Source organism: Nocardioides sp. Soil796, from assembly GCF_001429525.1.
In the GTDB taxonomy this organism is placed as follows: domain Bacteria; phylum Actinomycetota; class Actinomycetes; order Propionibacteriales; family Nocardioidaceae; genus Nocardioides.
Genome location: NZ_LMSQ01000018.1, coordinates 673,071 through 884,456, shown reverse-complemented (window position 1 = coordinate 884,456; position 211,386 = coordinate 673,071). Strand labels below are relative to the sequence as shown.

General features: G+C 69.3%; 207 protein-coding genes and 3 pseudogenes (1 of these 210 cut by a window edge). 139 read left to right on the top strand and 71 right to left on the bottom strand.

Annotation, left to right across the window (positions count from 1 at the left end):
• Window positions 1-339: pseudogene (locus ASH02_RS26420) on the bottom strand (lytic transglycosylase domain-containing protein); the annotation flags it as partial.
• Between the two features lie 261 nt (window positions 340-600).
• Between ASH02_RS26420 and hemL the strand changes: the two are divergent.
• The 6 genes from hemL to ccsB are packed head-to-tail and all read left to right on the top strand — an operon-like array spanning window position 601 to window position 6,441.
• Window positions 601-1,977 (top strand): glutamate-1-semialdehyde 2,1-aminomutase, encoded by a 1,377-nt coding sequence (hemL, locus tag ASH02_RS15630; protein WP_235532672.1) that lies wholly within the window; start codon window positions 601-603, stop codon window positions 1,975-1,977.
• A complete protein-coding gene (locus ASH02_RS15625) occupies window positions 1,974-2,648 on the top strand; it encodes a histidine phosphatase family protein (protein WP_056688664.1) in 675 nt (224 codons plus the stop codon). Before hemL ends, ASH02_RS15625 begins: the two co-directional genes overlap by 4 nt.
• A 5-nt stretch (window positions 2,649-2,653) precedes the next feature.
• Window positions 2,654-3,235, top strand: a complete 582-nt coding sequence (locus ASH02_RS15620; RefSeq protein ID WP_056890260.1) for a TlpA disulfide reductase family protein — start codon at window positions 2,654-2,656, stop codon at window positions 3,233-3,235.
• Entirely contained in the window at window positions 3,228-3,977 is a 750-nt protein-coding gene (locus ASH02_RS15615) for a cytochrome c biogenesis CcdA family protein (protein WP_056688660.1), read from the top strand. The genes ASH02_RS15620 and ASH02_RS15615 overlap by 8 nt, the downstream gene beginning before the upstream one ends.
• On the top strand, window positions 3,977-5,509 hold the full coding sequence (gene resB, locus ASH02_RS15610) for a cytochrome c biogenesis protein ResB (RefSeq protein ID WP_082564158.1): 1,533 nt from the start codon (window positions 3,977-3,979) through the stop codon (window positions 5,507-5,509). Before ASH02_RS15615 ends, resB begins: the two co-directional genes overlap by 1 nt.
• The gene (ccsB, locus tag ASH02_RS15605) at window positions 5,506-6,441 is read left to right on the top strand and encodes a c-type cytochrome biogenesis protein CcsB (protein WP_056688658.1); all 936 of its coding nucleotides are present in this window, start codon (window positions 5,506-5,508) and stop codon (window positions 6,439-6,441) included. The genes resB and ccsB overlap by 4 nt, the downstream gene beginning before the upstream one ends.
• A gap of 42 nt (window positions 6,442-6,483) precedes the next feature.
• Here ccsB and ASH02_RS15600 read toward each other — a convergent pair whose 3' ends face one another.
• On the bottom strand, window positions 6,484-6,705 hold the full coding sequence (locus tag ASH02_RS15600; RefSeq protein WP_056688656.1) for a hypothetical protein: 222 nt from the start codon (window positions 6,703-6,705) through the stop codon (window positions 6,484-6,486).
• Window positions 6,706-6,749: 44 nt separating this feature from the next.
• On the opposite strand from ASH02_RS15600, the gene ASH02_RS15595 reads away from it, so the two are divergent.
• On the top strand, window positions 6,750-7,022 hold the full coding sequence (locus tag ASH02_RS15595) for a DUF4229 domain-containing protein (protein WP_056688654.1): 273 nt from the start codon (window positions 6,750-6,752) through the stop codon (window positions 7,020-7,022).
• Between the two features lie 2 nt (window positions 7,023-7,024).
• Window positions 7,025-8,137, top strand: a complete 1,113-nt coding sequence (locus tag ASH02_RS15590) for a PLP-dependent cysteine synthase family protein (protein ID WP_056688953.1) — start codon at window positions 7,025-7,027, stop codon at window positions 8,135-8,137.
• Between the two features lie 7 nt (window positions 8,138-8,144).
• On the opposite strand, the gene ASH02_RS27295 is transcribed toward ASH02_RS15590, so the two are convergent.
• The 6 genes from ASH02_RS27295 to ASH02_RS15565 all read right to left on the bottom strand — a co-directional run bounded on the left by ASH02_RS27295 (window position 8,145) and on the right by ASH02_RS15565 (window position 13,176).
• Complete coding sequence (locus ASH02_RS27295; RefSeq protein WP_268788305.1) at window positions 8,145-8,270, bottom strand: hypothetical protein; 126 nt, start codon at window positions 8,268-8,270, stop codon at window positions 8,145-8,147.
• Between the two features lie 153 nt (window positions 8,271-8,423).
• A complete protein-coding gene (locus ASH02_RS15585) occupies window positions 8,424-9,266 on the bottom strand; it encodes a thioesterase family protein (RefSeq protein ID WP_057295039.1) in 843 nt (280 codons plus the stop codon).
• A gap of 38 nt (window positions 9,267-9,304) precedes the next feature.
• Window positions 9,305-10,180, bottom strand: coding sequence for a 1,4-dihydroxy-2-naphthoate polyprenyltransferase (locus ASH02_RS15580; protein WP_056890257.1), 876 nt, complete (start codon window positions 10,178-10,180; stop codon window positions 9,305-9,307).
• A 10-nt stretch (window positions 10,181-10,190) separates the two neighbouring features.
• Window positions 10,191-11,435, bottom strand: coding sequence for an MFS transporter (locus tag ASH02_RS15575; RefSeq protein WP_056688648.1), 1,245 nt, complete (start codon window positions 11,433-11,435; stop codon window positions 10,191-10,193).
• The gene (locus ASH02_RS15570) at window positions 11,432-12,721 is read right to left on the bottom strand and encodes an MFS transporter (RefSeq protein WP_057295038.1); all 1,290 of its coding nucleotides are present in this window, start codon (window positions 12,719-12,721) and stop codon (window positions 11,432-11,434) included. The genes ASH02_RS15575 and ASH02_RS15570 overlap by 4 nt, the downstream gene beginning before the upstream one ends.
• Window positions 12,718-13,176 carry a GNAT family N-acetyltransferase gene (locus ASH02_RS15565; RefSeq protein ID WP_056890255.1) on the bottom strand — a complete coding sequence of 153 codons (459 nt, stop codon included), beginning with the start codon at window positions 13,174-13,176 and terminating at the stop codon, window positions 12,718-12,720. The genes ASH02_RS15570 and ASH02_RS15565 overlap by 4 nt, the downstream gene beginning before the upstream one ends.
• A gap of 90 nt (window positions 13,177-13,266) precedes the next feature.
• Here ASH02_RS15565 and ASH02_RS15560 point away from each other — a divergent pair, with 90 nt between their 5' ends.
• The 4 genes from ASH02_RS15560 (at window position 13,267) to ASH02_RS15545 (ending at window position 17,677) form a co-directional block, all read left to right on the top strand.
• On the top strand, window positions 13,267-14,283 hold the full coding sequence (locus tag ASH02_RS15560) for an AMP-binding protein (RefSeq protein WP_235539054.1): 1,017 nt from the start codon (window positions 13,267-13,269) through the stop codon (window positions 14,281-14,283).
• A complete protein-coding gene (locus ASH02_RS15555) occupies window positions 14,280-15,245 on the top strand; it encodes an o-succinylbenzoate synthase (RefSeq protein WP_056890253.1) in 966 nt (321 codons plus the stop codon). Before ASH02_RS15560 ends, ASH02_RS15555 begins: the two co-directional genes overlap by 4 nt.
• Entirely contained in the window at window positions 15,242-16,900 is a 1,659-nt protein-coding gene (gene menD, locus ASH02_RS15550; RefSeq protein ID WP_057295037.1) for a 2-succinyl-5-enolpyruvyl-6-hydroxy-3-cyclohexene-1-carboxylic-acid synthase, read from the top strand. The genes ASH02_RS15555 and menD overlap by 4 nt, the downstream gene beginning before the upstream one ends.
• Window positions 16,901-17,047: 147 nt before the next feature.
• The gene (locus ASH02_RS15545; protein ID WP_057295036.1) at window positions 17,048-17,677 is read left to right on the top strand and encodes a hypothetical protein; all 630 of its coding nucleotides are present in this window, start codon (window positions 17,048-17,050) and stop codon (window positions 17,675-17,677) included.
• A gap of 62 nt (window positions 17,678-17,739) precedes the next feature.
• Here the strand turns inward: ASH02_RS15545 and ASH02_RS15540 are convergent, their stop codons facing one another.
• Window positions 17,740-18,807, bottom strand: coding sequence for an oxygenase MpaB family protein (locus ASH02_RS15540; RefSeq protein ID WP_056688633.1), 1,068 nt, complete (start codon window positions 18,805-18,807; stop codon window positions 17,740-17,742).
• Between the two features lie 106 nt (window positions 18,808-18,913).
• Between ASH02_RS15540 and ASH02_RS15535 the strand changes: the two genes are divergently transcribed.
• The 8 genes from ASH02_RS15535 to ASH02_RS15500 all read left to right on the top strand — a co-directional run bounded on the left by ASH02_RS15535 (window position 18,914) and on the right by ASH02_RS15500 (window position 26,665).
• Entirely contained in the window at window positions 18,914-19,531 is a 618-nt protein-coding gene (locus ASH02_RS15535; protein WP_056890249.1) for a TetR/AcrR family transcriptional regulator, read from the top strand.
• Window positions 19,532-19,572: 41 nt separating this feature from the next.
• On the top strand, window positions 19,573-19,917 hold the full coding sequence (locus tag ASH02_RS15530; protein WP_056688623.1) for a hypothetical protein: 345 nt from the start codon (window positions 19,573-19,575) through the stop codon (window positions 19,915-19,917).
• A 67-nt stretch (window positions 19,918-19,984) separates the two neighbouring features.
• On the top strand, window positions 19,985-20,896 hold the full coding sequence (locus tag ASH02_RS15525; protein WP_056688618.1) for a helix-turn-helix domain-containing protein: 912 nt from the start codon (window positions 19,985-19,987) through the stop codon (window positions 20,894-20,896).
• 66 nt (window positions 20,897-20,962) lie between these two features.
• Window positions 20,963-22,873: a Na+/H+ antiporter gene (locus ASH02_RS15520; protein WP_235529965.1), complete on the top strand. Its 1,911-nt coding sequence runs from the start codon at window positions 20,963-20,965 to the stop codon at window positions 22,871-22,873.
• 499 nt (window positions 22,874-23,372) lie between these two features.
• On the top strand, window positions 23,373-23,834 hold the full coding sequence (locus ASH02_RS15515) for a DUF4395 domain-containing protein (RefSeq protein WP_056688615.1): 462 nt from the start codon (window positions 23,373-23,375) through the stop codon (window positions 23,832-23,834).
• Between the two features lie 35 nt (window positions 23,835-23,869).
• Window positions 23,870-24,718 (top strand): sulfurtransferase, encoded by an 849-nt coding sequence (locus ASH02_RS15510; RefSeq protein WP_056688612.1) that lies wholly within the window; start codon window positions 23,870-23,872, stop codon window positions 24,716-24,718.
• 120 nt (window positions 24,719-24,838) lie between these two features.
• The gene (locus ASH02_RS15505; protein WP_056688609.1) at window positions 24,839-25,135 is read left to right on the top strand and encodes a DUF1416 domain-containing protein; all 297 of its coding nucleotides are present in this window, start codon (window positions 24,839-24,841) and stop codon (window positions 25,133-25,135) included.
• 186 nt (window positions 25,136-25,321) lie between these two features.
• Window positions 25,322-26,665 (top strand): UDP-glucose dehydrogenase family protein, encoded by a 1,344-nt coding sequence (locus ASH02_RS15500; RefSeq protein WP_235529964.1) that lies wholly within the window; start codon window positions 25,322-25,324, stop codon window positions 26,663-26,665.
• Between the two features lie 145 nt (window positions 26,666-26,810).
• Here the strand turns inward: ASH02_RS15500 and ASH02_RS15495 are convergent, their stop codons facing one another.
• Window positions 26,811-27,668: a hypothetical protein gene (locus ASH02_RS15495; RefSeq protein ID WP_057295035.1), complete on the bottom strand. Its 858-nt coding sequence runs from the start codon at window positions 27,666-27,668 to the stop codon at window positions 26,811-26,813.
• A gap of 403 nt (window positions 27,669-28,071) precedes the next feature.
• Here ASH02_RS15495 and ASH02_RS15490 point away from each other — a divergent pair, with 403 nt between their 5' ends.
• Complete coding sequence (locus ASH02_RS15490; RefSeq protein ID WP_056890247.1) at window positions 28,072-28,995, top strand: hypothetical protein; 924 nt, start codon at window positions 28,072-28,074, stop codon at window positions 28,993-28,995.
• 71 nt (window positions 28,996-29,066) lie between these two features.
• Here the strand turns inward: ASH02_RS15490 and ASH02_RS15485 are convergent, their stop codons facing one another.
• Genes ASH02_RS15485 through ASH02_RS15465 form a run of 5 tightly spaced genes read right to left on the bottom strand, consistent with a single transcriptional unit; the run spans window position 29,067 to window position 34,960 of the window.
• Window positions 29,067-30,020 (bottom strand): UDP-glucuronic acid decarboxylase family protein, encoded by a 954-nt coding sequence (locus ASH02_RS15485; protein WP_056890246.1) that lies wholly within the window; start codon window positions 30,018-30,020, stop codon window positions 29,067-29,069.
• 13 nt (window positions 30,021-30,033) lie between these two features.
• Complete coding sequence (locus ASH02_RS15480; protein ID WP_057295034.1) at window positions 30,034-31,383, bottom strand: glycosyltransferase family 61 protein; 1,350 nt, start codon at window positions 31,381-31,383, stop codon at window positions 30,034-30,036.
• A gap of 1 nt (window position 31,384) precedes the next feature.
• Window positions 31,385-32,170 (bottom strand): FkbM family methyltransferase, encoded by a 786-nt coding sequence (locus ASH02_RS15475; protein WP_057295033.1) that lies wholly within the window; start codon window positions 32,168-32,170, stop codon window positions 31,385-31,387.
• A complete protein-coding gene (locus tag ASH02_RS15470; protein WP_057295032.1) occupies window positions 32,167-33,573 on the bottom strand; it encodes an O-antigen ligase family protein in 1,407 nt (468 codons plus the stop codon). The genes ASH02_RS15475 and ASH02_RS15470 overlap by 4 nt, the downstream gene beginning before the upstream one ends.
• A 1-nt stretch (window position 33,574) precedes the next feature.
• Window positions 33,575-34,960 (bottom strand): polysaccharide biosynthesis tyrosine autokinase, encoded by a 1,386-nt coding sequence (locus tag ASH02_RS15465; protein ID WP_056688590.1) that lies wholly within the window; start codon window positions 34,958-34,960, stop codon window positions 33,575-33,577.
• A 139-nt stretch (window positions 34,961-35,099) separates the two neighbouring features.
• Here ASH02_RS15465 and ASH02_RS15460 point away from each other — a divergent pair, with 139 nt between their 5' ends.
• Window positions 35,100-36,728 (top strand): sugar transferase, encoded by a 1,629-nt coding sequence (locus ASH02_RS15460; protein ID WP_057295031.1) that lies wholly within the window; start codon window positions 35,100-35,102, stop codon window positions 36,726-36,728.
• Between the two features lie 30 nt (window positions 36,729-36,758).
• Window positions 36,759-37,367, top strand: coding sequence for an arsenate reductase/protein-tyrosine-phosphatase family protein (locus ASH02_RS15455; RefSeq protein WP_056688584.1), 609 nt, complete (start codon window positions 36,759-36,761; stop codon window positions 37,365-37,367).
• 57 nt (window positions 37,368-37,424) lie between these two features.
• Here ASH02_RS15455 and ASH02_RS15450 read toward each other — a convergent pair whose 3' ends face one another.
• Complete coding sequence (locus tag ASH02_RS15450) at window positions 37,425-37,787, bottom strand: DsrE family protein (protein ID WP_057295030.1); 363 nt, start codon at window positions 37,785-37,787, stop codon at window positions 37,425-37,427.
• Window positions 37,788-37,897: 110 nt separating this feature from the next.
• On the opposite strand from ASH02_RS15450, the gene ASH02_RS15445 reads away from it, so the two are divergent.
• From ASH02_RS15445 to ASH02_RS15425, 5 genes are all read left to right on the top strand, one after another.
• Complete coding sequence (locus ASH02_RS15445) at window positions 37,898-38,392, top strand: FABP family protein (RefSeq protein WP_056688576.1); 495 nt, start codon at window positions 37,898-37,900, stop codon at window positions 38,390-38,392.
• A 10-nt stretch (window positions 38,393-38,402) separates the two neighbouring features.
• Window positions 38,403-38,819, top strand: coding sequence for a Fur family transcriptional regulator (locus ASH02_RS15440; RefSeq protein ID WP_056688573.1), 417 nt, complete (start codon window positions 38,403-38,405; stop codon window positions 38,817-38,819).
• Between the two features lie 224 nt (window positions 38,820-39,043).
• Window positions 39,044-40,006 carry a CAF17-like 4Fe-4S cluster assembly/insertion protein YgfZ gene (gene ygfZ / locus ASH02_RS15435; protein ID WP_056688570.1) on the top strand — a complete coding sequence of 321 codons (963 nt, stop codon included), beginning with the start codon at window positions 39,044-39,046 and terminating at the stop codon, window positions 40,004-40,006.
• Window positions 40,007-40,177: 171 nt separating this feature from the next.
• The gene (locus tag ASH02_RS15430) at window positions 40,178-40,543 is read left to right on the top strand and encodes a phosphomannose isomerase type II C-terminal cupin domain (protein ID WP_056688567.1); all 366 of its coding nucleotides are present in this window, start codon (window positions 40,178-40,180) and stop codon (window positions 40,541-40,543) included.
• Between the two features lie 148 nt (window positions 40,544-40,691).
• Complete coding sequence (locus ASH02_RS15425) at window positions 40,692-41,249, top strand: hypothetical protein (RefSeq protein WP_156409780.1); 558 nt, start codon at window positions 40,692-40,694, stop codon at window positions 41,247-41,249.
• 90 nt (window positions 41,250-41,339) lie between these two features.
• On the opposite strand, the gene ASH02_RS15420 is transcribed toward ASH02_RS15425, so the two are convergent.
• Complete coding sequence (locus ASH02_RS15420; protein WP_057295028.1) at window positions 41,340-41,663, bottom strand: putative quinol monooxygenase; 324 nt, start codon at window positions 41,661-41,663, stop codon at window positions 41,340-41,342.
• A 144-nt stretch (window positions 41,664-41,807) separates the two neighbouring features.
• A complete protein-coding gene (locus tag ASH02_RS15415) occupies window positions 41,808-43,490 on the bottom strand; it encodes a sigma-54-dependent Fis family transcriptional regulator (protein WP_200959160.1) in 1,683 nt (560 codons plus the stop codon).
• A 111-nt stretch (window positions 43,491-43,601) separates the two neighbouring features.
• On the opposite strand from ASH02_RS15415, the pseudogene ASH02_RS27565 reads away from it, so the two are divergent.
• The 17 genes and pseudogenes from ASH02_RS27565 to ASH02_RS15335 form a co-directional block, all read left to right on the top strand.
• A pseudogene (locus ASH02_RS27565) lies at window positions 43,602-44,094 on the top strand (hypothetical protein); the annotation flags it as partial.
• A gap of 1 nt (window position 44,095) precedes the next feature.
• Window positions 44,096-45,176 (top strand): annotated as a pseudogene (locus ASH02_RS27560) (hypothetical protein); the annotation flags it as partial.
• A 215-nt stretch (window positions 45,177-45,391) separates the two neighbouring features.
• On the top strand, window positions 45,392-46,441 hold the full coding sequence (locus ASH02_RS15405; protein WP_057295026.1) for an FAD-binding oxidoreductase: 1,050 nt from the start codon (window positions 45,392-45,394) through the stop codon (window positions 46,439-46,441).
• Between the two features lie 72 nt (window positions 46,442-46,513).
• Entirely contained in the window at window positions 46,514-47,620 is a 1,107-nt protein-coding gene (locus ASH02_RS15400; protein ID WP_056890239.1) for an aromatic/alkene monooxygenase hydroxylase subunit beta, read from the top strand.
• Between the two features lie 2 nt (window positions 47,621-47,622).
• Entirely contained in the window at window positions 47,623-47,961 is a 339-nt protein-coding gene (mimD, locus tag ASH02_RS15395; protein WP_156388542.1) for a propane 2-monooxygenase effector subunit MimD, read from the top strand.
• Between the two features lie 108 nt (window positions 47,962-48,069).
• Window positions 48,070-49,113, top strand: coding sequence for an amidohydrolase family protein (locus ASH02_RS15390; protein WP_057295025.1), 1,044 nt, complete (start codon window positions 48,070-48,072; stop codon window positions 49,111-49,113).
• Window positions 49,110-49,865 carry an iron-sulfur cluster assembly protein gene (locus tag ASH02_RS15385; protein WP_056688543.1) on the top strand — a complete coding sequence of 252 codons (756 nt, stop codon included), beginning with the start codon at window positions 49,110-49,112 and terminating at the stop codon, window positions 49,863-49,865. The genes ASH02_RS15390 and ASH02_RS15385 overlap by 4 nt, the downstream gene beginning before the upstream one ends.
• Window positions 49,862-50,887, top strand: a complete 1,026-nt coding sequence (locus ASH02_RS15380) for an NAD(P)-dependent alcohol dehydrogenase (RefSeq protein WP_057295024.1) — start codon at window positions 49,862-49,864, stop codon at window positions 50,885-50,887. The genes ASH02_RS15385 and ASH02_RS15380 overlap by 4 nt, the downstream gene beginning before the upstream one ends.
• 98 nt (window positions 50,888-50,985) lie before the next feature.
• Entirely contained in the window at window positions 50,986-52,635 is a 1,650-nt protein-coding gene (gene groL, locus ASH02_RS15375) for a chaperonin GroEL (RefSeq protein WP_056688936.1), read from the top strand.
• A 12-nt stretch (window positions 52,636-52,647) separates the two neighbouring features.
• Window positions 52,648-52,875, top strand: coding sequence for a hypothetical protein (locus ASH02_RS15370; RefSeq protein ID WP_056688537.1), 228 nt, complete (start codon window positions 52,648-52,650; stop codon window positions 52,873-52,875).
• Window positions 52,876-52,899: 24 nt separating this feature from the next.
• Window positions 52,900-53,247 (top strand): hypothetical protein, encoded by a 348-nt coding sequence (locus ASH02_RS15365; RefSeq protein ID WP_057295023.1) that lies wholly within the window; start codon window positions 52,900-52,902, stop codon window positions 53,245-53,247.
• The gene (locus ASH02_RS15360) at window positions 53,244-53,477 is read left to right on the top strand and encodes a FeoA family protein (RefSeq protein WP_057295022.1); all 234 of its coding nucleotides are present in this window, start codon (window positions 53,244-53,246) and stop codon (window positions 53,475-53,477) included. The genes ASH02_RS15365 and ASH02_RS15360 overlap by 4 nt, the downstream gene beginning before the upstream one ends.
• Window positions 53,474-54,376 (top strand): FeoB small GTPase domain-containing protein, encoded by a 903-nt coding sequence (locus tag ASH02_RS26135; protein WP_200959158.1) that lies wholly within the window; start codon window positions 53,474-53,476, stop codon window positions 54,374-54,376. Before ASH02_RS15360 ends, ASH02_RS26135 begins: the two co-directional genes overlap by 4 nt.
• Complete coding sequence (locus tag ASH02_RS26130) at window positions 54,373-55,800, top strand: nucleoside recognition domain-containing protein (protein ID WP_057295021.1); 1,428 nt, start codon at window positions 54,373-54,375, stop codon at window positions 55,798-55,800. Before ASH02_RS26135 ends, ASH02_RS26130 begins: the two co-directional genes overlap by 4 nt.
• Window positions 55,801-56,018: 218 nt before the next feature.
• Window positions 56,019-56,489, top strand: coding sequence for a TIGR03618 family F420-dependent PPOX class oxidoreductase (locus tag ASH02_RS15345; RefSeq protein ID WP_056688526.1), 471 nt, complete (start codon window positions 56,019-56,021; stop codon window positions 56,487-56,489).
• A 95-nt stretch (window positions 56,490-56,584) separates the two neighbouring features.
• Window positions 56,585-57,655: a zinc-dependent alcohol dehydrogenase gene (locus tag ASH02_RS15340; protein ID WP_057295020.1), complete on the top strand. Its 1,071-nt coding sequence runs from the start codon at window positions 56,585-56,587 to the stop codon at window positions 57,653-57,655.
• 143 nt (window positions 57,656-57,798) lie between these two features.
• Window positions 57,799-57,978, top strand: coding sequence for a hypothetical protein (locus ASH02_RS15335; RefSeq protein WP_056688520.1), 180 nt, complete (start codon window positions 57,799-57,801; stop codon window positions 57,976-57,978).
• 160 nt (window positions 57,979-58,138) lie between these two features.
• Here the strand turns inward: ASH02_RS15335 and ASH02_RS15330 are convergent, their stop codons facing one another.
• Genes ASH02_RS15330 through ASH02_RS15315 form a run of 4 tightly spaced genes read right to left on the bottom strand, consistent with a single transcriptional unit; the run spans window position 58,139 to window position 62,324 of the window.
• Complete coding sequence (locus ASH02_RS15330; RefSeq protein ID WP_057295019.1) at window positions 58,139-59,128, bottom strand: NAD(P)H-dependent flavin oxidoreductase; 990 nt, start codon at window positions 59,126-59,128, stop codon at window positions 58,139-58,141.
• Window positions 59,125-59,934: an enoyl-CoA hydratase/isomerase family protein gene (locus tag ASH02_RS15325; RefSeq protein WP_057295018.1), complete on the bottom strand. Its 810-nt coding sequence runs from the start codon at window positions 59,932-59,934 to the stop codon at window positions 59,125-59,127. The genes ASH02_RS15330 and ASH02_RS15325 overlap by 4 nt, the downstream gene beginning before the upstream one ends.
• Complete coding sequence (locus ASH02_RS15320; protein ID WP_057295017.1) at window positions 59,931-61,079, bottom strand: acyl-CoA dehydrogenase family protein; 1,149 nt, start codon at window positions 61,077-61,079, stop codon at window positions 59,931-59,933. Before ASH02_RS15320 ends, ASH02_RS15325 begins: the two co-directional genes overlap by 4 nt.
• Window positions 61,080-61,127: 48 nt before the next feature.
• Window positions 61,128-62,324: a CaiB/BaiF CoA transferase family protein gene (locus ASH02_RS15315; RefSeq protein ID WP_056688509.1), complete on the bottom strand. Its 1,197-nt coding sequence runs from the start codon at window positions 62,322-62,324 to the stop codon at window positions 61,128-61,130.
• Between the two features lie 83 nt (window positions 62,325-62,407).
• Here ASH02_RS15315 and ASH02_RS15310 point away from each other — a divergent pair, with 83 nt between their 5' ends.
• Window positions 62,408-63,319, top strand: a complete 912-nt coding sequence (locus ASH02_RS15310; protein ID WP_056688506.1) for a LysR family transcriptional regulator — start codon at window positions 62,408-62,410, stop codon at window positions 63,317-63,319.
• Between the two features lie 48 nt (window positions 63,320-63,367).
• Here the strand turns inward: ASH02_RS15310 and ASH02_RS15305 are convergent, their stop codons facing one another.
• Window positions 63,368-64,243 carry a helix-turn-helix transcriptional regulator gene (locus ASH02_RS15305; protein WP_056890227.1) on the bottom strand — a complete coding sequence of 292 codons (876 nt, stop codon included), beginning with the start codon at window positions 64,241-64,243 and terminating at the stop codon, window positions 63,368-63,370.
• Between the two features lie 133 nt (window positions 64,244-64,376).
• On the opposite strand from ASH02_RS15305, the gene ASH02_RS15300 reads away from it, so the two are divergent.
• The 3 genes from ASH02_RS15300 to ASH02_RS15290 all read left to right on the top strand — a co-directional run bounded on the left by ASH02_RS15300 (window position 64,377) and on the right by ASH02_RS15290 (window position 67,235).
• Window positions 64,377-65,585, top strand: a complete 1,209-nt coding sequence (locus ASH02_RS15300; protein WP_200959156.1) for an MFS transporter — start codon at window positions 64,377-64,379, stop codon at window positions 65,583-65,585.
• Window positions 65,586-65,650: 65 nt separating this feature from the next.
• Complete coding sequence (locus ASH02_RS15295; protein WP_057295016.1) at window positions 65,651-66,691, top strand: NAD(P)-dependent alcohol dehydrogenase; 1,041 nt, start codon at window positions 65,651-65,653, stop codon at window positions 66,689-66,691.
• A gap of 181 nt (window positions 66,692-66,872) precedes the next feature.
• Window positions 66,873-67,235 carry a cyclophilin-like fold protein gene (locus ASH02_RS15290; protein ID WP_200951245.1) on the top strand — a complete coding sequence of 121 codons (363 nt, stop codon included), beginning with the start codon at window positions 66,873-66,875 and terminating at the stop codon, window positions 67,233-67,235.
• Window positions 67,236-67,246: 11 nt separating this feature from the next.
• Here the strand turns inward: ASH02_RS15290 and ASH02_RS15285 are convergent, their stop codons facing one another.
• On the bottom strand, window positions 67,247-68,158 hold the full coding sequence (locus ASH02_RS15285; protein WP_200959154.1) for an acyl-CoA thioesterase: 912 nt from the start codon (window positions 68,156-68,158) through the stop codon (window positions 67,247-67,249).
• Between the two features lie 163 nt (window positions 68,159-68,321).
• Between ASH02_RS15285 and ASH02_RS15280 the strand changes: the two genes are divergently transcribed.
• The 11 genes from ASH02_RS15280 (at window position 68,322) to ASH02_RS15230 (ending at window position 79,521) form a co-directional block, all read left to right on the top strand.
• Window positions 68,322-69,245: a CoA transferase subunit A gene (locus ASH02_RS15280; protein WP_200959152.1), complete on the top strand. Its 924-nt coding sequence runs from the start codon at window positions 68,322-68,324 to the stop codon at window positions 69,243-69,245.
• Window positions 69,242-70,021: a CoA-transferase subunit beta gene (locus ASH02_RS15275; protein WP_057295014.1), complete on the top strand. Its 780-nt coding sequence runs from the start codon at window positions 69,242-69,244 to the stop codon at window positions 70,019-70,021. The genes ASH02_RS15280 and ASH02_RS15275 overlap by 4 nt, the downstream gene beginning before the upstream one ends.
• A complete protein-coding gene (locus ASH02_RS15270) occupies window positions 70,018-71,394 on the top strand; it encodes an MFS transporter (RefSeq protein WP_057295013.1) in 1,377 nt (458 codons plus the stop codon). Before ASH02_RS15275 ends, ASH02_RS15270 begins: the two co-directional genes overlap by 4 nt.
• On the top strand, window positions 71,381-72,679 hold the full coding sequence (locus ASH02_RS15265) for a CoA transferase (protein ID WP_082620905.1): 1,299 nt from the start codon (window positions 71,381-71,383) through the stop codon (window positions 72,677-72,679). The genes ASH02_RS15270 and ASH02_RS15265 overlap by 14 nt, the downstream gene beginning before the upstream one ends.
• A 1-nt stretch (window position 72,680) precedes the next feature.
• Window positions 72,681-73,517 (top strand): HpcH/HpaI aldolase/citrate lyase family protein, encoded by an 837-nt coding sequence (locus tag ASH02_RS15260; protein ID WP_056890222.1) that lies wholly within the window; start codon window positions 72,681-72,683, stop codon window positions 73,515-73,517.
• Complete coding sequence (locus ASH02_RS15255) at window positions 73,514-74,683, top strand: acyl-CoA dehydrogenase family protein (RefSeq protein ID WP_056688482.1); 1,170 nt, start codon at window positions 73,514-73,516, stop codon at window positions 74,681-74,683. The genes ASH02_RS15260 and ASH02_RS15255 overlap by 4 nt, the downstream gene beginning before the upstream one ends.
• Window positions 74,683-75,423 carry a 3-oxoacyl-ACP reductase FabG gene (fabG, locus tag ASH02_RS15250; RefSeq protein WP_056890220.1) on the top strand — a complete coding sequence of 247 codons (741 nt, stop codon included), beginning with the start codon at window positions 74,683-74,685 and terminating at the stop codon, window positions 75,421-75,423. Before ASH02_RS15255 ends, fabG begins: the two co-directional genes overlap by 1 nt.
• Before the next feature lie 2 nt (window positions 75,424-75,425).
• On the top strand, window positions 75,426-76,331 hold the full coding sequence (locus ASH02_RS15245; RefSeq protein ID WP_082620923.1) for an FAS1-like dehydratase domain-containing protein: 906 nt from the start codon (window positions 75,426-75,428) through the stop codon (window positions 76,329-76,331).
• 11 nt (window positions 76,332-76,342) lie between these two features.
• Window positions 76,343-77,560 (top strand): acetyl-CoA C-acetyltransferase, encoded by a 1,218-nt coding sequence (locus ASH02_RS15240; RefSeq protein WP_057295011.1) that lies wholly within the window; start codon window positions 76,343-76,345, stop codon window positions 77,558-77,560.
• The gene (locus ASH02_RS15235) at window positions 77,560-78,018 is read left to right on the top strand and encodes a MaoC family dehydratase (protein WP_056688472.1); all 459 of its coding nucleotides are present in this window, start codon (window positions 77,560-77,562) and stop codon (window positions 78,016-78,018) included. Before ASH02_RS15240 ends, ASH02_RS15235 begins: the two co-directional genes overlap by 1 nt.
• Window positions 78,019-78,177: 159 nt before the next feature.
• Entirely contained in the window at window positions 78,178-79,521 is a 1,344-nt protein-coding gene (locus ASH02_RS15230; RefSeq protein ID WP_057295010.1) for an MFS transporter, read from the top strand.
• 219 nt (window positions 79,522-79,740) lie between these two features.
• Here ASH02_RS15230 and ASH02_RS15225 read toward each other — a convergent pair whose 3' ends face one another.
• Window positions 79,741-80,508, bottom strand: a complete 768-nt coding sequence (locus ASH02_RS15225; RefSeq protein ID WP_056688466.1) for an IclR family transcriptional regulator — start codon at window positions 80,506-80,508, stop codon at window positions 79,741-79,743.
• A 113-nt stretch (window positions 80,509-80,621) separates the two neighbouring features.
• On the opposite strand from ASH02_RS15225, the gene ASH02_RS15220 reads away from it, so the two are divergent.
• Genes ASH02_RS15220 through ASH02_RS15205 form a run of 4 tightly spaced genes read left to right on the top strand, consistent with a single transcriptional unit; the run spans window position 80,622 to window position 83,819 of the window.
• Entirely contained in the window at window positions 80,622-81,476 is an 855-nt protein-coding gene (locus ASH02_RS15220; protein WP_056688463.1) for a 2-keto-4-pentenoate hydratase, read from the top strand.
• Window positions 81,473-82,420, top strand: coding sequence for an acetaldehyde dehydrogenase (acetylating) (locus tag ASH02_RS15215; protein ID WP_056688460.1), 948 nt, complete (start codon window positions 81,473-81,475; stop codon window positions 82,418-82,420). The genes ASH02_RS15220 and ASH02_RS15215 overlap by 4 nt, the downstream gene beginning before the upstream one ends.
• Window positions 82,417-83,436 (top strand): 4-hydroxy-2-oxovalerate aldolase, encoded by a 1,020-nt coding sequence (gene dmpG, locus ASH02_RS15210; protein ID WP_057295009.1) that lies wholly within the window; start codon window positions 82,417-82,419, stop codon window positions 83,434-83,436. The genes ASH02_RS15215 and dmpG overlap by 4 nt, the downstream gene beginning before the upstream one ends.
• Window positions 83,437-83,483: 47 nt before the next feature.
• The gene (locus tag ASH02_RS15205; RefSeq protein ID WP_156409779.1) at window positions 83,484-83,819 is read left to right on the top strand and encodes a hypothetical protein; all 336 of its coding nucleotides are present in this window, start codon (window positions 83,484-83,486) and stop codon (window positions 83,817-83,819) included.
• A 41-nt stretch (window positions 83,820-83,860) separates the two neighbouring features.
• Here ASH02_RS15205 and ASH02_RS15200 read toward each other — a convergent pair whose 3' ends face one another.
• Window positions 83,861-85,852, bottom strand: coding sequence for a hypothetical protein (locus ASH02_RS15200; protein ID WP_156388538.1), 1,992 nt, complete (start codon window positions 85,850-85,852; stop codon window positions 83,861-83,863).
• Window positions 85,828-86,316, bottom strand: coding sequence for a hypothetical protein (locus tag ASH02_RS15195; RefSeq protein ID WP_056688447.1), 489 nt, complete (start codon window positions 86,314-86,316; stop codon window positions 85,828-85,830). The genes ASH02_RS15200 and ASH02_RS15195 overlap by 25 nt, the downstream gene beginning before the upstream one ends.
• A gap of 88 nt (window positions 86,317-86,404) precedes the next feature.
• Here ASH02_RS15195 and ASH02_RS15190 point away from each other — a divergent pair, with 88 nt between their 5' ends.
• From ASH02_RS15190 to ASH02_RS15165, 6 genes are all read left to right on the top strand, one after another.
• A complete protein-coding gene (locus ASH02_RS15190; RefSeq protein WP_056890216.1) occupies window positions 86,405-87,211 on the top strand; it encodes an HAD family hydrolase in 807 nt (268 codons plus the stop codon).
• Window positions 87,212-87,315: 104 nt separating this feature from the next.
• Complete coding sequence (locus ASH02_RS15185) at window positions 87,316-87,864, top strand: hemerythrin domain-containing protein (RefSeq protein WP_056688440.1); 549 nt, start codon at window positions 87,316-87,318, stop codon at window positions 87,862-87,864.
• A 207-nt stretch (window positions 87,865-88,071) separates the two neighbouring features.
• Complete coding sequence (locus tag ASH02_RS15180; RefSeq protein ID WP_056688437.1) at window positions 88,072-89,031, top strand: glucosyl-3-phosphoglycerate synthase; 960 nt, start codon at window positions 88,072-88,074, stop codon at window positions 89,029-89,031.
• Window positions 89,031-89,894 carry a dihydropteroate synthase gene (folP, locus tag ASH02_RS15175; protein WP_056688433.1) on the top strand — a complete coding sequence of 288 codons (864 nt, stop codon included), beginning with the start codon at window positions 89,031-89,033 and terminating at the stop codon, window positions 89,892-89,894. Before ASH02_RS15180 ends, folP begins: the two co-directional genes overlap by 1 nt.
• A complete protein-coding gene (locus ASH02_RS15170; protein ID WP_156388537.1) occupies window positions 89,891-90,496 on the top strand; it encodes a hypothetical protein in 606 nt (201 codons plus the stop codon). Before folP ends, ASH02_RS15170 begins: the two co-directional genes overlap by 4 nt.
• Before the next feature lie 119 nt (window positions 90,497-90,615).
• Window positions 90,616-91,200, top strand: a complete 585-nt coding sequence (locus ASH02_RS15165; protein WP_235529962.1) for a dihydrofolate reductase family protein — start codon at window positions 90,616-90,618, stop codon at window positions 91,198-91,200.
• On the opposite strand, the gene mftR is transcribed toward ASH02_RS15165, so the two are convergent.
• Window positions 91,190-91,783, bottom strand: a complete 594-nt coding sequence (gene mftR, locus ASH02_RS15160) for a mycofactocin system transcriptional regulator (protein WP_056688424.1) — start codon at window positions 91,781-91,783, stop codon at window positions 91,190-91,192. The genes ASH02_RS15165 and mftR overlap by 11 nt on opposite strands.
• Window positions 91,784-91,886: 103 nt before the next feature.
• Here mftR and mftA point away from each other — a divergent pair, with 103 nt between their 5' ends.
• From mftA to mftF, 7 genes are all read left to right on the top strand, one after another.
• Window positions 91,887-91,985 carry a mycofactocin precursor MftA gene (mftA, locus tag ASH02_RS25675; protein WP_156388536.1) on the top strand — a complete coding sequence of 33 codons (99 nt, stop codon included), beginning with the start codon at window positions 91,887-91,889 and terminating at the stop codon, window positions 91,983-91,985.
• Window positions 91,986-91,989: 4 nt separating this feature from the next.
• Complete coding sequence (mftB, locus tag ASH02_RS15155; protein WP_082564151.1) at window positions 91,990-92,334, top strand: mycofactocin biosynthesis chaperone MftB; 345 nt, start codon at window positions 91,990-91,992, stop codon at window positions 92,332-92,334.
• Window positions 92,331-93,575: a mycofactocin radical SAM maturase gene (gene mftC, locus ASH02_RS15150; protein ID WP_056688421.1), complete on the top strand. Its 1,245-nt coding sequence runs from the start codon at window positions 92,331-92,333 to the stop codon at window positions 93,573-93,575. Before mftB ends, mftC begins: the two co-directional genes overlap by 4 nt.
• Window positions 93,576-93,664: 89 nt before the next feature.
• A complete protein-coding gene (gene mftD / locus ASH02_RS15145; protein WP_056688419.1) occupies window positions 93,665-94,858 on the top strand; it encodes a pre-mycofactocin synthase MftD in 1,194 nt (397 codons plus the stop codon).
• Window positions 94,859-94,867: 9 nt separating this feature from the next.
• The gene (gene mftE / locus ASH02_RS15140; protein ID WP_056688416.1) at window positions 94,868-95,578 is read left to right on the top strand and encodes a mycofactocin biosynthesis peptidyl-dipeptidase MftE; all 711 of its coding nucleotides are present in this window, start codon (window positions 94,868-94,870) and stop codon (window positions 95,576-95,578) included.
• On the top strand, window positions 95,575-96,369 hold the full coding sequence (locus tag ASH02_RS15135; protein ID WP_056688413.1) for a mycofactocin-coupled SDR family oxidoreductase: 795 nt from the start codon (window positions 95,575-95,577) through the stop codon (window positions 96,367-96,369). The genes mftE and ASH02_RS15135 overlap by 4 nt, the downstream gene beginning before the upstream one ends.
• Before the next feature lie 77 nt (window positions 96,370-96,446).
• Entirely contained in the window at window positions 96,447-97,844 is a 1,398-nt protein-coding gene (mftF, locus tag ASH02_RS15130) for a mycofactocin biosynthesis glycosyltransferase MftF (protein WP_056688410.1), read from the top strand.
• A gap of 284 nt (window positions 97,845-98,128) precedes the next feature.
• Here the strand turns inward: mftF and cysN are convergent, their stop codons facing one another.
• The 3 genes from cysN to ASH02_RS15115 form a co-directional block, all read right to left on the bottom strand.
• Window positions 98,129-99,418: a sulfate adenylyltransferase subunit CysN gene (gene cysN / locus ASH02_RS15125; protein ID WP_082564150.1), complete on the bottom strand. Its 1,290-nt coding sequence runs from the start codon at window positions 99,416-99,418 to the stop codon at window positions 98,129-98,131.
• Complete coding sequence (cysD, locus tag ASH02_RS15120) at window positions 99,418-100,347, bottom strand: sulfate adenylyltransferase subunit CysD (protein WP_056688407.1); 930 nt, start codon at window positions 100,345-100,347, stop codon at window positions 99,418-99,420. The genes cysN and cysD overlap by 1 nt, the downstream gene beginning before the upstream one ends.
• A gap of 67 nt (window positions 100,348-100,414) precedes the next feature.
• Window positions 100,415-101,380, bottom strand: coding sequence for a sulfite exporter TauE/SafE family protein (locus ASH02_RS15115; RefSeq protein ID WP_056688404.1), 966 nt, complete (start codon window positions 101,378-101,380; stop codon window positions 100,415-100,417).
• Between the two features lie 223 nt (window positions 101,381-101,603).
• Between ASH02_RS15115 and ASH02_RS15110 the strand changes: the two genes are divergently transcribed.
• The 4 genes from ASH02_RS15110 to ASH02_RS15095 all read left to right on the top strand — a co-directional run bounded on the left by ASH02_RS15110 (window position 101,604) and on the right by ASH02_RS15095 (window position 106,422).
• Window positions 101,604-102,341: a tyrosine-protein phosphatase gene (locus tag ASH02_RS15110; RefSeq protein WP_057295007.1), complete on the top strand. Its 738-nt coding sequence runs from the start codon at window positions 101,604-101,606 to the stop codon at window positions 102,339-102,341.
• 70 nt (window positions 102,342-102,411) lie between these two features.
• Window positions 102,412-104,067, top strand: coding sequence for an AMP-binding protein (locus ASH02_RS15105; protein ID WP_056688399.1), 1,656 nt, complete (start codon window positions 102,412-102,414; stop codon window positions 104,065-104,067).
• A complete protein-coding gene (locus tag ASH02_RS15100) occupies window positions 104,064-105,398 on the top strand; it encodes a PucR family transcriptional regulator (RefSeq protein WP_056688396.1) in 1,335 nt (444 codons plus the stop codon). Before ASH02_RS15105 ends, ASH02_RS15100 begins: the two co-directional genes overlap by 4 nt.
• A 40-nt stretch (window positions 105,399-105,438) precedes the next feature.
• The gene (locus ASH02_RS15095) at window positions 105,439-106,422 is read left to right on the top strand and encodes an NADPH:quinone oxidoreductase family protein (RefSeq protein WP_056688391.1); all 984 of its coding nucleotides are present in this window, start codon (window positions 105,439-105,441) and stop codon (window positions 106,420-106,422) included.
• Between the two features lie 15 nt (window positions 106,423-106,437).
• Here the strand turns inward: ASH02_RS15095 and ASH02_RS15090 are convergent, their stop codons facing one another.
• Window positions 106,438-107,235 (bottom strand): SDR family NAD(P)-dependent oxidoreductase, encoded by a 798-nt coding sequence (locus ASH02_RS15090; RefSeq protein WP_056688388.1) that lies wholly within the window; start codon window positions 107,233-107,235, stop codon window positions 106,438-106,440.
• Between the two features lie 123 nt (window positions 107,236-107,358).
• On the opposite strand from ASH02_RS15090, the gene ASH02_RS15085 reads away from it, so the two are divergent.
• Window positions 107,359-108,447 (top strand): phosphotransferase family protein, encoded by a 1,089-nt coding sequence (locus tag ASH02_RS15085; protein ID WP_056688383.1) that lies wholly within the window; start codon window positions 107,359-107,361, stop codon window positions 108,445-108,447.
• Window positions 108,448-108,535: 88 nt separating this feature from the next.
• Here ASH02_RS15085 and ASH02_RS15080 read toward each other — a convergent pair whose 3' ends face one another.
• Window positions 108,536-109,516, bottom strand: coding sequence for an NADPH:quinone oxidoreductase family protein (locus tag ASH02_RS15080; RefSeq protein WP_056688380.1), 981 nt, complete (start codon window positions 109,514-109,516; stop codon window positions 108,536-108,538).
• A gap of 41 nt (window positions 109,517-109,557) precedes the next feature.
• The gene (locus tag ASH02_RS15075) at window positions 109,558-110,022 is read right to left on the bottom strand and encodes a MaoC family dehydratase (protein ID WP_056688379.1); all 465 of its coding nucleotides are present in this window, start codon (window positions 110,020-110,022) and stop codon (window positions 109,558-109,560) included.
• A 149-nt stretch (window positions 110,023-110,171) separates the two neighbouring features.
• Here ASH02_RS15075 and ASH02_RS15070 point away from each other — a divergent pair, with 149 nt between their 5' ends.
• On the top strand, window positions 110,172-111,428 hold the full coding sequence (locus tag ASH02_RS15070) for an acyl-CoA dehydrogenase family protein (protein ID WP_056688378.1): 1,257 nt from the start codon (window positions 110,172-110,174) through the stop codon (window positions 111,426-111,428).
• On the opposite strand, the gene ASH02_RS15065 is transcribed toward ASH02_RS15070, so the two are convergent.
• Entirely contained in the window at window positions 111,417-111,977 is a 561-nt protein-coding gene (locus ASH02_RS15065) for a TetR/AcrR family transcriptional regulator (protein WP_056688374.1), read from the bottom strand. The genes ASH02_RS15070 and ASH02_RS15065 overlap by 12 nt on opposite strands.
• 86 nt (window positions 111,978-112,063) lie before the next feature.
• Between ASH02_RS15065 and ASH02_RS15060 the strand changes: the two genes are divergently transcribed.
• The 4 genes from ASH02_RS15060 (at window position 112,064) to ASH02_RS15045 (ending at window position 118,265) form a co-directional block, all read left to right on the top strand.
• Window positions 112,064-113,272, top strand: a complete 1,209-nt coding sequence (locus tag ASH02_RS15060) for a LuxR C-terminal-related transcriptional regulator (RefSeq protein ID WP_056688371.1) — start codon at window positions 112,064-112,066, stop codon at window positions 113,270-113,272.
• A gap of 130 nt (window positions 113,273-113,402) precedes the next feature.
• Window positions 113,403-115,115 (top strand): AMP-binding protein, encoded by a 1,713-nt coding sequence (locus ASH02_RS15055; RefSeq protein WP_056688369.1) that lies wholly within the window; start codon window positions 113,403-113,405, stop codon window positions 115,113-115,115.
• Entirely contained in the window at window positions 115,115-116,314 is a 1,200-nt protein-coding gene (locus tag ASH02_RS15050) for an acyl-CoA dehydrogenase family protein (protein WP_056688367.1), read from the top strand. The genes ASH02_RS15055 and ASH02_RS15050 overlap by 1 nt, the downstream gene beginning before the upstream one ends.
• 10 nt (window positions 116,315-116,324) lie before the next feature.
• Window positions 116,325-118,265, top strand: a complete 1,941-nt coding sequence (locus ASH02_RS15045) for an AMP-binding protein (protein ID WP_056688365.1) — start codon at window positions 116,325-116,327, stop codon at window positions 118,263-118,265.
• A 16-nt stretch (window positions 118,266-118,281) separates the two neighbouring features.
• Here ASH02_RS15045 and ASH02_RS15040 read toward each other — a convergent pair whose 3' ends face one another.
• A complete protein-coding gene (locus tag ASH02_RS15040; protein WP_056688913.1) occupies window positions 118,282-119,055 on the bottom strand; it encodes a FadR/GntR family transcriptional regulator in 774 nt (257 codons plus the stop codon).
• 122 nt (window positions 119,056-119,177) lie between these two features.
• On the opposite strand from ASH02_RS15040, the gene ASH02_RS15035 reads away from it, so the two are divergent.
• The 8 genes from ASH02_RS15035 to ASH02_RS15000 all read left to right on the top strand — a co-directional run bounded on the left by ASH02_RS15035 (window position 119,178) and on the right by ASH02_RS15000 (window position 127,695).
• Window positions 119,178-120,257 carry an acyl-CoA dehydrogenase family protein gene (locus ASH02_RS15035; protein ID WP_057295006.1) on the top strand — a complete coding sequence of 360 codons (1,080 nt, stop codon included), beginning with the start codon at window positions 119,178-119,180 and terminating at the stop codon, window positions 120,255-120,257.
• 87 nt (window positions 120,258-120,344) lie between these two features.
• Complete coding sequence (locus ASH02_RS15030; protein ID WP_056688358.1) at window positions 120,345-121,511, top strand: acyl-CoA dehydrogenase family protein; 1,167 nt, start codon at window positions 120,345-120,347, stop codon at window positions 121,509-121,511.
• On the top strand, window positions 121,511-122,260 hold the full coding sequence (locus ASH02_RS15025; protein ID WP_056688356.1) for an SDR family NAD(P)-dependent oxidoreductase: 750 nt from the start codon (window positions 121,511-121,513) through the stop codon (window positions 122,258-122,260). Before ASH02_RS15030 ends, ASH02_RS15025 begins: the two co-directional genes overlap by 1 nt.
• A gap of 158 nt (window positions 122,261-122,418) precedes the next feature.
• Window positions 122,419-123,597, top strand: coding sequence for a thiolase family protein (locus ASH02_RS15020; RefSeq protein WP_056688353.1), 1,179 nt, complete (start codon window positions 122,419-122,421; stop codon window positions 123,595-123,597).
• 11 nt (window positions 123,598-123,608) lie between these two features.
• Window positions 123,609-124,853: an acetyl-CoA hydrolase/transferase family protein gene (locus ASH02_RS15015; protein ID WP_056688350.1), complete on the top strand. Its 1,245-nt coding sequence runs from the start codon at window positions 123,609-123,611 to the stop codon at window positions 124,851-124,853.
• A 3-nt stretch (window positions 124,854-124,856) separates the two neighbouring features.
• Window positions 124,857-125,819 (top strand): hydroxymethylglutaryl-CoA lyase, encoded by a 963-nt coding sequence (locus tag ASH02_RS15010; protein ID WP_056688347.1) that lies wholly within the window; start codon window positions 124,857-124,859, stop codon window positions 125,817-125,819.
• 42 nt (window positions 125,820-125,861) lie between these two features.
• Entirely contained in the window at window positions 125,862-126,623 is a 762-nt protein-coding gene (locus ASH02_RS15005) for an SDR family NAD(P)-dependent oxidoreductase (RefSeq protein ID WP_056688344.1), read from the top strand.
• Window positions 126,624-126,630: 7 nt separating this feature from the next.
• Window positions 126,631-127,695: a phosphotransferase family protein gene (locus ASH02_RS15000; RefSeq protein ID WP_200959150.1), complete on the top strand. Its 1,065-nt coding sequence runs from the start codon at window positions 126,631-126,633 to the stop codon at window positions 127,693-127,695.
• A gap of 3 nt (window positions 127,696-127,698) precedes the next feature.
• On the opposite strand, the gene ASH02_RS14995 is transcribed toward ASH02_RS15000, so the two are convergent.
• Window positions 127,699-128,463, bottom strand: a complete 765-nt coding sequence (locus ASH02_RS14995) for a FadR/GntR family transcriptional regulator (RefSeq protein WP_156409778.1) — start codon at window positions 128,461-128,463, stop codon at window positions 127,699-127,701.
• A gap of 198 nt (window positions 128,464-128,661) precedes the next feature.
• Between ASH02_RS14995 and ASH02_RS14990 the strand changes: the two genes are divergently transcribed.
• Entirely contained in the window at window positions 128,662-131,061 is a 2,400-nt protein-coding gene (locus tag ASH02_RS14990) for a PEP-utilizing enzyme (RefSeq protein ID WP_057295004.1), read from the top strand.
• A 65-nt stretch (window positions 131,062-131,126) separates the two neighbouring features.
• Here the strand turns inward: ASH02_RS14990 and ASH02_RS14985 are convergent, their stop codons facing one another.
• Window positions 131,127-131,321 (bottom strand): ferredoxin, encoded by a 195-nt coding sequence (locus tag ASH02_RS14985; protein ID WP_056688336.1) that lies wholly within the window; start codon window positions 131,319-131,321, stop codon window positions 131,127-131,129.
• A gap of 164 nt (window positions 131,322-131,485) precedes the next feature.
• Between ASH02_RS14985 and ASH02_RS14980 the strand changes: the two genes are divergently transcribed.
• The 8 genes from ASH02_RS14980 to menB all read left to right on the top strand — a co-directional run bounded on the left by ASH02_RS14980 (window position 131,486) and on the right by menB (window position 140,944).
• Window positions 131,486-132,700 carry a cytochrome P450 gene (locus ASH02_RS14980; RefSeq protein ID WP_057295003.1) on the top strand — a complete coding sequence of 405 codons (1,215 nt, stop codon included), beginning with the start codon at window positions 131,486-131,488 and terminating at the stop codon, window positions 132,698-132,700.
• The gene (locus ASH02_RS14975; protein ID WP_200959148.1) at window positions 132,658-134,166 is read left to right on the top strand and encodes an aldehyde dehydrogenase family protein; all 1,509 of its coding nucleotides are present in this window, start codon (window positions 132,658-132,660) and stop codon (window positions 134,164-134,166) included. The genes ASH02_RS14980 and ASH02_RS14975 overlap by 43 nt, the downstream gene beginning before the upstream one ends.
• A gap of 31 nt (window positions 134,167-134,197) precedes the next feature.
• Entirely contained in the window at window positions 134,198-135,274 is a 1,077-nt protein-coding gene (locus ASH02_RS14970) for an alcohol dehydrogenase catalytic domain-containing protein (RefSeq protein WP_056688331.1), read from the top strand.
• Between the two features lie 11 nt (window positions 135,275-135,285).
• Window positions 135,286-136,107 (top strand): tyrosine-protein phosphatase, encoded by an 822-nt coding sequence (locus tag ASH02_RS14965; protein ID WP_162262594.1) that lies wholly within the window; start codon window positions 135,286-135,288, stop codon window positions 136,105-136,107.
• An 11-nt stretch (window positions 136,108-136,118) separates the two neighbouring features.
• Complete coding sequence (locus tag ASH02_RS14960; protein WP_056688326.1) at window positions 136,119-137,840, top strand: PEP-utilizing enzyme; 1,722 nt, start codon at window positions 136,119-136,121, stop codon at window positions 137,838-137,840.
• Window positions 137,841-137,844: 4 nt separating this feature from the next.
• Window positions 137,845-138,900 carry a phosphotransferase family protein gene (locus ASH02_RS14955; protein ID WP_057295001.1) on the top strand — a complete coding sequence of 352 codons (1,056 nt, stop codon included), beginning with the start codon at window positions 137,845-137,847 and terminating at the stop codon, window positions 138,898-138,900.
• Window positions 138,901-138,928: 28 nt separating this feature from the next.
• The gene (locus ASH02_RS14950; protein ID WP_057295000.1) at window positions 138,929-140,044 is read left to right on the top strand and encodes a hypothetical protein; all 1,116 of its coding nucleotides are present in this window, start codon (window positions 138,929-138,931) and stop codon (window positions 140,042-140,044) included.
• Window positions 140,045-140,113: 69 nt separating this feature from the next.
• Window positions 140,114-140,944: a 1,4-dihydroxy-2-naphthoyl-CoA synthase gene (menB, locus tag ASH02_RS14945; RefSeq protein WP_056890196.1), complete on the top strand. Its 831-nt coding sequence runs from the start codon at window positions 140,114-140,116 to the stop codon at window positions 140,942-140,944.
• Between the two features lie 116 nt (window positions 140,945-141,060).
• On the opposite strand, the gene ASH02_RS14940 is transcribed toward menB, so the two are convergent.
• The 3 genes from ASH02_RS14940 to ASH02_RS14930 all read right to left on the bottom strand — a co-directional run bounded on the left by ASH02_RS14940 (window position 141,061) and on the right by ASH02_RS14930 (window position 144,209).
• Window positions 141,061-141,903 carry an alpha/beta fold hydrolase gene (locus ASH02_RS14940; RefSeq protein ID WP_056890195.1) on the bottom strand — a complete coding sequence of 281 codons (843 nt, stop codon included), beginning with the start codon at window positions 141,901-141,903 and terminating at the stop codon, window positions 141,061-141,063.
• An 87-nt stretch (window positions 141,904-141,990) separates the two neighbouring features.
• Window positions 141,991-143,163 carry an FAD-dependent oxidoreductase gene (locus ASH02_RS14935; protein WP_057294999.1) on the bottom strand — a complete coding sequence of 391 codons (1,173 nt, stop codon included), beginning with the start codon at window positions 143,161-143,163 and terminating at the stop codon, window positions 141,991-141,993.
• Window positions 143,160-144,209 carry an amidohydrolase family protein gene (locus ASH02_RS14930; protein ID WP_056688310.1) on the bottom strand — a complete coding sequence of 350 codons (1,050 nt, stop codon included), beginning with the start codon at window positions 144,207-144,209 and terminating at the stop codon, window positions 143,160-143,162. Before ASH02_RS14930 ends, ASH02_RS14935 begins: the two co-directional genes overlap by 4 nt.
• Before the next feature lie 136 nt (window positions 144,210-144,345).
• Between ASH02_RS14930 and ASH02_RS14925 the strand changes: the two genes are divergently transcribed.
• Window positions 144,346-145,155, top strand: coding sequence for an IclR family transcriptional regulator (locus tag ASH02_RS14925; protein WP_056688307.1), 810 nt, complete (start codon window positions 144,346-144,348; stop codon window positions 145,153-145,155).
• Here ASH02_RS14925 and ASH02_RS14920 read toward each other — a convergent pair.
• The 3 genes from ASH02_RS14920 to ASH02_RS14910 are packed head-to-tail and all read right to left on the bottom strand — an operon-like array spanning window position 145,152 to window position 147,791.
• Window positions 145,152-146,213 (bottom strand): extradiol ring-cleavage dioxygenase, encoded by a 1,062-nt coding sequence (locus tag ASH02_RS14920; protein ID WP_056688305.1) that lies wholly within the window; start codon window positions 146,211-146,213, stop codon window positions 145,152-145,154. The two genes, ASH02_RS14925 and ASH02_RS14920, sit on opposite strands and share 4 nt — an antisense overlap.
• 26 nt (window positions 146,214-146,239) lie before the next feature.
• The gene (locus tag ASH02_RS14915) at window positions 146,240-147,478 is read right to left on the bottom strand and encodes an NAD(P)/FAD-dependent oxidoreductase (RefSeq protein ID WP_056688302.1); all 1,239 of its coding nucleotides are present in this window, start codon (window positions 147,476-147,478) and stop codon (window positions 146,240-146,242) included.
• Complete coding sequence (locus ASH02_RS14910) at window positions 147,465-147,791, bottom strand: non-heme iron oxygenase ferredoxin subunit (RefSeq protein ID WP_056688299.1); 327 nt, start codon at window positions 147,789-147,791, stop codon at window positions 147,465-147,467. Before ASH02_RS14910 ends, ASH02_RS14915 begins: the two co-directional genes overlap by 14 nt.
• Before the next feature lie 197 nt (window positions 147,792-147,988).
• Here ASH02_RS14910 and ASH02_RS14905 point away from each other — a divergent pair, with 197 nt between their 5' ends.
• Window positions 147,989-149,305, top strand: coding sequence for an aromatic ring-hydroxylating oxygenase subunit alpha (locus ASH02_RS14905; protein ID WP_056890188.1), 1,317 nt, complete (start codon window positions 147,989-147,991; stop codon window positions 149,303-149,305).
• A gap of 79 nt (window positions 149,306-149,384) precedes the next feature.
• Here the strand turns inward: ASH02_RS14905 and ASH02_RS14900 are convergent, their stop codons facing one another.
• From ASH02_RS14900 to ASH02_RS14890, 3 genes are read right to left on the bottom strand one after another with little or no spacing between them, the layout of a single operon-like run.
• A complete protein-coding gene (locus ASH02_RS14900; protein WP_057294998.1) occupies window positions 149,385-150,089 on the bottom strand; it encodes a dienelactone hydrolase family protein in 705 nt (234 codons plus the stop codon).
• Window positions 150,090-150,115: 26 nt separating this feature from the next.
• A complete protein-coding gene (locus ASH02_RS14895; RefSeq protein WP_056688290.1) occupies window positions 150,116-150,919 on the bottom strand; it encodes an SDR family NAD(P)-dependent oxidoreductase in 804 nt (267 codons plus the stop codon).
• Window positions 150,916-151,437, bottom strand: a complete 522-nt coding sequence (locus tag ASH02_RS14890) for an aromatic-ring-hydroxylating dioxygenase subunit beta (protein ID WP_235539053.1) — start codon at window positions 151,435-151,437, stop codon at window positions 150,916-150,918. Before ASH02_RS14890 ends, ASH02_RS14895 begins: the two co-directional genes overlap by 4 nt.
• Before the next feature lie 195 nt (window positions 151,438-151,632).
• Between ASH02_RS14890 and ASH02_RS14885 the strand changes: the two genes are divergently transcribed.
• The 13 genes from ASH02_RS14885 to ASH02_RS14825 all read left to right on the top strand — a co-directional run bounded on the left by ASH02_RS14885 (window position 151,633) and on the right by ASH02_RS14825 (window position 164,329).
• Window positions 151,633-152,409 carry an enoyl-CoA hydratase/isomerase family protein gene (locus tag ASH02_RS14885; protein WP_056688287.1) on the top strand — a complete coding sequence of 259 codons (777 nt, stop codon included), beginning with the start codon at window positions 151,633-151,635 and terminating at the stop codon, window positions 152,407-152,409.
• A gap of 24 nt (window positions 152,410-152,433) precedes the next feature.
• The gene (locus ASH02_RS14880) at window positions 152,434-153,381 is read left to right on the top strand and encodes an EamA family transporter (RefSeq protein ID WP_057294997.1); all 948 of its coding nucleotides are present in this window, start codon (window positions 152,434-152,436) and stop codon (window positions 153,379-153,381) included.
• A gap of 137 nt (window positions 153,382-153,518) precedes the next feature.
• The gene (locus tag ASH02_RS14875; protein ID WP_056687771.1) at window positions 153,519-154,727 is read left to right on the top strand and encodes an ABC transporter substrate-binding protein; all 1,209 of its coding nucleotides are present in this window, start codon (window positions 153,519-153,521) and stop codon (window positions 154,725-154,727) included.
• 85 nt (window positions 154,728-154,812) lie between these two features.
• The gene (locus ASH02_RS14870; protein WP_200951230.1) at window positions 154,813-155,667 is read left to right on the top strand and encodes a branched-chain amino acid ABC transporter permease; all 855 of its coding nucleotides are present in this window, start codon (window positions 154,813-154,815) and stop codon (window positions 155,665-155,667) included.
• A complete protein-coding gene (locus ASH02_RS14865; protein ID WP_056687775.1) occupies window positions 155,664-156,707 on the top strand; it encodes a branched-chain amino acid ABC transporter permease in 1,044 nt (347 codons plus the stop codon). Before ASH02_RS14870 ends, ASH02_RS14865 begins: the two co-directional genes overlap by 4 nt.
• Window positions 156,704-157,405 (top strand): ABC transporter ATP-binding protein, encoded by a 702-nt coding sequence (locus ASH02_RS14860; RefSeq protein WP_056687779.1) that lies wholly within the window; start codon window positions 156,704-156,706, stop codon window positions 157,403-157,405. The genes ASH02_RS14865 and ASH02_RS14860 overlap by 4 nt, the downstream gene beginning before the upstream one ends.
• Window positions 157,402-158,097 (top strand): ABC transporter ATP-binding protein, encoded by a 696-nt coding sequence (locus tag ASH02_RS14855; RefSeq protein ID WP_057294996.1) that lies wholly within the window; start codon window positions 157,402-157,404, stop codon window positions 158,095-158,097. Before ASH02_RS14860 ends, ASH02_RS14855 begins: the two co-directional genes overlap by 4 nt.
• Window positions 158,098-158,224: 127 nt before the next feature.
• The gene (locus ASH02_RS14850; RefSeq protein ID WP_056687786.1) at window positions 158,225-159,442 is read left to right on the top strand and encodes a CaiB/BaiF CoA transferase family protein; all 1,218 of its coding nucleotides are present in this window, start codon (window positions 158,225-158,227) and stop codon (window positions 159,440-159,442) included.
• Window positions 159,439-160,251, top strand: coding sequence for an enoyl-CoA hydratase/isomerase family protein (locus tag ASH02_RS14845; RefSeq protein WP_056687789.1), 813 nt, complete (start codon window positions 159,439-159,441; stop codon window positions 160,249-160,251). The genes ASH02_RS14850 and ASH02_RS14845 overlap by 4 nt, the downstream gene beginning before the upstream one ends.
• Window positions 160,252-160,256: 5 nt before the next feature.
• Complete coding sequence (locus ASH02_RS14840) at window positions 160,257-161,102, top strand: enoyl-CoA hydratase/isomerase family protein (protein WP_200959146.1); 846 nt, start codon at window positions 160,257-160,259, stop codon at window positions 161,100-161,102.
• Window positions 161,103-161,109: 7 nt separating this feature from the next.
• A complete protein-coding gene (locus ASH02_RS14835; RefSeq protein ID WP_056890183.1) occupies window positions 161,110-162,162 on the top strand; it encodes a phosphotransferase family protein in 1,053 nt (350 codons plus the stop codon).
• 1 nt (window position 162,163) lies between these two features.
• Window positions 162,164-163,192, top strand: a complete 1,029-nt coding sequence (locus ASH02_RS14830; protein ID WP_056890182.1) for a DUF7064 domain-containing protein — start codon at window positions 162,164-162,166, stop codon at window positions 163,190-163,192.
• 6 nt (window positions 163,193-163,198) lie between these two features.
• Window positions 163,199-164,329, top strand: coding sequence for an epoxide hydrolase family protein (locus ASH02_RS14825; protein WP_057294995.1), 1,131 nt, complete (start codon window positions 163,199-163,201; stop codon window positions 164,327-164,329).
• 68 nt (window positions 164,330-164,397) lie between these two features.
• On the opposite strand, the gene surE is transcribed toward ASH02_RS14825, so the two are convergent.
• The 9 genes from surE to ASH02_RS14780 all read right to left on the bottom strand — a co-directional run bounded on the left by surE (window position 164,398) and on the right by ASH02_RS14780 (window position 173,865).
• Window positions 164,398-165,180 (bottom strand): 5'/3'-nucleotidase SurE, encoded by a 783-nt coding sequence (gene surE, locus ASH02_RS26415; protein WP_162262593.1) that lies wholly within the window; start codon window positions 165,178-165,180, stop codon window positions 164,398-164,400.
• Window positions 165,177-165,722, bottom strand: a complete 546-nt coding sequence (locus tag ASH02_RS26410; protein WP_056890179.1) for a hypothetical protein — start codon at window positions 165,720-165,722, stop codon at window positions 165,177-165,179. The genes surE and ASH02_RS26410 overlap by 4 nt, the downstream gene beginning before the upstream one ends.
• Window positions 165,719-167,002 carry a phosphotransferase family protein gene (locus ASH02_RS14810; RefSeq protein WP_200951232.1) on the bottom strand — a complete coding sequence of 428 codons (1,284 nt, stop codon included), beginning with the start codon at window positions 167,000-167,002 and terminating at the stop codon, window positions 165,719-165,721. The genes ASH02_RS26410 and ASH02_RS14810 overlap by 4 nt, the downstream gene beginning before the upstream one ends.
• Window positions 166,999-168,009 carry a DUF7064 domain-containing protein gene (locus ASH02_RS14805; RefSeq protein ID WP_057294993.1) on the bottom strand — a complete coding sequence of 337 codons (1,011 nt, stop codon included), beginning with the start codon at window positions 168,007-168,009 and terminating at the stop codon, window positions 166,999-167,001. Before ASH02_RS14805 ends, ASH02_RS14810 begins: the two co-directional genes overlap by 4 nt.
• A gap of 9 nt (window positions 168,010-168,018) precedes the next feature.
• Complete coding sequence (locus ASH02_RS14800) at window positions 168,019-168,789, bottom strand: ABC transporter ATP-binding protein (RefSeq protein ID WP_056687813.1); 771 nt, start codon at window positions 168,787-168,789, stop codon at window positions 168,019-168,021.
• Window positions 168,758-170,392, bottom strand: coding sequence for a branched-chain amino acid ABC transporter ATP-binding protein/permease (locus ASH02_RS14795; RefSeq protein WP_057294992.1), 1,635 nt, complete (start codon window positions 170,390-170,392; stop codon window positions 168,758-168,760). The genes ASH02_RS14800 and ASH02_RS14795 overlap by 32 nt, the downstream gene beginning before the upstream one ends.
• A gap of 3 nt (window positions 170,393-170,395) precedes the next feature.
• Window positions 170,396-171,286, bottom strand: a complete 891-nt coding sequence (locus ASH02_RS14790) for a branched-chain amino acid ABC transporter permease (protein WP_057294991.1) — start codon at window positions 171,284-171,286, stop codon at window positions 170,396-170,398.
• Between the two features lies 1 nt (window position 171,287).
• Entirely contained in the window at window positions 171,288-172,439 is a 1,152-nt protein-coding gene (locus tag ASH02_RS14785) for an ABC transporter substrate-binding protein (RefSeq protein WP_057294990.1), read from the bottom strand.
• A gap of 157 nt (window positions 172,440-172,596) precedes the next feature.
• Window positions 172,597-173,865 (bottom strand): PucR family transcriptional regulator, encoded by a 1,269-nt coding sequence (locus ASH02_RS14780; protein WP_057294989.1) that lies wholly within the window; start codon window positions 173,863-173,865, stop codon window positions 172,597-172,599.
• A 154-nt stretch (window positions 173,866-174,019) separates the two neighbouring features.
• Between ASH02_RS14780 and ASH02_RS14775 the strand changes: the two genes are divergently transcribed.
• The 7 genes from ASH02_RS14775 (at window position 174,020) to ASH02_RS14745 (ending at window position 181,624) form a co-directional block, all read left to right on the top strand.
• The gene (locus ASH02_RS14775; protein WP_057295154.1) at window positions 174,020-174,769 is read left to right on the top strand and encodes an SDR family NAD(P)-dependent oxidoreductase; all 750 of its coding nucleotides are present in this window, start codon (window positions 174,020-174,022) and stop codon (window positions 174,767-174,769) included.
• A gap of 83 nt (window positions 174,770-174,852) precedes the next feature.
• Entirely contained in the window at window positions 174,853-175,992 is a 1,140-nt protein-coding gene (locus tag ASH02_RS27290) for a LuxR C-terminal-related transcriptional regulator (protein ID WP_056687828.1), read from the top strand.
• A gap of 89 nt (window positions 175,993-176,081) precedes the next feature.
• A complete protein-coding gene (locus ASH02_RS14765) occupies window positions 176,082-177,410 on the top strand; it encodes a cytochrome P450 (RefSeq protein WP_056687831.1) in 1,329 nt (442 codons plus the stop codon).
• A 5-nt stretch (window positions 177,411-177,415) separates the two neighbouring features.
• A complete protein-coding gene (locus ASH02_RS14760; protein WP_056688220.1) occupies window positions 177,416-178,630 on the top strand; it encodes an NAD(P)/FAD-dependent oxidoreductase in 1,215 nt (404 codons plus the stop codon).
• A 36-nt stretch (window positions 178,631-178,666) separates the two neighbouring features.
• Window positions 178,667-178,984, top strand: a complete 318-nt coding sequence (locus tag ASH02_RS14755; RefSeq protein WP_056687833.1) for a 2Fe-2S iron-sulfur cluster-binding protein — start codon at window positions 178,667-178,669, stop codon at window positions 178,982-178,984.
• Between the two features lie 23 nt (window positions 178,985-179,007).
• On the top strand, window positions 179,008-180,111 hold the full coding sequence (locus ASH02_RS14750) for an NAD(P)-dependent alcohol dehydrogenase (protein WP_056687837.1): 1,104 nt from the start codon (window positions 179,008-179,010) through the stop codon (window positions 180,109-180,111).
• A 55-nt stretch (window positions 180,112-180,166) separates the two neighbouring features.
• Entirely contained in the window at window positions 180,167-181,624 is a 1,458-nt protein-coding gene (locus tag ASH02_RS14745; protein WP_056687840.1) for an aldehyde dehydrogenase, read from the top strand.
• A 51-nt stretch (window positions 181,625-181,675) separates the two neighbouring features.
• Here the strand turns inward: ASH02_RS14745 and ASH02_RS14740 are convergent, their stop codons facing one another.
• The 3 genes from ASH02_RS14740 to ASH02_RS14730 form a co-directional block, all read right to left on the bottom strand.
• Window positions 181,676-182,434, bottom strand: a complete 759-nt coding sequence (locus ASH02_RS14740; protein ID WP_056687843.1) for an SDR family NAD(P)-dependent oxidoreductase — start codon at window positions 182,432-182,434, stop codon at window positions 181,676-181,678.
• Window positions 182,435-182,583: 149 nt separating this feature from the next.
• Window positions 182,584-183,720, bottom strand: a complete 1,137-nt coding sequence (locus ASH02_RS14735; RefSeq protein ID WP_056687846.1) for an acyl-CoA dehydrogenase family protein — start codon at window positions 183,718-183,720, stop codon at window positions 182,584-182,586.
• Window positions 183,721-183,737: 17 nt separating this feature from the next.
• Window positions 183,738-184,532, bottom strand: coding sequence for an enoyl-CoA hydratase-related protein (locus tag ASH02_RS14730; RefSeq protein WP_056687849.1), 795 nt, complete (start codon window positions 184,530-184,532; stop codon window positions 183,738-183,740).
• A 196-nt stretch (window positions 184,533-184,728) separates the two neighbouring features.
• On the opposite strand from ASH02_RS14730, the gene ASH02_RS14725 reads away from it, so the two are divergent.
• Genes ASH02_RS14725 through ASH02_RS14715 form a run of 3 tightly spaced genes read left to right on the top strand, consistent with a single transcriptional unit; the run spans window position 184,729 to window position 188,178 of the window.
• Window positions 184,729-185,886, top strand: coding sequence for a 2-hydroxyacyl-CoA dehydratase subunit D (locus ASH02_RS14725; protein ID WP_200949865.1), 1,158 nt, complete (start codon window positions 184,729-184,731; stop codon window positions 185,884-185,886).
• 34 nt (window positions 185,887-185,920) lie between these two features.
• Entirely contained in the window at window positions 185,921-187,252 is a 1,332-nt protein-coding gene (locus ASH02_RS14720; RefSeq protein ID WP_056687852.1) for a 2-hydroxyacyl-CoA dehydratase subunit D, read from the top strand.
• Entirely contained in the window at window positions 187,249-188,178 is a 930-nt protein-coding gene (locus ASH02_RS14715; RefSeq protein WP_056687854.1) for an acyl-CoA dehydratase activase, read from the top strand. The genes ASH02_RS14720 and ASH02_RS14715 overlap by 4 nt, the downstream gene beginning before the upstream one ends.
• A gap of 233 nt (window positions 188,179-188,411) precedes the next feature.
• Here the strand turns inward: ASH02_RS14715 and ASH02_RS14710 are convergent, their stop codons facing one another.
• Entirely contained in the window at window positions 188,412-190,073 is a 1,662-nt protein-coding gene (locus ASH02_RS14710; protein ID WP_200951234.1) for an AMP-binding protein, read from the bottom strand.
• Between the two features lie 114 nt (window positions 190,074-190,187).
• Between ASH02_RS14710 and ASH02_RS14705 the strand changes: the two genes are divergently transcribed.
• Together ASH02_RS14705 and ASH02_RS14700 are read left to right on the top strand one after the other, a co-directional pair.
• The gene (locus ASH02_RS14705) at window positions 190,188-190,979 is read left to right on the top strand and encodes an SDR family NAD(P)-dependent oxidoreductase (protein WP_056687857.1); all 792 of its coding nucleotides are present in this window, start codon (window positions 190,188-190,190) and stop codon (window positions 190,977-190,979) included.
• Window positions 190,976-191,788 (top strand): PaaI family thioesterase, encoded by an 813-nt coding sequence (locus ASH02_RS14700; protein ID WP_082564132.1) that lies wholly within the window; start codon window positions 190,976-190,978, stop codon window positions 191,786-191,788. The genes ASH02_RS14705 and ASH02_RS14700 overlap by 4 nt, the downstream gene beginning before the upstream one ends.
• A gap of 98 nt (window positions 191,789-191,886) precedes the next feature.
• Here ASH02_RS14700 and ASH02_RS14695 read toward each other — a convergent pair whose 3' ends face one another.
• On the bottom strand, window positions 191,887-192,984 hold the full coding sequence (locus ASH02_RS14695) for an NAD(P)H-dependent flavin oxidoreductase (RefSeq protein WP_082564133.1): 1,098 nt from the start codon (window positions 192,982-192,984) through the stop codon (window positions 191,887-191,889).
• On the bottom strand, window positions 192,981-194,150 hold the full coding sequence (locus ASH02_RS14690) for an acyl-CoA dehydrogenase family protein (RefSeq protein WP_056687864.1): 1,170 nt from the start codon (window positions 194,148-194,150) through the stop codon (window positions 192,981-192,983). The genes ASH02_RS14695 and ASH02_RS14690 overlap by 4 nt, the downstream gene beginning before the upstream one ends.
• A gap of 123 nt (window positions 194,151-194,273) precedes the next feature.
• On the opposite strand from ASH02_RS14690, the gene ASH02_RS14685 reads away from it, so the two are divergent.
• Window positions 194,274-195,143 carry a PaaX family transcriptional regulator gene (locus ASH02_RS14685; RefSeq protein WP_162251047.1) on the top strand — a complete coding sequence of 290 codons (870 nt, stop codon included), beginning with the start codon at window positions 194,274-194,276 and terminating at the stop codon, window positions 195,141-195,143.
• A gap of 81 nt (window positions 195,144-195,224) precedes the next feature.
• A complete protein-coding gene (locus ASH02_RS14680; protein WP_056688233.1) occupies window positions 195,225-196,916 on the top strand; it encodes an AMP-binding protein in 1,692 nt (563 codons plus the stop codon).
• A gap of 10 nt (window positions 196,917-196,926) precedes the next feature.
• On the opposite strand, the gene ASH02_RS14675 is transcribed toward ASH02_RS14680, so the two are convergent.
• Window positions 196,927-197,433 carry a thioesterase family protein gene (locus ASH02_RS14675; protein WP_056687870.1) on the bottom strand — a complete coding sequence of 169 codons (507 nt, stop codon included), beginning with the start codon at window positions 197,431-197,433 and terminating at the stop codon, window positions 196,927-196,929.
• Between the two features lie 158 nt (window positions 197,434-197,591).
• On the opposite strand from ASH02_RS14675, the gene ASH02_RS14670 reads away from it, so the two are divergent.
• A complete protein-coding gene (locus ASH02_RS14670; RefSeq protein ID WP_056688235.1) occupies window positions 197,592-198,053 on the top strand; it encodes a MaoC family dehydratase in 462 nt (153 codons plus the stop codon).
• Here ASH02_RS14670 and ASH02_RS14665 read toward each other — a convergent pair.
• The 6 genes from ASH02_RS14665 to ASH02_RS27055 all read right to left on the bottom strand — a co-directional run bounded on the left by ASH02_RS14665 (window position 198,038) and on the right by ASH02_RS27055 (window position 205,398).
• Window positions 198,038-198,877, bottom strand: a complete 840-nt coding sequence (locus ASH02_RS14665) for a tyrosine-protein phosphatase (RefSeq protein ID WP_056687875.1) — start codon at window positions 198,875-198,877, stop codon at window positions 198,038-198,040. The genes ASH02_RS14670 and ASH02_RS14665 overlap by 16 nt on opposite strands.
• Window positions 198,870-199,976, bottom strand: coding sequence for a Zn-dependent alcohol dehydrogenase (locus ASH02_RS14660; RefSeq protein WP_056687878.1), 1,107 nt, complete (start codon window positions 199,974-199,976; stop codon window positions 198,870-198,872). The genes ASH02_RS14665 and ASH02_RS14660 overlap by 8 nt, the downstream gene beginning before the upstream one ends.
• Before the next feature lie 18 nt (window positions 199,977-199,994).
• A complete protein-coding gene (locus tag ASH02_RS14655) occupies window positions 199,995-201,425 on the bottom strand; it encodes an aldehyde dehydrogenase family protein (RefSeq protein ID WP_056687881.1) in 1,431 nt (476 codons plus the stop codon).
• 18 nt (window positions 201,426-201,443) lie between these two features.
• Window positions 201,444-202,676: an NAD(P)/FAD-dependent oxidoreductase gene (locus ASH02_RS14650; protein ID WP_056688238.1), complete on the bottom strand. Its 1,233-nt coding sequence runs from the start codon at window positions 202,674-202,676 to the stop codon at window positions 201,444-201,446.
• On the bottom strand, window positions 202,673-204,274 hold the full coding sequence (locus ASH02_RS14645; RefSeq protein ID WP_056890167.1) for a pyruvate, phosphate dikinase: 1,602 nt from the start codon (window positions 204,272-204,274) through the stop codon (window positions 202,673-202,675). Before ASH02_RS14645 ends, ASH02_RS14650 begins: the two co-directional genes overlap by 4 nt.
• Before the next feature lie 101 nt (window positions 204,275-204,375).
• Window positions 204,376-205,398, bottom strand: a complete 1,023-nt coding sequence (locus tag ASH02_RS27055) for a helix-turn-helix transcriptional regulator (protein WP_235529960.1) — start codon at window positions 205,396-205,398, stop codon at window positions 204,376-204,378.
• Between the two features lie 176 nt (window positions 205,399-205,574).
• Between ASH02_RS27055 and ASH02_RS14635 the strand changes: the two genes are divergently transcribed.
• Genes ASH02_RS14635 through ASH02_RS14620 form a run of 4 tightly spaced genes read left to right on the top strand, consistent with a single transcriptional unit; the run spans window position 205,575 to window position 208,711 of the window.
• Window positions 205,575-205,985 (top strand): PEP-utilizing enzyme, encoded by a 411-nt coding sequence (locus ASH02_RS14635; RefSeq protein WP_056687887.1) that lies wholly within the window; start codon window positions 205,575-205,577, stop codon window positions 205,983-205,985.
• Between the two features lie 14 nt (window positions 205,986-205,999).
• Window positions 206,000-207,304 carry a hypothetical protein gene (locus ASH02_RS14630; protein WP_056890166.1) on the top strand — a complete coding sequence of 435 codons (1,305 nt, stop codon included), beginning with the start codon at window positions 206,000-206,002 and terminating at the stop codon, window positions 207,302-207,304.
• A 5-nt stretch (window positions 207,305-207,309) separates the two neighbouring features.
• On the top strand, window positions 207,310-208,515 hold the full coding sequence (locus ASH02_RS14625; RefSeq protein WP_056890564.1) for a cytochrome P450: 1,206 nt from the start codon (window positions 207,310-207,312) through the stop codon (window positions 208,513-208,515).
• Between the two features lies 1 nt (window position 208,516).
• On the top strand, window positions 208,517-208,711 hold the full coding sequence (locus tag ASH02_RS14620) for a ferredoxin (protein WP_056890165.1): 195 nt from the start codon (window positions 208,517-208,519) through the stop codon (window positions 208,709-208,711).
• Window positions 208,712-208,720: 9 nt separating this feature from the next.
• Here the strand turns inward: ASH02_RS14620 and ASH02_RS14615 are convergent, their stop codons facing one another.
• Entirely contained in the window at window positions 208,721-209,476 is a 756-nt protein-coding gene (locus ASH02_RS14615; RefSeq protein WP_056890164.1) for an SDR family oxidoreductase, read from the bottom strand.
• The gene (locus ASH02_RS14610) at window positions 209,473-210,486 is read right to left on the bottom strand and encodes an LLM class flavin-dependent oxidoreductase (protein ID WP_056890163.1); all 1,014 of its coding nucleotides are present in this window, start codon (window positions 210,484-210,486) and stop codon (window positions 209,473-209,475) included. The genes ASH02_RS14615 and ASH02_RS14610 overlap by 4 nt, the downstream gene beginning before the upstream one ends.
• Window positions 210,487-210,610: 124 nt before the next feature.
• Here ASH02_RS14610 and ASH02_RS14605 point away from each other — a divergent pair, with 124 nt between their 5' ends.
• Window positions 210,611-211,386, top strand: partial view of an LLM class flavin-dependent oxidoreductase gene (locus tag ASH02_RS14605; protein ID WP_200949862.1) — the 5' portion only. It continues 166 nt past the right edge of the window; only the first 776 of its 942 coding nucleotides appear in the window; it begins with the start codon at window positions 210,611-210,613; its stop codon lies off the right edge, out of view.

The window sequence follows — 211,386 nt, the reverse complement described above, 5'->3', positions numbered from 1 at the left end:
GCAGGTCTTGTCGGCGGCGTTGATGACCGTGGCGGCGCGCTGGTAGGCGGCCAGGGCGGCGGACGGGATGCCGTTGGTGGAGGCGGTCTGGACGATCTTGTCGCCGGACCCGCGGGGCACACCGAGACCGATCTCGCCGGGCTGGGAGTAGCTGGCCGGGTCCTCGATCGCCTGCGTCGGGATCGAGGTGCCGTCGGGCAGGCGGCCGTCGTTGTCGGAGGCCGAGGCGATGGTGCTGCCACCGACGCCGATCAGGCTGGCCGTCCAGGCGGTCGACAGCAAGGCCAACGGAACGAGCGCCATGGCTCGCTGTGCACCGCCGAAGCGTGTGGTCTTCATTGCGCGAATCTCCCCAATTGTCTGCATCCGTAACCTGCCACTCCCTCAAGCACAGGCACTTCAATCAACGAAGTCTGACACGCGGGGTTACGCACCGGTACCCGACGTGATCTGCATCTCGTTCATTGAGAAGCCTGTTCCCTACCTCGGGGAGGAAACGGGCGGGCGGGCGGTTCATGACGCGGAGAAGGCCGGATTTTCGCGAAAAGGGCAGGTCACCCCCGATGTGGCCAGATTTGGTCGGTCGGCGACAATGACCCGGTGACTTCTGCTGTGCCTGCCTCCTCCACCGGCCGATCGACTGAGCGATCGGCGGAGCTCTTCGACCGGGCGCAGGCGGTGACCCCGGGTGGCGTCAACTCCCCGGTGCGGGCGTTCAACGCCGTCGGTGGCACTCCCCGCTTCATCCGCTCCGCGGCGGGAGCGTGGCTCACCGACGTCGACGGCAACGAGTACGTCGACCTGATCTGCTCGTGGGGCCCGATGCTGCTCGGCCACGCGCACCCCGAGGTGCTGGCCGCGGTCACCGAGGCGGTCTCGCGTGGCACGTCGTACGGCACGCCGACGGTGCCCGAGGTCGAGCTGGCCGAGGAGATCGTCGGCCGTACGCCGATCGACAAGGTCCGCTTCGTGTCGTCGGGCACCGAGGCGACCATGTCCGCGATCCGGCTGGCCCGTGGGTTCACCGGCCGCGACCTGATCGTGAAGTTCGCCGGCTGCTACCACGGGCACGTCGACTCCCTGCTGGCCCAGGCCGGCTCGGGCCTGGCCACGCACCAGCACGCCCACTCCATCTCCAGCACCCCCGGCGTGCCGGACATCTTCGTCGAGCAGACCCTGGTGCTGCCGTACAACGACCCCGAGGCGGTCCGCGCCGTCTTCGCCGAGCACGGCGACCGCATCGCCTGCCTGATCACCGAGGCCGCCCCCGGCAACATGGGCGTCGTGCCGCCGGCGCCGGGCTTCAACAAGCTCCTGTCCGACCTGTGCACCCAGCACGGCGCCCTGTTCGTCTCCGACGAGGTGATGACCGGGTTCCGGGCCAGCAAGCAGGGCCAGTGGGGCCTCGACGGTGCGGTCGAGGGCTGGCGTCCGGACCTGGTCACCTTCGGCAAGGTCATGGGCGGCGGCTTCCCGGCGGCCGCGTTCGGTGGCCGGGCCGACGTGATGAGCCGGCTCTCCCCGGAGGGCCCCGTCTACCAGGCCGGCACCCTGAGCGGGAACCCGATCGCCACCACCGCCGGCCTCGCCACGTTGCGACTGGCCACCGACGACGTCTACGCCCACATCACCTCCGCGGGCGAGGTGATCAAGGCCGCCGCCGCCGAGGCGCTCACCGTCGCCGGTGTGCCCCACCGGGTGCAGGCCTCCGGCACGATGTTCTCGGTCTTCTTCCGTGACGGCGAGGTCCGCAACTTCGACGACGCGAACGACCAGTCGCTGCCGGCGTACACCGCGTTCTTCCACGCCATGCTCGACGCCGGCGTCTACCTGCCGCCCTCGGCGTACGAAGCATGGTTCCTCTCCGGCGCGCACGACGACCGCGCCGTGCAGACCGTCCTCGACGCCCTGCCAGCCGCGGCCCGTGCCGCGGCTGCCGCCAACGATGGCCAGCCGACCACCGAAGGAACCCGATGACCGAGAAGACGTCTGTGCACCTGCTCCGCCACGGTGAGGTGCACAACCCGAAGGGCGTGCTCTACGGCCGCATGGACGGCTACCACCTCTCCGACCGCGGTCGCGAGATGGCGGAGGTCGTCGCCGAGGCGATCAAGGGCCGCGACATCACCCACCTGCGAGTCTCCCCGCTCGAGCGCGCCCAGGAGACCGCGCGTCCGCTGGCCGACGCCCGTGGCCTCGAGATCGTCACCGACGAGCGGGTCATCGAGTCCGGCAACGTCTTCGAGGGCCAGACGTTCGGCAAGGGCAACAACACCCTGCGCAACCCGCTGACCTGGCGCCACCTCTGGAACCCGATGAAGCCGTCGTGGGGTGAGCCCTTCAAGGAGGTTGCCGCCCGCATGATGGCCGCCGTGTACGACGCCCGCGACTCCGCGCGTGGCCACGAGGCGGTGATCGTCTCCCACCAGCTGCCGATCTGGACCACCCGGCTCTTCGTGGAGAAGCGCTCGTTCCTCCACGACCCGCGCAAGCGCCAGTGCACCCTGTGCTCGCTGACCTCGCTCAACTTCGAGGGCGACCGGCTGGTCTCGCTGACCTACTCCGAGCCGGCCGGGCACCTGATCCCCACCAAGGACAAGGCGGCCCCGTTCTCGGCGGGCAACGCCCCCGAGGAGAAGAAGCCCTGATCCGCATGCCCGCACTCCTCACCCGACGCCTGATCGCCGCGCTCGCGGCCGGCTGCCTCCTGCTCACCGGATGCGGCTCCCTCGAGGGCACCGGCGACAAGGGCTACGTGTCCGGGAACGGCCAGATCACCGAGCTGAAGCCGGGCGACCGCACCAAGCCGATCGCGCTCAGCGGCGAGGACCTCGACGGCAAGGACCTCTCCCTGGAGGACTTCCGCGGCAAGGTCGTCGTGGTCAACGTGTGGGGAGCCTGGTGTGTCGAGTGCCGCAAGGAGGCGCCCGACATCGTCGAGGTGGCCAACGGCGTCGACCCCGACGACGTGGTCTTCCTCGGGCTGAACAACCGTGATCCCTCCCGCGAGAACGCGAACGGCTTCGTGCGCACGTTCAAGCTGCCCTACCGCTCGATCTTCGACCCGTCGGCGAAGACGCTGCTGGCCTTCCACGGCACGCTGACGCCGTACTCCACGCCGAGCACGGTGATCATCGACCGGTCGGGCCGGGTGGCCGCGAGCGTGCTCGGCGTGATGCCGAGCAAGGGCACCCTCGAGACGCTGATCGACGAGGTCGTCGCTGAAGATGGCTGAGTACTTCCAGGACTCCGTGATGTCGGGGTCGCTCCTGATCGCGCTGCCCGTCGCCCTGCTCGCCGGCCTCGTGTCGTTCTTCTCGCCGTGCGTGATCCCGCTGCTGCCCGGCTATCTCTCCTACGCGACCGGCCTCTCCGGTGCCGAGCTGGAAGACGCGCACCGCGGCCGCATGCTGGCCGGCTCCGTGCTGTTCGTGCTCGGCTTCGGCAGCGTCTTCGTCGCCCTCGGGGCCCTGTCGGGCTACTTCGGCTCCACCCTGTTGCAGTACGACCGCACGATCACCGTGGTGCTCGGCTGCCTGGTCATCGTGCTCGGCCTCGCCTTCGTCGGCCTGATCCCGCTGCTGCAACGCGACGTACGCGTGCACAAGGTGCCGGCCGTCGGCCTGGCCGCTGCCCCGTTCCTCGGGTTCCTCTTCGGCCTCGGCTGGACGCCGTGCATCGGCCCGACGCTCGGCGCGATCCTGACCCTGGGCATCAACGAGGCGACCGTGCCGCGTAGTGCGGTGCTCTCCGCGGCGTACACCCTCGGCCTGGGCATCCCGTTCATCATCGCCGGGCTGGCCTACCGCCGGGCACTGGGCGCCTTCGCGTTCATCCGCCGCCACCAGGCATGGGTGACCCGCATCGGCGGCGTGATGCTCGTGGTGATCGGCGTGCTGCTGGTCACCGGCTGGTGGGACTGGATCGTCAACTGGATGCAGGTGCACCTCATCCTCGGATTCGAGACGAGCGTCTGATGGGCGACCTGAACCTCCGTGAACTGCTGCGCTGGTCGTGGCGCCAGCTCACCTCGATGCGCACGGCGTTGATCCTGCTGCTGCTCCTCGCCCTCGCGTCGATCCCGGGCTCGGTGATCCCGCAGGACAACATCGACGCGTTCAAGGCGTCGCAGTGGCGCGAGGACCACCCCGACCTGGCGCCGATCTACGAGAAGCTCGGGTTGTTCTCGGTCTTCGACTCGGTGTGGTTCGCCGCGATCTACCTGCTGCTGGCCCTGTCGCTGGTCGGCTGCATCCTGCCCCGCACCCGGGTCTACTGGCGTGGCCTGCGGGCTGCACCACCGAAGGCCCCGCGCAATCTCACCCGCCTGCCGGACAGTGCGACGTACCGCACCTCCGAGCCGGTCGACGACGTCCTGGCTCGCGCCCAGGTGCTGCTCAGGAAGCGGCGCTTCCGGGTCCTCGCCGCCGAAGGTGCCGTCTCCTCCGAGCGCGGCTACCTGCGCGAGGCCGGCAACCTGCTCTTCCACATCTCGGTGCTGATCGTGCTGGCCGGCTTCGGGATCGGGTCGCTCTTCGGCTACCAGGGCGGCGTGATCGTGTGGAAGGACGGCGGGTTCTCCAACAACCTCACCCAGTACGACGACTTCGTGCCGGGCAGCCTGATGCAGGCCGAGGACATGGAGCCGTTCTCCTTCGAGGTGACCGACTTCGACGTCAACTGGCTGATGAGCGGGCCGCGCAAGGGCATGGCCCAGAAGTTCGTCGCCCACCTCGACTACCGGGAGACCCCCGACGGCGAGGAGAAGGAGTACGACCTCAAGGTCAACCACCCGCTCTCCATCGGCGGCACCGACCTGTTCCTGATCGGCCACGGCTACGCCCCCTCGATCACCGTGCGCGACGGCAACGGCGACGTCGCGTGGTCGGGGCCGGTGATCTTCCTGCCCGAGGACCAGGCGACGTTCACGTCGTTCGGTGTGGTCAAGGCGCCCGACGCCCGGCCCCGCCAGATCGGGCTCGAGGGCCTGCTCTACCCGACGTACGCCAACGTCGACGGCAACCCGGTCTCGCTGTTCGGCGACGACCGCAACCCGCGCATCTCGATGCTGGCCTACGTCGGCAACCTCGGCATGGACTCGGGCGACTCGCAGTCGGTCTACGTGCTCGACAAGAGCCGGATGACCGAGCTGAAGAAGAACGACGGCTCGATGTTCCGGGTCGACCTGTTCCCCGGCCAGACCAAGAAGCTCCCCGACGGCGCCGGATCGGTGACCTTCGAGGGCATGCGGCCGTGGGTGCGCATCCAGATCAGCAAGACCCCCGGCAAGGGCGTCGCACTCGGTGGGGTCATCCTGGCCCTGGTCGGGTTGCTCGGCTCGCTGTTCATCCGCCCCCGCCGGGTGTGGGTGCGGGCGCGTCGTGAGGACGAGGAGACCGTGGTCGAGATCGCGGCCCTCGACCGTTCAGGGGGTGGCGAGGTCGGGACCGAGCTCGCCGAAATTGTCGCGTCGCTCCGTGCGGGCGACGTGCGTGAGGAGAAATCGTGAGCAACACCCAGTGGGAGAACCTCAGCGTCCAGGCGCTGGCGGTCGTCGCGGTCGTCTACTTCCTGGCGCTGCTGGCCCACCTCGTGGAATGGGCGGCGCTGCGCAAGCTGCCGACCGACGCACCTCTCGACCAGCGGACCCGCACGTTCGGCCGCTTCGGGTTCCTGCTCACGGTGATCGGCGCGGCCGTCCAGCTCGTGGCCCTCGTGGGCCGTGGCATGGCCGCCGACCCCAACCGGGTGCCGTGGGGCAACATGTACGAGTTCGTGATCACCGGGACCTTCGTCCTCGTTCTCGCCTACCTGGTGCTGCGCGGTCGCTTCAGCCTGGAGTGGCTGGCCCCGATCGTGGTCGGCTTCGCGCTGACCGTCCTGATGGTCGCCGAGCTGACCCTCTACGAGGAGGTCGTCCCGCTGACCGAGGCGCTCTCCTCCCCGTGGCTGGTGATCCACGTGGTGGCCGCGGTGATCGCGACCGGTGCCTTCACCCTCGGCGGGATCCTCTCGGTGCTCTACCTGGTCAAGGAACGCAAGCCCGACACCACCACCGGCTTCCTGGCCCGCGTGCCCGAGCTCGACGCGCTCGACCGCATCTCCTACCGCATCCACGCCTTCGCGTTCCCGGTGTGGACCTTCGCCGTGCTGATCGCGGGCCCGATCTGGGCGCACTACGCGTGGTCGCGCTACTGGGGTTGGGACGCCAAGGAGGTCTGGGCGTTCATCACCTGGGTCGTGTACGCCGCATACCTCCACGCCCGCGCGACCGCCGGGTGGAAGGGCCGCAACGCCGCGATCGTGGCGCTGGTCGGCGTGGGCACCCTGTGGTTCAACTTCATCGGCATCAACTACTTCTTCGGCGGCAGCTCGCAGCACTCGTACGCCGCCCCGTCCGTGGTGCAGGAGCCGGTGCGGTCGTCGTACGACCTGATCTGAGCGGCGGGCGGGCTCGGCCTGCTCAACTGGGCGCAGCCCTGCTCAGCCGTCGGTCGGCTTGTCCTTGTGCGGACGGCGGCGGTTGAGGTCGCGCAGGAACTCGGGATCGTCGTCGGGTCCGAGCGGGCCGGAGGGGCGGCGTTCGGGCTTGGCCGTGGACCCGCCGTTGCCGCGCCGGAAGAGTGCGCCCCGGGTCTCGACGAGCCGGACGACCAGATAGACCGCCAGTGTGACGAGCACGATGACGAGGATGAACTTGCCCACCCCTCAAGAGTACGGCCTGCACCCGAGCAATCTAGGCTGAAGGGGTGAAGGAGTTCATCGTCTACACCCTGTTGCGCATCGCGCTGTTCCTCGGAGCCCTCGGAATCACCGTCGGTGTCTGGGGGCTCGTCTCCGACAACGGGGTGCCCATGATCTGGGCCGTGGTGATCGCGTTCGTGGTCTCCGGCCTCGCCTCACTGTTCCTGCTCGACCGGCAGCGTGAGCGGTTTGCCCGCGTCGTGCAGACCCGGGCCGAGAAGGCGACGCAGAAGTTCGAGGAGATCAGCGCACGCGAGGACGACAAGGACTCCCCGTGAGCATCGACCGGCGGCGGGAAGGCTGCTGCTCGGTCGGCACCCGCTCCGACGGTGGGGAGCGGGCCTGGCTCAACGAGGCGATCCGCAAGGTCGAGGCCGACGCGAACCGGTCGGCAGACACCCACCTGCACGTCTTCCCGCTGCCCGACGACTGGGGCATCGACCTCTATCTCAAGGACGAGTCCGTCCACCCGACGGGCTCGCTGAAGCACCGGCTGGCGCGGTCGCTGTTCCTCTACGGGCTCTGCAACGGCTGGATCGGTGAGGGTACGACGATCATCGAGGCCTCCTCGGGGTCGACGGCGGTCTCGGAGGCCTACTTCGCCCGGCTGCTGGGCCTCCCGTTCGTGGCGGTGATGCCGCGCTCGACGTCGCCGGAGAAGATCTCGCTGATCGAGTTCCACGGCGGCACCTGCCACCTCGTCGACGACCCGTCCACGATCTACGCCGAGTCGCGTCGCCTTGCGGAGGAGACCGGCGGGCACTACATGGACCAGTTCACCTACGCCGAACGCGCCACCGACTGGCGGGGCAACAACAACATCGCCGAGTCGATCTTCGAGCAGATGGCCCGCGAACGGCACGCGGTGCCGACCTGGGTGGTCGTGGGTGCGGGCACCGGAGGCACGTCGGCGACGATCGGCCGCTACGTCCGCTACCGCCGGCTCCAGACACAGGTCTGCGTGGTCGACCCGGAGAACTCCGCGTTCTTCGAGGGCTGGACCGACCCCGACGCCACGGGCACCGCGTCGCGCATCGAGGGCATCGGCCGGCCGCGGGTGGAGCCGTCGTTCCTGCCCGGCGTGGTCGACGCGATGATGACCGTCCCCGACGCCGCCTCGATCGCCGCGGCGCGCTGGTGCTCCGAGGTCACCGGCCGGTTCGTCGGCGGCTCGACCGGTACGTCGCTGTGGGGCGCCCTGCACCAGATCGCGGGCATGCGCTCACGTGGTGAACAGGGCTCGGTGGTGACGCTGCTGTGCGACGGCGGCGAGCGCTACACCGACACCTACTACTCCGACGCCTGGCTCGAGGCGCAGGGCATCGACATCGCGCCGTACGAGCGCACGCTGGAGGAGTTCGGGCGCACCGGCGCCTGGCAACCGCCGGCCTGAGCGCGACCTACTTGAGGCGTCGCTCGATGCGCGACCGGGGCTGGCCGAGGATCTTGGCCAGGATCGGTGCGCGCATCTTGTAGACCACGAAGCCGGCGGCGATCACGGCGAGCAGGATCAGGAAGAACGTCATGCGCCCACTTTCCCACGACCCTGCAAATGTTGCGTCTCGAACCGGCAGTCGTTGCGGTGTGAGCACCAGGAACCCACGGCTCGAAGCGCAAGAATCCACGGTTCGCGCATCAAGAATGCACGGTTCGCGACACGAGGGTTGCGGGGTCGTGGGTCAGACGCCGGGGGAGCTGCGGGAGCCGTCCTCGCGATAGTCGATCGCGTCGAAGTCGACGGTGCGCTTGGCGTTGGCGATCGCGGTCATCACCGTGGTGCCGATCGGGCCGCGACGGTCGAAGATCGTGGCGGTGCCGACGCTGATCCCGTCGTGGACGACGCGGTCGAGCCCGGAGAGCCCGAGCTGGATGCCGTCGGGCAGCCGCGAGAGCGTGACCGTGATGTCGGTGTTGATGAACTCCACGCCCTTGCTGCCCCAGTTGGTCACCATCGTGGTCGCGTCGGCGATCGCGGCCACCGCCGTGAACGGGGTCGCTTCCTCGCCGTCGACGGGAGGTACGCCGGTCTGCCAGGTCGCCTTGCGTGAGGAGTTCTGGTGGGCGCGGAAGTCCTGCGACCAGCCGGCGCTGCTGTGGAAGAACGGGATGTGCGGCTCGGTGCCCTCGGGGGCGAGGTCGAGCGGCGGCGGCACCGGGTGCTCGTCGGGAGACCAGACCTCACCGGCCGGGGTCTCGCCCTTCTTGAGGAACAGGGCACTGGCCCGCGCGACCCGCTCGCCGTCCTGCACCATGGCCACGTCGACCAGGCAGATGCGCGGTCCCTCGCGCACCACCTCGGTGGTGAAGGTGCTGGCGGTCATCATCGCCGGGCGGAACAGGTCGACGGTGTAGCGCGCCGGTTGCAGGTCGTCGCGGCCGAGGTCGCGCAACGCACCCTCGGCAGCCCGGGACAGACCGGCGCTGATCGCGACGCCGTGCATCTGCTCCTTGCTCCACAGGCTGCGGGAGAGCCCCAGCGGCATGAGTGACGCGCCGTCATTTCGGTAGAACGCCAGCCCCATGAACCCTGCTCCTTCGGTGTGCGTGCCTCAGGCGGGCATCATCCCAGAAGCAGTCCGACGAACAGACCGGCCCCCAGCAGCAGCTCGGAGACGCCGGCCAGCTGGAGCACGGGGACCAGTGACGGGCCTTGCGCCTTCTGCCCCAGCACGATGCCGAGCGCCCGCGCCGACGGAACGACGTACGCCAGGCCCAGGAAGGCCCACCACGTCGTCGACAGTGCGACGCCCACCAAGGCCACCGCGGCGGCGATCACCAGCAGCGCGAAGAAGCCGCGGGTGCGGGCGTCGCCGAGCACCACGGCCAGGGTGCGCTTGCCGACCTCGCGGTCGGTCGGGATGTCGCGCAGGTTGTTGGCGACCAGGATCGAGCACGACAGCGCTCCGATCGCCGTGCCTGCGTAGAGGGCGGCCAGCTCGAACGTCCCGGTCTGGACGTACGTCGTCCCGATCACCGCGACCAGCCCGAAGAAGACGAACACCATCACCTCGCCCAGGCCGAGGTAGCCGTAGGGGTGCCTGCCCCCGGTGTAGAACCAGGCCGCGACGATGCAGACCGCGCCGAGGAGCACCAGCCACCAGGCCGTCGTGATCGCCAGGACCAGCCCGGCCACGGCGGCCACGCCGAACGCCGAGAACGCGGCGAGCTTCACCGCCCGCGGGGTCGCGGCGCCCGAGCCGACCAGGCGCATCGGACCGACCCGGTCCTCGTCGGTGCCGCGGATGCCGTCGGAGTAGTCGTTGGCGTAGTTGACGCCCACCTGCAGGGCCAGCGACACGAGCAGGGCGAGCGCGGCCTTCCACCAGACCGGCTCGTCGGCGTACGCCGCGACGCCCGTGCCGGCGAGCACGGGGGCGACGGCAGCCGGGAGCGTGCGGGGGCGGGAGCCGGCAATCCACTGCGCAGGAGTCGTCACGAGGAGTGATTCAAGCAGGGACGGCTTCGCCGTGGCGTTCCAGGTGCCGCTGGGCCGCGGCGCTGGCCGGCACCAGCCCGATCGTCGCGACCACCACGATGCCGGCGATGAGCAACCAGCCGGTGGCACCCCACTCCATGGCCAGGAACGTGTAGACGGCGGGAGCCCAGACCCGCCCGAGGGTGCCGGTGAGCTCGGCCGCGCCTTGGTACTCGCCGCGGCGCCTCGGGTCCATCAGCTCGGCCTCGAACGACCAGCTGGCCGCCGAGAGGTAGAGCTCGGCACCGGTCACGGTGACGTGGCCGAGCCAGACCAGCGCGATGGTCAGCCAGCCGATCGTGTCGTGGGTGAAGAGCGTGATCAGGCAGGAGAGCACGAAGAAGGAGGTCGAGAACCGGGTCGCCCGCAGGGCGGTGGGGATGTCCTTGACCCCCCGCGCGGCGAGCATCGGCAGGAAGATGCACATCACCGTGTTGGTGCCGAAGAGGAAGGCCAGCAGCACGCGCGGGGCGTCGGTCTCCTCGACCAGCCACAGCGGGATGACCAGGTTGAGCAGCACCTGGTTGGTCCAGAGCACGCCGACGAAGAACGTGACCAGCAGCCAGCCCACGTTGCGGAGTGCGCTCGGGCCGGGAATCTTGACCGCGCGCTCCTCCTTCGTGCGCAGGTCGTGCGGGGCGCGCGGCAGCTTGATGATGCAGACGGCGTTGATCGCGAACACGATCGTGGTGAACCACGGCACCAGCCGGATCACGTCGTTGGAGTGGAAGGCCAGCGCGATGCCGCCGAGCATCGACCCGACGGTGAAGCCCAGGTTCAGCGCGGAGTACATGTAGGCCCGAGACTTCACCAGCTCGTCGTGGGGCAGCACGTCGAGCGTGTAGGCGCCGTACGCCGCCCCGCCGAGCGCGCCGATCACCTCCATGCCGACGGCCATCGACACATAGCCCTCGAAGCTGCCGATGAACGGCCACACCGCGAACATCGCGGCCTGGCCCGCGGCGCTGACCGCCCACATGCGACGCGGTCCGAACCGGTCGACCACCTTGCCCATGGGGACGGCGACCAGGAAGGCGGCGACCCCCGCGATGGTCAGGCCGAGGCCGACCTGGGCGGCGGTGAGGCCGACGACCTGGGTGAAGAAGACCGCCGAGCCGGTCATGAACGTGCCCTCGCCGATGGCGAAGAGCAACGACTGCACCGACAGCCGACCGGCCAGCGGGGTCGGCGGCGCGAACTGCTGCACCAGGCTCATCGCACGGCCACGGCCTCGCGCTGGAGGTGGCGTTCGGCGGACCGGGCGGCCGGGTGCGCGATCGCCGAGGCGGCGACGGCCAGACCGGCGATCAGCATCCACCCCGACATGCCCCAGTGCATGGCCAGCCAGGTGTACGCCGCGGGTCCGATGATCCAGGTGAATTGGTTGCCCAGTCGCCAGGCGCCTTGGTACTCGCCACGGCGATCGGGGTCGGAGAGCTCGGCCATGAAGCCCCACGCCGCGGCCGACTGGAACAGCTCGGCGCCGGTGATCGTCACGTGGCCCAGCCAGATCAGCAGGATCGTCACCCAGCTGAGGGTGTCGGCGGTGACCATGATCAGCACGCACGAGAGCACGAACGAGATCGCGCACAGACGAGTGGCCCGCAGGGCGCCGTCGACGGTCTCCGAGCCGCGGGCGGCGCGCACCTGGAGCAGGACAGCCAGGACGGTGTTGGTGCCGAACAGCCAGGCCAGCAAGGTGCGCGGCGCGTCGGTCTCGGTGACCAGCCACAGCGGGATCACCACGTTGAGGAGCACCTGGTTGGTGCCCAGCACCCCGTTCATCAGGCCGAGCAGCACGAAGCCCCGGTTGCGCAGCGCGCTGGTCGACGCCGGCCTCTCGACGGCCGGGGTGATCTCGTCGGCGCCGGCGGACACCACCTCGGCCGGTGGCGCCGGTGGTGCCGGGTGGTCGTGGGCCGCGTCGGGCAGGCGGGTGATCAGCCAGGCGTTGACGAACAGGATCGCGGCGGTGAACAGCGGGACCGCCCGGATCACGTCGTCGTCGTGCATGGCGAGCGCGAGCCCGCCGATCAGGGCGCCGAGGGTGAAGCCGATGTTGAGGGCGCTGCGCATGAACGCCAGCGACCGCACGCGTTCCTCGCGCGGGAAGACGTCGATCGTGTAGGCGCCGCGGCCGGCACCGCCCGCGGCCTCGACGAGCGCGAGTCCGCACACGATGGCCACGAAGCCGATGAACCCGTGGATCCACGGGTAGGTGAGGTAGAGCAGGGCGCCCGCGACCGCACCGATCGACCAGATGCGCTTCGGCCCCACCCGGTCGGCCAGCTTGCCGGCCGGCACCGAGAGGACGAAGGTGACCAGCCCCGCGATGGACAGTCCGAGACCGACCTGGGCGGCGGTCAGCCCGACGATCTGGGTGAAGAACACGGCGTTGCCGGTGATGAAGACGCCCTCGCCGATCGCGAACAGCACCGACTGGTAGGACAGTCGTCGGGCCAGCGCGGAGTCGGGCAGCAGGCGCACCAGCAGCGCGTTCATGACGGCCTGACCATGTCGAGGTGGTCGATGCCGTCCTCGACGTACACCTCGCCGACGGGGGCGAAGCCGTAACGGCCGTAGTAGTCGGCCAGGTGCGCCTGCGCGGCGAGCATCAGCTCCTGACCCGGCCAGACCCGCTCGCAGAGCGCCAGCGTCTCGCGCATCAGGGCGTGCCCGACGCCGGTGCCGCGGGCCTCGCCGGACACCACGACCCGACCGATGCGGGCCTGCGGGCTCTGCGCGCCGGGTGCCACCACGCGCGCGTAGGCGAGCAGCCGGTCACCGTCGGAGCCCAGCACGTGGTGCGTGCCCTCGACGACGTCGAGTCCGTCGATGTCCTCGTAGTCGGGGCAGTCCTGCTCGATCACGAACACGCGGTGCCGCAGCCTGAGCAGGTCGTGCATCTGTCGGGCGGTGAGGTCGTCGTGGTGTGATCCGAGCCAGGTGAGTTCCACGGGCCGATTGTTCCAGCGAGGCCGCGGGCACGCCTCTCATTTCTTGGTGGCGTCGCCGGGCCTCGCGGGCATGCCGCTAGCGTTCGTCGGGTGAGCTTTCTCCGACCTGTGCACGGCACCGCCCCCGAGGTCTTCGGCGCGGTCCGTGCGTGGCTCGACGCGGAGGCCGAGCCCGAGCCGCTGATGGTGGAGACCTCCGGGTCCACCGGTCGACCGAAGCGGGTGGTGCTCTCCCGCCGGGCCGTGCTCGCGTCCGCGCACGCCGCTCATGAGCGCCTCGGGGGCAGTGGCACGTGGCTGCTGACCGTGCCGGCGTCGTACGTCGCGGGAGTGCAGGTCGTCGTACGCGCCCTGCTGCACGGAGCCGAGCCGGTCGTGCTCGAGGACCACGGGTCGTTCGCGGCCGCCGCGACCGGCTGCCGCTACGTCTCGTTGGTGCCGACGCAGCTGCACCGCCTGCTCGAGACGGACGCCGCGGTGCTGGCCGGGTTCGACGCGGTGCTCCTCGGCGGCGGACCGGTCGACCCGGCGCTGCGCGCCCGCGCCGAGGAGCAGGGTGTCCGGGTGGTCGTGACCTACGGCTCGAGCGAGACGTCCGGTGGCTGCGTGTACGACGGCCTGCCGCTCGACGGCGTGGAGCTCGACGTGCCGGAGGGGCAACCGATCCGGATCCGTGGGCCCGTGCTCTTCGACGGCTACGACGGCGACCCGGAGCTCACCGCCCGCGCCCTGGTGGACGGCTGGTTCGTCACCTCCGACCTGGGCCGCATCGTCGACGGCCGCCTCCGGGTGCTCGGTCGCGTCGACGACGTGGTGATCACCGGTGGCATCAACGTGCCCGCACCGGCCGTCGCGAAGCGGCTCCGCGCCCACCCCTCCGTCCAGACGGTCGAGGTGCTCGGCGTACCCGACGACGAGTGGGGCCAGCGACTGGTCGCCTTCGTGGTGGGCGACCTGACGTTGGACGAGGCACGCGACTGGGTCTCGGCCGAACACCCCCGGGCCTGGGCGCCGCGCGGGCTCGTGCGCCTGGACGCCCTCCCGCACCTGCCCAACGGCAAGGTCGACCGACTCACCCTGCGCCGCCTCGCGGAAGGACCCGCATGAACCACGTCTACTCGATCCCGCTGCACACCCGCTTCCGCGGCATCACGGTGCGCGAGGGCGTGCTGATCCGCGGCGAGGGTGGCTGGGGTGAGTGGAGCCCGTTCCTGGAGTACGACGCGGCCGAGGCCGAGCCGTGGCTGCGCTGCGCCGAGGAGGCCGCGGCCGGTGACTGGCCAGCCGCCGTCCGCGCCGAGGTGCCGGTCAACGTGACCGTGCCGGCGACGAATCCCCAGCGTGCACACGAGATCGTGGTCGCCGGGGGCTGTGCGACCGCCAAGGTCAAGGTCGCCGAGCGCGGCCAGAGCCTGGGCGACGACCTGGCCCGCGTCGAGGCGGTGCGCGACGCGATCGGACCCACCGGGCAGATCCGGGTCGACGCCAACGGCGGCTGGGACGTCGAGGAGGCAGTGGCCGCGATCCGCGCGCTGGACCGGGCAGCCGGTGGGCTGGAGTACGTCGAGCAGCCCTGTGCCGACGTGGAGGACCTCGCCGCCGTACGCCGGGTGGTCGAGGTGCCGATCGCCGCCGACGAGTCGATCCGCCGGGCCGCCGACCCCTACCGGGTGCGCGACCTCGAGGCCGCCGACATCGCCGTGCTCAAGGTGCAGCCCCTCGGCGGCGTGCGCGCCTGCCTGCGCATTGCGGAGGACATCGGGCTGCCGGTGGTCGTCTCCAGCGCCCTGGAGTCGTCGGTCGGCATCGCCGCCGGACTGGCCCTGGCCGCCGCGCTCCCGGAGCTCCCGCACGCGTGCGGCCTGGCCACCGTGCAGCTCTTCACCGACGACGTGGTGGCCGAGCCGCTGCGCCCCGTGGGCGGCATGCTCCCGGTGGGCCGGCCGACGGTGCTCGACGAGGCGCTCGTCCGGCTGGCCGCGCCGCCCGCTCGCGTGGCGCACTGGGCCAACCGGCGTGCCGACGTGGATGCGCTGCGCGAGGCCTTGCGGAAGGATCACACACCATGACCCCGCCGCCGCGTGCCAATCCCTCGACCCTGCTGGCGCGTTCGGTGCTCGACGACCTGGTCGCCGCCGGCATCACCGAGGTCGTGCTCGCGCCCGGCTCGCGCAACGCACCGTTGGCCTTCGCGGCCTGGGACGCCGCCCGCGACGGCCGGATCAGGTTGCACACCCGACTCGACGAGCGCACTGCCGGCTTCCTGGCGCTGGGCATGGCGAAGGTCGGGGCGCCCGCCGCGGTGATGTGCACGTCGGGCACGGCCGTGGCGAACCTGCACCCCGCCGTGCTCGAGGCCGCCCATGCCGGGGTCTCGCTGGTCGTGGTGACCGCCGACCGGCCGGCGTCCGTGCGCGGCACGGGTGCCAGCCAGACCACCGATCAGGTGCGCATCTTCGGGGAGGCGGCGTCCTTCGTCGACCTCGCCGGACCCGACGACCTCGACGCGGCCCGCGAGGCCCTCGGCGAGCTCCGCTCCGCGGCCGGTCCCCGCGCCAGCCGTCACGGTGGCCGGCCGGTGCACCTCAACGTGCAGTTCACCCCGCCGCTGGTGCCCGACGCCCCGTGGCACCGCACCGCACCTGACGACCCGTCGTCGGCCGACGCATCGACCCGGCCGAAGCCGGATCGCCCCGACCCCGAGACCCTTCCGCTGGGTCCCCGCACCGTCGTCGTCGCCGGGGACGACGCCGGCCCGCCGGCCCGGGTGCTGGCGGAGAACGCCGACTGGCCGCTGCTCGCCGAGCCGAGCAGCGGATCCCGCAACGGTACCCATGCGTTGCGTTGCTACCGGCTGTTGCTCGACGGTGAGCTCGGCGGCCGCATCGAGCGGGTGGTCGTCGCCGGTCACCCGACCCTCTCCCGCCCGGTCACCCGGCTCCTCGAGCGCGAGGACGTCGAGGTGGTCTCGGTGCAGGCGCGCGGCTGGTGGGCCGAGCGCCCGTTCCCCGTCGACCGCGAGGTGGCCGCGCTGATCACGCCGGGCAAGGACGACCCGGCCTGGCTGGAGGAGTGGCGCGCCGCCGATGCCCGCGTCTCACGCGACCTGGACCGGCTCCTCGCCGAGCAGCCCGGGCCCACGCCGTACGACGTGGCGCGCGCGGTCAGTGCCGCCGTACCGCCCAGTGGCCTGCTCCTGATCGGTGCGTCGAGCCCGATCCGCGACCTCGACCTGATGGCGCGGCCCTACACGGTGGGGGAGCGGCGCAGGATCGTCGCCAACCGCGGACTGGCCGGCATCGACGGCACCATCTCGACCGCCATCGGTGCCGCCCTGGCCAGGCCGCACGGCGAGCGGAACCTCGTGCTGATGGGCGACGTGACGTTCCTGCACGACGCCAACGCGCTGGTGATCGGACCCGACGAGGCCCGGCCCGACCTGACGATCGTGGTGGTCAACGACGACGGCGGATCGATCTTCGCGATGCTCGAGCAGGGGGACGACCGGTTCGCCGACCGCTACGACAAGCTCTTCGGCACCCCCCACGGCGTCGACGTGGCCAGCCTGTGCGCGGCCACTCGCACCCCGCACTGGAAGGTCGGGTCGCTGCCCGAGCTGGAGCAGGCGCTGGCCAGCCCGAACGGCGGCATCGAGGTCGTCGAGGTCGCCTGCCGTCGCGACAACCGTCGTGCGCTGGATGAACGGATCCGGGCGCTGCGATGAATTCGGAGCCGGTCTGAGCGTGGCCGTCTCACTTCGTGGCATTGCCGCATAACGCCCCTGTGTCAGCTCCGTTGCGCCCGGTGCACAGATGTCCCTCTCGGGGACTTGCCAAGTAGTCAAAGGACGTAGATGCGCCACACACGAGTGATGACAGCAGTCGCCGCCACGGTCTTCGTCGCGATCAGCCTGACGGGCTGTTCGGAGGCGGAGAAGGCAGGCAACGACGCCAAGGACAAGGCGGCCGAGGCCGCAGCGTCGGCCAAGGCCGAGGCGTCCGAGAAGGCCTCCCAGAAGGCCGATGAGGCCAAGGGCAAGGCGAAGGCGAAGGCCGAGGAGGCCAAGACCAAGGCCAAGGACAAGGCCGGGATGTCGGACGACGAGTCGGCTGACGAGGCAGCCGGCGACGGCACCGACGCCGGGTCGGACGCAGGCGCGGCCGGGTCCGGAAATGTCACGGTCGACCTCGGTGAGTTCGCCGACGACCCGAGCGCGCAGGCGGCGGCCGGGTTCTTCGAGGCCCGTCAGGCCGCGGTGGCCTCGAGTGGCGCCGACCTCGGCGACCTGCAGGCCGCCACGACCGCCGACCGTTTCAAGCGGGCCAGCGCCTACGTGGAGCGTCACGCCGGCCACGACGGGCCGTTCATGGTCACCGTGGTGGGCGTCGAGTCTGGCTCCGTGGAGGTCTGCGTCGGCCCCGACGGCACCAGGGCCCGCACCCTCACCCTCGAGGGTGACAAGGTCGCCGACAACACGCAGGGCGATCACACCTGCGCCTGAGTGATGGCAACAAGGCGGGCCCGGCCGGTTGGCCGGGCCCGTCCTGTTCCGGGACGGCCCTGTCAGCCCAGCCGGCCGAGCATCTCCTGGGACTCGACGAGACCGGCGTCGGAGGGCGCGGCACCCTCGCCGAACACGCGCTGGTGCTGCTTGGTCCGCCACTCGAGGTGCGCCTCGCGGGGCCGGTCGTAGCCGTAGCGCTCGCGCGCCATCGCCGGTGTGACGACCTCCGGGTTCGTGGGTGGTACGCCGAGCAGGATCGGCGTCACCACGGGCACGGTTGCCGGGGAGAGCAGGCCGAGCACAGCGAGCTCGATCCTCGGGTGCACCTGCACCAGCCACAGCGAGGCCTTCATGATCGGCAGCACGGCCACGTCGACCGCCCGCGACTGGCGCAGGCCGCCCATCTCGCGCATCCAGCGCGGCATGGTCGCGATCGTGGCCGCGCGGAGCACCGCGTTGACCGCCAGCATCCCCGGCCGGAGCAGCAGGGGCGCCGGGGGCAGCATCACCTTGGCGTTGAGCAGGTGGTGCATCGCCTGCTTCGCGATGTCGGAGCCGAGCAGCTGGGGCCGCATCCGCTCGTAGTAGGCGTGCAGCTCCTCGCGGTTGCGCGGGATGTCGGACTGGTCGCAGGTCTGCAGCTCGGCGGCGACCCTGCACTCGGCCCAGTACTGCTCCTCGTCCTCGGCGGAGAGCTTGCCGGGTCCGTACATCTCGTAGGCCTTGAGGATCGAGTGCCACGCGGTCAGGTGGATCCACAGCTGCGACTCGGGGTCGTTGGCGTCGTACCGGATGCCGGTGACCTCGTCGGTGCCGATCGCCTTGGAGTGGATCTTGACCAGCACGTCGGCGACCTGGGAGGTCGAGCGCGAGTCGCCGAACGCGACCATCGCGAAGTAGCGCAGGGTGCGGTCGTAGCGGGTGCGCGGTCGCTTGTAGATGTCGTGGGTCTTGTCGACGGCCGCGATCAGGGCGGGGTCGAGCTCCTCGACGACGACCGCGCGCTGGAAGCCCACGGTCAGGGACGAGGGGTAGCTCCACACCTTCCAGGTCACGGAGTCGGGGCCGAAGAACCCGTAGTCCTCGTGGGGTTCGACCTGCTTGGTCCTGCGCATCGCGATGGCCATTGCGGCCCTCCTTCTCGTGTCGCGCCGCTCTCGGTGCCGGCGCCATGACCTAATTACTACACGCATGTAGTAATTTGTGAAGGGTCGTCCACCTAAGGTGTTTCCCATGTCGTCACAGACGCAGCGCCGTCGCCCGTACGCCGCACGCGTGCCGATCGAGGAGCGCCGGGAGCAGATCCTCGACGCCGCGATCCGCATCATCGTGCGCGACGGCTACGACCGGGTGTCGATCGACGCGATCGCCAAGGAGGCCGGCGTCACCCGGCCCGTGGTGTACGGCGCCTACGACGGGCTCGGGCCGCTGCTGCTCGCCCTGCTCGACCGCCAGCAGGTCCGTGCGATGGCCCAGCTGCTGGCTGCCCTGCCCGACGAGGCCGACCCCGACGACCTCGACGCGCTGATCGACGTGACGGTCGCCACCATGGTGCGACAGCTGCGCGAGGACCCGCTGACCTGGCAGCCGATCCTGCTCGCCGGCCACGGCACCCCCGACGCCGTGCGCTCCCGCATCGACGCCGACCGTGAGTTGGTGCGCCACCACGTCGCCGTGCTCATCGACTCGGTCCTGCCCGGTTCGGACAGTGAGGTCCTGGCGCACGCGGTCCTCGCGGTCCTCGAGCACTTCGGCCGGCTCGTCCTCGAGGACCCCGACCGCTTCGACACCGACCGACTCGTCGCTGCCGTGCGCTCGGTCCTCGACCCGTTGATCCGACCTGCTGGTTGAGCCGGCGGGTTGAACCGTCGCCATCGGGGAAGGAGGCGGTCATGAGTGAACCCTCAGAGCTGAGCCGCCAGGCCTCCGTGATCCCGTACGTCGACTTCCACACGGGCGCCACGCGGCTGCTGTCGTTGAACCTCACCACCGGCAACGGCATGGTGCATTCGAAGTACCGCCCGCTGGCCAGCATCGACGGCCGGCAGTACGTCGTCGTGTGGGGACTCGTGTCGTTCGAGATCCCGGCCGACCGCAACGTGCACGTCAGCGTCCACCTCGAGGGCGACATCATCGGACAGGCCGCGTCTCTGATCCTGCCACCCGGTGACGCGCAGGTGCGCTACACCTATGAGACGCACTACGGCAGCGGGATCGGCTCGCTGACCCCGGCCTGACGCCGGACCGAAACTGCGGCAAGGCCGATCAAGCGGCCGGTCGCACCTGCCGCAGAGGATGGGTGACATGACCGCAACCGACACCTTCGTGGACTTCGTCGACCACCTCACCGAGGCGCTCGACGACCACGAGGCGACGGGTGAGGAGCTGGCCGCCAGGCTGCACTTCTCCCGGTTCCACTTCGACCGGATGATCCGGTCCGTGGCCGGCGAGCCACCCTCGGCCCTGCGCCGTCGAGTGCTCCTCGAGCGGGCGGCGTACCGCATGATCTCGACGAAGGCACCGCTGATCGACATCGCGGTCGAGGCCGGCTACGGCTCGCACGAGGCGTTCACCCGCGCCTTCGCGAAGGCCTACGGGACGACCCCGTCGGCCTGGCGCCGCAAGCCCGGTCACATCCAGATCGCCGCGCCCAGCGGCGTGCACTTCCACCCGCCGGCCAGCCTGCGCCTGCCGGCGAGAGACAAGGTGAGTTCGATGGATCTGTTGACGAAGATGGTGGAGCACCACGTCTGGCTGACCGGCGAGATGGTGCGACTGGCCGAGCGGCTCACCGACGAGCAGCTCGACCGGAGGATCGGGCTGGACGTCGACGAGGACGAGCAGACCATCCGCGCGCTGCTCTCCCGGCTGATCGGCCAGATGGGCATGTGGAACGCCGCGATGGCCAACCGCGACTACGACTGGTCCCTCGAGGACCACGAGTCGCTGGCCTCGATGCGGTCCAGGCTCGCCGACGAGGGGCCGACGTACCTCGCCCACGTGCGCGACGTGGTGGCCGCCGGGCGTCTCGACGACACGTTCGTGGACGCGATCTGCGAGCAGCCGGAGGTGTTCACCTACGGCGGGATGATCGCGCACGTGCTGACCTTCGCCGCCCACCGCCGCACCCTCGTGGTGCTGGCCCTGGACAGCCACGGCATCAGCGAGCTCGGCTGGGGCGACCCGATGCTGTGGGTGGCCCAGCCGACCGCCTGACGTCGAGGCCCCACTTGTGCGGTGGTGTGGACGGTTCGCCCGCGGCATGACGCGTGTGGAGCGACCGTGACCCCCGCGTTGCTCGAGGTGGGGGCGGGGACGGGGATGATGGCGCTCGTGGAGATCGCCTTTCAGCTCATCGTGCTGGCCGTGGCCGTCCTGGCCCTGACCGGCCTGGCCCAGCGCCTGGACTTCCCGGCCCCGATGCTGCTCATCGCGGCGGGCATCGCGGCCAGCTTCGTGCCCGTGGTCCCCGAAGTGCACCTCGACCACGACGTCGTGCTGCTGGGCCTGCTGCCACCACTGCTCTACAGCGCCGCGCTGTCGACCTCCCTGGTCGACTTCAACGCCAACCGCCGCTCGATCCTGTTGCTCTCGATCGGGCTGGTCATCTTCACCACGGCCGGCGTCGCGCTCGTCGTACACCTCCTGCTGCCGGGCGTCGGCTGGCCGGCCGCGATCGCGATCGGTGCCGTGGTGGCGCCGCCCGACGCGGTCGCCGCAACTGCCGTGGCCCGGCGCATCGGACTGCCCAGACGCGTGGTCACGATCCTCGAGGGCGAGTCGCTGCTCAACGACGCGACCGCGCTGGTCGCGTTGCGTACGGCGATCGCGGCGATGTCGGGCTCGGTCGCGTTGTACGACGTGGGCTGGGACTTCCTGCGCGCGGCGGTTGGTGGCGTCATCGTCGGACTGATCGCGTTCGTCGTGGTGGCCAAGGTCCGCAAGCTGATCACCGACTCGCTGCTCGACACCGGTGTGTCGCTGGTGACCCCGTTCGCGGCGTACCTCGCGGCGGAGCAGATCCACGCCAGCGGCGTGATCGCGGTGGTGGTGGCCGGCCTGCTGCTGGGCCACAAGGCGCCGGTGCTGCAGACCGCGCAGTCCCGCATCGCCGAGCGGATGAACTGGCGCACCCTCGCGTTCGTCCTGGAGAACACCGTCTTCCTGCTGATCGGCCTGCAGGGTCGCTGGATCGTCGAGGACGTCGCCGACAGCGAGCTGTCCGCCGGCCGGATCGCCCTGATCTGCGGCCTGTCGCTGATCGCGGTGATGGCGCTCCGGATGGTCTGGGTCTTCCCGCTGCGCTACCTGCTCACGTTGCCCAGCAGGGACAAGGTGGGCACGCACTGGACCAGCACGTTCGTGCTCGGCTGGGCCGGCATGCGCGGTGTCGTGACGCTGGCCGCGGCCTTCCTGATCCCCGAGCACACCGAGCACCGCGAGATCCTCCTGCTGATCGCCTTCACCGTCGTGGCCGGCACGCTCTTCCTCCAGGGGCTCTCGCTGCCGTGGGTGGCCCGCCGCCTGAAGGTGCCCTCGCCCGACCCGGCCGAGGAGGCACTGGCCCGGGCGACCCTGCTCCACCAGGCCACCGCCGCGGGGCTCGAGGTGGTCGAGGACGTCGAGGACGACCCCCTCGGCGCGCTCGAGCTGATCAAGGCCCGCCTCGACCAGCGCAACTTCGCGGTGTGGGAGCAGCTCGGCAACCCCGACGGCGACCAGGAGACCCCGAGCCAGACGTATGCTCGACTGAGGCTCCAGATGATCGAGGCCGAGCGCACCAAGGTGCTCGAGGTGCGCAGCGGCGGGCAGGTGCCGCACAACGTCGTCCAGGAGGTGCTGTCCATGCTCGACATCGAGGAATCCATGATCGACGTCGCGGTCGCCGACGGAGACCGGGTGCGGGCCACCCGCACCGAGGCGCGGGCGACCGGCGACCTCTGCGAGGACCTCACGCGCGACTTCGGTGACGTGTCCCCGGGTACGCCGGGCGAGTGCGCCGGCTGCCTGGAGGAGGGGACGTCGTGGGTGCACCTGCGGATGTGCCTGGACTGCGGGTACGTCGGCTGCTGCGACTCCTCACCGCGTCGTCACGCCTCGCTGCACTTCCAGGACACCGGCCACCGGGTGATGCGTTCCGTGGAGCCCGGGGAGTCGTGGCGCTGGTGCTTCGTGCACCACGTGACCGGCTGAGCTGCCCACCCTTCGAGCTGCCCGGGCGCCCCGTCCGGCCACCCGGACTTCGTCGGAAGTTTTCTTCGAGGAATTTCTCCGTTTCGGGTTGTCCGCTGGGCACGGGGCGCTATAGTTTTCAACGACGCGCCAACCGGGACCCGAGACCCGGTTGGCGCGTTCTGTATTTCCGGGAAGTTGCGGTCCGCCTCGTGCGCAGGACGCCGCAGCGAGTCTCATGATGTGGATGGAGTGTCCATTCCGCGAGATTCGGACTTCGCCCCCGATCGTGCCCCGCGTACTGTTGCCCGCATGTTCACGACCATGCTGACCAAGCGCCGCGCAGTGGATCACTGCCGCACGCGCTCGGCGCTGTGTCGAATGTCCTGACGGGACGCAATCTCCCGAGCTGAGCAGGCCTGGCCGATCACGGCCGTGTGCCGCCATGTCGCTCGCTCCTGCGTCCCGTGCCTAATGGCACAAAGTCGACTAAGATTCAGGACAATTCCTCAGGAGTGCAATGAGCCAGCAGATCGATCCGCGCGCACCACAGTTCAACGCTGTGGTGACTGCGGTCGTGCTCGCCGTCGTACTCCTGACCGCACCGAACGCCCTCGGCGTCGCGCTGCTCGGCGTACAGGCCGTGTTGTTCGCGATCGGTGCCGGCCTCGGAGTCCGGAAGACCCCTCACGCATGGGTGTTCCGCAACCTGATCCGCCCTCGACTGGCTGCCCCCCAAGAACTCGAGGACGCCGCACCTCCGCGCTTCGCCCAGGCCGTCGGCCTGGCGTTCGCGGCGGTCGGTCTCCTCGGATACCTCACCGGCGCCACGCTCGTGGGGGACATCGCGGTCGGCTTCGCGCTGGCCGCGGCACTGCTGAACGCGGTCTTCGCGTTCTGCCTCGGTTGCGAGATGTACCTCCTCGGACGGCGACTGCACGGGCGACTCGCCCGCCGCAGCGCCACGCCGGCAACCAACTGACACGCTGCACCCAACGGAAAAAGAGAGATAGCACTATGAGCCGCGAAGACACCCTTGTCTCCACCCAGTGGGCCGAGGACAACATCGACAACGACCAGGTCGTCCTCATCGAGGTCGACGAGGACACCACGTCCTACGACAAGGGCCACATCCGTGGCGCCATCAAGTTCGACTGGTCCGTCGACCTGCAGGACCAGGTCCGCCGCGACATCATCAACAAGGAGGGCTTCGAGGCCCTGCTCTCCAAGAACGGCGTCAGCAACGACCACACCGTGGTGCTGTACGGCGGCAACAACAACTGGTTCGCCGCCTACGCGTACTGGTACTTCAAGCTCTACGGCCACAACGACGTCAAGCTGATCGACGGTGGCCGCAAGAAGTGGGAGCTCGAGTCCCGCGAGCTCACCCAGGACGTGCCCGAGCGCACCGCCGCGACGTACACCGCGCAGGAGCTCGACACCACCAAGCGCGCCAACCGTGACGACGTCGTCGCCGCCATCGGCGCCAAGAACCTGGTCGACGTCCGCAGCCCCGACGAGTACGCCGGGCGCCTGCTCGCCCCGGCCCACCTCCCGCAGGAGCAGGCCCAGCGCGCCGGCCACCCGCCGACCGCCGCCAACATCCCCTGGAGCAAGGCGGCCAACGACGACGGCACCTTCAAGTCCAACGACGAGCTCACCAAGATCTACGAAGAGGCCGGCGTCGACTTCTCCAAGGACACCATCGCCTACTGCCGCATCGGTGAGCGCTCGTCGCACACCTGGGTCGTGCTGCACGAGCTCCTCGGCTACGAGAACACCCGCAACTACGACGGTTCCTGGGTCGAGTACGGCTCCCTCGTCGGCGTCCCGATCGTCCTCGGTGACGAGCGCGGCGAAGCCTGATCCCATCCCCGCTGGTTGAGGAGGTCGCCCCGCGACCGTCTCGAAACCAGGCATCCCCGCTGGTTGAGGAGGTCGCCCCGCGACCGTCTCGAAACCAGGCCGAACCACGAAGGAAACAACATGTGCGGTGCAGTTGAAGGCGGCCTCTCCCTCGACGGGGTAGACGTCGCGAAGGAAGCAGTGGTCCAGGGCCAGGTCACCCGTGACGGTGAGCCGGTCGGCAACGCCTACGTGCGTCTGCTGGACAAGAGTGGCGAGTTCACCGCCGAGGTGCCGACCTCGGCGACCGGTCACTTCCGGTTCTTCGCCAACGACGGCGAGTGGACCCTGCGCACGCTGGCCGCCAAGGCCGACGTCGTGGACACGAAGGTGACCGCGGCCGTGGGCTCGGTGGCCGAGGTGGCCATCGCCATCTGATCCACCCCGCCCCTGTGGGTGTCATTCGGCCCGTCGCGCTTCGTGCGCGGCGGGCCGATCTGCGTCGTACGGGCCCCGGTGGTCGAGGAACGAGGAACCAGCTCGAAACCCGCCCCCGTCGCAGGCCGTCACATTTCGGGCACCCCGTCGTTGATCCTCCGCAATGCTTCCACGAAGGGGATCGGCGTGACATCAGACCTGCGCATCGGCGTCATCGGTTGTGGCTACCTCGGTGCCACCACGGCGTCGTGCCTGGCCGCCCTGGGTTTCCACGTGATCGCCCAGGACATCAGCACCGAACGCATCGCCGCACTCTCTGCCGGACAGACCCCGTTCTTCGAGCCCGGCCTCGACGACCTGGTCGCCGAGGGCGTCGCCTCGGGTCGGCTCGAGTTCACCCACGACCTCGAGAAGGTCGCCGACCACGCCGATGCGATCTTCCTCTGCCTCGGCACTCCCCAGGTGCACGGCGAGCTGCAGGCCGACCTGAGCCAGTTCGAGTCCGCCTGCGCCTCGCTCTTCCCGCTGCTCACCAGGCCGGTCGTGGTGATCGGCAAGTCGACCACGCCCGTCGGGTCCGCGGCGCGGTTCCGTGAGGAGGCCCGGGCCCTGGCGCCGGCCGGCGACGCGCTCGAGCTGTGCTGGAACCCCGAGTTCCTCCAGGAGGGCAACGCGATCCGCAACACCCTCCACCCCGACCGCATCGTGATCGGGCTGCACCCCGACGACAGCCGCTCCGAGGCCGTCGTACGCCGCATCTTCGCGACGCCGATCGCCGAGGACGGCGTACCCGTCATCACCACCGACCTCCAGACCGCCGAGCTCGTGAAGGCCAGCGCGAACGCCTTCCTGGCCACGAAGATCTCGTTCATCAACGCGATGTCCGAGGTCTGTACGGCGGCCGGTGGCGACGTGGTCACGCTCAGTGAGGCGCTGAGCCACGACGTACGCATCGGTGGGCGGTTCCTCCACCCGGGCCTCGGGTTCGGCGGCGGGTGCCTGCCCAAGGACATCCGCGCGTTCATGGCGCGCGCGTCCGAGATCGGCGTGCCCCACGCGCTCGGCTTCCTGCACGAGGTCGACATGATCAACCGCCGCTGCCGCGAGCACGTGGTGGCGCTGGCCGAGACCCTGCTCGACGGCGACGTGCGCGAGAAGCGGATCACCATCCTCGGCGCCGCGTTCAAGCCCGGCTCCGATGACATCCGCGACTCGCCTGCGCTCGACGTGGCCGGCCAGCTGCACCTGGCCGGGGCCGACGTCGTCGTCCACGACCCGCGCGCGATCGAGCCGGCCCGGCGCGAGCGTCCCAAGCTCGAGTACGCCGAGGACCTGGTGAAGGCCTGTCACGAGGCCGACCTCGTGATGCTGCTGACCGACTGGGCCGACTACGTCGAGCTCGACCCGGCCGAGCTGGTCGACATCGTGCGGCGCCCGGTGATCATCGACGCCCGGCACTGCCTCGACCCGGCCGCCTGGATCGCCGCGGGCTTCGACTACCGATCCCTGGGGCGCCACCAGTTCGCCTGAACCCAGACCAGCCTGGGCGCTGGCGGGCCGTCGGGGGGCCCGCCAGCGCACGGGTCTGCCCCGGTCCGATGCTCCGGATCGCTTCCAGCTGATGCGGCAGGTCGTTGCCGGCTCGGACCCTCGATAGCCGGGAGCGCTCGGCCGCTCAGTCGCAGAACGTGCCGGCCGCGGTCCAGCCGCCCAGGTTCTCGTCGTCGGTGCCGAGGATCCCCGCGGAGCCCTTGCAGGCGATTGCCTCGACCTTGTGGCCCGGATAGGTCCCGAGCGAGACGGGTGCCACGATCGCGAGCTGCGCGCGACCGGAGCCGAGCCTGACTGTTCCGACCGCGTACAGAGCCGTGTCGAAGGGGCCGTTGTTGCCGTTGTCGGAGGCGCTCGAGATCACGATGCGCCCGTCGGAGAGCACCTTGGTGTCACTGATCGGACGCACGTTGGTGGTCGGGAACGGCACCGAGACACTCGCCTGCGCCACGGCACCGAAGGCGCTGGTGGACGGGTTGAACGTGGCGGCGAACAACCTCCCCGGCGTCGTCGTCGAGCCACGGTTGGCCCACACGGCGACCGTCGTCGTGCCGAAGCGGGTGAGCGCGAACGACTCGTTCTCGACCCTGCCGGCCGGAAGGGTGAAGCTGCGGACGACCTTCAGCGTGGTTCCCGAGATCGTGATGATCCGCCCGGCGCCCGTGCTCGTGACCACCGCGTACCGGTTGGCCTGCGCGGGCACCGCATCGATGGCCTCCAGGTCGGACGGCGCGGTGCCCGGCCAGGTCAGGTTGGTGACGACATGGGCGTCGCTCAGCAGCGCCACCCGGTTCTGGCCGCTGGTCTTGTTGTCGCGCACGATCACCCAGCCCGAGGCCGCGGGAGCGATGCCGCTGACCCCCTGCGTGATGCCGGTGCCGACCCGCGTCCAGGTCACGTCCCCGGACGCGCCGGCCGGGGAGAGGAGCAGGACGACCGACACCCCGGCGGCGACAGCCTTGCCCAGGAGTCGCTGCCTCATGTCCGGAGCGTAGGTCGTGGCGTCGGTCCTCGGCCTCCCCAGAACGGGTCATCTTCGAGCCGCCCACGCGGTCCGGTCGTGGGCATCGAGAGTGACTTCTGTGTCGGGTTGCGGCCCGAGACTCGACGCAGAATTCACTCTCGGTGGTCATCGCGGAGTTGCGCGTCGCGCGCGGTCAGGCGGAGCCTGTGGATGACGGCGCGCGCGTTCGCTCCGGTTCAGGCACGCTCGGGCCATGCACCTGCCACCCGATCCCCTCGCCGGGGTTCGACGCGTCCTCCCGCCCCCCAGGCTGGGGCGGCCGCGCCTGGTCGTGCCGATGAAGATCGACGCATCAGGTAGGGATGGGCCCACTCCGGGACAGGCGCGAGGACGCCGATGGAGACGAACGGGGCCCGGTCGCGTGCTGCCTGCCGATGCGGTCTTCGAGCAACCCGAACAGCGCATCATCGAGGCGGTCGCTCACCTGCCGCCGGGGTTCGCGGTCACCGGCTGGGCCAGTCTGCACCTGGCGGGCGCGCGCTACTTCGACGGCACAGTGCGGCCCGGCGTCGAGCTTCCGGTGCAGGTGATCACCCCGACGCAACGGGTGCACGGCAACGTCGCGTTCACGAGGGCGGCCGTGCACCCGTCCGAGATCGTCCTGCGATACGGGGTGCCGTGCACCGACGTGCACCGGGCCCTGACCGACGAGATCTGTGCGGCCATCGACGTACGCCGTGCCGTGGCCGACATCGACATGGTCCTCCACGCCGAGCTCACCTCACGCGCGAGATTCGCCACGTACCTGGCCGCCGTACCTCCGCGCCGTGGCATCCAGCAGGCTCGACGTGCCCTCGCCTTGGCGGTGGAAGGGGCGGAGTCTCGCCAGGAGACCGCAATGCGTCTGGTGTGGCAGGAGGACGCAGGACTGCCCCCTCCGCTGAGCAATCGCGACGTCTACGGCCCGGCAGGGCAGCACCTGGCCCGACCTGACCTGCTGGCGCCGGGGCTCGGCGTGGTCGGGGAGTACGACGGGCTGCATCACGCGCAGACCGCACGGCGCAGTCGTGACATTTCTCGTGAGACGCGGTTGCGTACCCACGGGCTCGAGTTCTTCAGCTTCGTCGCCGGTGAACTGCATGACCGACGAGCTGCCGTACGACGCATGGTGGCAGCCGTGACCAGGGCGGGGAAGGCGCGTCTGCCGCAGACGTGGACCCTCGAGCCTCCGGACGGCGTACCGCCGCTCACGCTGGACGAACGCATCCGGGCCCGTGAGCTGGGCAGGGATGGGGAGCGGGTGACCAGGGAGATGCCGCGGTGGCCGTTCCCGCACCGAGAGTGAACTGTGTGTCGGGTCTGAGTCGCGGACCCGACATGAACTTCACTCTCGGCGGTCGAGGGACGCGAACCTTGTCAGCGGGTGACGTCGGGGTGGGTGCGGAACCACTCGATCGTGCGACGCAGGCCCTCCTCGGCGGAGATCTGCGGTTCCCAGCCCAGCTCGCGGGTGGCCAGGGTGATGTCGGGGCGGCGGACGGTCGGGTCGTCGACGGGCCGCTCGATGTGCACCGTCTCGGAGGACGACCCGACCAGCTTCACGATCCACTGGGCCAGGTCGAGCATCGAGATCTCGTGCGGGTTGCCGATGTTGACCGGCCCCGGGATCGACGCGCGGGTCAGCGCGAGGATGCCGTCGACCAGGTCGTCGACGTAGCAGATCGACCTCGTCTGGCTGCCGTCGCCGGCGAGCGTGATCGGCTCGCCACGCAACGACTGGCGCACGAAGTTGGGGATCGCGCGGCCGTCGTTCGGGCGCATCCGCGGGCCGAAGGTGTTGAAGATGCGCACGATGCCGGTGTTGGTGCCGTACGTCGTACGGAAGCCGGTCACCAGCGCCTCGGAGAACCGCTTCGCCTCGTCGTACACACTGCGCGGGCCGACCGGGTTGACGTAGCCCCAGTAGTCCTCATGCTGTGGGTGGATCTGCGGGTCGCCGTACACCTCGGACGTCGAGGCCATGATGAAGCGGGCGTCATTCGCGCGGGCCAGCTCGAGGCCGTTCAGGGTGCCGAGCGAGCCGACCTTGAGAGTCTCGATCGGGAACTCGAGGTAGTCGATCGGCGAGGCCGGTGAGGCGAAGTGCAGCACGACGTCGACCGGTCCCTCGACGGGGATGCCGTCAGAGACGTCGGCCTCGACCAGCGAGAACAGCGGGGTGCCCGACAGGTGCTCGACGTTCGACTCCGAGCCGGTGATGAAGTTGTCGACCGCGACGACCTCGTGTCCTTCCCCGACCAGCCGCTCACACAGGTGCGACCCGAGGAATCCGGCGCCGCCCAGGACGACGACGCGCTGTTGGTTGCCCACTTCGATCTACTCCTCAACTACGACCGGGCAGAGCGCCCGGAAAGCTTGTGCCCGGCGACGGCGTTGCCGGTGACACCGGGGCCGTTGCCAGCAGGGACTCCAGTGCGGCCGTGAAGTCGGCCACGGGGATGGTGATGTCGTCCTGCACGCCGCCCATCGGGTTGCCCTCGCGCACCGGGCGGGCAGACGTGCCGACCAGGAAGGCGTACGTCGACTCCGGGATGTTCGACGCGATCGCCCAGAAGCACTTGTTCAGGTAGCGCGGTGCGAACAGCTCGAGCACGCGCACGCCGGGCGAGCAGAAGTTCAGGTTGGTCAGCGCGGCACCGTGGGGCGCGACGATCACCGACGCCGCGGCGAAGTGGTCGATCTGCTCCTGCACGGACAGTGCGCCGCAGTCGATCTTCACGAAGCCCTGTCGCTCGAGGACCGCGAAGATCTCGTCCTCGTTGACCAGGCGCCGGGTGTTCCTCGCCGACCCACGCGTGATGTAGATGCGGTCGGGCAGCGTCGAGGCGGCGGCGCTCGGAGGCAGGTTCGTCGAGAGCCACCGCGTCGTCCACGGGGGCGCCATCGTGTCGGGGTTCGACATCGAGGGCACCAGCAACGTGTCGGGCCTCAGGGCCAGGTGCTTGGCCGGCTGCAGGGTCGAGACCGCGTCGAGGCCGAGCATGCCCAGCAGCTGCTCCTGGTAGCGCGAGCCACGGCTGAGCAGGAAGTGGTCGGGCAGGTCCCCGGGCCGGGCCTCCTGGTGGACGCCCCAACGCGGGAGCAGGTCCATCACGAAGTGGTAGTAGTTGCCGCCCGTGCCGCGGGTGGCGAGCGACAGCAGCGACCCGTCGACCGGGGTGACCGGCGGCATCCGCCGGCGCAGGTAGATCGGGTGCTCCTGCCAGCCGTTGACGCCGTAGTACTCCGACGTCTCGTAGTCGAGCACACCTCGTGGTGTCACGTGCGCCGCGTAGTCACCGACGACGAGGCCGTTCTCGATCGTGAGGAGGAACCGGCGCGGTTCGTCGTACGACCCGAGGCCGCGCCAGAACCAGTGACCGGTCGGCTCGAGGCGTGGGGCCGGGCGCGCCGGCGCCAGGGGTTGTACGACGGCCGCCGGGTCGAGGCGGCACGTCTCGTCGACCGACTCGGTCCCGATCCACGGCATCGCCCGCATCGACCTGTCGCGAGTTCCGATCGACCTGTCGCCAGTTTCGGCGTGGGCCACGAACTGGCGACGGGTCAGCGACAACTGGCGACGGGTCGGCACGAACTGGCGACGGGTCAGCGCGCCGACGCGACGGGTGGCGAAGCGGTGCGCGCGCTTGACCACCGGGAAGGCCGGCTCGAGCCAGTTGGGCAGTCGGGACACGTCAGCGCGCCAACCAGACGGTGCCCTGGCGCGGGCCGGCTGGCTCGTGGCGGCGCAGGGTGAAGCCGCACGAGGTGAAGAACGCGTGCAGCTCGTCCCACGAGTGGCCCGGCACGTCGTGGTACTCCATGACCACGCGCGAGACCGACGCCCAGTCGGAGGGCGAGGAGCCCAGGACGATGTCGTACTCAGCGCCCTCGGTGTCGATCTTGACCAGGTCGACCCGCCCCCCGGCCGCGGCGACGGCAGCCGCGAAGCGGATGCACGGCACCTCCACCAGGGTGCCATCGGGAGCGGTCAGCCCGTTCAGGCCGGAGGCCTGGCCGTTGTCGTTGAACGAGATCGTGCCCTCGTGGTCGGAGACCGCGGTGGCGTGGACCGTGATCGACGCGGAGAAGCCGTTGTCGGTCACGTTGCGGCGCAGCCACGCGGCGGTCGACGGCGATGCCTCGTAGGCGTGCACCTGCACCCGCTTGGCGGCACGCACCAGGGCAAGTGAGAAGCACCCGACCTGGCCGCCGATGTCGAGGGCGACCAGCGACGGTGGAAGGCCCGAGATCGTCTCCTTCATGCGGTAGGTGTCCTCGGAGAACACCTCGTAGATCGGCACCCGGGCACCGGCCACGTTGGGGCAGGAGACCGTGCCGCCGCCGCGCAGCCGGTAGGTCAGCGACGGCCGCGCCCACGGTGTCCGCGCGGAGGCGAGGTTGAACAGCAGCGACGCGCCGTTGGCGTACTGCAGGGTCTGCCTCACGCGGCGTGCGGCGAGGGCGGGACGGCGGCTCACATGATCTCCGGGGTGTGGGTGGGGGCGCGGTGCTTGCCCGCGGTGAACGACTGCTCCCAGGCAGTCAGGTTGGTCGCGGAACGCCGCGACGACGGGGCGCCCGAAACTGGCGACGGGTCGCCCGAAACTGGCGACGGGTCGGCGGGAACTGGCGACGGGTCGGCGGGCACGTCGTCGTCCGAGTAGACGGCGGCCAGTGCGGCCAGCGCCAGGCCGGCCCAGACGAACCTGTCCCACAGTGAGTTCGTGATCACCGCGACCGCGGCGTACGCCAGCGGCACGTAGCCCAGCCGCCGCAACGGGCCGGGCCGGAACAGTGGCACGACGAGGTTCCAGAGCACCATCACAAAGGCCACCGCGCCGAAGATGCCGATGCCCACCGCGACCTGCAGGTAGACGTTGTGCGCGTCGAGTGCGGTGATGTCGAATCCGTTGCCCTGCAAGGGTTTTGCGAGAAACTCCTGGACGCCGGTGGTGAACGCGCGCTCGCGGGCCTGGTCGGAGTACGACGCGGTCGAGTCGCCCTTCAGCCGGGCCAGCGCCGAGCTCTCGCCGGCGATCGAGATCAGCCAGTTCAGCGATGCCAGGCCGAGGATCGCCGCCGACACCACGAGGTACGCCGACAGCACCGAGCGCTCCACGAGCGGGTAGAGCACCGCCAGCATCACCATGCCGAGGAGCGAGGCCCGCGAACCGGAGAGGATCGCGCTGGCGATCACCGCGCCGCCCGCAGCCCAGACCAGCAACCGCATGCCGGTGGTCTCGTAGCGGGAGTAGAGGTGGATCAACATCGCGAACGACATCAGGGCGCCGAGTGCGAAGAAGTTCGTGTGCGTGGTCAGGCCCATGTAGCGGCCGTTGGGGTTGGCCCCGACCACCATGCCGCCGACCAGGCTGATCACCTGCCCGGCCACGAACGACCACGCCAACCCGTCGATCAGCTTGATCGAGGGTCGCCACCACAGGAACAGGAACGGCAGTACGACGACCGCGGCGACCAGGCGGAACCCGTAGTTGAGGCTCATCAGTGGCGCCTCGTTGAGCAGCGACGCGATCACGGTGAGGACCAGGATCAGGCTGCCCGCGACGGCGAAACCGGTCGGCACCCGGGACTTGCGCATCAGCATCGTCGGCACCAGCAGTCCGAAGCCGGCGGCGAAGAACAGATCGCTGAACGTCACGAAGTTGACGGCCTCGGCGGGACGCACGTTGTTGAGCGGTGCGAACACCATCGCCGCGATCATGGCAAGGGTGCCGAGGCGCTCGGTGCCGAGGGCGACCAGCATGGTGAGCCCGACGGCGAGGACCACCGCCAGGATCATCGTGATCGTGTTGACGGAGGCCAGCGCCAGCAGGCCGGCCAGGACCAGCAGGCCCGAACCGTAGGTGGCGACAGGCTTCATCTCAGGGCTTCAGCGAGACCCAGCGGCCGGTCTTGTTCGCCGCGTCGTCCTCGTCGGCGTAGTAGTAGTAATAGTCCTGGTTGCTGCGACGCGGGGCCATGTTGACGATCACGCCGTACAGCTTGGCGTCGACCTGCTCGATGCGCTGGCAGGCGTCGTGCAGCTGCTCCTTGGTCGTCTTGCCGTGACGGGTGACCAGCAGGGCACCGTCTGCCGCGCGGGCCAGGATCGCCGCGTCGGCCACCGGCAGCAGTGGGGGAGCGTCGATGATGACCACGTCGTACATGTCGCGCAGCTTGCCGATCAGGTCGCGGGTGGCGTTGGACTGCAGCACCTCGGTGGGGTTCGGCGGGATCGGGCCGCCGCTGAGGAAGTCGACGCCGGTCTCGGTGTGCTGCTGGATGCTGTCGACCAGCGAGGTCTTGCCGACCAGCACGGTGGTCAGTCCGACCCGGCCCTCGAGTCCGAGCAGCCCGGCGATCCGCGGACGGCGCAGGTCGCCGTCGACCAGCAGCACCCGGCGTCCGGCCTGGGCCAGCGCCACGGCCAGGTTGGTCGAGGTGGTGGTCTTGCCCTCGCCGGGCAGTGCGCTGGTGATCACGAACGACTTCGGCTGGGCGTCGAGGTCGAGGTAGTCGAGGTTGGTGCGCAGCACGCGGAACGCCTCGGCACGCGGTGCGAAGCCGTTGAGGTCGGTCAGCAGGGGGTGCTTGGGCACGTCGGCGTCGTACCCGATGGAAGCCACCACGCCGACACCGCTGATCTTGCGCACGTCTTCGGCGGTCTTGACCGTGTTGTCGGTGATCTCGCGCAGCACTGCGACACCGAAGCCGATGACCAGGCCGATCAGGCCCGCGACGACGAGGTTCAGGAGTGTGCGCGGGGAGACCGGGTCGGAGCTGTAGCTGGCCGGGTCAGCCACCGTCGCGCGGATCGGCGTCGCCGCGCGGTCAGGAGCGTCGACGCGGGTGATGAACTTGGTGAGCTGCTCGGAGTGCGCCTCCGCGATCAGCTGCGCGGCCTTGGGGTCGGGGTCGGTCACGGTGACGTCGATGATGACCGTGAGTGGCTCGACCTCGGCCTTGATCTGGCTGGCGAGCTCCTCGGGCGACTGCTTGAGGCCGAGCTCCTTGATGACCTTCAACATGATCTCGCGGCTCGTGGCGAGATCGGCGTACGACGCCACCCGGCCGGACGACACGAGGCTGGCGGCGATCGCCTCGGACGAGTCCTCGACGTCGGTGGAGATGAACACGCGGGCAGTCGACTGGTACTGAGGAGTCACGAGGAAGGAATACGCACCGGCGGCCACCAGGGCGACCAGGAACAGGGCGACGATGGTCTTCCAGCGTCGCCGGGCAGTGCGCATCAGGTCTTTGAAGTCCACGCCGAACCTTTGCATAGAGGTGCTGTCGTCAGGTCAACGAAGTCTAGGGCGATCCGTTACTCGTCCGGCGCGTCCGTGACCTCTCCGCGGATGGCTCGTTGACCTCCCGAGAACCCGCCATCCGGGAATGAGGTCGAGCATGACGGAGCTCGCTCCGCGCACGGTGCGTCACGGTGCCACGCTGCCTGCAGCCGGGGTCGCCCTGACCGACCTCACGCCGAGCGTCCACCCCGTGCGTACGGCGTCGGTTCCGCTGGCCCGAAAGCCCGGTCCCCGGGCTCCGGGGGCCCAGGCTCCGACGGCCCAGCAGGACGCCGCACTCGACCTCCCCCCGCGGCGCGTGCCGCTCGCCCGCCGCCTCTCTCGGGTGGTGGCGGTCGTGGCGCTGTGCGACGTGCTCGTCCTGGCCCTGACCGCCTTCATCGCGGTCTCGTTCCGGGCCCGGCTCGACGGGGTCCTCGAGAAGGACACCTATCTCGAGTTCGCGTTGTTGAGCGGGATGACCCCGTTCGTCTTCCTGCTCTGGCTGGTCTGCCTTGCCCTCGGTGGCGCCTACGCACGCCGCAACCTCGGCGGAGGCACGGAGGAGTTCCGCCGGGTCGCGATCGCCTCCCTGATGGCGGTGGGCGCGGTCGGCACCGTGTCGTTCCTCAGTCGCAGCAACATCTCCCGCGGCTACGTGATCCTCTGCTTCGCGGTCGGCACGGTCCTCCTGCTCTCCACGCGGTACGCCGTCCGCAAGGTCCTGCACCACCTGCGTCAGACCGGTCGCCTGCACGCACGGGTGGTCGCGGTGTGCTCACCGACCGCGCTCGACGAGGTGAAGGCCAGCCTCGAACGACTCTCGTGGGCGGGCTACACGTTGGTCGGTGCCTGCGTGCCGTCCCACCACCTCGGTGAGCTCAGCTCGGAGCCGTCGGTGCCGATCCTCGGCGGCAGCGACGACATCGTCGCCGCCTGCGAGCTCACCGGCGCCGACACGGTGCTGGTGGCCGGTGGTGGTCACACGTCCTCCCAGGCGCTGCGGCGCATCGGCTGGCAGCTCGAGACGCTCGACGTCGACCTCGTCGTAGTGCCGGGCCTGATCGACGTGGCCGGCCCCCGCATCCACATGCGCCAGGTCGGGGGGCTGCCGCTGGTGCACGTCGACAAGCCCCAGGTCGGTCGCGCCGGCGGGTTGGTCAAGCGCATCTTCGACGTCGTGGTGGCCTCGGCGATGCTCGTCGTACTCTCCCCGTTGATGGCACTGATTGCGCTGGCCATCAAGCTGCAGGACGGCGGGCCGGTGTTCTACCGCCAGACCCGCAGCGGTCGCGACGGTGGCACGTTCCGGATGCTGAAGTTCCGCTCGATGGTCGTCGACGCCGACCGCCGGCTGGCCGAGGTGGCGGCGATGAACGAGGCCGACGGCGTGCTGTTCAAGGTGAAGGACGACCCGCGGATCACCCGCCTGGGCCACTTCCTGCGCAAGTTCTCCCTCGACGAGCTGCCGCAGCTGGTCAACGTGCTCTCCGGCGAGATGAGCGTGGTCGGCCCGCGCCCGCCGCTGCCCGCCGAGGTCGAGGACTACCCGGTCGACATGCACCGCCGGCTGCTGGTGCGCCCCGGGCTGACCGGGCTGTGGCAGGTCTCCGGTCGCAGCGACCTGTCGTTCGACGAGGCCGTGCGGATGGACCTGTACTACGTCGACAACTGGTCGCTGATCGGTGACGTGATCATCATGCTGAAGACGGTCCGGGCCGTGTTGCTCGGTCGCGGCGCCTACTGACGGGCTTCGCCGACCAACTAGCCTTTCGAGGTGAGCTTCCCCGTCCTGTTCGTCTGCATCGGCAACGTGTGCCGCTCCCCGTTCGCCGAACGGTTGCTGCGCACGCGCCTGGACGCGCTGGGCATCGGTGACCGGTTCGAGGTCTCCAGCGCCGGAGTCCGGGCGATGGCCGGCCGCCCGATGCACCCCGAGTCGGCGCGCACCCTGGTCGAACGCGGCGGGTCCCCGGACGGATTCACCGCGCGCCAGTTCCAGTCAGGACTGGTCGACGCGACCGTCGCCGACACCGGTGGGCTGGTCCTGGCCGCCACCCGCGACATCCGGTCGCGGCTGCTCGAGGAGGCGCCGCGGGCGCTGAGACGCACCTTCACGTTGCTGGAGTTCGTCGCGCTCGCCGAAGCGCACCGGGCCGCGGGCGAGGTACAGCCCGGCAAGCGCACGCATGCACCGGTCGTGTCCGACGACCAGCGCCTCCGCCGGCTGGTCGAGGAATGCGCCGAAGGTCGTGGCGCCCTTCGCCTCGAGGAGTACGACATCGCGGACCCGATCGGGCGCTCGCCGGAGACCTACGACGGCGTCGCCGCACTGATGGCCGACCAGATCGACCGCCTGGCCGCGATCCTGCTGGACCCGGTCTGACTCGACGCTGCAGGAAATCGCGCGGATTCCGCCGGATTCCCTTCAGCGATGCCTGGGTCAGTAGACCAGCGCCTGCACTCCGTCGCCCAGGGCTTCCTCGACGAAGACCGGCGCTCCGGCGATGCGGATGTCGTCGTACGCGTCCGCGGTGGTGATCGAACGACGGTCCGCGCACTGCGTGCAGAGCGTGACCTGCCCGGCCTCGCGAACGGTGGCCAGCAGGTCTGCCAGGGGCGTGGCCAGCGGCAGCGAGAACTCCTCCGCCTTGCCGGGTACGGCGAACCATGCCGCCTCGCCGGTCAGCCAGAGTCCGACGTCGACGCCGGACACAGCCGCCGCCGCGGCGACCGTGAACGCCTGGTTGCAGCGTTCGGGGTCCTCGACGCCACAGGTCACCTTGATCAAGAGTCTGCGAGCCATGCCCCGACCCTATCTGCGCGAACCGTGGGTTCTTGATGCGCCAACCGTGGATCCTTGATGCGCGAACCGGGAACTCTTGATGGTCCGGGTCGCGGACTAGACTGCCGCCCATGCCGTTCGAGCTCCCTGACAACCTGCACCCCGACTGCGCCCCCATCGCCTGGATGCTGGGCACCTGGCGTGGCAACGGCCACGGCGACTACCCGACGATCGAGAAGTTCGAGTTCGGCCAGGAGCTGATCTTCACCCACGACGGCCGCCCGTTCTTCCACTACATGGCGCGTGCCTGGGTCGTCGACGACGAGGGCAACAAGGTCCGCGACGCCGCGATCGAGACCGGCTTCGTGCGCTGCAAGCCCGAGGGAAAGGTCGAGGTCGTGATGGCGCACAACACCGGCTTCACCGAGATCTGGTACGGCACCGCGGGCGAGGCCCGCATGGAGATCGTCACCGACGCGATCGCCCGCACCGAGACCGCCAAGGAGTACACCGCCGGCAAGCGTCTCTACGGGTACGTCGAGGGCGACCTGCTCTACGCGTTCGACATGGCCGCGATGGGCCAGGGCCTGCAACCGCACATCTGGGCGCGCCTCCAGCGCCAGTGAGTGGCCAGACATGAGTGACGACTTCGCGGACCGGATCCGCTCGAGCGGCAAGCGGCTCACCGCGCAGCGCGAGCTGATCCTCCGGGCTGTCGAGGCGCTCGAGCACGCCACCCCCGACGAGATCCTGACCGAGGTCCGCAAGCACTCCGCCGCGGTCAACGCCTCGACGATCTACCGCAACCTCGAGGTCCTCGAGGAGCTCGGGCTGGTTCGCCACGCGCACCTCAGCGACCGCGCTCCGACGTACCACTCGGTGGGCGAGCACGAGCACTTCCACATCGTCTGCCGGGACTGCCACAAGGTGGTCTCGGTCGATCCCGACGTGGTGGCCCCGGTGGCGCGGAGGCTCGACGACGAGTTCGGTTTCGTCGCCGACATCGGGCACCTCACGGTGTTCGGACACTGCGCCGACTGCCTCCCCGGATAGCGTGCGGCCGTGGCGTCCGGCCCCGGAAAAGGGAGACGGGCCGCAGCCCAATCGGGGGGAGGGCTGCGACCCGCGCAATCGTCCACACTAGCGAGATCTGTCAAGCCGTTCGACCCCCAAATGGGGGGTGCCGCCACGCCCACCGTCATCGAGGGGCTCGAGGGACGGGTCCGTCAGGAAACCACCGACATGCGGCCCTGAACGCACGACGTACGCTGGGGAGCGTGACCAGCCCTCTCCTCGACCTGCCCGGTGCGGTCTCCGGCAACGGCATCGACGCCGATGTCGCCGCGCACTACGGCTCCTTCAACACCGAGCAGCGCGCGCTCGAGGCCGGCGACGGCTTCGTCGACCTGTCGCACCGCGAGGTCATCCGCCTGACCGGCCCGGACCGACTGACCTGGTTGCACAACCTGACCACGCAGCACGAGAGCGAGCTCGGCTCCGGACGCCCGACGATGGCGTTGATCCTGAGCCCGCAGGGCCACGTCGAGCACGCGATGTACGGCGTGGACGATGCCGACAGCGAGACCTTCACCGCCCACGTCGAGCCGGGCCAGGCCCAGGCGCTGATCGACTTCCTGCTCAAGATGCGGTTCATGATGCGGGTCGAGGTCGACGACGTCACCGCTGACACCGCGGTGGCCTGGCGCCCCTCCAAGCGCATCGGCGTCCCGTTCGACGGCTACGAGTTCATCCCGCGCGACCGCTTGACGGCGTACGCCGAGGCGGCCGGCCCGGCAGCTGGCCTGTGGGCCTTCGAGGCGCTGCGGATCGCCCGCGGTGAGCCGCGACTCGGCCTCGACACGGACCACCGCACCATCCCGAACGAGGCCGGCTGGATCACCACCGCGGTCCACCTCGACAAGGGCTGCTACCGCGGCCAGGAGACGGTGGCCCGCGTGCACACGCTCGGTCGTCCGCCGCGTCGCCTGACCCTGCTGCACCTCGACGGTTCGGAGAACCGGCTGCCCGACCAGGGCGCCGAGGTCCACCACGGTGACAAGGCGGTCGGCTTCGTCGGTACGTCGGCACGCCACCACGAGCTCGGCCCGATCGCGCTGGCGATGGTCAAGCGCAACGTGCCGACAGATGCCGACCTCACCGTCGACGGCATGCCCGCCGGCCAGGAGGTCATCGTCGACCCCGACGCCGGTCTCCACGTGCGGCCCAACCTTCGCGGCTGACCGGCACGAGGAGCGCGGAACGCGACAACGCGGAAGATCCGGGTCACGTGATGCCTGCGATGTTCCGCGCTGTCGATGCTGGCGTGTCGAACGTCGCCGGGTGGTGGTTGGTCGGGACAACCCGCGACCCGTAGGCTGTCGGCCGTAGTCCCGTCGAAGGAATGGATAGGTATGGCTCTCGAATCTGCCGAGCGTCCGTGGGGATCGTGGCACGTCCTGGATGAGAACCAGGGCTACAAGGTCAAGCGGATCCAGGTGAAGCCCGGTCAGCGGCTGTCCTACCAGACCCACAAGCACCGCTCCGAGCACTGGGTGATCATCTTCGGCATCGCCACCTGTGTCATCGACGGCGAGACCATCGTGGCCGGCCCCGGCGAGTCGATCGACGTCGCCGTCGGCGCTGCGCACCGCATCACCAACGAGCACTCCGAGGAGCTCGTCATCGTCGAGGTGCAGCACGGCGCCTACACCGGCGAGGACGACATCTGCCGCCTCGAGGACGACTACGGCCGCGAGGACGAAGAAGCCAAGGCCTGAGGCAGACGTCACGGCTCGGCCCGCGTCTCACATTGAGACGTCGGGCCGGTTCAGCACCGGTTCAATGACAGGTGGCCGCATCGAGCCCCTCTGATCGACGAGGGTGACCGAGGCGGACGCCGGATCGAGCCGAGCAGAGGAGCCGTCGATGAACGCCGCGCCAGTGGACTGGCAGAGTCACAGTGCCGAGGGCCTGGCCCGACTCCGTGTGGAGGCCATGCCTGCCATGGAGCTGATCTATCTCGATGCCCTGGCCGTTCACCTGCTCGGCCCGGACGCGCCGACGGCGCCGTACACGGTGGAGCACGGTGCCGCGATCGCCAGCCTGCTGCTCAGGGCCGCCGCCGACTCGGCAGCCGTGGACCTGGTCGTCGAACCCGATGACCGGGACGCCGCTGCGGCCGCGGCCCGTACGGCGATCGTGGACGGCGCACATCGGTTCGCGGGGCGCGGGGGACACGGCGTACATCAGCTGGTGACCCGATTCCTCGGCGCCGCGGTCGGCGAGTTGGAGCGGCTCAAGGACACGCCTGAGGCTCAGGTGGCCTCGCTGTTCCACTACGGCCTGCTGGCGATCGCCTCCGGTCCGCAGAACCAGACCACTGCCGAGACCGCCGAGAGCATCCGGGCGACGTTCCATGTCTGGGACGAGCGGATCGGCGACGGGTTCGTGCCGCCGTGGCGCGTCGTCGCCCTCCGCGAGTAACGCGCTGTCCACGACGCTGTGCACCCCTCTGGCCGGGTGCACAGCGTCAAGAGGGGCGCGGTAGTGCCGCCGTACGCCGGCGACCGTGGATCAGTCGACGGCGAGCTCTCCGAGTCGCGACCAGTCGTCGCCGGGGGCCTCGAGCGAGACGATGCGCGGGGTCTCGACCAGGTGCGGCGGCAGGTTCTTCTGGGCGTCCTTGAAGTGCTGCGAGCCGACGTGAGCCCCACCGGCCTCACCGTCACGGAAGGCCTCGACGAGAACGAACTCCGTCGGGTCGTCCAGGCTGCGTGACCAGTCGAACCACAGGCAACCCTCCTCGGCGCGGGTGGCCTCGGTGAACTCCCGGGTGATCTCGGGCCAGGCATCGACGCTCTCGGGGCGGACCAGGAACTTTGCGGTGATGAAGATCATCGCCCCAGCAAACCACGCCGGCGGAGGATCGCAGTCTCGATTTGAGACCGTACGCCGGCACTTCAGCGGTGCTGTTGACGCTTCGCCCGCGGCACAACGCGTGTGGAGCGACCGTAACCCCGCGTTACTCGCGAGGGGGCGGGGTCAGGTGACGATGCCGTAGTCGCGGATCTTGCGGTAGATCGTGGCCCGTGACATCCCGAGTGCCTCAGCGGCGGCGGACTTGTCGTTGCCGTGGTCGGCGAGGGCGTCGATCACGGCGTCGCGCTCGAGGGTCTCCATCCGCGTCAGGTTGCGACGGGTGGTGGCACGGCATTCCGGCGGCAGGTCCTCCACCTCCACGACGCCGGACCGGCGGACCCGCACGATCGCGCTCATCACCTGCTTCAGGTGCGTGACGTTCCCGGACCACGGGAGCCGCATGAGCTGGTTCATCGCCGGCTTGGACAGGATCAGCTCGGGTGCGCCGGCACGGTTCAGCAGCAGGCGCACCAGCGCCGGCACGTCCTCGAGGTGGTGCCGCAGGGGCGGCACCAGCACGGTGCGCGGGAAGAAGTGCAGCAGGTGGAGGTCGAGCTTGTCGTCGACCGCGCCGGCTCGCGTGGTCAGGGCCACCCAGGGGTCCTGGGCGACCGATGCGTCCTGGATCTCCTGGAACAGCTCGGTGAGCTCGTCGAGCTGCGTCTCGTCGAGTGCGTGGGCGTGACGGACCACGAGGTCTGTCCCGGCTTCCAGCTCCGCGCGCGCCCGCTGCACGAGGTCCGCGCCCGCGGTCTCGACGTCCAGCACGCTCAGCTGGCGGTTGGACCCGCTGTGCTGGTGGACGGCGGTGACCAGCGTGTGCGTGCCCGCGCCGGACTCTCCCTGGAGCACCACCCACTCGCGCTTGGCGACGGTCTCGAGCAGCTCCTGGGTGACGTGGCGCCACACCGCGCTGGCACCCGCCATGCCGGGAAGGGCCGGCCCGCGCGGCCGGGGCACATGTCCGGCCGTCCGTTGCTCCTTGATCTGGATGATCCCGCCCGCGAGCGCCGTTCCGGCGAAGGTCGGCTGGTAGGCCATCCGTGCGATGACCCCGCTGGGCAGGTCGGCCAGGAAGGTGCACGGGTCCTGCATGCCCACTGCCTCGCGGGTCTGGTCGAGCAGCGCCGCCTGGTCCGTGGCGTCGAAGTGCTGCTGGGCCAGCGCGTTCATCATGAAGACCTTCTCGCCGACCGCGATCACCGGGCCCCCGGAGTGGCGGCATGCGGCGTAGTAGCCGCCGAGCAGGGCGCTGTCGAGCTCGTTGGCCTCCTCCAGGATCCGCTCCTGGATGCGACGGGCAGCCAGCTTGGCGAACGACAGCAGCAGGGAGTTGGAGTTCTCGGCCTTCGTGCTGATGTCGATGACGCCGAGCAGGGCTCCGGTGACCGGGTGGTTGATCAGGGCGCCGGCACAGGAGAACTGTCGCAGGTTGCCGGTGTAGTGCTCGTTGCCGTTCACCAGGATCGGCGCGCCGATCTCCAGGGCGGTGCCGATGCCGTTGGTGCCGACGTCCTGCTCGGCGTAGCAGAACCCGGGTGCGAGGTGGACGGCGTCGAGTGCCTTGAGCAGGTGGGAGTCGCCGCCGCCGCGCTGGAGCACGACGCCGTTGCTGTCGGTGAGGATCAGGCACGCCGGCTCGTTGGCCAGCTCGTCGGAGAGTGAGGCCAGCACGGGGCGGGCCGCGCGCAGGAGCACCGACTCGGGGGCGCTCTCCACGTACGTCGGGTCTGGGTGGTCCGTGTCGACGCGGGAGGCGAGTGAGCGCTCCCACGAGATGCGGATGAACGGGCGGACTGTGCTCACGAAAACTCAGGCTACCGCCGCCGGATGTGACCCGCGTCTCACATTGAGACAGGACCGGGGTTCGCCCCCCGGTTTCATCAGTGCTCTCCCCGCCCCGACCTAGGAGGCAACATGAGCAGACAGAGTCTCACCAAGGCCCACGCCAAGATCAGCGAACTCACCTGGGAGCCGACCTTCGCCACCCCGGCAACCCGCTTCGGCACCGACTACACGTTCGAGAAGGCACCCAAGAAGGACCCGCTCAAGCAGATCATGCGGTCCTACTTCCCGATGGAGGAGGAGAAGGACAACCGTGTGTACGGCGCCATGGACGGCGCCATCCGCGGCAACATGTTCCGCCAGGTCCAGCAGCGCTGGCTCGAGTGGCAGAAGCTGTTCCTCTCGATCATCCCGTTCCCGGAGATCTCGGCGGCCCGTGCGATGCCGATGGCCATCGACGCGGTCCCGAACCCGGAGATCCACAACGGGCTTGCGGTCCAGATGATCGACGAGGTGCGTCACTCGACGATCCAGATGAACCTCAAGAAGCTGTACATGAACAACTACATCGACCCGGCCGGCTTCGACATGACGGAGAAGGCGTTCGCCAACAACTACGCCGGCANCCTCACGGTGGTCGCCGAGACGGCGTTCACCAACACGCTGTTCGTCGCGATGCCCGACGAGGCGGCCGCCAACGGCGACTACCTGCTGCCGACGGTCTTCCACTCGGTCCAGTCCGACGAGTCCCGGCACATCTCCAACGGCTACTCCATCCTGCTGATGGCGCTGGCTGACGAGCGCAACCGGCCCCTCCTCGAGCGCGACATGCGCTACGCCTGGTGGAACAACCACTGCGTGGTCGACGCCGCGATCGGCACCTTCATCGAGTACGGCACCAAGGACCGCCGCAAGGACCGCGAGAGCTACGCCGAGATGTGGCGTCGCTGGATCTACGACGACTACTACCGCAGCTACCTCCTCCCGCTGGAGAAGTACGGGCTGACCATCCCGCACGACCTGGTCGAGGAGGCCTGGAACCGGATCGTCAACAAGGACTACGTGCACCGCGTCGCGCAGTTCTTCGCCACCGGTTGGCCGGTCAACTACTGGCGGATCGACACGATGACCGACACGGACTTCGAGTGGTTCGAGGAGAAGTACCCAGGCTGGTACAGCAAGTTCGGCGCGTGGTGGGAGAACTACAACCGGCTCGCCTACCCCGGCAACAACAAGCCGATCGCCTTCGAGGACGTGGGGTACAACTACCCGCACCGCTGCTGGACCTGCATGGTGCCGTGCCTCATCCGCGAGGACACCGTGTGCGAGAAGGTCGACGGCCAGTGGAAGACCTACTGCTCCGAGACCTGCCACTGGACCGACGCCGTCGCGTTCCGTGCGGAGTACGAGGGTCGCGAGACGCCCAACATGGGTCGCCTCACCGGCTTCCGCGAGTGGGAGACACTGCACCACGACAAGGACCTCGCCGACATCGTCGAGGACCTGGGCTATGTGCGCGACGACGGCAAGACCCTCATCGGTCAGCCGCACCTCCACCTCGATGACCCGAAGAAGATGTGGACCCTCGACGACGTGCGCGGCATCCAGTTCATGAGCCCCAACGTGCTCCTGAACCAGATGTCCGACGACGAGCGCGAGAAGCACATCGCCGAGTACCGGCTGAACGACATGTCGAAGATCGCCTGAGCGACCTTCGTCCGCCGCCGGGACTCTCGGCCAGCACGGGTCGGCGGCGCCGCCACGAATCAGCGGCGCCGCCGACCCTGCCGACAACCTTCCCGCCGACCCTGCCGACAACCTTCCCGCCAACCCGGCCGACAACCTTCCCGCCAACCCGGCCGACAACCTTCCCGCCAACCCGCCCCCACGGACATCGAAGCATCACGACGAGAGGAGCCCCCATGCCCGAGACGCACAAGATCTACTTCGAGCCCGTCGACATCGAGATGGACGTCGGCGAGGACGAGAAGATCCTGGACGCCGCGTTCCGCCAGGGCATCCACCTGATGCACGGCTGTCGCGAAGGCCAGTGCTCGGCCTGCAAGTCCTACGTGCTGGACGGCGAGATCCAGATGGAGCGCTACTCCACGTTCGCCTGCAACGATGCCGAGGTCGACGAGGGCTACGTCCTGCTCTGCCGGGCCCACGCCTACAGCGACTGCACCATCGAGCTGCTCAACTTCGACGAGGACGAGCTGCTCGGCGGCGTCCCGATCCAGGACGTGACGACCAGGATCGCGGCGATCGAGCCGATGACCCGCGACATCGTGTCCCTGCGACTGACGGCGACCGAGCCCACGACGTACGACTTCAAGCCCGGGCAGTACGCCGACCTGACCATCCCCGGCACCGACGAGACCCGCTCGTTCTCGATGGCGACGACCCAGTCGACACCGGGCGAGGTCGAGTTCCTGATCAAGAAGTACGCGGGCGGGAAGTTCTCCGCCCTGCTCGACGAGGGCCTGTCGGTCGGCGACGAGATCAAGCTGACCGGCCCCTACGGGTCGTTCACCCTCAAGGAGGGTCACGTGCTGCCGGTGGTCTGCATCGGCGGCGGCGCGGGCATGGCGCCGATCCTGTCCCTGCTCCGGTGCCTCGAGGAAACCGGGAGCACCAGGCCGGTGCGCTTCTACTACGGCGCCAGGACGGCCGAGGATCTCTTCTACGTCGACCTGATCACCACGATCGGCAAGGGCCTGCGGGACTTCGAGTTCGTCGTCTGCCTGTCCGAGTCGATGCCCGAGGACCCCGCGGCGTACCCGTTCGAGGCCGAGGCCGGCAATGTCACCGACGTGGTGGCCCGCCGCGAGGAGAGCCTGAACAAGGCCGAGGTCTACCTGTGCGGTCCGCCGCCGATGGTCGACGCGGCGATGGAGTTCCTCGAGCAGCACGGGGTGCCGAAGGACCAGGTCTTCCACGACTCGTTCACCAGCCCCGTGACCGGGGACTGAGCACCACCCGAGCCGAACAAAGCAGATCAACCCGGCAGATCAACAAGCAGATCAACCAAGGAGTTGAAAGACATGGCAGACATCACCGATCAGAAGGAACGGAGCTTTCCGAAGATCGAGTTCACCGACTCGGAGGCCGGAGCGCTGACCTTCCCGAGCTCGAAGAGTCGCAGCTACAACTACTACAAGCCGGCCAAGCTGCGGGCCACGATGTACGAAGACGTCACCGTCGACGTACAGCCTGACCCCGAACGGCACCTCACCCAAGGGTGGATCTACGGCTTCGGGGACGGTCCCGGCGGCTACCCCCAGGAGTGGACGACGGCGAAGTCGTCGAACTGGCACGCGTTCCTCGACCCCAACGAGGAGTGGGAGCAGTCGATCTACCGCAACAACTCCGCCGTGGTGCACCAGGTCGAGCTGTGCCTGAAGAACGCCAAGCGGGCCCGGGTCTACGACTCGTGGAACGGCCCGTGGCTGAAGTTCATCGAGCGCAACGTGGGCGCGTGGATGCACGCCGAGAACGGTCTGGCGCTGCACGTGTTCACCTCGATTCAGCGCTCGGGCCCCACCAACATGATCAACACCGCCGTGGCCTTCAACGCCGCCCACAAGATGCGCTTCGCCCAGGACCTGGCGCTGTTCAACCTGGACCTCGCGGAGGCCGACGTCGCGTTCGAGGGTTCGGCGCACAAGGAGGTCTGGCAGGAGGCGCCGGAGTGGCAGCCCACCCGTGAGGTCGTCGAGCAGCTGACCGCCGTGGGCGACTGGTGCGAGCTGTTGTTCGCCACCAACATCGTCTTCGAGCAGCTGATCGGGTCCCTGTTCCGCACCGAGCTGGTGATGCAGGTCGCGGCCCGCAACAGCGACTACATCACCCCGACCCTGGTCGGCACCGGCGAGAACGACTACGACCGCGACCTGGGCTACACCCGGGTGCTGTTCCGCCTGCTCACCCAGGACGAGGAGCACGGCGCGGCCAACAAGGAGCTCTTCGGCTCGTGGCTCGCCAAGTGGGTGCCCCGCTGCCAGGAGGCCGCCCACGCCCTCCAGCCGATCTGGTCCCAGGCCGCCGAGAAGCCGGTCACGTTCGCGACCAGCCAGGCCAACGCCACCGCGAAGTTCGTATCCCTCCTCGAGGACCTCGGCCTCGACATCCCGAAGGAGCTTGACCAGTGAACATGCAATTCGGATCCGCCACGGAGTTCTCCAACATGTGTGGCGTCACCCTGATGAACACCCCGATCGGGCGCGTCGTCGCGGAGGTCATGGGCGGCAAGGACGGCGTCGAGCTGACCGAGTACCCCTCGATGATCCGCGTCGACGGAGTCCGGCTCCTCGAGTTCGAGTACGACGAGCTGACCGACGCACTCGGCACGGAGTTCGACGGCTCGGTCTTCGAGGAGATCAGCTCCACGCACTACGGCCGGATGGTGCACCTGGACGACAAGACCATGTTGTTCGCCAGCCCGGAGGACGCGGCCGAGTACATCGGCTTCGACCTCACGGCCAGCAGCTGAGCCACCCACGAGCGTCCCGTCCGGGGCCCGGGTCTGTGGCCCCGGGCGGGACCAGCAGCAGACCAACAGACCAACAGACCACCAGACGCACGAGAAGCGAGGCACGACATGTACACCAAGGATGGCGAGAACTACTTCATCGTCGACAGTCACGTTCACCTGTGGGACGGCCGCAAGGAGAACCAGAAGAACGTCCACGGACAGGAGTTCATCGACTGCTTCTTCGACTACCACAGCAACCTGAGCCCCGACTCCGAGAAGTGGAGCTACGAGGAGTACGTCTACTACGGCGGCGAGCGCCTCATGAAGGACCTCTTCGACGACGGGTACGTCGACCACGCCATCTTCCAGTCCACGATGCTGATGGAGTTCTACGAGCGGGGGTTCTCCTGCTCCGACGAGAGCTGGGCCCTGACCCAGAAGCACCCGGACAAGCTGACCTACAACCACTCCTTCGACCCGCGCAACGGTGAGGCGGGTCTCAAGCAGCTCGTGGAAGACGCCGAGAAGTTCGACCTCCGGGGCGTCAAGCTCTACACGGCTGAATGGCACGGCGACTCGCGTGGCTACAAGCTCAGCGACCCGGGCTGTCGCACCTACCTCGAGAAGTGCCTCGAGCTGGGGATCACCAACATCCACGTGCACAAGGGCCCGACCCTCAAGCCGTTGGACCGCGACGCCTTCGACGTCGCCGACGTCGACGCCGTGGCCTCGGACTACCTCGACCTGAACTTCATCGTCGAGCACTGCGGACTGCCGCGCCTGGAGGACTTCTGCTGGATCGCCACCCAGGAGTCGAACGTGTACGCCGGGCTCTCGGTCGTGATGCCGTTCATCCACACCCGGCCGCGCTACTTCGCCGAGGTGATCGGCGAGCTCCTCTACTGGGTGGGCGAGGACAAGATGACGTTCTCCAGCGACTACGCGCTGTGGACGCCGAAGTGGCTGATCGAGAAGTTCGTGGACTTCCAGATCCCCGAGGACCTCACCGACTACGCGCAGATCACCACCGACCAGAAGAAGAAGATCCTGGGGCTCAATGCCGCCGCGCTCTACGACATCGAGGTGCCCGAGCACCTCCGGTTGCCGACCTCGGCCGGCGACGCCGAGACGGAGGTCGCCCCGGGCGCGAAGCAGGCCGTGGCGTCATGACACTCCTGGCCACGTCCCTCGAGTCCGAAGTGATGGCCGAGCTGTCGACGGTGCTCGACCCCGAGCTGGACGAGCCCATCACGGACCTGGGCTTCGTCCGCTCGGTGGCCATCGACGACACCGGTGTCACCGTGCACGTGCGGCTGCCGACGTCGTTCTGCTCACCGAACTTCGCCTACCTGATGACCTCCGACGCCGTGGACGCGCTGCGTCGCGTGGAGGACATCGGTCAGGTCCGGGTGTTCCTGGACGACCACCACGACTCCGACAAGATCAACGCCGGGTTGGCCGCGGACGCCGGCTACCGGGGCACCTTCGGGGTCGAGGCCGAGGACAGCCTCGACGAGCTACGGCTGATCTTCCAGCGCAAGGCGCACACCGCGGCCATGGAGCGCTGCATCGAGGACCGGCTCAAGCACTCCGGCCTCACCGTGGCGGACATCTACCGCCTGCGGCTGAACAACCTGCCTGGCGGACGGCTCAAGGAGGCGCTGCTGCGGCGGCGTACGGCGATCGGGCTGGGCATCGGCCCCCACGCACGGGTGTTCGTCGACGAGCACGGGGAACCCGTGCCGCCGGACGAGGTGCCGTTGCGACTCCGCTTCGCCAAGGCCGTACGGATCTCCATCGAGGGCAACTCCCACTTCTGCCGCGGGCTGCTGGCCACGCGCTACGAGGAGGGGGAGGACCTCGCCACCCGCATCACCAACACCCGCTCCTCGAGTGGCGGGTCAGCAAGGAGGGCGTCATGAAGGCAGTGCAGGTCGTGGGCTACCACACCAAGATGCAGTTGACAGAGGTTCCCGACCCCGAGGTGCAGGGACCGTTCGACGTCGTCGTCAGGATCGGTGGCGCGGGGGTCTGCCGCACTGACCTGCACGTCCTCGAGGGCCAGTGGGAGGCCAAGTCCGGCGTCGAGCTCCCGTACACGATCGGCCACGAGAACGCCGGCTGGGTGCACGCCCTGGGCGACGCGGTTACCAACGTCGCAGTGGGGGACAAGGTGATCCTGCACCCGTTGATGACCTGCGGCCTGTGCCGCGCGTGCCGCTTCGGTGACGACGTGCACTGTGAGAACAGCCAGTTCCCGGGCATCGACACCCACGGCGGGTACGCCGAGTACTTGCTCACCAACGCGCGCAGCGTCGTCAGGATCGACGACTCGCTGGAACCGGCCGACGTGGCCGCGCTCGCTGACGCCGGCCTGACGGCGTACCACGCGGTCGCCAAGACGGCCGCCGCCACGCGACCGGGAGACGTCTGCGTGATGATCGGCGCCGGGGGGCTCGGCCACATCGGCATCCAGGTGATGAAGGCGATCTCCGCGGCCACGCTGGTCGTCGTGGACCGCAACCAGGCGGCCCTCGACCTGGCCCTCGAGATCGGCGCCGACCACGCGATCCTGGCCGACGGCAACCACGTCGAGAAGGTGCTGGAGCTCACCGGTGGCAACGGGGCCGAGGCCGTCGTCGACTTCGTCGGTGAGGGCGGCGCGACCGCCGAGGGCATCGCGATGCTGCGCCGGGCCGGTAACTACTACGTCGTCGGGTACGGCGAGAACATCAACGTCCCGACGATCGACGTGATCTCCACAGAGATCAACTTCATCGGCAACCTCGTCGGCTCCTACAACGACCTGCAGGAGCTCATGGTCCTCGCGGCCAGGGGCGACGTACGCCTGCACACGACGACGTACCCACTGGAGGACTTCCAGCGGGCGCTCGACGATCTCGACGCCGGCCGGGTCAGGGGCCGGGCGATCCTCGTGCCCTGACGGCCCGACCGCACCGACCCACCACCCCACCCACGGATCACCTACCCACCACCCACCCATCAACAGACCATCGATCACTACGTGAAGGGTTGCTCGACATGGCAAAGGAACTGCGATTCAACGAAGACGCTCGGCGACTGCTCGAGTCCGGGGTCAACGCCCTGGCCGACGCGGTCAAGGTGACGCTGGGCCCGAAGGGACGCAACGCCGTCCTGGAGAAGCTCACCGGCCCACCCACGATCACCAACGACGGGGTGACCATCGCCAAGGAGATCCAGCTGCGGGAGCCGTTCGCCAACATGGGCGCCCAGCTGGTCAAGGAAGTCGCGATGAAGACGAACGGGGTGGTCGGTGACGGCACCACGACCGCCACCGTGCTCGCCCAGGCGATGGTCCGTGAGGGGATGGCCGCGGTCACTGCGGGTGCCAACCCGATGCGCGTGCGTCGCGGGATCGAGCGCACCATCCCGGTCCTGATCGAGACCCTGGCCGAGATGGCCGTCGACGTCACCGGGCAGGAGGACCTCGAGCGGATCGCCACCCTGGCGGCCAGCGACGACGAGTCGATCGGCGTCGTGATCGCCGAGGCGGTGGCCCGGGTCGGTCGCAACGGCATCGTCACCACCGAGGAGTCGGAGTCCCTGGGCCTCTCGGTCGACGTGGTCGACGGCATCGAGTTCGACCACGGCTACATCTCCGGCTACATGGTCACCGACCAGGAGAAGATGGAGACGGTCTACCAGAACCCGGTGATCCTGCTGACGAACAAGAAGATCAGCCAGGTCCAGGACATCATGCCGACCCTCGAGCTCGCCAAGCGCGCTGAACGGCCCTTGGTGGTCCTCGCCGAGGACGTCGACGGGCCGGCGTTGCAGCTCCTGGTCGGCGGCAACATGCACAACACCATGCAGTCGGTCGTCGTCCGCGCTCCCGGTTTCGGGCACCGCCGCGTCGCCGAGCTGCAGGACCTCGCGGTGGCTCTGGGCGGTCAGGTGATCGCCAAGGACACCGGGCTCGAGCTGAGCGAGGTCACCGCTGCGCACCTCGGCTCCTGCGATCGGATCACGATCACCGAGAGCGACACCACGATGGTCGGTGGGCACGGTGAGAAGGAGCTGCTCGATGCCCGCATCAAGCAGCTGGAGACCCAGTTCGAGCGGGCCCGGCTCGACGCCGACCAGGACAGCCTGCAGCTGAGGCTCGCCCGGCTGGCCGGCACGGTCGCGGTGATCAAGGTCGGAGGCGCTACCAGCGTCGAGCTCAGGGAGCGGATGCTGCGCGTCGACGACGCCCTGTCCGCGACCCGGGCCGCGCTCGAGGAAGGGGTGGTGGCCGGCGGCGGCGCTGCACTCGTGCACGCCCAGGACGCGGTGTCGCGGGTGGAGCTGACCGGCGACGACGCGGTCGGCCGTGAGGTCGTACGGCGAGCACTGGCCGAGCCGCTGCGCTGGATCTCGATCAACGCCGGCTACGACGGCGACGAGGTGGTCGAGAAGGTGGCCACGTTGCCGCCCGCGCAGGGTTTCAACGCGCTGTCGGGTGAGTACGTCGACATGTTCGTCGACGGTGTCATCGACCCGTTCAAGGTGACCAGGGCCGCGCTGGAGAGTGCCGCCTCGATCGCCGCGCTGCTGATCACCACCGAGACCGCAGTGGTCGAGGAAGTCTTCGGGAACCCGGGAGCGATCATGGCGCCCGGCTTCGGCGACCTGGCCGAGGGCATGGTCCGGCCCTCGAACATCTACTGAGGTGATCGGGCAATGGACAGCGGACTGCTCCTGGTGGCCGTCGGTGCATTGCTCGTGACGAGCCTGCTGCTGCGCAACGCGGCAGCAGGCCACGTCACGCCCGACATGGTGCCCACCTGCCTGGCCGGCCGGCTCCGGCTCAGCAACCGGCTGTCGCCGGTCCTCCTGGTCGCGGCGACGGCCGTGCTGCTCGGTGGCATCGCGCTCATCGTGCTTTCTCAAATTGCGACAGGGGTGTGAAGTGGATCACCCTAGGGTCACGGCATGACGATGGTGTCCACCTCCCACGACCGGTCGGCCGTCGACCGGGGGACCTGCTGCGACCCCGAGCTGGAGCAGGGGTTCGCCGCGTTCCTCTCGGCGGTCTTCGCCCTCGCCGACGTTCGTGAAAGGGCCACCGTCGCGACGATCGCCGTACGCGTCGGCACCTCGAGCGCTGCGGCCAGGGTCACCCTGCGCGGCCTCCACGAGCACGGTCTCGTGGAGGCCGGGGGCAATGGGTGGGTGACCCTGACCGCGCACGGGATGGAGCACGCCAGGGCGGCCCTCGGCGACCCGGAGCCCTACCGGGCCGGCGACAGGGCCCTGGTTCCCTCTGAGGTGCGGCGATGACCCTCGACGAGCTGCCCCGCTCCGGGCGGGCGATGGTGACCGGTCTCGATGCGAAGGGTGCGGCGCGGCGTCGGTTGATGGATCTTGGGGTGTTGCCGGGTGTTGAGGTGACGGCCGAGGGCACCAGTCCTCTGGGTGATCCGACGGCGTACCGGGTCCGGGACACGGTGATCGCGTTGCGTCGGGTGCAGGCCCGTGGCATCCATGTCGTCCTGTGGGGCGAGCGATGAACGTCGATCTGCCGATGCCGAACGAGTCTCCCGGGGCCGCCGGTCCGGCCTGTGGAACCTGCGCCCTGCACGGCGTCGCGAACCTCAAGAGGTTCGGCGTGGCCGCCGACGATGCCGACGTGGTGGTTGCTCTTGCCGGCAACCCGAACACCGGCAAGAGCACGGTCTTCAACGCGTTGACCGGCCTGCGGCAGCACGTGGGCAACTGGCCCGGTACGACGGTCACCCGGGCCGAGGGCTCCTACGGGTTCGGTGAGCGTGGGTTCAAGGTGGTCGACCTGCCCGGCGCCTACTCGCTGCTCTCCACCAGCAGCGACGAGGAGGTGGCACGCGACTTCCTGCTCTTCGGGGACCCCGACGTGACCGTGGTGGTGGTCGATGCGACCCGGCTGGAACGCAACCTCAACCTGGTGCTGCAGATCCTGCAGGTCACCGACCGGGTCGTGGTGGCCCTCAACCTGATGGACGAGGCGAGGCGGCATGGCGTCGAGATCGACGTACGCCACCTGACCCGGGCACTCGGCGTACCGGCGGTGCCGATGGTGGCCCGACGCGGCGAGGGCATGTCGGAGCTGCTGGCCGCGATCGCCGAATCGGCACCCGGACACACATCCGGACACGGCCACGCACCCGGACACGGCCACGCACCCGGACACGCACCCGGGCACGGGCACGGCCATGGATCGGGGCGGCGGTTGCGCAAGCAGAAGTTCGAGCCGGACGTCTCGCGGGCCGTCGACGAGCTGGCCGCCCAACTGCGCGAGGAGTTCCCCGGCATCGCCAACGCGCGCTGGGTGGCGTTGCGGCTGCTCGAGGGCGACCCCGGCATCGAGCGCGCCGTCCAGGACGGCACCCTCGGCGAGCTGGCCCGCCAGCAGACGGGACGGCTGGCCTCATGAGCAGGGATTCAGTCCTCGACAGCGCGGCCCGGTTGCGGCGCACCCTGCCGGAGGACTTCGGTGACGGTGTGGTGACCTCGATCTTCGACGACGCGGCCCGGATCGCACGCGCCAGTGTGACCACTCCTGTGGCCGACGGTGCCGCGCGGCGTCCGGCGTTCGACCAGGTCCTCGACCGGGCGCTGACCCACCGGGTGTGGGGCTTCGTGGTGATGGGGGCACTGTTCTACGCGGTCTTCTGGTTCACCATCGCCGGTGCCGCGGTCCCCTCGGACCTGCTCTACGTGCTGCTCGTCGACCACGGCCACACCTGGCTCCGCGCCGGCTTCGAGGTGGTCGGCTCGCCCTGGTGGGTCACCGGCCTCCTGGTCGACGGGGTGTACCTGGGCACGGCCTGGGTGGTGGCGGTGATGCTGCCACCGATGGCGATCTTCTTCCCGCTCTTCACCCTCCTGGAAGACTTCGGCTACCTGCCCCGCGTGGCGTTCAACCTCGACCGCCTCTTCGCCGGCGCCGGCGCCCACGGCAAGCAGTCCCTCACCATGATGATGGGCTACGGCTGCAACGCCGCCGGCGTGACGGCCACCCGCATCATCGACAGTCCCCGCGAGCGGCTGATCGCGATCATCACCAACAACTTCAGCGTCTGCAACGGCAGATGGCCCACCCTGATCCTGATGGGCACGATCTTCATCGGCTCCCTCGCACCACCCGCCCTCGCCGGGGTCCTCGCCGCCGGGAGCGTGGTCCTCGTCGCCGTACTCGGCATCCTCACCACCCTGGCCGTGTCATGGGTCCTGTCCCGCACCGTGCTGCGGGGCGAGACCTCGGTCTACTCCCTCGAGCTGCCGCCCTACCGGCCACCCCAGGTCTGGCGCACCATCTACACCAGCATGATCGACCGCACCTACAAGGTGCTGCGCCGGGCACTGGTGATGGCCGCCCCGGCCGGTGCGGTGATCTGGCTGCTCGGCAACCTCCACCTCGGCGGCACCACCCTGGCCGCGCACCTCGTGACCGGCCTCGAACCCGTCGGGTGGGTGCTCGGCCTCAACGGGATCATCCTGCTCGCCTACCTGGTCGCCATCCCCGCCAACGAGATCGTCATCCCGACCATCCTGATGCTCACCCTCACCCTCGGCCACACCCCAGGTGCACCCGCCGCCGACGCAGCCGCCGGGGTGATGGTCAACCTCTCCGACACCCAAGCCGGCACCGTGCTGATCGACATCGGAGGCTGGACCCTCCTGACGGCGGTGAACCTGATGCTCTTCTGCCTGCTCCACAACCCCTGCAGCACCACCATGCTCACGATCTGGCGCGAAACGCACTCCCTGAAATGGACAACCCTCGCCACCCTCCTGCCACTGGGGCTGGCCGGCCTGGTCTGCGCCCTCGTCGCCCTCGCCTGGCGGACGTTCTAGCCCAGGCAGAACAACACAGGGCCGCCGTACACCGGCACCACCGCGCCCCTGTCGCCACCTCACACCCCGCCAGCCGGGTGCACACCGTCATGGACAGCGCGTTACATGCGGGAAGGGGCGCGGTGGGCTCACGGGGCACCCGCTCGCGCAGGCCTCAACCCTTGGGCCGGGCGCACTAGGGTTGAGGTGACACGTTCCCCTCCCCGAACGGAGCGACCATGGCCCGCACGATCGCCACCAACACCAAGGTCGACCTCGACGGACTGCTCGAGTTCGTCCGCCCGCGCCACCACATGCTTCTGATCACCCAACGAGCCGACGGGGGCGTGCAGGCCTCGCCGGTGTCCGGCGGCGTCGACGACTCCGGCCGGCTGGTGATCGCCAGCTACCCCGAGCGCGCCAAGACCCGCAACGTGCGACGACGTCCCGACGTCTCCGTGGTGGTGGTCTCCGACGAGTGGAACGGAGCCTGGGTGCAGGTCTCAGGAACGTGCGAGGTCCTCGACGCCACCGAAGGTGACGAAGCCCTGGACGCCTTCGTCGAGTACTTCCGCAACATTGCCGGTGAGCATTCCGACTGGGCCGAATACCGCCAGGCGATGCTCGACCAGGGCAAGTCGCTGCTGCGCATCACGCCCACCACGTGGGGTCCCATCGCGACCGGCGGCTTCCCGACGCGCCTGGCCTGATCGACCAGCAGGGTCCATCGCTGGGGTTGCCGGGTATGATTGTTGAATATTCAACCAAATGGGCGCACAGCCCTGCGAACCGAAGGAGTGGAGCCATGGCCGGCGCAGTGAACGAGAGCGGCACGCCCAAGGCACACCCGGTGGTGACCGTCACCGGACCCCGCACACTGCACGAGTCGAACGAGACGCTCACCCTGCCTGAGCCGGGCCGCGCCATCGTTGACATCACCTACACCGGCGTCTGTGGCACCGACGTCCACGGCTACACCGACGGGCACATGCTGCCCCCGGCCGTGTTCGGCCACGAGTGGACCGGACGCGTGAGCGCCGTCGGAGACGGAGTGACCGGACTCGACGTCGGCCAGCGCGTCGTCGGCGGTGTCGGACCGGCCTGCGGCACCTGCTCCCAGTGCGTCGCCGGACACACGCGCCAGTGCGACACCGCCTTCGCCGAAGCAAATGGCGTCGACCCGGAAGCCCCCGAGCACGGCGCCTTCGCCGGTCAGGTGCATGTCTCGGCCCGCCGGCTCATCCCGGTCCCGGACGAGGTCACCGACATCGAGGCTGCCCTGGTCGAGCCCGCCACCGTCACCTTCCACGCCGTACGCCGGGTCGCCGCGGCCCCCGGCGCCATCGTCGTTGTCCAGGGAGCCGGCCCGATCGGACTGTTGACCGCGCAGAACGCACGCAACGCCGGTGCCGGCCACGTCATCGTCTCCGAGCCCTCGTCCGCGCGTCGCGACATGGCCACCGGTCTCGGATTCACCGATGTGGTGGACCCGAGCGAGCTGAAGGCTCGCGTGGAGGCCATGACCGACGGCCGTGGCGCCGACGTGCTCTACGAATGCACGGGCGTCGCCGCACTACTGCAGCCGTCCGCCGAACTCGTACGCCGCGGCGGCACGCTTGCCCTGCTCGGCTTCCCGCTGGACACCTCGACGGTGAGCTACGGCGACTGGCAGGTCCGCGAGCTGACCGTCATCGGCTCCCTGGCCTACAACCACGACGATTTCGTCGCGACCATCCGGTTGATCGCCGAGAAGAGGATCGACGTTGCCCCGCTGCACACCGGCACCGTCAGCCTGTCCGAACTCGGCGACCTCCTCGAGGAGCTCGACTCGGGCAAGAGCAGTCACACCAAGGTGCTGGTGAACCCGCACGCGTGATGAGGGCCGCCGCGAACGTCGTCCTTCCACTCCGTCCCCACCATCAATGGCGATGAGCTGGATCGGGGGGTCCGAGTAGGGCTGACGGCCTTCGTCTCAACTTGAGACCGGTGGAGCCGGCACAAGAGTGAATCGTGTGGGCCATGGTGAGCTACCGCTTCCTCGACGCCCTCGGCCAGGTCGTGGCCGAGGGCGACCATCCAGACCACGCCGCAGCTCTCGAGTGGGCCCGCATCGAGGAAGAGACCGCGGACGGCGTCAACCGTGTGGAGTACTTCGGACCTGACAAGCACTGGCGTTGGGCCGGTCCACTGCAGGCCTGATCCTTTCGCTGGGGGCGTTGCGTCCCCGAGCAGGCAGAACCTGTCGCGAACTACGGCAGTTCGCTCGTGCGGCGTCCGCGGTTCCGCTCGAGCGACCGCACGAGAGGCGCCAACTGCCGCAGTTCGAGACACGGAGCCGTGCGGCGGACTCGGCCTCGGATCAGCTGATCGCGCTGGCCAACCTACCGGCGATGAGGTCGACGGCCTCGGCGACGATCCGGCTGACCAGGGCGTCGACGGTGGGGATGTCGTCGATCAGGCCCTGGCACATGCCGACGCTCCAGATGCCGGCCTCGGGGTCGCCGTTCTCGTAGACCGACCGACCGCGTACGCCGGCCACCAGCTCGCGCACCTCGGCGAACTCCGCGCCGGCGTCGAGTCGGCGTACGACCTCCTGGCTGACCGCGTTGCGGGCCACCCGGGCGGTGTTGCGCAGCGGCCGGAAGATCAGCTCGGTGTCGTGCTCGGTGGCAGCGACGATCTGCTCCTTGATCCGGCGGTGCACCGGCGCCTCCTCGGTGCACAGGAAGCGGGTGCCCATGTTGACGCCGTCGGCGCCCAGCGCCAGTGCGGCGACCAGGCCGCGGGCGTCGGCGAAGCCGCCCGAGGCGACCACGGGGATCGAGAGCGCCCGGGTGGCGCGGGGGATCAGCACGAGTCCCGGGATGTCGTCCTCGCCGGGGTGGCCGGCGCACTCGAAGCCGTCAATGCTGACCGCGTCGACGCCCAGGGCCTCGGCCTTGAGCGCGTGCCGGACGCTCGTGCACTTGTGGATCACCTTCACGCCGGCCGGCCGGAACACCTCGAGGTGCTCGGCGGGCATGCTGCCGGCGGTCTCGACGATGCGTACGCCGGACTCGATGATCGCCTGCCGGTACTCGGCGTACGGCGGCGGGTTGATCGTCGGCAAGATGGTCAGGTTCACGCCGAACGGCTGGTCGGTGAGGTCGCGGGTGCGGAGGATCTCCTTGACCAGGTCCTCGGGCGTGGGCTGGGTCAGCGCGGTGAGGAAGCCCAGTGCTCCCGACTCGGCCACGGCGGCGACGAGCCCGGCGCGGCCGACCCACTGCATGCCGCCCTGGATGACCGGGTGCTCGACACCGAAGAGCTCGGTGAACCTGGTGCGCAGGCGGGGCGCCGGTGCCGTCATGACAACACCTCGACCGAGACGGGGGACGCGGCAGCGCCCGCGAAGTCCGCGGGACGGCGCTCGAAGAAGGCGGCGCGGCCCTCGGCGAACTCAGGGGTTGAGAAGAGACTCATCTGCACCTCAGCCTCCGCGGTCAGGATGCCCTCGAGGGTCTGGTCGGGCTGGGCGAGGATGCGGCGTACGCCGGCGAGCGCCGGTGCGGACTTCGTGGCGAGCTCGCCGGCCAGGACGAGCGCCCTGTCGAGGGCAGTGCCATCGTCGACCAGCTCGTCGACCAGGCCGCAGGCAAGGGCGGCGGGAGCATCGAGGGTGCAGGCGGTCAGCACCATCCGTCGGGTCAGCGCCGGCCCCACCCGCTGGGGGAGCGACCAGAGCAGGCCGGTGTCGGGGGCCAGCCCGATCTTCGCGAACGACGCGGCGAACCGGGCCGACTCGGAGGCGACCACGAGGTCGCAGGCGCAGGCCAGGGCCAGGCCGAGGCCGAAGGCACCGCCCTCGACGGCCGCGACGATCGGTGTCGCCGAGGTGACCATCTGTCGGGCGATCGCGTTGACCAGCTCGAGTCGGCGGCGGCTGATCTCCGGGTCCGTCGTCATCGAGCCGATGTCACCGCCGGAGCAGAACATCGGGGCGGCACCGGTGAGCACGATCGCGCGTGACTCCCGCTCCGCGAGCACGAGCGCGTCGAGCAGCGTGGCACGGTCGTCGAGGTCGACGGCGTTGCGGCGCTCGGGGCGGTTGAGGGTCAGGACGCGGACCGGGCCGTGGTCCTCGACCAGGAGGCCAGGGCTGGTGGGGGCGCTCATGCCTCGAAGGCCCGGATCATCTGCTTGGCGATGATCAGCTTCTGGATCTCGCTGGTGCCCTCGTAGAGCCGGAACAGGCGGGCGTCACGGTAGAACCGCGACACCGGGACCTCGCTCATGTAGCCCATGCCGCCGTGGATCTGGACGGCCCGGTCGGCGACCCGGTCGACCATCTCGGTGCAGAACAGCTTCGCGCTCGACGGTGCGATGCGCCGGTCGGACTCGTCGTCGTAGCGGCGGGCCGCCTCGAGCACCATGCACTCGCCGGCGAACGACTCGGCCTCGCTGTCGGCGAGCATCGCCTGCACCAGCTGGAAGTCGGCCAGCTTCGTGCCGCCCTGGGTGTTGGTGGTGGCGTGCTTGAGGCTCTCGTGGATCAGGCGCTTGGAGAGGCCGACCGACATCGCGGCGATGTGGATCCGGCCCTTGACCAGCGACCGCATGGCGGTGCCGAAGCCCTCGCCCTCGACCTCGCCGACCAGGTTGCCGACCGGCACGCGCGCGTTGTCGAAGAACACCTCGGAGGTGGCCGCGCCGCGCTGGCCCATCTTGGCGTCCTTCGGCCCGACGGTGACGCCCGGTGTGTCAGTGGGTACGACGAACACCGAGATGCCCTTCGTGCCGTCAGTGACGTCACCGGTGCGTGCGAAGACCATCAGCAGGTCGGCGTACATCGCGTTGGTGATGAAGCGCTTCTGGCCGGAGATGACGTAGTCGTCGCCCTCGCGGACCGCCTTGGTGCGCAGGCCGCTCGGGTCGGAGCCGGCCTCGGGCTCGGTGAGCGCGAACGACGCCACCAGGTCGCCGCTGGCCAACCCGGGCAGCCAGCGCTTCTTCTGGGCCTCGGTGCCGGCGTTGACCAGGACCTGCCCGGCGATGCCGTTGTTGGTGCCGAACATCGACCGGAAGCTCGGCGTGGTCCAGCCGAACTCCATCGCCAGCCGCACGTCCTCGAGCTCCGACATGCCCAGGCCGCCGTACTCGGTGGGAATCATGTAGCCGAACAGCCCCATCGCCTTGGCCTTGTCGCGCAGGCGGTCGGGGATCCGGTCGCTCTCCTCGATCTCGTCCTCGGCCGCGACCACGTCCTTGCGGATGAAGGTGCGGACGGCGTCGAGGACGAAGGCGAATTCGTCGGGTTCCATGGGGGCTCCTGGGGGCTCGTTCGGTGGAGGTCGTGAGGGGAGTGGCAGTCAGGCGAGGCCGATGACGCCGGTGGCGGCGAGCTTGGCGATGGCGACGTCGTCACGGCCGAGCTCGGTGAGCACGGCGGCCGTGTGCTCGCCCAACGCCGGGATCGGACCCATCGGCAGCTCGACGTCGCGGAACGTGGTCGGCGGCAGGACCGCGTCGACCGGGCCGGACGGCGTCTCGACCGTGCGCCAGCGGTCGCGCTCGGAGAGCTGCGGGTGCTTGGCGAGGCCGGCCATGTCGTTGACCTGGGCGGCTGCGACGCCGGCCTCGGCCAGGCGCCGGTCGAGCTCTGCGGTGGTGAAGCCGCGGGTCGCCTTGCCGACGATCCGGTCGACCTCGGCGCGGTTCGCGACGCGCTGCGGGTTCGTGGCGTAGTCGGGGTGCTCGGCGAGCTCGGGCAGCTCGAGGACGTGGGTGACCAGCGCGCGCCAGCCGCGGTCGTTCTGCACGCCGATCAGGATCTGGCCGTCGGAGCTGGGGTAGGCGTCGTACGGCGCGATCGAGGCGTGGCTGAGTCCCATGCGCGGGATCTGCACGCCGCCGTAGAGGTGCATGTAGAGCGGGTGGCCCAACCACTCGACGGTGGCGTCGAACATCGAGATGTCGACCACGCCGCCCTTGCCGGTGCGCTCGCGACGGAACAGCGCGCCGAGCACGGCCTGCGCGGTGTAGAGGCCGGCGGCGATGTCGGAGCTGGGCACGCCGGTCTTGGTCGCGGTGTCGGGAGTGCCGGTCACGGAGACCAGGCCCGACTCGGCCTGGATCAGCATGTCGTAGGCCTTGCGGTCACGCAGGGGTCCGTCGGTGCCGTAGCCGGATATGGAGGCCACGACCAGGCGCGGGTTCTCGTCGGCCAGCTCCTGGAGGTCGAGACCTAGGCGCGCTGCGGCGCCCGGGGCGTTGTTCTGCACGAACACGTCGGCACCGGCGATCAGCTCGCGGGCCAGGGCGAGACCGTCGGGGTCCTTGAGGTCGAGCGCGACCGACTCCTTGCCGCGGTTGAGCCACACGAAGTGCGAGGCCAGGCCGTTGACTGCGGTGTCGTACTGGCGGGCGAAGTCACCCTCACCGATGCGCTCGAGCTTGATCACCCGGGCGCCGAGGTCGGCGAGGTGCCGGGTGGCGAGGGGCGCGGCGACGGCCTGTTCGAGGGCCACCACGGTGATGCCGTCGAGCGGCAGGAGCGGTGAGGTCATGCCCTCAGCATCGCCGAGGAGTCTATTGCGCGTCCAATACCCAATCGGTGGACAATCATTGCTTCTGACGCAATAGTTGGCGGATGGAACTGCACCACCTCGAGGCCTTTCTCGCGGTCGCGGACGAGCTGCACTTCGGCCGGGCCGCCGACCGGTTGCACATGGCCCAGCCGCCGCTGAGCCGCATGATCAAGCAGCTGGAGCGTGAGCTGGGGTCGCCGCTGTTCGAGCGCACCACCCGCAGCGTGCGCCTGACCACCGCCGGCGAGGCGCTGGTGCGCCCGGCCAACGACGTGCTCGAGGGAGTGCGGGTGGCCAAGCGCGCCGTACGCTCGGCCGGCCGTGGCGAGACCGGCCGGGTCCGCCTCGGCTTCGCGGGCCCGTCGTCGCACGTGCTGGTCGGCCAGCTGGGCCGGGTCGTGCGCGAGCAGCACCCGGGCATCGAGCTCTCGCTGCGGAGCACCACCTACAACTACGAGGCCCTGCGCTCCCTGGTCGACGGCGAGCTCGATCTCGTGATCGCGCGCTGGCGCATCGAGCCCGAAGGTGTGGACTACCGCCCGATCGCGGCCGAGCGCTACGTGATCGTCGTCCCGCACGGACACCGCTTCGCCTCACGCAAACGGCTTTCCATGGCCGACCTGCGCGACGAGCAGTTCGTCGCCCTGCCCGCCGACCCCGGATCCAGCGTGCGCGACGGCATGTTCGACCTGGCCAAGGCGGCTGGCTTCCAGCCCAACGTCGTGCAGACCGCACCCGACTCGTGGACCGTGATCGCGCTCGTGGCGGCCGGTGTCGGCATCACCTTCACCCTCGACACGGCGGTCGCCAACGTCGTCCAGCGCGGCATCGGTGTGATCCCGCTCCAGGAGGGCAACCGGGCGTCGTACCAACAGCTGGTCTGGCGCAAGGGCGACCGCAACCCGGCCCTGCTCGCGGTGCTGCGCTCCTCGGAGGAGGCGCTGCCTACGCCCGAGGGTGCGGAGCGGTCCTGAGCTGGGTTGTCGCTCAGCGTGGCCCCGGAGCGGTGGTGACGCCGATCCTCAGCTGTTCCGTGTCGGCACTGCTGGCGCGGTCCACGAGGCGAGCAGTGCGAGCGCCTCTGCGGTTCGCGAGGCCGGTTCGGCGGCGTACAAGGTGAGCGTGAGGCCGGGTTCGGAGACCATGTCGACGCTCTCGTAGGCCAGATCGAGATCTCCGACGACCGTGTGGTGGAACTGCTTGGTTCCGGAACCGTGCAGACGTACGTCGTGGCTGCTCCATCGTCGCCGGAAGTCGTCACTGCAGGTGGAGAGCTCGCCGACCAGGTCGTGCATCTGCTTGTCATGGGGGTCCCGACCTGCCTCGGTGCGCAGGATCGAGACGCACGTGTCAGCGGCCGTGTCCCAGTCGGGATAGAACCGTCGGGAGTCCTCGTCGAGGAACGTGTAGCGGGCAAAGTTGGGGACCTCGGTCCCGGCCCGTTCGTAGAGCGAGGCGTGCATCGCGCGGCCGAGTTCGTTGGATGCGAGCAGATCCATCCGCCCGTTGCGGACGATCGCCGGACCGTTCGCGAAGGCGTCCAACACCCACTGGAGCGTGGGCGGTGCCGTCCAGGCACGCTTGGCACGCCGACGGGGGCGCAGGATCGCGCTGGTGCCGTCGGCAGCCTGCGCGAGGTGGAAGAGGTGAGCGCGCTCGGCCTCCTCAAGCTTCAGCGCCCGCGAGATCGCGTCGAGCACCGAGGCGCTGACGCCGGCCAGGGCGCCGCGTTCGAGCTTGGAGTAGTACTCGATGCTGACCCCCGCCAGGGCAGCCACTTCGCCGCGGCGCAAGCCGGGGACTCGCCGCTGACCCACGTCGGGCATGCCCACGTCGCGAGGTGTCAGCTTTGCTCGCCTGCTGGTGAGGAACTCACGCACCTCGGCTCGGTTGTCCATGCCGCCAACGGTACGGCGGCTGGCGGCCTCGTGGGGTGCCCTGTCGGTACACCTTCCGACCGTGACTTCCTCGGCGTCCGCCGATCAGGTGACATGGATGCAACAGACCCGCTGACCCGAGAGGAACCGCTCCGTGACTTGCCAGACCACCACGTCCGACCGCGTGGCGGAGGCGTCCACCGACGACGGGGACCGGCTTCCCCTGGCGGCCCTGTTGGTGATGGCACTGATGGGATTCCTGCTCATCGCGACCGAGACCATGCCTGCGGGCCTGTTGCCGCAGATCGCTGTGGGGCTGAGCGTCAGTGAGGGAGTCGCGGGGCAGTTCGTGAGCGCCTTTGCCTTGGGCACGGTGATCGCCGCGATCCCCGCGGTTGCGTTGACCCGGGGGATGCGCCGCAAGCCGGTCTTCATCGTGGGCATCCTCGGGATCCTTGCCGCCAACGTCGTGACTGCGCTCTCCAGTGAGATCGCCCTCTCCCTCGCCGCACGGTTCGTGGGTGGGGCGTTCGCCGGCCTGGTCTGGGGGATGACCGCCGGGTACGCACGACGCATCACCGCACCCCGGTACACCGGCAGGGCACTGGCGATCGCCTCGATCGGAGTGCCGCTGGGCCTGGCCGTCGGAACACCCTTCGGTTCGTGGCTCGGCGCGACATCCGACTGGCGCTGGTCCTTCGGAACCCTGGCGGTCCTGACGCTGATCACCGCGGTTCTGGCCGCACTCCTGATCCCCGACGCACCCGGCCAGGCCGCAACCACGCAGATCGCGCTGGTCCGGGTGCTGCACCTTCCCGGTGTCGCGGTGATCCTCGCCGTGATCGTGGCGTGGATGCTCGCGCACAACATCGTCTACACCTACATCTCGGCCTATCTCAGCTCGGGCGGAATCGACCTCTCCGTCGACGTCGCGCTGGTCACCTTCGGCGTCGCGGCCCTGCTCGGCATCGGCGTCACCGGCGCCGTCATCGATCACACGTTGCGGCCCTTGGTCCTGACCAGCATCGCTCTGTTCATCGCCGCCGGCGCACTCTTCATCGTCGGCCACCACTCCGTCGTCGCAGTCCTGATGGCGATCGTCCTGTGGGGGCTGGCCTTCGGTGGCGCGGCAGCCCAACTGCAGACGGCCATCAGCATCGCCAGTGGCGACAACGCCGATGTCGCGAACTCCATGCTCGGCGTCGCCTTCAACCTGGCCATCTTCGCCGCCGGCGTGGTCGGCGCCGTCGTCATCGGCAACTTCGACGGCTTCGCCCTCCCGATCGTCATGGTCGTGCTCGCCCTGACTGCCCTGACGCTGGCGTTCCTCGGACGCCGTACGGCGTTCCCCATGAAGCCGTGAGTCACCGGCCATGCCCGATTCCCACTCCACCCCACAGACCCTTTGAACACCGAACAGGAGAACCCATGGTGACCGTCAACGCCTATGCCGCTCGATCCGCCACTGGCGGCCTCGTGCCCACCACCATCGAGCGCCGAGACCTCGGCCCGTACGACGTGCTGATCGAGGTGAAGTACGCCGGCATCTGCCACTCCGACATCCACACGGTCCGCGGAGACTGGGGTCCCCAGCCCTACCCGCTGGTGCCGGGCCATGAGATCGCCGGCATCGTCACCGAGGTCGGCTCGGCCGTCACCGCGCATGCTGTCGGTGACCGAGTGGGAGTGGGTTGCATGGTGAACTCCTGCGGCGAATGCGCCAACTGTCGAGCCGGGGAGGAGCAGTACTGCCTGGCCGGGAACACCGGCACCTACGGCATCGTCGACCGTGACGGGACCATCACCCAGGGCGGCTACTCCACGCACGTGGTGGTGACGGAGAAGTTCGTTCTCCGCATCCCCGACGGCCTTGACCTGGACGTCGCAGCCCCGCTGCTGTGCGCGGGCATCACCACCTACTCCCCGCTGCGCCACTGGGGCGCCGGACCCGGCAAGAAGGTCGCGATCGTGGGGCTCGGAGGCCTCGGCCACATGGGCGTCCAGCTCGCCCACGCCATGGGCGCCGAGGTCACCGTCCTGTCCCAGTCGCTGAAGAAGCAGGAGGACGGCCTCCGCCTGGGAGCCGACCATTACCACGCCACCAGCGACGAGGACACGTTCACCGACCTGGCCGGCAGCTTCGACCTGATCGTCAACACCGTCAGCGCCTCCATCGACATCAACGCCTACCTGCAACTCCTTGCCCTCGACGGTGCCCTCGTCAACGTCGGAGCGCCCGCACAACCGCTCCCTGTGCAGGCGTTCTCCTTGATCATGGGCCGCCGTTCCTTCGCCGGTTCCATGATCGGCGGCATCCGCGAGACCCAGGAGATGCTCGACTTCTGCGCCGAGCACGGCCTCGGCGCAGAGATCGAGGTCATCCCCGCCAGCGAGATCAACGACGCCTACCAGCGAGTCCTCGACTCCGACGTTCGCTACCGCTTCGTCATCGATGCGGCAACGTTCTGAGATGGCCGTCGTTCGGCGAGGGCTGTTCACGGCTGCACTGTTGGTGGCCCTCGGTGTCGTCACTGGATGCAGGTCATCGGACGGCGATGCATCGTCCGGTGCGACGCCTTCCTCGGTCTCCGTGACCTCTTCAACAGGCCCGAGGCCCGACCTCAGCACAGGCGCTCGAGACGCCGCGGTCGTGGGGACGGTCATCCGCTTCACCTCGGAAGACACCTCGGTCGATGTCACCATCAGCGAGGACAACCCCACCGTCCGCGATCTTCTCTCGAGGCTCCCTCTCGCCCTGACGCTCGAGGAGTTCGAGGGGAAGGAGAAGGTCGGCCGCCTGTCCCCGGAGCTCGACACCGAGGGCTCGCCCGGCTCCGACCCGGGGAACGGCGACCTCATCTGCTTTGCCCCGTGGGGGAGCCTGGGCTTCTTCTACAACGCTGATTGCGTCGGATACTCCGACCAGACCATCCCCCTGGGCACCTTCGATGCTTCGGTCGAACAGTTGGCCCGACTCGAACGCGCCGAGGTCACCGTCGAGGTCGTCGACTGATTCCGGCCCCTCTACTGCGTCGGTGTTGAGACGGTCTTGACCAGGCCCAGCTGGGTGGCGGTGAGCACGTGCCGGCCCCGGTCGTCGAAGAGCTCCCCGACGCCGTACGCGCGGCCATGGGCGACCGCGCCGACCCGGGAGTCGAACTGGTGCCAGGTCGACAGGTCGGGCTCGCGGTGGAAGGTCAGCCCGTGGGTCAGGCTGAGGATGCGTGACCCGGGCGCGTGCCGGGCGGCGCCGAGTGCACGGAAGGCCGGCTCCAGCAGGCTCATGTCAGTGACGTACGCCGCCACGCCGGCACGCAGCACCGGGTCCTCGGGCAGTGGGTCGGTGCTGCGGACGTGCGCCGTCTGGCGGTCGGTCGTCGGCTCCGGTGCGACGTACGGCGGGGGCTCGACGTGCCGGAAGTGCACCGGACGGCGGATCCGCCACCACGAGGGGATGCGCGGGTCGTCGGGGTAGCGCTCGGCCAGCTCGGCCAGGGCCTCGGGGCCGGGCACGTCGGCCGGCGCCACCGCCGAGAAGGACGGCAGGTCCTCGCGGGTGGTCGCCCAGCGGGTGGTGGCGGTGAACAGCTCGGCGCCGTCGTCGGCGACCAGCGTGCTGCGTCGCGTGCTGAGCGAGTTGGCGTCGGTCAGGAGGTCGACCCGCCAGGTCATCGGCCGGTCGGTGGGCGCGCCCTCGAGGAAGTCGGCCTGCAGGCTGATCGCCCGCTGGGTGGTCGGCGCCGTGCGCCCGGCAGCCACCAGGGCCTGGGCCAGCAGCAGGCCTCCGAACATGCGGTCCTCGGGGTGCGCCTGGGGCTGGCCCCGCCAGGTGACCGTGCGGTCGGTCGACCCGAGCCGCTCGAGATCGAGCAGCCCGAGAAGGTCCTGCAGGGTCACGGCAGGTGCGGTGACGGGGTCGGTGAGGGTGTCGTCCACGGCATCCATGATGCAGCGGTTTGGAACCGCCTGCGATATCTGTCTCACGTTTTTCATGTCGGATCAGGTATCAATGGGCCACCCAAGAAGTATTGGAGTTCTGCACCGTTCCGGCGGCATCGTTGGCACTCGACACCCATCACTGAGCCTCGAGGAGCCCGCGTTGACTGCGACGATCGCGACCAAGCTGACCGGCGAGGTGACCGACAAGGTGACCGACCTGCCGGCCGCGATCGCGGCGCACGTCCGCGACGGCATGACCGTCGCCCTCGAGGGGTTCGGTCACCTGATCCCGTTCGCCGCCGCGCACGAGATCATCCGCCAGGGCCGCCGTGACCTCACCGTCTGCCGCATGACGCCCGACATCATGTACGACCAGCTCGTCGCCGCAGGCTGCGTGAGCAAGCTGGTCGCCTCGTTCTTCGCCAGCGGCTCCGCGGGCTCGCTGCACGAGGTGCGCCGACGCATCGAGCGCGCCGACCCCGAGCCGCTCGAGGTCGAGGAGTACAGCCACTACGGCATGCTCTGCCGCTACGAGGCCGGCGCGGCCAACCTGCCGTTCTTCCCCCTCCGGTCGTACGCCGGCAGTGACCTCCCGAAGCTGAACCCCAACATCCGCAAGGTCGCCGACCCGTTCGGCGGGCCCGACATCTACGTCGTCCCGCCGCTCAAGCCCGATGTCACGATCGTGCACGCCCAGCGCGCCGACCGGCTCGGCAACGTGCAGATGTGGGGCATCACCGGCGCCCAGCAGGAAGCTGCGTACGCCGCCACGCGGGTGATCGTCACCGTCGAGGAGATCGTCGAGGACGAGGTGGTCCGCGCCGACCCGAACCGCACGCTGCTCCCCGCACATGCCGTGGACGCCGTGGTCGAGGTGCCCGGCGGTGCGCACCCGTCGTACACGCACGACCACTACGTGCGCGACAACGACTTCTACCGGGCGTGGGAGCCGATCAGCCGCGACCGCACGCAGCTGCTGGCCTGGCTCGACGAATGGGTGCACGACCTCCCGGATCGCCAGGCCTACTTGGCGAAACTCGGCGCCTCACGCTGGTCCGAGCTCGAGACGGGGGAGCGGGCATGACCTATGCAGACGTCGCACCCGGCAGCACCGAGTTCCTCGCCACTATCGCCGCCCGCCAGCTGGTCGGCCTGCGCCGCGTCTTCGCCGGTGTCGGCCTGCCCACGCTGGCTGTCGACCTGGCCCTGCGCACGGTCAACCCGAACGTGGAGCTGGTCTACGAGTCCGGTGTCTGCGGCGCCCACCCCGACGGCCTGGCCGAGGGCATCGCCGACTCGGTGCTGGTCACCGGTGCGGAGGCGGTGCTCAGCATGCACGCGCTCTTCGGCTACGTGCTCCAGGGCGGGCACGTCGACGTCGGCTTCCTTGGTGCCGCCCAGGTCGACCGCTGCGGCAGCCTCAACACCACGTTCATCGGTGACTGGGAGAAGCCGACCGTGCGTCTGCCCGGAGCCGGCGGCGCGGCCGAGATCGTGCCCAACGCCGGCGAGTGCATCGTCGTGCTCCGCCGCCACGACCCGGGCGCCCTGCCCGCGAAGGTCGACTTCTGCACCTCGCCGAGCCCCGTGCGGGCCCGCGAGGAGGACCCGCGCATGGTGCCGCCGGGCCACGGCGTCTCGACCGTGATCACGCCGCTGGCCGTGCTGCGCCGTCCCGACAAGTTCGGCGAGCTGCAGGTCAGCGAGGTGCACCCGGGCGTCACCGTCGACGAGGTCCGCGCCGCCACCGGGTGGGACATCGTCGTCGCGGACGACGTGCGCGAGACCGAGCGCCCCACCGTCGAGGACGTGCGCCTGCTCCGCGAGGAGATCGACACGGTGCGGCTCTACCTGCGATGAGCGCACACCGCCGGGACTCCTCACGTCGCCACGCCTACGCGGCGTTGCTGGCGTGCTCGACCCTCGGCACCCTGTCCAGCACCATCATCAGCGCGCCGATCAACGTGATCGCGGAAGCGGTCGACGCCAGCGCCAGCGGCATCGTGTTCGCGGTCAGCGCCTTCACCCTGGCCATGGTGCTGTGTTCCCCGGTCGCCGGGTGGATGTGCCAGCGCTTCGGTTCCCGGCTCGTGCTCGGCGCCTCGCTGGTGCTGATGGTCATCGCCGGGGCGGGCGCCGCGGCGGCCCAGGACCTCTGGTACCTCGTGCTGATGCGGGCCCTTCAAGGTGTCGCGTGCTCGGCCATCCCGTCGTCGGTCCAGCAGGTCCTCGGTCGGCACTGGCCGGAGAACCGGGCCCGCGTGATGGCCGCGTGGGCCTCCGCGATCGGGGTCGGCCAGGCGATCGGCCCGCCGCTGGGTGGACTGATCGCCGACACCCTGGGCTGGCGCTGGGTCTTCCTCACCCACGCCTCGCTCAGCCTGGTCCTGCTCGTGCTCGTCGTGACCCTGGTGCCCTCGGTCCCGGCCGTGCCGACCCCGTTGCACGTCTCCGGGATGATGACGCTGGTCGCCGGAGTCGGCGCCCTGGTCGGTGCCTTCGCCTGGGCCGGCCAGCACCGCAGTGCCGTCGTCGGCATCGCGTTGGTGATCGTCGGTGCGCTGGCCCTCCTGTTGCACGTGCTGATCGCGCGCCGCAGCGAGAGGGCGTTCGTCGACCCGGACCACCTCGCCGACCCGCGCTTCCTGGCCGGCACCGCGGCGGCCGGCACCGTCATGTGTGCGCTCGGCGTCGCGATCACCGCCACCCCGCTGCACCTCGGACGCGACGTCGGGCTGGGGCCCGGCCACATCGGACTGATGATGCTGTCGCTGGCCGTCCCGCTGACCCTGTTCGCGCCGGTGACGTCGCGGCTCTCGGAGCGCTTCACCGCGGTCCGCACCATGCGCGTCGGACTCGTCGTGCTGGCCGCCGCACTGTTCTCCCTCGGCCTCGCGTTCGCCCTCGACCACGACTCCCTGCCGCTCGCCGTCGTGCTCCTCGCAGTCACCGGCTGCGCCATCGGCGCCGTGCAGGCCACGTCCGCACACGTGCTGATGACGTCGTCGGCAGCCGACCACGGCACCGCCCTGGGCGTCTCCAACATGCTCCGCTTCGCCGGTCTCGCGGTCGGCTACTCCTGGGTGGCCGCCACGTGGGCGCCCGACCGCCTCCTCCTCGTGTACGGCGCACCGGTCGCGGTGATCGCCGCCACCTGGCTGCTCGCGGGCGCCGCCCGATCGGACCGCGCCCCGTCCCGCCCCGAAAGGACCCTTCTCGATGACGTCCACTGAACCCCGCCCGGACCCGGCACCCGCGGGTGCCTCGGCCGGCCAAGCCACCGGCCCGCTCGCCGGCCCGCTCGCCGGCCTGCGGATCGTCGAGGTCTCCAGCTTCGTCGCCACGCCGCTGTGCGGACTCACCCTCGCCCAGCTCGGTGCCGAGGTGATCCGGGTCGAGCCGATCGGCGGCGGACCTGACCGCACCCGCTGGCCACTCACCGACGACGGCACCAGCCTCTACTGGAACGGGCTGAACCCAGGCAAGCAGGCCATCGAGGTCGACCTCGGCACGGCCGAGGGGCGCCGCCTCGTCGCGGACCTGGTCGCCGAGGCCGGCATCCTGGTCACCAACACCGAGCGCTGGCCCGAGCTCACCCACACCGCGTTGAGCGAGCGCCGACCCGACGTGGTCACCGTGCTGCTCACCGGCAAGCACGACGGCGGCACCGCGGTCGACTACACCGTGCAGGCCGGCACCGGCTTCCCGCTGGTCACCGGCCCGGCCGACCAGGCCGCCCCGGTCAACCACCTGCTCCCCGCATGGGACCTCGCCGCCGGCCTCTACCTCGCCGTCGGGCTGCTCGCAGCCGAGCGCCGCCGCGCCGCCACCGGCCGGGGGAGCGAGGTGCGGGTCGCCCTCGAGGACGTCGCCCTCGCCGCCGCCGGACACCTCGGCTACCTCGCCGACGCGATGCTGAACCCGTCCTCGGAGCGCACCGCTGACGGCAACTACGTCTACGGCACGTTCGGTCGCGACTTCGTCACCAGCGACGGCGCCCGCTTCATGCTGGTCGCGCTCACCCCGCGCCAGTGGTCGGACCTGCGGTCGATGACCGGGCTCGGCGACGTCATCGACACCCTGGCCGGGGCACTCGCGGCCGACTTCGACGACGAGGGTGACCGCTACCGCCACCGCGGCGTGCTGGCCGGCCTGGTCGCCGAGTGGTTCGAGCGGCACACCGAGTCAGAGGTGACCGCCGCCCTGGGAGAGACCCGCATCCTCTGGTCGCCGTACCGCACCTTCGGCGACCTGGTCGCCGACGACGCGGCCGTGCTCCGCAGCCACCCGCTCTTCGGCACCGTCGACCAGCCCGGCGTCGGCCGCCTGCTCGCCCCCGGCTCACCCGTGTACGTCGACCGCGCCAGCGCGCCACCTCGTCCTGCCCCGGCGGTCGGTCAACACACCCGCGACGTGCTGGGCGACGTGCTCGGCCTCGATGCCGCTGCCGTGGCGGACCTGCTCGCCCGCGGAGTCGTCCGCACGACCGGCCACGCCCCGAAGACCGAGGTGGCCTGACATGGACGCACGCACCCTGCTCTTCGTCCCCGGCGACCGGCCCGACCGCTTCGACAAGGCGGCCGCAGCCGGTGCGGACCTCGTGGTCCTCGACCTCGAGGACGCCGTGGCACCCGACGCCAAGGACCGCGCCCGCGACGACGTCGTCAGTTGGCTGCGCACCACCACGACGGCCGCCGCTGTGCGGGTCAACGCCCACGGCACCCCGTGGCACGACGCCGACCTGGCCGCGCTCTCCGAGCTCCTGGCGAGCGGCGTGGCATGCACCGTCATGCTGCCCAAGGCCCAGGACCCCGCAGCCGTCGCCGCCACGGTCGCCTCGCTGGGTGACGGCGCGCAGGTCGTCGCGCTTCTCGAGACGGCCCGCGGCGTCCTCCGCGCGGAGCCGATCGCCGCCGTCCCGGGCGTGGTCCGGCTCGCCCTCGGCACCTACGACCTGGCCACCGAGCTCGGCGTCGATCCCGAGGACGTCGCCGCGATGGCGTCCGCCCGTGGCGCCCTGGTCCTGGCGTCTGCCGCCGCGGGCCTCGCCGGACCGGTCGACGGGGTGACCGGTGACGTGCGCGACGCCGACCGACTCGTTGCCGACGTACGCCGGGCCGCCGCCCTGGGCTTCGCCGGCAAGCTCTGCATCCACCCGGCCCAGGTCGCCCCGACCGCGGCCACCTTCGCGCCCGACGCCACCGAAGTGGCGTGGGCACAGCGGGTCGTCACCGCGGCCGAGGCCGCCGGGGACGGCGTACTCCTCGTCGACGGCCGCATGGTCGACCTGCCCGTGGTCGACCGGGCCCGACGCATCCTCACCAGCAGCAACACCGAAACCGGAGGCACCCCATGAGCACGCTGACACCCGACGAGAAGGACATGGTCCGACTGGTCGCCGACTTCGTCGACGAGCGGGTGCGGCCGAACGTGCGCGAGTACGAGTCGACCGACACCTACCCCGAGGAGTTCATCGAGGAGATGAAGAAGCTCGGCTTCTTCGGGCTCCTCGTCCCCGCCGAGCACGGCGGCGTCGACGTCAGCACGGCCTGCTTCGCCCGGGTCACCGAAGAGCTGGCCCGTGGCTGGATGAGCCTGGCCGGCGCGATCGGCGGCCACTCGGTGATCTCCTACCTGATCCGCACGTTCGGCACCGACGCGCAGAAGGCGACGTACCTCCCGGCGATGGCCGACGGCTCGATCCGGGCGACGATGGCGCTCACCGAGCCGTCCGGCGGCAGCGACCTCCAGGCGATGCGCACGTACGCCGTCCGCGACGGCGACCACTACGTCATCCGCGGCTCGAAGACCTGGATCTCCAACGCCCAGCACGCCGGCCTGATCGGGCTGCTCTGCGTCACCGACCGCGACGCCGAGCCCGCCCACCGCGGCATGAGCGTGCTGCTGGTCGAGCCCGGCGACGGCATGACCGTCAGCGAGAAGATCCCCAAGCTCGGCTACCGCGGCGTCGAGGCCTGCGAGCTGGTCTTCGACTCGATGCGGGTCCCGGCCGACGCCGTGCTCGGTGGCGAGCCCGACCTCGGGTGGGGCCACATGATGCGCGGCCTCGAGGTGGGCCGGATCCAGGTCGCCGCCCGTGCGGTCGGCGTGGCCCAGGCCGCACTCGGTGACGCCGTCTCCTACGCGCAGCAGCGCGAGTCGTTCGGCAAGCCGATCTGGAAGCACCAGTCGGTCGGCAACCTGATCGCCGACATGGCCACCAAGGTCCGCGCCGCCCGGCTGATGACGGTCGACGCGGCCGAGCGCCTCGACGAGGGCAAGCGCGCCGACATGGAGGCCGGGATGGCCAAGCTGTTCGCCTCCGAGGCGGCCATGGAGGTCGCCCTCGACGCGATCCGCGTGCACGGCGGCTACGGCTACTCGCGTGAGTACGACGTCGAGCGCTACTTCCGCGACGCCCCGCTGATGATCGTCGGCGAGGGCACCAACGAGATCCAACGCAACGTCATCGCGGCCCAAGTGGTGGCCCGAGACGCACACTCCCAGAAGGGGAACTCCTGATGAACCTGCTCGAGAACAAGACCGCCGTCATCACCGGTGGCGCCCAGGGCATCGGCCTGGCCATCGCCGAGGCCTACGTCGCGCAGGGTGCGCGGGTCGTGCTGGCCGACCTCGACGGTGCCGCCGCCGAGGTCGCAGCCAAGGGCCTGGGTGGACCCGACGTAGCCGTCGGCATCGCCTGCGACGTGGTGAAGGCCGACGACGTCGAGGCCGCGCTCGACCTGGCGCAGTCGACGTACGGCTCGCTCGACATCGTGGTCAACAACGCCGGCATCACCCGCGACGCCACGATGCGCACGATGACCGAGGAGCACTTCGACCAGGTCATCTCCGTGCACCTCAAGGGCTGCTGGAACGGCACCCGCCTGGCCGCCGCCCGGATGCGTGAGGTGAAGTCCGGTGCGATCGTGAACATCTCGTCGCTCTCGGGCAAGGTCGGCATGATCGGGCAGACCAACTACTCCGCCGCCAAGGCAGGCATTGTCGGCATGACCAAGGCGGCCGCCAAGGAGATGGCGCACCACGGCGTGCGGATCAACGCGATCCAGCCCGGCCTGATCCGCTCGGCGATGACCGAGGCCATGCCGCAGAAGGCATGGGACGGCAAGATGGCCGAGATCCCGATGGCCCGCGCCGGCGAGCCGGCCGAGGTCGCGTCGGTCGCCGTCTTCTACGCCTCGGACCTGTCGTCGTACATGACCGGCACGGTCGCCGAGGTGACCGGCGGACGGTTCATGTGACCGTGTCCACCACCGATCAGCAAGGCACCGGCTGGTCGCCGCACGAGGTGACCAGCGAGGAGTACGTCGACCCCGGTCGGGTCGCGGCACTCGCGGCACTCCTCGACTCGGGCGCACCGGCCCCGGCCGAGGGTGAGGACCTGCCGCCCCTGTGGCACTGGGTCGCTCTGCCGGCCTGGCCGCTCTCCTCCCAGCTCGGGGTCGACGGCCATCCCCACCGTGGTGGCCTGCTGCCGCCGTTGCCCCAGCCCCGGCGGATGTTCGCCGGCGGATCGCTGGAGCTGCACGCCCCGCTGCGCGTGGGGGAGCGGGTACGACGCGAGTCGATCGTCGAGTCCGTCGACGAGAAGAGCGGCCGCAGCGGCGACTTCGTCGTGGTGCGGGTCCGTCACGTGCTGCGCGGGCAGGCGGACGACGTACGCATCGAGGAACGGCAGGACCTGGTGTTCCGCGACGGCCCGTCGGTCGTCGACAGCGGTGCCGACCCGCAACCGGCATCCGAGCTGGAGCCAGCCGGCCCACCGCTGCGAGCGACCGGTGACGGCTGGGACGTGGTCACCGACCCGACCCTGCTGATGCGGTTCAGCGCGGCCACCGCCAACCCGCACCGCATCCACTACGACTGGCCGTACGCGACCCGGGTCGAGGGCTACCCCGGCCTGGTCGTGCACGGACCGTTGTCCACGCTGTTGCTGGCCGAGGCCCTGCGCCTCGGCGACTCGGCCGCCCCGCGCCGGTTGCGGCACCGCAACCTGGCACCGCTCTTCTGCGCGCAACCCGCCCGCATCTCGCTGACCGCCGGCACCGACTCCGACACCGGCTCGGGCACCGGCGCGACCGAGGTCGCCCTGCGCGACCCCGACGACCGGGTCCTGGTCACCCTCACCGCCGACACCGATCTCCCCTGAAAGGCACCACCATGAACAGCTCCCGCGACGTCGTCATCTGCGAACCCGTACGCACCCCCATCGGTCGCTACGGCGGGGTCTTCAAGGACCTCAGCCCGGTGGACCTCGGCGTGACCGCCCTCCAGGGCCTCCTCGCCCGCACCGGGGTGGACCCCGACCGCATCGACGACGTGATCCTCGGCCACTGCTACCCCAACGCCGAGGCGCCCGCGATCGGCCGGGTCGTCGGACTCGACGCCGGCCTTCCGGTCAGCGTCGGCGGCCAGCAGGTCGACCGGCGCTGCGGGTCCGGCCTGCAGGCCGTGATCAACGCCGCGATGCAGGTGGCCAGCGGGGCCAGCGACGTCGTCGTCGCCGGTGGTGCCGAGTCGATGAGCAACGTGGCCTTCTACTCCCTCGACATGCGCTGGGGCGGGGCCCGCAACGGCGTCCAGATCCACGACGGCCTGACCCGCGGCCGGCAGACCCCCGGAGGCCGCTTCCACCCGGTGCCCGGAGGCATGCTCGAGACGGCAGAGAACCTGCGCCGGGAGTACGCCATCAGCCGCGAGGAGCAGGACCGTCTGGCGGTCAGCTCGCACGAGCGCGCCGTGGCCGCCCAGCAGTCCGGCATCCTCGCCGAGGAGATCGTCCCCGTGACCGTGCCCTCTCGCAAGGGCGACGTGGTCGTCGAGACCGACGAGCACCCGCGCGCCGACACCACCCTCGAGTCGCTGGCCCGCCTGAAGCCGATCCTGCGTGACGACCCCGAGTCCACGGTCACCGCCGGCAACGCCAGCGGCCAGAACGACGCCGCAGCCATGTGCCTGGTCACCACCGCCGACGTCGCCGAGGACCTCGGCCTGGTCCCGCTGGTCCGGCTGGTCAGCTGGTCGGTGGCCGGAGTGCGACCCGACGTCATGGGCATCGGCCCGGTGCCCGCCACCGCTGCGGCGCTGGCGCGGGCCGACCTCACGATCGGCGACATGGACGTCATCGAGCTCAACGAGGCCTTCGCCGCGCAGGCGCTCGCCGTCATGCGCGAGTGGAAGTTCACCGACGAGGACCACGAGCGCACCAACGTGCACGGCTCCGGCATCTCGCTCGGCCACCCCGTCGGTGCCACGGGAGTCCGCATGCTCGGCACCCTGGCCCGTGAGTTGCACCGGCGCCGGGCCCGCTACGGCCTCGAGACCATGTGCATCGGTGGCGGCCAGGGCCTGGCCGCCGTCTTCGAGCGGATCGCCTGATGGCGCCCCGCGTGCTGGCCTCGATGGACGAGGTGCAGCAGGTCGTCGACGAGCCCCTCGGCACCACGGAGTGGGTCGAGATCGACCAGGAGTCCGTGGACCGTTTCGCCGATCTCACCGGCGACCACCAGTGGATCCATGTCGATCCCGAACGCGCAGCCTCGTCGGCGTACGGCGGCACGATTGCGCACGGCTACCTCACGCTGGCGAAGCTGCCAGCCTTCGCCGCGACCCTCTACCGGCTCGAGGCAGGGGCCTCACGGCTCAACTACGGCGTCAACAAGGTGCGCTTCCCGGCACCCGTCCCGGTGGGGTCCAGGATCCGTGCCACGCCCACCATCGTCGGCGTCCGTGAGGTGCCCGCGGGCGACCAGGTGACCGTGCGGTGGGTGGTCGAGTGCGACCGCGCCACGAAGCCGGTCTGCGTCGCCGAGACGCTGACCCTCGTCGTCCGGTGAAGTGACCGACGAGTAGGGCACACACGTCCGTATTCATACCTCAAACGGCACAAATGGTGTGCGGATTTGGTGTTGGACGTGCATCACGAAACCCACCTAACGTGAATGCGGTCACAGGCCGGCCAGCCACGAATTAGCACCATCCCCAAGGAGCCCCCCATGTCGAGCACCACCAGGTTCAACCCCGATGAGAGGATGGCGAGGAAGGCCGGCATCGCCGCCTTCGTCGGCACCACCATCGAGTGGTACGACTTCTACATCTACGGCACGGCCTCGGCCCTCGTGTTCGGTCCGCTGTTCTTCAGCGGCTCCGACCCCGCCGTGGCCACCCTGCTTTCCTTCGCGACCTTCGCGGTCGGCTTCCTCACCCGCCCGATCGGCGGTGTGGTGTTCGGCCACCTCGGCGACAAGATCGGCCGCAAGCGCGCCCTGATCCTCACCCTGATGCTGATGGGTGTCACGACGTTCGGCGTCGGCCTCCTCCCGACGTACGCCACCATCGGTGCGCTCGCGCCGATCGGGTTGATCGTGCTCCGCCTGGTGCAGGGCCTCGCCGTCGGCGGCGAGTGGGGCGGTGCGGTGCTGATCGCGACCGAGCACACCAAGAAGGACCGCGGCTACCTCTTCGGTGCCTTCGCCCAGCAGGGCTCGCCGGCCGGCCGCATCCTGGCCACCCTCGCCTTCCTCGCGGTCACCAGCCTGCTGCCCGAGCAGGCGCTGCTCGACTGGGCCTGGCGCGTGCCGTTCCTGTTCTCCGCCGTGCTCGTGGTCGTGGGCCTGGTGATCCGGCTCCGGCTCGAGGAGTCGCCGGAGATGGAGAAGCTGAAGAAGAACGACGCGACCGCCAAGGTCCCGGTCGTCGAGCTGTTCCGCCACAACGGCCGCGAGGTCACGCTCGGTGTCTTCTCGATCCTCTGCGTGTTCGTGGTGGTCTACGCCCGTGACACGTTCGCTCTCTCGTGGGCCACCAAGGAGCTCGACTTCTCCCGCGACTCGTTCCTGTCGATCATCCTGGTCGCCAGCGTGCTGCAGTTCTTCGTGCAGCCCTTCGGTGCCCTGCTCACCACCAGGTACGACGTCCGCAAGATCGTCACGGTCCTGCTCGGCATCGAGATCCCGGCGCTGGCGCTGATGTTCATCCTGATGGCGACCGGCAACTACTGGCTGGCCATGCTCGGCGCCGTGGTCGCCACGATCCCGGACGTGATGTTCTACTCCGTGATGGCCGGCATGCTCGCCCAGGCCTTCCCGACCAAGGTGCGCTACACCGGCATCTCGGTGGCCTACGGCCTGTCCGGCGCGCTGTGCGGCATGACCCCGCTGATCCTCCAGTGGCTGCTGGACTCCTCCGGCACCGTCGTGCTGCCGGTCGTGTTCGGCGTGATCACCACGTTCATCTCGCTGGTGGCCTCGCGTGCCCTGCTCAAGCGCACGTTCGGCAAGGACGCCGACGCCCCTACGGAGCCCGCCCTCGACCAACGTGAGGCGACCCCGGTCTCCTGACCCGGTGTGCAGCGCCCGTCGCCCGAGGAACCCTCGGCGGCGGGCGCTCCGCATTTGGTCCTGCGTCTCGAGGATCCGTTCACCTGAGCATGCAGTTCGCCGTACGACGTCCTGTGCCCGCGCTCAATCAGCGGACCAGCGGCCTGAACTGCAGGTTCAAGTGAACGCCGATGGCAGCGCCGCCCCCGAAGCAACGGAGCGCCGACCCCGAAGCGACGATCAGCGGTCGGTCATCACCCGGCGCCGGGCGATGGTGGCGGCGATGCCGGCCGCCGCGGCGCGTACGGCGTTGGCGTGTGACTCCGGGTGGAAGCGGGTCACCGGGCCGGTGACGCTGACCGCGGCGAGCGGGCGTTCGTCGGCGTCGAGCACCGGCGCGGCGACGCACACGATGCCGACCGCCGACTCCTCGTGCTCGTAGGACACCCCGCGCTCGACGATGGCGTCGAGCTGTCGCCTGAGCAGGCCGGGTGCGACCACGGTGCGCGGCGTACGTCGTTCCAGCGGGCCGGCCAGCACCTCGCGGCGCAGCTCGGGATCGGCCCACGCGAGCAGCGCCTTGCCGATGGCGGTGCAGTGCACCGGCATCCGGCCGCCCGTGCGCGAGGGCGCCGCGGCCTGGCGGTGGCCGCCGATCTTGGCGACGTACACGACCTCGTGGCCCTCACGGATGCCCAGGTGCACGGTCTCGTGGGTGCGTTCGTAGAGGTCCTGGAGGAACGGCATCGCCACCTCGAGCAGGCTGCGCTCCACCGAGGCCCGCATGCCCAGCTCGAACAGTCCGCCGCTGAGCCGGTAGCCGCCCTCGACCCGGTCGAGCAGGCGGGTCGCGACCAGCTCACCGACCTGGCGGTGCACGGTCGCCTTGTGCAGGCCGGTGCGCCGCACGAGCTCGGCGAGCGGCAACGCCTTGTCCTCGGCGCGGAAGGCGCGCAGGATCGTCACCGCCTTGCCCAGGACGGTGTCCAGGTCAACGTCCTCGGCCATCGGAACCTCCGCGGAAGAGCGTATCGCTGAGCGGGACGCTTCCCTCGCGCGGTGGTGAATCGACGCGAGAGTGTGGGTCACACGTTCCCGCCCCCACGCACCTAAGGTCGCTGATGAGCACCAGCCCGCACCCTGCCGCCGCCGCGGCGCCGACGACCGACGTCTCACCGGAGGCGATCGCCGAGGCTGCCGACCGCCTGGTCGCCGCCCACTTCGGCGGAGAGGCCTGTACGCCGGTCCGCGACCTCATCGGACGCGACGACGTGGCCGCCGCCTACCAGATCCAGGAGCGGCTCAACGCCGCCAAGGTGGAGCGCGGCGTGCGCGTCGTCGGTCGCAAGATCGGCGCCACCTCCGAGGCGGTGCAGACCCAGCTCGGTGTCGACCAGCCCGACTTCGGCGTGCTCTTCGACGACATGGGCTTCGGTGACGGCGAGGTCATCCCGTCGGATCGACTCATCCAGCCCAAGGCTGAGGCCGAGGTCGCGTTCGTGCTGAAGGCCGACCTGGCCGAGGGGCCGCTCGACGACGCGCAGATCCGCGGCGCGATCGACTACGCCGTCGCCGCGCTCGAGATCGTCGACAGCCGGATCCGCGACTGGGACATCTCCTTCGCCGACACCGTGGCCGACAACGCCTCGTCCGGCCTCTACGTGCTCGGCACCGAGCACCTCACGCTCGACGAGGTCGAGCCGGTCGACGTCACCATGACGATGTCGATCAACGGCGAGGAGGTCTCGACCGGCAACGGGGCCGCCTGCCTGGGCGACCCGCTCAAGGCCGTGGCGTGGCTGGCCCACCAGGCCCGCACGTTCGGTGAGCCGCTGCGCGCCGGCCAGGTGATCCTCTCAGGCGCACTCGGCCCGATGCGCCCGCTCGCACCCGGTGACCACGTCACCGCCACCATCACCGGACTGGGCACGGTCTCCACCCGGTTCGGCACCACGACGCAGGAGGACAACGCATGAGCACGAAGGTCGCCATCATCGGCTCCGGAAACATCGGCACCGACCTGATGATCAAGGTGATGCGCCACTCGCAGCACCTCGAGATGGGCGCCATGGTCGGCATCGACCCCGAGTCCGACGGGCTGGCCCGCGCCGCACGCTTCAAGGTGCCCACCACCGCCGAGGGTGTCGAGGGCCTGATCGCGATGGACGGGTTCGACGACATCGAGATCGTCTTCGACGCGACCTCCGCCAAGGCGCACATCGCCAACAACGCCCGCCTGGCGCCGTACGGCAAGCGGCTGATCGACCTCACGCCCGCGGCGATCGGCCCGTTCGTCGTGCCCGCGGTCAACATCGACGAGCACATCGACGCGCAGAACGTGAACATGGTGACCTGCGGTGGCCAGGCGACGATCCCGATCGTCGCCGCCGTGTCGCGGGTGGTGCCGGTGCAGTACGCCGAGATCGTCGCCTCGATCTCGTCGAAGTCGGCCGGCCCCGGCACGCGCGCGAACATCGACGAGTTCACCGAGACCACGTCGAACGCGATCGTCTCGGTCGGCGGGGCGAAGCGGGGCAAGGCGATCATCATCCTCAACCCGGCCGAGCCGCCGTTGATCATGCGCGACACCGTGTTCTGCCTGGTCGACGCCGCCGACGAGTCCGTGCACGACGAGATCCGCGCGTCGGTCGAGAAGATGGTCGGCGACGTGTCGGCGTACGTCCCCGGCTACCGGCTCAAGCAGCAGGTGCAGATCACCGAGATCGCCGCCGACTCCCCGGTCGAGACGCTCCTCGCGGAGGGCTCCACGACCCGGCCCACGCACCAGGTGACCGTGCTCCTCGAGGTCGAGGGCGCGGCCCACTACCTCCCGGCGTACGCCGGCAACCTCGACATCATGACCTCCGCCGGCCTCCAGGTCGCCGAGCGGATCGCGGCCCAGAAGGAGACCAGCCGATGAGCACCGAGCTCTTCATCCAGGACGTCACGCTGCGCGACGGCATGCACGCCGTGCGCCACCGCATCAAGCCCGACGACGTACGCCGCATCGTGTCGGCGCTCGACGCCGCCGGTGTGGACGCCATCGAGGTGGCCCACGGCGACGGGCTGGCCGGCGGATCGGTGAACTACGGGCCGGGCTCGAACACCGACTGGGAGTGGATCGAGGCCGCGGCCGACGCGATCGACAAGGCCCGGTTGACCACCCTGCTGCTCCCGGGCGTCGGCACCATCGAGGAACTCAAGCACGCCTACAGCCTCGGGGTCCGCTCCGTGCGCGTCGCCACCCACTGCACCGAGGCCGACGTCTCGGCGCAGCACATCTCGACCGCGCGCGAGATCGGCATGGACGTCTCGGGCTTCCTGATGATGAGCCACATGGCGCCTCCGGAGGAGCTGGCCCGCCAGGCGAAGCTGATGGAGTCGTACGGCGCGCACTGCGTCTACATCACCGACTCCGGCGGCCGGCTCACCATGCCCGACGTCGAGGCGCGGGCCAAGGCCTACCGCGACATCCTCGAGCCGGAGACCGAGATCGGCATCCACGCGCACGAGAACCTCTCGCTGTCGGTGGCCAACTCAGTCGTCGCTGTCGAGAACGGCATCTACCGGGTCGACGCCTCCCTGGCCGGTCACGGCGCCGGCGCGGGCAACTGCCCGATCGAGGCGTTCATCGCGGTCGCCGACATCTACGGCTGGGACCACCGGTGCGACGTGTTCGCCCTCCAGGACGCCGCGGACGACATCGTGCGGCCGCTCCAGGACCGCCCGGTGCGGGTCGACCGCGCCACGCTGACGCTCGGGTATGCCGGGGTCTACTCCAGCTTCCTGCGCCACGCCGAGACCGCCGCCGAGCGCTACGGCCTCGACGTGCGCACGATCCTCGTCGAGTGCGGTCGCCGTGGTCTGGTCGGTGGCCAGGAGGACATGATCATGGACATCGCGCTCAACCTGGTCTCCGAGCGCGAGGCCTCCTAGGTCGGTTCCGGGGGCCGCTGTCCCCACGTCGACCTAGCATCTGCCGCATGGCAGGAGGCGCGCGCAGGTTCGGTGATCACGGCACGATGGCCGAGCGCGTGGCCGCCACCCGCCGCAACTCGGTGGTCGAGGAGGGCGCTCCGGCGCCCGTCCTTCGAGACGGCTCGTCCCTCGCCTCCTCGGGAACCGTCTCGAAACGACCAGACCTGCGGCACTGCTGGTACGCCGGCCCGCACGGTCGCCAGGCCGCCCTGCTCATCGGCTGGCGGCGGGTGAGCCCGACGGCCGGTTGGGAGGGCCACATCGCCGTGGCTGCGCCTGACGACGACGGTTGGTCGATCGTCACGCTGTGGGTCGGCGCCGGCATGCTCGAGGCGGCATGAGACGGGGTGGTGTCGCCGCACCCGACGGGTGATCCTTGCCCTCAACCCTTGGCCTTGCCGGCCGCTGGAACGACGTCCGGCCTGCGACCGACGTCCCGGTGTCGACCGGCTTGAGGGAGGCAGAGCGCGACCCGTTCGACCTGTTCCGGTGCGATCCAGTAGTCGGAGTGGACCTGCAGCCGGCGGGCCGCGTCGGGGTCGGCGATCTCGAGGTTGTCCGTGGTCGCGTCCACTGGTTGAGGCTGGGGCAGTGGCAGGGGAGTCGCGATCGGATCCGTGGCCCGCCAGAAGTTGAGCCACGGCGTCGTCGCCCAGATCGAGGTGTAGAACGAGCCGGGGAAGTAGGCAGGGAAGACTTCGCGATAGAGCGACTCGAGCGGGCAGCCGCAGGTGACCAGGGTCAGGGCGGGGCCGGTGTCGTGGAATTCCTCCTCCGTGCGGATCCGGTGCACGGCCCATGCGCAGAGAACGGATCCCTGACTGTGTCCGATCAGCACCGTGGGGCGACGGCCCGCTGTACGAACTTCGTCGATGATGCCGTCGACGACCTGGTTCCGGTAGGAAGCGCCCGCAAACGGGTGGCTGGCGACCGGCCAGAAGCCCAGCACGTCGGCGACCATGCCGACGACCTTGCGGACCTTCTGGAGGCTGCGCCCCGCCACCACCATGAAGATCGCCAGCACCGAGAGTGCTTGCACCGTGAAGATGGCGCGGTCCCATGTGGCATTCGAACCGTCCAGTATCCAGTTCACGACCATTGCCATGGAGACTCCCCAGAGGAACGTCGACAGCAGGATCGTCGGACCGAGCGTCGATTCGAGACTCAGGACCAGACGGCGGTGCCACCGTGCGGCGGCAAGGCGCTTGGCGAGCGTCGAACCTCGCTTGCCGAACCGCGGACGTCCTGCGCCTCGGGGAGTCCAGTTGGCCACCACGAAGGCCAGGGCGAAGGCAAGCAGGGCCAGCAGTCCGACCAGGGGAAGCATGTCGACCAGGGCGTCGTCCCGCCCGACGTACAACCTGTTCCGGGGCGGCAGCAGCGCACGGCTCCCGAATCCTGCGGTCTCGCCCGGTTCCGCGAACAACGGCACGTGATGGTTCGACAGGTAGAGCACGAGGTTGTCCGCGAAGAGCCGCAGCGCCGACGCCACAGACACCATCAGGAGCACCGAGCCCACCAGCGCCACGTCGACGACGTACTCCGGCGTGGCCGGCCGTCCGGTTCCGGCCGCGATGAGCCCGCGGATCGCGAAGACCGCACCCGTCAGCACGACGACCACGATGCAGAAGAGGCTCACGCTGACCACCGGGTCGACGTACGGCACGAGCTGGCCGTTGGCGACCAGGGCCTTGAACTCACCGGGTGGTTGGTCCCCAGGCGCCTGCACGAAGGTCGCGCTCGGGCCCCACGTGGTGAGGAAGTCGGGCATCTTCGACCACGTCACCTGCCAGTGGGCCGGCCGGGTGAACGCGGTGACGGCCGCGGCACTGCCGACCAGCAGCACGTTGAGCCACAGCACCAAGGGCTTGGTGTGTGAAGCCGTACGTCGTTGCCGGCCCAGCATGCCCGCGATGAGCGCCAACCCGATCGCCCCCGCGAGCCAGCGCCCGGCGTCCGGTGAGGACGTCCAGGTGACCAACGTCCGCCTCGCGATCGTCTCCGCGAGGGCCAGTGCCCACACGAACGTCAGCAGGCTGAGCAGCAGGCCGGTGAGCACGACCGCGAACCTGGTGCGTCGTTCGGCCGTCGGGCCAAGGCCGTCGGGCGGTGTCATGTAGCCCGCCGCATTGACCAAGGTGAATGGGAGTGCGACGTACCAGAGGAAGCCGGCAACGCCACGCGATGCGCGGGACCAGTTGACCAGCAGGAGGTCGTGCTGAGGCACAGTTGGCGGGAGCGCCGCCTCGGGTCCTTCCGGTGGCCGCTCGAGCAAGGTGGGGCTGCCCAACTGGGACCAGTCGTCGTGGTCGCCGATGCCGTGCACGCGGATCTCGAGTGGATCGCCGGCTACTGGGAGTACATGTCGTTGCATGCGTCCTGGGCCTCGTTTCCCTGTTCGCTGAACGCGTCGAGGACGATCTCGGCCATCTGCTGCTCGCCCTCGTCGAAGAACGAGATGCCGAAGCTGACGGCCCGTTCCACCAGGAAGCTGGCGACTTCGTCGAGGCTCGTGGGCACCCTGTCGAACACCAGAGCGCACGTCGTCTCCCATGCGAGGCCCTCCAAGGCGTCCTGCACCTCGGTGTTGCTGCTCAGCTGGTCGACGCTGGACCGGAGGCGGGCGCCCAACGTCGGCTGGATCGCTGTCGGCACCTGCAGGAGGATGTCGTCCGCGCGCCTGGTCCCGAGCACGATGGCGTCATCTCCCTCGGAGCGGACCAGCCCGCCGCCGCCCTTCGAGGCGCCCTTGGCCACGTCGTCCACGCAGCTGCCCGCCGAGAGGAGCAGAACCGCGCACAAGCCGGCGAGCGCGCTGACCGTTTTGTCCGCCCTCATGGCTTCACTCTGGACCCGGCAGGAGTGAGGGGTAATCGCCATTTCGGGTGATAGCGGCGCACGGAAGGGTGGTCGCTACTGTGCTCGCATGACCTGGCGACCCGGACTCGTGGCGCTGGACGTCGACGGTTGCCTGCTGGAGTGGGTCCGCGGCACCGACAAGTCCGAGGAGGCCATTGCGCCGGCCGTGGTCGACGCCGTGGCCCGCGTGGTGCGTGCCGGCATTCCCGTCGTACTCGCCAGCGGGCGATCGCCGCTCGGGCTCGTGGACGTCGCCAGGTTGGCCGGCCTGCCGTCACCCGGCTGGTTGGTCGGGTCGAACGGTGCCGTGGTGGCGCGCTTCGCGCCGCTCGAGGTCGTGCGGGCCACGACCTTCGACGCGCGACCTGCCGTGGCTGCGGTGCTCGAGAGGTTCCCCGATGCGATGGTCGCGGTCGAGGAGCCGGGGCTCGACTATCGGGTGAATCGCCTGTTCCCACGCGGGGAGCTGTCCGGCGGGTCCGTGGTGACCAGCCCGGCCGAGCTCGGCGTACGCCCCGCCTGCCGGGTGATGATCCGGCACCCCGAAGGCTCCTCCGACGCGCTCGCGTCGTTGGCGGACGAGCTCGGGCTGTCCAGCACCGACTACGTGGCGCAGCTGTCCAGCTGGCTCGACATCTCGCCGGTGGGAGTGAACAAGGCCGCGGCGCTCGCGTACGTCGCCGGGCAGCTCGGCGTACGGCGGGACGACGTGCTGGCGATCGGCGACGGGCACAACGACATCGAGATGCTGCAGTGGGCCGGCCGCGGAGTGGCCATGGGGCAGGCCGTGCAGGAAGTGCATGATGCCGCCGACGCCTCGACCGGGACAGTGGTGGAGGACGGCGTGGCCGTGGAGCTCGAGCGTTGGTTCTGAGTGGCCTCGACGGACGTTCCTTCGTCGCTGCTCGACCACCGGGGACGGAGGCTCTTTCGTCGCTGCTCGACCATCGGGCCTCTCCGGGCAGGTACGGTCGACCCATGACTACTGGAATCGACCTGGGTCGCCCCACTTCGGGCGACGTCCTCGACCTGATCGTCGACGACCACCGTCGTTTCGAGCGGCTGCTGGCCCAGCTGCGCCAGGGCACGGCCGATCGTGATGCCGTCCGCCATGCCTTCGCCGACGTCCTGATCGCCCATGGTGAGGCGGAGGAGGAGATCGTCTATCCGGTCCTCCGTCGCAAGGCCGAGGACGTCGACGCCCACGACATCGAGCACGGCTCGGAGGAGCACGCCGAGGGCAACGAGGCGTTGCTCGCCGTCCTCGAGCTGAAGGGCACCGACACGAAGGCCTTCGTGGACGCCGTCGAGGAGCTCAGCAACATGGTCGCCCACCACATCGCGGAGGAGGAGCTGAGCATCATCGCGCCTGCCCGCGAGGAGGTCTCGGACCGGGTCCGTCGCGAGCTCGGCGAGAAGTGGGCCGCGCGACGCAACCAGCTGATCGACGAAGGCTGCGGCTCGCTGACGAACGTACGACGTGTGGTCGCCAAAGCGGCGAAGAAGGGCCTGCTCGACGACGACTGACCCACGTTGAATGAACGTTTGTTCAAAGTCTGTCTTGCACAAACGTTCATTCAAGGCAGTGCGGGTTTCCGACGCTCAGGTGGGACGACTGCAGCTCGAGCGCGGGTGAGTCCACGCCACATCTCCGGTCCGAGCCGCTCGCTGCGCGACCTTCCCAACCAGCGGGGTTGTGCGCGGTCCCTTCACGCGCCGAACTAGGGTGACAGCGTGATCGACGACTGGGCGGCGCGGCGGACCTATCGCTGGTGCGACTGGTCGTTGGCCGATCTCATGAAGGCGAAGGGCGAGACCAAGGTCAGTCTGGTGATGCCGGCCCGCAACGAGGCCGCCACGGTCGGCGGGCAGGTCTCTCGGGTGCGTGAGGCGCTGATGGAGACCGTCGAGCTGCTCGACGAGATCGTGGTCATCGACTCGGACTCGACCGACGACACGATCGCCATCGCGCAGGGCGCCGGGGCCGTCGTGCACCGGGCCGTCGACATCCGTCCCGATCTCGGTTGGAGCCCCGGCAAGGGCGAGGCGATGTGGAAGTCGCAGTTCGTCACGACCGGCGAGGTGATCGTCTTCATGGACGCCGACCTGCTCGACTGGGACACCCACTTCGTGCCCGGCCTGCTCGGTCCCTTGCTCACCGAGCCCGACGTGGCGCTGGTGAAGGGCTTCTACGAGCGTCCCTTCCTCGACGGCTCCGCCGTGCCCTCGTACGACGGGGGACGCGTCACCGAGCTGGTCGCCCGTCCGCTGATCGCGCTGCTCTTCCCGCAGCTGGCCGGTCTCGTGCAGCCATTGGCCGGCGAGTGGGCGGTCCGCCGGTCGTGGTTCGCGCAACTGTCGGTGCCGACCGGGTACGCCGTCGAACTGGCCGCGCTCATCGACACCCTGCGTGGGCCGGGGCTGGACGCGATCGCACAGGTCGACCTCGGACGCCGGGCGCACAGCCACCAGGCGTTGCTCGACCTGGGCGCGATGGCCACGCAGATCCTCGCGGCCGTCCAGGCGCGGGTCTCCGGCTCCTCGATTTCCTCGGTCGACCTGCGGCAGTTCGTGCCGGTCACCGACGGCGAGGGCGTGCAGCCGAGCACCCGCACCGTCGAGGTCGCCGAACGCCCGCCGGCTGCCTCGCTGTCGAACCCGTCAGACCTGTCTGACCTGTCGGAAGGCGCCTGATGACCCTCAAGCTCGGCCGGCAGGCGTTCGCTGATGACGCCTCCCTGATGATGGCCATCGTCAACCGGACGCCCGACTCGTTCTACGACAAGGGCGCCACCTGGGCGGAGGACAGTGCCTTCGACCGGGTCGCGCAGGTCGTCGACGAGGGTGCGGAGATCGTCGACATCGGCGGCATCAAGGCAGCGCCGGGTGTCGAGATCGACGCCGCCGAGGAGATCAGCCGGGTCGGGTCGTTCGTGGGCCGCGTGCGCTCGGCGTACCCCTCACTGGTGATCTCCGTCGACACCTGGCGCGCTGAGGTCGGCCGCGCGGTGTGCAGCGAGGGCGCCGACCTCCTCAACGACGCGTGGGGCGGCGCCGACCCCGAGCTCGTCGACGTTGCCGCGGAGTTCGACGCGGCCATCATCTGCACGCACACCGGCGGCGTCACGCCGCGCACCCGCCCGCACCGCATTGAGTACGCCGACGTCGTCGCCGCCGCGATCGCCGACACCACGGCGTACGCGGAGCGCGCACTGGCCGCGGGCGTCTCACGCGACTCGATCGTGATCGACCCGGCCCACGACTTCGGCAAGAACACCGCGCACTCGTTGGAGGTCACCAGGCGCCTCGGCGAGATGGTCGACACCGGGTGGCCGGTGCTGGTCTCCCTGTCCAACAAGGACTTCGTCGGCGAGTCCCTCGACCTGCCCGTGGGGGAGCGCCTCATCGGAACCCTTGCCGCCACGGCGTTCTGCGCCCAGGCCGGCGCCCGCATCTATCGGGTGCACGAGGTGGTCGAGACCCGCCAGGTGGTCGACATGGTCGCGACGATCATGGGCTCCCGGCAGCCCGCCCGAGTGACGCGAGGCCTGGCATGACCCCTGCTCCTTCATCCGGCTGGAACGCGGTGGTCGTCCCGTCGACACCGTTGATGATCGCCGCCGGTGGCACGGCCGACCCGCTGGCCGGCGTACGCGCCCTGGCGCTGGACTCCGTGCGCTGGCTGGTCGCCTCGTCACCCGACCGCATCCAGGTGCTGTGTTCGCCCGCTGATCCGGCGAACGTCGCGCGCGGGGTCACCACGCCGTTGGGCGAGCGAGTGGCGCGGTCGCTGCTGTCGGCTGCGGGCTTCGACCGCGAGATCGTCGTGTCCACCTCGGAGTCGGAATCGCCAGTCAGCACAGGGGTTCTGATCGTCGGCGACGGCTCTGCCCGCCGCGGGGAGAAGGCGCCCGGGCACCTCGACGACCGTGCCTTCACTTTCGACTCCACGATCGAGTCGGCGCTTCGTGCCTGCGATGCGGACACACTTGCCACGCTGTCGGTCGACCTGGGCGCGGAGCTGTTGGCCGCCGGGGTCCCGGCCTTCCGCGCGCTCGGTGCGTTGGCCGGCGGCGCCGAGCACACATGTGAGATGACCTACTCCGGCGATCCGCTCGGCGTCCAGTACTGGGTGGCGAGGTGGCAATGCGCGTCCTGATGTCTGCTGGCCAAGGTCTCGATACGGGCGCAGAACGCCCTACTCGACCAACGAGCGGGTCTGTCACCGACGACGACCTGCTCGCGTTGTACGCCGCGCCGTCCGCGCCGTGGCTACGCGTGAACTTCGTCAGCACCGTCGACGGCGCGGCGACCGGAAGCGACGGACGCAGCGGCTCCATCAACAACGATGCGGACGGCCGGGTCTTCCACCTGCTGCGCAAGCTGTGCGACGCGGTCATCGTCGGCGCCGGCACCGCCCGCGCCGAGAACTACCGCCCTTCCGACAAGCCGGTCGTCGTGGTCAGCCTCAGCGGTCAGGTGCCTGACCTGTTGCGCGAGGCCGAGCCCGGTCGCGTCCTGATGGCCACCGTCTCGACGGCCCCCGGCCTCGCGGATGCCCGGTCGCTGCTGGGTGAGGACAACGTGCTCGTGCTGGGTGAGGAACGAGTTGATCTCGCCGCACTCAAGGATTCCCTTGCTGGGCGCGGGTTCCGGGACATGCTCTGCGAAGGCGGACCCCACCTCTTCGACGGACTGCTCGCCTCCGGTGTCGCCGACGAGCTGTGCGCCACCCAGATCCCGCGCCTCGTCGGTGGCACGCACACCCGCATCACCGCAGGCCTCACCCTCGACGTACCCCTTGAGCTGGCGCTGCTCCTCGAGGAGGACGGCACGCTGCTCGGGCGCTGGTTCATCCGCTGACGTCGGAGACGTGGACTCGGAGGGCCTCGAAGGTCTCGTCGAGCAGGTCGGGCAATGAGGCCCGCTCGTCCTCGAGCCACTGCTGGTATGCCGACAGTGCGAGGGCCAGCGCGACCCGGCCGACCGTGCGTGGATGCAGGTCGTCGGGCGACAGGCCGCGCCGCTCGGCGACGTACGACGCGATCACGCCGCGCCAGGCGGCATGGCGCAGTGCCGCGTGTGCCTGCAGTGCCGGCGTCTCCATCAGCAGCCGCATGCGGCGTCGGTGTTGGACCACCGCATCGGGGTCGACGAAGTTGAACGCCTTGACCGACTCCTGGACCGCTTCGGCGACGGGGAGGTCGGCCGGCATCTCGCGCAGGTGCTCGGCGAGGCTCTCGAGGCTCTCGTCGAACCGACCCCATGGGATGTCGTTCTTCGAGGGGTAGTAGCGGAAGAGCGTGCGCCGGCTGACGGCCGCGGCCGCCGCGATCTCGTCGACGGTGGTGTTCTCGAAGCCCTGCTCGTCGAAGAGCCGGAAGGCCACCTCCTCGATCCGGGCGTGACTTGTCGCGGGAGGACGACCCGGCCCTGTCTTCTGCACGGGGCGAACCTACCCGCTCGGACAGGATTTCCGAGACGCCCTTCCATTTCGCACCTGAGTGCCATTAATGTGTGGGCCACGTCATACGAGCCGAGGAGGAACCATGCAGAACCCGGAGAACACCACCGCCGACACTGACGAGCTCACTGCCGAGATGCTGGTCGAGGAAGTCTCGATCGACGGCATGTGCGGCGTGTACTGAGCCGATGTCAGTCACCGCACCAGCGCCCGTCCTCGAGACCGCGCCCGACGCCCTGCCCGAAGCCGGGGTCGGGGTCCGTCTCGAGGACGGGTGGCGGCTCAACCCCCGGGTCGCGCTGCGTCCCGAACCGTTCGGCGCCCTGGCCTACCACTTCGGCAACCGACGCCTGTCCTTCCTGCGCCGACCCGAGCTGGTCACCGTCGTACGCGCACTCGCCGCGGCACCCGACGTACGCACAGCCCTGCGTGAGTCGGGCGTGCCCGAAGAGCAGTTCACGGCGTACGTCGGCGCACTGTCCACGCTCGCCGAATCCGACATGATCCACCCCCGCAAGGAGGGTCAGCGATGACCATCACCGCACCACGCCCGCAGGCACCCCGACCGCAGGGCGGCACCCTGGTCGACCAGTTCGAGCTCGGCCTCGACGCGCCGATCTGCCTGACCTGGGAGCTCACCTACGCCTGCAACCTCGCGTGCGCGCACTGCCTCTCCAGCAGTGGCACCCGCGACCCGCGCGAGCTGACCACCGAGCAGTGCGAGGCGGTGATCGACGAGCTGCAGCGCATGCAGGTGTTCTACGTGAACATCGGCGGCGGCGAGCCCACGATCCGTCCCGACTTCTGGCACCTCCTGCAGTACGCCGTCGACCATCAGGTGGGCGTGAAGTTCTCCACCAACGGCGTGCGGCTCAACCCCGAACGGGCCCGCTTCCTGGCCTCCACCGACTACGTCGACGTGCAGATCTCGCTCGACGGCGCGACCGCCGAGGTCAACGACTACGTCCGTGGCCCCGGCTCCTACGACACCGCGATCCTGGCCCTGAAGAACCTCCAGGAAGCCGGCTTCAAGGACGCCAAGATCTCCGTGGTCTGCACCCGGGAGAACATCAGCCAGCTCGACGAGTTCAAGGCGATCGCCGACCACTACGGCGCCACGCTGCGCCTCACCCGCCTGCGTCCCTCCGGCCGCGGGGCCGACGTGTGGGACGAGCTGCACCCGCTTCCCGAGCAGCAGCGCGAGCTCTACGACTGGTTGATGGCCAACGGTGAGGACGTGCTCACCGGAGACTCCTTCTTCCACCTCGCCGCATTCGGCGAGGCACTGCCCGGCCTCAACCTCTGCGGCGCCGGACGCGTGGTCTGCCTGATCGACCCGATCGGAGACGTCTACGCCTGCCCGTTCGCGATCCACGACAACTTCCTGGCCGGCAACCTGCTCGCCGACGGTGGTTTCGCAGAAGTCTGGCAGACCTCCGAGCTGTTCCAGGACCTGCGCGCGCCGCAGACCTCCGGGGCCTGCACGAAGTGCGAGTTCTTCGACTCCTGCCGTGGTGGTTGCATGGCTGCGAAGTTCTTCACCGGTCTGCCGATGGACGGTCCGGACCCCGAGTGCGTGCAGGGGTACGGCGAGTCCGCGCTGGCTGCTGATCGCAGCATTCCCGCCGCCAGTCAGGACCACTCGCGGGCCACTCCGGGACGCAACCAGCCGGTGATGCTCACGCTCGGGAAGCGACCCACCGACTTCACGCCGCCCACGTCGGCGCCGGTCTCTGCGTGCGCGGAGAACCCGCTGGCCGGCTTCACTCCTTGATCTGTCCGGTGCGCTCGGTCTGGCCGGCTGGCCGGGCAGAGCCCATTGCCTGATCCAGATCCACCAGCTCCTTCGAGAGGTTTCCTCCCATGTCCAAGAACCCCTGGGCCCAGAATCCCTGGTTCGAGTCCGTCGCGATCGCCCAGCAGCGCGCGAAGAAGCGGCTCCCGAAGTCGGTCTACGGCGCACTCGTCGCCGGGTCCGAACGAGGCCAGAGCATTGCCGACAACGAGGCCGCGTTCCGCGAGCTCGGACTCGCACCGCACGTCGCCGGCCAGCGCCCCGAACGTGCGATGGCCACCAGTGTCATGGGCATCGACATTTCCCTGCCGGTGATCATGTCGCCCACCGGCGTACAAGCCGTGCACCCCGACGGTGAGGTCGCGGTGGCCAGGGCCGCGGCAGCGCGCGGCACGGTGATCGGGCTGAGCAACTTCGCCAGCCGATCGGTCGAGGACGTCGTGGAGGCCAACCCCAACACGTTCTTCCAGATGTACTGGACCGGTGACCGCGAGGTGATGGTCCAGCGCATGGAGCGTGCCCGCGCAGCTGGCGCCAAGGGCCTGATCGCCACCCTGGACTGGTCTTTCTCGATGGGACGTGACTGGGGCAGCCCTGAGATCCCCGAGAAGATCGACTTCAAGTCGGCATTGCGGCTGGCTCCCGAGGTGGCGCGCCGTCCCCGGTGGGCGTGGCAGTTCGCCAAGGAACGCAACATCCCGGACCTGACCGCGCCGAACCTGGCCGCGCCCGGGGAGAGCAAGGGCCCGACGTTCTTCGCCGCCTACTACGAGTGGATGACCACGCCGCCGCCCACCTGGGAGGACGTCGAGTGGATGGCGAAGGAGTGGGGTGGCCCGTTCATGCTCAAGGGCGTGTGCCGCCTCGACGACGCCAAGCGGGCGCGCGACCTCGGCGTCACCGCGATCTCGGTCTCCAACCACGGCGGCAACAACCTCGACGGCACCCCCGCCCCGATCCGGGTCCTTCCCGGCATCGCCGAAGCGGTCGGCGACGACATCGAGGTGGTGCTGGACGGCGGCATCCGGCGCGGCAGCGACGTCGTGAAGGCGCTGGCCCTGGGCGCCCGTGCGGTGATGATCGGTCGCGCCTACCTGTGGGGCCTGGGCGCCAACGGCCAGGCCGGCGTGGAGAACGTCCTCGACCTCCTGCGCAGCGGCATCGACAGCGCCCTGCTCGGCATGGGGCACTCCTCGATCGACCAGCTCAGCCCCGCCGACCTCGTCATCCCCGAGGGCTTCGAACGTCGGCTCGGGGAGTAGGTCCCGCTCATGACTCCGCTGGCCCGGGCGCACTGGCCGACCCTGGCCGCCGACTGCCATGTGCTGGTGCCGATCGGGTCGACCGAGCAGCACGGGCCGCACCTGGGCATGGGCACGGACACGGCGATCGCAGTCGCCGTCACCGACCGGCTGGCCGCACGCATCGGTGGTACGGCGTACGTCGCGCCACCGATCGCTTTCGGCGCATCGGGCGAGCACAAGGGCTTTCCCGGCCTCATGTCGATCGGCAACGAGGCCCTGGAGCTCATGTTGGTCGAGCTGGTCCGGTCGATGCGCGACTGGGCTGGAGAGGTCACGTTCGTCAACGCCCATGGGGGAAACCTCACCGCATTGACTGCCGCCGTCGCCCGGATGCGCACGGAGGGGCACAACGTGCGGTGGCTGCCGTGTGCCACCGAGGAGGTTGATCTGCACGCCGGCCACGTCGAGACTTCGATCATGCTGCACCTTGATCCCGCCGCCGTCGACATGGGTGCCGCCGAGGTCGGTGACACACGCGCGTTGGCCGACGTACTCCCCACGCTGATGGCTCAGGGCGTGATCGGGGTGAGTGCGAACGGCGTCCTGGGTGACCCGACCACTGCCACTGCGGCGGAGGGGGAGCGGCTGCTCGAGCAGATCGTCGAGAAGGCACTCCGACGCCTGGCCTCGGGTGCGGTTGACGAACGCGGCTGCCTGGTCGCGGGGAGCCGGCCGTGACCGGCACCGAACGAGTCGTCCTGGTCACCGGCGCCGCCCGGGGGATCGGCGCGGCCACTGTGGCGGAGCTGCTCGACACCGGCCACCGGGTGATCGCGATCGACTCCTGCCGCGGCGCCGACAGCGGGCTGTCCTACCCCTTGGCGACGCGTGAGGACCTCGCCGCCGTCGCCCGACTCGACCCCGCGCGTGTCGAGGCGATCGAGGCCGACGTCGCCGACGAGGCCTCCGTGCGGCAGGCGGTCGCGGCCGGGGTGGATCGCTTCGGCCGCCTCGACGCAGTGGTCGCGGCCGCCGGTGTCATCGCCGGCGGCGCGCCGCTGTGGGAGACGCCGGTCGAAGACCTTCAGACCCAGTGGAGCGTCAACGCACTCGGCGTGTGGCACACCGCCGCCGCCTGCGTGCCGGTGCTGCTGGCCCAGCCCGACCCGTCGGACTGCCGGTTCGTCGCCGTCGTCTCCGCCGCCGGGAGCCGTGGGCTGTTCCACCTGGCCGCCTACAACGCGTCGAAGCACGCGGCACTCGGGATCATCCGCGGGTTGGCTGCCGACCTGGTCGGCACCGGCGTCACCGCGGTCGCGGTCTCGCCCGGCTCCACCGACACCGCGATGCTGGCCGCCACCGCAGGCATCTACGGGCTCACCGACCCGGCAGAGCTCGCCGAGTCCCAGCTGATCAAGCGGACCATCGAGCCGGCGGAGATGGCCGCGACGATCGCGTTCTGCTGTTCACCGGCCGGCGGTGTGCTCAACGGCTCGGTGGTCGCCGCCGACGGCGGATTCTCGGGGTGAGCCCGGTGCCGCCGACCTTGGCCGCGCCGCAGCGAGTGCCGCGCCCGCCGCTTCTCCCCGAGGGCGCACGATTGCGGATGAACCCCCACGTCCGGCAGTACGACGGCGGACGCGTCCTGGTCGGTGGCAGCCCCGGTCGACTGATGCGGTTGTCCGCGAAGGCGGTGACCTTGCTCGACGGGGATGAGCTCGCAGTGTCGTCCGTGACCGCCGTACTGGCTGAGCGGCTCCTCGACGCGGGCATGATGGACCCGGTCGCGGCGACGCTGCCCACTCCTTCCCTGGACGAGCTGTCGGTCGTGGTGCCGGTGCGCGATCGCCCCCGACAGCTCGACCGCCTGCTCGGCGCCCTGCCCCGCGACGTACACGTCCTGGTGGTGGACGACGCCTCGAAGCGGCCCGACCTGGTGGCAGCCACGGCGAAGAAGCACGGCGCCGAGGTCGTGGCGTTGTCGGTGAACGTGGGCCCGGCTGCCGCGCGGAACCGTGGGTTCGCGGCGAGCCGTACGCCGTACGTCGCGTTCGTCGACTCCGATGTGGTGCCCGATCCCGGGACGTTCGACGTGCTGCTGCGCCACTTCGCCGATCCCGGGTTGGCGTTGGTCGCGCCGCGGATCCTGGGACTGCAGTCCGAGACGGCTCGATCGCGCGGCACGGTCGACGTGCTGGATCGCTACGAGGCGGCGATGTCGTCCCTCGACCGTGGCCCGGACCCCGCGCTGGTGCGACCGATGAGCCGAGTGGCATGGCTGCCCAGCGCGTGTGTCGTCGTACGACGGACTGCGCTGGCGGCCTGTGACGGATTCTCCGAGGAGATGCGGGTCGGGGAGGACGTCGACCTGGTCTGGCGGCTCGCCTCGTCGGGCCACCGGGTCCGCTACGAGCCGGGGGTCTCGGTGCAGCACGAGCACCGGGTCTCTCCCCGTTCCTGGCTGGTCCGCAAGGCGGTCTACGGCACGAGCGCGGCGCCCTTGGCCGAGCGCCACGGACCCGCCGTAGCGCCCGCGGTCTTCACCCCATGGACGGTGGCGTTCGCCGCGGCCGTGGTCGCCCAACGCCGCTGGAGCCTGCCCGTCGCCGGAGCCGTCTGGGCGCTCGCCGCCGGCCGCCTCGTGCAGCGGTGCCGCCCCACGACCGGGCAGGGCATCGCTTGGCCGGCCACCACGCAGCTCGCCGCCCGACTGTCGTACGACGGGGCGTCGTCCTCGCTCCAGCAGGTCGGCGCGCTGGCCCTGCGTCACTGGTGGCCCGTCGTGCTTCCCGCGGCACTGGTGTCGTCGCGGGTCCGTCGTGTCGTCGCGGTGGCCGCTGTCGCGGATGCGGCCCACGAGTGGCGGCGTACCCGACCCGACCTGGACCCCGTGAACTTTCTGGTGGCGCGGCGCCTCGACGACCTGGCCTACGGCGCCGGGGTCTGGTCGGGAGCGTTCCGGGCGCGGTCGGCCCGGGCGTTGCTGCCGAGGCTCACGCGCTGAGGCAACCAGGCCGTCGAAGCGGACCGTTGAACATGCAGTTCGCGACGCGCCGTACGCCGGTGAGCGTGCGTCGTACGACGAGAAGGCCGAACTGCATGTTGCACGGTCCACTCGGCGCAGCCCGAACTGGCGACGGGTCGATCGGAACTGGCGACGGGTCGGTGGAAAGCAGAGACCCGCTCGTCCCTCACGGGGCGAGCGGGTCTCTGGTGCCTTGGTTTCGAGACGGTCGCAGAGCGACCTCCTCAACCAGCGCGGGTCGCGGCGAACCGCAACCAGCGATTTCAGCTGGCGTTGTTGATCATGCCGGCGCCGACGGTGACGCCGGTGGCCTCGTCGATGAGGATGAACGAGCCGGTGGCGCGGTTCTTGGAGTAGGGGTCGCACAGCAGTGGCACGGTGGTGCGCAGCTGGACGCGGCCGATCTCGTTGAGTCCGAGCTCCTTGGTGTCCTGGTCGCGGTGCAGGGTGTTGACGTCGAGGCGGTACTGGACGTCCTTGACCATGGCGCGGCCGGTGCGGGTGGTGTGCTTGATGGCGAGCTTCTGGCGGGGGCGCAGGGGCTCGTTGGTCATCCAGCAGACCATCGCGTCGATGTCCTGGGAGGGCTTGGGTGCGTTGTTGACCCGGGCGATCATGTCGCCGCGTGAGACGTCGACGTCGTCCTCGAGGCGCACGGTGACCGACATCGGCGGGAAGGCCTGGTCGATCTCGGTGTCGAAGAGGTCGATGGCCGCGATCTTCGAGGTCATCCCCGAGGGGAGCACGACGACCTCGTCGCCCTTCTTCAGCACGCCGCCGGCGACCATGCCGGCGTACCCGCGGTAGTCGTGGAAGTCGTCGGACTTGGGGCGTACGACGTACTGCACGGGGAAGCGGACGTCGACCAGGTCGCGGTCGGAGGCGACGTGGACGTGCTCGAGGTGGTGCATGAGCGTGGGACCGGAGTACCACGGCATCTTCTCGGAGCGGGTCACCACGTTGTCGCCCTGCAACGCCGAGATCGGGATGATCTCCAGGTCGGGGATGTTCAGCTTGGTCGCGAAGGAGGTGAACTCCTTGTGGATCTTCTCGTAGATCTCCTCGTCGAAGTCGACCAGGTCCATCTTGTTCACCGCGAGCACGAGGTGCGGCACCCGCAGCAGGGAGAGGATCACCGCGTGGCGGCGCGACTGCTCGGTGAGGCCCTGACGGGCATCGACCAGCACCAGGCCCAGGTCGGCGGTGGAGGCACCGGTGACCATGTTGCGGGTGTACTGCACGTGGCCGGGGGTGTCGGCGATGATGAACTTGCGGTTCGGCGTCGCGAAGTAGCGGTAGGCGACATCGATGGTGATGCCCTGCTCGCGCTCGGAACGCAGTCCGTCGGTCAGCAGCGCCAGGTCGGTGTAGTCGTAGCCCTTGGACTGGCTGGTGGACTCCACCGCCTCGAGCTGGTCCTCGAAGATCGACTTCGAGTCCAGCAGCAGGCGACCGATCAGGGTCGACTTGCCGTCGTCGACCGAACCGGCGGTGGCGAACCTCAGCAGGTCCATGTCGGGGTTGATCGCGTGACTGGTGGTCTGCTCGGCCATCAGAAGTAACCTTCCTTCTTGCGGTCTTCCATGGCTGCCTCGGAGAAGCGGTCGTCACCACGGGTGGCGCCACGCTCGGTGACCCGGGCGATGGCGATCTCGTCGATGATCTCGGCGGTCGTCGCCGCGGGGGACTCCACGCAACCGGTCAGCGTCATGTCGCCGACGGTGCGGAAGCGGACCGTCTTCTCGACGATCGTCTCGTTGCCCTTCGGCTGTACGGCGTCGCTCGCGGAGAGCAGCATGCCGTCGCGCTCGATGACCTGGCGCTGGTGCGAGAAGTAGATCGACGGGATCTCGATCTGCTCGCGGTCGATGTAGTGCCAGATGTCGAGCTCGGTCCAGTTGGACAGCGGGAAGATCCGCATGTGCTCGCCCTCGTGGATGCGGCCGTTGTAGAGGCTCCACAGCTCGGGGCGCTGCATCTTGGGGTCCCACTGGCCGAACTCGTCACGGTGGGAGTAGACGCGCTCCTTGGCGCGGGCCTTCTCCTCGTCACGGCGGCCACCACCGAAGGCGGCAGTGAAGCCCTCCTCCTCGATGGCGTTGAGCAGGGTGCCGATCTGCATGCGGTTGCGGCTGGTCTTGCCGTCGTCGACGATGACGCCGTTCTTGATCGCGTCGTCGACGCTGGCGACCACCATGCGCACACCCAGGCGGTTCACCCAGTTGTCACGGGTGGCCAGCACCTCGGGGAAGTCGAACCCCGTGTCGACCTGAAGCATCGGGAACGGGATCTTCGCGGGGTAGAACGCCTTCTCCGCCAGGCGGAGCATGACGATCGAGTCCTTGCCCCCGGAGAACATCAGCACCGGCTTCTCGAACTCCGACGCCACCTCCCGGAAGATGTGGATGGACTCCGCCTCCAGCTGGTCGAGCTGACTCAGCTGGTAGTCGGCGTGAGTCGCGGCCTTGACCGGCTCTGCCATTTGTTTGGGACCTCTCCTCTTGGAACAGCAGCCGTCATCGTATCGGTCTGCTGCGCGCGAGTCTCTTTCAGTCGCGGTTTGTGGGCTTGGTGGTGGTTTGGGCTGTGGTGTCCGGCACACGCCAGGCGCCGGAGTTGTTGTCGAACGCCGGCAGTCCGCGGGTCTGGCGCACGAAGCCCCAGGCCAGCGGACCGAGCAGAAGGAGGGCGGCACCGATGATGCCGACCAGCTCCGGAGAGACGCCGAGCAGCTTGAGCCCGGTCAGGCTCAGCACGATCACGATGCCGCGCCGGATCACCGACTGGCTGACCCAGTGGGCGATGCGGGCGCCGAGGAAGGTGCCGGGGATGCCGCCGATCAGCAGCGGGATCAGGATCTCCCAGTCGACCCCGGAGACCAGCACGTGGCCGATCGCCGCGGCCAGCACCAGCGGGACCGCCTGCACCAGGTCGGTGCCGACCAGCTTCACCGCGCTCAGCGTCGGGTAGAGCAGCAGCAGCGCCACCATGATCAGGGAACCGGAGCCGACCGAGGTGATGCCGACCAGCAGGCCGCCGAACATGCCGACCAGCAGTGTCGGGACCGGCTTGATCTCGATCTGCTCGGACGGAGCCTCGTTGCCACTGGTGACCTGGCGCAGCTGGATGTACATCCGGAAGGTGTACGTCGCCGCGGTGAAGAGCAGTGCGCAGCCGATCGCGGTCTTGACGAACTCCTCCTGCTCGTGGGCCGCGCCGAAGTGGTCGATGATGAACGCCCCGGCGAAGGCGAACGGCACCGACCCGATGATGAGGTAGGCCGCGAGCTTGAGGTTCGGGCTCCCGTGGCGCCAGTGCACTCCGGCACCGACGGACTTGGTCACCGACGCGCTGACCAGGTCGTTGGCGACCGCAGCAGTCGGGTTGATGCCCAGGAAGATCAGGGCGGGTGTCATCAGGGCGCCGCCGCCCATGCCGGTCAGGCCGACGACGATGCCCACTCCGAAGGAGACGAAGAGGACCGCGAGCGCGGCGGTGGTGAACACGTCAGGCATGTAGGCAGTCCCATAGTCGAGTGAGCCGATAGGTCTAGACGGCTCCAGTGAGCGTAATAGGTGGAACCGATCATGACGCAATCCCGCCGCTGACTGGGACTCTCCCGGAATCTTCTGTGTCGGGGTCGCCTCGAGGCCTGATGAGCCGTGCCGCTGTGGCGACCGACACCGGCCCGGAAGCCGACGGTTGTGGCGGCTGTCCCGGGCCGTCGAGCATGCGGGCATGAGTGCTTCCGAGTCACTGCCCGTGGACCGCATCCGATCGGTGGAGGGTTCGCACAACGTGCGGGACCTGGGCGGGCTGGTCGCCGCCGACGGCCGGAAGGTGCGGCGGGGCCGTATCTTCCGCAGCGACTACCCGGGCTTCGCCGACGTCGCCGGCGGTGAAGGAGTGCGTGCGCTCGGGCTGCGGTCGGTCGTTGACCTGCGCCGTCGTGCGGAGGCCGACCTCGAGCTGGTGTCGTGGGCCGACCACGGCGTGGAACATCACCGCATTCCGCTCTCCGCAGGGGGCGCGTCGTCCTGGCACGCGAAGTACCACGCCTACCTCACGCACCGGCCCGAGACCGTGGTGCTGGCCGTACGCCGCGTGATGGACGTCGGTGCGCATCCGGTGCTCTTCCACTGCGCCGCCGGCAAGGACCGCACGGGCGCTGTCGCGGCGCTCGTCCTGTCCGTGCTCGGCGTCGACGCGGAACAGGTCGTGGCCGACTACGTGCTGACCGAGGCCGGCCTGGAGCCGGTCATGCAGCGCCTGGGCGGGATCGACTTCTACGCCGAGATGCTCGGCCAGGACGGGCTGGAGGGCCAGCGGCCGAGAGCCGAGAACATGCGCGGCTTCCTGGCCTGGCTCGATGCCGAGGGCGGAGCAGTCGCGTGGCTGCTCGCGCACGGAATCAACGCGGAGGAGATCGAGGAGTTCCGTACGGCGATGCTCGAAACTGACGAAAGCCTTGCATAAAGGGTCAGACCATTCTAATCTGCGACATGAGTGATCGTCACCTCACCCCGGCCCGAAAGAGGAACACGTCATGGCTGCCCTGAAGAACGTCCACGATCGGTACACGGATGAAGAGATCGCGTCCTACTACGAAGCGGGCTTCTGGCAGCGGACGAGCTTCAACGCGTTGGTCGCACAGCAGGTCGAGGAGCGCCCCGACTCCACGTTCGTGTTCGACAGCACCAGCTCCTTCACGTTCCGCGAGTTCGGCGAGCGGGCCCTCCGCCTGGCCGCCGGCCTGCACCGCGCCGGCGTACGGAAGGGCGAGCGGGTCGGCGTCCAGCTGCCGAACTGGACGGAGTTCGCGGTCGTCGCCGCGGCACTCTCCCGGATCGGCGCGATCGTCGTGCCGATCATGCCGATCTACCGCGACGACGAGGTCGGCTACGTGCTGCAGCACTCGGGCGCTGCTGTCGCGATCACCTGCGGCGAGGTGCGCGGCTTCAATCACGCCGAGATGTTCGCCGAGCTGGCCAAGGAATGCCCCGACCTGCGTGCGACGTACATCGCCCGGGCGGACGCCGACCTGGCCCCCGCGCTCGGCTCCCCCCTCGACGGCCTGGTCGCCGACGGTGACCTCGACGCCCTCGAGGCAGAGATCGGCCCCGACAGCAACCCCGACGACGGATTCCTGATCGTCTACACCTCGGGTACGACGTCGCGCCCCAAGGGCTGCTTCCACACCTTCAACACGCTGCGGGCCAGCGCCGCGGCGATCGCGAAGAGCCTCGACTACAGCGCCGACGACGTGCAGTTCGGGCCGTCGCCGATCACTCACAGCACCGGGTTGGTCACCAGCGTCGTCCTGCCCCTGCTGGCGGGAGCCCAGTCCTGCCTCATGGAGGCCTGGGACCCGGTGGAGGCGCTGCGCCTGATTGAGCAGCACGGCTGCACCACGGCGGTCACCGCCACCCCGTTCCTGCAGATGCTGATGGGCGCCTACGACGCCGACAAGCACGACGCCAGCAGCCTGCGCCGCTGGGTGTGCGCGGGTTCGCCGATCCCCGGTTCCGTGGTCGAGAAGGCCGGCGCCCTCTTCGCCGGATGCCAGACCCTGAGCCTCTACGGCCGGTCCGAGAACTTCCTCACCACGATGTGCACCGTCCATGACCCCGCCGAGAGGTCGGCGACCTCCGACGGCTCGGCCCTCGAGGGTGCTGCCATCCACGTCGTCGACGTCGCTGGCAACGAGGTCCCGCGGGGCGACGAGGGGGACATCGCCTACAAGGGCCCCAGTCACATGATCGAGTACTTCCGCAACGACGAGGAGACGGCGGCGCTCTTCACGTCCGACGGCTTCTCCCGCTCCGGGGACCTTGGCAGGATGGACGCCGACGGCTTCGTGCGGGTGACCGGCCGACTCAAGGACATCGTGATCCGTGGCGGCATGAACATCAGTGCCCGCGAGCTCGAGGACCACCTCCTCGCCCACCCCCAGATCGCCAACGTGGCCGTGGTCGGGATGCCCGACGAACGACTCGGCGAGAAGGTCTGCGTGTACGTCGTCCCGGCCGACCCCGACGGCGAGATCACCCTCGACGACGTCGTCGGTCACCTGAAGGACCACAAGGTCGCCACGCAGAAGCTGCCCGAGCGGCTCGAGATCGTGCAGGCGATGCCGATGACCGCGACCGGGAAGATCCAGAAGCACGTGCTGCGCGCGGACATCGCGAAGAAGCTGTCATGACCGCCGCGCACCAGCTGCCCGAGCCCTCGGACCTGCTGCGCCGACACGAGGAGCTGCAGCGCCGACACGCGGTCGAGCTCAAGCTCAGTGCGGTGGCGGCAGCCGGTGGAGGCATCGCAGCGCTGGTGCACACCGTCGCGGAGCTCACCGCCAACCCCATCTGGCTGATGGACACTCGCCGCCGTGTGGTCGCCCGCTCCGCGCGGGTGCGCGGCTCCGACTTCCGGCCGCCCGAGCTCGACCTGCTCCTGGCCCGCAACGGCCCGACGGATCTCTCCTCGCCCGAGCCCCTGTTGGTGTCCGCGGAGCCGGCCCGTGGCATCGCCCGGCGCCACCTGATGGTGCCGGTGGCACGGGACGGCTGCCTCTTCGCGTGGCTCGTCGTGGCAGAGGTGTCCGGCCGGCTCGGGCACAACGACCAGCTCCTCGCCAAGCGGGCTGCCTTCCACCTCGCCAGCGAGTACGTCGTCCAGCGCCGGGTCGCCCGCGCCTCCTGGAATGCCCGCTCGGCCCTGGCCCGGCAGCTGGTGCGCGGTTCGACGCGCGAGGACGACCTCGCTGACGCGGCGGAGTACCTCGGCGTGCAGGCCGACGCCGACCGGGTTCTGGTCTACATCGCCGAGGGGATCGGGACGGAGCCGCGCGACGAGGAGATGATCTCCGACCGGGTCGCGGCACGACTCGGCGTCGAGGTGCTCGCCAGCCGTGGCCGCGAGGGCACGATCCTGCTCATCGAGGCGCCCGAGGCGTCGGCGCACGTTGCCTTCGTGCACGAGGTCAAGGGCGTCATGCGGCTCCTGATGGCCGAGCTCGGCGAGCCCGACGCGATCGTCGGACTCTCCGGCGTGACCCGGGCCGGCGCCTTCCAGCGCGCCTACCGGGAGACCCGCGAGGTCGTCCTCTGCGTCGACCGCTTCGCCACGTCGGGTGAGCGGGTGATCGCCGTCGACGACCTCGGGCCCGCCCGCCTCTTCGTGGCCAACAGCGACGTCGGCGCCGTCCGGCGCTACGTGCACGACGTGCTCGGAGCCCTCCTGACCGGAGCCCCGGGCACCGCCGACCTGCTCCGCACCCTCCAGTGCTTCTTCGACACCGGGCGGAGCGTCCGGGAGTCCGCGGCCCGTCTCGGCATCCACGAGAACACCGTGCGGCTGCGCCTGGCGAAGGTGCACGACCTCACCGGCCTCGAGGTCGCCGCCGATGCCAACCACCAGCTCAGCGCGCAGACGGCGCTGCTGGTCCTCCGACTGGAGGGCCACCCCGCGATCCCGCCCTTCGAGGAGCGGCACGCTCCCGCCCTCAAGAAGACACAGACGGAGAACACCGCATGACGCGACGAGCACTGGTCGCCCGCCCCGGAGCCGCCTGCTGATGCGCGGCGTCGTCATCCCCGCCACCACCGGACCGGACGCCGCCATGCTGCGTGACGACGTACCCGAGCCGACCGGGGCACACCCGTGGGCCGAGGGCGAGCGCCTGCTGGTCGACGTACGCGCCGCTGGCGTCAACTTCCCCGACGTCCTGCAGAGCAAGGGGCTCTACCAGCACGGTACCGAGACGCCCTACGTCACTGGCGGCGAGTACGCCGGCGTCGTCCTCGAGGCGCCGGAGTCCTCACGGTTCCGTCCGGGCGACCGGGTGGCCGGGCTCAGTGTGTGGGGCGCGATGGCGGAGCGGGTGCTCGGCATCCCGCGCTACACGGTCCGCCTTCCCGCCCACATGGACTGGGCGGAGGGGGCCGCGTTCTTCCTCAACTACGCCACCGCGTGGTTCACCCTGCATCGCGCCGGCTTCACCGAAGGCGAGTCCGTGCTGGTGCACGGAGCCGCCGGCGGTGTCGGTACGGCGACCCTCGATCTCCTGCGGGGCAAGGCGAAACCGTCGATTGCGGTGGTGTCGAGCGATGCCAAGGAAGAGGTCGCCCGTGCCTGCGGGGCCGACCACGTGTTGCGCAGCACGGAACCATGGGCGGCCCGGGTCCGCGAGCTGACCGGTCACGGTGTGGCGGTGGTGGTCGACCCGGTCGGCGGTGACCGCTTCGTCGACTCGTTGCGGGCTCTGGACGTGGGCGGTCGGCTGATGGTGGTGGGTTTCGCCGAGGGGTCCATCCCAGAGGTGAAGGTCAACCGGCTGCTGCTGCGCAACCTGAGCGTCCTCGGCGTCGCACTCGACCCGTGGGAGAAGCGCTTCCCGGGCTACGCGCCCGAGCTCGTGGCCGGCCTCGAGGCAGCGGCCGAGGACGGCAGGGTGCGCCCGTTCATCGGAGACCGACTGCCCTTCGACCGGGCCGCTGAGGCGCTGGGCATCCTCGACCGGCGTGAGGCGCGCGGCAAGGTCGTCGTCGAGTTCCCCTGAACGCGTCTCTGCGGGTCAGAAGAGCAGCACGCCGCCGTCCACCGGCACGCCGACGCCGGTGATGTACGACGACGCCGGGCTGGCCAGGAAGACCGCCGTACTGGCGATCTCGACAGGATCGCCCAGGCGTCCGCCCGGGACTCGTGCCTTGATGATCTTGGCCTGGTAGTTGGGGCTGTAGTCGGCCGTCGCCTCGGTGAGGAAGACACCGGGCAGGATCGCGTTGACCCGGATGCCCTTCTCTCCCCATTGTGCAGCGAGGTCCCGGGTCATGCCGAGGACGCCGGCCTTGGCCGCGCTGTAGCCGGCGGCCGGCATCTTGGCGGTGGTCACGGCCATCACGCTGGAGAGGTTCACCACGGCGCTGCCCGCGGGCATCACGCGCCCGGCCGCCTGCGCCATCCAGTAGGAGCCCATCAGGTTCACGTCGACGACATGGCGGAAGTGGTCCGGCGGGTCCTCGGTTGCGGCGTGGTACTCCCCGCCGATGCCGGCGTTGTTGACCAGCACGTCGCAGCCACCGAGCTGTTCGACGGCGGCCTCGACCAGGCGGTTGCAGTCGTCGACCTTGGTCACGTCGGTCTCGACCGCGACACAGCGCCGGCCCAGTTCTTCCACCAGTGCGCGGGTCTCCTCGAGCATCTCGACCCGTCGTGCACCGATGGCGACGTCGGCCCCGGCCGCGGCAAGGCCCTGGGCGATCGCTACTCCGAGGCCGCTGGAGGCGCCGGTGACGACGGCCACCTTGCCGTCGAGGCGGAACCGGTCCGACCAGGTGGACGCGGCGATTTCCTGTGATGTCTGGGGGAGCATGCTCCCGTTGTACGCCGATCCGGCCGTCCGCCACGACGCCCGCGGGCCGGGCTGGTGTGGGCACCTCCATCCGGAGCTGGTGTGCCTGTTGCCGGAGGCCTTGGCGCTGCGCACAGTGAGGGTGTGCGAGAACTCGACCCCGATGACCTCATCCAGCGTGCGACGCGCGCCGCCCGGCGTACGTCGACGACGGCCACCGTGCGCGGTCTTCGTCAGCTCGAAGGCGGGGTCTCGAGCCTGACCTACGCCTCCGAACTCCTCGACGAGAACTGCGTGCGACCGATCGTGCTCAAGGTGGCACCTCCCGACTTGGCACCGGTTCGCAACCGTGACGTGCTGCGTCAGGCGCGGGTCCTGCAGCAGCTGGACGGCCTGGCCGGCTTCCCCGTGCCCGGCGTGCTCTTCGAGGACGGCGGCGACCCGCCCGGCGTACCCCCGTTGTTCGCGATGGAGCTGCTGCCGGGCGACTCCTACGAGCCGATGCTCGACGTGTCGGACACCCCGCCCTTGCCCGAGGTGGCTGCGGAGAGGATGCGGGTCGCGGCCCGCGCCCTGGCCCGGATGCAGAGTGTTTCGCCGCAGGCACTGGGTGTGGGTGACGAGCCGGTCTCGCCGGTCACTGAGGAGCTGGACAGGTGGCAGCGACTCTTCGCGACCGTGGACCCCGACATCGGTGCCGGCCACGAGAAGCTCCACGCCAGGTTGGCCGAACGTACGCCGGAGGGCATCGATCCGCGGCTTCTCCACGGCGACTACCGGGTGGCGAACATGCTGTTCACCGACTCCGGACTCGAAGCCGTCATCGACTGGGAGATCTGGTCCGTCGGCGACCCACGCTCCGACCTGGCCTGGTTGCTCATGCACGTCGAGCCCGCCCAGGTCTTCCACGAGCACCGGTCGCAGGCCGATCGGGCCGCGGGCTCGCAGATGCCCTCGCAGCAGGAGCTGATCGACGTGTACGCCGCCGCGCGACGCGAGCTCGGCGCCTCCGAGGAGGAGGTCAGGGCGGCGACATCAGAGCTCGACTGGTTCCTGGGGGTCTGTCACTACAAGACCGCCTCCACGATCGCGGTGATCTGGAAGCGCGAGCGCAAGCGGGAGAGCCCGGACCCGAAGCTCGAGGTGGCGGCCCGGCACCTCGGCGAAGTACTGGACGCCGGACATCGGGTCCTCGACCAACGGAACCGACGCAGTTCCTCGCTGGTCGAGTAGCCGGCGAGGAACGAGTCGGCGTATCGAGACCGTCGTGCTGGCTGGGTCTCGATACGCTCGCTGGCNCTCGACCACCGAGAGTGCCGGGTCAGGGGATGGTGACGACGACCTTGCCGACGGCGGTGCGGTCCTCCAGTGCGGCCAAGGCATCGGACGCCTTCTCCATCGGATAGCTCGCGCCGATCTCGGGGGTGAGCTGGCCGGCGTCGAGCAGCTCCTGGACGCCCAGGCGCACGCGGTCCAGGGTGCCGGGGTGCTCGGTCTCCATCACGTCCATCGTGATGCCGGTGACGGTCAGGTTGCGCAGCAGCAGACGGTTCATCTTGAGCGACGGGATCGACCCGCCGGCGAACCCGACGATCACGCCGCGGCCGCCGATCCTCAGCGACCGGACGACATCGAGGAAGCCGTCGCCGCCGACCATGTCGACGAACACCTGGACGCCACCGCCGGTGAGCTCGCGGACCTCCTCCAGCCAACCCTCGTCCGTGCGGACGACGTGCGTGGCGCCGGCGGCCTTGGCGGTCGCGGCCTTGGTGTCACTGGAGACCAGGCCGACGGAGTCGATGCCGGCGATCCGGCACAGGTCCAGGACGCAGGTGCCCACGCCACCGGCAGCGCCGGTGACCAGCACGGTCTCGCCGGCCTTCGCGCCGGCGCGATCCAGGGCGTACCAGGCGGTCGCGTAGTTCATGTAGATGCCGGCGCCCTCCTCGTAGGACATCCCGTCGGGCAGTCGCACCAGGAAGTCGTCGATCGCCAGCGCCTGCTCGGCCATCGCGCCCTGCCACACGATCCCGGCGACCCGGTCGCCGGGCTTCACCCACGAGTCCTCGGGCGCCTCGAGCACCAGCCCGGACAGCTCCGAGCCGCAGACGTACGGCGCCTCGACGCCGGCCTGGTACTTCCCGCGGGTCTGCAACGGATCGATGAAGGAGAGGCCCACCGCGTGGACCTCCACCAGCACCCGCCGTCCGTCGGCCCGCCGGTGGGCGCCCTCGGGTGCCGGGACCTCACGAACCACGGCGGACTGGGGCCCGTCCAGGGTCTCGACGACTACTGCGCGCATCTCTTGCTCCTCGGGTCTGGCGAATCTGGTGGCGAATCAGGTCAGTCGAAGTAGGCGAAGACGGACTCGGCGACGCAGACCGGCTTCTCCTGCCCCTCGATCTCGAACGTCTGGAGCGTGCGGAACTTCGACCCGCCCTCGAGAGGCTCCACCGCGAGCAGCTCCTGGGTCATCCGCACTCGGGACCCGAGCTTGACCGGAGAGGTGAAACGGACCTTCTCGTAGCCGTAGTTGAGGGCCAGCGAGTGGCCGTTCATCTCGAAGATCTCGTACTGGAACTTCGGCCCGAGCGAGAGTGTGTAGAGCCCGTGCGCGATGTTCGTGCCGAACGGTGACTCGGCGCCCCGCTGGGGGTCGACGTGGATCCGCTCCCAGTCCTCGGTGGCGTCGGCGAAGCCCTGGATGCGCTCCCGCGTGACCTCGAACCACTCCGTGGTGCCGAGCACCTGCCCCTCCAGGGCACGGAGCTCGTCGACGCTGTTCATCACTTTCGTCTCTGTCTTCATGGCCCCATGGAACCCCGGCAGGCGAACCGCGGCGACCCGTCGTACGCCGACCGGTAGAGATCTCGACACCGCCCGGCTCGCACGAACGGTCCTGCGGAGAGCGACCGACCTACCGTCGGTCCATCACCGCAACGAGCTGGAGGAACACCATGGACTGGTCCATCCCCGAGGACGTCACGTCCTTCATCGCCGACCTCGACGAATTCATCGACACCAAGATCAAGCCGATCGAGGAGGCCAACCCGGAGCACTTCGACCACCGCCGGGAGTTCACCCGCACCGACCTGGAGCGCGGCGGCATCCCGACCCGGCGCTGGCGGGAGATCATGCGCGAGGCCCGGAAGCTGGCCGACGAAGCCGGCTTCTATCGCTACCCGCTGCCGAAGGAGCTCGGCGGCCAGGACGGCTCGAACGTCGCGATGGCGACGATCCGCGAGCACCTCGCGCGTCGCGGGCCGGGCCTGCACGCCGAGCTCAGCCACGAGGCGTCGATGGTGGCCAACGTGCCGCTCGCGCTGGTGCTGCACGAGTACGGCACGCCCGAGCAGAAGGAGCAGTACCTCGAACGCCTCGTCTCCGGCGACATGGAGATGGCATTCGGGCTCACCGAGCCCAACCACGGCAGTGACGTCACCTGGCTCGAGACGAAGGCGGTCAAGGACGGCGACGACTGGATCATCACGGGAGAGAAGCGCTGGAACAGCGTCGTCGACGTCTCCGAGATCGACCTCGTGTTCGCCCGCACCAGTGGGGAGGACGGCAAGGCCGAGGGGATCTCCGCCTTCCTGGTGCCGACCAACGCCGAAGGCTTCGAGGTGCCGTTCTACTGGTGGACGTTCAACATGCCGACCGACCATGCCGAGGTGCGCCTCAACGGCGTCCGCGTGCCGGGCGCGGCGCTGCTGGGCGAGGAGGGGCGTGGCCTGGACTGTGCCCAGCTCTTCGTCCACGAGAACCGGATCCGGCAGGCGGCCAGCTCGCTCGGGGCGGCGCAGTTCTGCATCGACAGGTCGATCGAGTACACCGAGGAGCGCAAGCTCTTCGGGCAGCAGATGCGTGACTACCAGGGCGTGCAGTGGCAGCTCGTGGAGCTGCAGACGGAGGCCGAACTGGTCCGCAACACGATCATGAAGACTGCCTGGGAGATGGACGTGCACGGCAAGACCGCGGTCAGCGACAAGGTCGCCATGGTCAACGTCCGTGGCAACCAGCTCGCCTGCAACGCGGCCGACCGGGCGATGCAGATCCACGGCGGTGTCGGCTACAGCAGGCACTACCCGTTCGAGCACATCTACCGCCACCACCGGCGCTACCGGATCACCGAGGGCTCCGACGAGCTGCAGTACCGCCGGATCGCTGCGGGCATGTGGGACTTCGGTTCGGCGCGCAGTCGATCAGGTAGCTGAGCGGCGGTCGCCGTACACACCGTGAAGGGCCAGCTCCAGGAGCATCTCGCGTACGCCGGGGGCCGCCAGCGCGCGCTCGGGCCACGACGCCACGGAGAACACTGTGCCGAGGCAGGCCTGTGTGGTGGCGGCGACCGTCCCGGGGGAGAGATCGGGGAAGCAGCTGGCGAACAGCGCCTCCCAGCTGCGGGTGTACTGCCCGCGCCGGCCGGCGAAGGACTTCGACCACGGGTCGGCCAGCGAGCGGACCTCGCGCTGGTAGAGCGTGACCAGCTGGCGGTTGGCGAGGGCGAAGTCGATGTGGTGGCGCAGTGCGCGCCGCAGCTCGGCGTCCGGGTCCTCGCCGGTGGGGCGGGTCGCGGCCAGGAGCTCGTCCATGGCCTCGTTGAGCAAGGTCGCCAGGATCTCGTCCTTGCCGGAGAAGTGCCGGTAGATCGACGGCCCGCTCAGGCCGGCACGGGTGCCGAGCTCGTCGACACCGACCCCATGGAAGCCCTTCTCATGGAAGGCCGTTGCGGCTGCATCGAGAATTCGTCTGTGGCGACCCACGGCGGCACCGTAGCATGGGGTGCTAACGATCGTTCTCAGGGCTCGTGGTCGTCGCAATGCATTCTCACGGGGCGAGAGGGAGACTGATGGAGTCGTCATCCGCGGCCGCAGCGCGACGCCGTGCCGATCTGATCAGCCAGGGGCAATCGGCGTACTCCGCTGCCATCCGGTTGGTCGAGTCGCTGCCGTCGACCTCGCTCGACGCCGACGAGCTGGACGACCTGGAGCAGGTTCCGTCGGCCGAGCTGCGCACGTTGGACGGGCAGCTGACGATCCTGGCGGGGATGATGCGCGAGCGTCTCAGTGACCCCGGGCACGAGCTCGGGAGAGAACGGGTGGTCGAGTTGAGCGAGACGTTGCACGCCGTGCACCAGGTCCGGTTCTCCATCCACGACCTCCTGGGCCACGAGCGACTGCGCCGGATGGACCAGCTGGACCGTGAGCTGGCACGTCTGCGCCGGATCACCGACCAGGACGAGCTGCTCGAGAAGGTCTGTGAGTCGGCCGCCGCGGGCGGTGGCTTCGACAGGCTGATGCTGTCCCGCGTCGAGGACGACACCTGGCGGCCGTGGCGCAGCTACTCGGCGCACGTGGGGCCCGACGAGCGCGCCTTCGTCGACTGGATCCGTGAGGTCCCCAAGATTCGTCTGTCGCACATGTTGCTCGAGAGTGAGGTGGTCCGGCGGCGCGAGCCGGGGCTGGTCGCGGACGCCAGCACCGACAGTCGCGTCTACCAGCCCCTGGCGACGGCGGCCGCGCAGACGTCGTACGTCGTTGCGCCGTTGATCGCTGGCGACCGCGTGATCGGCCTGCTGCACGCCGACCTTCGCGGCCACGACGTCGTGGAGCTGGACCGGGACATCCTCTGGTTCTACGCGGTCGGGTTCGCGCAGATCTTCGAGCGGGCGGTCCTGCTCGGCCGGCTGCGCGACCAGCGGGCTGAAGTGATGCGGGTGATGCAGACGGTCGAGGCAGTCCTCGACGACCTGGCCACCAGCGAGATCGACCTGGCCACCAGGGAGGAGACGACCGCGCTCGCCGTGAGCCGACCGCTGCGACCGGTCGTGAGTGACCGCCAGGCGGTCCTCGAGGGGCTCCTCACCAGCCGCGAGCTGGAGGTCCTGACCCTGATGGCCACGGGTGCCACCAACGAGCGGATCGCCCAGCGCCTGGTGATCGCCGTCGGCACTGTGAAGTCCCACGTCAAGCAGATCCTGCGCAAGCTGCGCGTGGAGAACCGGGCCGAGGCCATCTCCCAGTACCTCCGGTTGACGATCGGTGCGCGGGAGGACTGACGCTCCACCCCGCCGGTTGGCCACCCATTGCCTATTCGGTCTGACCATTGTAATCTCAGGACCACTGCAGGTGGACTGCGTCCGAGTGGTCCCCGCGCCTGATGACATCGGTTCCGATCAGGAGGAATCCATGGCCTTCGCCACGGTGCACGACCGCTACACCGACGAACAGATCGCCCGCTTCCACGAGCAGGGGCTCTGGACCGACGAGACGCTCTTCGCGATGATCGAGAAGCAGGCCGACCGGCAACCCGACAAGGTCTTCGGCACCGACTCGACGACCGAGATCACCTACGGCCAGCTCCGCGAGCGGGTCCTCGCCCTGTCGGTGGGCCTGCGACGCCGTGGCATCGGTCCGGGCGACCGGGTGGCCGTCCAGCTGCCGAGCTGGACCGAGTTCTTCGTGATCAGTGCCGCGATCGCCCGGATCGGTGCGGTCATCGTCCCGATCATGCCGATCTACCGTCGCGAGGAGGTCGGCTTCATCCTCGAGACCGCGAACGTAAAGGCCGCCTTCACCGCGTCGACGTACCGCGGCTTCGACCACGCGCGGATGTTCGCGGACCTGCGCGCCGACTGGCCGCTCCTCGAGACCATCGTCGTGGTGCGCCGCGAGGGAGACCTGGTCAGTGGCGCCGTGGACTTCGAGGACCTGCTGGTCGACCTGTCCCGCGAGGAGGCGGACGCCGAGATCGGCACGGGTGTCGGCCCCGACGAGCCGTTCGTGGTGGTGTTCAGCTCGGGCACCACGTCGCGACCGAAGGGCTGCCTGCACACCTTCAACACGATGGCCTGCGGCGCCCGCCTGCTCGGCAGGGGCTGGAACTACACCGAGGCCGACGTGCAGTTCGGCCCGTCGCCCGTCACCCACACCACCGGGCTGGTCACCAGCTATCTCCTGCCCCTCGCCCACGGTGCGGCCAGCCACCTGATGGACCGCTGGGAGCCCAAGGAGGGCCTCGAGCGGATCGCGAAGTTCAAGTGCACCGCCTGCGTGAGTGCGACGACCTTCCTGCAGATGCTGCTGGACGTCTACGACCCCGAGGTGCACGACGCCAGCAGCATGCGGTTCTGGACCTCGGCCGGTGCGCCCATCCCGGGCAGCTTCGTGGAGGCCGGCCGTGCGGCGATCCCCAACATGGCCGTCCTCAGTCTCTACGGTCGCACCGAGAACATCACCACCACGATGTGCACCCTCGACGACGATCCCTCCAGGTCGGTCACGTCCGACGGCCAGGCGCTGCCCCTGCAGGAGGTCGCCATCGTCGACGAGGCCGGCAACGAGGTCCCGCGCGGCGAAGAGGGCGACATCGCCTACCGCGGCGCGATGAACTGCCTCGAGTACATCGGCCAGCCCGACGAGACCGCCGCCAACTACACGCCGTCCGGCTTCCACAGGTCCGGCGACCTCGGACGGATGGACGCGGACGGCTACGTGCGCGTCACCGGCCGCCTCAAGGACATCGTGATCCGCGGCGGCATGAACATCAGCGTCCGTGCCGTGGAGGACGCCCTCGCCTCCAGGCCGGACGTCAGCCAGGTCGCGCTGGTCGCGATGCCCGACGCCTACCTCGGTGAGAAGGTCTGCTGCTACCTGGTGATGCACGAGGGCCAGCCGGAGCTCACCCTCGAGGAGATGCGGGACTTCCTCCTCGGCGAGGGCATGGCCATCCAGAAGGTGCCCGAGCGGCTCGAGATCGTCGACGCGCTGCCCACCACCGCGACGGGCAAGATCCAGAAGCACGTCCTGCGCGCCGACATCGCGGCCAAGCTCGAGGCCGGTGGAATGGCAGCGCCGAGGCACGCCACGTCTGTATCTGCACAGCAGGCCGAGGCGGTCTGATGGAGATCGTCGACACCCCGGAGGAGGCGGAGTACCGGCAACGGGTCCGGGCCTTCCTCGACGAGGCCCTGCCGAAGCTTGCCTGGCCCGAGCCCAGCGACCTGGTCGAGAAGGTGCCGTTCTGGCAGCAGTGGCAGCGGTTGCTGCACGACGCCGGCCTGGCCGGCATCACCTGGCCGACGCAGTACGGCGGGCAGGGGCTCGGCGAGCAGCTGCGCGCCATCTTCTCCGAGGAGTGCGACCGGGCGGGGGCGCCCGAACGACTCAACATCATCGGCGAGGACTTCTGCGGTCCGACCATCGCGCACTTCGGCACGGATGCCCAGAAGGAGCGACTGCTCGAGCCGATCCTGACCGGCGAGGACGTGTGGTGCCAGCTCTTCTCCGAGCCCGATGCCGGCTCCGACCTGGCCAGCCTGCGCACCAAGGCGGTCAAGGTCGAGGGTGGCTGGCGGATCAACGGGCAGAAGATCTGGACCAGTCGGGCCCAGATCGCCGCCCACGCGATCCTGCTCGCGCGCACCGGCGGCAACGACCCCGACAAGCAGCGGCACAAGGGCATCACGTTCTTCCTGCTCCCGATGGACTCCGACGGCATCACGGTGCGCCCGCTGCGGCACATGCTCGGTGAGGCCGAGTTCAACGAGGTGTTCCTCGACGACGTCTTCGTCCCCGACGACCTGGTGGTCGGTGAGGTCGACGGTGGCTGGAAGGTCACCATGGGCACGCTCGCCTTCGAACGGGTCGCGATCGCCACCGGACGGGTGAACACCACCAAGGCCGTCGCCGACATCATCGACGACGTCCGCCATCTGCGCGACGCGGTCGGGGAGCCACTGGGTGCCGACCCCGAGGTTCGGCAGAAGGTCGCCGACCTGTGGTCCCGGGCGATGATCCACAAGGCGATCGGCCAGCGCGTGATCACCGGCGCCGACACGGGTGCGCCTCCCGGGCCGGTCACCTCGATCGGCAAGCTCTACTTCTGCCCCCTGGTCGAGGACCTTGCCGACTTCCGGCTCTCCCTGGCGCCGATGGGCGGCCAGTTCGACCTCCATGACGAGGCCGCCACCGGCCTCGACGACGTCCGGGCCTGGCTCCGACTCGCCAACCAGTCGCGCGGCACGGCAATTGCCGGTGGCTCGACGTACATCCAGCGCAACATCGCGGCCGAGCGCATCCTCGGCATGCCCCGCTCCTGAGGAGACCCCGATGACCTACGTGTGGCAGCCGGACGACGACTACCTGACGAACTCCAACGTGGCCCGACTGATGCGCCGCCTCGACGTCACGAGCGCCGATGAGCTCCGCGCCGTGTCGGTCGCCGACATCGGTGCGTTCTGGGGCACCGTGGTCGAGGACCTCGAGATCCCGTTCCACACGCCGTACTCGCAGGTCGTCGACCTGAGCCGCGGAGTCAAGTGGCCCGAGTGGTTCGTCGACGGCGGCCTCAACGCCGTCGACGCGTGCCTCGGCAAGTGGGTCACGCGCACGCCCGAGGCGCCCGCCGTCGTGCACGAGGCCGAGGACGGAACCGTGCACACCCTCAGCTACGCCGAGCTGGCCGACCGGGTGGCCCGGGTGCGCGGCGGGCTCCGGTCGCTGGGCGTCGGCAAGGGCGACGCCGTCGCGATCTACCTCCCCATGACTCCCGAGGCCGTGGTGGCGACGTACGCCGTCGCGAGCCTCGGGGCTCTACTCGTGCCGCTGTTCTCCGGGTTCGCCGCCCCGGCGATCGCGAGCCGGATCCAGGACGCCGCCGCCAAGGCGGTGATCACCGCCGACGGCACCATCCGCCGCCGCAAGGTCGCCTCGATGCTGCCGCAGCTGCGCACCGCGATGGAGAGCTGCCCGAGCGTCGAGCACGTGGTGGTCGTGGACAACCTCGGGTCCGGCCTCGAGCTGCGCGCCGGCGAGGTGGCCTGGAGCGACCTGGTCGCCGGTGAACCCGACGACGCCGTCGAGCCGACCGCGGCCGGTGACGTGCTGCTGCTGGCCTACACCTCGGGCACGACCGGCAAGCCCAAGGGCGCGGTGCACACGCACGCCGGCTTCGTCGCGAAGACCGCCTCGGAGGTGTCCTACGGATTCGAGATGGGGCCGGGGCGCACCTTCTGCTGGATCACCGACATGGGCTGGATCATGGGCCCGCTCTCGATCTTCGGCACCCACGGCACCGGTGGCACGCTGCTGCTCTACGAAGGCTCGCCGGACGTGCCCGACACCGGCCGGCTCTGGGAGCTCGTCGAGAGGCACGGGGTCTCGATGCTCGGGGTCAGCCCGACCCTGATCCGCACCCTGCGCGCGGCCGGCGGCGTACCCGACCGCGACCTCGCCAGCGTCCGGGTGCTGGGCTCCACCGGCGAGCCGTGGGACCCGGAGTCCTACGAGTGGCTGGCCCGCGACGTCTTCGGCAGCCGGGTCCCGATCATCAACTTCTCCGGGGGCACCGAGGTCGGCGGCTCGTTCCTCTGCCCCTACCCGGTCGAGGAGATCCGCAGCTGCTCCCTCGGCGGTCCGGCCCTGGGCATGGACGTCGACGTGGTCGACGACGACGCGCAGCCGGTGCGGGGACAGATCGGGGAACTGGTCTGCCGACAGCCGTGGCCGTCGATGACCCGTGGGATCTGGAACGACACTCCCGAGGGGGAGCGCTACCACGAGGCCTACTGGTCCACCTTCGAGAACCTGTGGCGGCACGGGGACTTCGCGCTCGTCGACGACGACGGCAGCTGGTTCATCCTGGGTCGTAGCGACGACGTGATGAACGTGGCCGGCAAGCGCGTCGCGCCGGCCGAGATCGAGTCGGTCGTCGCGGTCGACGCGGCGATCGCCGAGTCCGCGGTGGTCGGCATCCCCGATGCGACCAAGGGTGAGGCCGTCTGGGTCTTCTACGTCGCCAAGGGTGACGTCGCGCAGGACGACGCCGAGGTCGCCGCGCGCGTACGTGGTCTCGTGGCCGACGGCGTCGGCAAGCCGTTCGCTCCGAGCCAGGTCGTGCGCGTCGAACGGCTGCCCAAGACCCGGTCTGCCAAGATCCTGCGGCGAGCGATCCGGGCAGCCGTGATGGACACCGACCCCGGGGACCTCTCGGGAGCCGAGAACCCCCAGGCCGTCGACGAGATCCGCGAGCTGGTCAAGGACCTGCGGTGAGGCCCGCAGCCCGGGCTCAGATCTCGGCGACCTCGATGGCGGTGCGCTCCTCGACTTCGAGCACCGCTTCGGCGTACGTGTGGACGTGGCGCTGCATGCGTCGTACGGCGGCGTTGGGGTCCTGGGCGCGGATCGCGTCGGTGATGCTCTTGTGGGCCTTGACCGTCGTCTTGCGCACGGCGTCGTCGATGAAGCCCTTGTTGTCGGTGGATTCGTAGATGGCGCGCGAGAGGGCCAGCATGAAGCCGTTGAGCAGGTCGTTGTGCGACGCGACCGCGACCGCCACGTGCCACTCGACGTTGGCGGTCAGGAACTCCGAGAGCGGCCCCGCGTTGGCGATCGCCTCGTTGGCCCGCTCGAGGCGCTCGAGGTCGGCGGCCGTGCGGTACTGCGCGGCGAGCCGGGCACAGGCCGGCTCGACGGCCTCGCGGGTCTCGAGCAGCGCATCCATGCGGATCTGCCGGCCGCGGATCATGAGGTTCACCGAGCTGGCGATCGACTCCTCGCCCGGGGTCTGCACGAACGCGCCACCGGCCCGGCCAGTGCGGATCTGCACGAGTCCCTGCACCTCGAGGATGCGCAGCGCCTCGCGCACCGTGGTGCGGCTCATCCGGGTCTGTGCGACGAGCTCGCGCTCGGGCGGAAGCGCCGTGCCCTCGGGGAAGTCGCCGCGCAGGATGCGCTCCCTCAGGTCGTCGGCCAGCACGTCGGAGGCCTTCGGGACCTGCATCGGGGTGAGCTGTACCGGACGCCGTATGCCTTGGGGCCCGGCCTCTGTGGATTCAGTCATCGCCCACCGCTTCTTGAGAAGTTCCATCGTTCGATTGGTCATACCCAAAGTAACAGTCGTCGGCCGCCTGACTACGCATCGACCGGCGAACGACTGGACAAACACACACCCTGAGGAGAGCCATGCAGTGGAAGCTGTCTGAGGAGCAGGACGCCTACCGAGAGGCACTGTCCGGCTGGCTGGCCGACGTCGCGGGACCGGAGCAGGTCCGAGCCTGGCTCGAGGCCGATGACGAGCGCGGGGATCACGGGCCCTTCGAGCAGAGGTGGAACGAGGGCGGCATGGCAGGTGTCGGCATCGCCGAGTCCCTGGGCGGCCAGGGTGGAGGCGTCGTCGAGCTCGCCCTGACCGCCGAGGAGCTTGCCCGGGCCGGGGTCCCGAGCTCGGCGTGGCTGGCCACCGTGCTCGCCGTACCGCTGCTGGAGCGCCACCCCGACCTGGTCAAGGCGGCGGTCGCCGGCTCGCCGGTCGCCCTGCTGGTCCCGTCGGGGCACCTTCCCGACGCGAGTCCGACGGTGTCGATGGGCGCCGACGGGAGGCTGAGCGGACACGTGCTGCAGGTCCTCGCGGCCGATCGTGCCGAGACGCTCCTGGTGCCGGTCGAGTCGTCGGCAGGCCCCCAGCTGCGGATCGTCTCCGCCGGCGCAGCGGGACTCACGATCACGCCGCGTCGCCTGCTGGATCGCACCCGCACCCTGGCCGACGTACGACTCAACGGCGTTGTGTCCGAAGCGGTCGACGGGGATCCGGTGGTCGGACTGGCCAGGGTCGTCGACCTCGCCGGCCTGCTCGTCGCGGCCGATGCACTGGGGACGATGCAGCGGATGCTGGACCTCGCCGTGGAGTACAGCCTCCAGCGCCGCCAGTTCGGCGTGCCGATCGGCTCCTTCCAGGCGGTCAAGCACGCCGCCGCCTCGATCCTGGTCGACCTCGAGGCCGGCCGCTCCGGGGTCTACCTCGCCGCAGCCTCGCTGGAGATCGACGACGCGGAGGCTCCGTTGCGTGCGGCAGCCGTCAAGGCGCAGGTCACCGCGGCGGCCTCCCGGGCGGCAGACACCGCACTCACCATGCACGGTGCGATCGGCTACACGTGGGAACACGACCTGCACCTGTTCTACAAGCGCGCGCGGCTGGACGAGCAGCTGTTCGGGGCTCCGAAGGAGTGGAACGAACGGCTTGCCGATCGACTCCAGCTCGTATAGTTTTTGGTCTTACCTTTTGTTATAGTCACTCCATTAGTTGGTTCGGGAACATCTCGGGCCGCACCGACGAGACCAAGGACGGGCACCGTGGACTTCGAGCTCTCCGAGGACCAGCAGACGATCCGCAAGGCGGTCGCCGAGCTCTCCGCCAAGTTCGACGACCAGTACTGGATGGAGAAGGACGAGGCGCACGAGTTCCCGTCCGAGTTCTACCAGGCCTTCGCGGACGGCGGCTGGCTCGGCATCACCACCCCGGAGGAGTACGGCGGCCACGGCTTCGGCATCACCGAGGCCTCGCTGCTCCTCGAGGAAGTCGCCGCCTCCGGCGCCGGAATGAACGGCGCCAGCTCCATGCACCTGTCGATCTTCGGCATGCACCCGGTGATCGTGCACGGCTCGGAGGAGATGAAGAAGGAGAACCTCCCGCGCATCGTCAACGGCGACCTGCACGTCTGCTTCGGCGTCACAGAGCCGGGCGCCGGCCTCGACACGACGCGGATCACCACCTTCGCCAAGCGCGACGGCTCCGACTACGTGGTCAACGGCAAGAAGGTCTGGATCTCCAAGGCGATGGAGTCGGAGAAGATCCTGCTGCTGACCCGGTCCGCGAAGTACGAGGACTCCCCGAAGAAGACCGATGGGCTCACCCTCTTCTTCACCGACCTCGACCGCGCCCATGTCGACATCCGGCCGATCCGCAAGATGGGCCGCAACGCGGTCACCTCCAACGAGCTCTTCATCGACGACCTTCGGATCCCCGAGGAGCACCGCATCGGCGAGGAGGGCCAGGGGTTCAAGTACATCCTCGACGGGCTCAACCCCGAGCGCTGCCTGGTCGCCGCCGAGGCTCTTGGCATCGGCCGTGCGGCGCTCAAGCGTGCCGTGCGCTACGGCAACGAGCGGGAGGTCTTCGGCCGTCCGATCGGGATGAACCAGGGCATCCAGTTCCCGCTCGCCGACTCGCTCGCGCGCCTCGACGCCGCCGAGCTGATCCTGCGCAAGGCCACCTGGATGTACGACAAGGGCCTGCCCTGCGGCCGTGAGGCCAACACGGCCAAGTACCTCTGCGCAGATGCCGGCTTCCAGGCCGCCGACCGGGCCCTGCAGACCCACGGAGGCATGGGCTACTCCGAGGAGTACCACGTCGCGCGCTACTTCCGGGAGGCACGCTTGACCAAGATCGCCCCCCTGAGCCAGGAGATGGTTCTCAACTACCTGGGGTCCCACGTGCTGGGCCTGCCGAGGAGCTACTGATGTTCTCACTGCAAGGACGCTCCGCACTGCTCACCGGAGCCGGCAACGGCATCGGTGCCGCAGTCGCCCGGGCGTACGCCGCCGCCGGCGCCGCCGTCCTGGTGACCGACCTCGACGGGTCCGCGGCCGAGGCCGTGGCCAAGGAGATCACCGAGTCCGGTGGCCGGGCCGAGTCGTTCGCCCTCGACGTACGTGACGCCGAAGCGGCAGCCGAAGCCGCCCGACGCGCCGCAGCGCTGACCGACGGCGTCCTCCACATCCTGCTCAACAACGCCGGGGCCATCTCTCCCGCGATGTTCCACAAGATGACACCGGAGCAATTCCGCTTCGTGCTCGACGTCCACGTCGGTGGCGCGTTCACCGTCAGCCAGGCCGCCGCGCCGTTGCTGGCCGAGGACGGCACCGGCCGCATCATCAACGTCACGTCCGCGGCCGGGCTGGTCGGCACCATCGGACAGGTCAACTACAGCGCCGCGAAGTCCGCGATCATCGGGATCACCAAGTCCCTGGCAAAGGAGCTCGCGAAGCGCAGCATCACCGTCAACGCGCTGGCCCCGCTGGCCGCGACCGCGATGACCGAGAACATCCGGTCCAACGAGAAGCTCGCGGCGATGACCCTGGCCCGGATTCCGCTCGCTCGCTGGGCCACCCCCGACGAGATCGCCGGGGCGTTCGTCTTCTTCGCCTCCGACGCCGCGGGATACATCACCGGCCAGGTGCTCCCCGTCGACGGCGGGACGGTGATCTAGCCATGACTCCTCGGCTCTGGCCTGCTGCACGGCGTTCGCCGGGCACCTGGACTGCGTTCTCATCAGTCGCCGGGACTCCGTCCCGTCTCCCTCTTCCGCCTTGCCAGGCACTCCGGCGAACGTCGCTCGCCACGACCAGCTCCAAGGAGGCATGACTTATGAGCTTCGCAGGCACCGGGCGCGACGCCTGGATCGTCGAGGCGCTTCGTACGCCGATGGGCAAGGCCCACCCCGACAAGGGCTGGTTCCGCGACACCCACCCCAACGTGATGCTGGGTGCGGTCTACACCGCGCTGCTGGAGGCAACCGGCGTACCCGCCGACCAGGTCGAGGACCTCGTGGTCGGCTGCACCGCTCCCTTCGGTGAGCAGTCTCGCAACGTGGCCCGCAACGCCTGGCTGCAGGCCGGCTACCCGGCCGAGATCCCGGCAACCGTGCTGGACCGACGGTGCGGGTCGGCGCAGACCGCCGTGGAGATGGCCGCCGCCCTGATCGCCTCGGGCACCCACGACGTCGTGCTCGCCGGGGGCGTCGAGAACATGGGCCGCATCCCGATGGACGCGGTCGCCCGGATCGAGGAGCTGTACGGCGCCGCGTGGCCCGCCGAGCTGCGCGAGCTCTACGACTTCCCGTCGATGGGCGAGGCCGCCGAACGGATCGCCGACCAGTGGGACATCTCCCGCCAGGAGATCGACGAGTTCGCGGTGCGCTCCCACGCGCTGGCTGCCGCAGCCCACGAGGCCGGACGCTTCGCGCGCGAGATCATCCCGATGCAGCTGGACGGCGAGACCCGCACCGGCGACCAGTCGGTACGGCCGGGCACCAGCGTGGAGTCGCTGGCCGGGCTGAAGACGATCTTCCGCCCTGACGGCGGCAAGGTCACCGCGGGCAGCTCGTCGCCGTTGACCGACGGGGCTGCCGGCCTCCTGCTCGCCTCCGACGAGGCCGTGCAGCGCCACGGGTTCACCAAGCGGGCCCGGGTCCTCGACCAGACCACCGTCGGCGTCGACCCGGCCCTCATGCTCACCGGCCCGATCCCGGCCACCCGCAAGCTGCTCGAGCGCAACGCGATGGCGATGGGCGACATCGACCTCGTCGAGATCAACGAGGCGTTCAGCCCCGTCGTACTCGCCTGGGAGCGCGAGCTGAAGCCGGACATGGACCGGGTCAACGTCAACGGCGGAGCCATCGCCCTCGGCCACCCCGTCGGCGCCTCGGGTTCCCGGCTCTTCGCCACGCTCCTCGCGGAGATGGAGCGGCGCGACGTCGAGATCGGCCTGGTCACCATGTGCTGCGGTGGCGGACTCGGCACGGCGACCCTCGTCCAGCGGGTCTGAGGGCGACGGCCATGCTCGACGTCGGAGCCTTCCTGCACCCCGGGGACGGGGTCTGGTGGGGACAGGGGAGCGCGGAGCCCGAGCAGCTGGTCAACCAGGTGCTCGACGCGGTCGACGAGGTCGGCCCGATCCGGGCGTTCTCGGGCCTCACCTGGAACGCGCGCCTCTCGGGTGACCTGCCCGAGCTGCTCACCGTCATCTCCTACGGGGGACTGGGCCAGCTCCGTCGGCTCAGCCGCAACGGCCTGCTCGACGTCGTGCCCTGTCACTACTCAGCGCTGCCGAGGATGTTCGCCAAGGGCCAGCTTCCCTGTGACGTGGGGTTGATGCAGGTCTCGCCGCCCGACAGCGACGGCCTCGTGACGCTGGGTATCGGAGTCGAGTACGTCGCCGACGCGATCCCGCACACCCGCACGCTGATCGCCGAGATCAACCAGCAGATGCCCGCCACCGTCGGTGGGCCGAAGCTGCCGCTCTCCGCGTTCGCCGCGATCATCGAGACGGACCGTCCCCTGGTCGAGTCGCCGAAGCGCGAACCCGACGAGGTCGAGCTCGGCATCGCCAAGAACGTCGCCTCGATCATCGACGACGGCGACACGATCCAGATCGGCGTGGGATCACTGCCCGAGGCGGTCCTCGACGCCCTGGCCGGTCACGCCGACCTCGGCTTCCACAGCGGGATGACCGCCGACGGCGTGTTCACCCTCGTGGAGAAGGGCGTGATCACCGGTGCCCGCAAGGAGATCGACGCGGGCCTGGTGATCACCGGCGCCGCATTCGGCACCCGCGACTACTACGACCGGTTGCATGAGTTCCCGGTCGAGTTCCGGCCGGCGAGCTACACGCACGCGCCGGGAGTGCTGTCCCAGCTCCGGTCGCTGGTCTCCATCAACTCGGCCATCGAGGTGGACCTGCTCGGCCAGGTCGGGGCCGAGCTCGCCCGCGGGGTGCACATCGGGGCCGTCGGCGGACAGGTCGACTTCAGTCGCGCGGCCGCCCTCACCGGGTCCCGCTCCATCATCGCGCTCCGCTCGACCAACGGGTCGGGGGAGCAGCGGCAGTCCACGATCGTCCCCTCGCTCCACGGCGGCGTCGTCACCACGTCGCGCGTCGACGTCGACGCCGTCGTCACCGAGCACGGAGTCGCCATGCTCACCGGCTGCACGGTGGCCGAACGAGCGCTGCGCCTGATCGAGGTGGCCGCGCCAGAACACCGCGAGGAGCTCGAACGGGCCCTCGCAGACCAGGAGTACTGAGCCATGACCCAAGACCTGACCAACACCGGGTTCCCGAACAGCACCGACCAGGAGACCCGCCGGGTCCACGTTCGCGAGGTCGGTCCGCGCGACGGGTTCCAGAACGAACCCGAGACGATCTCCACCGACGACAAGGTGCGGCTGATCAACTCGCTGGGCCGGGCCGGCTTCAAGCGGATCGAGGTGGCCAGCTTCGTCCGGCCCGACGTGATCCCGCAGCTCTCCGACGGGGTCGAGGTGCTGCACCGGATCGACGTACCCGCCGACGTCGAGCGCATGGTCCTGATCCCCAACAGCAAGGGGCTCGACAACGCGCTCAAGGAGCGGGCGTACTTCGAGGACGCGACGCTGTTCGTCAGCGCCAGCCAGACCCACAACAAGCGCAACATCAACCGCACCGTCGAGGAGACGATGGCCGACGTGGCGGTGATGGGACCGCGCATCGTCGCCGAGGACCTCAAGTTCTGTGCCGTGATCGCCACCTCGTTCGGCTGCCCCTTCGAGGGCAAGGTCGAGATGGACCGCGTGCTCGACCTGGCCGAGCAGTTCGCCGAGGCGGGCGCCACCGAGATCGGCTTCGGCGACACGACCGGCATGTGCAACCCGGCGTACTCCTCGCGCTTCTTCGCCGCGGCCGTGCAGCGACTTCCCGGCATCGAGGTGACCGCGCACTTCCACAACACCCGCGGCCAGGGCCTGGCCAACGCGTACGCCGCACTCGAGGCCGGCTGCACCAGTTTCGAGTCCAGCTTCGGCGAGCTCGGCGGCTGCCCGGTGCCGGCCGGTTCGACCGGCAACATCGCCACCGAGGACCTCGTCTCGATGTTCCACGAGATGGGCGTCGACACCGGCCTCGACCTCGGGCGCATCATCGAATCAGCACGCGAGGCCCAGTCGGTCCTCGGCCGCAAGCTGACCAGCCACTCGATCATCGCGGGACCGGTCCTCTGGTCCCAGGCCGTCTGATCCCCACCCTCTGACAATCACCGCAGCAACCCAAGGAGAGACATGAGCAACCGCGTCGCACTGGTCACCGGAGGTGCCCAGGGAATCGGCAAGGGCATCGCCACCACCCTCGGACGGGACGGCTTCCGGGTCGTCGTCGCCGACATGAACCTGCCGGTCGCGGAGGAGACCGCCAAGGAGATCTCCGCCGCCGGTGGTGAGGCGATCGCCGTCGAGATCAACGTGACCTCGCTGGACTCGGTGAAGGCCGCGGTGGCCACGGTCGAGGCCGAGCTCGGCCCGATCGAGGTCGTGGTCAACAACGCCGGCTGGGACGACTTCATGCCGTTCGTGAAGACCGACGAGGAGTTCTGGGACAAGATCCTCGACATCAACTACAAGGGTGCGCTGCGCGTCATCCACACCGTCGTGCCCGGCATGATGGAGCGCGGCTTCGGTCGCGTCATCAACATCGGCTCCGACGCCGGCCGAGTGGGCTCGTCAATGGAGGCGGTCTACTCCGGCGCCAAGGGCGGAATCATCGCCTTCACCAAGACCCTGGCCCGCGAGGTCGCCCGCAAGGGCGTCACCGCCAACACGGTGTGCCCCGGCCCGACCGACACCCCGGCGCTGCGCAAGTTTGCGGACGGCGCGGGCGGTGGCGACGCAGAGAAGGTGATCGCGGGGATGACCGGCGCGGTCCCGATGAAGCGACTCGGCACCCCCGAGGACATCGGCCCTGCCGTCTCGTTCTTCGCCTCCGACGGCGCTGGCTTCGTCACCGGCCAGACCCTGTCGGTCAGCGGTGGCCTGACGATGGCCTGAGGACGTCGTGACGACGGGAACCGCCCTGACGGAATCCGCCGGGATCGCCCCGGACCAGCTCGCAGAGGCGATGCGCGCCTCCGGAGCGGCCGCGCCGCAGGCGGTCCTTCGGCGGGTCGAGGCGCGCCCCATCGGCAATGGCCTGATGGCCGACACCCTCCTTCTCGCCCTCGAGTGGCGGGAGGGTGCCGGCCCTGCCTCTGCGGTGGCCAAGGTGCCGTCGACCGACGAGGCGGCGGCTCGCACCGCTGCCTCCCTCGGTGCCTATGAGCGGGAGGCAAGCTTCTATCTCGAGTTCGTCGGCGAGAGCGACATCGACGTCCCGGCGCTACTGGGCGTGATCGAGTCCTCCACGGGCGCGCCCACCCTGCTCCTCGAGGACCTCTCCGCCCTGTCGGCGCGCGACCAGCTCGAGCCGGTCGGACTCGACGTCCTCGAGCAGATGCGTGCCCAGCTGGCCGCACTCCAGGCGCCGTTCTGGGGGAGTGCCCGGCTGGCCGAGACGCCGTGGCTGCACCGACGCCTCGGTGTTCCCATCCCGGGGATCGTGGAGCGGATGCAGGGCTCCTGGGCGAAGGCGAGGGACTACCTCGCCGACGGGTACGACGACGAGGAGCGGGCGCAGATCGACCGCTTCGTCGCCGGCGCCGGTGGTTGGGCCGAACGGGTCGGCGGCCCGGTCAGCCTGGTGCACCACGACTACCGCATCGACAACATGCTCTTCGGCCCGGACCGCGTGGTGGTGCTCGACTGGCAGACGGTCGGTTGGGGAGCTCCGATGTTCGACCTGGCCTATGCCATGGCCACCTCGCTCACACCGGACACCCGGGCGCAGGTCGAGCGGGACGTCGTACGCACCCATGTCGCCGACCTGTTCGCGCGTGGTGTGGAGTTCGATGAGGACGAGGCGTGGCGGGCCTATCGCGAGGCGTCGTTCGCGACGCTGTTGATGCTCGTGCCCCCCACCGGCAGCGTCAAGCGGACCGAACGCGGTGACCAGGTCTTCCGCGACCTGCTGCGGCGCGGCGCGCGGATCGCGCTCGACCTCGGTGCCGACGAGTTCCTCGGCTGAGGTTCACCCGCCGAGAAGGTCCGTCACGGACCCGTCGCCGGGCCTGACGTGCCCGCCCATGAGCTCGTGGGCGTGGGCCGTGTCCTGCGCCGCAATCGCCTCCGTGATGGCCAGGTGGGCCTGCCACGACTGCTCGCGGGCCTCGTGCCGGTGGAAGCGGCTGGCCTGTGTTCCGGTGATCATGGCCTGTCGGCTGGCGTGCATGAGGGCCGACAGCAAGGGGTTGTGGCTCGCGGTCGCCACCGCCACGTGCCAGGCGCTGCTGGCCTCCAGGTAGCGCTCGACATGGTCGAGGTCAGCCTCCATCGCGCTGTTGTGGTGTCGCATCTCGTCGAGCTCGGAATCGGAGCGCCGTTCTGCGGCCATGGCGGCGCACCAGGGCTCGACGACCTCCCGGGTCTCGACCAGGGTCCGGGTGTCGGAATCCCAGCCCTGTGCCTGGACGTAGAGGTCGATGGAACCGACCAGGTCCTTGGTTGTCGGCCTCGAGACGATGGAGCCGCCGGTGCGACCGGGCCGGGTGATCAGCAGGCCCTGCTGCTTGAGCACGCCGAGTGCCTCGCGCACGGTGGCGCGGCTCAGCTGGCTCTGCTCGACCAGCGTCCGCTCCGGAGGCAGCGCCTCGCCGGTCGGGAACTCGCCGCTGAAGATCTTCTCCCGCAGCATGTCCGCGAACAGCTCGGCCGGCTTCGGCACCTTGACTGGGGTGATCAAAGGCGCACCCGTACGGCGGGGTCCGGGCGTCGTGAGGCCGGGGTCGTTGGTCAAGGGAGTCCACTTCTCGAGCGCTGTTTGTAAGAGGATGCTCGGGGACGATACCGCGCCGACGGAACCGATCCACTGGAGGTTGCTCCAGAACCATCCTTCGGTCGCCCATTGCCGAATTGGCGAACAAGTCCTATGGTCGGACCAAAGTGACGCGTGTCACAGCACGCACCACCAGTCAGGCAATCCACCGGAGGTCAGATGTCCCAGGTCACCGAACCCACGCCGGCCCGTTCCGTCGCGGGGAGTGAAGGATTCGAGCAGGTCGGCCAAGGCCTCAACGTCTATGAGTCGCCCGATGCGGTCGAAGGCGTCGTCAAGTGGCTCGAGACGCCGGAGGACGTGATCGCCTTCGCGAGCAGCGGTGACGTCAGCGATGTCGTCGTGGTGGCCCGTGGTGGCACCACGACGTTCCTGACCATGGCGCTCAACGCCGGGGTCAAGGGGGTCGTCACGCTCCAGGGTGCCCCGGAGAGCCACCTCGGCATCCTCTGTCGTGAGTACGGCATCCCCTGCATCATGTCGGTCGCCTTCGACAAGGGCGTCCGCACCGGCCGCGGCGAGGTCATCCCCGCCGACGGCGTCCGGATCCGGCTCGACGTGTCGAACCGTCCGGCTGGCCTGGTCAGCGTGGAGGTGGGCTCGCCGGTCGACGACTCGCCGCCGAGCGAGGACGCCTCGCCGGCCATGTCCCCCGAGCAGATGGCGCAGATCCAGTTGCTGCTGGAGAAGTTCACCGGTGTCGTGCCCCACGGTGTCGAGGGCGACAAGGTCATGCAAGCCGAGATGAAGACCCGAGTCCTCTACGCCGATGACGACACCATGCACCGCGACCTCACGGTCGAGGAGGTCAACGAAGCGATCCGCTACTACACCTGGAACGAGTGGGACGCGCTCGCGTCGCGCGCCACCGAGGGTGAGTCCGGACTGATCCCGCGCCAGGAGTACGAGGCGATGGGCATCATGCAGTGCTGGTTCCGGCACCCCGACTGGCTGCGTGTGATCGAGGACAAGATCGGCATCGACAAGGTGATCGAGATCGGTGCCCTAGGGCGCAACGAGATCGGCACCAAGGTCAACATGCTCCACTTGTGGGCCCTGGCCACCGCGCCCAGCTTCGGTCGGGGAATCGCGCTCGAGCTGAACCTCCACGACCTCGACTACAAGGCCGACCGCATCCGGGACTGCCTCGGCGTCGTTCGCCGCCTCTACAAGGGAATGTGGGGCGACGGCCCGATCCTCGCCTCCATGCAGGACTACCGTGCTGAGATCCTCGAGCGCTCCTGGATCGACAGGTTCGCCGAGAACCGCATCTCGCTGGAGGATCCGGAGGCGCGCAACACCTTCCAGCGCTTCAACGGATCTGCCGAGCTGATGGGCTTCCTGCTGTCCTTCGACAACCGACTGGGCGTCGGCGACCACGGTCCCTATCCGCTCGAGGACGGCGGGTTCGTCCTGGTGCGCGACGTGTTCCTGAACGAGCCGGCGTACTCCTGGTGCGACACCCATTCGGGCCTGCCCTGGTCCGTCACGATCGCGATGTTCTTCCCGCCGGACTCGGGTGTCGACGTGCAGATGATGGACCTGTCCACCGTCTTCACCACGCCGGCCAACTACCTGCCCCACGTCGAGTCCGTCGCGGTCTACGAGCGATCGACCTGGGACACCCCGATGGAGTCGGTGCGCCCGCTCGGCCTCGACGACATGGTCGCCCTGCGCACCACGTGCGAGGGCGCCTCGGCTGCGCTCTACGGCCGCATCGCCGCGATGACCCAGCGCGAGAAGATCGAGGCCGGGGCGCTGACCTACACAGCCGGGTTCGCGCTGCCGATCGTCCGAGCCGCCGGCATGTACGACGAACTCGTCGCCGACCACGGACTGCTCGAGATCCACCCCGCGGTCTCGGCCTGCTACGACACCATTGTGAGCGGTGTGGCGACCGAGATGATCCCCCGGCTGTTCCTCACCGGCTCCTGGGGCAACCCGGTGCCCGAGGACGTCGCCGACTCCATGGGCGACACCCGCGACGAGTTCGCAGTCCTGCACGCGTTGAAGGTCTGTGGTTTCGCCGACGCCGACCGGGTGGCGGACCGGACGGAACTCGATGCCGAGCGCATCGCCACGGTGCTCGCCGGCACCGACGAGGCCGGCCACACCAAGAGCCGCTCTGGCCGCATCTCCGGCCACATGCTCACGCCGGCCGGCAAGTCCCGCCACGTGCTCCTGCGAGGCGACAGCGTCGAGGCCGACGCGCTGGCCGACGTGTCAGCGGCCTATGAGGACTTCCTGGCGCCGAACCGGGTCTTCAAGCAGTTCACCACCGACGTGCAGTTGAACGGCCTCGGCGGTGATGCGCTGACTGGGCGCCTCGACGCGATCCATGAGGACGTGGTTCGGGTGCTGGCGCGGGCCTCGGAGTCCGGTCTGTCCTGGTTCGCCACCTACGAGCGCCGCTTCTCCGAGGCGCTCGAACGGCTCCGCGGCGGAGACAGCAGTGCCCTCGCCCGTCCGATGAGCAACAGCTATCACGACGTGTGGATGGAACTGCACGAAGACCTGCTCGCCACGCTCGGTCGTGAGCGCGCGGACGAGGACGAGTAGCTGTCGCCGCGGCCCTCGACGAGGGTCGGCACCGGGTCGCCGGTGCCGACCCTGTCTGGTCGCGTTCAGTCCTCCACGAGGCTGAGTGCGCCGGACGGGCAGCTGGTCACCGCGCGCTGGATCAGCGCGGCCTCGTCTCCCGCGACGTCTGCGCGCAGTACGTCGAGGTCGCCGTCGTCATTGATCTCGAAGTGGTCGGGGGAGATGGACTCGCACACGCCGAGTGAGGCGCACTTCTCGCGGTCGATGCTGATCTTCATGGTGCTCCTCCTGGCGGGGCCGAGGGGTTCGGGAGGTGCCTCCACGAACCATAGTGGTCTGACCGTATCAATGGTTGACATTTAATGACAGAGGCCCCAATCTTGCTTGTGAAGGCGCCGGAGTGATGGGCGCCGTACCCCTCAGCGGAGCCCGGAGGCCCGAAATGACCATCTCCGAAGCACGTCCCAAGGTCGACCTGATGGACCTCGACCTGTTCGTCTCCAACCAGGAGGACGCCGCCTTTGACCATCTCCGGTCCGAGGACCCGGTGCACTGGAACGAACCGTCGGAGAACGGCCCCGGCTTCTGGGCCCTGACCCGCTATGCCGACGTACGCGCGGGTGCCACCAATGCCGCCCAGCTGTCGTCGGCGGACGGTACCCAGATCGTCGACCGCAAGGTGGAGGGCAAGGGGGCCTCCAGCCTGCACAACATGGACGACCCCGAGCACGCCAAGCTGCGCAAGATCTCCATCTCGCACCTGCGTGCCACCAAGATCCGCGAGTGGCAGGACGTGATCGACCGCTCCTGCGCGCTGCTGCTCGACGAGGCGGAGGAGCATGGCAGCTTCGACCTGGTCGATCTGGTCTCCGCGCGTCTGCCGATGCTGGTGCTCTCCCAGGTCATGGGCGTGCCCGAGCGGGATGCGCCCAAGATGGTCGACTGGACCAACAGGCTGACCAGCTCGGATCCCGACCACGCGGTTGCCGAGGGAGCCCTCGCCGAAGCCCGCGAGGAGGTGATGTCCTACTTCGACGGGCTCACCGAGCAGCGTCGGGCCGAGCCGAAGAACGACCTGATCAGCATCCTGGCCAACGGCAAGAAGGACGGACTGCTGCTCACCCGTGAGGAGCTCGCCGCCTACTACATCGTGCTCGTGGCGGCCGGCAACGAGACCACCCGGCACACCCTGTCCGGCGGAGTCCTGGCCCTGCACGAGCACCCCGGCACCTGGGAGCGGGTGCTGGCGGACGAGTCACTCCTCAACCCGTTGGTCGAGGAGACGCTGCGCCACGTCACTGCGGTGGCCGCGATGCGCCGTACGGCCCTCGAGGACCTGACCATCGGTGACAAGCAGATCGCCAAGGGCGACAAGGTCGTGCTCTGGTTCAACTCGGCGAACCGGGACCCCGAGGTGTTCGAGGACCCGCACACGTTCCGCCTCGACCGCGAGTCCAACGACCACCTGACCTTCGGGTGGGGCATCCACTTCTGTCTCGGAGCGCACCTCGCGCGGGCCGAGATCCGTGACTTCTTCAAGCAGGCCCGCGACCGGAGGCTCACCTTCGAGGTGACCGGCGAGGCGGAGCGCCTGAGGCACAACATCTTCCGGGGATGGAACTCCATGCCCGTCACCGTCACGCGCGCGAGCCGGTGACGCTGATGACCGCCACGCAGGCAGGTGTCGTAGCGTTGACGATCCCGCAGGACGCCGTGTTCATCGGCGGACAGTGGGAGAAGGTGCCCGGCGAGTCGATCGCCGTGGTCAACCCGGCGAACGGGGCGGTCATGGGCCGGGTGCCGAACGCGGACGCAGCGACCGGGGCCCGGGCCATGGCCGCCGCCAGGACGGCACTCGATGACTGGTCGGCACGGCCGCCGGCCGAGCGTGCAGACTTCTTGGACGCGCTGGCAGATGCCCTCGAGGCGCACGGAGAGCAGCTCGCGCGGTTGGCCTCGTCCGAGATCGGGATGCCCTTGGCCGAGTCGCGAGCCGTGCAGGCCTCCCTGCCCGCCAAGGTGCTGCGCAGCACGGCGGAGATCGCGCGCACCTTCGCCTTCGAGTCCCGCGACGCCTCCGGCAGCACGATCACCCGTGAGGCTGTCGGCGTCGTCCTCGGCATCACGCCCTGGAACTTCCCGGTCCACCAGATCATCGCCAAGCTGGCCCCGGCCCTGGCCGCCGGCTGCACCTTGGTGCTCAAGCCCGCGGAGCTGACCCCGCTGAACGCGGTGTTCATCGCCCGCCTCTGCGAAGAGGTGAGCCTGCCACCGGGAGTGGTCAACCTGGTCACCGGCACCGGTGCCGAGACCGGAGAGGCGCTGGTGCGCGGCGGCGGTTACGACCTGGTCTCCTTCACCGGCTCGCTGAAGATCGGTCGTCACATCGGGGCCGTTGCCGGCGAACAGGTGGTGCGGGCCACCCTCGAGCTCGGCGGCAAGTCGCCGGCCGTGGTGCTCGACGACGCTGACCTCGAGGCCGCAGTACGGACCACCGTGAAGAACTGCTTCACCAATGCCGGCCAGAAGTGCAACGCGCCCACCCGGCTGCTGGTGCCCGAAGCCCGGCGCGCCGAGGCAGTGGCCATCGCCACCGAGGCCGCCAACGCCTACGTCCTGGGCGACCCACTCGAGGACGGTACGACGATGGGGCCCCTGGCCTCGCCGGTCCAGCGGGACAAGGTGCTCGGATTCCTCGAGGCGGCCCGTGCCGAGGGCGCCACCGTGAATGGCGGCGACCTCGTCGACCCGAACGGTCTCTTCGTGCGCCCGGCGATCGTCACCGACGTCGCGGAGGACGCGACCGTGGTCCGCGAGGAGGTCTTCGGGCCTGTGCTCGTGGTGCTCGGTCACAGCGGCGAGGACGACGCCGTCCGGCTGGCCAACGACAGCGAGTACGGACTCTCCGCGGAGGTCTGGTCCGGTGACGAGGCGCGTGCCGCCCGCCTGGCCCGACGCATCAAGGCCGGCCAGGTGCGCGTCAACGGCGTCCGCACGCCGCCGCTGCCGATCTCGCCGTTCGGTGGCTACAAGCGATCCGGCCTGGGCCGGGAGATGGGGCCCTTCGCGCTCGAAGAGTTCCTCGAGGTCAAGGCGATCCTCGGCGACCCGGTGCCGTCCTGACACCCCGCTCGTCCTGAAGAGAGGAAGCACGATGCATGCAGCAGTGAGCTGGGAGGCCGGTGGCCCGTTCCAGGTGCAGGACGACGTCGTCCGTCGGGACCCCGGGCCGGGCGAGGTCGTGGTGCGGATCCGTGCCGCCGGCGTCTGCCAGACCGATCTCTCGTTGTCGAGGGGGAAGTTCGGTCAGACGATGCCGGTCATCCTCGGCCACGAGGGCGCCGGTGAGGTGGTGGAGGTCGGCCCCGGCGTGACCTCCACCGTGGTGGGGGAGCGGGTGTTGCTCACCTGGGTGCCCGCCTGCGGCCGGTGCTACTTCTGTGTCCGCGGCGAGACCTACATCTGTGCGACCCGCAAGCGCTCCAGCGAGCTCGACCAGTCGGATGCGCCGTTGAGCGCCCAGGGGCGCCCGATCATGCAGGGGCTCGGCACGGCGACCTTCGCCGAGGAGTCGGTGGTCCCGGCGCATGCGGTCATCCCGATCCCCGACGACCTCCCGTTCGAGTACGCCGCCCTCCTGGGCTGCGCGGTGCCCACTGGCCTCGGTGCGGCGATCAACACCGGCCGGGTCCGGCCCGGCGAGACGGTCCTGGTCATCGGTTGTGGTGCGGTCGGCATGAGCGCCGTACAAGGTGCCCGTGCTGCCGGCGGGACCGTGGTGGCGGTCGATCCACAGGAGTCCCGCCGCAAGCTCGCGCTCGAACTCGGTGCCACGCGCGCCTTCGCTCCCGACGATCCCCAGCTCGCAGAGAGTCCGTCCGGGGTCGGCCACGACGTCGCGATCGATGCCGTCGCCCACTCCACGACGATCCGCCAGGCCTGGGACGCCGTACGCCGTGGCGGCCGCGTGGTGGTCGTCGGTGCCGGTGGTGCGGACGACATGCTGGAGTTCAGTGCTGCCGAGCTGTTCCACGACCAGAAGTCGCTGCTCGGCTCCTACTACGGCTCCTCCGACATGCGCTTCGAGCTGCCGCGCATGGTGGAGCTGTGGCGCTCCGGACAGTTGCAGCTCGACCGGATGGTCGACGGCGTCGTGCCGCTGGCCGAGATCAACGAGGTGGCCCGACGACAGGCGGCCGGCGAGGCACTGAGGGTGATGGTGGCTCCGTGAGGTCGTCCGGCGTGACTGCCTTCGACCCCGCGTCGACCAGGCTCGTGATCCCGGGTACGGCGAACCTGCGGGACCTCGGCGGCTACCCGACGACAGACGGACGGACGATCCTGCCGGGCCGGGTCTTCCGCTCCGAGGCACTCTCCCGGCCCGGCGCGCAGGAGGCGCTCGGTGTCTTCGAGAAGGTGCACGCCGAGCATTTCGTCGGGCTCGGGCTGCGCACCGTGATCGACCTGCGTTCCGTCGAGGAGAACGAGCAGGACCCGTCTACCTGGCATGAGGCCACGGGAGCCGAGGTCCTCTCACTGCCCATCCTCGAGGGCGGGGAGGGCACCGACAACTACTTCTTCGGCGACCTGCTGTCGGGGACGAGCACATCGTTCCTGGTCCCGGACATGGTTTCGTTCTACAAGGACATCCTGCGTCGCCAGGGCACGGTGCTCGGCGAAGTGGTCCGGGTCCTGGCCGACCCCGCGAAGGGGCCCATTCTGGTGCACTGCTCGGCGGGCAAGGACCGGACCGGGGTCACCATCGCCCTGGTCCTCGACGCGCTGGGCGTGCCACGTGAGCTGGTGGTCCAGGACTATGCGTTGACCCAGCAGTTCCGGCCGAACCGCGTCGAACTCCATGCCGAGGTCTTCGACGGGCTCGGCGTCGCACTCGACGACGTGCGGGTCCTCTTCGAGTCACCGCCCGAGGCGATGGAGGCAACCCTGGCCCATGCCGACGAGGAGTACGGCGGGTCCCGCAGCTATCTCCTGGAGGCGGGCGGGCTGGACCCGGCCGACCTCGAAGCACTCGAACGCAACCTTCTCGGGACCGTCACCCACTGAAAGAGGACACCATGGACTGGATCCTGGACTTCGATCCGTCGCCACGCTTTCCTGTGCACACCAGGGGCAACGTCAGTGAGGTCTTCCCTGACCCGATCACCCCGCTGAACGCCACCACCGGCTTCCTGCAGAACTTCGAGGACGGCTACCGCGATGCCTTCGTGGCCTCGAAGGTGTGGGGCCCCGACATCTACGACGGCGAGGTGCGCTTCGCGCTCCTGGGTCTCCTGGGCGGCTACGTCTACATCAACATGTCCTACCTGCGGGTCTTCGCCGTCCGGGTCCCCGGCTACACGCCCGAGCTGCTCGACCTGTCCTACGGCGTCGACTCGAAGGCGTTCCCGTACGTCGAGGAGGACTGGCACGTTGATCCGGAACGCACTGCCGAGGTCCAGCAGTGGCTGGACAAGGAGGTCCTCGGCGACGTCGGCCTGGGCGACCTCGACGCCGATCGCCAGAAGGTCCTCGAGACACGCGCGGCCCGACCGGACCTGACCGCGCTCACCGACACCGAACTGGTGGACCGGATCCGCTCCTTCAACCCCGAGCTCCGCCACCTGTTCCGCCAGCATGCCCTGGTCACCTCCAAGACCGGCTTCACGCTGGGTGCCGTGATGGCACTGGCTGCGCAGGCCGGACACAGTGACATCGCGTTCGAGGTGGTCGGTGGTGTGGGCGAGGTCGACTCGACCGGTCCGACCGTCGCGCTGGCCGACGTGGCTGCCGCCGTACGCCGCTCGCCGGCCGTGGTTGCCGCCTTCGACGAGGGCCTCGACGGACTCCACGAACGCCTTCAGCAATTGGGCTCCGAGGCCGCCGAGGTCCTGGCCGCGCTGGATGCGGTGCGCGCCGACTGGGGCTTCCGCGGCCAGGGGGAGTGGGAGCTGCGCTGCGAGACCTGGGAGACCGACGTACGCCTGCCCCTTGCCCTGGTCGACCGGCTGCGGCGCGGCGCAGTGCAGGCCGACGCGCGCGGCCGGATGGCCGCATCCGGTGAGACCCGTGACGCAGCGGCGAGCAAGGTCCGCGACTCGCTTGCCGAAGCCGACGTGGCCGGCTGGGACGCGACCGTGGCCGCAGCACGCACCTGGGTGCGTGGCCGGGAGCGCACGCGCACCACCGCGGCCATGCTGCTGCACGAGCAGCGGATGACCGCCCGGGAGCTGGGCCGTCGTGCCCACGAGGCCGGTCACCTCGAGGCGCCCCTCCAGGTCTTCCAGCTGCTCGAGTCCGAGCTCGACGAATTCGTCGCGGACCCGTCCGCCTGGACCTCCCTCATCGCCCAACGGGAGAAGATCTACCTCTCCCTCTACGACTACATCCCACCGTTCATGGTCACCGGCGACGTGCCCGACCGGGAGACCTGGCAGCGGGTCTCGGACCGGGCGCAGGTCGCGACGCGCGACGACGCCGTCCTGCGGGGAGCGGCCGGCAGCCCGGGCGTCGTCCGCGGGCGGGCACGCATCATCAGCAGTCCCACCGAGGTCGACGAGCTCGACGCCGAGGACATCCTCGTCGCGGCCACGACGGACCCGGCGTGGACGCCGTTGTTCCTGACCTCGGCGGGTGTGGTCACCGAGGTCGGCGGCATCTTCTCGCACGGCCCGATCGTCTGCCGCGAACTCGGCACGCCCTGCGTGGTCGCACTGGAGGACGCCACCCGCAAGATCCCCGACGGCGCGCTGATCGAGGTCGACGGCACCGCCGGCACCGTGACCGTCCTGGAGGGATGACCCGTTGACCGCGCTCATCACCGCGCCGACGGCGCGCGACCTGGATGCCGCCCTCCGTGCGGGAGGCATCCTCGGCGAGGCGTCACGGATCCGGCAGGTCGCGGCCGTCCCGCTGGGCGCGGGCCAGCTCGCCGACAGCTTCCGCGTCGAACTGCGGTACGACGGGCAACCGGGCCCGGGGTCGGTCTTCGTCAAGATGCCGTCCTCGGACGCCGACTCGGCCGCGACCGCTGCTCGCATCGGTGCCTACGAACGGGAATCGCGCTTCTATCGCGACCTGTTGCCGCACCTCGACGTCCGCACACCGCGCCTGCTCGGCCTGGTCCAGGACGGAGCCGGCGACCCCGGGCTCGTGCTCGAGGACCTCAGCGGTCGCACCAGACCCCTCGACCAGATGCGCGACGGCAGCGTCGAGCAGGCCCGTTCGGTGGCCTCGCAACTCGCCGGGCTGCAGGCACCGTTCTGGGACGACGCCGACTCGGTGGGTGGAGCGCACCTGTTCTACAACCGGCTCGACGACCACATCGAGGGACTGTCCGAGCGTTATGCGATCTCGTGGCAGCGCCACGGGGACGTGGTCGGAGCCGGCCTGGATCCCGCGCAGCGGGAGATGGTGCAGCGCTTCGGCGCGCAGGTCCTCGACTGGGCTGCCACAGTCGGCGGACCCCGCACGCTCGTGCACCAGGATCTCCGTCTGGACAACCTGTTGTGGGGCGACGACGGCGCCTGGCTCGTCGACTGGCAGACACTGGCCTGGACCACGCCCGCCTGGGACCTGGCCTTCTATCTCGGCTCGGCGCTCGAACCGGAGCCGCGGCGCGCGGTGGAGCGCGAAGTCGTCCGCCGACACGTCGACGCGCTGCACGAGCGCGGCGTCACCGGCTGGGACCACGACACGGCCTGGCAGGAGCACCGCCGGCTCAGCGGCTCCGTCTTGCTCGCCATGGTCGCCGCCCTCGGCTTCGTGCAACCCACAGAGCGCGGCTTCGAGATGTTCGCCTCGCTGGTGCAGCGCGGCGCCCAACACGCCATCGACCACGACGTCCTGGCATTCACCTGACCCGTCCGTCCAACAGAAGGAACTGACCGTGCTGTCTCCCTGGGATGACTTCCCGATCCACCAGACCTCCTATCCGATCGCCTATCCCATCGGTGCGGATGCCGGTCGCTATGACCGCCACTGGCTGGCCATGCACGACACCGACCTCACCACGCAGTTGGGTGTCGGTCTCTGTGTCTATCCGAACCGCGGCATCATCGATGGCGCACTCAGCGTCTCCCGCGGCGGCCAGCAGCACTCGGTCTATGCCTCGGCACCGATGCCGCGCGACCGCACCACCCAGGTCGGTCCGCTGCGCATTGAGGTGATCGAGCCGATGCGCACACTCCGTGTGGTCCTCGAGGAACACGACGGGGTCGCCGCCGACCTCACCTGGCACGGCGTCACCCAGACGATCGAGGACGGCCGGATGGAGCGCTACTCCCGAGGCACCCTCATCTCAGAACGCACCCGCACGGTGCAGTTCAACGACTGCGAGGGCCAGTTCACGGTCAACGGGGAGACCACCGACGTCACCCGCGACCGGTGGTGGGGCTTCCGTGACCGTTCGTGGGGCAGTCGCACGACCGGCACCAAGAGCGAGCACACCATGGCCGCCTCGAAGTCCAACATCTACTTCGCGTGGACCCTGCTCCGCTTCGAGGACGAGTGTCTCCTGGTGGCGGTGAACGAGATGCCGGACGGTCGCAGCGAGGCCCGCACGGTCGCCGTACTCCCGTTCATCGGCCCCGACGACCCCGCGTACGGCGTCGAGGAGGCCATCGTGCGCAGCGACGTGTTCAACTTCGACATCGACTACGTGGCCGGCACCCGCCGACCCCACCTCGTCGACCTCACCGTAGGGCCGCGTGGCGCTGTCGACCGGAGGATCCGGATCGAGCCCACGCTGACGTTCCTGATGCAGGGGCTCGGCTACTCGCACCCGACCTGGACGCACGGTGCCGACCACGGTGGCCCGGCCGTCGGGTCAGACCACTGGAACCTCGCCGACCTCCATCCCACCGCCCGGGAGAACGTGCACGTGCACCAGATCTGCCGTGGTGTGCGTTCCGACGGCGCGGTCGGGCTCGGACTCTTCGAGCACATCGCGATCGGGCCGCACCTGCCCTCCGGACTCGGCGAGGGGCTCGAGCCGCGGGGGTGATGTGGACTTCTCCTGTGACGGCCTCGATCGGAGGCGGTCCTGTGCCCCGGGCTCAGGGATGATGGCGCCATGAGTGAAACCACCGTGTGGCGGGCCCAGGGCACCTGGGAGGACATCCGCTACGAGACCACCGACGACGGGATCGCCAAGATCACGATCGACCGGCCGGAGGTCCACAACGCCTTCCGGCCCCAGACCCTGGTCGAGGTCGACCGTGCGCTGATGCGTGCCCGTGAGGACGAGTCGGTCGGCGTGATCATCCTGACCGGCGCGGGGGAGAAGGCCTTCTGCTCGGGGGGCGACCAGCGAGTGCGTGGCGACAGTGGTTACCAGCTCGACCCGGGTGCCACCGGTCGGTTCCACGTCACCGACTTGCACGTCGCCATGCGACGCTGCCCCAAGCCGATCGTGGCGATGGTGGCAGGTTGGGCGATCGGTGGCGGCCACGTGCTGCACCTGGTCTGCGACCTGACGATCGCGGCCGACAACGCCCGTTTCGGGCAGGTCGGTCCGAAGGTGGGCTCCTTCGACGGCGGCTTCGGGTCGAGCATCCTCTCCGACCTGGTCGGGCCCAAGAAGGCCAAGGAGATCTGGTTCCTCTGCCGGCAGTACGACGCAGGGACCGCGCTCGACATGGGCCTGGTCAACACCGTCGTACCGCTCGAGGAGCTGGAGGCCGAGACCCTGAAGTGGTGTCGCGAGATGCTCGCCCTCTCGCCGTACGCCCTGCGGTTGTCGAAGGCCAGCTTCCACGCGCACGAGGACGGCTACGCCGGCATCCAGCAGCTCGCCCACGACACGAACCTGCTGTTCTACGGCAACGCGGAGGCCAAGGAGGGGCGGGAGGCGTTCAAGGAAGGGCGCACCCCCGACTTCACGCAGTTCCCCCGCCGCCCCTGAGACGGTTCGTCGTCGGGGTCGCGTCCAGCTGCGCTGAGGTCGGGGAACACGTCGTCGCGCCACTCGGGGGAATCTGCTCCGCGACGTCGTTCTCCCGCCGGGCGGTGGTCATGCCGTCAGCCCACGAAGCCGGCCACGAGCTCGTTGAACTCCGCTGAGCGCTCGATCTGGGTCCAGTGCCCGCAGCGCGCGAAGACGTGCAGGTCCGCGTCGGGGAGCAGGCGCAGCATCGTCCAGGCCACGTCGACGGGGACGACGGCGTCCTCGAGACCGTGCACGAGCAGGGTCGGCATGGTCACCTTCGCCACCTGCTCCTCGGTGATGCCGAGCTCGCCGCCGGCGTGCTCGGGGTCGAAGAACATCTTTCGGTAGGCCTCGTGCGCGCCGGGCGCGGCGCTCGCCTCGTACCTGATCTGCACGAGGTCGTCGGTGATGATCGACTTGTCCACCGCGAAGTGGTTCTTGAGCAGGGACTCCATCGCCTCCGGCGAGGGCTCGTAGGCACGCAGCGCCTTGAGGCCCTCGGTCATGGTCATGCCGACCCCGGGCGCACCCATCAGCACGATGCGGTCGAGGCGCTCGGGGTGGTCTTCGGCCATCTGCAGGGCGAGCCGTCCGCCGAGTGAGTTGCCGACCACCGACACCTGGTCGATGCCGAGGGCGTCGAGCAGGTCCCACACGTGGTCGGTCCAGGTGCGCAGCGAGTAGCGCACCGAGTCGGGCCGCTCGGTCAGCCCGAAGCCGACGCTGTCCATGGCGATGACGCGGTGGTTCTCGGCCAGGGCGGGGATGGCGTGACGCCAGTTGGCCCACGCCGAGACACCGGGACCGGAACCGTGCAGGAGCAGCAGCGGCTTGCCCTCTCCCACGTCGTGGTAGTGGGTCGAGGTGCCCTTCGCGTCGATGAACTGACCCGCCTCCAGGGCGGCAAGGTCGAGCGGGGCGGTGGCGGTGCTCACGGCGATTCTCCTGACGTCGGGACGACTTGGCGTGCTCTTGCGAGCGTAGGAAGGCCGGGAGGGACCGACAACGGAGAGTTCCAACGGCTAGAAAGAGTGGCCGGATTCTGGGTCGTCCACACCGAACATCACCAGCTCCTCGTGCGAATCGGCGTCAGTCCTGGCCATTCGGAACGCGTCCAGCTCGTCGGCGTACGACGTTCCTTCGGCGAGGTCGGTGACCAGGTGCATGCGCCTCTTGCTCGCCGGTGAGGCGTGGTCGAGGAACAGTCGCCGCCGGTTCTCCGCGTAGCCGTCGAGGATGCTTTCGTCGGCATCGCCGCGCAGCACCGCGGCCAGGGCCACCACCACGTCGCGGGAGTCGAGGAACCCGCTGACGGACCGGTGGCCGGTCAACCGGTTGGCGACATGGGCGGACTCTCCCGCCAGCAGCACGCGGCCGGCGCGGAACCGCGATGCGGTGCGTTGGTGCATGCGGGCCCAGGTCCAGTCGACGACCATGGCTCGAGAGCCGGGGATGACGACACCGAGTGTCCTCTCCATGCGTTCCCGGATGCCCGCCTCGGGAAGCAACAGTGCCTCGGCGTAGGTGTAGCGCCACAAGCCGTCGCGGACGCGCTGGACCACGGCCCCGTTGACCTCGTCGACCTGGAAGGTCGAGGCGGTGTAGCCGAGTTCGGCGAAGTCGTACTCGACCAGCGCGGCCACGGAGCGCTCCGGCCACGTGCTGCCGGGGAAGCCGAGGCCCACCGCACGGCGTACGGCGCTGTTGGCCCCGTCCGCGCCTACCATCCACGCAGCGCGCACCCGGGCCTCGTCCGCTCCGAGGACCACCTCCACACCCGAGGCGTCCTGCCGTACGTCGAGCACCTGCTCTCCACGTCGCCAGGTGACCCCGGGCTGTACGGCGAGATGCGACTCGAGCACCCCGATCAGCGGCGCCGACTCGACGTACACGTTGAACGGGTGGGCCAGGCGGTCTGCGAGATCGCCGAGGTCGAAGACGATCTGCTCGCCGGTGCGCAGGACAGACAGGGACCAGAGCGGGTCGGCGAAGCCCGCAACGATGACGTCCGGGAGGACGCCCAGAGAGTCCAGGTGGGGGAGCACTGCGTTGTGCAGCACGCCGCTCCAGCCGAATCCCTCGGGCTCGGTGGCGGGGTCGACCACCATCACCTCGACCCCCGCGCGAGCGAGGCCGAGAGCCGTCATCAGTCCGATCGGACCCCCGCCGACCACCACCACGTCGGTCTCGTTCATCGGCAGGCTCCTTGTCTGGTGCGGGTCCTGAGGAGCTCGCGCCCGTTCCCGCCCAGCACGCCGGCGGCCTGTGTGCCGGTCAGCGCTCCCCGGGCGACGGCGGAGGCGAGGAAGCGTCGGGCGCCGTCGAGCTGGCCGGCGACAAAGGGGTAGTCGGTGCCGAGCACCACGTGACCGGCACCGAAGCGTTCGGTCAGCAGGCGCAGGTGCTCCGGGTCGAAGACCAGCGAGTCGACCCACAGCCGGCCGACGAGGTCGTCGTGCTCGCCGGGTGCGGCGTCGGTGAAGATGCCGGCGCCCAGGCGCAGGCGGGGCCAGGCCCAGGCGAACGTGCCACATCCGTGGGCCAGGACCACGCGCAGGTCGACACACTCACGCAGCACCCCGCCGAAGACCAGGGCGGAGGCTGCGATCGCCGTGTCCGTGGTCATTCCGAGGCCGAAGTCGTAGGGCTGGCCCCCGCGCCGGATCACACCACCGCCACCGTCGGTCGGGTGGACGAACACCACGGCGTCCAGCTCGTCCGCGGCCCGGAAGAACGGCCGGAGCACCGGGTCGTCGAGCTCCATCCCCGCGATCCGGGAACCGATCTGGACGCCGACCAGCCCGAGGTCGGCGACACAGCGTCGCAGCTCGGCGACGGCGCGGTCGACGTACGGGAGCGGGACGGTGCCGAGGCCGGCAAGTCGCCCGCCGGACTCGCCCAGGGCTGAGGCGACGGAGTCGTTGGTGGCCCGCGCGTAGGCGTCGGCCGGCTCCGCGTCGGCCCAGTAGGCGAGCATCACCGGAGTCGGCGAGATGAGCTGTACGCCGATCCCGGCCGCGTCGAGCTCGGCGATCCGCTGGGCCGTGTCCCACAACGGGGCGTGCACCTGGCGGAAGACGCGGTCACCCAGCATGATCTGACCTGCGCCGTCGCCGTGCGTGACGAGGCGTGGCCAGCGGGGGTCGTCGGGAAGCCCGGCAGCAGCGACGTCCGCACCAAAGTGGTGGGCGTGGATGTCGACCCCGGCCGGGGCGGCACCGTTCTCGTGAACAGGATGCACGTGGAGACGCTAGGCACTGGCCAGCCCACGTGACAGTGGAGGTTCCGACAGTCGGAACTTCGCATGGGGTGGTGGCAGGGGACGCGGCAGGCTTACCTTCTGACAATCCCGTCTGTGTCCCGTCCGAGGTGGCTCCATGACCCGCTCCAGCGCTGACGGATCGGGACCCCAGGGCGCCGAGACACCTTCGATCCTGACCAAGGCGTTCGACCTGCTGCACGCCTTCAACCCGCACGAGCGGGTGATGACGCTCAGCGAGCTCTCCCGCGCCTCCGGCCTGCCCAAGTCGACGGTTCACCGACTGCTGGCCCGGCTGGTCGACCTCGGTGCGGTGGAGCACCATCGTTCCGGCTACAAGATCGGCGTCGGCCTGCTCCAGCTCGGAGCGTCGACCCCGGCGGGATACATGCGCGACCTCGCGATGCCCTACCTGGCCAACCTGCACCGCTGGACCGGGCAGACGGTCGCGTTCGCCGTGCTGCGCGAGTTCGACGTGGTCTACCTGGAAAAGCTGGCGCCCACGGACTCGCCGTCCTCCATCGCCCAGGTGGGGTCACGGTTGCCGGCCAACTGCACGGCCATCGGCAAGATCCTGTTGGCCCACGAGAACCTGGACGACCTGGCGGACTTCCTGCCTTCCCCGATGCCGGGCATGACACCGCAGTCGGTCACCGACGTGGCGACCCTCGTCGACCAGCTGCGCACCGCTCGTGGCGAGGGCGTCGCCCGCGAGACCGACGAGGCCCAGCTCGGCCTCTCCTGTGTCGCCACGGGGCTCGTCATGAACGGGTTCGCGATCGGTGCGGTGTCGGTGGGCTTCCCTACCGGCACCGCGATGCCGGCCCAGCTGGAGTCGGCGTTGAGGGACACCGCGTCCAAGGTGGTCAAGGACGTGGAGGCCGGGTTGGCCAAGGGCCGCGGGCACTGGTTCCCCAAGGAGATCTAACGGAACAGGGCGAAGGCCTTGTTGGAGTTGAAGATCTCGGTGGGCACGAAGTCCGACCAGTCCAGCTCCATCCCGAGCTCGGAGACCGCACCGAGCAGGCAGAACCAGTTGAGCATCTCGTGCTGCCCGGCGTCGATGATCTGCCGGCTGGTGTGGGAGACCCAGTAGTCGTAGTCACCGGCGAGCATCGCGTCGTAGAACTTCTGGTCCGACTCTGTGTCAGGGCGCAGGTGCCAGCCCTTGTCGTGCAGGAACGCGTGCGACCAGCTCGAGGAGGCGACCAGGGCGACCCTCAGGTCGCTGTCCATGACCGAGCGTCCCACGGCCTTGCCGAACTCGAAGCAGCGCTTCGGCGTCGGGCCGGGCGGGTCGAGGACCTCGTCGACGATGTCGGCAAAGCGGGCGATCCCGCCGCGGCGGGCGATCACGTGCTCGCCGTAGCAGTTCACCGCCATCGGCACGATCGGGTAGGGGAACTCCCTGCCGATGTTGTCGAAGTCGAGGAACACCTGGGTGTTGGCGAAGGCATGCGGGAAATGGATGCCCTTGCGCTGCTCGTAGCTGTAGGCGACGTCGACGCCTGAGTTGAGAACGTCGCTGGTCAGCTTCTTCGCGTAGTCCTGGTTGCCGCGCATGGTGAAGCTTGTGTCGTCCGGCAGGCCCCAGTAGTTGGGCACCATGATCTTGCCCAGCACGCCGAACGGCTCGACCTCGGTGTCGGGGTAGGCGAGCACGCAGAACGACGGGATCACCTCCTCGCGGAAGTTCTCGTACTGGTCGTCGCCCCACACCAGGAGCAGGTCGGGCTGGAACTCGTCGATCGCCTCGCGGCAGACCTTGAGGTCCTCCATCAGCGCGGCCCGGTGGCCGGCAGCTGCGGTGACACCGCCGTCGTCGCCCCACTCCCGACGGGCGAGGTCGTTCCAGTTCGCCGGGTCCTTCCTCTCGGCGGGAATGTCGGGGTCCTTCAGTGCCGTCTTGAGCAGGCTCGCCATGTGCGTGTCCGCGCCGGCCAGCAGCGGGTAGTGGGTGATGCCCACTCCGAGTACCTCTGCCATCTCACTTCTCCTCGTGTCTGGGTCTGTCAGGAAGCCGCGGGAAGGTCGCGCTCGAAGTCGGCGTGGTGCACCGACTTCATGACGGCCTTGCGGCACTTCATCAACATCCGTGGGTTCCCGAGCACCAGTGCGCCCACCAGGACGCCGTCCGGACCGGCGTACGCCGCCACGAGGTTGCCGGTCGCGGCGCTTCCCCGGGTGAGCACGAGCTCGCCCCGGGAGGGCAGGCCGATGATCTGGATGCGGTGCCCGTACTGGTCGGACCACACGTAGGGGAGTGCGGGGCGCGGCACGGGGGTGCCGAGGATGCTCGAGGCCACGAGGGCGGCGTGGTCGTTGGCGTTGGTCCAGTGCTCGATGCGCACAGGCTCGCCGTAGAGGAAGTGCAGCGGCCGTGCCACGTCCCCGGCGGCGTACACGTCCGGGAAGCCGGTCACCTCGAGGGACGCCTCGCAGTCGATGCCGTTGCTGACGGGGAGCCCGGATCCCTTGAGCCAGGCGGTGGCCGGCTCGGCACCGATACCGACGACCACGATGTCCGCGGGCAGGGTGCGGCCGTCCGAGAGCTCGACCGCCTCCACCCTGGTCTCACCGACGAGGCGCTTGGTGGTCACACCGGTCATCAGGGTTGCGCCGTGGAGCTCGTGCAGGCCCCCGAGCTCGGCGCCGATGCGGTCGCCGAGGATGTGGGCCAGGGGGATCGGCTGGGCCTCCACGACCGTGACGTCGACGTCCCAGGCGCGTGCCGCCGCGGCGAACTCGGCACCGATGAAGCCGGCTCCGACGACCACGGCCTTCCGTCCGGGGGCGAGCTCGCTCCTCAGTTGTACGGCGTCCTCGGCGTTGCGCAGGGTGTGCACGCCGGCCAGGCCCTCGCCACTGGGCAGGTTCCGGGCACTCGCCCCGGTGGCGATCACCAGAACGTCGTACGCGTGCGCCTCGCCGTCCTCGGTGGTGACGACCTTCGCCGCGGGGTCGAGCCGTACGGCGGCCGCGCCCAGTCGCAGCTCGACGTCGAGCTTCGCCACGTCGTCCTCGGTGAGCAGCGGGACAGGTTCGCCGGTGCTCTCGGACGACAGCATCTCCTTGGAGATGGGCGGCTTGTCGTAGGGGAAGTGCCGCTCCGCCCCGAGCACCGTGATCACTCCGGTGAAGCCGGCGCTGCGCAGTGCCTGGACGGTACGTACGCCGGCGACGGAAGCGCCGACGACGAGCACCTTCCGGGTGTCGTTCGCCGTGTCGAGTGTCGGGTCAGGCGACGACATAGACGTCGTCCCCCTCGACCTCGACGGCGTACGTCTTCAAGGCGATCGTGGCCGGGAAGCACGTGGGCTCCCCGGTGCGCAGGTTGAAGCGCGCCATGTGCAGCGGGCAGATCAGCTCGTCGTCCTCCAGGTCGCTGTCCTCGCCGAGCGACCACTCCTCGTGGCTGCAGGTGTCCGCGGTGGCGAAGAACTCGCCGTCCTCGGTGCGATGGAGAGCGATCTTGACCTCGCCCGGGACAGTCATGGACTCACCCGGGTCGAGGTCTCCGGTGGTGCAGGCGAAGCGCCGGTTCATCGTCGTGGTGCCTTCCATGTCCGTCCTCTCCAGGTGTTCGGGGGACCCTCAGTCTCAGCGGCGCATCGACTGCGACACAGGCCTGGTTTCAGCCATTGGAACCTCGAGACCGGCAGTTCCGGGGATCGGAACGTGGCGATGCCACCAACTGCGACTTCGGGCACCTTCAAGGAACCAGCCAAAGAGTCTGTGCAAGAGATTGAGAGGGTCGCGCGGTGTCCGAATACGTGATTGACGACCGGGAGATGCCGCGGTTCCGAGTGAACCGCAACGTCATGGTGGATCCGGAGGTCTTCGCCCAGGAACGGGACAAGATCTTCAACCACACCTGGCTCTACCTCGGCCACGAGACCGAGTTGAAGAAGAAGAACGACTTCAAGACCCGCAACGTCGCCGGCCGTCCGCTGATCTTCGCCCGCGACAAGTCGGGGGCGATCAAGGTGTGGATCAACTCGTGTCCGCACCGTGGCGCGATGCTCTGCCGCGAGCCCTCCGGCAACGCCAGGTTCCTGACCTGCTTCTACCACGGCTGGACGTTCAGCACGGCCGGCGAGATGGTCTCGATGCCCAGCGATGCGTCGTACGGCGAGGACTTCGAGCGGCCCGGCCTGGCCTCGCCACCCAAGGTCGACTCCTACCGCGGTTTCGTCTTCATCAGCTTCGATCCCGACATCGTGGACCTGAAGACCCACCTGGCCGGAGCGACGGACTACATCGACCTCGTCTGCGATCAGTCCGAACAGGGCATGGAGATCCTCGAGGGCACCCATGAGTACTCGGTGAAGGCGAACTGGAAGCTGCTCGTCGAGAACAGCTACGACGGCTACCACGCGGTCTCCACGCACCAGCGCTACTTCGAGATGGTCCTCGCCGCCCGTGGCAGCCTGGACCCGTCAGCCCTGGGCGACTCGCGCGGCATCGACCTCGGCAACGGCCACGCCGTGGTCGCCGGGGCACCGGCCACCGAGGGCCTGTTCGGACGGCCCCTGTCGGAGGCCGGCGCCGTCGAGCGGGACGCCAGGTTCGAGCGGTTCCGCGAGCTGTACGGCGAAGGCTGGGTCGACCGGATGAAGGGCAACCGCAACCTGGTGATCTTCCCGAACCTGGTCATCATCGACCTGGTGATGGGTGTCGTGGTCCGCAAGATCGACCCGATCTCCCCCGACTACATGGAGGTCACCGCCTGGGAGCTGGCGCCACCAGAGGAAGGCGACGAGCTCCGCAAGCAGCGCCTCGACAACTTCCTCACCTTCTGGGGCCCGGGCGGTCTCGCCTCCCCGGACGACGTCGAGGCCCTCGAGACCTGCCAGATCGGGTACGGCGGGCGCCAGGAGCTGCCTTGGTCGGACATCTCCCGTGGCATGAACAAGCCTGTCAACAACACCACCGACGAGCTGCAGATGCGCACCTGGTGGCGGCGCTGGAACGAGATCATCACCGGCGAGAAGCTGCCGCCCGAGGACAAGGAACCCCTCGGAGAGGTGTTCCGGGCACCGCGCAAGGCGCCCGAGGCAGCAACTGCCCCCTCCTGACCGACCGGATTCCCCACATGGCGGAACATCGCAGTCACCTGATGACTGCGATGTTCCGCCTTGTCGTTGTCGTTGTCGTTCAGCTCGTGCGACTGCGCCACGCCACTGCCAGCGGCGAGAGGCGAGGCGCCACGCGGGCATTGAGCCATTCGACGGTGCGCTGCCACCCGTCGTACGACGCTGCGTAGTTCAGCCCGTCGTCCAGCCTGGCGTGGAAGTCCGGGCCGACCCCGGGATAGCGGACGACCTTGGTGAAGACGTCGGAAGAGCTCATCGTGGCGGCAAGGGTGCGCACGCGGTCTGCCGGCGCTGCGGTGTCCTCGGCGCCGAAGAGGCCCAACCACGGCGTCCGCGCCGGCCGGTCAGGCAGGGGTGATGAGTGCGGTGGTGATCCGTGCGGTGTTGATCCGTGCAGGGGCGCAGAGAAGCTGACCGCCGCGGCGAGCTCGGCGTGCGCGGCGACCGTGAGGGCGGCTCGTCCACCGGTGCCGATGCCGACCACGGCCACCTGCTCGGCCGACCAACCGCGCTCGGCTGCGCGCTGCAGCAGCACGGGCAGGACCTCGAGGACACCGTCGCCCACCTCCACCGCGAGGGTGTCGTAGCCGTCCTCGGCCAGATGGTTCATCCGGGTCGCGGCATCGCGATCCAGGGTCCCCATGTCGCAGAAGAGCAGGACGACGCCGTGCGGGGTGCCCGGGAGGGAGATCTCGAGGACCGGGAGCGGACCCGTCGCGGTGTCGAGTGCCGACCGCGTCGGGTCGATCATGATGACGTCGTTCATCTCGTCCTCATTCAGTGTTGAAGCGGTCAGGAGTCGTGGGGGCGCCAGGGCCAGTACTTCGCCGTGGCCCCGCCGTCCACCGTGATGTTCGTGCCGGTCACCATCGAGGCCTCGTCGGAGGCGAGATAGACGACGGCTCCCACGTAGTCCTCGGGGGTGGGCAGCCGGTTGAGCGGCAACTGTGCCTTGAAGTCCATCGACCGCGTGCCCGGGCGGCTCAGAAGCTCCTCCAGCTGGGCCCGCGCCTCGGGGTCGGTGGGCATCGTGGCGGTCGGGGTGAAGCTGTTCACGCGGACGCCGTACCGGGCCAGGTCCATCGCGGTCGAGCGGGTGAAGTTGATCAGCCCGCTCTTGCCGGTGGTGTAGCCGATGTTGCCGGGCTGGCCCTGCCAGGCCGCTGTGGAGAGCACGTTGATGATGCTTCCCGCCGTGCCGGCCTCGATCATGACTGCGGCCGCCGCCCTGGAGAACAGGAACGAGCCACCCAGGATCACGTCGAGCTGGCGCCGGTAGTCGTCGTACGGCATGTCCATCAGGCCCTGTTGCTGGAAGAACACCGCATTGTTGACGAGGATGTCGACGCGACCCCAGGTCTCGACGGCGCGGGCCACCACTTCCTCGGCATGAGCCGGGTCGGTGACGTCTCCCGACATCGCCACGGCCTCGCCGCCGGCTTCCTCGATGCGGGCTGCACTGGCCTTGGCGACGTCGGGGTCGAGGTCGGCGCACAGCACCCGGGCCCCTTCCGCGGCCAGGCCAGCGGCGAGGGTCCCGCCGATGTTGGGGCTGGCGCCGGTGACGATCGCTACCTTCCCTGCGAGCCGGTTCACAGGATGATGCTGACCTTGCCGTGGGGGCGGAGGGCGTCGAGATCGAGCACGCACCGTCGGGTGCGGAACAGGAATCCCTCGTCGTCATCGCGCACCACGAGGTGCTCGTAGTGGCCGACGTAGGTGTCGAGCACTCCGTTGCGGATCCGCTGCACGGTGAAGTTGGCGCGGATGTCGAGGGTGCCGTCCCCGAGGTCGGTGGCGCGCACGTTGGTGACCATGCGGCGCGTGCGGGAGTGCGGGTACTCCGCGTGCGCCGACCGCTTCATCAAGGAGTTGAGCCGCTGCTCGAGCAGGAACCTGTCGTCCTGGACCATGAAGAGGTCACGCCCCGGGTCGCCGTCCGGCTTGTCGGTGGCGGGCACGAGGTAGACGCCCTCGGGCAGGAAGAGCTCGAGCCACTCGGGCAGGCGCCAGGTGTCGAGCAGGTCCGCCTCCCGGTAGAGGAACTGCTCCACCTCATGATGCAACGCGAGCGAATCCGCAGAGGTCGGCCTCTGCACGGTCTGTGTCTCCACCACGGTCTCCTCAGGCTGGACGGACGTGGTCCCACTGTCGGAGGCCGGAAGCGTCGGGAGAACAGGCTGTTCCGGGCTCCGGAACCGGTGGGAGTCTCCACAGTGGGCTCTTGTCGACCCGTGACACAGGTGAGCGTCCTCGGTTAAGGTCAGACCAAATTCATCACACTGCATCCGAAGGCGAAGTGAGGGCCCATGTCCGACGCACCTGTTGTCACCTGGCGAACCGAGGCACCCGGCATCACTGTCGTGACGCTGGCCAGGCCTCCGGCCAATGCGCTGGGGCTGCCGATCCTCGAGGGCCTGGACGCGGCGATCGATGCCGCGCAGGCGGCCGGAGACGTCAAGGCCATGGTGATCACCTCTGCGCTCGACGGGTTCTTCGCTGCCGGCGCGGACATCAAGCACATGTCGACCATCACCGCCGAGTCGTTCATGGCGTACGGCGACACGATGCGTGCGGTCAACGACCGCCTGGCGGCTTCTCCCTGGATCTCCATCGCCGCGGTCGACGGACTGGCCCTCGGTGGCGGACTCGAGCTCGCGATGGCCTGCACGCTGCGGGTGGCCGGCCCCAAGGCAAAGCTGGGACTTCCCGAGGTGAAGCTCGGGCTGATCCCCGGAGCCGGTGGGACGCAACGCCTGCCGCAACTGGTCGGGCGCGGCCGTGCGCTCGACATCATGCTCACCGCCCGCCAGGTGCGCGCCGACGAGGCGCTCGCCATCGGCCTGGTCGACCGCCTCGCTGACGGCGACGTCGAGAAGGCTGCTCTCGAGCTGGCCGCCGAGCTGGTGACCGCCTCGCTGCCGGCCCAGCTGGCCGTCGTACGCACCGTCGACGCCGCGTTCGAGATGCCGCTGGAGCAGGGCTTCGCCTATGAGGCGAAGCAGGAGCAGGGACTCTTCGAGGACGGAGAGGCGGCGGAAGGCATCGCGGCGTTCATCGCGAAGCGTCCACCGAACTTCGCGTGAGCTCCCCGGCCCGGCAGCGCCGCCGTGCCTGAGCTGGCGCCCGGGACCAACCGGACCACCCTCGCCCTCTGCCTTGCGGCGGTGTGGATCCTGTGGGGATCGGTCTACCTGGCGATCCGCCTCGTGGTCAACGAGGTGGACCCGTTCCAGGCCATGGCGCAGCGGTTCCTCCTCGCGGGCCTGATCCTGGTCGCCATCGTCGCCGTACGCCGCGGCTGGTCCGGGCTGCGCGTCACCAAGGCGCAGCTCGGTGCGCTCGTTGTCACCGGCGTTCTGCTGCTCGGACTCGGCAACGGGTTCCAGGCGCTGGCCCAGGTCAAGGGCCTGCCTTCCGGAGTGGCTGCCCTGATCGTCGCCGCCGTACCCGCGTGGGCGGTGCTGCTCCGCCTGGTGACGGGTGACCGTCCCGCACGCCTGACACTGGTCGGGGTCGGCATCGGCTTCGCCGGGCTCGTGCTGATGGTGGCGCTCGGCCGGGGCGTCACGGGCGAGATGCCGCTGATCGGCGTCGTGCTCTGCCTGGGCTCGAGCGTTGCGTGGGCGGTCGGCTCATACCTGCAGGGGGTGCTCAAGGTGCCCCGGGACGTCTTCACCATCGCCGCCTACCAGCAGCTCGTCGCCGCTGCCTGCTCGTGTGCGCTGGCGATCGGCACGGGGGAGCGGTTCAGCATCGACTACTCGCCCCGGGCCTGGTTCGCGCTCGGCTATCTCGTCGTGGCGGTCTCGATCGTCGGCTTCCTCGCCTTCACCTGGCTGCTGACCCACGTGCCGCTCTCCCTCACCGCGACGCACGCGTACGTCAATCCGGTCGTGGCGGTGGGCCTCGGCTGGCTGGTGCTCGCCGAACCGATCGGACCGCCGGTGCTCGTCGGCGGCGGCATCGTGGTCGCCTCCGTGGTTCTGATCGTCAGCGCCGAACGCCGCCCGGTGGCGAAGTCTCGGGAGTCGGTCGAGGCGCTGCCGCCGGCCTGAGCGGGTCTCTCTATCACCTAAGGGGCAGAGAGACCCCCCTTACTAGGGTCGTATGTATCTAATTATCAGACCATACTTTCGTGATGTGGAGCACACCGGCACGGGTCGGTGCTACCCGAGTGGATTGGAACACCATCATGAAACGACAGCTCATTGCGGCCGCGGCGACACTCGCGCTGGCCACCACGGCAGCCTGCGGCGCCGCCAGCACGAACTCGGGAAGTGATGGCGGGGACACGATCAAGATTGCCCTGATCCCACCCACCAGCGGGGCCCTGGCCCAGTTCGGGACCGACGCGGTCAACGCCTGGAAGACCGCGGCACGTCTCGCCAACGACAACGGCGGCATCGACGGCAAGAAGGTCGAGCTGATCATCAAGGGGACCGACGCGGACCCCGCCACCACCCTGCGCGAGGCGCGGGAGGCGGCCACGAAGGACGGCGCCCAGTTCATCGGTGCCGTGATGACCTCCCCGGAGCACGCAGCGCTCAACGCCCAGCTGGAGGGCCTGAACGTGCTGTCCTTCAACGGACTGGGCAAGGACGACGCCCTCGTCGGTGAGCAGTGCTCCAAGAATGCCTTCCACGTCGTGCAGACCAGCAGCATGGACATCACCGGCCTGGCGTCGTCCATCTCGGAGCTGGCCGGCGACAAGTGGGCCATCATGGCCGTCGACTACGCCACCGGTCACAGTGCCGCCAAGAAGTTCAAGGCGGCAGCCGAGGCCGAAGGCAAGGAGGTCGTCCTCGAGCAGTTCGCTCCGCTGAACACCACGGACTTCGGCTCGTACATCACGAAGATCAAGGACAGCGGCGCCGACGCGGTCTTCGCGGTCGAGTACGGCGCCGACGGCGTTGCGTTCGTGCAGCAGGCCGACCAGTTCAACCTCGACAAGCAGCTCAAGACAGTCCTCGGCTTCAACATGGTCTCCGAGCCGCTCTTCAAGACACTGGGCAACTCCATCGCCGGCTACTACAACAACGTCGGCTACGACGTCGACGGCGACAACGCTCTGAACAAGGAGTTCGTCGCCGCCTACACCGAGGACCACGGCTCGGCTCCCTACTACGTCCCGGCCGACAACTTCCTGTCTGCCGAGACCCTGTTCGCAGGCATCGAGAAGGCCGGTAGCACTGACCCGGCCAAGGTTGCCGACGCGCTCCAGGACCTGAGCTTCGACAGCATCGTCGGCAACGTGACGCTGCGTGGCGCTGACAACAGCCTGATGCGTGACTCCTACCTCGGTGAGGTGGTCAAGGCCGGCAATGGGCTGAAGTTCAAGATCCTCACGAACTCCTCACCCGACGTGACCACGCCGGAGCCCGACTCCGCCTGCAAGAAGTAGCCACAGCGCGCCTTCGCCCACTCGACGTCGGCGCCCGCGGCCCACTCTTCGGAGCGGCGGGCGCCGACGCAATGGAAGGAAACTCGTGAACGCAGCACAGGTGCTCAACGGGCTGGCCCTCGGATCACTCCTGATGGTCCTCAGCTCAGGACTGGCAATGATCTACGGGCTGCGCGGCGTGGCCAACTTCGCCCACGGTGCGCTCTACATGTCCGGCGCCTACATCGCCTACTCGGTCTCGGACCGGATGAGCTTCGGCGCGGCCATCGTCATCGTCCCGCTCGCCCTGGCCGTGATCGGTGTGGTGCTCGAGCTGTGCTTCTTCCGGCCGCTGCAGCACCGGTCGCACATCGAGCTGGGCCTGATCACGTTCGGACTGGCGTTGATCGTCGAGCGCGTCGTGATCCTGGTCTGGGGTGAGAAGACCCTGCGGGTCGTGCCGCCGGAGTTCCTCCAGGGCACCAGCACCGTCTTCGGCGTCGAGTACCCCAGCTATCGCCTCGCGATCATCGTGATCGCCCTCGCCCTGGCGGCCGGCCTCATCCTGTGGCTGCGGCTCAGCACGGTCGGCCTGCACATCCGCGCAGCCAGCCAGGACATCGAGACCGCCTCGATCATGGGCATCAACGTCGACAAGGTGAGCCTCATCGTGGTCAGCCTCGGCTCGGCCCTCGCCGGACTCGCCGGAACCCTTGCCGCGCCGTACATCGCGCTCGACCCGGGGATGGGCAATGCCTTCCTGATCACCGTGCTGATCGTGGTCGTGGTCGGCGGCATCGGCAGCATCGCCGGCGCCATGATCGCGGGCATGGGGCTCGGCCTCATCCAGACCCTCAGCACCGTCTGGTCGCCGAGCTTCGCGGTGCTCGTTCCCTACCTCGCCCTGACCATCGTCCTGTTGTGGCGGCCCACCGGGCTCGCCGGGAAGAGGATTTCATGACCACCACCGCACCTGCCGACGACATCACCGGCGAGATGGTGGAGCCAGTCGTCATCAAGCGTCGCCCCGGCCGGATGCTCTTCGGGCTCGGCGTGGGCATCGCCGTCCTGCTCGTCGGGCTGGCCATCCCCTACGTCCTCACCGACACCTACCGGATGAGCCTCGTGCTCGACGCCACCATCCTCAGCATGCTGGCGCTCGGCATCGGGTTCCTCGCCCGGCACCTCGGCATGATCAGCCTCGGCCACGGCGCCTTCTTCGGCGTCTCCGCGTACGCAGTCGGGGTGGGAATCACCAACTGGGGTTGGAGTCCACTCACCGCAGTCGGGTTCGGGATCCTTGTCGGATCCGCGACCGCGCTGTTGATGGGCGTGCTCGTCGTGCGGGCATCCGGCTTCGGATTCCTGATGCTGACGTTGGCGCTGTCGCAGGCGCTCTACCAGCTCAGCGTGCAGATCTCGGCCCGTCCCTGGACGGGCGCGCACGACGGCAAGCTGATCGCCTACGAACCCGACATGACCTTCCTCGGCCTGACCCAGGCCGACCTGATCAACCCCGGCCTCTACTGGCCTTTCGCCTGGAGCGCCCTGGTGATCAGCGGGATCGTCCTGTGGATGGTCGGTCGCTCGAAGTTCGGCACCACCCTGGAAGGGATCAGGGAGAACGAGGAGCGGATGCGCTTCTCCGGCTACAACACCTTCCTGCCCCGCCTCGTCGCCTTCGTCCTCTCCGGTGCGGTGGCCTCGCTGGGCGGCGCACTCTTCGCGCTGAACGCGGGCTACATCTCGCCCCAGATCCTCGGCTTCACCCAGGCCGGTGACTCACTGATCGCCGCGCTGATCGGCGGATTCGGGATCATCCTCGGCCCGGTGCTCGGGACGTTCCTCTTCGTCTACGCCCAGGCCAACTTCAACTTCGGCGGAAACCTGCACCTGCTCACCGGAATCGCCCTGATCGTGGTCCTGGTCTTCATGCCGGGCGGCATCACCGGAGCCCTGCAGAAGCTCAGCCGACGCATTCGTGGAAAGGAACGCCGATGAGCATCTTCGAAGGCCGCGGGCTGACGGTCAAGTACGGCGCCGTGGTCGCCCTCGACAACATCGACATCACGCTGGAGCCGGGCGTCGTGCACGGCGTCATCGGGCCCAATGGGGCAGGGAAGTCGACGTTCATCGACGCCCTGTCCGGCCGCAAGAGGCCCTCGTCGGGCAAGGTGCTGCTCGAACAGGCCGACATCACCCGTCGGTCGGCGCGCTGGCGGCGCAGCAACGGGGTCTCGCGGTCCTTCCAGCGGACCAGCGTCTTCGGCTCGATGACCGTCGGCCAGCAGCTCGAGATGGTGGCCCGCAAGAACGACGAGCCCGATCTCGACGGGATCATGAAGACGCTGGGCCTCGACGAGATCCGGGACCGGGTCTGCTCCGAGATCGCCTACGGCACCCAGCGTTCGGTCGACCTGGCCATCGCGCTGATCGGCCAGCCCCGCGTCGTACTCCTTGACGAGCCGTGCGCGGGTCTCGTCGCCGACGAGTCGGTGCGCATGCTCGACCACGTGCGCAACCTCTGCAAGGAGCGCAACGTTGCGGCCCTGCTGGTCGAGCACGACGTCGAGGGCGTCTTCCGGACCTGCGACGTGATCACCGTGCTCGACCTCGGCAAGCTGCTCGCCACCGGTGACCCGGCGTCCGTCCGTGCCGACAAGAACGTCATCCGCGCCTACCTGGGGAGTGCAGCATGAGCAGCCCGGTTCTCGAGTTCCGCGACGTGTCGGCGGCGTACGGCGGGGCGGTCATCCTGCAGGAGATCTCGTTCGCCATCAACGAGGGCGAGACGGTCGGCCTGGTGGGCCGCAATGGCGCCGGCAAGTCGACCACCCTGATGTCGGTCTACGGCGTACCGAGTGTGAAGGGCGACATCCTGGTGGGCGGCAAGAAGGTCTCCGGTCGCGCACACGTGCCGACGTCGCGCGGCGTCTCGCTGGTCCCGCAGGGCAAGCGGATCTTCAGCAACCTGACGGTCGAGGAGAACCTGATGCTCGGCCGCGCCTCGGGCCGCAAGGGCACCTGGACGCTGCCGGCGATCTACGACCTGTTCCCCAACCTGGCCCGTGGCAAGAAGCGCTCCGGCACGTCGCTCAGTGGCGGCGAGCAGCAGATGCTCGCGATCGGTCGTGCCCTGATGGCCGAGCCGGCGCTGCTGATGCTCGACGAGCCGACCGAGGGCCTCGCCCCGGTGATCATCGACGGCATCATCGAGGCGCTCAAGGAGATCCGCTCACGGGGGACGGCGCTGCTCCTCGTCGAGCAGCACATCGGGATGATCCAGAAGCTCGCCGACCGCTACCTCGCGTTGCGCAGCGGCCGCCTGGTCGGCGACGGCCCGGTGTCGCAGCTCGAGGACCGGGCCGTCCAGGAACTGATCGCGCTGTAGGCGGGTTGAGGGCTGAAGTGGTCGTCCAGGCAACCACTTCAGCACTCAGCACTGCAGGTGGAGAGGTCCCCACTCCGCATGCCGCGAGTTATGGACTGACCATTGACACATCGCGTAGGCTGGTGACATGACGAAACGATCGTTCACAGGTCCGCTGGCGGGCCTGAAGGTGGTCGAGATCGGGAGCATCGGGCCGGGCCCGTTCTGCGCCATGCTGCTCGCCGATCTCGGCGCCGACGTCATCCGCGTGGACCGCACGAGCGGTGCCGCGCTGGTGGGCCCGAACGCCGACTTCCGCACCGAGGTGATGCACCGCGGCAGGCGGTCGATCGCCGTCGACCTCAAGCACCCCGAGGGACGCGACGTCGTCCTCGAGCTCGTGCGCGACGCGGACGTCCTGATCGAGGGGTTCCGACCCGGCGTCACCGAACGACTCGGCATCGGGCCGGACGACTGTGCCGCCGTCAACGAGCGCCTGGTCTACGGGCGGATGACGGGCTACGGCCAGGACGGACCGATGGCCCAGGCCGTCGGGCACGACCTCAACTACGTCGCACAGAGCGGCGTGCTCGCCCTGATCGGGCGTCCCGACCAACCGCCGACACCGCCGCTCAGCCTGGTCGGTGACTTCGGTGGGGGTGGGCTGGTCCTCGCCCTCGGCGTCGTCTCCGCGGTGTGGGAGGCGCAGCGTTCCGGCACGGGCCAGGTGGTCGACGCCGCCATGGTCGACGGCTCGGCCTTGCTCGGCGCCGCCTTCCACGGCTTCGTCAGCGGTGGCACCTGGGAGACCACGCGGGGCGCGAACATCGTCGACTCGGGGGCGCCTTTCTACGACGTCTACGAGACCGCGGACGGGAAGTGGCTCGCGGTTGCGGCCATGGAGGCGCACTTCTACGCCGAGCTCCTGGAGATCCTCGACATCGACCCGGCCAGTCTCCCGGACCAGAACGACCGCGCCCGCTGGCCCGAGATGAAGAAGGTGTTTGCGGACGCCGTACGCACCCGGCCGCGCGACGAGTGGGTCGACCGGGCCGACGGCCGTGGCTGCGTCTCGGCGATGCTCGAGGTCGAGGAGTCGTGGGAGCACCCGCACAACGTGGCGCGCGGAACCTTTGTCGACGTCGCGGGCATCACCCAGCCCTCGCCCCAGCCCAGGTTCAGCCGCACCCCCGCCGAGGTGGACGGTCCTCCGGCCGCGCCCGGCGAGCACACCCTCGAGGCGCTTGCCGCCTGGGGAGTGCCCCATGACCGCATCGAGAAGTGGACCCGGTCCGGTGCGATCGCCCAGACGGATCCCCCATCCACCGACAACACGAGTACCCACAAGGAGAGCCTCAGAAGATGAAGAGCCTCGAGAGGTCCTACGAGACCCTGCGGTTGCAGGAGGTCAGTCCCGGCGTCGTCGTCGTGACGCTGGACCGGCCCGACCGCTACAACGCGATGACCAACCAGATGTTCGCCGAGCTCGAGCGGATGGCGCTCGACCTCGACGACGAGGACAGCCTCCGAGCCGTCGTGTTGACCGGTGCCGGCAAGGCGTTCTGCGCCGGCTACGACCTGGCCGACGCCGAGCACCTCTCGAGCCTGGGTGCCATGGGCATGCTCAACCAGCAGGAACGTGCTGCCCGGGCCCTGGTCGCCGTACGGTCCATGCGGGTGCCGGTCATCGCCGCCGTCAACGGAGCTGCTGCCGGAGGCGGCCTGGCGCTCGCCCTGCAGGCAGACATCCGGATCGGCACGCCGGCCGCGAAGTTCAACGCCGCGTTCGTCCGCATCGGCCTGTCGGCCGGCGACCTCGGCACATCCTGGTTGCTCACCCGGCTCGTCGGGCCGGCGGTGACCAGCGACATCGCGTTCACCGGCCGCATCGTCGAGGCGGAGGAAGCCGAGCGGATCGGCCTTGTGAACTCGATCAGCAAGGACGACGAGCTGCTGGACGACGCCCTCGCGCTGGCCGCCCAGATCGTCTCGAACAGCCCCGGGGGAGTGCAGCTCTCCAAGCGTGCGCTGCAGGCGAACATGGAGGTCGGCTCGTACGCCGCCGCGCTCGAGCTCGAGAACCGTGGCCAGGCGCTCCTGACCCGCGGATCGGACATGCCCGAGGCCCTCGCGGCCTTCAAGGAACAGCGCCAGCCCGTCTTCACGGGGGAGTGAGTGAGATGACCGTGACCGACCGACCCCAGCAGGCAACCGTGGCCGTGGACTTCCCGCCCCTCCAGGAGCTGACCTTCGAGGTCCTCGAGGGAGACATCGGCGTCCTGCGGATCAACCGACCCGACCGGATGAACAGCCAGACGATCCGGATGTTCAGTGAGTACGGCGAGGCCGCGTTCGCCTTGCGCGACGCGCCCCTGCGCGCCCTCATCCTGACCGCCACGGGTGACCGCGCCTTCTGCGCAGGCTTCGACCTCGACGAGATCCACCGGATCACCGAGATGGGCGTGCGTGAGTTCCTCAAGTTCCAGGAGATCGCCACGGGTGGCATCCAGGGCATCAGGCACCTGCCGTTCCCGGTGATCGCCGCGATCCACGGACCGGCGACCGGTGGCGGGCTGGCCCTCGCCCTGGCCGCCGACATCAGGCTTGCCGCGCCGACGGCCAAGTTCAGCGCCGCCTTCGTGAAGGTCGGGTTGTCGATGGGCGAGCTCGGCACGTCGTACAACCTGAGCCGCCTGATCGGCCCTGCGAAGGCAGCCGAGATCGGCTACACCGCACGCATCGTGAAGGCCGACGAGGCCGAGCGGATCGGGCTGGTCAACCGCGTCGTACCCTCCGAGGACCTCTTCGACGAGGCCCTGGCAATGGCCCGGATGATCGCGCAGAACTCGCCCGGTGGAGTCCGTATGTCCAAGCGAGCGATCCAGCGCAACCAGGAGATCACGTCGTACGCCGCGGCGATCGAGCTCGAGAACCGCGGCCAGGCGCTGATGTCGCGCACCACGGACATGCCCGAGGCGCTGGCCGCGTTCAAGGAGAAGCGGGCACCCCGCTTCACCGGGGAGTGAGGACGCGATGAGCGACTGGGACTGGTCCGTCGAGGAGCGCGGCCGACTCGCCGCCTTCCTCGAGAAGCGAGGCCTGACCTCGGGTGAGGTGACCACGCAGCGCATCGGTGACGGCCACTCCAACCTCACCTACCTGGTCTCCGACAGCACCGGACGCCAGGTCGTCGTACGCCGTCCGCCGCCACCGCCGACCCCGCCGGGTGCCCACGACATGTTGCGCGAGGCCCGGCTGGTCGGGGCTCTGGCGGGAACGCCGGTCCCGGTCGCCGATGTCCTGGCCACTGCAGAGGCCGATGAGGTCATCGACGTGCACTTCTACGTGATGAGCTTCGCCGCCGGTCCGGTCGTCACCACCGAGTCCCCGGCACCCCTCGACACTCCTGAGGTGCGGCGCCGGATCGGCGAGACCCTGGTCGACACGCTGGCCGACCTGCACGCCGTCGACTGGCGGGCCGCCGGGCTCACCGACATCGGCAAGCCCGAGGGGTTCAACGCCCGCCACCTCAAGCGGATGGCGCGCCTGGTGGCCGACGACGACGGGAAGCCGCCGCCGCACTTCGCGGAGATCGACGCCTGGCTGCAGGTGCATGTCCCGGCCGAGTCGGGCGCGGCGATCGTGCACAACGACTTCCGCATCGGCAACGTCGTGCTCGACGCGGACCGGCCCGGCGAGATCAAGGCGGTGCTCGACTGGGAGCTGGCCACCATCGGTGACCCCCTGTTCGACCTCGGCTACTTCCTGAGCAGTGTGCCCGACCCGGAGGAGCCGCTGACTCCGACCGAGGAGCTGGGCACGGCCATGCTCGAGGACGGCTACCCGACCCGCAAGGAGCTTGCTGCCCGCTACGCGGATCGCACCGGTGCCGACCTCGGTGAGCTCGACTGGTACACCGCGCTGGCCCTGTGGAAGCTCGCCGTGCTCTACGAATACGGCCGCCGACGGGCTGCGCGCGGCGTCGGCGACGACTACTACGCCGACCAGGCCCTCGTGCAGTCGTTCCTCGATGCCGCCCACCACACCGCCGGACTGCCCCCTGCCCCTGCTCCACCGGAGGACTGAGATGACCAACCGATCCAACGAGCCGTTCCACGACCCGATCGTCACGCCCGACGAGCTGGACGGCCTGCCCGAGAAGTTCTTCGACCGGTTCGTCTTCAACTTCCACCGGACCGACGGCTCCCGACCCTCCATCATCGTCGGCCTGGGCCTGCACCCGCTGCGCGACACCGTCGACGGCTTCGCCCAGCTGAGCACGGACACCGAGCAGCGCAACGCCCGCTACTCGACCGAGCTCTCGGCGACGTCCTGGGACACGTGCGGGCCCTTCTCCTACGAGGTGGTCGAGCCCAACACGACCTGGCGTCTGAAGCTCGCCGACAACCCGACCGGCCTGACCTTCGACCTCACGTGGCACGCGCGCACGCCGGCCTGGTGGGGCGACATCGACGTCACCAACCCGAAGGGTGAGACCACCTCCTTCGCGCACCTCTTCCAGTCGGGGTACGCCGACGGCACGGTCACCATCGACGGCGAGGAACAGCGCGTCGAACAGTGGTACAGCCAGCGCGACCGCTCCCGCGGCGTACGCACGATGCAGGGCGGCCAGGGCCTGCACATCTGGTACCAGGCGCAGTTCCCGGATCGCTCCGTCGGCTTCCTGCTGGTCGAGGGCCGCGACGGCTCACGGCTGCTCCTGGAGGGCGCGGTGATGCACACCGACGGCCGGCTCGACGAGATCACCGACGTCAAGCACGACCTTGTCTTCGACGACCAGCTCGACCTCAAGTCGGGACTGGTGCAGGTGACCACCGCGTCCGGCGACGTGCTGCCGATCGAGACCGATGCCTCTGGTGGTGGCGGGCTGATGGCCGGCGCCGGGTACGGCGGCCACCACGGCGAGGCGCTGGGCGTCGACCACGTCGAGGGGGAGACCTGGCCGCTCGACGGTTCGGTCACCCAGCGCACCGTGGACTCGTCGCTCACCGACCGGCTCGCGTCGTTCACGCTGGACGGCGTGAACGGCTCGGGCATCTTCGAGTTCGCGCTGACCCGCTCGTCGTCGTACTCCTACGTGCCGACGCTGGTCTGACTGGCCATGGCTGAGCCGCGGCCCTTCACACCGAGCCTCGACCCGGAACAGGTCACTGACCTGCGACTCCGATTGAGCCGGACCCGGTGGCCTGAAGCGGCCACCGAGTCCGACTGGGCCCAGGGCCCGCCGTTGGACGAGATGAAACGGCTGGTGGCCCACTGGCAGGACGGTTACGACTGGGAGCGCTACGCCTCCCGCATTGCCTCGGTGCCGCAGGTGCTGGTGGAGATCGACGGGCTCGACATCCACGCCGTCCACGTGCGGTCCAGTGATCCCGATGCCGTGCCGCTGGTGCTCACGCATGGTTGGCCCAGCACCTGCTTCGAGTTCCTCGACGTCATCGAGCTGTTGACTGAGCCCGAGCAGGGCCAGGCCTTCCATGTGGTCTGTCCGTCCTTGCCCGGCTACGGCTGGAGCGGGAAGCCGACCGGGTCCGGTTGGGGTGTCGAGCACACCGCCGATGCCTGGGTCGCTCTGATGGAGGCCCTGGGCTACTCCCGGTTCATCGCTCAGGGTGGCGACTGGGGTGCGATGGTGACCACCGAGCTCGGCGTACGCCACGCCGACCGCCTGCTCGGGGTGCACCTGACGATGCCCATGGCTGCCTGCGAGGAGGGCGATGAGGACGGCGCGTCAGAGCTTCAGCTGGCGGGTGTCGAGCGCGAGGGCCGATTCCGCAGGCACGGCCACGGCTACAACCTGCTCCAACGCACCCGGCCGCAGACCATCGGCTACTCGCTCGCCGATTCTCCGGTGGGTCAGTGTGCCTGGATAGTGGAGAAGCTCAAGGATTGGTCAGGCGTCGATCAGGACGGGCACTGCCTGCTTGATGACGACACGATGCTCGACGTGGTCTCGACCTACTGGTTGACCGGCACCGCTGCGTCCTCGGCCCGCCTCTATCGGGAAGCGGTCGGGCTCGACCGGGCGACGTACGTCGACGTGCCGACAGGCGTCACCGTCTTCCCGCACGAGTTCATCCGTCCGCCCCGTAAGGCTGTGGCCAGGCGTTACCGCGGGTTGACCTACTGGAGCGAGCAGGATCGTGGCGGCCACTTCGCGGCCGCCGAGGTCCCGGAGTTGTTCGCCCAAGAGATCCGGGCCTTCGTGGCTGGCCTCGGTCCGGGCCGCTGAGGATGTCTGCTGCGCGCGGACGACGCCCCTGCGTGCCCGCGTCGGTGGACAGGGGCGTCGTCGTCACGTCATGACCTGACCGTGTCGATCCAGCGTTTGCACAGGGCGTCGGCAAGGGCATCGACCGGGCCGGCGGATGCCCAAGGCGGCGAGACGGCGCTCAGTGTGGCCCAACCCGCGTGCAGGTGTGCGGCGTCAGTCCCGGGCGTGAACGGCGGCTGGTTCTGCCAACGATGGACGACGAACGCGTCCCCTTCCAGGACGAACCCGACGTCGCTCACCGAGGTGTCCGAGAATGAAGCTGCGCTGATCCCGTCGAGCTCTGCCAGGGGCAGGGCCGGGACGTTCAGGTTCAGCGCGATCGGCGGCAGGGACTCGGCCTCTGCCAGTTCGACGAGCCAGGCGGCCAGTACGGCGGCGGTGGCGAAGCCGTCGGCGTCGGCCCTGGCCGTACTCACGGCGAGACCGGGGACGTCGTGGCTGACAGCGGTCAGGGCCGCTCCGACCGTGCCCGAATGCAGGACCATCCGGCCGGTGTTGAACCCCGGGTTGATTCCCGAGACCACGAGCTCCGGCGTCCAGTCGAAGGCGCCGGCGCACGCCGCCTTGACGGCCAGCGCCGGCGGGGCGTCGATGGCTCGGGCGGTGATGCCGGGCAGGCCGTCCAGCACCACCGGTTCGATCGGGATCCGGGCGTGGTCGACCACGGTGGCGAACCCGGCGGAACTGCCGCTGCGCTCGCGCGCCGGCCCGAGCACGTGCACCTCGTGCCCGGCCCGGGTCAGTTCTCCGGCGAGTGCGATCAGACCGGGTTCCCGAATCCCGTCGTCGTTGGTGACCAGAATCCTCAAGACGCCGTACCGCTCGGTGTGGACCACAGGTCGGCGAGCGGTGTCACCGATTCCGGATCCGGTTCGAACCCGAACGGGAGATACCACGCGCTCTCCAGCTCGACCAGCGGCTCCATCCCGGACAGGATGCTGGTGCTGATCCGTTCCTGCACTGCCTCGGGAGCCGCTGCGGCCTCGCGCACGAGGGTCCGGACGCTGCCCCACAGGGAATCCGAGGCCGCCTGCAGGTCCCGGGTGTGGGTAGCCGCGTCTGCATGCGCGGCGGCGGCCGTGCTGAGCGCACGGATCATGGCGTCTCCGACCCGGTCGGAGACCTGGTGGGCGTCCTTGAGGAGGGATCGCGCGACGACCATCTGGTGCTCGAGCTCGTAGCGGTGCCGGGCGTGGACGTCGTACAGCCTGGTGCGCAGGAACTCCAGGAAGTCGATGGTCAGCCGGAGCTGCTCGGCGGCCTGGGGGTCGCTCGGGTCGACCGCCGGGGTGACCGTGTCCCGCAGGGACTTGATCGCGGCGCGGAGGGTGTTCTCGCTGTGGTCCTTCATGTGACTGGCTCCTTGAGCAGATCGATCAGCACGCGGGAGATCACCGGGACCATGCCCTCGACCCGGGTGAGCAGGATGTCTTGGTGCGACTTGCCGAGCCGCGCGATGCGATAGCTCGAGGCCATCGTGGACACGATGATCGAGAAGCAGCACAGGACCTGGTAGAACCGCAGGCGCTCCGGATCGACGGTCAGACCCGACACCTCCTCGTACGTCGTGAAGAACTCGTCGAGGGGAACCAGGCCGCAGACCCAGTAGGTGCCCTCGGCGTCGTAGTGGCCCATGGTCGGGAGCGTGATCCAGGCGAGGTCTCGGTGACGATCGCCGATGAGTCCGCGCTCCCAGTCGAGCCAGGCGTTGATCCGGCCGCTGTCCTCGTCGAACAGGAAGTTGCCGCTGCGGAAGTCCCCGTGGACCACGCTGGCGACGTCGAGGGTCGGCAGGTTGCGGCGCAACCAGCGGGCGGCCACCTCCATCAGCGGGCTGTCCTCCCCACGGTCCTCCTCCCAGCAACGCAGGGCGTGGTTGACCGCCCACTCGGCGGCCTGGGTGGTGCCTGCCTCGGGGACGGCGAGGGTGCTGAACTCGTGACCGCGGAAGTCGGCGTTGTGGATCGCCGAGAGGTGCTGGAGGTACTGCGGGGCCAGGAGCCTGCGGTGGTCACCGAAGTTCGTGCCCAACCCGCTGATCTTCCCGGTCGTCGCGACCCGGGGCTTGGTCACGCCTTCGGCGAAGGCGTAGATCAGCGCTGGCTCGGGGAAGAACTCTCCCTCGGCATCGATGAAGTACGTCTCCGGGACGGGGACCGTGCCCTTGAGCAGGCGCAGCAGCTCGAACTCCCGGGCCCGACTGGTGGCGTTGGAGCCCTCAGAGGGATCCATCCGCACCACCATGTGGTCCGACCGCGTCGACCCGTCGGGCTCGCGGCGTTCGAGCACGAAGCCGACCTGGATCTTGGAGACCCCGCCGGTGAACCAGTGCAGGTCCACCACCTCGAACTCGACGTCGCCGAGCTCATGGCGCAAGAAGGTCTCCAGATGCTTCGCGAGCTCTTCGAGGGAGGGCCGTTGGTAGGCGGGCCCCGACCGGTGGTGCATCTTGCGGGTGAGGGTCCGGTCGATCTCGGGTTCGGTGGGGAACGTGCGTCGCACCTCGTCGATGAAGGCCGCCGACGGGGCGTCGCGTACGTCGAAGTCGACGTCCCAGATGAGGTCCACACCGGGGTCGTGGTCAGGCCCCGTCTGGTTCGCGGGTTCCGTCTCGTCCATTGACGCCGTCATGCCATCTCCTGTCCGGCCAGGCCACGGTGACGGCCGTGCTTCGACATGCGTTCGGCCAGGTAGTCGAGGCCATAGATGTCGGCCATCTCGCCATAGCCGACCTTGTCGCCCCAGTGATAGCGGAACATGCCCTGGTAGGCCACGTGCGAGGGGTTGAAGCTGTGCCACGGGTGGCTGGAGATGGCGGCGCCGAAGAACTCGTAGGTCTCACCCCGGTCGTCGGTGGCCACGATGTGGTTGCTGATCGCCAGCATGCTGGTGTGCTCTGCGGTGATCTCGGCTGCCACGATCGGTCGGACCTCGCCGTTGCGGCTGACGAACCCGAACCGCAGGCGTTCATAGGTGACCTTGCCGGCGTTGATCGAGATCAGCACGGCCAGGTGCATGGCGAGCTCGGGGCCGAAGTTCACCGAGACCCATGCGACGGACCGCGTACCGGTCTCCAGGCGAGGGCCCCAGCTGTGGTCCATGCCGTCATAGCAGTCGATGGTGTACTTCTTGCCGCGCAGCTCGAGCTCACCGGTGATGTGGCCCTTGACCTCGAAGTGCCCGTTCTCCCACTCGTCGCCGTGGCGGGTGTCGCCGGTGGAGCGGTCCTTCTCCAGGAGCGGGTTCTGGTCGGGGTCGCCCGGATCGAACGGCTCGTGGAGGGCACGGAACGACAGGTCGAAGGAGCATGCGCCGAGCACGTTGCGGTAGGTGGCGTCGTACTCCTTCGGGTTGGGCGTGTTCACGCTCAGCCCGTTGGGCAGGTCGAACTTGCGGAACGACTTGGGGCACGGCAGGTGAACCTGCGGATCGGTGAAGTCGATCTCATAGGGCTGGTGGCAGAAGCCCTGGCCGACCAGGATCGAGGATGTCGCGACTCCGGCATTGGGGCGTGCCAGCACGTAGACGTTGCCGAAGATGTTGTGCTCGGGGATCGAGAACGGGACGAACATCGTCTCGGTCCACGTCCGGTCGTTCGGGTCGCGGGGGTGGAACTCGGAATCAGCGTCGGTGATCATCTTGTCTCCTCAGTTGGCGCCGCTCGAGGCGGGCACGGGTGGTTCGGGGGTGGCCGACCCGAGATAGGCCTCGGTCAGCACGTCTTCGGGCAGGGAGCTGGCCGGCCCCGCATGGACGACGCGCCCGCGGGAGAGCACGACGACCTCGTCGGCGACGGCCAGGGCGGAGCGGTTCTGCTCGGCGAGCACGACGGCGGTCTCCCCGAGGGTGGCGCCGTGCTCCTTCAGGAAGCCGTAGATGGTCTCGACCATCACCGGGGCCAGGCCCATGCTGGGCTCGTCGAGGAGCAGCACGTCGGGTCGTGCGACGAGCGCGCGACCGATGGCGACCATCTGTTGCTCGCCCCCGGAGAGCAGTGCCGAGGGTCGGTCCCGCAGCCGTTGAAGTGGTGGGAACAGGTGGTAGACGCGTTCGATGGCCGCCGTGCGGTCGCGTGGCTCCAGCCGTCGAGCGCCACCGGCCGCGACCTGCAGGTTCTCCTGCACGGTCAAAGGTGCGATGACCCGACGGCCTTCGGGCACCAGTGCGACGCCACGATGGGTGATGCGGTGGGTGCGTGTCGTCGAGATGTCCGCCCCGAACAGGGTGACCCGCCCGGAGACCTTGGTGGCCTGGTTGCAGATCGCCCGCAGCAGGGTGGACTTGCCTGCGCCGTTGGGGCCGAGCAGGGCCACCACGCGCCCGGGGTGGGCGGTGAAGGACACGTCCGTCACCGCCCGCACGTGGCCGTAGGAGACGCTCACTCCCTCAAGCGAGAGCGCCGGAACCGATGTAGGCATCGATGACCTCCTTCGAGTCGAGCACGTCGTCGGGTGAGCCCTCGGCCAGGACACGGCCGAAGTCGAGAACCATCAGCCGGTCGCAGAAGCGCCGCATCATCGCGACGTCGTGTTCGACCAGCACCACGGCCAGGCCATGGCGCCGAGCGGCGTCGACCGCGGTGAACACGCCCTCGCGTTCCGTCGGGCTCATCCCTGCCGTGGGCTCGTCGAGCAGGAGCACCCGCGGGTTCCGGGCCAGGGCCCGGGCGATCTCCACCTGCCGGCGTACGCCGTAGGGCAGCTCGCCCGCCGGCACTCCCGAGATCTGGTCCAGCCCCATACGGACGAGCAGTTCGCGGGTGGCCTCCGATCGGCGTGGGACCTGGGGCGGGAACCCGAGGGCGACGTTGGCGGCGACCGACTTGTCGTCCATCAGACGAATGGTCTGGAACGTGCGGGCGATGCCGGCGCGGGCCAGGAGGTGCGGCCGGCCCCACAGCAGTGCCAGGGGTACGCCGTCCACTGCGCCCGTGCCCGAGCTCGGGGTGTAGGCGCCCGACAGGGCGTTGATGAGCGTGGTCTTGCCGGACCCGTTCGGCCCGATCACGCCGAGCACTTCACCTTGTCCGACGGTGAGCCTGACTCCGTCGAGTGCGTGGACACCGCCGAAGGTGACGCGCACGTCGTCGGCGTCCAGGGCGACCGGGCCGATTCCGGCGGGAGCGTCCCCGGGCCCCGGCACCACGGGCGATCCGGCCTCACCGGGTGCGTCGGACCGACGGAGCCGGGCCAGGAGCCGTGACAGCACGCCGAGGATGCCGCCGGGGGCGAAGGCAACCACGAGCACGATGATCAGCCCGTTGACCAGCACCTGGTACTCGGCGAAGCCCTCGAGGGTGAAAGGCAGGCCGAAGATGACCAGGGCGCCGACGAACGAGCCACCCACGAACGTCATGCCGCCGATCACGACAACCGCCAGGAGCTTGGTGAGCAGGTCGAAGTTGAACTGACCCGGGTCTATGAATCCAGCGGTGTGCGCCTGGAGGGCGCCGGCCGTGCCCGACAGCAGACCGGAGAGGCCGAAGAGCAGCGTGCGGACGCGCACCACGTTGATGCCCTGGTGCTGGGCCATCAGGGTGTCGACGCGCATGGCCGAGATCACCAGACCGTGCCGGGAGCGGCGCAGCCACACCAGGGCGACGGTGGCCAGCAGGACGGCCCCACAGATCCACAGGTCGGTCACCTCGCGGGAGATCCCCACCTTGCCCTGGGAGCCTCCGGTGAGCGGGACGTTGAGCACCGCGACCCGGACCACCTCGGAGAACGCGATGCTGGCGATGGCCAGGTAGATCCCGTTGAGTCGGGCGACCAGGGTCGCCAGAAGTACGCCGACCGCGCCCGCAATGACGGCTGCTGCTGGTACCGCCAGGGCGACAGGCACTCCCATGTCGACCGAGAGGATCGCCGAGCCGTAGGACCCGATCGCCATCAGGCCGACCTGCGGCACGGCGAAGATTCCCGCGCTGAGCAGGACGTAGAGGGCGAGCGCGACCAGCACCAGGACGAGCGCGTCACGGACGGCGAAGTCGTAGACGCCGAAGAGGGAGAGGAAGTCGTCCATGGCTCAGACCCTCGCCAGCTCGGAGCGGGTGTGGAACAGGCCCGTGGGCCGGACCACCAGGAAGCCCAGCAGGAGGGCGAAGACGACCAGGTCCCGGTAGGAACTGTCCAGGTAGCCCGTGGCGTACGTCGATGCGACACCGATCAGCAACCCGCCGGCGAGGGCGCCAGCGACGGAGCCGAACCCGCCGACCACCATCGCCGCAAGGGCGATCACCAGGTAACCGGATCCCAGGTCGGCACTGACCACGTTGAACGCCGTTGCCACCATTGCGGCGGCCAGACCGGCAAGCGCTCCCGAGGCGAAGAAGACGCCGGCACTGACCCGGTCGACGTTGATGCCGAGCAGGGAGGCCGTCTCGCGATCAGCAGCCACGGTGCGGACCTCGCGGCCTGCCTGGGTGTGCGCCATGCCCCAGGCGAGCAGTGCGATCAGCCCGATCGAGACGACCACCATGGTGGCGTGGAGCGTGGTGATCCGCACGGGCCCCAGTTCGAGCGGGCTGACCGGGAAGACCCCGGCGGGCATCCGCTCGACCGCACCGTCGAGCAGGTGGTGGGCCACCTCGACCAGGATGATCAGCCCGCCCATGCTGGAGATGAAGGCTGCGAGCTCGGCGTCCTGCCGCTTGAGCAGATGGCGGATCAGCAGGAAGTAGGCGGCGACATTGAGCAGTCCGGCCGCCAGCATCACCACGGGGAGCGTCGCGAGCAGGGGCCATCCGAGTCGCGTGGTGAGGTCCCACGCCACGACGGCTCCCCAGGTGAAGACGGCGGCGTGGGCCACGTGGAAGATCCGCAGGCTGGCCATGACCAGGCCGAAGCCTGATGCATAGAGCGCGTAGACGCTTCCGAGCACGATGCCGTTCACCGTCTGCTGCAGCCAGAAGTCCATGTCAGTTGCCCGCGACCTGCATGGAGCCGTCGTCGGCGAAGCTCGCCATCACACCCTCAGAGACGGCGGCGCCGTCCTTGGTGAGTTCCAGGGAGAGGATGCTGTGCTCCGCGACCAGGTCGCTCGTCGACGCCGCGGGGATCGCATCGCGGAGGGACGCGCCGTCGACGTCGCCGTCCTCGTCAGCAGCCAGGATGGCCGCCGCGACGGTCCAGCCGACCTGGTAGCCCAGGGCGCTGTACGCCGTGGGGGACTCGTCGTACTTGTCGGCGTACGCCTTTTCGAACGATGACCCGCCCTGCATGCCCGGCGCCCAGACCTGCGGGAAGACGAAGTCGTCGGCAGCGTCTTCGGCGACGGTGTAGGTCTCGCTGCTGATGGCGACCGTTCCGGCCCGCATCACGTCGTCGAAGCCGCCGGACTGGTCCATCTGCAGCATCAGGTTGCCGGCTTGGGCCGGGAGGACGGACAGCACGACCGCGTCGACGTCGTCGTCGCGAAGGTTGGCCAGTACCGCCGAGAAGTCGGTGTCGGTGGAAGCCACTTCCTGTCGGGAGTCGAACCCGCCGGGGAGGCCCTTCTCCGTGGTGTCAGCGAGGGTGGCGAAGGAGGGGTTGTCGCTGGCCACGATGACGCCGACTCGCTTGGCGCCGTGCTCGGTGAGGTACTGGCCCATCGCCGTCGTCGGGGTGCCGAGGTCGGTGAAGCGGAAGGCGAAGCCGTCCTTGTTCTCCAGCTCGCTGCCGGCACCGGAGAGGAAGGCGATCTTGTCGTCGTTGGCCAGTGGCGCGACTGCCTGGCCGAGCGGGCTCTGGGAGTCGTTGATGACAATCGGTGCGCCGGCCTGGCGCAGCTTGTTGTAGCCGGTGACAGCCGAGGTGACCTCCGACTTGGCGTCCTGTGTCTGGATCTCCACCTTCACGTCGGCGTCGTCGAAGGCGGCCTTGGCTTGCTGCAGGGCGAGCTCGAAGCCGTGCTGGAAAGGAACCCCGAACGACGTGGCAGCCGGGCCCGAGAGATTGGCCAGCAGACCGACCTGAACGGCATCGGAGTCACCGGCGGACGGACCGGCACAACCAGTCGCGGCCAGCAGGACACCGATGGCGCCCGGCACGATGAGCCGGGACAGGCGGCGGGTGGGGTTCATGGACATGAGCTCTCCTTGGTTCCGGTGGCGCAGGTCACATGGCCTGGGCGATACCGGAATGTAGGAACGGGGCGAGAAGGGGGTCAAGGAATCGTGGGTTCACGGCCGGACGGCGGTTGGAGTAACCCACAACCCGTTCAGCCCAGGGCTGTGCCAAGAGCCTTCAGGCGAGTGTTCGCAGCGTCGATTCGGTGCCACGACCGAACCCTGGAACGGCGTGGTGGCCCTGCAGGCGGAGCACGAGGAGGGCAGTCTGCACGCTCAACTGGTCATTGGGGGTCGACGCGACGTCGAGCCCGGTCAGGTCATGCACCCGGGACAGGCGATGGCGCACGGTGTTCTCGTGCACCTGCAGGACTGTGGCAGAGTCCCGGATGCTGCGTCCCGACTCGAAGAAGACCTGCAGGGTCTTCAGGAGCATGCGCATCGCCTCGCCGCCCTCGAGCAGCGGGCCGACCACGTCATGCACGTAGATGCGCACGGAGTTCTCGTCGCTGTTGGCGACGAACAGCCGGGCGGGGCCCAGCTCGTCGCAGCCCACTGCCCTGGTGTCGGGGGAGCCGTAGCGGTCGAGGCACCGGGCCACTTCGCGCGCCTCACGGTAGGCGCGGCGGAGTTGCCCCGGCCTGGTCACCGACGACAAGCCGGCAACGGCCTGTTCGTCCCCCATGCGCTCCAGCCCGTCGATGACGGCGCCCTTGATGCGGTCGAGGAACGGCGCATGGGCGGAGTCCTCGGGAACCTTGACTGCAAGCAGCACGCCCTCCGAACCGCGGATCGGGAGTATCTCCACCGCCAAGTCCTTGGCGACCAGGTCGGAGAGGCGGCCCGCGTCGACGGTCGACCCGGAGGAACGCCCGCGTTCGAGCACGAACACCACCACGCGGTCGGCGGCCAGGTCGACGCCGAGGTACTCGGCGCACGCACGCAGGTCCGCGTCGTACGTCGTGCTGCGTACCATCTGGCGGCCCAGGTTGGTGCGCGCGTTCCACGCCACGCGGGCCAGCCGGCGCTGGGCAAGGTACTCCCCGCGCACATGGATCGTGGCGCGGTCGGCGATCCAGACGAGGTCCTCAGACGAGTCGTCGGGGTCGTCGCAGGCGAGGACCAGATAGGCAAAGAGGTGCCCGTCGTGCGCGACCGGTGCGATGACGTGGCGCCGCAGGGGAAGTCGTCGGTCACGGGGCAGCACCGTGGCGGAGATCGGTGGTTCGCCCTGGGACCCGATGGCCGCGAGGAGGCGTCCGAGCCGCGGGATCGATGCCTCGCGTCCGGTGGGGACGGAGCTCGCCACGATGCGCTCGTCGGGGTCGATCAGATAAGCCACGGTGTCGGAGACGGCCGAGATGGTCGCGACCAGATCACGCAGCGACCCGCCTTCGGCTCTCGTGTCGGAGAGCCTGATTTCCACCGCGAGTTGGTCGGGGAACATCTCGCCTCCTGTGGGGAACTGACTCACAATAGAATGGTCAGACCTAAAACGTCAACGGGTGGGCAGGTCGTCGAGGTCGGCTCGGGTGTGGGAGGCTCCACCCCTTGCTGGACGCCGGAGCGCCGCCATGCCCGGCATCCGGCAGAGTGACTCCATGGATCTCGATCTCAACGGCAAGGCGGCTCTCGTCACCGGCGGCAATCGCGGCATCGGCCTTGCGGTGGCGAAGGCGCTCGGCCGGGAAGGCGCCCGCGTGGCCCTTCTCGGGAGGGATCGGCAGAGCCTGGCCGAGAGTGCCGCAGGGGTCGGCCCGGGCACTGTCGTCGTCCGTGCAGACACCACGCAGGATGTCGAGGTTCGTGCTGCCGTCGACCGGGCCGTGTTCGAACTGGGACGGCTGGACATCGTGGTCAACTGTGCGGCGCCCCGCGCCACGCCCGGTCAGGTTCCGGGGCTGGCCGGCCTCGATGACGACGACTTCCTGCGGCAGATGGACACCAAGGCGCTTGGCTACGTGCGCGTCGTCCGGGCAGCCGCACCTCACCTCGAGGCCGCAGGTGGGGGCGCGGTGGTGAACGTCAGTGGGATGAACGCGCGCCTCACGGGCTCCATCACCGGCTCGGTGCGCAACCTCGCGGTCGTCGCGATCACCAAGAACCTTGCCGACGAGCTGGGCCCGTTCGGCATCTCGGTGACGTGTGTCCACCCAGGCCTGACCGTCACCGAGCGGGTTGCCGACGACGCCGCGTACGCCGAGCAGGCCGCGGGCAATGCGTTGGGTCGGCCGGTGACCGCGGAGCAGGTCGCCGACGTGATCACCTTCCTCGCCTCGCCGCGGGGAGGCGTGGCCAACGGGTCGGTGATCACGGTCGACGGCGGCCGCCCGGGCGTGATCTGGACCTGATCCCTCCGGGGGTGCGCATCAGGACAAAAAGGTCGTACCATTGCCGACACCAGTCCGATCCAGAGTGTGCCGAGAGGGGACTGATGTTCGACGAACTTGCCGAGCGCGTGCATGCGGTCCTGCGCCTGACTTCGGGCCTCACGGCGGAACCGGGCCTTGCGGCGTTCCATGCAGTGGGGGGCATTGAGTCCCTGAACCACGCCCTGGATCGCGCTGACGCGACGCTGAGCGGCTGGCTGGCCGCCCACCCACATGAGCAGGTGCGAGCAGGCGCCGTGGCCAACGAGGTGGGGGCCGTCCGCCTGCAGGTGCAGACCCACGAACTCACCCGCCGCCGCGAGTCGGTCGACGCCTTGCAGTCCGCCTTGCGTCGCATGCGTACGGCTGGCTCGGTCGAGGCGCTCACTGCGCAAGTGCCCCGGGAGGTGTCGGCGCTCGGCTTCCGGCGCGTGCTCTTCTCCTGGGTGGACCAGGCCCGCTGGGTGCCGGTGTCGACGTACACCGCGAGCGGGCCAGAAGAGGCGCGGGCGATCATGGCCGCGGGCGACGCGCCCTACTGGCACACCCGCGACCTGCTCGAGGCGGCGATGATCCGGCATCGGCGCTCGATGCTGGTCCGCGATGCGCTCGACAACCCTCATGTGCACCTCGACATCCAGGCCGTCATGCACTCGACGTCGTACGTCGCCGCGCCCCTCATTCGGGGGTCGAAGGTGGTCGGATTCGTGCACGCCGACCAGAGCGTCGAGGGCGCGGAGCTGGACGGGTTCGACCGTGACCTGATCAGCATGTTCGTGGAGGGACTGGGCCTTGCCTTCGAGCGCGTGGCGATGCGGGAGGAACTCGACAGTGTTCGCTCCCGTCTGGGGCGCCAGGCCTCGGCCCTCAGTGACCTGGTGGCGCAGATCGGAGACATCGATGCGACCGAGCCCCGCACCTCTGCAGTGGAGGAGCCACGTGGGGAGGTGGCGTTTCCCGCGTCGTCCGAGTCCGTGCCGCTCCGTCTGGGAGAGGGGCTGACTCGACGCGAGGCGCAGGTCTACGCGCTGCTCGGCGACGGCGTCAGCAATGCCGAGATCGCCGACCGGCTCTACATCGCGGAGGGCACGGTCAAGACCCACGTGAAGCACGTGCTCCGCAAGGTGAGTGCCGAGAACCGGGCCCACGCCGGGGCGCTCTATCGCTCCCGTCCCCGCCGGGAGCCGGGGTGGACGGAGGGGTAGGAAGCCACCCCTCGAGGGGGATGAGCCGCAACCCCCGATCCTCGCAAGATGGTGCCAGTTCGTGACCGGCATCACATCGAGGAGAAACCATGACTGTCACCGCCCCTTCCACCCGGGCCACAGTTCCCGACGAGATCGGCCGTCGCGTCGTCCTTCCGGAGGGGCACAGCGACGACGAGGCGCTGTTCGAGGCCTATCGGTGGCTCCGTGAGAACGCACCGCTCGCGCTCTCCGACGTCGAGGGCTACGACCCGCTCTGGCTGGTCGTCAAGCACGCCGACATCATGGAGATCGAGCGCCAGCCGGACGTCTTCACCAGTGGCGGCGGCGACGACCCCGGGTCGCACAACCCGGTCCTCGCCAACCAGGCCGGCGACGCCTTCACCAAGTCGCTCACCGGTGGCAGCCTCCGGGTCCTCGAGACGCTGACCTACCTCGACCCGCCCGAGCACACCATGGTCAAGGACATTGCGACCCAATGGTTCCGACCGGCGTCGCTGAAGCAGTGGGAGGACCGGATCCGGGAGCTGGCCCGCGAAGCGATCGATGACCAGCTCAAGCCAGGTGTCAACGACATCGAGGTGGTCGCCGACTTCTGCCTGCGCTACCCCCTCCACGTGATCATGACGCTCTTCGGGGTCCCCGCCGAGGACGAGCCCCGGATGATGGCGCTGACCCAGGAGTTCTTCGGCACCGCCGACCCTGACACCCAGCGTGAGGACGTCGAACCACTCACGCCCGACGCTGCCGCCCAGCAATGGTCGGCGACCATCCAGGACTTCTACGCCTACTTCGACACCCTGCTCAACGCGCGGCGTGCCGAACCGCGCGAGGACCTCGCCACGATCATCGCCCAGGCCAGGCACCCGGAGACGGGGGACTACTTCCCCAAGGAGGTCGCCTACGGCTGGTTCATCGCGATCGCGACCGCCGGGCACGACACCACGTCGAGCACCATGGCGTCCCTCCTCGAGGCGCTGGCCCAGAACCCCGGTCAGCTGGCCGAGGTCCAGGCCGACCCGAGCCGCATCCCCGACCTCGTCAACGAAGGCCTGCGCTGGGCCTCGCCCGTCAAGCAGTTCACCCGCCGGGCAGAGCAGGACTACGTGCTCAGTGGCCAGGAGATCCGCAAGGGAGAGCGCATGATGCTGCTCTACCAGTCGGCCAACCGCGATGCAGATGTCTTCGAGAGCCCCGACGAGTTCCACTTCGACCGCAAGCCCAACAAGCAGATCGCCTTCGGCTACGGCCCGCACATGTGCATCGGTCAGCACCTCGCCAAGCAGGAGCTGCGGATCATGCTCGAGGAACTCCTGCCTCGCATCGCGGACCTCCGGGTCACCGGCGAGCGCAAGGTGGTGCAGACGAACTTCGTCGGCGGACTTCGCAGGCTGCCGATGCGCCTGGAACTCACGTGAGCCTGATGTCGGGCCGGGTCGTCGTGGTCGGAGCCGGGCATGCGGCCGGCACGTTCGCGGCGCTGCTGCGCCAGGCGGGGTACGACGGCGAGCTGGTGCTCGTGGGTGCTGAACGACATCTCCCCTACCAGCGACCACCCCTGTCGAAGACCTTCCTGGCCGAGCCGGCCACGCAATGGCTCCGCGAGGCTCCCTTCTACGTCGAGAACTCGATCACTGTCAGGCTCCACGAGACGATCACCCTGATCGATCGGGTCGCGCACACGGTCGAGACATCGCTGGGCCAGGTGCTGACGTACGACGCCCTGGTGCTCGCGACCGGGGCACGGCCGCGCATGCTGGACGTGCCCGGATGCGACCTGCCCGGGGTGCTCAGCCTTCGCACGATCGAGGACGCGGCCGCACTCCGCGACGGGCTGGCCGGAGCCGCGGGGCTGGCCGTGGTCGGCGGAGGCTACGTCGGCCTTGAGGTCGCCGCCGTGGCCCGTTCGGGAGGCGTGCCGGTCACCGTCCTCGAACGTGAGGACCGGGTCCTGGCGCGAGTGGCCAGCCCGGCGCTGTCCGGCATCCTGGCCGCGCACCACCGTGGTCGGGGCACCGATGTGCGCACCGGCGCCGACGTGGTGGCCTTCGAGGGCGACGCCGACGGAGTTCGCCGGATCCGCCTGGCCGATGGCGAGGCCGTCGACGCTGGAACGGTCGTCGTCGGAGTCGGTGCCATCCCGTGCGACGAACTCGCCTCACGCTCCGGCCTCCTCTGCCGTGGCGGCGTGGTGGTGGACGGGGCCGCGCGGACCAGTGATGACGCCATCTGGGCGTTGGGCGACGTCACCGTGCGCCCGCGGCACGGCGGAGGCGAGCCGATGCGGTTCGAGAGCATCCCGAGCGCGACCGAGCAGGCCCGCCAGGCAGTCGCATCGATCATGGGGAAGCCGTCGGTGGAACCCGAGGTCCCGTGGTTCTGGTCCGACCAGTTCGACCTGAAGCTCAAGATCGCCGGCGTCGTCGCGGCGCCGTACGACACCGTCCTGCGCGGCGAGCCCGCGACCGGATCGTTCGCGCTCTTCCACCACCACGGTGGGCGCCTCGTGGCCGTGGAGGCCGCGAACGCCAATGCCGACTTCATGGCGGGACGTCGGCTGCTCGCCTCGAACCGCCCCGTCGACGCGGACCGACTCGGCGACCCGACAGTCCCGTTGCGCGAGCTCGCCCTCGCCTGACCCATCAACAGCTCGTCCGATTCCAGGAGCAAGCCCATGCCCAACATCACCTACCAGCTGCCGGACGGCAGTGAACAGACCGTCGATGTGCCCGAAGGCCAGACCGTCATGGACGGCTCGGTGCGCAACAACCTGCCGGGCATCGTCGCCGAGTGCGGGGGCAGCTGCTCGTGCGCCACCTGCCACGTCCATGTCGCCCCTGAGCACATGGCCCTGTTCGACGAGCCGATGGACGAGGAGACCGAGCTGGTCGAGTTCCTCGACGGTGCCTGCGAACGCTCACGGCTCTCCTGCCAACTCATCGTCTCGGCCGAGTGCGACGGCGCCCGCGTCGTCGTGCCGGACACCAACTGATCCCATCGGACAAAGGAAGAACCATGCAGATCACCGCAGCAGTGCTCGAAGGACTCGGCCAGGACTTCGTCCTCCAGGAACTCACGCTCGCCGACCCGGCCCCTGACGAGGTCGTCATCGAGATCGCCGGGGTCGGGCTTTGTCACACGGACCTGGCCGTTCAGCACGGCCATCTCCCGTTCCCGTTCCCCGGTGTCGTCGGCCACGAGGGCAGCGGCACCGTGGTCGCGGTCGGCAGCGACGTCACCAAGGTAGTTGTCGGCGACCCGGTTGCAGCGACGTTCAACTCCTGCGGCATGTGCACGCAGTGCGCGCAGGGCGCTCCGTCGTACTGCGCCGACTTCATGGGCCGGAACTTTGGCGGAGCGCGTCCCGACGGCACCAGCACCCTGCACCGCCAGGACACGGCGTGTGGCAGCTACTTCTTCGGCCAGTCGAGCTTCGCCACGCACTCGATCGCTCGCGAGCGCAACGTCGTCAAGGTGAACCCGGCCCTCGACATCGCGCTGGCCGGCCCCCTGGGCTGTGGCATCCAGACAGGCGCCGGAGCGGTCATGCAGTCCATGGCCTGCCCCGGCGGGTCGTCGCTCCTGGTCGTGGGCGGCGGATCAGTGGGCCTCTCCGGTGTGCTCGGCGCGGTGGTCCGCGAGCTCGGGACCATCATCGTGGCCGAGCCCCTCGCCGCACGTCGCCAACTGGCCCTGGAGCTCGGCGCGACGCACGTGATCGACCCGGCCGCGGGACCGCTGTCCGAGCAGGTCCGCGCCATCCTGCCTGAGGGCGTCGGCTTCGCCCTGGACACCACGGCCGCAATCCCCGTGGTCAACGAGATCATCGCGAGTCTCGCTCAGCGCGGCACCCTCGGCATGGTCGGTGTGCCGTCGGACCCGACCTCCGAACTGGCCGTCGGACTGATCGAGATGCAGGCCCGCGGCCTGCACTTCCAAGGCATCGTCGAGGGCGACAGCGACCCCGACCACTTCATCCCGGAACTGGTGGACCTGCACCTCGCCGGCAGGTTCCCGTTCGACCGCCTGGTCACGACCATGCCGTTCGCCAAGATCAACGACGCCGTTGCCGCCCAGGCGCGCGGCGAGGCGGTCAAGGTCGTCCTGGTCCACGAGTGACGCGCTGCCGTACGACCCACCACCTCGGGAATCCCACCACCCTCAGGAGAGAACCATGACCACCATCGACTACGACAGCTTCTACCTGGACGGCGAGTGGGCGTCGCCGACCACCACCCAGCGCATCGACGTCCACTCGCCGACGACGGAGCAGTTCATCGGCAGTGTCCCGGAAGCGGCTGAAGGCGACGTCGACAACGCCGTGGCCGCCGCCCGCCGTGCCTTCGACGACCCGTCCGGTTGGGCAACGTGGGAGCCGGCCAGGCGCACCGAGGTCCTTGAGCGGTTCGCCGCCGCCCTCGAGGCGCGCGGCCCCGAGACCGCGCGACGCGTCTCCATCCAGAACGGCATGCCGCTGTGGCTGGCGATGAACTTCGAGGCCGGCTTCCCCGCACTTCTCCTGCGCTACTACGCCGGCCTGGTCGAAACGGGCAAGGAAGAACGTCGCCAGGGCATGCTCGGCAAGCAGGCTCTGGTGCTGAAGGAGCCGATCGGTGTGGTGGCCGCCATCGTGCCGTGGAACGTTCCGCAGGCGATCACGTTCCTCAAGCTCGCCCCGGCGCTGGCTTCCGGCTGCACCGTGGTGCTCAAGCCGGCGCCGGAGACCGTCCTTGACGCGTTCCTGATGGCAGAGGCGGCCGTTGAGGCGGGCCTGCCCCCGGGAGTGCTCAACGTCGTCCCCGCCGGGCGCGAGGTAGGCGGCTACCTGGTCCAGCACCCCGGTGTCGACAAGGTCTCCTTCACCGGCTCCACCGCCGCCGGTCGGGCGATCGCCTCGACCTGCGGCAACCTGCTGCGTCCGGTCACTCTCGAGCTCGGCGGCAAGTCTGCCGCGGTGGTGCTGGACGACGCGAACCTCGCGGAGACCATCGAGGACTTCTTCGCCGCCACGATGCTGAACAACGGGCAGATCTGCTGGCTCGGGACGCGCGTCCTGGCGCCTCGCACGCGGTACGACGAAGTGCTCGACACGATCGCCGGACTGGCAGAGTCGCTCGTCGTCGGCGATCCGCTGGCGGACGGGACACAGGTCGGCCCGCTGGTTTCCGAACGTCAGCGCGACCGCGTCGAGTCGTACATCCGGAAGGGAAGCAGTGACGGTGGTCGCTTGGTGGTCGGTGGCGGCCGACCGGCCGACCTCGACAAGGGGTGGTTCGTCGAGCCGACGGTCTTCGCTGACGTGGATCGCAAGGCAACCATCGCCCAGGAGGAGATCTTCGGTCCAGTCCTGGCGGTGATTCCGTACGAGGACGAGGACGACGCCGTGGCGATCGCCAATGACAGCGAGTACGGACTCGGCGGTTCGGTCTGGACCGCCGATCCTGCGCGCGGCGAGTCCTTCGCCCGGCGTGTGCGCACTGGCACGATCGGGGTGAACGGATATTCCAACGACCCGTTCGCACCGTTCGGCGGGGTGCGCTCCAGCGGGCTCGGTCGTGAGCTCGGCCCCGAAGGTCTCGCCGCGTTCCAGTCGATGAAGACGATCTATCTGGACGAGACCAACGACGACTGACGCCTGATGCCTGCCCGGTGAGAACCGCCGGGCGGGCATCGGGTTCACCGATCAGCTCGGCAGGTGGACCATCATGCCGCCGTCGACCGGGATCACCTGACCGGTGATGAACGAAGCCCGTTGCGAGGCGAGGAACAGGTAGGCCTCCGCCAGCTCCTCGGGCTGTCCGAACCGGCGCAGCGGCGTGTTGGCGCGGACGCTCCGCGCCCGGTCCTCGGGAAAGCGTTCGAGCGCACGCGGGGTCGCGGTGACGCCCGGCGCCACGCAGTTGCACCGGACGCCCTGTGGGCCGTACTGGGTGGCGACGTACCGGGTGAGTGCCTCGACCCCCGCCTTCGCGATGCCGTACGACGACCAGCCGACGTCGGCCGCGCGGGCTTGCGTCGACGACGTGGTCACGACGGCTCCGTTCCCCACTGCGACCAGATGGGGCAGGGCCCGGGCGGTGAGGTGGCTGGTGGCGCGGAGGTTCACGTCGAGGCTCAGGTCCCAGGTACGCCGGGAGCTCTCCTCGACCGAGCCCTCGGAGCCGACGAAGACGCCGGCGATGTTGATCAGCGCGTCGATCCGCCCGTGCTCGGCGACCACTTGTTCGACGAAGCCGTCGATGGCCGACTCGTCCCGGAGGTCCAACGGGTGCGCATGGCCACCGATCTCATCCGCGACCTCGGTCAGCGGCCCCTGGTCGCGATCCACGAGGACGGTGACGGCTCCCTCTGCCGCGAAGAGCCGCGCCGTGGCGCCGCCGATGCCACCGCCCGCCCCCGTGATGATGACGACCTTGTTCTCGAACTCGTTGCCTTGGCTCATTGCGTCAACGTAGGTCTGCGGCAGCAGGAACGTAAGCGCGCCGGCGGGAGCCGCTGTGGGCCAGCACATCGAGGCGTGTCTCCCGTCTGTCGCACAGACGGGAACGGGCCCCGCCGGTAAGCCGGCGAGGCCCGTCGTGTGGGTCGGGGTCAGAAGATCGACTTGGCGATGATCTCGCGCTGGATCTCGTTGGTTCCTCCGAAGATCGGCGGCGCGAGCGCGCGCCGTACCTGGAACTCCATGCCGTACTCCCGGGCGTAGCCGGCGCCACCCATCAGCTGCATGGCCTCCAGGGCGGCGTTCTTGGCGACCTCGGTGGCGCGCATCTTGGCCATCGACGACTCCGCCGAGAGTCCGTCCTCGTGGCCGTCGTCGATGGCCTGGGCGACGTCGTAGACGAAGGCCCTCGTGGTCGCGATGTCGGTGGCGAGGTCGGCGACCCGGTGGCGCAGGGCCTGGAAGTTGCTGGTCGGCTGGCCGAACGCCTCGCGCTGCTTCATGTAGGCAACCGCGTCGTCGAGCGATCGGCGTGCGGCCCCGATGCTGAAGGCCGCGATGATCATCCGCTCCACGCTGAGTCCGCGCATCAGGTGCTTCCAGCCCTGTCCGGCGGTGCCGACGACGTTGGCGGCGGGCACCCGGACGCCGGTGAAGAACACGTCGTTGCAGGTGCGGGCCTCCATCGTGCGCACCTCGCGCATCTCGATTCCCGGCGTGGCCGTCGGGACCATCAACAACGTGAGCCCCTCGTGCTTGGGGCCGGAGGAGTCCTCGCGGACCAGGACCAGCATGTGCTCCGCGATGTGGGCCACGGAGATCCAGGTCTTCTGTCCGTCGATGACGTATTCGTCGCCGTCCCGCACCGCGCGCGTGCGGACCGCGCCGAGGTCGGACCCGGTGCCCGGCTCCGAGAGCGCGATGGCCTCCGTGACACCGCCGGCCAGGTTGGAGCAGATCAGCTTCTTCTGCTCCTCGTTGCCCCACTTGAGGTAGGTCTGGGCAGCGGTGAGTCCGGTGGTGTAGGCGAGCAGTCCCGGGAGCAGGCCGCGGTGCGCCTCCTCGATGAAGACGCACTCGTCGACGAAGCCGGCCCCGCCTCCGCCGTACTCCTCGGGAAGGGAGACGCCGAGCCAGCCGAGCTCCGAGAGCTTGGTGAGGATCTCCGGGCTGTGCGCCCGCGTCTCGTTCTCGGTCAGTTCGTCGAGCCGGGCCTGGGTCCCACACTCGCGGGCTGCGAAGTCGGCGATCGCGGCCGCGAACTCGAGTCGTTCGGCGTCGAGCCTCATGGCGTCTCCCGGACCCGTCAGTTGCCGCGGTAGGCGGAGAAGTCGGGCTGGCGCTTCTCGTTGAACGCCGTGATGCCCTCCTTTGCCTCAGGGGTCTCGCCGAACATCTTCAACGTCGTGATCGCCATGTTGCCGATGCTGACGAAGTGCTCGGTGTCGCTGTTGAACGACTGCTTGAGCACCTTCAGCGCGGTGGGGGAGTAGGAGTTCATCGTGTCCGCCCAGGCGCGGACCTCGGTCATCAGGTCGGCGGCCGGCACGACCTTGTTGACCAGGCCCCAGTCCTCGGCCTCCTTCGCGGAGAGACGGCGGAGCATGAACCAGATCTCGCGGGCGCGCTTCTCGCCGATGACGCGGGCCAGGTAGCCCGAGCCGAGGCCGGCGTCGAAGCTGCCGACGCGAGGACCGTTCTGGCCGAAGGTCGCGGTGTCGGCGGCGATGGTCAGGTCGGCGAGCACGTGCAGCACGTGGCCGCCGCCGATGGCGATGCCGTTGACGGCGGCGATCACGGGCTTGGGGATGTCGCGCATGACGCGGTGCAGCGCCTCGACCTCGAACAGGCCGCTCACGGACGGGCCGTAGTCGCCGGTCTCCGCGCGCTGCTTCTGGTCCCCGCCGGAGCAGAAGGCCTTCTCGCCGGCACCTGTGAGGCAGACGGTGCCGACCTCGTTGCTGCCCCAGGCGCGCTTGAACGCCAGGACCAGCTCGTCGACCGTCTGCGCGCGGAAGGCGTTGTAGCGCTCCGGCCGGTTGATGGTGATCGTGGCGAGGCCGTTCTCGACCTCGTAGGTGATGTCGGTGAAGTCGTCCATGAGGTGTCGCTGTCCTCTCTCGGGGTGCGGGCAGGCTTTGGCCTGACCATTTGCAGAATAGCCCTGAGAACGATCGTTCACAACCCCTGGTCCGGCAATGCCTCTGTGGCGGCCGCTCTTCCCGGGATGCATCATTTGTTGTACAGTATTGGGAACTCGCTTACAGAATACGTAGAACATCCCACAGGAGAGTGACATGACCGTCCCAGCCATGGAGCGCCTGGTCCGGGCGGCTCGCGACACACGCGGGTACGTCGCGGCCTGGCGTGCGGCACACCCCGACGGCAAGGTCCTCGGCGTCATGCCGATGAACTTCCCCCGCGAACTCGCCCACGCCGCCGGGCTGTTGCCGGTGATCGTCCCGGACGACCAGGAGCCGGTGACCGAGGGACGCGCCCTGCTTCCTGAGTTCTACTGCGGCTTCACCCGCAACCTGGCCGACCAGGTGGCCACCGGTCGCCTCGACCTCTACGACGCCGTCTTCATGGCCGACCACTGCATCCAGCTGGTCGGCGCGGCTGACGTCGCCCGTCAGCTGCAGCCGGAGACCCCGGTCTTCTTCGGGATGCTCGCCACCTCCCTGAGCGATGCCTGGGCCGGGCAGAAGGTCGCCGAGATGATGAACACCTTCCGCGAGGAGGTCGAGGCACTCTCGGGGTCGAAGGTGACCGACGAGTCGCTGAGGGCCAGCATCGCGGCGTACAACGCAGACCGGCGCGCCCTGCGGCAGATCTTCGACGAGCGTACGGCGGGCAGCACCGCCTGGGCGCCCACCGAGCTCCAGGACCTGGTCGCCTCGGCGATGGTGATGGACCCGGTCGAGCACCTCGCACTCCTGGAGCTGGCCCGGGCCGAGAAGGTCGGCCAGCCGCGCGACGAGCGCGTGCGGGTTCACCTCTCCGGCCACATGTGCCACGCCCCGCGCCGCGAGCTGCTCCAGGTGATCGAGGACAGCGGCGCGCTCGTGGTCGACGACGACCTCTGGACGGGGCGGCGCTTCCTGTCCACCGACGTGGACGAGGTCCTCGAGCCGATGGAGGCCATCGGCCACTGGTACACCTCCCGCAACGGCAACCTCCCTTGCCCGACCCGCGTGCAGCACGACGCCGACTGGGACACCTGGCTCGTGGAGTCGACGGAGCGCAGTGGTGCGGAGGCAGTGATCCACCTGATGCCGAAGTTCTGCGAGCCGCACATGCTGCTCTACCCCGAGCTCCGCAAGCGCCTCGACGCCGAGGGCATCGCGCAGCTGCTGATCGAGACCGAGCACGAGGGCATTCCGCTCGAGGCCTTCCGGACCAGGGTCGAGGCCCTCGTCGAACGTGTGCTGCGCAAGCGGCCGGCGTACGCCTGATCCACCACCTACTGCATGGAAGAGGGAACGCACGATGACTGTGACTGCACCTGACCGCACCAACCGCCTCGCGATCACTCGCGCTGGCGGCCAGCTCATCACCGACTACTGGGAGAAGCTCTTCACCGCACGCGACGAGGGAAAGCAGATCGTCTGGTACAACGGTGGCGCGCTCAACCCGATCTTCCAGGCCGCGGGTGTCGCGTGGTGCCACGGCGAGGCGTTCTCCGCCCGTCTGGCCGCGCAGCAGATGGAGGGGCCGGCCCAGCTGGCCGGCGCAGAGTACGGCTACAGCTCCGAGCTCTGCTCCTACTCGCGCACCCACCTCGGCTGCTCCGTCCTCACCGTGCAGGGCGAGGGCGACGGCAGTGGTGTCGTCGGCATGCACGACCAGAAGGAGCTGGCTGCCCGCCTGCCCCGCCCGGACTTCTTCGTCAACAACTATGCGGGCTGCAGCACCGGCCAGCAGTGGGACGAGGTGTCCTACCGTGTGTTCGGCAAGGAGGTCCCGATCTTCAACGTCTCGCACCCGTTCCTCTGGGGAAACAAGCCCGACGCGGGCTACCTCAAGGGCGAGGAGTGGGACGCCGCCTCGAAGTACGTCGCCGACCAGTTGCGCGAGCTGATCAGCTGGCTCGAGTTCCAGACCGGGCGGCCCTTCGACTGGGACGCACTCAGTGAGTCGATGTTCTACATCAAGCAGGCCGCCGAGCTGCGCCGGGAAGGCCTCGACCTCTGCAAGCAGAAGCCGGCACCGGCGACCTTCTGGGACTGGATCGCCTCGGTCGCACCGATCAACTTCCTTCCCGGGGACCAGGCGCTGGTCGACTACTTCGCCGGCGTACGCGACGAGATCCAGGGCCGCATCGACACCGGCGTCCAGGCGGTCGAGGGGGAGAAGTACCGCATCTACTTCGACGGCATCATGAACTGGAACAAGCTCGGCTTCCTGTCCCGCAAGTTCGCCGAGCACGGCGCATCGGTGGTGGCCGGTCGCTACATCCAGAACGCCTTCTGGCAGGAGCCGCAGCTCCTAAACCCGTCCGACCCGCTCCTCGGCATGGCACAGCACTACCTGCTCTGCCCGACCAACCACGGCACCCGGACGCTGGACCACCTGACGCTCAAGGACTGCGCCGACTACCAGGTCGACGGGATCGCGTTCCACTCCACGCGCACCTGCCGCGCCTTCACCGGACCGCAGCGCCTGCTCGCCGCCTCGGCCGAGAAGAACCTCGGGATCCCCTCGATGTTCTTCGAGGGCGACGTCGCGGACGCCTCCTTCTACAAGGACGAGATCCTCGAGAGCCGCCTCGCGGCGATGCTCGAGGTGATCGACGTACGCCGTGAGCGTGGGTCGATGTGACCACTCGCCACTACCTCGGGGTCGACCTCGGTTCCACGACCGCCAAGGCCGTCGTCATCGACGGCCTTGGCGGCATTGCCGCGTCGAGCACCATCGCGATGGGCGCGGTGAGCCGACGCGGCATGCAGCGGGCGATCGATGCCGCGCTGGAGTCCGCGGGCCTCGAGACTGCGGAGCTCTCAGGCACGGTGTCGACGGGGTACGGCCGCAAGCTCGTGCCCGGGGTGCAGCGCACCTTCACGGAGATCACCTGCCATGCGCGGGGAACCTCCGAGATGGTGCCCGGAGTGAGACTGGTCATCGACGTCGGGGGCCAGGACAGCAAGGCGATCACCGTCGGTTCGGACGGCCTGGTCGACGAGTTCGCGATGAACGACCGCTGTGCCAGCGGCACCGGCCGTTTCTACGAGGTGCTGGCCCGCGCCCTGGAGTGCGAGATCGACGATCTGGGTGCGTTGGCCATGCAGGGCAACGACGATCTCGAGATCAGCACCATGTGCGCGACCTTCGCCGAGACCGAGATCGTCTCGCTGATGGCGCAGGACCTGCCGGTGGCCGACATCGCCTCCTCCGTGCACCGTGCGATCGCAGCGCGAACACTCGCCCTGGTGGCGCAGGTCGGGAAGCGCACACCGGTGGTGCTCACCGGTGGTGTGGCGCGCAATCCGGCGGCCGTGCACTTCCTCTCGCGTGCCCTCCGGGTCGAGGTCGGGGTGCCGGAGCAGCCGCAGATCACCGGAGCGTACGGCGCCGCGCTGCTTGCGTTGGAGGCCGACCAGCGGGGTCGGCCCGTGCAGGACGTGGCCGGCGCCGATCACCTCTTTCCGCGTACGTCGCACGACGAGCCCGGCCACTCCTGCGCCGGGTGTGACGGCAACCTGGCCGGACCTGTCGACCTCGGCGCCTCCATCGCGGTTCGTCGCTGAGCCCGTCGAGGCGATCCTCGATGCCTCGGAACAGCCCGACGTCACCGCCACCGACACGGTCGGCGTTGAATGAACGTTTGTTCAAGAACAGGTCTTGAACAAACGTTCATTCAACGTGGATCACACCTCAGGCGTAGGGCCTGCGCTGGTGGATTCGCGGAGTCGCGCCAGAGGCACCCGGCGTCGCTGGGAGCTACACGTTGGCGCTGTGAGCTACGCGTGCGCGCCCTGAGCTACGCGTCGGCGGGAGCGCTCGTCGACGTACGGACCTCGTCGAAGGTCACCGACCCCTCGACGATCTGGTCGCGCAGCACGAACTTCTGGATCTTGCCGGTCGGTGTCATCGGCAGGTCGGTGACGAACTTCCAGAAGACGGGCGTCTTGTGCGGCGCGATCTGCTGGCGCAGGAAGTCGGTGAGCTCGGCGACCGTGGGTTGCTCGCTGCCGTGCCTGATCTTGAGGAAGGCACTGACCTGCTCGCCCCACTTCTCGTCGGGCGCGCCCACGACGGCCGCCGTCTCGATGGCCGGGTGGTCCTGCAGGGCTGCCTCGATCTCAGCGGGGTAGAGATTGATGCCGCCACGGATGATCATGTCCTTGACCCGTCCGGTGACCTTGAGGAAGCCACGGGCGTCCATCTTCCCGATGTCCCCCATGTGCAGCCAGCCCTCGTCGTCGATGGTCCGGGCCGTCTCCTCGGGCATGTTGTAGTACTCGAGCATGTTCTGGTAGCCGCGCACGCAGATCTCCCCGGCGATCTCGAGAGCCGCGGGGGCACCGGTGAGGGGGTCGGCGATCTTCATCTCCAGCTGCGGGAGCGGTTGGCCGACGGTGTCGGACTGGTCCTCGGGAGAGTCGGTGACGCGCGTCTGTGAGACGACGCCGTGCGCCTCCGTCTGCCCGAAGAGGATGCTGAACTGGCAGTGCAGCCGAGCCATGGTCTTGCGGACCAGAGCGGCGGGGACGGCTGCCGCGCCGCTGAGGATGGTCTGGAGGCTCGACATGTCCCGCCGGTCAAGCTCGGGGTGGTCGAGCATCGCGATGAGCATGGTCGGCACGACCAGGGTGTGCGTGCCCCGGTAGGTCTCGAACGCCTCGATCAGTTGGCCGGGATCGAAACCGGGAAGGATCACGAACGTGCCGCGCTTGGCCCAGGCCCCGAACGAGGTCACTGCACCACCGCCGATGTGGTACATCGGCATCGCGTTGATGTAGACGCCTCCGTCGGACATGCCGGCCCGCTCGGCGACGAACGTCGCTTCGTTGACCAGGCCCATGTGGTGCAGGACGGCGCCCTTGGGGAAGCCGGTCGTGCCCGAGGTGTACTGCACCTGCACGACGTCCCGCGGCTCAATGGCGGGCAGCGCGGTGGACGGGCTGCCCGAGGCGAGGAACTCGTCCCACTCCGAGAAGGGGTGGATGCCGCGCAGGTGGGGGAGTCCGGAGCTCATCTCGTCGACCATGCCGCGCATGTCGAAGTCCCGGTGCGTGTCGACCAGGAAGACCGCCACGGACTCCGACTGGGAGAGGACGAACTGCATCTCGCGGGCGCGGTACGCCGGGTTCAGCGCGACCAGCACCATCCCGGCCATGGCGATGCCCTGCTGAAGCACGATCCACTCCGCGCTGTTGGGTGCCCAGATCGCGATCCTGTCCCCGGGCTGGTAGCGGGCCAGCAGTGCCCTGGCGACGTCCTCGATGTCGCTGAGGAACTCGGCGTACGTCCACTCCTTGCGGGCGTCGGCGTCCGGCACGCAGTTCACCAGGGCGAGTCGATCGGGCACGGTCGTCGCCGCGTGACGGATCACGTCGCAGACGGTGACCTCGCGGACCTCGCCGGGCTCGGCCGGCCAATAGGACTCCGTCAGATTCATGCGTGCGGTGCCATCGGTCATGTCGCGCTCCAGAAGTCGGTCGTGTGATGCGTGCCACCTGCACGGTAGATCGAAAACGTGCGACACTCAAGAGAACTCAGTTGCCAATAATGTAGTACTCCACAGGAGGAGCCCATGAACGCCAGGCCTCTGGTCCGCACTCACTCAGAACAGGCGGTCCTGGTCGCCGGTGGTACGTCGGGCGTCGGCCTGGCCAGTGCCGAAGCGTTCCTCGATGCCGGCGTACGGCGGATTGCGCTCATGGGCCGGTCCCAGGAGCGCGGTACGCGTGCCCGGGCGACCCTCCTCGAGCGCTGTCCCGACGCGCAGGTCGAGTTCCTGTCGGTCGACGCCGGCGACGTCGACCTGGTGCAGGAGGCAGTCGCAGAAGTGCACCGGAGGCTCGGTGGTCTCGACGTCCTCGTCAGTTCGGTGACCACGGCGTACCGGCCCGAACTGCTGCATCGCACCGACCCCCTCGACATCGCGGGGATTCTTTCCGGGCAGGCGGTCCCGCCCATGCTGCTGACCCGTGCGGTCTTGCCGTTCATGCGTGAGCAGGGTGGTGGCAGCATCATCAACATCGCCTCCGACGCTGCCAAGGTGGCCACTCCCGGTGAGTCCGTGCTGGGTGCGGCGATGGCGGCGATCGTGATGTTCAGCCGGGTCGCCGCGATCGAGGCCAAGCGGGACGGCGTGCGGGTGAATGTGCTGACACCCTCCCTGATCGCCGGGACGGCCACCGCTAAGAACGTGCTCAGCGACGGCTTCAGCAAGAAGCTCTTCGAGAAGGCGGCCGAGCAGGCCCACCTCGGAGTGGCGGAGCCCGAGGACCTGGCTGCCATGGTGGTCTTCCTCGCCGGCCCCGGCGCCGCGCGGGTCACCGGCCAGGCGATCAGCGTGAACGGCGGGATCTCGGCAGCATGAGGGCAGGAGTGAGCGTCGCCGACGGCGTGAACGCATTGAGTGCCATCCAGTTCGTCCTCTCCGGACCGACGAAGCTCTTCGGAGCAGACCCTTGGCAGGACGGCGACACTGTGCGGGGCGTGATGCCCGCCGATCGCTTGTTCCCGGGGGCTGACGGTCGGCCGGCAGTCGGATCCCTCGGCGTACTGGTCGACGAGGTGGTCGGCTACTCGATCATCGGCAGCCTCCCCGAGGGTGCCTGGACCGTCAGTACCGAGATCTGGATCGACATCGTCCGCCCACTTGCCGATGCCGAAGGTGAGCTGAGTGCGTCGGCGCGCAGCATCGCGCCCGGATCCTTCGCGACCGGTGAGCTGATCGATGCTTCGGGAAACTTGATCGCCGAGTGTCGTGAGCGTGGTCGGGAGATTGCCGATCCGCCGGACTTCGCCGTGGCCCGGACTGATTTCGCCTTCGATGGCGCGGTCGACCTCGACCAGGACCTCAGTGGTGTGCTCTCCCTGCGCGAAATGGGGGAGGGCTGGGTGCTTCCCGTCGTGCCACGCTGGGAGAACCCACGCGGCGTACTGCACGGCGGCGTTTCCCTCGCGGCCAGCGAGGCGGCCGCCACGGCCTCGAGGGTCGAGGCGGGCAGCGACCTGGCCACCTCGTCCCTGCACATCGTCCACACCCGCGCTGTGCCGAGCGGCGTGGACCTGGAGCTGCGTACGACGACCCGCCACGCGGGCCGCACCCTCTGGGTCACCGACGTCGACGCGGTGTGGAACGGCAAGGTCTGCGCGACCACCCGGGTCAGCGCCCAGGCCTGAGCCTGCAGAGCTCCGATCGACCTCGATCTGACAGCCAGGCTGACAAGTAAACGGAGAGCCCGACCGCCACTGGACGGTCGGGCTCTGCGTGCCTTTGGTCAGGCGACGACCATGTCCCGAGTGAGGGCTCGCAGGATGTCGGCCGCCTCTCGTGCGGTCCGGGGCACGAACTCGGCCACGTCCACGAGGTCGTGGATCGCGGAGGCGACCTGTCCGGTGAGGACCAGGCTGTTCTCGACGTCTCCCTCGGTCTGGGCCCGCTGCATCGACTCGATCTTGTGGCGCACCAGGCTCACGGCATCGACCTCACCGAGCTTCGCGCCCTCGAGAAGTTCGCGCGACGCCGTGTTCCTGAGCCCCCGGCACGGTCCGTAGACCCCGTTGAACGCGACGTCGTCGCCCTCCTTCGCGTCGAGGAGGGCCTGCAGGTACGCCGGGTGCCAGTCGCTGTTGTCGTGGGTCGTGATGAACCGGGTGCCCATGGCGACGCCGTCGGCGCCCATCGCGAGGGCGGCGGCCAGGCCTCGCCCGTCGCGTGCACCGCCCGTGAGCAGCACCGGTACGTCCACCGCCTCGGTGATGCTGGGGACCAGGACGAACGTGTGCACGGCGGCGCTGGGTGCGTGCCCGCCCATCTCGAACCCGGCGGCGATGACCACGTCGACGCCGGCCTCGGCGGCCTTCACGGCCTGTCGGGTCGATCCGACCTTGTGCTGGTGCACCACGCCGGCGTCCTTCAGCATCCCGATGTAGGGGCCGGGGAATCCGGCGGAGGTGGTCACCACTCGGAGCCGCGCGGCGATGGAGCTGTCCGCGGCGCGGGCCTCCAGGGCGGTGCGGACGTAGATGTCGGTGAACGGCAGGACGTCGCCGTTGGCGTCCACTCCGATCGGGATGTTGACCGCGAACGCCTGTTCGGTCAGCGAGGCGCACTCCTCGATGTGCTCGCGGAAGGTGCGGGCGCCGGCGGCCAGGTCCTCGGGCATGCCTGGCATGGAGACCGTGCCGAGACCTCCGGCGTTGGAGACCGCCGCGGCAAGGCGCGGCGTACGGAACGGTCCGAGGCCTTCCTGCACGATCGGATGGTCGACGCCGACGAGCCGAGTCCACCGGTTGGCCAGTGGGGCGGTGGTGGCCGGTGGCGCGGGTGGTGCAGCGGGCGGCGCGGTGGGCTGCGCGGTCGGTGACGAGGTCATGAGGTTTCCTTTGTGTAGGGGACGAAGTCGCGGCCGAACCGCTCGCGGGCGATGATGATCTTCTGGATCTGGGCAGTGCCGTCGGCGATCTCCACGGCCATCACGTCGCGGAGTCGTTGTTCCAGCCCCATCTCTGTGGCGTAGCCGTAGTGGCCGTGCAGCAGCAGGCATTCCTTGACCGCGGCGCTGGCCAGCTTGGGTCCGAACCACTTGGACATGGCGGCCTCGGCGGTGTGCTTCTCGCCGGCCGTACGCCGCGACAGGGTCGAGTAGCAGAGCAGTCGTGCGGCCTCCAAGGTTGTGCTGTGCTCGGCGAGTGGGAACGAGACGCCTTCGTAGCGCGACAGCGGCTGGCCGAAGGCGTGGCGGTCGCGGACGTAGCGGGCGGTCAGGTCCACCGCGGCCTGGGCTGCGCCGATGCCGGTGAGCGCCAGCAGGGGGCGGGTGAAGTCGAAGCCGCCGAGGACGCTGCGGAAGGCGCTTCCCTCCGCTCCGACGAGGGCCTCGGCGGGGACGTGGACGTCGTCGAAGAAGATCGTGCCGCGGCCCATCGGTCGCCAGCCGGTGTCCGACATGGTGCTCTTGGTGATCCCGGCGGCCTCCAGGTCGACGAGGAACGTCGAGACCCCGACGTCCTCCCCGTCGCGCAGGGTGCGGGCGACCACGATCATCGCCTCGGCCTGGGCGAGCATGGTGATCGAGGTCTTCTCGCCATTGAGCAGGTAGCCGCCGTCATGGGCCGTGGCCGTGGTCCGGATCGCCGTGGCGTCCGACCCCGCGTGCGGCTCGGTGAGCGCGAATGCGACGTAGGTGTCGCCGGAGGTCAGCGGAGGCAGCCAGCGCTTCCGCATCGCGTCGTCGCCGTGCTGCGCGATGAGCGACGTCATGAGCAGCACCGGGATGACGGCGTTCGCGACGTTGAAGTCGGCGTACGCGAGCTCTTCCACCGCGAGGCCGACGGCGACGTAGTCCTCGGTGTCGAGCGGGTTGTGGTCGGGCCCGGCCAGCAAGGAGAGGACTCCGAGCTCGCCGACCTGTCTGTGCTGCTTCCACGGGAAGTCGTCGGCCTGCGCGCGGGTCAGGTATCCGCTGGCCAGCTCGTCGCGGGCGAACCTGCGCACGGACTCCCGGATCGCCAGCTGGTCGTCGCTCGGTGCGTGGTCCATCGGCTCCTCCAAAGATTGACATTCAATGTAACTCGATCACGATTCACGTAGAATCTAAACCTCGGGTCCGCATCGGGCAAGGGCAGATGGCTAGGCTGCCGTCCGGACGCAGGAGGAATGCACATGCCGACACCGTCATCGACGGCACCGCTCGTCGGGCGATCGCCATTGCTCCGGGCCGAGGGCGAGAGCCTGGCGCCCGGAAGTGCGCGCTCCCTGCTCGTCACGATCCTCGGTGAGCTGGTCTGGCCCACCGGCGAACCGGTGTGGACCTCCACACTGGTGCGGCTCCTGCGTGGCCTCGGCATCGAGGAGCAGACCGCTCGCCAGGCCATCGCACGAGGCGCACAGTCGGGCTGGATGGTCCCGGAGCGACGCGGCCGCGAGGTCAGCTGGTCGCTCGGGCCGCGGCTCGAGCACATCTTCGAGGTCGGCTCGAAGCGCGTCTTCTCACTCAGCGACCCGTTCGAGGACTGGCCGGGCACCTGGCTCTCGGTCCTGGTCACCATCCCCTCGACGCACCGTCGTACCCGCCGGCCGCTGTACGCCGGACTCACCTGGGCAGGCTTCGGGAACCCCGTCCCCGGACTCTGGCTCAGCCCGCACGTGGAGCGCGTCGACGAGGTGCGCGAGCTGATCGCCGAACTCGACCTGCACGAACACACCATCTCGCTCGTGGGCAGGACCGACGAGGTGGGCATCGGGGAGTTGGAGATCGTCTCTCGGGGGTGGGACCTCGCTGCCCTCGAAGAGCACTACCGGATGGTGCTCAAGGCGATCGGCACGCTGGACCCGAAGCCGGGCGAGGACACCATGTTCGCCTTCCTCCGCATGATCAGCGAGTGGCAGGAGCTGCCCCGCACAGACCCGCAGCTGCCCGAGGCGCTGCTGCCCGACTGGATCGGCCGCCGTGTGGCACGGGAGATCGAGGAGCGCCGCGCCAAGTGGACACCGTCGGTGCGGGCCCTGTTCTCGGAGATCAACGGATCCTGAAGTCGGGGCGACTGTCGAGGTCCACACCGCTGCATGCTGGTCACGGTGGAGCCGGGCGCCCGACCTGCGCAGACTCGCAGGGTGACTCCTCCAAGGTTCGACCCCACAGCCGAAGACTTCGACGTCGAGACCCTGCGTGCGCGCCGCGCCGACAGGCGCTGGAACAGGATGTCAGTGGGCGACATCCTCGAGCGGGTCACCTGGAGCACGCCTGACAAGACCGCTCTGGTCGGCTGGGACGGGGCGTACGGCGACCCGCGGTTCGCCCGGATGACCTACCGCGAAGCAGACGAGGCCGCCAACCAGGTGGCACATGCACTGCTCGGCGAAGGCCTCGAGCCCGGTGACCGGGTCCTGCTCTACTGCGACAACTCCGTCGAGGCGATCGTCCTGTTCTTCGGCATCGCCAAGGCCGGGATGGTCGCGGTGCCGGTCAACTCGCTGCTCGCGGACGACGTACTCGCCCATGTCCTCGACCACGTCGAGGTCTCACTCGTCGTCGCCGATGCCGGACTGGCGGCTCGAGGTGACGCGGTGTTCGCGGCGCGGGGCCTGCGCCCGGCGGTCAGCATCCCCATCGGAGGGGAGACTCCGGCCGGAAGCACTGAGTTCGCCGACTGGATCGGCGACCGGCCGACCGAAGAGGTCGACGTGACCATCCACGGCGACGACATCTGGGCCCTGCTGTTCACCTCGGGCACGACCTCGATGCCCAAGGCGTCGATGACGGCGCACTCCTACTCCTATCTGAGTGCGTACTCCTACGCGATGTCGCTGACGCGCGGGCTCGCCCACGAGACCGACCTCGTGCTCGCGACGTTCCTGCCGATCGTCTACCACTGCGGGCACAACTCGACCGTGATGCCTGCGATGCTCAGCGGCGGCACCGTCGTGATCGGCCGCCGACCGGATGCCGAGGGGCTGGCGGCGGCGGTCACCCGCGAGAAGGTCACCGCCGTCTGGGCCGGCTCACCGCTGTGGGTCGGCAAGCTGGTCGAGGCCGCCGAGGCCGACCCTGCCGGAGTCGACCTCTCCTCACTCACCGTCGTGATGTTCTCGTGGGGCGCGATGACCCCGGATCTCTTTCCCCGCTTGAAGACCGCGGCGGGTGGTGACGTCGCGATGCTCGAGGTCTTCGGCCAGACCGAGTCCCAGTCGTGCTTCCGGTTCTGGCCCGACGCCCAGCCCGGGAGGGCGGCGGAGTCGTTCCAGGGCGTCAACCATGTCGGCCTCCCGACGCCCTTGCTCGCCGCCGACGTGCACGACCCGTCCGGTACGTCGCTCGCCGGCACGGTCGGCGCAGCAGGCGAAGCCGTCTATCGGAGCCCGATGATCACTGCCGGCTACTACCGCAACCTCGAGGCCACCCGAGAAGCGTTCCGGGACGGCTGGTTCCACTCCGGTGACAGCTGCGCCTACGTCGCCGAGGGTGACCGTGCGCAGGTGATGGTCGACCGGCTCAAGGACGTCGTGAAGTCGGGTGGGGAGAACGTCTCCAGCATCCGGGTCGAGGGCGTGCTCGCCGGTCACCCCGCCGTGGGTCGCGTTGCCGTGGTCGGCGTACCGGATGACACGTGGGGTGAGCTGGTCACGGCCGTGGTGATCCCCGCCGAGGGGGCCGCGGTCAACGAGCGGGACCTCATCGCCTGGGCACGTCAGCGACTGGCCGGCTACGAGACGCCCAAGCGGGTCGTCGTCATGGCCGCGATGCCCGAGACGGTCGGCGGCAAGGTGCGCAAGCACGAGCTGCGGGCCCAGCTCGCGGCTGGCTGACGCCGGTCCTTCAGGACCGCAGGCCCATCGAGCCGGACAGGGGAATCGGCCAGGTGACCTGCGCAGCCTCTGCGACCCAGCCGTCGATCGCCGCGGACACGTCCTCGGGGAAGTCGACCGGCCGACGGGTGTCCATCCCCACGTGCACGAGCACGATCTCGACGGTGCAGGCCAGCACCTCGCGGTCGCGATCGACCAGGAACGCCAGCACGTGGCCGGCCTTGCGCGAGCGCCCGAGGAGCAGGGTGTGCACGGAGAACTTGCCGCCCTCGTGCATCTCGCTGAAGTAGCGGATGTGGTGCTCCGCGGTGAACACGCCCATCCGGCGCTGCGCCCGGTAGTCGTCGTCGATGCCCACCCGCCGGCAGATGACATCGGCGCTCGTGGCGCAGTAGTCGAGGTAGTGGCGGATGTTCATGTGCCCGTTGACGTCGATGAAATCGGGGGAGACCTCGCCGGACAGCAGGGGCTCGAGCTCGAGGACCTGTGCGTACGACGGCAGTGCGGGTTTGCTCATGGGGCCAACGTAAGACGTCGGAGCCTTCCCGGTCCTCTCGTCCCACGCGCCGCGCTGTCGATCGCGACAGGCGGAAGGTCCTGTCCCGGTTGACCAGCGGTGTCGGCAGTGATGGTCTCGCCACAACGCTGGACGAGTCGAACGAGGAGCAGGACCTGATGACGCTTGAGATCACGGTGGCCGAGCTGGCCGAGGCGAAGGACCTGGACCTGGGCTCCTCGCCCTGGCGCAGGCTCGAGCAGACCCGCATCGACACCTTCGCCGACGCGACCGACGACCACCAGTGGATCCACGTCGACCCGGAGCGGGCGGCAGACGGGCCGTTCGGCGGCACCATCGCGCACGGGTACCTGACGCTCTCCCTCGTGCCGTCGATGCTCAAGCAGCTGATGACCATCACCGATCACGGGCGCGGCACCAACTACGGCCTCGAGAAGGTGCGGTTCACCGCACCCGTGCCCGTTGACGCCGAGATTCGGCTGAGCGCCTCGATCCCCGAAGGCACTCGTCGGCCGGACGGCGGTGTGCAGTACCGCGTGGCCCTCACGATCGAGATCAACGGCCAGGAGCGCCCCGCGATGGTCGGCGAGTCCGTCTACCTCACCTACGCCGCCGGCTGAGTCGGCTCCACCAGAAGCGCGGCACGCAGTGCCGGCACCACATCAGGGTTCATCCCGGCCGCGACGAGGTACGCCACTGGGCCGCCGTACTCCTCGTCCAGATGGGCGAGAGCCCTGCGCATGCTCTCGGCCGGCGTCTCGAACACCACCCGCACGGCGTCCGGGTCGACGCCTGCCTCGCGGATCATGGAGGCGTAGGCGTCCACCCGGTTCGGCCGGAGCACCTGCGTGTAGGCGTAGTCGGTGACCGTCACCTCGCGGGGGACACCGAGCAGCTCCAACACGAGCCCGATCATCAGCCCGGTCCGGTCCTTGCCGGCGGTGCAGTGGATCAGTGCGGGCAACTGGCCATCGTCGGCGAGGGTCGAGATCGCCTGCGCGAACGTGGTCCCGGTCCGGTCGATCGTGCCCTTGTAGAACTCGGCGAGGTCCTCGGCATCGAACTTCGTGAGCTCGCCGGCCAGGATCCTGAGGACGATGCCGGTGTCCTTGCCCTCGCCTCCCTCGGCGAAGACGAAACGCCGGGCCTGGCCGCCGGTGGCCTCGGGCCAGGCAGAGGGAGTCGACTCGAACTCGCGGTCGGAGCGGAGATCGAGAACCGTACGCACGCCCAACCCACGGAACAGTTCGGCATGGATCGGATCGTAGGCGCCGTGCAGGGCGTTCAGGACGTCGTCCGAGGCGCGGGCCAGGACCTCGGCGCGGTAGAGCCGGCCGTGGGCGACGACCTTTCCGTCATCGGTCGGCAGGCCGCCCAGGTCGCGCAGGTTCGTGGTGCCCGGCAGAGGCAGGTGGGTCGCAGCAGACTCGTGGGTCTCAGGCATCGTTGCCCGCTGCGGACTCGGTTCCGGTGGCGGTCAGGATGGTGCGCACGACGTCTCCGGACTGTTGGCGCTTGACCACGTCGTTGATCTCGCTCAGGTCGACCACGTCGTCGATGAGTTTCTCGACCGGCAACCGCCCACTGCGCCACAGTCCGACCAGAGTCGGCAGGTCGCGGTGCATCGAGATGCCGCCGTGGAAGCTGCCGGTGATGCGCTTGTCGTCGTGGAAGAGCTCGTAGGCGTTGATCTCGACCGTCTGGTCGGGACGGCCGGCACCGACCACGGTGATGGTGCCACCGCGACGGGTGGCACGCCAGGCGGCCTGCACGGTGGTGGGGTTGCCGACGGCGTCGATGACCACGTCGAGGTCGGAGAGCTCCTCCAGCTGCTCCGGGGCGATGGTCCGGGTGGCACCCAGCTCGATGGCCTTGTCCCGCCGGCTCTGCATCGGGTCCACGGCGATCAGCTCCGCTGCGCCGGCGACCACGGCTCCCATCACGGCATTCAGGCCGACCGCACCGCAACCGATCACGGCCACGGCGTCCCCGGGCTGGACCTTCGCGCTGCGCAGCGCCGCCCCGGCACCGGTCGGCACCGCACAGCCCATCATCGCGGCCACCGGGAACGGCACGTCGGCATCGATCGGCACCACGGCGTTCGCGGGCACCACGGTCCGTTCGGAGAAGGTGGCGGTGGCCATGCCCTGATGGATGGGCATCCCGTCCACGGAGAGTGGCGAGGTGACAGGGGTGCCGCGTCCGGCGCGGGCGTCCGCCGAGGAACGACGGTTGGCGCACAGGTAGTCATCACCGCGCCGACACGGAGTGCAGTGCCCGCACGGCGGGACCCATGCCACGACCACGTGCTGGCCGGGCTCGATGTGCTTCACACCTGCGCCGATCTCGGTCACGATCCCGGCACCCTCATGACCCAGGACCACGGGCACCGGTTGGCCGAAGCCCGTCGTGAGGGACAGATCGGATGCGCACACGCCGCACGCGTGGAGCTCGACGCTCACCTGGCCCGGGCCAGGGGCGGCGATCTCCACCTCGGCGATCTCGAACGGCTTCCCGGCTTCCCACATCACTGCGGCTCTCATGGCTGCTCCCTCTGCGCGTCAGGCTTGGTAATGGATGGACGTATAGGTCAGATAGGCCTCGAGGCCCTCGGCGCCGAACTCGGTGCCGAGACCGCTGTCCTTGTGCCCACCGAAGGGGGCGGCCGCATTCGACCCGTAGTGGTTGATGCCGACGTTGCCGGTGGACAGACGATCGGCCACGCCGGTGGCCCGGTCGAGGTCACTGCTGAAGACCGTTGCGGCGAGGCCGTACGGCGAGTCGTTGGCGATCGCGACCGCGTCGTCGACGTCGCGGTAGGGGATCACGGCAAGGGCCGGCCCGAAGATCTCCTCCTGGGCGATGCGCATGCCGTTGTCGACGTCACGGAAGACGGTCGGCTCCACGTAGTACCCCTTCGCGAAGCCCGTGGCGGCTCGTCCGCCGATGACGGCCTTGGCGCCTTCGGCGGCAGCGATCTCGTAGTAGTCGAGGACGCGTGTGCGTTGTCGGGCGGAGACCAGCGGGCCGAAGAAGGTGTCGGGGTCGAAGGGGTCGCCCAGCTTCGCGCCGGAGATCACGTCGGCGGCCAGGTCGACGTACTCGTCGTACCGGGAGCTGGGCACCAGCAGGCGGGTGCAGGCCTTGCAGGTCTGGCCGGTGTTGCGCATGGCGACCTTGAGCAGGTGCTGCTCGATCACGGACGGGTCGGCGTCGTCGAGCACGATTGCGGGGGACTTGCCGCCGAGTTCCAGGGTGACCGCCTTGAGCTGATGCCCACAGGAGGCGCCGATGGAGCGCCCGGCGGCGGTCGATCCGGTGAAGGAGACCTTGTCGACGCCAGCATGCTCGACCAGGGCCTGCCCGGTCTCGACACCGCCGGTGACGAGGTTGACGACCCCGTCGGGAATGCCCGCGGCGCCCACGCACTCCATCAGGAGTCGGGTGGCCAGCGGAGTCTCGGGCGCGGGCTTGATCACCACGGTGCAGCCCGCGAGCAGCGCGGGGGCCAGCTTGATGATGACCAGGCCCAGGGGAAAGTTCCAGGGCGTGATGAGTGCGGCCACGCCCACCGGCACGCGCTTGACCACCGAATGCCCGGGAGCCATCGGGTTGGGGCGGTCGTCCAGCCCGCTGAGCAGGGAAGCCAACTCCGCAGTCACGCGCAGATGGGCAGCGGCGTGCTTCGGTGCCCCGGAGCTCTCGGACACCGGGGTGCCGTTCTCGGTGGTGATCAGGCGGGTCAGGTCCTCGCTGCGACGGGAGATCTCGTCGGCCAAGCGCTCAAGGGCCGCGGCACGCTCCTCCGCGTTGAGACTGCGCCAGGCCGGAAGGGCTGCGCGGGCAGCATCGACCGCGGCGTCGACATCCTGGACGTCTGCGTCGGGCACGGAGGCGATGAACTCCTCGGTGGCGGGGTTGATGACGTCATGGCGTTGCTGGGAATGGGCCTGGACCCATCGGCCGGCAACGTAGATGTCGTCGTGGCGCATCGGATTCTCCTCGGCTGGTCAGACGGTCACAGCAGGCACGGGCGAGCGTTCGTTGCGCTTGCTCGCGAGCTCGAGGGCGTCCTGCCAGGTGGCCCCGCGGGCGATGAGTGTGCGGTATTTCATGATGTCGCCGCGCCGGTTCATGGCCAGGGCACCGACCAGGCGCTCTCCCTGGCGATAGAGCGCGACGAAGGCCTCGGCGTCCCAGGTGCCGGTGACCACCTCAGGCTCCCCCTCCGGGAGGCCAGCCATCTGGATCCACTGGCCGTACCACTCGGACCAGAAGTAGGGCACGTGCTCGTACGGCGTGGGCTCGCTCGGCTGCAACAGGTTCTGCATTGCGTGGGCACCCTGTTCCCCGGCGTTGGTCCAGTGCTCCAGCCGCAGGTGGCGGTCGAAGAGCGAGCTGTGCCACCGGGCGACGTCGCCCGCAACCCACACGTTGTGGCCCGCCAAGAGATTCGCGTCGGTGACGACCCCGTTGTCGATGGTCAGTGACGAGGACTCGAGCCAGTCCGTCACCGGCTCCGCGCCGATGCCCACCACGACCAGGTCCGCCGGGACGATGGAGCCGTCGCTGAGCCGGACGGCCTCGACCCGGTCGGTTCCGACAACTGCTTCCACCGAGACGTCGCAGCGCAGGTCGGTGCCGTGGCGCGCATGCAGTGCGGACAGGCTGGCGCCTGCGGTCTCCCCGACCGCTCGGGTCAGGGGAATCGTCATCGCCTCCACGACCGTCACCGGCAGGTGCCGGCGGCGGGCAGCAGAGGCCACTTCGGCCCCGATGAAGCCCGCGCCGACCACCACCGTCCTGGCACCTCGGTCCAGGGCAGAGCGCACGGCGAGCGAGTCTTCGAGCGTGCGCAGGCAGTGGACGCCGGCCATGCTGTCCGTACCGGGCAGCCGTCGGGGTCGGGCGCCGGTGGCGATCAGCACGGCGTCGTACGAGAGCTGCTGTTCGCCGACCGTGAGCCGGCGGGCCTGCACATCGAGTGCTGTGGCCGGTGTGCCCAGCAGGCACTCGACATTCAGTTCGTGCAGGTCGGCGGCGCCGGGTAGGGCCGGCGTGCTGGGCTCCTTCTCGACGTGGAGCATCTCCTTGGACAGCGGCGGCCGGTCATAGGGGAGGTGCTCCTCGGCGCCGACCAGGGTCAGGCGTCCGGCGAAGCCGAGTTGGCGCGCAGTCTGGACGGCGCGAAGCCCGGCAAGCGATGCGCCGACCACGACGACGTGATCCGCGTTCGGCCTCATGGCGTCACCGTGGCCGACTCCTCGTGCGCGGCCCACTCCTCGAGCTGGGCGAGCTCCGGGAAGTGGCGGGCCGGGGCCTCCTCATTCGGGTCCGGAGCCGAGTGGTGGCCCTTCCAGACCTTGCCACTGGTGCCGTCGATGGTGATGACGTCGCCGGCGCGGACCCGCAGGCCCGAGGCCGACGTGAACTCGTCCTGTCCGAGCACCAGGTCGGCCACCCCGACGACGGCAGGGATGGACCATCCGCGAGCCACCACGGCGGCATGGCTGACCAGCCCGCCGGTGGTGGTCAGGATCCCCACGGACGCGGCCATTCCGGCCACGTCCTCGGGGCTGGTGTCCCGGCGTACGAGGATCACGTCCTCCTCCGCGTCGAGCGCGTCGAGCGGGTTGAGGACCACCTTGCCGGAGACGAACCCGGGTGAGGCGCCGAGGCCGTGTCCGAGCAGGTGCTCGTCGTCGACGGCGTCCCCCGACGCTGCGGCCAACTCCTGGCGGGCGGCGGCCCGGACGGCGGGTGACACGCGGAGGAGCGCCTCCGACCTGGACAGCAAGATGTGAGGATCGGAGACCATCTCCACGGCGATTCGGACCGCCGCCGTGGGACAGCGCTTGCCGATGCGGGTCTGCAGCAGCCAGAGGCGGCCGTCCTCGACGGTGAACTCCACGTCGCAGACATCGGCGTAGTGCGCCTCGAGGCGACGCAGCACCTCGAACAACTCCTCCGCGGCTGCTGGTTGGTGGACTGCCATCTCGGCGATCGGCATGGTCTTGCGGATGCCGGCGACCACGTCCTCGCCCTGTGCGCGGAGGAGGAAGTCACCATAGGGGCAGTTCTCGCCGGTGGAGGGGTTCCGGCTGAAGACCACCCCGGTCCCGGAGTCCTCGCCCCGGTTGCCGAAGACCATGGCCTGGACGTTGACCGCCGTGCCCAGGTCGCCGTCAATGCCTTCCTTGGCCCGGAAGGCGCGGGCCCGATCGGAGTCCCAGGAGCGGAACACGGCCTCCACGGCCTCCTTGAGCTGCACGGTCGGGTCCTCGGGGACGGGGCGACCGGCCAGCTCCAGGATGCGCTCCTTGAGGCGCTCGTTCTGGGCCTTCAACTCCTCGACGCGGTCCGTCCTCAGCGGGGGCTCCAGCTCGTCCGGAGCGACGCCCATCACCGTGGTGGCGTACATGGTGAGGAAGCGGTTGTAGGTGTCCCAGGCGAACCGCTCGTCCCGTGCCTTCGCGGCCAGGCCGACCACGGTCTCGCTGTTGAGGCCGAGGTTGAGGACGGTGTCCATCATTCCCGGCATCGAAACCGGGGCCCCACTGCGCACGGCCAGCAGGAGGGGGTCCCCCTGGTCGCCGAAGTTGCGCCGCATCCGCTCACCCAGGTGGCGAAGGTGGTCGTCGATCTCGGCGTCCAGGTCGCTCGGCCAGCCCCCGGAGGCGTAGTCCCGGCACACCGGGACGCTGATGGTGAAGCCGGGCGGAACAGCGAGGCCCAGGGCGGAGCTCATCTCCGCCAGGCCGGCGCCCTTGCCGCCGAGCAGACCTGCCAGTTCGGCTGGCGCACGGCCGTGGTCGTGGTCGAAGGCGAAGATCTTGGGCATTGCCACTCCAAATGGTCAGACCGAACGTGGATGTGGCGAACCTAACAACGAAGTCGACCGGTGCGGAAGGGTTCATCACCCGCTCCCGGAGATATCACCCGTTAGAGGGATGGGGCAGGTAACCGCCTCGCAGCAAGACGGTGGTACATCGCGCCGGCCTCGGAACGGTTGGCCGCACCGAGCTTGCGCAGGAGCTTTCGCATGTGGGTCTTCGTGGTCTCCTCGCTGATGAAGAGACGCTCGGCGATCTGGGCATTGGTGAGGCCCCTGGCAACCAGCTGGAGGACCTCGGCCTCACGCTCGGTGAGCACGTCGGTCCAGGACGAGTCGACGGTGCCCACGGCGGTGGCCGGTCCCACGGACTCCTGCAAGAGCAGTTGGTCGAGCTGTGCGCCGACGCTCTGGCTGAAGAGTGTCAGCAGGTCGCGGTCGAACTCGTCGGTGGTGCCGGTGTCGGCGTTCCGGTCGAGGTGGAGGAGTCCCACCACGTGGTTCCTGGCGATGATGGGAGCGGCCACATAGGTCTGCGACTGGGTCACGTCATGGAGTTCTCGATGGACTCGAGGGTTTGTCATCGCGTCGAGCACCAGGATCGTGCGCCGGCCGCGCACGACGTCGACCTCGAGCAGCTCGCGGGTGTGTCGCGGTGCCCGGGTGCCCGCGTCGACGACGGCGTGTGCCTCGGAGGGCCCGTTCAGGGTGTGCATCGCGTGGGGGATCCAGCGTTCGTTGCGGATCCAGGAGAAGAGGGCGCGCTCGTAGCCCAGCTCCACCGAATGGATCGGAATGGAGTCGGCCAGGTCGGCGACGGAGGTGGTGGCGCGCAGCCGGGTCAGGCTCTCCGTGAGATGGCCCAACATGGCCCGCTGTCGGGCGAGCTGGTAGGCGAGCAGGTCGGACCGGGCTGCGCCGATGTCGATCATGGCCCTGCGTGAGCCGTTCGCATCGCGCCCGGCCGTGGCACCCAGGTGGGCCTCCATCGCGTCGAGAGCCTCGAGCGCGCTGTTGGGGTCAGTGACCCGTCGTACGGCGTCCTTCTCCGCGGCATCGAGGTTCTGGGCGGCACGGAGGATCGCACGCACCGCAGCCTGCATGGCGGGTTCGTAGTCACTTGCCGTCGACACGTCCACTCACCTCTGCTCCGATCGCCCGATCCGGGCCCCGGCTTCCCTCGAAAGAGTGAATTGCCGGCCCTGGGCGAGGAAACCCTTGACGTCAGTGTGACCGCGAACACACGATGGCGCAACTTCGGTCAGTCCATTTACTGATCGTTTTCATCACAGGTTCTGGAGGAGTCACCATGAGCACCACCGACGCGGTTCAGGAACGGCAGATCGGTACGGGGGTCAAGGCCTTCACCTCGGCCAACAGCGCAACGGGGACGATCAGGTTCCTCGACTCCCCGGAGGAAGTGCTGGACTTCATCGACGGCCCCGACGTGGAGACCACGGTCGTCATCTCACGCGGTGGCACCACGACGTTCATGTCACCGGCCCTGATGGCGGGGGTCGCCGGCCTGATCACCCTGCAGGGGGCGCCGGAGAGCCACCTCGGAATCCTCTCCCGTGAGTTCGGCATCCCGTGTGTCATGTCCACCGAGTTCACCGAAGGCGTCCAGACCGGCCGTGGCGAGACCATCCCGGCCGACGGCACCACGGTCCGACTCGACATCTCTGGTGACCAGGGTCTTGTGCACCTGGTCGAGAGCTGAGTGGGGACGACATCATGACCGAGACCTTCGACCCGGCCACCTACCTCGCTGCCTTCCTCGGCGAGGTGCCCCAGGGAGAGCCCGGCAACGCGATGATGCGCGACCGCCTGGCGGTCCCGTTCATCGACACCACCCACGAGAACGTGCGCCGTGATCGCCTGGAGACCGACGAGGTCAACAGCTGGCTGGACTACGCGGCGTGGAACCTGTGGGACTTCATCCTCGGGCGGGCCAGCGAGGGCGAGTCCGGCCTGATCCCGCGCCAGGAGTACGAGACCGTCTCCTTCGTCCAACAGTGGAACACCTACCCGAAGTTCCAGCAGATGCTCACCGACGAGCTCGGAGTCGAGGGCCTCCTGGAGCTGGCGAAGACGTCGACCCGCGAGGTCGGCACCAAGATCAACGTAACTCGCAACTGGGCCGCGTCCGTGTGCCCGATCCTGGGCCGCGGCATCGGCATCGAGCTGGACCAGGACACCGCAGCCTCCCGCCGTGAAGACCTGGAGTCGATCATCCAGTACGGCCGCCGCCTGCAGAACGGCACCTGGGGGGACGGACCCGGGTTCGTCTCGGCCCGCGGCTTCAAGGTGCCGACCCTGGACGACGACGTCCTGCAGAGCCTGGTCAGCCAGGCCAAGCCGTTCGACGACCCGGAGGACCTCGCGAGCTTCCGCGCCTTCAATGCGCGCACCGAGCTCTTCGGCTTCATGCTGCACTACGACTGCCGGGCCGGCATGGCCGACACCGGTCCCTACCCGCTGCCTGACGGTCGTGTGGCCATCGTGCGTGACCACTTCCTCAACGAGACCGCCTACCCCTGGGCAGGTGTCGCGGAGGGCCTGCCCTACTGCGTCACCGAAGTGCTGATCTTCCCCGCGGACAAGGTGAGCATGGTGGTCACCGAGATCCAGACCACGTTCTCCGAGCCGTCCAACTACCTGGACTACCTCGAGGCCGGTGTCGTGTTCGCCCGGGACAGGATCGACACCCCGATGGGCGAGCTCCGGGTGCTCGAGCAGGAGGAGATGGCCCGCATCTCCGCGCAGTGCCGCAAGGGCACGATGGACATGTACAAGGTGCTCGCCAAGAAGTCGCACGAGGAGAAGATCCGCGACGGTGTCATGGTCTACACCCGCGAGTTCCTCCTGCCGCACGCGACCCGGGCCGGGATCTGGGACAAGTTCCTGGCCGAGGGCTTCGACACCCTGCACCCGAACGCCCAGGCCGCCTGGCCGGTGCTCACCAGTCCCCGTGCCGCCGAGATCCTCACGCCCGTGCTGCTCTTCGGCAAGGGATTCCCCCACGTCACCGAGGAGTGAACGACATGACGGCGTACGTCGAGGGTCCCGAGGTCGACCTGATGGACCTTGCCCCCTTCATCGAGGGACGGGAGAACGACCTCCTGGCCGCCCTGCGAGAACACCGGCCCCTGCACTGGAACGACGAGTCGGACGGCCCGGGCTTCTGGTCCGTCACCCGGTACGACGACGTGGTGAAGGTGGTCAGTGACCCGGCCACCTTCATCAACGGAGACGGGACCCAGATCCTCAGCCGCAAGGTCGAGGGCTCCACCAGCACGGTCCACAACACCGACCCTCCCCGGCACGGCCCCCTGCGCAAGCTGGCCGCGCCGCACCTCCGGGCGATGAGGGTCAAGGAGTGGCAGGAGGTGATCGACCAGTGCGTCGATGTCCTGCTCGACGAGCTGGAGGCGAAGGGCGAGGTCGAGCTGGTGAAGGCCGCTGCGGCGTTGCTCCCGATCCAGGTCCTTGGCCAGGTCCTCGGCGTCCCACGCGAGGACTGCGACCTGCTCCTGGACTGGACGAACCGGGTGATCTCCGACGACCCGGAGTACATGCGTGGTCCGGACGAGAAGGAGCGCGCCCGGAACGAGATGTTCGACTACTTCAAGGTGCTCACCGAGAAGCGTCGTGAGGAGCCGCAACACGACCTCGTCTCGAAGTTGGTGCACGCGAGGCTCGACGGCGAACCCCTTCCGTGGGAGGACCTGGCGGCCTACTACTTCGTCCTCGTGGGTGCGGGCAACGAGACCACGCGAAACCTGATCACCGGAACCGTCCTGGCCTTCGAGGAGTTCCCGGACGAGTGGGAGAGGCTGGTTCGTGAGCCCGAGCTACTGGGCTCGGCGATCGAGGAGATGCTCCGCTACGTGACCCCGATCCGGGCCATGCGGCGTACGGCGACGGCGGACGTCGAGATGGACGGCAGGACGATCAAGGCCGGCGACAAGGTGGTCTGCTGGTTCCAGGCCGCGAACCGTGACCCGGCGGTGTTCGAGGACCCTGACGTGGTGAAGATCGATCGGCACCCCAACGACCACGTCGGCTTCGGCTGGGGGATCCACGCCTGCATGGGATCGCACCTGGCACGTGCCGAGGTGGCCACCTTCTTCAGGAAGGCGCTCGAGCGCGGGATCCGGATCCGCCCCGTCGCCGAGCCGGACCGGCTGCACACGAACCAGTTCAACGCCTACAAGCGGCTTCGAGTCGTGATCGAGAAGGAGGGCTGACATGAAGGTCTTGGTCGACTGGGACCTCTGTGAGGGTCACGGACAGTGCGAGTTCGCCGCGCCGGAGGTGTTCACCATCGACGACGAGGGTGACCTCGAGGTGCTCGACGAGACGCCCGGGGAGGGTCAGCGCGCGGCCGTGGAACAGGCGATTCGTCGCTGTCCCACCCATGCACTGGCCGTCGAGGAGTCGTGACCTGCCGGCTCAGACCTGGTCGGTCGGGCGGATGACGACCTCGGCCAGCGCCACCCGGCGCGGGGCCGTGACGACGTGGAGCACGACGTCGGCCACGTCCTCCGGGTGCAGCTTCTCGACGCCGGCGAAGAGTCGCTCGTAGTGCTCGATCACCGGCTGCTGCTGGTGGTCGAACAGCTCGGTCTCGACGGCGCCCGGCTCGATCACCGACACGCGCACGCCGTACGGCGAGAACTCCTGGCGCCAGGCCTCGGACATCGCGGTGACGCCGAACTTGGTGGCGTTGTAGACGGCCACGTTCCGGTTCGCGAAGCGTCCCGCGATCGAGGAGATGTTGACCAGGTCGGCGACTCTGCGTGGGCTCGAACCCGCGGCGTCGACGAGGTGGGGCAGCGCCGCCCTGGCGACGTACATCAGGCCCTTGACGTTGAGGTCGACCATGGTGTCCCACTCGTCGAGCCGGGCCTCCAGGGTCGGTCCGTTGAGCATCACCCCGGCACTGTTGACCACCGTGTCGAGCCGGCCGAAATGCTCGATCGTGGTCGCCACGGCGTCGGTCGCTTCGGGCTGGACCGTCAGATCGGCGACAACGGGATGGCAGCTGTCACCGAGCTCCTCGGCAAGCTCCTCGAGCCGGTCGCGTCGGCGTCCCACGGCCACGACGTGGCTGCCTTGCGTGACCAACGCGCGCGCCACGGCCCGGCCGATACCGCTGGTGGCGCCGGTGACCAGCGAGACGGTCCCGTCGAGCCGCCCGTCGCTCACCGCCGGAAGGCGTCGATGATGGCGAAGGTGTTCTCACGCACCCGATCCGCGGACAGGGTGAAGCTCGGCGAGTAGAGGGCCGCGTGGTCGTAGCGCTTCTCCAGGTGCGCCACGCGCTCGCGCACCTCGTCGAGAGTGCCGGCGGCGGCCATCTGGTCGAGCATCTCGTCGCTGACCGCGGCGACCATGGCGTCATGGTCCTTGGCCCGGAACGCGGTCTGGATGGCCGCAGCCTCGTCGCCGAACCCGGAGGCCTCCATCACCGGGCCGTACGCCTTGGGCGCGACGTAGAAGGCGATCTGGGCCGCGGCCTCACGCCGTGCCTGGGCGGGGTCGTCGTGGATGGAGGTGATGATGACGCCCTTGAGCTGCACGGAGGAGGCGTCGCGGCCCATCTTCTCCGCGCCCTTCTCGATGGCCGGGCGGGCGATGTCGGCGAGGTACTGGTCGGTCAGGGTCGGGTGGCAGATGAGCCCGTCGGAGACGCGGCCGGCGACCTCGATCATCCGCGCGTTCACGCCAGCGGTGAAGATCGGGATCTCGGGGCGCACAGGGGGCTCGATGTCGGCGGTGGGCGTGATGTTGCAGGAGTAGAAGCGGCCTTCGTGCTGGACCGGCTCCTCGTGCAGGTGCCACAGTCGGCGGAGCAGGGGGATCAGCTCCTCCATCCGGCTGGCCGGGCCGTCAGGGTCGGTGACCCCGTGCCAGCCGACCATCATGCCGCGGGTGCCGGTGCCGAGCCCGAGCGTCAGGCGACCGTCACTCATCTCGTCGAGGAAGCGGGCGTCGTTGGCCAGCACCAGCGGTGAGCGGCCCACGGCGTACGCGATGGCGGTGCCGACGCCGATCCTCTCGGTCGCGGCGGCCATGGCGGCGACCGAGACCACGGCGGAGCGGTTCAGGAACTCTCCTGACCACGCGCCCTCGAAGCCGGCCTCGTCGGCCGCCTTGGTGATCTCGACGGTCTCCTTGAGACCTCCGGCCAGAACGGTGATTCCTCGTGTCGTCACCGGGCCACTGTCGGCGCCGCCGGCGCCCCTGCGCAACCGGCCGGGCAAGGGACGATGGAGATCTCCCCACTTTTGGTCAGTCCATTCCTTGATCGGGAGTGTCCGAGGGTCGATGATCATGCAGGTGACCACTGACATCGAGCTCGGCATTGCCGTCAACGACGAGTTGTTGAACCCCGATCCCGCCGAACGGCGTGCTCTCCTGGACCACATGGGCGAGGTCGGTCTCGACCACCTCACGGTCGGGGACCACATCAGCTTCCACGGCGGCGTCGGGTTCGACGGCTTCGTGGCGGCGAGCACCGCGTTGGCGACCCACGACACGCTCAAGGTGCTGATGGGCGTCTACCTGGCCGGCCTGCGACACCCGATGGCCACTGCCCGGCAGCTCGCCACCCTGAGCCAGATCGCCCCCGGCCGCCTCACGCTCGGAGTCGGCGTGGCCGGTGAGGACCGCACCGAGGTGGCCAACATGGGTGTGGATCCCTCCAGCCGCGGACGACGGATGGACGAGACCCTGGGACTGCTCCGCCGCCTGGCCACCGGCGAGGCGGTCGACCACGAGGGCGAGTTCTTCACCCTGGAGAAGGGTCTGATCCTTCCCGCACCCGAGCCGCGTGTGCCGATCGTCATCGGTGGCGCAGGCGACGTGGCGGTGCGTCGTACCGCCGACCATGGCGACGGCTGGCTCGGCATGTGGTGCTCGGCCCGGCGCTACGCGGCCACCCACCAGCAGCTGCACGAGGCGTTCGAGGAGCGCGGTCGCACAGGAGGGCCCACCTTCGCCGGGTTCAACGTCTGGGTCGGGCTCGGGTCCGATGCCGCGAAGGCGCGCGAGAGCCTGGGCGAGCGGATGTCGGCCCTCTACAACCTGCCCGCCGAGAAGTTCCAGCACATCAC

Excerpts from the sequence above, each read along its gene's own strand:
- ASH02_RS15060 (WP_056688371.1), top strand. The coding sequence starts at position 112,064 with ATGGAGTCGTCATCCGCGGCCGCAGCGCGACGCCGTGCCGATCTGATC.
- ASH02_RS15095 (WP_056688391.1), top strand. The coding sequence starts at position 105,439 with ATGCGCGGCGTCGTCATCCCCGCCACCACCGGACCGGACGCCGCCATG.
- mftC (WP_056688421.1), top strand. The coding sequence starts at position 92,331 with ATGACCATCACCGCACCACGCCCGCAGGCACCCCGACCGCAGGGCGGC.
- ASH02_RS14925 (WP_056688307.1), top strand. The coding sequence starts at position 144,346 with ATGACCCGCTCCAGCGCTGACGGATCGGGACCCCAGGGCGCCGAGACA.
- ASH02_RS26135 (WP_200959158.1), top strand. The coding sequence starts at position 53,474 with ATGAACGTCGATCTGCCGATGCCGAACGAGTCTCCCGGGGCCGCCGGT.
- ASH02_RS15330 (WP_057295019.1), bottom strand. The coding sequence starts at position 59,128 with ATGACGGCACCGGCGCCCCGCCTGCGCACCAGGTTCACCGAGCTCTTC.
- ASH02_RS15015 (WP_056688350.1), top strand. The coding sequence starts at position 123,609 with ATGCTCGACGTCGGAGCCTTCCTGCACCCCGGGGACGGGGTCTGGTGG.
- ASH02_RS15225 (WP_056688466.1), bottom strand. The coding sequence starts at position 80,508 with ATGGCCGAGGACGTTGACCTGGACACCGTCCTGGGCAAGGCGGTGACG.
- ASH02_RS15540 (WP_056688633.1), bottom strand. The coding sequence starts at position 18,807 with ATGGCCATCGCGATGCGCAGGACCAAGCAGGTCGAACCCCACGAGGAC.
- ASH02_RS15535 (WP_056890249.1), top strand. The coding sequence starts at position 18,914 with ATGTCGTCACAGACGCAGCGCCGTCGCCCGTACGCCGCACGCGTGCCG.
- ASH02_RS14920 (WP_056688305.1), bottom strand. The coding sequence starts at position 146,213 with ATGGCAGAGGTACTCGGAGTGGGCATCACCCACTACCCGCTGCTGGCC.
- ASH02_RS15045 (WP_056688365.1), top strand. The coding sequence starts at position 116,325 with ATGACCTACGTGTGGCAGCCGGACGACGACTACCTGACGAACTCCAAC.
- ASH02_RS15340 (WP_057295020.1), top strand. The coding sequence starts at position 56,585 with ATGGCCGGCGCAGTGAACGAGAGCGGCACGCCCAAGGCACACCCGGTG.
- ASH02_RS14655 (WP_056687881.1), bottom strand. The coding sequence starts at position 201,425 with ATGCGCCACGACGACATCTACGTTGCCGGCCGATGGGTCCAGGCCCAT.
- ASH02_RS14690 (WP_056687864.1), bottom strand. The coding sequence starts at position 194,150 with ATGGACCACGCACCGAGCGACGACCAGCTGGCGATCCGGGAGTCCGTG.
- ASH02_RS15100 (WP_056688396.1), top strand. The coding sequence starts at position 104,064 with ATGACCGCCGCGCACCAGCTGCCCGAGCCCTCGGACCTGCTGCGCCGA.
- ASH02_RS14695 (WP_082564133.1), bottom strand. The coding sequence starts at position 192,984 with ATGACCTCGTCACCGACCGCGCAGCCCACCGCGCCGCCCGCTGCACCA.
- ASH02_RS14835 (WP_056890183.1), top strand. The coding sequence starts at position 161,110 with ATGAGCGACTGGGACTGGTCCGTCGAGGAGCGCGGCCGACTCGCCGCC.
- ASH02_RS14900 (WP_057294998.1), bottom strand. The coding sequence starts at position 150,089 with ATGAACGACGTCATCATGATCGACCCGACGCGGTCGGCACTCGACACC.
- ASH02_RS14840 (WP_200959146.1), top strand. The coding sequence starts at position 160,257 with ATGACCGTGACCGACCGACCCCAGCAGGCAACCGTGGCCGTGGACTTC.
- mimD (WP_156388542.1), top strand. The coding sequence starts at position 47,623 with ATGCAATTCGGATCCGCCACGGAGTTCTCCAACATGTGTGGCGTCACC.
- ASH02_RS15235 (WP_056688472.1), top strand. The coding sequence starts at position 77,560 with ATGGCGCCCCGCGTGCTGGCCTCGATGGACGAGGTGCAGCAGGTCGTC.
- ASH02_RS15525 (WP_056688618.1), top strand. The coding sequence starts at position 19,985 with ATGACCGCAACCGACACCTTCGTGGACTTCGTCGACCACCTCACCGAG.
- ASH02_RS15460 (WP_057295031.1), top strand. The coding sequence starts at position 35,100 with ATGACGGAGCTCGCTCCGCGCACGGTGCGTCACGGTGCCACGCTGCCT.
- ASH02_RS15255 (WP_056688482.1), top strand. The coding sequence starts at position 73,514 with ATGAGCACGCTGACACCCGACGAGAAGGACATGGTCCGACTGGTCGCC.
- ASH02_RS14665 (WP_056687875.1), bottom strand. The coding sequence starts at position 198,877 with ATGCCTGAGACCCACGAGTCTGCTGCGACCCACCTGCCTCTGCCGGGC.
- ASH02_RS15370 (WP_056688537.1), top strand. The coding sequence starts at position 52,648 with ATGGACAGCGGACTGCTCCTGGTGGCCGTCGGTGCATTGCTCGTGACG.
- ASH02_RS15320 (WP_057295017.1), bottom strand. The coding sequence starts at position 61,079 with ATGGAACCCGACGAATTCGCCTTCGTCCTCGACGCCGTCCGCACCTTC.
- ASH02_RS14990 (WP_057295004.1), top strand. The coding sequence starts at position 128,662 with ATGTCCCAGGTCACCGAACCCACGCCGGCCCGTTCCGTCGCGGGGAGT.
- ASH02_RS15620 (WP_056890260.1), top strand. The coding sequence starts at position 2,654 with ATGCCCGCACTCCTCACCCGACGCCTGATCGCCGCGCTCGCGGCCGGC.
- ASH02_RS15575 (WP_056688648.1), bottom strand. The coding sequence starts at position 11,435 with ATGAGCCTGGTGCAGCAGTTCGCGCCGCCGACCCCGCTGGCCGGTCGG.
- ASH02_RS14750 (WP_056687837.1), top strand. The coding sequence starts at position 179,008 with ATGCAGATCACCGCAGCAGTGCTCGAAGGACTCGGCCAGGACTTCGTC.
- ASH02_RS15305 (WP_056890227.1), bottom strand. The coding sequence starts at position 64,243 with ATGGACAACCGAGCCGAGGTGCGTGAGTTCCTCACCAGCAGGCGAGCA.
- ASH02_RS15270 (WP_057295013.1), top strand. The coding sequence starts at position 70,018 with ATGAGCGCACACCGCCGGGACTCCTCACGTCGCCACGCCTACGCGGCG.
- ASH02_RS14700 (WP_082564132.1), top strand. The coding sequence starts at position 190,976 with ATGAGGGCAGGAGTGAGCGTCGCCGACGGCGTGAACGCATTGAGTGCC.
- ASH02_RS15295 (WP_057295016.1), top strand. The coding sequence starts at position 65,651 with ATGGTGACCGTCAACGCCTATGCCGCTCGATCCGCCACTGGCGGCCTC.
- ASH02_RS15555 (WP_056890253.1), top strand. The coding sequence starts at position 14,280 with ATGAACCACGTCTACTCGATCCCGCTGCACACCCGCTTCCGCGGCATC.
- ASH02_RS14825 (WP_057294995.1), top strand. The coding sequence starts at position 163,199 with ATGGCTGAGCCGCGGCCCTTCACACCGAGCCTCGACCCGGAACAGGTC.
- mftE (WP_056688416.1), top strand. The coding sequence starts at position 94,868 with ATGACTCCGCTGGCCCGGGCGCACTGGCCGACCCTGGCCGCCGACTGC.
- ASH02_RS15075 (WP_056688379.1), bottom strand. The coding sequence starts at position 110,022 with ATGAAGACAGAGACGAAAGTGATGAACAGCGTCGACGAGCTCCGTGCC.
- ASH02_RS14755 (WP_056687833.1), top strand. The coding sequence starts at position 178,667 with ATGCCCAACATCACCTACCAGCTGCCGGACGGCAGTGAACAGACCGTC.
- ASH02_RS15020 (WP_056688353.1), top strand. The coding sequence starts at position 122,419 with ATGAGCTTCGCAGGCACCGGGCGCGACGCCTGGATCGTCGAGGCGCTT.
- ASH02_RS15275 (WP_057295014.1), top strand. The coding sequence starts at position 69,242 with ATGACCTATGCAGACGTCGCACCCGGCAGCACCGAGTTCCTCGCCACT.
- ASH02_RS14910 (WP_056688299.1), bottom strand. The coding sequence starts at position 147,791 with ATGGAAGGCACCACGACGATGAACCGGCGCTTCGCCTGCACCACCGGA.
- ASH02_RS26410 (WP_056890179.1), bottom strand. The coding sequence starts at position 165,722 with ATGAAGGACCACAGCGAGAACACCCTCCGCGCCGCGATCAAGTCCCTG.
- ASH02_RS15230 (WP_057295010.1), top strand. The coding sequence starts at position 78,178 with ATGTCGAGCACCACCAGGTTCAACCCCGATGAGAGGATGGCGAGGAAG.
- ASH02_RS15080 (WP_056688380.1), bottom strand. The coding sequence starts at position 109,516 with ATGCGCGCAGTAGTCGTCGAGACCCTGGACGGGCCCCAGTCCGCCGTG.
- ASH02_RS15195 (WP_056688447.1), bottom strand. The coding sequence starts at position 86,316 with ATGAGGGCGGACAAAACGGTCAGCGCGCTCGCCGGCTTGTGCGCGGTT.
- mftD (WP_056688419.1), top strand. The coding sequence starts at position 93,665 with ATGTCCAAGAACCCCTGGGCCCAGAATCCCTGGTTCGAGTCCGTCGCG.
- ASH02_RS15170 (WP_156388537.1), top strand. The coding sequence starts at position 89,891 with ATGACCCCTGCTCCTTCATCCGGCTGGAACGCGGTGGTCGTCCCGTCG.
- ASH02_RS15585 (WP_057295039.1), bottom strand. The coding sequence starts at position 9,266 with ATGGGGCTGGCGTTCTACCGAAATGACGGCGCGTCACTCATGCCGCTG.
- ASH02_RS15570 (WP_057295038.1), bottom strand. The coding sequence starts at position 12,721 with ATGAACGCGCTGCTGGTGCGCCTGCTGCCCGACTCCGCGCTGGCCCGA.
- ASH02_RS15205 (WP_156409779.1), top strand. The coding sequence starts at position 83,484 with ATGGCAGGAGGCGCGCGCAGGTTCGGTGATCACGGCACGATGGCCGAG.
- ASH02_RS15625 (WP_056688664.1), top strand. The coding sequence starts at position 1,974 with ATGACCGAGAAGACGTCTGTGCACCTGCTCCGCCACGGTGAGGTGCAC.
- ASH02_RS15515 (WP_056688615.1), top strand. The coding sequence starts at position 23,373 with ATGAGCCAGCAGATCGATCCGCGCGCACCACAGTTCAACGCTGTGGTG.
- fabG (WP_056890220.1), top strand. The coding sequence starts at position 74,683 with ATGAACCTGCTCGAGAACAAGACCGCCGTCATCACCGGTGGCGCCCAG.
- ASH02_RS14975 (WP_200959148.1), top strand. The coding sequence starts at position 132,658 with ATGGAACTCCATGCCCGTCACCGTCACGCGCGCGAGCCGGTGACGCTG.
- ASH02_RS14970 (WP_056688331.1), top strand. The coding sequence starts at position 134,198 with ATGCATGCAGCAGTGAGCTGGGAGGCCGGTGGCCCGTTCCAGGTGCAG.
- ASH02_RS15530 (WP_056688623.1), top strand. The coding sequence starts at position 19,573 with ATGAGTGAACCCTCAGAGCTGAGCCGCCAGGCCTCCGTGATCCCGTAC.
- ASH02_RS15495 (WP_057295035.1), bottom strand. The coding sequence starts at position 27,668 with ATGAGGCAGCGACTCCTGGGCAAGGCTGTCGCCGCCGGGGTGTCGGTC.
- ASH02_RS14720 (WP_056687852.1), top strand. The coding sequence starts at position 185,921 with ATGACTGTGACTGCACCTGACCGCACCAACCGCCTCGCGATCACTCGC.
- ASH02_RS14710 (WP_200951234.1), bottom strand. The coding sequence starts at position 190,073 with ATGACCGATGGCACCGCACGCATGAATCTGACGGAGTCCTATTGGCCG.
- ASH02_RS14765 (WP_056687831.1), top strand. The coding sequence starts at position 176,082 with ATGACTGTCACCGCCCCTTCCACCCGGGCCACAGTTCCCGACGAGATC.
- ASH02_RS15190 (WP_056890216.1), top strand. The coding sequence starts at position 86,405 with ATGACCTGGCGACCCGGACTCGTGGCGCTGGACGTCGACGGTTGCCTG.
- ASH02_RS14915 (WP_056688302.1), bottom strand. The coding sequence starts at position 147,478 with ATGTCGTCGCCTGACCCGACACTCGACACGGCGAACGACACCCGGAAG.
- ASH02_RS15360 (WP_057295022.1), top strand. The coding sequence starts at position 53,244 with ATGACCCTCGACGAGCTGCCCCGCTCCGGGCGGGCGATGGTGACCGGT.
- ASH02_RS15220 (WP_056688463.1), top strand. The coding sequence starts at position 80,622 with ATGAGCACCAGCCCGCACCCTGCCGCCGCCGCGGCGCCGACGACCGAC.
- groL (WP_056688936.1), top strand. The coding sequence starts at position 50,986 with ATGGCAAAGGAACTGCGATTCAACGAAGACGCTCGGCGACTGCTCGAG.
- ASH02_RS14830 (WP_056890182.1), top strand. The coding sequence starts at position 162,164 with ATGACCAACCGATCCAACGAGCCGTTCCACGACCCGATCGTCACGCCC.
- ASH02_RS15200 (WP_156388538.1), bottom strand. The coding sequence starts at position 85,852 with ATGCAACGACATGTACTCCCAGTAGCCGGCGATCCACTCGAGATCCGC.
- ASH02_RS15440 (WP_056688573.1), top strand. The coding sequence starts at position 38,403 with ATGAGTGACGACTTCGCGGACCGGATCCGCTCGAGCGGCAAGCGGCTC.
- ASH02_RS14985 (WP_056688336.1), bottom strand. The coding sequence starts at position 131,321 with ATGAAGATCAGCATCGACCGCGAGAAGTGCGCCTCACTCGGCGTGTGC.
- ASH02_RS15335 (WP_056688520.1), top strand. The coding sequence starts at position 57,799 with ATGGTGAGCTACCGCTTCCTCGACGCCCTCGGCCAGGTCGTGGCCGAG.
- ASH02_RS14740 (WP_056687843.1), bottom strand. The coding sequence starts at position 182,434 with ATGAGCCAAGGCAACGAGTTCGAGAACAAGGTCGTCATCATCACGGGG.
- ASH02_RS14625 (WP_056890564.1), top strand. The coding sequence starts at position 207,310 with ATGACGGCGTACGTCGAGGGTCCCGAGGTCGACCTGATGGACCTTGCC.
- ASH02_RS15545 (WP_057295036.1), top strand. The coding sequence starts at position 17,048 with ATGACAGCAGTCGCCGCCACGGTCTTCGTCGCGATCAGCCTGACGGGC.
- dmpG (WP_057295009.1), top strand. The coding sequence starts at position 82,417 with ATGAGCACCGAGCTCTTCATCCAGGACGTCACGCTGCGCGACGGCATG.
- ASH02_RS14630 (WP_056890166.1), top strand. The coding sequence starts at position 206,000 with ATGACCGAGACCTTCGACCCGGCCACCTACCTCGCTGCCTTCCTCGGC.
- ASH02_RS15310 (WP_056688506.1), top strand. The coding sequence starts at position 62,408 with ATGGAACTGCACCACCTCGAGGCCTTTCTCGCGGTCGCGGACGAGCTG.
- ASH02_RS14935 (WP_057294999.1), bottom strand. The coding sequence starts at position 143,163 with ATGAACGAGACCGACGTGGTGGTGGTCGGCGGGGGTCCGATCGGACTG.
- ASH02_RS14980 (WP_057295003.1), top strand. The coding sequence starts at position 131,486 with ATGACCATCTCCGAAGCACGTCCCAAGGTCGACCTGATGGACCTCGAC.
- ASH02_RS14675 (WP_056687870.1), bottom strand. The coding sequence starts at position 197,433 with ATGAGCAAACCCGCACTGCCGTCGTACGCACAGGTCCTCGAGCTCGAG.
- ASH02_RS15405 (WP_057295026.1), top strand. The coding sequence starts at position 45,392 with ATGCCCGAGACGCACAAGATCTACTTCGAGCCCGTCGACATCGAGATG.
- ASH02_RS14670 (WP_056688235.1), top strand. The coding sequence starts at position 197,592 with ATGACGCTTGAGATCACGGTGGCCGAGCTGGCCGAGGCGAAGGACCTG.
- ASH02_RS14780 (WP_057294989.1), bottom strand. The coding sequence starts at position 173,865 with ATGTTCCCCGACCAACTCGCGGTGGAAATCAGGCTCTCCGACACGAGA.
- ASH02_RS27295 (WP_268788305.1), bottom strand. The coding sequence starts at position 8,270 with ATGACGTTCTTCCTGATCCTGCTCGCCGTGATCGCCGCCGGCTTCGTG.
- ASH02_RS15425 (WP_156409780.1), top strand. The coding sequence starts at position 40,692 with ATGAACGCCGCGCCAGTGGACTGGCAGAGTCACAGTGCCGAGGGCCTG.
- ASH02_RS14875 (WP_056687771.1), top strand. The coding sequence starts at position 153,519 with ATGAAACGACAGCTCATTGCGGCCGCGGCGACACTCGCGCTGGCCACC.
- ASH02_RS15470 (WP_057295032.1), bottom strand. The coding sequence starts at position 33,573 with ATGAAGCCTGTCGCCACCTACGGTTCGGGCCTGCTGGTCCTGGCCGGC.
- mftF (WP_056688410.1), top strand. The coding sequence starts at position 96,447 with ATGAACCCCCACGTCCGGCAGTACGACGGCGGACGCGTCCTGGTCGGT.
- ASH02_RS14635 (WP_056687887.1), top strand. The coding sequence starts at position 205,575 with ATGAGCACCACCGACGCGGTTCAGGAACGGCAGATCGGTACGGGGGTC.
- ASH02_RS27290 (WP_056687828.1), top strand. The coding sequence starts at position 174,853 with ATGTTCGACGAACTTGCCGAGCGCGTGCATGCGGTCCTGCGCCTGACT.
- ASH02_RS14660 (WP_056687878.1), bottom strand. The coding sequence starts at position 199,976 with ATGAGAGCCGCAGTGATGTGGGAAGCCGGGAAGCCGTTCGAGATCGCC.
- ASH02_RS15215 (WP_056688460.1), top strand. The coding sequence starts at position 81,473 with ATGAGCACGAAGGTCGCCATCATCGGCTCCGGAAACATCGGCACCGAC.
- ASH02_RS14735 (WP_056687846.1), bottom strand. The coding sequence starts at position 183,720 with ATGAGGCTCGACGCCGAACGACTCGAGTTCGCGGCCGCGATCGCCGAC.
- ASH02_RS14800 (WP_056687813.1), bottom strand. The coding sequence starts at position 168,789 with ATGCCTACATCGGTTCCGGCGCTCTCGCTTGAGGGAGTGAGCGTCTCC.
- ASH02_RS15035 (WP_057295006.1), top strand. The coding sequence starts at position 119,178 with ATGCAGTGGAAGCTGTCTGAGGAGCAGGACGCCTACCGAGAGGCACTG.
- ASH02_RS15115 (WP_056688404.1), bottom strand. The coding sequence starts at position 101,380 with ATGCCTGACGTGTTCACCACCGCCGCGCTCGCGGTCCTCTTCGTCTCC.
- ASH02_RS14760 (WP_056688220.1), top strand. The coding sequence starts at position 177,416 with ATGTCGGGCCGGGTCGTCGTGGTCGGAGCCGGGCATGCGGCCGGCACG.
- ASH02_RS14745 (WP_056687840.1), top strand. The coding sequence starts at position 180,167 with ATGACCACCATCGACTACGACAGCTTCTACCTGGACGGCGAGTGGGCG.
- ASH02_RS15070 (WP_056688378.1), top strand. The coding sequence starts at position 110,172 with ATGGACTGGTCCATCCCCGAGGACGTCACGTCCTTCATCGCCGACCTC.
- ASH02_RS15240 (WP_057295011.1), top strand. The coding sequence starts at position 76,343 with ATGAACAGCTCCCGCGACGTCGTCATCTGCGAACCCGTACGCACCCCC.
- ASH02_RS15345 (WP_056688526.1), top strand. The coding sequence starts at position 56,019 with ATGGCCCGCACGATCGCCACCAACACCAAGGTCGACCTCGACGGACTG.
- ASH02_RS15450 (WP_057295030.1), bottom strand. The coding sequence starts at position 37,787 with ATGGCTCGCAGACTCTTGATCAAGGTGACCTGTGGCGTCGAGGACCCC.
- ASH02_RS15365 (WP_057295023.1), top strand. The coding sequence starts at position 52,900 with ATGACGATGGTGTCCACCTCCCACGACCGGTCGGCCGTCGACCGGGGG.
- ASH02_RS14775 (WP_057295154.1), top strand. The coding sequence starts at position 174,020 with ATGGATCTCGATCTCAACGGCAAGGCGGCTCTCGTCACCGGCGGCAAT.
- ASH02_RS15420 (WP_057295028.1), bottom strand. The coding sequence starts at position 41,663 with ATGATCTTCATCACCGCAAAGTTCCTGGTCCGCCCCGAGAGCGTCGAT.
- ASH02_RS14785 (WP_057294990.1), bottom strand. The coding sequence starts at position 172,439 with ATGTCCATGAACCCCACCCGCCGCCTGTCCCGGCTCATCGTGCCGGGC.
- ASH02_RS14960 (WP_056688326.1), top strand. The coding sequence starts at position 136,119 with ATGGACTGGATCCTGGACTTCGATCCGTCGCCACGCTTTCCTGTGCAC.
- folP (WP_056688433.1), top strand. The coding sequence starts at position 89,031 with ATGACCCTCAAGCTCGGCCGGCAGGCGTTCGCTGATGACGCCTCCCTG.
- ASH02_RS14850 (WP_056687786.1), top strand. The coding sequence starts at position 158,225 with ATGACGAAACGATCGTTCACAGGTCCGCTGGCGGGCCTGAAGGTGGTC.
- ASH02_RS14855 (WP_057294996.1), top strand. The coding sequence starts at position 157,402 with ATGAGCAGCCCGGTTCTCGAGTTCCGCGACGTGTCGGCGGCGTACGGC.
- ASH02_RS15385 (WP_056688543.1), top strand. The coding sequence starts at position 49,110 with ATGACACTCCTGGCCACGTCCCTCGAGTCCGAAGTGATGGCCGAGCTG.
- ASH02_RS15090 (WP_056688388.1), bottom strand. The coding sequence starts at position 107,235 with ATGCTCCCCCAGACATCACAGGAAATCGCCGCGTCCACCTGGTCGGAC.
- ASH02_RS14730 (WP_056687849.1), bottom strand. The coding sequence starts at position 184,532 with ATGGACGACTTCACCGACATCACCTACGAGGTCGAGAACGGCCTCGCC.
- resB (WP_082564158.1), top strand. The coding sequence starts at position 3,977 with ATGGGCGACCTGAACCTCCGTGAACTGCTGCGCTGGTCGTGGCGCCAG.
- ASH02_RS14860 (WP_056687779.1), top strand. The coding sequence starts at position 156,704 with ATGAGCATCTTCGAAGGCCGCGGGCTGACGGTCAAGTACGGCGCCGTG.
- ASH02_RS15505 (WP_056688609.1), top strand. The coding sequence starts at position 24,839 with ATGTGCGGTGCAGTTGAAGGCGGCCTCTCCCTCGACGGGGTAGACGTC.
- ASH02_RS15380 (WP_057295024.1), top strand. The coding sequence starts at position 49,862 with ATGAAGGCAGTGCAGGTCGTGGGCTACCACACCAAGATGCAGTTGACA.
- mftA (WP_156388536.1), top strand. The coding sequence starts at position 91,887 with ATGCAGAACCCGGAGAACACCACCGCCGACACTGACGAGCTCACTGCC.
- ASH02_RS14645 (WP_056890167.1), bottom strand. The coding sequence starts at position 204,274 with ATGCCCAAGATCTTCGCCTTCGACCACGACCACGGCCGTGCGCCAGCC.
- ASH02_RS14725 (WP_200949865.1), top strand. The coding sequence starts at position 184,729 with ATGACCGTCCCAGCCATGGAGCGCCTGGTCCGGGCGGCTCGCGACACA.
- cysD (WP_056688407.1), bottom strand. The coding sequence starts at position 100,347 with ATGGCAGAGCCGGTCAAGGCCGCGACTCACGCCGACTACCAGCTGAGT.
- ASH02_RS15110 (WP_057295007.1), top strand. The coding sequence starts at position 101,604 with ATGAGTGCTTCCGAGTCACTGCCCGTGGACCGCATCCGATCGGTGGAG.
- ASH02_RS15325 (WP_057295018.1), bottom strand. The coding sequence starts at position 59,934 with ATGAGCGCCCCCACCAGCCCTGGCCTCCTGGTCGAGGACCACGGCCCG.
- ASH02_RS15005 (WP_056688344.1), top strand. The coding sequence starts at position 125,862 with ATGAGCAACCGCGTCGCACTGGTCACCGGAGGTGCCCAGGGAATCGGC.
- ASH02_RS15260 (WP_056890222.1), top strand. The coding sequence starts at position 72,681 with ATGGACGCACGCACCCTGCTCTTCGTCCCCGGCGACCGGCCCGACCGC.
- ASH02_RS15265 (WP_082620905.1), top strand. The coding sequence starts at position 71,381 with ATGACGTCCACTGAACCCCGCCCGGACCCGGCACCCGCGGGTGCCTCG.
- menB (WP_056890196.1), top strand. The coding sequence starts at position 140,114 with ATGAGTGAAACCACCGTGTGGCGGGCCCAGGGCACCTGGGAGGACATC.
- ASH02_RS15025 (WP_056688356.1), top strand. The coding sequence starts at position 121,511 with ATGTTCTCACTGCAAGGACGCTCCGCACTGCTCACCGGAGCCGGCAAC.
- ASH02_RS15430 (WP_056688567.1), top strand. The coding sequence starts at position 40,178 with ATGGCTCTCGAATCTGCCGAGCGTCCGTGGGGATCGTGGCACGTCCTG.
- ASH02_RS15615 (WP_056688660.1), top strand. The coding sequence starts at position 3,228 with ATGGCTGAGTACTTCCAGGACTCCGTGATGTCGGGGTCGCTCCTGATC.
- mftB (WP_082564151.1), top strand. The coding sequence starts at position 91,990 with ATGTCAGTCACCGCACCAGCGCCCGTCCTCGAGACCGCGCCCGACGCC.
- ASH02_RS14705 (WP_056687857.1), top strand. The coding sequence starts at position 190,188 with ATGAACGCCAGGCCTCTGGTCCGCACTCACTCAGAACAGGCGGTCCTG.
- ASH02_RS15390 (WP_057295025.1), top strand. The coding sequence starts at position 48,070 with ATGTACACCAAGGATGGCGAGAACTACTTCATCGTCGACAGTCACGTT.
- menD (WP_057295037.1), top strand. The coding sequence starts at position 15,242 with ATGACCCCGCCGCCGCGTGCCAATCCCTCGACCCTGCTGGCGCGTTCG.
- ASH02_RS15315 (WP_056688509.1), bottom strand. The coding sequence starts at position 62,324 with ATGACCTCACCGCTCCTGCCGCTCGACGGCATCACCGTGGTGGCCCTC.
- ASH02_RS14805 (WP_057294993.1), bottom strand. The coding sequence starts at position 168,009 with ATGATCACCGACGCTGATTCCGAGTTCCACCCCCGCGACCCGAACGAC.
- ASH02_RS14865 (WP_056687775.1), top strand. The coding sequence starts at position 155,664 with ATGACCACCACCGCACCTGCCGACGACATCACCGGCGAGATGGTGGAG.
- ASH02_RS15400 (WP_056890239.1), top strand. The coding sequence starts at position 46,514 with ATGGCAGACATCACCGATCAGAAGGAACGGAGCTTTCCGAAGATCGAG.
- ASH02_RS15510 (WP_056688612.1), top strand. The coding sequence starts at position 23,870 with ATGAGCCGCGAAGACACCCTTGTCTCCACCCAGTGGGCCGAGGACAAC.
- ASH02_RS14845 (WP_056687789.1), top strand. The coding sequence starts at position 159,439 with ATGAAGAGCCTCGAGAGGTCCTACGAGACCCTGCGGTTGCAGGAGGTC.
- cysN (WP_082564150.1), bottom strand. The coding sequence starts at position 99,418 with ATGGCCGAGCAGACCACCAGTCACGCGATCAACCCCGACATGGACCTG.
- ASH02_RS14620 (WP_056890165.1), top strand. The coding sequence starts at position 208,517 with ATGAAGGTCTTGGTCGACTGGGACCTCTGTGAGGGTCACGGACAGTGC.
- ASH02_RS15445 (WP_056688576.1), top strand. The coding sequence starts at position 37,898 with ATGCCGTTCGAGCTCCCTGACAACCTGCACCCCGACTGCGCCCCCATC.
- ASH02_RS15055 (WP_056688369.1), top strand. The coding sequence starts at position 113,403 with ATGGCCTTCGCCACGGTGCACGACCGCTACACCGACGAACAGATCGCC.
- ASH02_RS15105 (WP_056688399.1), top strand. The coding sequence starts at position 102,412 with ATGGCTGCCCTGAAGAACGTCCACGATCGGTACACGGATGAAGAGATC.
- ASH02_RS14685 (WP_162251047.1), top strand. The coding sequence starts at position 194,274 with ATGCCGACACCGTCATCGACGGCACCGCTCGTCGGGCGATCGCCATTG.
- ASH02_RS15010 (WP_056688347.1), top strand. The coding sequence starts at position 124,857 with ATGACCCAAGACCTGACCAACACCGGGTTCCCGAACAGCACCGACCAG.
- ASH02_RS15185 (WP_056688440.1), top strand. The coding sequence starts at position 87,316 with ATGACTACTGGAATCGACCTGGGTCGCCCCACTTCGGGCGACGTCCTC.
- ASH02_RS15050 (WP_056688367.1), top strand. The coding sequence starts at position 115,115 with ATGGAGATCGTCGACACCCCGGAGGAGGCGGAGTACCGGCAACGGGTC.
- ASH02_RS26130 (WP_057295021.1), top strand. The coding sequence starts at position 54,373 with ATGAGCAGGGATTCAGTCCTCGACAGCGCGGCCCGGTTGCGGCGCACC.
- ASH02_RS14795 (WP_057294992.1), bottom strand. The coding sequence starts at position 170,392 with ATGGACGACTTCCTCTCCCTCTTCGGCGTCTACGACTTCGCCGTCCGT.
- ASH02_RS14790 (WP_057294991.1), bottom strand. The coding sequence starts at position 171,286 with ATGGACTTCTGGCTGCAGCAGACGGTGAACGGCATCGTGCTCGGAAGC.
- ASH02_RS14810 (WP_200951232.1), bottom strand. The coding sequence starts at position 167,002 with ATGACGGCGTCAATGGACGAGACGGAACCCGCGAACCAGACGGGGCCT.
- ASH02_RS14885 (WP_056688287.1), top strand. The coding sequence starts at position 151,633 with ATGTCCGACGCACCTGTTGTCACCTGGCGAACCGAGGCACCCGGCATC.
- ASH02_RS15040 (WP_056688913.1), bottom strand. The coding sequence starts at position 119,055 with ATGACTGAATCCACAGAGGCCGGGCCCCAAGGCATACGGCGTCCGGTA.
- ASH02_RS14650 (WP_056688238.1), bottom strand. The coding sequence starts at position 202,676 with ATGAGGCCGAACGCGGATCACGTCGTCGTGGTCGGCGCATCGCTTGCC.